General features: G+C 72.1%; 197 protein-coding genes, 1 other RNA gene, 1 pseudogene and 2 CRISPR repeat arrays (2 of these 201 running past the window's edge). Of the genes and pseudogenes, 103 read left to right on the top strand and 96 right to left on the bottom strand.

Going from position 1 to position 227,814, the window contains the following annotated elements; genetic code table 11:
* Positions 1–638 carry the 3' portion of a winged helix DNA-binding domain-containing protein gene (locus tag HHX33_RS10590; RefSeq protein ID WP_310741295.1) on the top strand. The gene continues 490 nt to the left of window position 1, outside the view, so 638 of the gene's 1,128 nt are visible here — the last part of the coding sequence; the start codon falls outside the window, past its left edge; its stop codon occupies positions 636–638.
* A gap of 40 nt (positions 639–678) precedes the next feature.
* Positions 679–2,181 carry an AAA family ATPase gene (locus HHX33_RS10585; RefSeq protein ID WP_182874407.1) on the top strand — a complete coding sequence of 501 codons (1,503 nt, stop codon included), beginning with the start codon at positions 679–681 and terminating at the stop codon, positions 2,179–2,181.
* Between the two features lie 77 nt (positions 2,182–2,258).
* On the opposite strand, the gene HHX33_RS10580 is transcribed toward HHX33_RS10585, so the two are convergent.
* Positions 2,259–3,059 (bottom strand): ABC transporter permease, encoded by an 801-nt coding sequence (locus HHX33_RS10580; protein WP_182874406.1) that lies wholly within the window; start codon positions 3,057–3,059, stop codon positions 2,259–2,261.
* Positions 3,060–3,088: 29 nt separating this feature from the next.
* A complete protein-coding gene (locus HHX33_RS10575) occupies positions 3,089–3,808 on the bottom strand; it encodes an ABC transporter ATP-binding protein (protein WP_182874405.1) in 720 nt (239 codons plus the stop codon).
* A 164-nt stretch (positions 3,809–3,972) separates the two neighbouring features.
* Between HHX33_RS10575 and HHX33_RS10570 the strand changes: the two genes are divergently transcribed.
* The 3 genes from HHX33_RS10570 to HHX33_RS10560 all read left to right on the top strand — a co-directional run bounded on the left by HHX33_RS10570 (position 3,973) and on the right by HHX33_RS10560 (position 7,037).
* Positions 3,973–5,151: a sensor histidine kinase gene (locus HHX33_RS10570; RefSeq protein WP_182874404.1), complete on the top strand. Its 1,179-nt coding sequence runs from the start codon at positions 3,973–3,975 to the stop codon at positions 5,149–5,151.
* The gene (locus HHX33_RS10565) at positions 5,126–5,788 is read left to right on the top strand and encodes a response regulator transcription factor (protein WP_310741294.1); all 663 of its coding nucleotides are present in this window, start codon (positions 5,126–5,128) and stop codon (positions 5,786–5,788) included. The genes HHX33_RS10570 and HHX33_RS10565 overlap by 26 nt, the downstream gene beginning before the upstream one ends.
* A 73-nt stretch (positions 5,789–5,861) precedes the next feature.
* Positions 5,862–7,037 (top strand): erythromycin esterase family protein, encoded by a 1,176-nt coding sequence (locus tag HHX33_RS10560; protein WP_182874402.1) that lies wholly within the window; start codon positions 5,862–5,864, stop codon positions 7,035–7,037.
* Between the two features lie 73 nt (positions 7,038–7,110).
* Here HHX33_RS10560 and HHX33_RS10555 read toward each other — a convergent pair whose 3' ends face one another.
* Entirely contained in the window at positions 7,111–7,929 is an 819-nt protein-coding gene (locus HHX33_RS10555; protein ID WP_182874401.1) for an alpha/beta fold hydrolase, read from the bottom strand.
* Between the two features lie 85 nt (positions 7,930–8,014).
* On the opposite strand from HHX33_RS10555, the gene HHX33_RS10550 reads away from it, so the two are divergent.
* The 7 genes from HHX33_RS10550 to HHX33_RS37120 all read left to right on the top strand — a co-directional run bounded on the left by HHX33_RS10550 (position 8,015) and on the right by HHX33_RS37120 (position 14,487).
* On the top strand, positions 8,015–8,476 hold the full coding sequence (locus HHX33_RS10550; RefSeq protein WP_310738306.1) for a MarR family winged helix-turn-helix transcriptional regulator: 462 nt from the start codon (positions 8,015–8,017) through the stop codon (positions 8,474–8,476).
* A 748-nt stretch (positions 8,477–9,224) separates the two neighbouring features.
* Complete coding sequence (gene mtnA / locus HHX33_RS10545) at positions 9,225–10,778, top strand: S-methyl-5-thioribose-1-phosphate isomerase (RefSeq protein WP_182874399.1); 1,554 nt, start codon at positions 9,225–9,227, stop codon at positions 10,776–10,778.
* Entirely contained in the window at positions 10,775–11,446 is a 672-nt protein-coding gene (mtnB, locus tag HHX33_RS10540) for a methylthioribulose 1-phosphate dehydratase (protein WP_182874398.1), read from the top strand. Before mtnA ends, mtnB begins: the two co-directional genes overlap by 4 nt.
* Positions 11,443–12,018: a 1,2-dihydroxy-3-keto-5-methylthiopentene dioxygenase gene (locus tag HHX33_RS10535; protein WP_182874397.1), complete on the top strand. Its 576-nt coding sequence runs from the start codon at positions 11,443–11,445 to the stop codon at positions 12,016–12,018. The genes mtnB and HHX33_RS10535 overlap by 4 nt, the downstream gene beginning before the upstream one ends.
* Positions 12,015–12,704, top strand: a complete 690-nt coding sequence (gene mtnC, locus HHX33_RS10530) for an acireductone synthase (RefSeq protein ID WP_182874396.1) — start codon at positions 12,015–12,017, stop codon at positions 12,702–12,704. Before HHX33_RS10535 ends, mtnC begins: the two co-directional genes overlap by 4 nt.
* Positions 12,705–12,787: 83 nt before the next feature.
* Positions 12,788–13,633, top strand: coding sequence for an S-methyl-5'-thioadenosine phosphorylase (locus tag HHX33_RS10525; RefSeq protein WP_182874449.1), 846 nt, complete (start codon positions 12,788–12,790; stop codon positions 13,631–13,633).
* Positions 13,634–13,746: 113 nt separating this feature from the next.
* On the top strand, positions 13,747–14,487 hold the full coding sequence (locus tag HHX33_RS37120) for a helix-turn-helix transcriptional regulator (RefSeq protein ID WP_182874395.1): 741 nt from the start codon (positions 13,747–13,749) through the stop codon (positions 14,485–14,487).
* Here the strand turns inward: HHX33_RS37120 and HHX33_RS10515 are convergent.
* The 7 genes from HHX33_RS10515 to HHX33_RS10485 all read right to left on the bottom strand — a co-directional run bounded on the left by HHX33_RS10515 (position 14,396) and on the right by HHX33_RS10485 (position 21,454).
* A complete protein-coding gene (locus HHX33_RS10515; RefSeq protein ID WP_182874394.1) occupies positions 14,396–15,400 on the bottom strand; it encodes a DMT family transporter in 1,005 nt (334 codons plus the stop codon). The genes HHX33_RS37120 and HHX33_RS10515 overlap by 92 nt on opposite strands.
* 59 nt (positions 15,401–15,459) lie before the next feature.
* Positions 15,460–16,689 carry a kynureninase gene (kynU, locus tag HHX33_RS10510; RefSeq protein ID WP_182874393.1) on the bottom strand — a complete coding sequence of 410 codons (1,230 nt, stop codon included), beginning with the start codon at positions 16,687–16,689 and terminating at the stop codon, positions 15,460–15,462.
* 3 nt (positions 16,690–16,692) lie between these two features.
* Positions 16,693–17,085 carry an ester cyclase gene (locus tag HHX33_RS10505; protein WP_165900607.1) on the bottom strand — a complete coding sequence of 131 codons (393 nt, stop codon included), beginning with the start codon at positions 17,083–17,085 and terminating at the stop codon, positions 16,693–16,695.
* A 78-nt stretch (positions 17,086–17,163) separates the two neighbouring features.
* The gene (speD, locus tag HHX33_RS10500; RefSeq protein ID WP_182874392.1) at positions 17,164–17,580 is read right to left on the bottom strand and encodes an adenosylmethionine decarboxylase; all 417 of its coding nucleotides are present in this window, start codon (positions 17,578–17,580) and stop codon (positions 17,164–17,166) included.
* A gap of 64 nt (positions 17,581–17,644) precedes the next feature.
* Positions 17,645–18,373, bottom strand: coding sequence for a 2OG-Fe dioxygenase family protein (locus HHX33_RS10495; RefSeq protein ID WP_182874391.1), 729 nt, complete (start codon positions 18,371–18,373; stop codon positions 17,645–17,647).
* Between the two features lie 62 nt (positions 18,374–18,435).
* A complete protein-coding gene (locus HHX33_RS10490; RefSeq protein ID WP_182874390.1) occupies positions 18,436–19,878 on the bottom strand; it encodes a glutamine synthetase family protein in 1,443 nt (480 codons plus the stop codon).
* Between the two features lie 283 nt (positions 19,879–20,161).
* A complete protein-coding gene (locus tag HHX33_RS10485; RefSeq protein ID WP_182874389.1) occupies positions 20,162–21,454 on the bottom strand; it encodes an endo-1,4-beta-xylanase in 1,293 nt (430 codons plus the stop codon).
* A gap of 195 nt (positions 21,455–21,649) precedes the next feature.
* On the opposite strand from HHX33_RS10485, the gene HHX33_RS10480 reads away from it, so the two are divergent.
* Positions 21,650–23,863 carry an NACHT domain-containing protein gene (locus HHX33_RS10480; protein WP_182874388.1) on the top strand — a complete coding sequence of 738 codons (2,214 nt, stop codon included), beginning with the start codon at positions 21,650–21,652 and terminating at the stop codon, positions 23,861–23,863.
* On the opposite strand, the gene HHX33_RS10475 is transcribed toward HHX33_RS10480, so the two are convergent.
* The 3 genes from HHX33_RS10475 to HHX33_RS10465 all read right to left on the bottom strand — a co-directional run bounded on the left by HHX33_RS10475 (position 23,864) and on the right by HHX33_RS10465 (position 26,210).
* Positions 23,864–24,496, bottom strand: a complete 633-nt coding sequence (locus HHX33_RS10475) for a maleylpyruvate isomerase family mycothiol-dependent enzyme (RefSeq protein WP_182874387.1) — start codon at positions 24,494–24,496, stop codon at positions 23,864–23,866. It abuts the gene before it with no gap.
* Positions 24,497–24,565: 69 nt separating this feature from the next.
* Complete coding sequence (locus HHX33_RS10470; RefSeq protein WP_182874386.1) at positions 24,566–25,873, bottom strand: RNA polymerase sigma factor; 1,308 nt, start codon at positions 25,871–25,873, stop codon at positions 24,566–24,568.
* 13 nt (positions 25,874–25,886) lie between these two features.
* Complete coding sequence (locus HHX33_RS10465; protein WP_111699986.1) at positions 25,887–26,210, bottom strand: YciI family protein; 324 nt, start codon at positions 26,208–26,210, stop codon at positions 25,887–25,889.
* Between the two features lie 132 nt (positions 26,211–26,342).
* Here HHX33_RS10465 and HHX33_RS10460 point away from each other — a divergent pair, with 132 nt between their 5' ends.
* Positions 26,343–27,113 carry a sporulation protein gene (locus tag HHX33_RS10460; RefSeq protein WP_262367325.1) on the top strand — a complete coding sequence of 257 codons (771 nt, stop codon included), beginning with the start codon at positions 26,343–26,345 and terminating at the stop codon, positions 27,111–27,113.
* Positions 27,114–27,135: 22 nt separating this feature from the next.
* Here the strand turns inward: HHX33_RS10460 and HHX33_RS10455 are convergent, their stop codons facing one another.
* The 3 genes from HHX33_RS10455 to HHX33_RS10445 form a co-directional block, all read right to left on the bottom strand.
* Positions 27,136–28,419, bottom strand: coding sequence for a cation diffusion facilitator family transporter (locus HHX33_RS10455; RefSeq protein WP_182874385.1), 1,284 nt, complete (start codon positions 28,417–28,419; stop codon positions 27,136–27,138).
* Between the two features lie 123 nt (positions 28,420–28,542).
* Positions 28,543–32,085: a BTAD domain-containing putative transcriptional regulator gene (locus HHX33_RS10450; protein WP_182874384.1), complete on the bottom strand. Its 3,543-nt coding sequence runs from the start codon at positions 32,083–32,085 to the stop codon at positions 28,543–28,545.
* Positions 32,085–32,750, bottom strand: coding sequence for a hypothetical protein (locus HHX33_RS10445; protein ID WP_182874383.1), 666 nt, complete (start codon positions 32,748–32,750; stop codon positions 32,085–32,087). Before HHX33_RS10445 ends, HHX33_RS10450 begins: the two co-directional genes overlap by 1 nt.
* A gap of 146 nt (positions 32,751–32,896) precedes the next feature.
* Here HHX33_RS10445 and HHX33_RS10440 point away from each other — a divergent pair, with 146 nt between their 5' ends.
* Both HHX33_RS10440 and HHX33_RS10435 read left to right on the top strand, forming a co-directional pair.
* A complete protein-coding gene (locus HHX33_RS10440; protein WP_182874382.1) occupies positions 32,897–34,273 on the top strand; it encodes an FAD-binding oxidoreductase in 1,377 nt (458 codons plus the stop codon).
* Between the two features lie 142 nt (positions 34,274–34,415).
* A complete protein-coding gene (locus tag HHX33_RS10435; RefSeq protein WP_182874381.1) occupies positions 34,416–34,934 on the top strand; it encodes a hypothetical protein in 519 nt (172 codons plus the stop codon).
* Here HHX33_RS10435 and HHX33_RS10430 read toward each other — a convergent pair.
* A complete protein-coding gene (locus HHX33_RS10430; protein ID WP_182874380.1) occupies positions 34,925–35,710 on the bottom strand; it encodes a Crp/Fnr family transcriptional regulator in 786 nt (261 codons plus the stop codon). The two genes, HHX33_RS10435 and HHX33_RS10430, sit on opposite strands and share 10 nt — an antisense overlap.
* Before the next feature lie 182 nt (positions 35,711–35,892).
* On the opposite strand from HHX33_RS10430, the gene HHX33_RS10425 reads away from it, so the two are divergent.
* From HHX33_RS10425 to HHX33_RS10415, 3 genes are all read left to right on the top strand, one after another.
* Positions 35,893–36,579: a hypothetical protein gene (locus HHX33_RS10425; protein WP_182874379.1), complete on the top strand. Its 687-nt coding sequence runs from the start codon at positions 35,893–35,895 to the stop codon at positions 36,577–36,579.
* Between the two features lie 22 nt (positions 36,580–36,601).
* Positions 36,602–36,937, top strand: a complete 336-nt coding sequence (locus HHX33_RS10420; RefSeq protein WP_133306184.1) for a hypothetical protein — start codon at positions 36,602–36,604, stop codon at positions 36,935–36,937.
* Between the two features lie 152 nt (positions 36,938–37,089).
* Entirely contained in the window at positions 37,090–39,369 is a 2,280-nt protein-coding gene (locus HHX33_RS10415; RefSeq protein WP_182874378.1) for a S8 family serine peptidase, read from the top strand.
* Positions 39,370–39,516: 147 nt separating this feature from the next.
* Here the strand turns inward: HHX33_RS10415 and HHX33_RS10410 are convergent, their stop codons facing one another.
* Positions 39,517–39,843 carry a DUF1876 domain-containing protein gene (locus tag HHX33_RS10410; protein WP_310738304.1) on the bottom strand — a complete coding sequence of 109 codons (327 nt, stop codon included), beginning with the start codon at positions 39,841–39,843 and terminating at the stop codon, positions 39,517–39,519.
* A gap of 114 nt (positions 39,844–39,957) precedes the next feature.
* Here HHX33_RS10410 and HHX33_RS10405 point away from each other — a divergent pair, with 114 nt between their 5' ends.
* Complete coding sequence (locus HHX33_RS10405) at positions 39,958–40,812, top strand: universal stress protein (RefSeq protein WP_182874377.1); 855 nt, start codon at positions 39,958–39,960, stop codon at positions 40,810–40,812.
* 204 nt (positions 40,813–41,016) lie between these two features.
* Here the strand turns inward: HHX33_RS10405 and HHX33_RS10400 are convergent, their stop codons facing one another.
* A complete protein-coding gene (locus tag HHX33_RS10400) occupies positions 41,017–41,454 on the bottom strand; it encodes an Hsp20/alpha crystallin family protein (RefSeq protein WP_117408266.1) in 438 nt (145 codons plus the stop codon).
* A 159-nt stretch (positions 41,455–41,613) separates the two neighbouring features.
* Here HHX33_RS10400 and HHX33_RS10395 point away from each other — a divergent pair, with 159 nt between their 5' ends.
* Positions 41,614–42,012: a cupin domain-containing protein gene (locus HHX33_RS10395; protein ID WP_182874376.1), complete on the top strand. Its 399-nt coding sequence runs from the start codon at positions 41,614–41,616 to the stop codon at positions 42,010–42,012.
* Between the two features lie 11 nt (positions 42,013–42,023).
* On the opposite strand, the gene HHX33_RS10390 is transcribed toward HHX33_RS10395, so the two are convergent.
* Positions 42,024–42,566, bottom strand: a complete 543-nt coding sequence (locus HHX33_RS10390) for a hypothetical protein (protein WP_310741293.1) — start codon at positions 42,564–42,566, stop codon at positions 42,024–42,026.
* A 50-nt stretch (positions 42,567–42,616) separates the two neighbouring features.
* A complete protein-coding gene (locus tag HHX33_RS10385) occupies positions 42,617–43,186 on the bottom strand; it encodes a TetR/AcrR family transcriptional regulator (RefSeq protein WP_182874375.1) in 570 nt (189 codons plus the stop codon).
* A gap of 104 nt (positions 43,187–43,290) precedes the next feature.
* Here HHX33_RS10385 and HHX33_RS10380 point away from each other — a divergent pair, with 104 nt between their 5' ends.
* Complete coding sequence (locus tag HHX33_RS10380; protein WP_182874374.1) at positions 43,291–44,217, top strand: NmrA family NAD(P)-binding protein; 927 nt, start codon at positions 43,291–43,293, stop codon at positions 44,215–44,217.
* 109 nt (positions 44,218–44,326) lie between these two features.
* Here HHX33_RS10380 and HHX33_RS10375 read toward each other — a convergent pair whose 3' ends face one another.
* A complete protein-coding gene (locus tag HHX33_RS10375; protein WP_117408272.1) occupies positions 44,327–44,617 on the bottom strand; it encodes a hypothetical protein in 291 nt (96 codons plus the stop codon).
* Between the two features lie 151 nt (positions 44,618–44,768).
* Between HHX33_RS10375 and ppgK the strand changes: the two genes are divergently transcribed.
* The 3 genes from ppgK (at position 44,769) to hrpA (ending at position 50,643) form a co-directional block, all read left to right on the top strand.
* Positions 44,769–45,506 carry a polyphosphate--glucose phosphotransferase gene (gene ppgK, locus HHX33_RS10370; RefSeq protein ID WP_182874373.1) on the top strand — a complete coding sequence of 246 codons (738 nt, stop codon included), beginning with the start codon at positions 44,769–44,771 and terminating at the stop codon, positions 45,504–45,506.
* A 325-nt stretch (positions 45,507–45,831) separates the two neighbouring features.
* Positions 45,832–46,482, top strand: coding sequence for a winged helix-turn-helix domain-containing protein (locus HHX33_RS37115; RefSeq protein WP_182874372.1), 651 nt, complete (start codon positions 45,832–45,834; stop codon positions 46,480–46,482).
* A 126-nt stretch (positions 46,483–46,608) separates the two neighbouring features.
* On the top strand, positions 46,609–50,643 hold the full coding sequence (gene hrpA / locus HHX33_RS10360; protein WP_182874371.1) for an ATP-dependent RNA helicase HrpA: 4,035 nt from the start codon (positions 46,609–46,611) through the stop codon (positions 50,641–50,643).
* A 108-nt stretch (positions 50,644–50,751) separates the two neighbouring features.
* Here the strand turns inward: hrpA and HHX33_RS10355 are convergent, their stop codons facing one another.
* The gene (locus HHX33_RS10355; RefSeq protein ID WP_182874370.1) at positions 50,752–52,284 is read right to left on the bottom strand and encodes a gamma-glutamyltransferase family protein; all 1,533 of its coding nucleotides are present in this window, start codon (positions 52,282–52,284) and stop codon (positions 50,752–50,754) included.
* A gap of 67 nt (positions 52,285–52,351) precedes the next feature.
* Here HHX33_RS10355 and HHX33_RS10350 point away from each other — a divergent pair, with 67 nt between their 5' ends.
* Together HHX33_RS10350 and HHX33_RS10345 are read left to right on the top strand one after the other, a co-directional pair.
* Positions 52,352–53,005, top strand: a complete 654-nt coding sequence (locus tag HHX33_RS10350; RefSeq protein ID WP_182874369.1) for an HAD family hydrolase — start codon at positions 52,352–52,354, stop codon at positions 53,003–53,005.
* A gap of 389 nt (positions 53,006–53,394) precedes the next feature.
* On the top strand, positions 53,395–56,121 hold the full coding sequence (locus HHX33_RS10345; protein ID WP_182874368.1) for a KGGVGR-motif variant AAA ATPase: 2,727 nt from the start codon (positions 53,395–53,397) through the stop codon (positions 56,119–56,121).
* A gap of 35 nt (positions 56,122–56,156) precedes the next feature.
* Here HHX33_RS10345 and HHX33_RS10340 read toward each other — a convergent pair whose 3' ends face one another.
* Positions 56,157–56,609: a MarR family winged helix-turn-helix transcriptional regulator gene (locus tag HHX33_RS10340; protein WP_220501673.1), complete on the bottom strand. Its 453-nt coding sequence runs from the start codon at positions 56,607–56,609 to the stop codon at positions 56,157–56,159.
* A 64-nt stretch (positions 56,610–56,673) separates the two neighbouring features.
* On the opposite strand from HHX33_RS10340, the gene HHX33_RS10335 reads away from it, so the two are divergent.
* Positions 56,674–57,813 (top strand): serine hydrolase domain-containing protein, encoded by a 1,140-nt coding sequence (locus HHX33_RS10335; RefSeq protein ID WP_182874367.1) that lies wholly within the window; start codon positions 56,674–56,676, stop codon positions 57,811–57,813.
* Between the two features lie 94 nt (positions 57,814–57,907).
* Here the strand turns inward: HHX33_RS10335 and HHX33_RS10330 are convergent, their stop codons facing one another.
* The 3 genes from HHX33_RS10330 to HHX33_RS10320 all read right to left on the bottom strand — a co-directional run bounded on the left by HHX33_RS10330 (position 57,908) and on the right by HHX33_RS10320 (position 61,462).
* Positions 57,908–58,477: a hemerythrin domain-containing protein gene (locus tag HHX33_RS10330; protein ID WP_182874446.1), complete on the bottom strand. Its 570-nt coding sequence runs from the start codon at positions 58,475–58,477 to the stop codon at positions 57,908–57,910.
* 83 nt (positions 58,478–58,560) lie between these two features.
* Positions 58,561–60,138, bottom strand: a complete 1,578-nt coding sequence (locus tag HHX33_RS34955; RefSeq protein ID WP_259402313.1) for a serine/threonine-protein kinase — start codon at positions 60,136–60,138, stop codon at positions 58,561–58,563.
* A gap of 34 nt (positions 60,139–60,172) precedes the next feature.
* Positions 60,173–61,462, bottom strand: a complete 1,290-nt coding sequence (locus HHX33_RS10320) for an SGNH/GDSL hydrolase family protein (protein ID WP_182874366.1) — start codon at positions 61,460–61,462, stop codon at positions 60,173–60,175.
* A 240-nt stretch (positions 61,463–61,702) separates the two neighbouring features.
* Here HHX33_RS10320 and HHX33_RS10315 point away from each other — a divergent pair, with 240 nt between their 5' ends.
* Complete coding sequence (locus HHX33_RS10315; protein WP_182874365.1) at positions 61,703–62,500, top strand: tyrosine-protein phosphatase; 798 nt, start codon at positions 61,703–61,705, stop codon at positions 62,498–62,500.
* A 33-nt stretch (positions 62,501–62,533) separates the two neighbouring features.
* Here the strand turns inward: HHX33_RS10315 and HHX33_RS10310 are convergent, their stop codons facing one another.
* Together HHX33_RS10310 and HHX33_RS10305 are read right to left on the bottom strand one after the other, a co-directional pair.
* Positions 62,534–63,718, bottom strand: a complete 1,185-nt coding sequence (locus tag HHX33_RS10310) for a Gfo/Idh/MocA family oxidoreductase (RefSeq protein WP_182874364.1) — start codon at positions 63,716–63,718, stop codon at positions 62,534–62,536.
* 11 nt (positions 63,719–63,729) lie between these two features.
* Positions 63,730–64,635, bottom strand: coding sequence for a proteasome assembly chaperone family protein (locus tag HHX33_RS10305; RefSeq protein ID WP_117408253.1), 906 nt, complete (start codon positions 64,633–64,635; stop codon positions 63,730–63,732).
* Between the two features lie 243 nt (positions 64,636–64,878).
* Here HHX33_RS10305 and HHX33_RS10300 point away from each other — a divergent pair, with 243 nt between their 5' ends.
* Positions 64,879–65,847, top strand: coding sequence for a 4-epi-cubebol synthase (locus HHX33_RS10300; RefSeq protein WP_182874363.1), 969 nt, complete (start codon positions 64,879–64,881; stop codon positions 65,845–65,847).
* Between the two features lie 43 nt (positions 65,848–65,890).
* Here the strand turns inward: HHX33_RS10300 and HHX33_RS10295 are convergent, their stop codons facing one another.
* Entirely contained in the window at positions 65,891–68,008 is a 2,118-nt protein-coding gene (locus HHX33_RS10295; RefSeq protein ID WP_182874362.1) for an ATP-binding protein, read from the bottom strand.
* A 193-nt stretch (positions 68,009–68,201) separates the two neighbouring features.
* On the opposite strand from HHX33_RS10295, the gene HHX33_RS10290 reads away from it, so the two are divergent.
* A complete protein-coding gene (locus HHX33_RS10290; protein WP_165900781.1) occupies positions 68,202–68,369 on the top strand; it encodes a hypothetical protein in 168 nt (55 codons plus the stop codon).
* On the opposite strand, the gene HHX33_RS10285 is transcribed toward HHX33_RS10290, so the two are convergent.
* Both HHX33_RS10285 and HHX33_RS10280 read right to left on the bottom strand, forming a co-directional pair.
* Entirely contained in the window at positions 68,366–68,827 is a 462-nt protein-coding gene (locus HHX33_RS10285; RefSeq protein WP_182874361.1) for an ATP-binding protein, read from the bottom strand. The two genes, HHX33_RS10290 and HHX33_RS10285, sit on opposite strands and share 4 nt — an antisense overlap.
* Positions 68,828–68,841: 14 nt before the next feature.
* On the bottom strand, positions 68,842–69,045 hold the full coding sequence (locus HHX33_RS10280; RefSeq protein ID WP_182874360.1) for a DUF5999 family protein: 204 nt from the start codon (positions 69,043–69,045) through the stop codon (positions 68,842–68,844).
* A gap of 351 nt (positions 69,046–69,396) precedes the next feature.
* Here HHX33_RS10280 and HHX33_RS10275 point away from each other — a divergent pair, with 351 nt between their 5' ends.
* The gene (locus tag HHX33_RS10275) at positions 69,397–69,768 is read left to right on the top strand and encodes a response regulator transcription factor (RefSeq protein ID WP_220501671.1); all 372 of its coding nucleotides are present in this window, start codon (positions 69,397–69,399) and stop codon (positions 69,766–69,768) included.
* A 71-nt stretch (positions 69,769–69,839) separates the two neighbouring features.
* Here the strand turns inward: HHX33_RS10275 and HHX33_RS10270 are convergent, their stop codons facing one another.
* Positions 69,840–70,499: a response regulator transcription factor gene (locus HHX33_RS10270; RefSeq protein ID WP_182874358.1), complete on the bottom strand. Its 660-nt coding sequence runs from the start codon at positions 70,497–70,499 to the stop codon at positions 69,840–69,842.
* A 140-nt stretch (positions 70,500–70,639) separates the two neighbouring features.
* Between HHX33_RS10270 and HHX33_RS10265 the strand changes: the two genes are divergently transcribed.
* Positions 70,640–72,517: a DUF4118 domain-containing protein gene (locus HHX33_RS10265; protein WP_182874357.1), complete on the top strand. Its 1,878-nt coding sequence runs from the start codon at positions 70,640–70,642 to the stop codon at positions 72,515–72,517.
* A 25-nt stretch (positions 72,518–72,542) separates the two neighbouring features.
* Here the strand turns inward: HHX33_RS10265 and HHX33_RS10260 are convergent, their stop codons facing one another.
* Both HHX33_RS10260 and HHX33_RS10255 read right to left on the bottom strand, forming a co-directional pair.
* A complete protein-coding gene (locus tag HHX33_RS10260; RefSeq protein ID WP_182874356.1) occupies positions 72,543–73,505 on the bottom strand; it encodes an ABC transporter permease in 963 nt (320 codons plus the stop codon).
* 5 nt (positions 73,506–73,510) lie between these two features.
* A complete protein-coding gene (locus tag HHX33_RS10255) occupies positions 73,511–76,276 on the bottom strand; it encodes an alpha/beta fold hydrolase (RefSeq protein WP_182874355.1) in 2,766 nt (921 codons plus the stop codon).
* 167 nt (positions 76,277–76,443) lie between these two features.
* Between HHX33_RS10255 and HHX33_RS10250 the strand changes: the two genes are divergently transcribed.
* Positions 76,444–77,646 carry a hypothetical protein gene (locus HHX33_RS10250; RefSeq protein ID WP_182874354.1) on the top strand — a complete coding sequence of 401 codons (1,203 nt, stop codon included), beginning with the start codon at positions 76,444–76,446 and terminating at the stop codon, positions 77,644–77,646.
* 6 nt (positions 77,647–77,652) lie between these two features.
* Here HHX33_RS10250 and HHX33_RS10245 read toward each other — a convergent pair whose 3' ends face one another.
* Together HHX33_RS10245 and HHX33_RS10240 are read right to left on the bottom strand one after the other, a co-directional pair.
* The gene (locus HHX33_RS10245; RefSeq protein ID WP_182874353.1) at positions 77,653–78,690 is read right to left on the bottom strand and encodes a copper resistance D family protein; all 1,038 of its coding nucleotides are present in this window, start codon (positions 78,688–78,690) and stop codon (positions 77,653–77,655) included.
* Entirely contained in the window at positions 78,687–79,325 is a 639-nt protein-coding gene (locus HHX33_RS10240) for a copper resistance CopC family protein (protein WP_182874352.1), read from the bottom strand. The genes HHX33_RS10245 and HHX33_RS10240 overlap by 4 nt, the downstream gene beginning before the upstream one ends.
* Before the next feature lie 353 nt (positions 79,326–79,678).
* Here HHX33_RS10240 and HHX33_RS10235 point away from each other — a divergent pair, with 353 nt between their 5' ends.
* Positions 79,679–80,926, top strand: coding sequence for a CynX/NimT family MFS transporter (locus HHX33_RS10235; RefSeq protein WP_182874351.1), 1,248 nt, complete (start codon positions 79,679–79,681; stop codon positions 80,924–80,926).
* A 12-nt stretch (positions 80,927–80,938) separates the two neighbouring features.
* Here the strand turns inward: HHX33_RS10235 and HHX33_RS10230 are convergent, their stop codons facing one another.
* A complete protein-coding gene (locus tag HHX33_RS10230; RefSeq protein WP_182874350.1) occupies positions 80,939–83,152 on the bottom strand; it encodes an alpha/beta fold hydrolase in 2,214 nt (737 codons plus the stop codon).
* 177 nt (positions 83,153–83,329) lie between these two features.
* Here HHX33_RS10230 and HHX33_RS10225 point away from each other — a divergent pair, with 177 nt between their 5' ends.
* The gene (locus HHX33_RS10225; protein WP_182874349.1) at positions 83,330–83,905 is read left to right on the top strand and encodes a GNAT family N-acetyltransferase; all 576 of its coding nucleotides are present in this window, start codon (positions 83,330–83,332) and stop codon (positions 83,903–83,905) included.
* A gap of 26 nt (positions 83,906–83,931) precedes the next feature.
* Here the strand turns inward: HHX33_RS10225 and HHX33_RS10220 are convergent, their stop codons facing one another.
* The gene (locus HHX33_RS10220) at positions 83,932–84,942 is read right to left on the bottom strand and encodes a LacI family DNA-binding transcriptional regulator (RefSeq protein ID WP_117408596.1); all 1,011 of its coding nucleotides are present in this window, start codon (positions 84,940–84,942) and stop codon (positions 83,932–83,934) included.
* Between the two features lie 233 nt (positions 84,943–85,175).
* Here HHX33_RS10220 and HHX33_RS10215 point away from each other — a divergent pair, with 233 nt between their 5' ends.
* Both HHX33_RS10215 and HHX33_RS10210 read left to right on the top strand, forming a co-directional pair.
* Positions 85,176–86,552 (top strand): glycoside hydrolase family 5 protein, encoded by a 1,377-nt coding sequence (locus tag HHX33_RS10215; RefSeq protein WP_182874348.1) that lies wholly within the window; start codon positions 85,176–85,178, stop codon positions 86,550–86,552.
* 151 nt (positions 86,553–86,703) lie between these two features.
* The gene (locus HHX33_RS10210) at positions 86,704–87,930 is read left to right on the top strand and encodes an NAD(P)/FAD-dependent oxidoreductase (RefSeq protein WP_182874347.1); all 1,227 of its coding nucleotides are present in this window, start codon (positions 86,704–86,706) and stop codon (positions 87,928–87,930) included.
* Here the strand turns inward: HHX33_RS10210 and HHX33_RS10205 are convergent.
* From HHX33_RS10205 to HHX33_RS10185, 5 genes are read right to left on the bottom strand one after another with little or no spacing between them, the layout of a single operon-like run.
* Positions 87,893–88,873: a phosphatidylserine/phosphatidylglycerophosphate/cardiolipin synthase family protein gene (locus HHX33_RS10205; protein ID WP_182874346.1), complete on the bottom strand. Its 981-nt coding sequence runs from the start codon at positions 88,871–88,873 to the stop codon at positions 87,893–87,895. The two genes, HHX33_RS10210 and HHX33_RS10205, sit on opposite strands and share 38 nt — an antisense overlap.
* Before the next feature lie 2 nt (positions 88,874–88,875).
* Positions 88,876–89,811 (bottom strand): SCO2521 family protein, encoded by a 936-nt coding sequence (locus HHX33_RS10200; protein ID WP_117408600.1) that lies wholly within the window; start codon positions 89,809–89,811, stop codon positions 88,876–88,878.
* A gap of 8 nt (positions 89,812–89,819) precedes the next feature.
* Positions 89,820–90,791 carry an SCO2522 family protein gene (locus HHX33_RS10195; protein WP_208759287.1) on the bottom strand — a complete coding sequence of 324 codons (972 nt, stop codon included), beginning with the start codon at positions 90,789–90,791 and terminating at the stop codon, positions 89,820–89,822.
* A complete protein-coding gene (locus HHX33_RS10190; protein ID WP_117408601.1) occupies positions 90,788–91,702 on the bottom strand; it encodes an SCO2523 family variant P-loop protein in 915 nt (304 codons plus the stop codon). The genes HHX33_RS10195 and HHX33_RS10190 overlap by 4 nt, the downstream gene beginning before the upstream one ends.
* Positions 91,703–93,538 (bottom strand): SCO2524 family protein, encoded by a 1,836-nt coding sequence (locus HHX33_RS10185; protein ID WP_138462995.1) that lies wholly within the window; start codon positions 93,536–93,538, stop codon positions 91,703–91,705. It lies immediately after the preceding gene.
* 369 nt (positions 93,539–93,907) lie between these two features.
* On the opposite strand from HHX33_RS10185, the gene HHX33_RS10180 reads away from it, so the two are divergent.
* Together HHX33_RS10180 and HHX33_RS10175 are read left to right on the top strand one after the other, a co-directional pair.
* Positions 93,908–94,921, top strand: a complete 1,014-nt coding sequence (locus tag HHX33_RS10180; protein ID WP_182874345.1) for a 2-hydroxyacid dehydrogenase — start codon at positions 93,908–93,910, stop codon at positions 94,919–94,921.
* 89 nt (positions 94,922–95,010) lie between these two features.
* Positions 95,011–96,669 (top strand): thiamine pyrophosphate-binding protein, encoded by a 1,659-nt coding sequence (locus HHX33_RS10175; protein ID WP_220501670.1) that lies wholly within the window; start codon positions 95,011–95,013, stop codon positions 96,667–96,669.
* Here HHX33_RS10175 and HHX33_RS10170 read toward each other — a convergent pair.
* Genes HHX33_RS10170 through HHX33_RS10160 form a run of 3 tightly spaced genes read right to left on the bottom strand, consistent with a single transcriptional unit; the run spans position 96,611 to position 99,941 of the window.
* Positions 96,611–97,546, bottom strand: coding sequence for a GNAT family N-acetyltransferase (locus tag HHX33_RS10170; RefSeq protein ID WP_310741292.1), 936 nt, complete (start codon positions 97,544–97,546; stop codon positions 96,611–96,613). The two genes, HHX33_RS10175 and HHX33_RS10170, sit on opposite strands and share 59 nt — an antisense overlap.
* Positions 97,543–98,865 carry a M20/M25/M40 family metallo-hydrolase gene (locus HHX33_RS10165; RefSeq protein ID WP_310741291.1) on the bottom strand — a complete coding sequence of 441 codons (1,323 nt, stop codon included), beginning with the start codon at positions 98,863–98,865 and terminating at the stop codon, positions 97,543–97,545. Before HHX33_RS10165 ends, HHX33_RS10170 begins: the two co-directional genes overlap by 4 nt.
* The gene (locus HHX33_RS10160) at positions 98,862–99,941 is read right to left on the bottom strand and encodes a dipeptidase (RefSeq protein ID WP_244301731.1); all 1,080 of its coding nucleotides are present in this window, start codon (positions 99,939–99,941) and stop codon (positions 98,862–98,864) included. The genes HHX33_RS10165 and HHX33_RS10160 overlap by 4 nt, the downstream gene beginning before the upstream one ends.
* An 84-nt stretch (positions 99,942–100,025) precedes the next feature.
* On the opposite strand from HHX33_RS10160, the gene HHX33_RS10155 reads away from it, so the two are divergent.
* The 3 genes from HHX33_RS10155 (at position 100,026) to HHX33_RS10145 (ending at position 103,004) form a co-directional block, all read left to right on the top strand.
* Positions 100,026–100,880: a Nif3-like dinuclear metal center hexameric protein gene (locus tag HHX33_RS10155; RefSeq protein ID WP_182874344.1), complete on the top strand. Its 855-nt coding sequence runs from the start codon at positions 100,026–100,028 to the stop codon at positions 100,878–100,880.
* Between the two features lie 10 nt (positions 100,881–100,890).
* Positions 100,891–101,631, top strand: a complete 741-nt coding sequence (locus HHX33_RS10150; RefSeq protein WP_182874343.1) for a zinc ribbon domain-containing protein — start codon at positions 100,891–100,893, stop codon at positions 101,629–101,631.
* Between the two features lie 62 nt (positions 101,632–101,693).
* A complete protein-coding gene (locus HHX33_RS10145; protein WP_182874342.1) occupies positions 101,694–103,004 on the top strand; it encodes a bifunctional RNase H/acid phosphatase in 1,311 nt (436 codons plus the stop codon).
* A gap of 69 nt (positions 103,005–103,073) precedes the next feature.
* On the opposite strand, the gene HHX33_RS37110 is transcribed toward HHX33_RS10145, so the two are convergent.
* Genes HHX33_RS37110 through HHX33_RS10130 form a run of 4 tightly spaced genes read right to left on the bottom strand, consistent with a single transcriptional unit; the run spans position 103,074 to position 107,183 of the window.
* The gene (locus tag HHX33_RS37110) at positions 103,074–104,672 is read right to left on the bottom strand and encodes a sensor histidine kinase (RefSeq protein WP_182874341.1); all 1,599 of its coding nucleotides are present in this window, start codon (positions 104,670–104,672) and stop codon (positions 103,074–103,076) included.
* The gene (locus HHX33_RS10135) at positions 104,669–105,379 is read right to left on the bottom strand and encodes a response regulator transcription factor (protein WP_307801373.1); all 711 of its coding nucleotides are present in this window, start codon (positions 105,377–105,379) and stop codon (positions 104,669–104,671) included. Before HHX33_RS10135 ends, HHX33_RS37110 begins: the two co-directional genes overlap by 4 nt.
* Before the next feature lie 59 nt (positions 105,380–105,438).
* Complete coding sequence (locus HHX33_RS35775) at positions 105,439–106,212, bottom strand: hypothetical protein (RefSeq protein ID WP_259402311.1); 774 nt, start codon at positions 106,210–106,212, stop codon at positions 105,439–105,441.
* Entirely contained in the window at positions 106,209–107,183 is a 975-nt protein-coding gene (locus HHX33_RS10130) for an ABC transporter ATP-binding protein (RefSeq protein WP_182874338.1), read from the bottom strand. Before HHX33_RS10130 ends, HHX33_RS35775 begins: the two co-directional genes overlap by 4 nt.
* A gap of 193 nt (positions 107,184–107,376) precedes the next feature.
* Here HHX33_RS10130 and rnpB point away from each other — a divergent pair.
* Positions 107,377–107,767, top strand: an RNA gene (rnpB, locus tag HHX33_RS10125) — RNase P RNA component class A.
* A gap of 112 nt (positions 107,768–107,879) precedes the next feature.
* Here the strand turns inward: rnpB and HHX33_RS10120 are convergent.
* The 3 genes from HHX33_RS10120 to HHX33_RS10110 form a co-directional block, all read right to left on the bottom strand.
* Positions 107,880–108,326: a hypothetical protein gene (locus HHX33_RS10120; RefSeq protein WP_182874336.1), complete on the bottom strand. Its 447-nt coding sequence runs from the start codon at positions 108,324–108,326 to the stop codon at positions 107,880–107,882.
* Positions 108,327–108,592: 266 nt separating this feature from the next.
* The gene (locus HHX33_RS10115; RefSeq protein ID WP_182874334.1) at positions 108,593–108,931 is read right to left on the bottom strand and encodes a hypothetical protein; all 339 of its coding nucleotides are present in this window, start codon (positions 108,929–108,931) and stop codon (positions 108,593–108,595) included.
* A 9-nt stretch (positions 108,932–108,940) separates the two neighbouring features.
* Positions 108,941–109,384 (bottom strand): VOC family protein, encoded by a 444-nt coding sequence (locus HHX33_RS10110; RefSeq protein ID WP_182874332.1) that lies wholly within the window; start codon positions 109,382–109,384, stop codon positions 108,941–108,943.
* An 88-nt stretch (positions 109,385–109,472) separates the two neighbouring features.
* On the opposite strand from HHX33_RS10110, the gene HHX33_RS10105 reads away from it, so the two are divergent.
* Complete coding sequence (locus HHX33_RS10105) at positions 109,473–109,925, top strand: winged helix-turn-helix transcriptional regulator (RefSeq protein WP_182874330.1); 453 nt, start codon at positions 109,473–109,475, stop codon at positions 109,923–109,925.
* A gap of 26 nt (positions 109,926–109,951) precedes the next feature.
* Here HHX33_RS10105 and HHX33_RS10100 read toward each other — a convergent pair whose 3' ends face one another.
* From HHX33_RS10100 to HHX33_RS10045, 12 genes are all read right to left on the bottom strand, one after another.
* Positions 109,952–110,608 carry a maleylpyruvate isomerase N-terminal domain-containing protein gene (locus tag HHX33_RS10100; protein WP_182874328.1) on the bottom strand — a complete coding sequence of 219 codons (657 nt, stop codon included), beginning with the start codon at positions 110,606–110,608 and terminating at the stop codon, positions 109,952–109,954.
* A gap of 125 nt (positions 110,609–110,733) precedes the next feature.
* Entirely contained in the window at positions 110,734–111,417 is a 684-nt protein-coding gene (locus tag HHX33_RS10095; protein ID WP_182874327.1) for a S8 family serine peptidase, read from the bottom strand.
* A 169-nt stretch (positions 111,418–111,586) separates the two neighbouring features.
* On the bottom strand, positions 111,587–111,901 hold the full coding sequence (locus tag HHX33_RS10090) for a hypothetical protein (protein ID WP_182874326.1): 315 nt from the start codon (positions 111,899–111,901) through the stop codon (positions 111,587–111,589).
* Between the two features lie 231 nt (positions 111,902–112,132).
* Positions 112,133–112,882, bottom strand: coding sequence for a hypothetical protein (locus HHX33_RS10085; protein WP_182874325.1), 750 nt, complete (start codon positions 112,880–112,882; stop codon positions 112,133–112,135).
* 189 nt (positions 112,883–113,071) lie between these two features.
* Complete coding sequence (locus tag HHX33_RS10080) at positions 113,072–114,082, bottom strand: multicopper oxidase domain-containing protein (protein WP_182874324.1); 1,011 nt, start codon at positions 114,080–114,082, stop codon at positions 113,072–113,074.
* Positions 114,083–114,502: 420 nt separating this feature from the next.
* Complete coding sequence (locus HHX33_RS10075; protein WP_111701634.1) at positions 114,503–114,787, bottom strand: YiaA/YiaB family inner membrane protein; 285 nt, start codon at positions 114,785–114,787, stop codon at positions 114,503–114,505.
* 221 nt (positions 114,788–115,008) lie between these two features.
* Positions 115,009–115,569: a type II toxin-antitoxin system PemK/MazF family toxin gene (locus tag HHX33_RS10070; protein WP_182874323.1), complete on the bottom strand. Its 561-nt coding sequence runs from the start codon at positions 115,567–115,569 to the stop codon at positions 115,009–115,011.
* Positions 115,570–115,770: 201 nt separating this feature from the next.
* Entirely contained in the window at positions 115,771–116,781 is a 1,011-nt protein-coding gene (locus HHX33_RS10065; RefSeq protein WP_182874322.1) for an NAD-dependent epimerase/dehydratase family protein, read from the bottom strand.
* A gap of 154 nt (positions 116,782–116,935) precedes the next feature.
* Positions 116,936–119,236, bottom strand: coding sequence for a SulP family inorganic anion transporter (locus tag HHX33_RS10060; RefSeq protein ID WP_182874321.1), 2,301 nt, complete (start codon positions 119,234–119,236; stop codon positions 116,936–116,938).
* A 53-nt stretch (positions 119,237–119,289) separates the two neighbouring features.
* On the bottom strand, positions 119,290–121,230 hold the full coding sequence (locus tag HHX33_RS10055) for a hypothetical protein (protein WP_182874320.1): 1,941 nt from the start codon (positions 121,228–121,230) through the stop codon (positions 119,290–119,292).
* A gap of 183 nt (positions 121,231–121,413) precedes the next feature.
* Positions 121,414–121,959 (bottom strand): YbhB/YbcL family Raf kinase inhibitor-like protein, encoded by a 546-nt coding sequence (locus HHX33_RS10050; protein WP_259402310.1) that lies wholly within the window; start codon positions 121,957–121,959, stop codon positions 121,414–121,416.
* Positions 121,960–122,107: 148 nt separating this feature from the next.
* Positions 122,108–123,304 carry an FAD-dependent oxidoreductase gene (locus tag HHX33_RS10045; protein WP_182874319.1) on the bottom strand — a complete coding sequence of 399 codons (1,197 nt, stop codon included), beginning with the start codon at positions 123,302–123,304 and terminating at the stop codon, positions 122,108–122,110.
* A 68-nt stretch (positions 123,305–123,372) separates the two neighbouring features.
* Here HHX33_RS10045 and HHX33_RS10040 point away from each other — a divergent pair, with 68 nt between their 5' ends.
* Entirely contained in the window at positions 123,373–123,996 is a 624-nt protein-coding gene (locus HHX33_RS10040) for a TetR/AcrR family transcriptional regulator (protein WP_182874318.1), read from the top strand.
* Positions 123,997–124,032: 36 nt separating this feature from the next.
* Here HHX33_RS10040 and HHX33_RS10035 read toward each other — a convergent pair whose 3' ends face one another.
* The 5 genes and pseudogenes from HHX33_RS10035 to HHX33_RS10015 all read right to left on the bottom strand — a co-directional run bounded on the left by HHX33_RS10035 (position 124,033) and on the right by HHX33_RS10015 (position 130,836).
* Positions 124,033–125,631, bottom strand: a complete 1,599-nt coding sequence (locus HHX33_RS10035) for an alpha/beta hydrolase (RefSeq protein ID WP_182874317.1) — start codon at positions 125,629–125,631, stop codon at positions 124,033–124,035.
* A gap of 2,023 nt (positions 125,632–127,654) precedes the next feature.
* Positions 127,655–127,714 (bottom strand): annotated as a pseudogene (locus tag HHX33_RS37105) (hypothetical protein); the annotation flags it as partial.
* A gap of 18 nt (positions 127,715–127,732) precedes the next feature.
* Positions 127,733–128,683, bottom strand: coding sequence for a hypothetical protein (locus HHX33_RS35765; protein ID WP_259402309.1), 951 nt, complete (start codon positions 128,681–128,683; stop codon positions 127,733–127,735).
* Positions 128,680–129,408, bottom strand: a complete 729-nt coding sequence (locus HHX33_RS10020) for a CRISPR-associated endoribonuclease Cas6 (RefSeq protein WP_182874316.1) — start codon at positions 129,406–129,408, stop codon at positions 128,680–128,682. Before HHX33_RS10020 ends, HHX33_RS35765 begins: the two co-directional genes overlap by 4 nt.
* Positions 129,409–129,688: 280 nt before the next feature.
* Positions 129,689–130,258: direct repeats of the CRISPR family, unit length 30 nt; unit sequence GTCCTCATCGCCCCTACGAGGGGTCGCAAC.
* Between the two features lie 53 nt (positions 130,259–130,311).
* Positions 130,312–130,836, bottom strand: a complete 525-nt coding sequence (locus HHX33_RS10015) for an ATP-binding protein (RefSeq protein WP_259402308.1) — start codon at positions 130,834–130,836, stop codon at positions 130,312–130,314.
* A 136-nt stretch (positions 130,837–130,972) separates the two neighbouring features.
* Between HHX33_RS10015 and HHX33_RS10010 the strand changes: the two genes are divergently transcribed.
* The gene (locus tag HHX33_RS10010; RefSeq protein WP_182874314.1) at positions 130,973–131,815 is read left to right on the top strand and encodes a GntR family transcriptional regulator; all 843 of its coding nucleotides are present in this window, start codon (positions 130,973–130,975) and stop codon (positions 131,813–131,815) included.
* A 16-nt stretch (positions 131,816–131,831) separates the two neighbouring features.
* Here HHX33_RS10010 and HHX33_RS10005 read toward each other — a convergent pair whose 3' ends face one another.
* The 3 genes from HHX33_RS10005 to HHX33_RS09995 all read right to left on the bottom strand — a co-directional run bounded on the left by HHX33_RS10005 (position 131,832) and on the right by HHX33_RS09995 (position 136,047).
* Positions 131,832–132,827, bottom strand: a complete 996-nt coding sequence (locus tag HHX33_RS10005; RefSeq protein ID WP_182874313.1) for an aminoglycoside phosphotransferase family protein — start codon at positions 132,825–132,827, stop codon at positions 131,832–131,834.
* Positions 132,824–135,328, bottom strand: coding sequence for a hypothetical protein (locus HHX33_RS10000; protein ID WP_220501668.1), 2,505 nt, complete (start codon positions 135,326–135,328; stop codon positions 132,824–132,826). Before HHX33_RS10000 ends, HHX33_RS10005 begins: the two co-directional genes overlap by 4 nt.
* A 461-nt stretch (positions 135,329–135,789) precedes the next feature.
* Positions 135,790–136,047, bottom strand: a complete 258-nt coding sequence (locus HHX33_RS09995) for a hypothetical protein (protein ID WP_182874312.1) — start codon at positions 136,045–136,047, stop codon at positions 135,790–135,792.
* Positions 136,048–136,224: 177 nt separating this feature from the next.
* On the opposite strand from HHX33_RS09995, the gene HHX33_RS09990 reads away from it, so the two are divergent.
* The 8 genes from HHX33_RS09990 to HHX33_RS09955 all read left to right on the top strand — a co-directional run bounded on the left by HHX33_RS09990 (position 136,225) and on the right by HHX33_RS09955 (position 149,685).
* Positions 136,225–137,391, top strand: coding sequence for a hypothetical protein (locus HHX33_RS09990; protein WP_182874311.1), 1,167 nt, complete (start codon positions 136,225–136,227; stop codon positions 137,389–137,391).
* A gap of 8 nt (positions 137,392–137,399) precedes the next feature.
* Positions 137,400–139,091 (top strand): Cas10/Cmr2 second palm domain-containing protein, encoded by a 1,692-nt coding sequence (locus HHX33_RS09985; RefSeq protein ID WP_182874310.1) that lies wholly within the window; start codon positions 137,400–137,402, stop codon positions 139,089–139,091.
* On the top strand, positions 139,088–141,643 hold the full coding sequence (locus HHX33_RS09980) for an RAMP superfamily CRISPR-associated protein (RefSeq protein WP_182874309.1): 2,556 nt from the start codon (positions 139,088–139,090) through the stop codon (positions 141,641–141,643). The genes HHX33_RS09985 and HHX33_RS09980 overlap by 4 nt, the downstream gene beginning before the upstream one ends.
* Positions 141,644–141,663: 20 nt before the next feature.
* The gene (locus HHX33_RS09975) at positions 141,664–143,277 is read left to right on the top strand and encodes an RAMP superfamily CRISPR-associated protein (protein WP_310741289.1); all 1,614 of its coding nucleotides are present in this window, start codon (positions 141,664–141,666) and stop codon (positions 143,275–143,277) included.
* A complete protein-coding gene (csx19, locus tag HHX33_RS09970; RefSeq protein WP_182874307.1) occupies positions 143,277–143,885 on the top strand; it encodes a CRISPR-associated protein Csx19 in 609 nt (202 codons plus the stop codon). The genes HHX33_RS09975 and csx19 overlap by 1 nt, the downstream gene beginning before the upstream one ends.
* Positions 143,885–146,056 carry a TIGR03986 family CRISPR-associated RAMP protein gene (locus tag HHX33_RS09965; protein ID WP_182874306.1) on the top strand — a complete coding sequence of 724 codons (2,172 nt, stop codon included), beginning with the start codon at positions 143,885–143,887 and terminating at the stop codon, positions 146,054–146,056. The genes csx19 and HHX33_RS09965 overlap by 1 nt, the downstream gene beginning before the upstream one ends.
* Positions 146,057–146,194: 138 nt before the next feature.
* Positions 146,195–148,474, top strand: a complete 2,280-nt coding sequence (locus HHX33_RS09960; RefSeq protein ID WP_182874305.1) for a hypothetical protein — start codon at positions 146,195–146,197, stop codon at positions 148,472–148,474.
* 599 nt (positions 148,475–149,073) lie between these two features.
* Entirely contained in the window at positions 149,074–149,685 is a 612-nt protein-coding gene (locus tag HHX33_RS09955) for a hypothetical protein (protein ID WP_182874303.1), read from the top strand.
* 85 nt (positions 149,686–149,770) lie between these two features.
* A CRISPR array of direct repeats spans positions 149,771–150,404; the repeat unit is 26 nt; unit sequence CGACCCCTCGTAGGGGCGATGAGGAC.
* 210 nt (positions 150,405–150,614) lie between these two features.
* On the opposite strand, the gene sepH is transcribed toward HHX33_RS09955, so the two are convergent.
* The 3 genes from sepH to HHX33_RS09940 form a co-directional block, all read right to left on the bottom strand.
* Entirely contained in the window at positions 150,615–153,218 is a 2,604-nt protein-coding gene (sepH, locus tag HHX33_RS37100; RefSeq protein WP_310741288.1) for a septation protein SepH, read from the bottom strand.
* A 464-nt stretch (positions 153,219–153,682) separates the two neighbouring features.
* Positions 153,683–154,975: a D-arabinono-1,4-lactone oxidase gene (locus HHX33_RS09945; protein ID WP_182874302.1), complete on the bottom strand. Its 1,293-nt coding sequence runs from the start codon at positions 154,973–154,975 to the stop codon at positions 153,683–153,685.
* A 78-nt stretch (positions 154,976–155,053) separates the two neighbouring features.
* On the bottom strand, positions 155,054–156,244 hold the full coding sequence (locus HHX33_RS09940; protein WP_182874301.1) for an MFS transporter: 1,191 nt from the start codon (positions 156,242–156,244) through the stop codon (positions 155,054–155,056).
* 276 nt (positions 156,245–156,520) lie between these two features.
* On the opposite strand from HHX33_RS09940, the gene HHX33_RS09935 reads away from it, so the two are divergent.
* On the top strand, positions 156,521–157,636 hold the full coding sequence (locus HHX33_RS09935; RefSeq protein WP_182874299.1) for a lytic transglycosylase domain-containing protein: 1,116 nt from the start codon (positions 156,521–156,523) through the stop codon (positions 157,634–157,636).
* Positions 157,637–157,645: 9 nt separating this feature from the next.
* Here HHX33_RS09935 and HHX33_RS09930 read toward each other — a convergent pair whose 3' ends face one another.
* Positions 157,646–158,644: a ferrochelatase gene (locus tag HHX33_RS09930; protein WP_182874298.1), complete on the bottom strand. Its 999-nt coding sequence runs from the start codon at positions 158,642–158,644 to the stop codon at positions 157,646–157,648.
* Between the two features lie 87 nt (positions 158,645–158,731).
* Between HHX33_RS09930 and HHX33_RS09925 the strand changes: the two genes are divergently transcribed.
* Together HHX33_RS09925 and HHX33_RS09920 are read left to right on the top strand one after the other, a co-directional pair.
* Positions 158,732–160,702 carry a S9 family peptidase gene (locus HHX33_RS09925; RefSeq protein WP_182874440.1) on the top strand — a complete coding sequence of 657 codons (1,971 nt, stop codon included), beginning with the start codon at positions 158,732–158,734 and terminating at the stop codon, positions 160,700–160,702.
* A gap of 107 nt (positions 160,703–160,809) precedes the next feature.
* Positions 160,810–161,631, top strand: coding sequence for an inositol monophosphatase family protein (locus HHX33_RS09920; protein ID WP_182874297.1), 822 nt, complete (start codon positions 160,810–160,812; stop codon positions 161,629–161,631).
* 80 nt (positions 161,632–161,711) lie between these two features.
* Here HHX33_RS09920 and HHX33_RS09915 read toward each other — a convergent pair whose 3' ends face one another.
* Positions 161,712–161,876, bottom strand: a complete 165-nt coding sequence (locus tag HHX33_RS09915; RefSeq protein WP_165900481.1) for a hypothetical protein — start codon at positions 161,874–161,876, stop codon at positions 161,712–161,714.
* A 241-nt stretch (positions 161,877–162,117) separates the two neighbouring features.
* Between HHX33_RS09915 and HHX33_RS09910 the strand changes: the two genes are divergently transcribed.
* From HHX33_RS09910 to HHX33_RS09890, 5 genes are all read left to right on the top strand, one after another.
* The gene (locus HHX33_RS09910) at positions 162,118–162,771 is read left to right on the top strand and encodes a response regulator transcription factor (RefSeq protein ID WP_182874296.1); all 654 of its coding nucleotides are present in this window, start codon (positions 162,118–162,120) and stop codon (positions 162,769–162,771) included.
* An 11-nt stretch (positions 162,772–162,782) separates the two neighbouring features.
* Complete coding sequence (locus tag HHX33_RS09905) at positions 162,783–164,096, top strand: sensor histidine kinase (RefSeq protein ID WP_259402329.1); 1,314 nt, start codon at positions 162,783–162,785, stop codon at positions 164,094–164,096.
* A 257-nt stretch (positions 164,097–164,353) separates the two neighbouring features.
* A complete protein-coding gene (locus tag HHX33_RS09900) occupies positions 164,354–164,653 on the top strand; it encodes a DUF4193 domain-containing protein (RefSeq protein WP_030454398.1) in 300 nt (99 codons plus the stop codon).
* Positions 164,654–164,672: 19 nt separating this feature from the next.
* Positions 164,673–165,425 carry a hypothetical protein gene (locus HHX33_RS09895; RefSeq protein WP_244301736.1) on the top strand — a complete coding sequence of 251 codons (753 nt, stop codon included), beginning with the start codon at positions 164,673–164,675 and terminating at the stop codon, positions 165,423–165,425.
* Positions 165,426–165,745: 320 nt separating this feature from the next.
* Positions 165,746–167,143 carry an alpha,alpha-trehalose-phosphate synthase (UDP-forming) gene (locus HHX33_RS09890; RefSeq protein WP_182874295.1) on the top strand — a complete coding sequence of 466 codons (1,398 nt, stop codon included), beginning with the start codon at positions 165,746–165,748 and terminating at the stop codon, positions 167,141–167,143.
* Here HHX33_RS09890 and HHX33_RS09885 read toward each other — a convergent pair.
* Entirely contained in the window at positions 167,133–167,450 is a 318-nt protein-coding gene (locus HHX33_RS09885; RefSeq protein WP_259402307.1) for a DUF4235 domain-containing protein, read from the bottom strand. The two genes, HHX33_RS09890 and HHX33_RS09885, sit on opposite strands and share 11 nt — an antisense overlap.
* A gap of 69 nt (positions 167,451–167,519) precedes the next feature.
* Between HHX33_RS09885 and valS the strand changes: the two genes are divergently transcribed.
* The 6 genes from valS (at position 167,520) to HHX33_RS09855 (ending at position 174,012) form a co-directional block, all read left to right on the top strand.
* Positions 167,520–170,063, top strand: a complete 2,544-nt coding sequence (gene valS, locus HHX33_RS09880) for a valine--tRNA ligase (protein ID WP_182874294.1) — start codon at positions 167,520–167,522, stop codon at positions 170,061–170,063.
* Between the two features lie 67 nt (positions 170,064–170,130).
* Positions 170,131–171,411, top strand: coding sequence for an AI-2E family transporter (locus tag HHX33_RS09875; RefSeq protein ID WP_310741286.1), 1,281 nt, complete (start codon positions 170,131–170,133; stop codon positions 171,409–171,411).
* A 121-nt stretch (positions 171,412–171,532) separates the two neighbouring features.
* A complete protein-coding gene (gene dut / locus HHX33_RS09870; protein ID WP_111698086.1) occupies positions 171,533–171,970 on the top strand; it encodes a dUTP diphosphatase in 438 nt (145 codons plus the stop codon).
* Between the two features lie 46 nt (positions 171,971–172,016).
* On the top strand, positions 172,017–172,697 hold the full coding sequence (locus tag HHX33_RS09865) for a DUF3710 domain-containing protein (RefSeq protein WP_310741285.1): 681 nt from the start codon (positions 172,017–172,019) through the stop codon (positions 172,695–172,697).
* A gap of 237 nt (positions 172,698–172,934) precedes the next feature.
* The gene (locus tag HHX33_RS09860; RefSeq protein WP_111698084.1) at positions 172,935–173,327 is read left to right on the top strand and encodes an OB-fold nucleic acid binding domain-containing protein; all 393 of its coding nucleotides are present in this window, start codon (positions 172,935–172,937) and stop codon (positions 173,325–173,327) included.
* Positions 173,328–173,343: 16 nt separating this feature from the next.
* Positions 173,344–174,012, top strand: coding sequence for a DUF3159 domain-containing protein (locus tag HHX33_RS09855; RefSeq protein WP_111698083.1), 669 nt, complete (start codon positions 173,344–173,346; stop codon positions 174,010–174,012).
* A gap of 62 nt (positions 174,013–174,074) precedes the next feature.
* On the opposite strand, the gene HHX33_RS09850 is transcribed toward HHX33_RS09855, so the two are convergent.
* Positions 174,075–174,743 carry a potassium channel family protein gene (locus tag HHX33_RS09850; protein WP_111698082.1) on the bottom strand — a complete coding sequence of 223 codons (669 nt, stop codon included), beginning with the start codon at positions 174,741–174,743 and terminating at the stop codon, positions 174,075–174,077.
* Positions 174,743–175,411 carry a potassium channel family protein gene (locus HHX33_RS09845; RefSeq protein WP_111698081.1) on the bottom strand — a complete coding sequence of 223 codons (669 nt, stop codon included), beginning with the start codon at positions 175,409–175,411 and terminating at the stop codon, positions 174,743–174,745. Before HHX33_RS09845 ends, HHX33_RS09850 begins: the two co-directional genes overlap by 1 nt.
* Positions 175,412–175,518: 107 nt before the next feature.
* Here HHX33_RS09845 and HHX33_RS09840 point away from each other — a divergent pair, with 107 nt between their 5' ends.
* The 5 genes from HHX33_RS09840 (at position 175,519) to HHX33_RS09820 (ending at position 183,997) form a co-directional block, all read left to right on the top strand.
* On the top strand, positions 175,519–177,561 hold the full coding sequence (locus tag HHX33_RS09840) for an APC family permease (RefSeq protein WP_182874293.1): 2,043 nt from the start codon (positions 175,519–175,521) through the stop codon (positions 177,559–177,561).
* Between the two features lie 23 nt (positions 177,562–177,584).
* The gene (locus tag HHX33_RS09835) at positions 177,585–178,871 is read left to right on the top strand and encodes a class I SAM-dependent RNA methyltransferase (RefSeq protein ID WP_182874435.1); all 1,287 of its coding nucleotides are present in this window, start codon (positions 177,585–177,587) and stop codon (positions 178,869–178,871) included.
* Between the two features lie 81 nt (positions 178,872–178,952).
* Positions 178,953–179,870, top strand: coding sequence for an LLM class F420-dependent oxidoreductase (locus HHX33_RS09830; protein WP_182874292.1), 918 nt, complete (start codon positions 178,953–178,955; stop codon positions 179,868–179,870).
* 45 nt (positions 179,871–179,915) lie between these two features.
* A complete protein-coding gene (locus HHX33_RS09825; protein ID WP_182874291.1) occupies positions 179,916–181,433 on the top strand; it encodes a 3' terminal RNA ribose 2'-O-methyltransferase Hen1 in 1,518 nt (505 codons plus the stop codon).
* Positions 181,430–183,997, top strand: a complete 2,568-nt coding sequence (locus HHX33_RS09820; protein WP_182874290.1) for a polynucleotide kinase-phosphatase — start codon at positions 181,430–181,432, stop codon at positions 183,995–183,997. Before HHX33_RS09825 ends, HHX33_RS09820 begins: the two co-directional genes overlap by 4 nt.
* Positions 183,998–184,193: 196 nt before the next feature.
* Here HHX33_RS09820 and HHX33_RS09815 read toward each other — a convergent pair whose 3' ends face one another.
* Positions 184,194–184,766 (bottom strand): TetR/AcrR family transcriptional regulator, encoded by a 573-nt coding sequence (locus HHX33_RS09815; RefSeq protein ID WP_182874289.1) that lies wholly within the window; start codon positions 184,764–184,766, stop codon positions 184,194–184,196.
* A gap of 88 nt (positions 184,767–184,854) precedes the next feature.
* Between HHX33_RS09815 and HHX33_RS09810 the strand changes: the two genes are divergently transcribed.
* The 3 genes from HHX33_RS09810 to HHX33_RS09800 all read left to right on the top strand — a co-directional run bounded on the left by HHX33_RS09810 (position 184,855) and on the right by HHX33_RS09800 (position 186,361).
* Positions 184,855–185,226 carry a DUF4267 domain-containing protein gene (locus tag HHX33_RS09810; protein ID WP_182874288.1) on the top strand — a complete coding sequence of 124 codons (372 nt, stop codon included), beginning with the start codon at positions 184,855–184,857 and terminating at the stop codon, positions 185,224–185,226.
* A gap of 152 nt (positions 185,227–185,378) precedes the next feature.
* Complete coding sequence (gene mug / locus HHX33_RS09805; protein WP_182874287.1) at positions 185,379–185,954, top strand: G/U mismatch-specific DNA glycosylase; 576 nt, start codon at positions 185,379–185,381, stop codon at positions 185,952–185,954.
* Entirely contained in the window at positions 185,951–186,361 is a 411-nt protein-coding gene (locus HHX33_RS09800; RefSeq protein WP_182874286.1) for a VOC family protein, read from the top strand. Before mug ends, HHX33_RS09800 begins: the two co-directional genes overlap by 4 nt.
* 107 nt (positions 186,362–186,468) lie before the next feature.
* Here the strand turns inward: HHX33_RS09800 and HHX33_RS09795 are convergent, their stop codons facing one another.
* Positions 186,469–187,428, bottom strand: coding sequence for an alpha/beta hydrolase (locus HHX33_RS09795; protein ID WP_182874285.1), 960 nt, complete (start codon positions 187,426–187,428; stop codon positions 186,469–186,471).
* A gap of 111 nt (positions 187,429–187,539) precedes the next feature.
* Between HHX33_RS09795 and HHX33_RS09790 the strand changes: the two genes are divergently transcribed.
* On the top strand, positions 187,540–187,983 hold the full coding sequence (locus HHX33_RS09790; protein WP_182874284.1) for a MarR family winged helix-turn-helix transcriptional regulator: 444 nt from the start codon (positions 187,540–187,542) through the stop codon (positions 187,981–187,983).
* A 31-nt stretch (positions 187,984–188,014) separates the two neighbouring features.
* On the opposite strand, the gene HHX33_RS09785 is transcribed toward HHX33_RS09790, so the two are convergent.
* The 4 genes from HHX33_RS09785 to HHX33_RS09775 all read right to left on the bottom strand — a co-directional run bounded on the left by HHX33_RS09785 (position 188,015) and on the right by HHX33_RS09775 (position 190,324).
* Positions 188,015–188,644: a DUF6879 family protein gene (locus HHX33_RS09785; RefSeq protein ID WP_182874283.1), complete on the bottom strand. Its 630-nt coding sequence runs from the start codon at positions 188,642–188,644 to the stop codon at positions 188,015–188,017.
* 104 nt (positions 188,645–188,748) lie between these two features.
* Complete coding sequence (locus tag HHX33_RS35760; protein ID WP_259402306.1) at positions 188,749–188,877, bottom strand: hypothetical protein; 129 nt, start codon at positions 188,875–188,877, stop codon at positions 188,749–188,751.
* Between the two features lie 80 nt (positions 188,878–188,957).
* The gene (locus HHX33_RS34950; RefSeq protein WP_259402305.1) at positions 188,958–189,554 is read right to left on the bottom strand and encodes a DUF1707 SHOCT-like domain-containing protein; all 597 of its coding nucleotides are present in this window, start codon (positions 189,552–189,554) and stop codon (positions 188,958–188,960) included.
* Positions 189,555–189,556: 2 nt separating this feature from the next.
* Positions 189,557–190,324 (bottom strand): PadR family transcriptional regulator, encoded by a 768-nt coding sequence (locus HHX33_RS09775; protein ID WP_182874282.1) that lies wholly within the window; start codon positions 190,322–190,324, stop codon positions 189,557–189,559.
* A 362-nt stretch (positions 190,325–190,686) separates the two neighbouring features.
* Here HHX33_RS09775 and HHX33_RS09770 point away from each other — a divergent pair, with 362 nt between their 5' ends.
* Positions 190,687–191,409 carry a metal-dependent hydrolase gene (locus tag HHX33_RS09770; RefSeq protein WP_182874281.1) on the top strand — a complete coding sequence of 241 codons (723 nt, stop codon included), beginning with the start codon at positions 190,687–190,689 and terminating at the stop codon, positions 191,407–191,409.
* Between the two features lie 208 nt (positions 191,410–191,617).
* The gene (locus tag HHX33_RS09765) at positions 191,618–194,392 is read left to right on the top strand and encodes an aconitate hydratase (protein WP_111698064.1); all 2,775 of its coding nucleotides are present in this window, start codon (positions 191,618–191,620) and stop codon (positions 194,390–194,392) included.
* Between the two features lie 69 nt (positions 194,393–194,461).
* Here HHX33_RS09765 and HHX33_RS09760 read toward each other — a convergent pair whose 3' ends face one another.
* Together HHX33_RS09760 and HHX33_RS09755 are read right to left on the bottom strand one after the other, a co-directional pair.
* Complete coding sequence (locus HHX33_RS09760) at positions 194,462–194,794, bottom strand: type II toxin-antitoxin system PemK/MazF family toxin (RefSeq protein WP_182874280.1); 333 nt, start codon at positions 194,792–194,794, stop codon at positions 194,462–194,464.
* Complete coding sequence (locus tag HHX33_RS09755; RefSeq protein ID WP_182874279.1) at positions 194,784–195,110, bottom strand: hypothetical protein; 327 nt, start codon at positions 195,108–195,110, stop codon at positions 194,784–194,786. Before HHX33_RS09755 ends, HHX33_RS09760 begins: the two co-directional genes overlap by 11 nt.
* A 187-nt stretch (positions 195,111–195,297) precedes the next feature.
* On the opposite strand from HHX33_RS09755, the gene HHX33_RS09750 reads away from it, so the two are divergent.
* Positions 195,298–196,023, top strand: a complete 726-nt coding sequence (locus HHX33_RS09750) for a sulfite exporter TauE/SafE family protein (RefSeq protein ID WP_182874278.1) — start codon at positions 195,298–195,300, stop codon at positions 196,021–196,023.
* 58 nt (positions 196,024–196,081) lie between these two features.
* Here the strand turns inward: HHX33_RS09750 and HHX33_RS09745 are convergent, their stop codons facing one another.
* Together HHX33_RS09745 and HHX33_RS09740 are read right to left on the bottom strand one after the other, a co-directional pair.
* Positions 196,082–198,061: an alpha-L-fucosidase gene (locus tag HHX33_RS09745; protein WP_182874277.1), complete on the bottom strand. Its 1,980-nt coding sequence runs from the start codon at positions 198,059–198,061 to the stop codon at positions 196,082–196,084.
* Between the two features lie 334 nt (positions 198,062–198,395).
* Entirely contained in the window at positions 198,396–199,109 is a 714-nt protein-coding gene (locus HHX33_RS09740; protein WP_182874276.1) for a FadR/GntR family transcriptional regulator, read from the bottom strand.
* Between the two features lie 327 nt (positions 199,110–199,436).
* Here HHX33_RS09740 and HHX33_RS35755 point away from each other — a divergent pair, with 327 nt between their 5' ends.
* From HHX33_RS35755 to HHX33_RS09725, 4 genes are read left to right on the top strand one after another with little or no spacing between them, the layout of a single operon-like run.
* Entirely contained in the window at positions 199,437–199,559 is a 123-nt protein-coding gene (locus HHX33_RS35755) for a hypothetical protein (RefSeq protein ID WP_259402304.1), read from the top strand.
* Complete coding sequence (locus HHX33_RS09735) at positions 199,556–200,644, top strand: sugar ABC transporter substrate-binding protein (RefSeq protein WP_182874275.1); 1,089 nt, start codon at positions 199,556–199,558, stop codon at positions 200,642–200,644. Before HHX33_RS35755 ends, HHX33_RS09735 begins: the two co-directional genes overlap by 4 nt.
* Positions 200,645–200,649: 5 nt before the next feature.
* Positions 200,650–202,221, top strand: coding sequence for a sugar ABC transporter ATP-binding protein (locus tag HHX33_RS09730; RefSeq protein ID WP_182874274.1), 1,572 nt, complete (start codon positions 200,650–200,652; stop codon positions 202,219–202,221).
* Positions 202,214–203,266 carry an ABC transporter permease gene (locus tag HHX33_RS09725; protein WP_182874273.1) on the top strand — a complete coding sequence of 351 codons (1,053 nt, stop codon included), beginning with the start codon at positions 202,214–202,216 and terminating at the stop codon, positions 203,264–203,266. Before HHX33_RS09730 ends, HHX33_RS09725 begins: the two co-directional genes overlap by 8 nt.
* A gap of 55 nt (positions 203,267–203,321) precedes the next feature.
* Here HHX33_RS09725 and HHX33_RS09720 read toward each other — a convergent pair whose 3' ends face one another.
* Complete coding sequence (locus HHX33_RS09720) at positions 203,322–204,413, bottom strand: LacI family DNA-binding transcriptional regulator (RefSeq protein ID WP_182874272.1); 1,092 nt, start codon at positions 204,411–204,413, stop codon at positions 203,322–203,324.
* A gap of 188 nt (positions 204,414–204,601) precedes the next feature.
* Between HHX33_RS09720 and HHX33_RS09715 the strand changes: the two genes are divergently transcribed.
* The 4 genes from HHX33_RS09715 to HHX33_RS09700 are packed head-to-tail and all read left to right on the top strand — an operon-like array spanning position 204,602 to position 209,003.
* Positions 204,602–205,960 (top strand): ABC transporter substrate-binding protein, encoded by a 1,359-nt coding sequence (locus HHX33_RS09715; RefSeq protein ID WP_182874271.1) that lies wholly within the window; start codon positions 204,602–204,604, stop codon positions 205,958–205,960.
* Positions 205,961–205,966: 6 nt separating this feature from the next.
* On the top strand, positions 205,967–206,890 hold the full coding sequence (locus HHX33_RS09710) for a carbohydrate ABC transporter permease (protein WP_182874270.1): 924 nt from the start codon (positions 205,967–205,969) through the stop codon (positions 206,888–206,890).
* On the top strand, positions 206,887–207,711 hold the full coding sequence (locus tag HHX33_RS09705) for a carbohydrate ABC transporter permease (protein ID WP_182874269.1): 825 nt from the start codon (positions 206,887–206,889) through the stop codon (positions 207,709–207,711). Before HHX33_RS09710 ends, HHX33_RS09705 begins: the two co-directional genes overlap by 4 nt.
* A gap of 5 nt (positions 207,712–207,716) precedes the next feature.
* Complete coding sequence (locus HHX33_RS09700) at positions 207,717–209,003, top strand: glycoside hydrolase family 68 protein (protein WP_220501666.1); 1,287 nt, start codon at positions 207,717–207,719, stop codon at positions 209,001–209,003.
* Here the strand turns inward: HHX33_RS09700 and larE are convergent.
* Positions 208,950–209,840 (bottom strand): ATP-dependent sacrificial sulfur transferase LarE, encoded by an 891-nt coding sequence (larE, locus tag HHX33_RS09695; RefSeq protein WP_182874267.1) that lies wholly within the window; start codon positions 209,838–209,840, stop codon positions 208,950–208,952. The genes HHX33_RS09700 and larE overlap by 54 nt on opposite strands.
* Positions 209,841–209,853: 13 nt before the next feature.
* On the bottom strand, positions 209,854–211,143 hold the full coding sequence (locus HHX33_RS09690) for an L-fuconate dehydratase (protein WP_182874266.1): 1,290 nt from the start codon (positions 211,141–211,143) through the stop codon (positions 209,854–209,856).
* 168 nt (positions 211,144–211,311) lie between these two features.
* Between HHX33_RS09690 and HHX33_RS09685 the strand changes: the two genes are divergently transcribed.
* The 12 genes from HHX33_RS09685 (at position 211,312) to HHX33_RS09630 (ending at position 223,485) form a co-directional block, all read left to right on the top strand.
* The gene (locus HHX33_RS09685; protein WP_111698051.1) at positions 211,312–212,160 is read left to right on the top strand and encodes a fumarylacetoacetate hydrolase family protein; all 849 of its coding nucleotides are present in this window, start codon (positions 211,312–211,314) and stop codon (positions 212,158–212,160) included.
* Positions 212,157–212,891 carry an SDR family NAD(P)-dependent oxidoreductase gene (locus tag HHX33_RS09680; protein ID WP_111698050.1) on the top strand — a complete coding sequence of 245 codons (735 nt, stop codon included), beginning with the start codon at positions 212,157–212,159 and terminating at the stop codon, positions 212,889–212,891. The genes HHX33_RS09685 and HHX33_RS09680 overlap by 4 nt, the downstream gene beginning before the upstream one ends.
* Positions 212,888–213,811, top strand: a complete 924-nt coding sequence (locus HHX33_RS09675; protein ID WP_310741284.1) for an aldo/keto reductase — start codon at positions 212,888–212,890, stop codon at positions 213,809–213,811. Before HHX33_RS09680 ends, HHX33_RS09675 begins: the two co-directional genes overlap by 4 nt.
* Positions 213,801–215,057 carry a nickel-dependent lactate racemase gene (larA, locus tag HHX33_RS09670; RefSeq protein ID WP_182874265.1) on the top strand — a complete coding sequence of 419 codons (1,257 nt, stop codon included), beginning with the start codon at positions 213,801–213,803 and terminating at the stop codon, positions 215,055–215,057. Before HHX33_RS09675 ends, larA begins: the two co-directional genes overlap by 11 nt.
* A gap of 2 nt (positions 215,058–215,059) precedes the next feature.
* Complete coding sequence (locus HHX33_RS09665) at positions 215,060–215,482, top strand: RbsD/FucU family protein (protein ID WP_182874264.1); 423 nt, start codon at positions 215,060–215,062, stop codon at positions 215,480–215,482.
* The gene (gene larB / locus HHX33_RS09660; protein ID WP_182874263.1) at positions 215,479–216,180 is read left to right on the top strand and encodes a nickel pincer cofactor biosynthesis protein LarB; all 702 of its coding nucleotides are present in this window, start codon (positions 215,479–215,481) and stop codon (positions 216,178–216,180) included. The genes HHX33_RS09665 and larB overlap by 4 nt, the downstream gene beginning before the upstream one ends.
* Entirely contained in the window at positions 216,177–217,310 is a 1,134-nt protein-coding gene (gene larC / locus HHX33_RS09655; RefSeq protein WP_182874262.1) for a nickel pincer cofactor biosynthesis protein LarC, read from the top strand. The genes larB and larC overlap by 4 nt, the downstream gene beginning before the upstream one ends.
* Before the next feature lie 8 nt (positions 217,311–217,318).
* A complete protein-coding gene (locus HHX33_RS09650; RefSeq protein ID WP_310741282.1) occupies positions 217,319–218,197 on the top strand; it encodes an amidohydrolase family protein in 879 nt (292 codons plus the stop codon).
* A gap of 676 nt (positions 218,198–218,873) precedes the next feature.
* Positions 218,874–219,998 carry a sugar ABC transporter substrate-binding protein gene (locus HHX33_RS09645; protein WP_182874261.1) on the top strand — a complete coding sequence of 375 codons (1,125 nt, stop codon included), beginning with the start codon at positions 218,874–218,876 and terminating at the stop codon, positions 219,996–219,998.
* A gap of 176 nt (positions 219,999–220,174) precedes the next feature.
* The gene (locus tag HHX33_RS09640) at positions 220,175–220,951 is read left to right on the top strand and encodes an ATP-binding cassette domain-containing protein (RefSeq protein WP_111698043.1); all 777 of its coding nucleotides are present in this window, start codon (positions 220,175–220,177) and stop codon (positions 220,949–220,951) included.
* Positions 220,948–222,189, top strand: a complete 1,242-nt coding sequence (locus tag HHX33_RS09635) for a sugar ABC transporter permease (protein ID WP_182874260.1) — start codon at positions 220,948–220,950, stop codon at positions 222,187–222,189. Before HHX33_RS09640 ends, HHX33_RS09635 begins: the two co-directional genes overlap by 4 nt.
* A 90-nt stretch (positions 222,190–222,279) precedes the next feature.
* Positions 222,280–223,485 (top strand): ROK family transcriptional regulator, encoded by a 1,206-nt coding sequence (locus tag HHX33_RS09630; RefSeq protein WP_111698095.1) that lies wholly within the window; start codon positions 222,280–222,282, stop codon positions 223,483–223,485.
* A 17-nt stretch (positions 223,486–223,502) separates the two neighbouring features.
* On the opposite strand, the gene HHX33_RS09625 is transcribed toward HHX33_RS09630, so the two are convergent.
* Positions 223,503–224,297, bottom strand: a complete 795-nt coding sequence (locus HHX33_RS09625; RefSeq protein WP_138459985.1) for a neutral zinc metallopeptidase — start codon at positions 224,295–224,297, stop codon at positions 223,503–223,505.
* A gap of 237 nt (positions 224,298–224,534) precedes the next feature.
* Between HHX33_RS09625 and dxs the strand changes: the two genes are divergently transcribed.
* A complete protein-coding gene (gene dxs, locus HHX33_RS09620; RefSeq protein WP_182874259.1) occupies positions 224,535–226,448 on the top strand; it encodes a 1-deoxy-D-xylulose-5-phosphate synthase in 1,914 nt (637 codons plus the stop codon).
* Between the two features lie 63 nt (positions 226,449–226,511).
* Positions 226,512–227,814: the 5' portion of an amino acid permease gene (locus HHX33_RS09615; RefSeq protein WP_310741281.1), read on the top strand. Its footprint extends 185 nt past the window's final position; the window shows 1,303 of its 1,488 coding nt (coding positions 1–1,303); it begins with the start codon at positions 226,512–226,514; its stop codon lies off the right edge, out of view.

Genomic DNA, 227,814 nt, shown 5'->3' with positions numbered 1-227,814 from the left:
TGCTCAAGCCGCTCAGCTTCCTGGGCGAGCTCTGCTACGGGCCGCCGCGCGACGCCAGGGTCACCTTCACCACCCCGGCGGGCTGGCTGCCGGACGGCGGGGGTGCGCCGCTGCCGGCGGACGAGGGGGGACCGCGCCTGCTCCGCGCGTTCCTCGGCGCGCACGGCCCGGCCACGCCGGCGATGTTCGACGCGTGGCTGCTACGCGGCACCACGCCGAAGGCGGTCCTGCGCGGCTGGTTCCACCGGCTGCGCGACGAACTCGCGGAGGTCGAGGTGGACGGCGTGCCCGCCGTGCTGCCGGCCGAGCACCTGGACGACCTGCTGGCGTGCCCCCCGTCCGAGGAGGTGCGTCTGCTGCCCGGCTTCGACCAGTTCATCCTGGGAGCCCCGCGCGACCTGGAACCTCTCCTGCCGAAGGCCGTGCGTCCCAGGGTGAGCCGCGCGGCCGGATGGATCTCGCCCGTCGTCGTGTACCGGGGCCGGGTGGCCGGGGTCTGGGAGGCCAAGGAGGGGCGGCCGGTCGTGGAGCTCTTCGAACCGGTGCCGGAGAACCTCCTCGCCGCCGAGGCCGAGCGTACGGCCGCGCTTCTCGGAGGCCTCCAGACTCCGGGCGCCAGCCTGACACCGAGAGGATAATCACGGGCGAAGCGCCGCGAAGCCTGCCACTGTGGACGGCATGGATCTCACCGACGCCGAGAACCTGGCTCGGGCGCTGAGCGACCTTCTCCACGAGGCCCGCCGGAGCATCGACGAGGGCCGGGAAACTCCCGAGCTCGTGGCGCGGGTCACCGGGCACCTCGGGTGCGACCTGCGGCGCGTCGTGAACGTCGCAGAGAGCTTCCCCAGCTGGGAACACGTCAACCTGCAGCGCGGCACGGACGCGTACCTGGCGGCGTACAGCCCCGGCGCCGAGTGGGCAGGCGTGACCGGCCAGGGGCGCGAGCACACCGAACTCGTCGACATGCTCGTCAGCGCCGCCCGCGGCTGGGAGCGGTTCGAGCCGGGTGCGGTCGACTACGCGACGGCGGCGACCGGGCCCGACCGGACTACGGAGGTCGTCTCGCTCGGCCTGGTCCTGACCCGGTCTCCGGAGGGCGTTCCGGTCGTGCTGAGCCTGCGGGGCCCCCACGAGCACGGCGCGCCGGAGTGCCGGCTCGTCGTGCTCGCCCCCGACCGGGCGAGCGCGACCGCCACCCGCGACGAGGTCGAGCGGCTCATGCGCGCCGACGACGTCTACCAGGGGCAGGTCCTGTCGTTCCAGTGGAGCGAGCACCGGGGCAACGACCTTGTCACCTTCCTGCCCCGGCCGGACCTCGACGCCGAGCAGGTGATCCTGCCCGAAGGCGTGCTCGGCACGATCGAACGGCACATCGTCGGCATCGGCGAGCAGGCCGACCGGCTGCGCGCGCACGGGCAGCACCTGAAGCGCGGCCTGCTGCTGCACGGCCCGCCCGGCACCGGCAAGACGCACACGGTCCGCTACCTCATGGGCCGGATGACCGGCTGCACGGTCATCGTGATGACGGGCGCCGCGATCCGCTTCGTCGCGCAGGCGGCCGGTCTCGCCCGGCGGCTGCAACCGGCGATCGTCGTGCTGGAGGACGTGGACCTGGTGGCCCGCGACCGCTCCTTCACCGAGGACGGCAACCCGCTGCTGTTCGCCCTGCTGGACGCCATGGACGGCGTGGGGGCGGACGCGGACATCACGTTCGTGCTCACCACGAACCGCGCGGATGTGCTGGAGCGGGCGCTGGCCGACCGTCCGGGCAGGGTTGACCTGGCCGTGGAGATTCCCCGGCCCGACGCGGCCGGCCGGGCCGCCCTGCTGCGCCTGTACGCGCGTGACCTGCGGCTGGAGGCCGACCTGGAACCGGTCGTCGCGAGGACCGAGGGCGCCACCGCGTCGTTCTTCAAGGAACTGCTGCGCCGGGCCGTGCTGTCCGCGCTGCGCGCCGGGGACGGGACACCCGTGCTCACGGACGAGCACGTCGGGCGGGCGCTGGAGGAGATGCTGGGCGAGCGCGAGGCGCTGACCAGGTCCCTGATCGGCGCGGGGGAGCGGGGCCCTGACGGCCACGAGGACGAGGAGGACGCGGCGGACTTTCCGGTCGTCACCGGTGGAGGCCCGGTGCCCGGTGCCTACGTTTCGAGGCTCCGTCTCGATTTCGACGGGCCCTGACGGCAGCGCCGCGCCATGCCGCCCCCGCCCCGCCACGGCCACGGGCGCCGGCCGGGCCGCCGCGGGAAGGCCGCCGGTCAGATCACCTCCTTGCGGAGCACGCGGATCAGACCGGCGGTCATCGGGACGACGATCCACAGGGTGGCCGACGCCGCGAGCCGCGCGCCGTCGCTCCAGGTCAGGTCGCCGGTCATCAGGGGCGCGGACGTGGTGCCGAGATCGAGCCATCCGGCGAGGGCCGCGCCGCCCGGGCCGAGCCGGGCGGCCGCGCTCCAGAGCATCGGAGCCGTCAGGCAGATCACGATCGCGCTCGGCGCGTTCAGGAGCAGGGCGCCGAGGGCGAGCCCCGTCGCGGTCACCAGGACGTTCGCCCCGGTCCAGCCGAGCAGCGCGGCGGGGTCGACGTCCCAGACGGCGGGAGTGTTCCGGGCGCCCGCCGCGACGGCCATCACCGGCACCGCGACCAGCATGGCCAGCAGCGAGAGCAGCACGGTCGCGGCCAGGGGCGGCACGCACTTGGCCGCGAGGACGCGATGACGCCGTGGTTCGAGCGCGAAGGTGGTCAACGCGGTGCGGTGCGTCCACTCGCCGGTCATCGTGAGGATGCCGAGCACCGGGAGCAGGGTGCCGAGGGCGATCCCGGCGGTGAAGATCAGCCGCTGCGGTTCCGGGCCGGCCACGGTGGCGCGTGCGGCGACGGACGCGACCACCAGCGCGACCAGGAGCACCGCGACGACCTTTCCGCTGCGGGTGTCGGCGAGCTTGCGGGTCTCGGCCCGCAGCAGCCTGCGAAAGGGGATGGGCAGGTCCTCGGTCGTCGCGCCGTCCTCCGCGGCCGTTGCGTGCGGGCCTTCGGGGCGGTGCGTGCGGGTGGTCATCCTGTGGTCCTCCGTAACCGGGCCGTGTGTCACTTGGGGGGCGCCGTGCGGGCGGTGTTCGCGGTCAGTTCGAGGAAGGTCCGTTCGAGGCCGCCGCCCCGGCCGAGTTCTGCGGCCGTGCCCTGGGCGAGCACGCGGCCCCGGCCGATCACGACGATGTGGTCCGCCACCTGCTCCACCTCGTGCAGCAGGTGTGAGCTGAGCAGCACCGCGCACCCGGTGCCGGCGAGGTCGCGCAGCAGGTGACGCATCCAGTGGATGCCCTGGGGATCGAGACCGTTGACGGGCTCGTCCAGGACGAGCACCTCGGGACGGCCGAGGAGCGCGTGCGCGATCCCGAGCCGCTGCCGCATGCCGAGTGAGTAACCGCCGACCCTCCGCCTGCTCTCCCGCTCGGTCAGCCCCACCAGGCCGAGCACCTCGCCGACCCGTGCGCGCGGCAGCCCGAGGGTGACCGCGCCGAGCGTCAGCACCTCCCTGCCGGTGTGGCCCGGGTGCCGGGCCCCGGAGTCGAGCAGCGTGCCCACCCGCAGCCCCGGGCAGGCCATCTCGGCGTACGGGCGGCCCAGAACGGTCGCCGTGCCCGAGGAGGGGCGGGCGAGCCCGACCAGGATGCGCAGGGCCGTCGACTTCCCGGCGCCGTTGGGGCCGAGGAAGCCGGTGACGCTCCCGGGTTCGACGGTGAAGGACACGTCGTCGAGCGCCTTCACCTTGCCGTAGTCCTTGCTGACGTGCCTGAACTCGATCACGGTGCCAGTTCATCGCGGGCCGGGCGGCCGCCGCATCAGACCCGGGGCCGCCGGCGGCCGACGTGAGGCGGTATGCCGGCGCTGACAATCGATACCTTCGGCTGCCCACACGTCGACCCAGGTCGCCGAACACCAGCTCAGCGCGGTCCCTAGGCTGTGGGGCTGTGCGTGCCCGACCGGAGTACCAGCCGCCCCTGGACAGGAGGGGCGTCGCGCTGCGCTACCTGTGCGCCGTGGTGCCCATGCTGTTCCACGGGGTGGTGCTGGCCTGGCTCGTCGCGCAGGACGGGAGCCGCCTCGCCCAGGCGCTGACCGACGTGGGGCTGGGCGTCCTCGGTCTGGTCCTGATGCGGTGGCGGCGCCGGTGGCCGTGGCAGATCGCGGTGGCGACCGTCCTGCTGACCGCCGTCTCCGCCACGGCGACCGGTCCCGCGCTGGTCGCGTACGTGTCGCTGGTGACCCATCGCCGGTGGAGCCGGACGATCCCCGTCGCGGTCGTGTCGGTGCTGTGCCTGCTGGCGGGCGCCGTCCAAGGCGGGATCACCCAGGCCACCTACGTCTCCACGGTGTCGGGGGTGACGATCCTCGGCGCGCTCACGGTCTTCGGCCTTTACCTGCGCGGACGCCGCGACCTGGAGCTCTCGCTGCGGGAGCGGGCGCTGGCCGTCGAGCGCGAGCAGCGCCAGCGGATCGAGCAGGCACGGCTGGCGGAGCGCGTCAAGATCGCGCAGGAGATGCACGACGTGCTCGCGCACCGGATCTCCCTGCTGGCGATGCTGGCCGGAGGACTGGCGTACCGGACGGACCTCACACCCGAGCAGACGCGTGAGGCCGCGCTGGCCATTCAGGAGAACGCGCACCAGTCGCTCAACGAGCTGCGCACGGTGCTGGGCACCCTCCGCGACGACGGCGAGCTGGAGGCGCCGCAGCCCGGCCTGGACCACCTGGACGCGCTGTTCGGCGAGGTCCGCGCCGCCGGTCAGCGGGTGGAGGTGGACGACAGCGTCGACGGCCGGGACCGGCTTCCCGCGCCGACGGGCCGGCACGCGTACCGGATCGTGCAGGAGGCCCTCACCAACGCGCGCAAGCACGCGCCGGGCAGCCTGGTCACCGCGGAACTCGGCGGCCGGCCGGGGGAGGGCCTGCGGATCCGGGTGACGAACCCGGCCAGGCCCGGCTCGTCCCCCGGGCCGGGTGGCAGGCTGGGCCTGGTGGGCCTGGCGGAACGGACCCGGATGGCCGGCGGCACCCTCAGCCACACGATCCGGGATGGTCGTTTCATCCTCGATGTCCGATTGCCATGGGAGAGTGCGGAGCGTGACCCGACTGGTGCTGGTGGATGACGACCCGATGGTGCGGACCGGCCTCCGCCTGATCCTCGGCGGAGAACCCGACCTGGACATCGTCGGCGAGGCGGAGGACGGGCGGCGGGCCATGGAGGTGATCCGCGACCTGCGCCCCGACCTCGTGCTGCTGGACATCCGGATGCCCGGCCAGGACGGGCTGACCACCACCGAGATGCTGCGAGCCTGGCCGGAGCCGCCGCGGATCCTCGTGCTCACCACGTTCGACGCCGACGAGATGGTGCTGCGGGCGCTGCGGCTCGGCGCGGACGGCTTCCTGCTGAAGGACACCCCGCCGCCCCGGATGATCGAGGCGGTCCGCGCTGTCGCGAGGGGCGAGCCCGTGCTGTCCCCGAGCGTCGCCAGGCAGGTGATCGCCGCGGCCACCGCCGGAGGGGAACCGCCCCGTCCGCAGGCGCGGACGGAACTCGGCAGGCTGACCGAGCGGGAACTGGAGGTCGCGGTCGAGGTGGCGCGGGGCAGCTCCAACACCGAGATCGCCGAGCGCCTCTACATGAGCGTCGCCACCGTGAAGGCGAACGTCACCAGGATCTTCGCCAAGCTCGGCGCCGAGAACCGCGTGCAGGTGGCGATGAGGGTACGCGACGCGGGCCTCCTGGGAGACACCGCGGATTGAGAGTTCCGCCCCGGCGAGCGGGGAACTTCACCGGGGAAGCCTAAACGAATGGTTCAACGATACCGTTGAGATCATGGACATCAATGACCTAGCCCGGCCGCTCGACGGCGCGGCCGTCTCGGCGTTCCTCCGGTCGCTGCCGGCCGAACCCCTGCTGCTCGCACTGGGCGAGGCCAGGCACGGGGTGGAGGCGTTGCTCGAACTGCGCAACGACATCTTCCGGCATCTGGTCGAGCACGAGGGCTACCGGTCGTTCGCCATCGAGAGCGACTGTCTCATGGGCCTGGTGGTGGACGACTACGTCGCGACGGGCGCGGGCAGTCTCGACGACGTCATGGAACGCGGCTTCAGCCACGGCTTCGGCGCCTACCCGGCCAACCGCGAGCTCGTCCGCTGGATGCGCGCGTACAACGAGGAGCACGACGAGAGGCTCCGGTTCTTCGGCTTCGACGGCCCGCTGGAGATCAGCGGCGCCGCAAGCCCGCGCGAGGCGCTCACCGGCCTGTACGGCTATCTCGCCGAGCGGCTGGACCCCTCGTTGCTCCCCTGTGCCCCCGAGACCCTGGACGAGCTTCTCGGCCCGGACGACCGGTGGACGAACCCCGCCGCCGCCCTGGATCCGTCCCAGTCGATCGGACGGTCCGCCGAGGCGCAGCGGCTGCGGCTGATCGCCGACGACCTGGTGGCGTTCCTCGACGCGCAGGCGCCGCAGCTCGGCGGGCCGGACGAGGACCTGGCGGCCCTGTACGGACGCACCGCCACCGGCCTGCTCCGCTACCACCACTGGATCGCCGACACGTCGCCGGCCCGGCTCACCTGGCTGATGAGCCTGCGCGACCAGATGATGGCCGCCAACCTGCGGGCCGTCGCCGGGCACGGCCCTGCCCTGGTCTTCGCGCACAACCGCCACCTGCAGCGGGACAAGAGCTTCCTGCTCCTGGGCGACGCGCCGGTGGAGTGGTGGAGCGCGGGGGCCATCGCGGGCGTGGGCCTGGGCGACCGGTACGCCTTCCTGGCCTCGGCCTTCGGCACGGTCGGCGGCGACGTCCCGCCCCCGGACACCGTCGAGGGCCTGCTGTCGGAGGTCCCGCCGGGCCGCTCCCTCGTCGACGCCCGCCGCCTGGACGAAACCCTCCTCGAGCCGAGCCCGCGCGTCTCGCGTGACTTCGCCTACTTCCCCCTCGACCCCGCCCAGCTCCGCACGATCGACGGCATCGTCTTCCTGAAGGAGACCGGCGACCTGGACTGATCCGCGCGCACCGAGATCGGCCGTCTCGCGCGTACGCCGGGGGAGTCATCGTCTCGCGGTCGCGGCCCGTCGTTCAGACGGCCAGGAGATCGAGGATCCGGGTGGCGTACGCGCGGGGGTGGGTCGTGTTCCCGTTGTGGCCGCCGGGGAACTCCCGCGCCTCCACGCCGAGGAGGGTGGCGAGCTCGTGCGCGCACCGGTAGTCGAAGACGTGCCGGGGCGTGGTGCGCCCGAAGGCCGGGATGACGCGGACCGGCGTGTCCCCGAGCGCGGCGACGTCGAGCGTGTCGCGGACCACGGCGCCGAAGTCGTTGCGGATGAAGAAGTCGAAGCCGGCCCGCCTCCGGTCGTCCAGCGGATGCGGGGTCAGCCCGGGCTCGGTGTCCTGGGCCACGGGGTCGATGCCCAGCGCCGCGGCGATCTCGGCGAAGGCCTCGGCGAGGCCGCGCTCGCGGTAGAGGTCCTGTAGTTCCTCCAGCTCCCGGATGTGGCGGACGCGTTCGGGAGCCGGGAGGAGGCCGGGAGCGACCGGCTCGTGCGCGATCAGGGTGTGCAGCTGCTCCGGATGCTCGACCGCCAGGTGCAGCCCGATGACGGCGCCGAAGCTGCATCCGAGCATGTGCGCCGGCCGGTCGGTCACCGCGGCGAGCAGGCGATGGACGTCGTCCACGTGGTCGGCCATGCTCGCCCCCCGGTCCGGGTCGTCCAGCGCGCTGCGAGACAGCCCGCGCCGGTCGTAGGTGATCACGGTGTGGTCGCCGGCGAGGTGCCGGACCAGGTCGGTGGTGCGATCGGCGTCGCCCTCCCCGCTCTGCGAGATCAGGAGCACGGGACCGGTGCCGTGCACCTCGTAGTACAGGGTCGCGCCGTTCGCGCGCAGCAAGCCGCTCATCTGGTCATCCCTTCAGGACAGGTGGCCTCGACGCACACCATAATCCATCAAATCTGATGCATCAAGGATGATGTATTGTGGGAGAGTGAACGGAGTCGACCTCTTCCTGCTCGGCAGGACCCTTATGAAGATCGGCGAAGAGGCCATGCCGGTCGAGGACATCACCCCGTCGAGAACGACGCAGGCCGCGAGCCTCCGGACGGTGCTGGTGGTCGTGGCCGATCTTCGCGCCCACCCGGAGACCTCCGTCGGGGAGATCGCGACGCGGACGGGACTGCCACAGAGCGCTGTGTCGGCGGCCGTCGCCCGGCTGAAGGAGGCCGGGGCGGTCGTGACGGCCCCCGATCCGGCCGACCGCCGCCGGGTCGTGATCAGGACGGCGCCCGAGGTCTCGGACCGGGTGGAGGCCGTGCGGGCGGCCGGTGTCGAAGGACCCCTGGCGGCGGCTCTGGGTACGGAGGATCCGGCGCGGGTCGCCGAGGTCGTCGCGGCGCTCGAATTCCTCGCAGGCCGCCTCGCTCCGGGATCGGCCCCGCGCCGTCCCTGACGGCGGGAGGCCGGCGGTCGCCGGGCTCTGCCCCGTTCGTCGTCGCGTTCACACCCGAGCGCGGCATCATTCCCGGCCGCTACCGGGCCACGTACCCGACCTACCACCAATGCCGGTGGCCGTGGGCCTCCATCGAATGGTTTCGGCATTCCCGCCTGGATATGAGTTCCGAGTTCATGGGCAAATCACCTTCTGTTCGGGATCGCCTCGGCTTTCAGTACGACGCGCTTCTCCTCCTGCCGGACCCGAAAGGCCGGTGCGAACTCGTGGGCTTCGACGCGGAGAGCCGGCGCGCGCAGGGGCCACTGAAGCGATTTCGGGCTGCTGGGTGCAGGTGTGACAGGCCCTGATATGGGCCGACGCCGCCGCCGTCCGGGACCGGAAATATATCGGTCTTTCTTAGTCCTTCATTTCCGGATGAGTCCGCGATTCGCGGCAAAGCGTGACGGAATGCGACCTTCCCGATAGGGCTGTCATCGACGATTCCGGTGGTGCGTTAGCTTTTCGAGCGCCGGGTTGACTGATCCTTACACTCAATATTAAGGTATATGTCAGGATTGTCGGTTTCGTTCCCATCCCTTCGGTCCGCGTGGCGCGGCAGGGCTGTCGAAGTATTCGGGGGTTCCATGACGAGGGAAAAACGCGTGCGTCGGCGTCCGTACGACGATGAATTTCCGGAATTCCCTCCCGCGACGCGCCGGGGCATGGCCCCCGTGATCCACCCTGTCCGTGCGGAGGGGGAGATCTGATGGCCGGGAACCGGCTGACGACCTCACTCGGCTGGGACGACGGCGCGGTGGTCGCCGTGGACCAGCGCGCGCTTCCCCATGAGTACCGGTTGCTGCGGCTGGAATCGGTCGAGCACCTGGTGGAGGCCATCCGGTCCCTCGCGATCCGCGGGGCCCCGGCGATCGGGCTGGCCGGAGCGCTGGGAGTGGCGCTGTCCGTGTGGCGGCATTCCGACGGGAAGACCGTCGACGTGCGGGCCGTCCACCGCGACGCCACGCTCCTGGCCGAGGCGCGGCCCACCGCGGTCAACCTCCGCTGGGGGGTGAGCCGGGCGTTGCGCCGTCTCCCGGACGGCCCGGAAGGCGTTCTGGCCGAGGCGTTGGCCATGCTCGACGAGGACGCCGCGACCAACCGGTCGGCCGCCGGACGGGCCGCGGATCTGGTGATCTCCCTGACGGGGGATCGCCCTGCCCGGATTCTCACCCACTGCAACACCGGCCGCCTGGCCACCGCCGCGGTCGGCACCGCTCTCGGCGCCATTCTCGAACTGGCCGGCCGGGGCCGGGTCGAGGAGGTGCTGGTCGACGAGACCAGGCCCCTGCTCCAGGGGGCGCGTCTCACCACCTGGGAGCTCGGCGAGGCGGGCGTGCCCCACAGGCTGTGCGTGGACGCCGCCGCGGCCGCCGCCATGGCGCGGGGACTGGTCGACTGCGTGCTCGTGGGGGCGGACCGGATCGCGGTGAACGGCGACGTCGCCAACAAGATCGGCACCTACGGGCTCGCCCTGGCCGCGGCCCGTCACGGTGTCCCCTTCATCGTCGTCGCGCCGGAGTCCACGTGTGACCCGACCCTGGCCGACGGATCGGGGATCGTGCTGGAGGAGCGGGGCCCCGAGGAGGTGACCGGCTTCGGCGGGGTCCAGGTGGCCCCCGCCCGCTCCGCGGTGTTCAACCCCGCGTTCGACGTCACACCCGCGGAGCTGATCACCGCCATAGTCACGGAACGGCGGGTGATACGCCCCCAGGCAGACGGCGACCGGGATTCCCTGGCGGAGCGGGTGGCGGCACAGACCCGGGAGGTCGCCGACTTCCCCTTCCCCGGAGTCCGCTTCCAGGACCTGTCGGGCGTCTACGCGCAGCCCCGGTTGGTGCGGGACCTGGCGCATGCTCTGGCCGGCGCGTACAGGGGGCGCTTCGATCACGTTCTCGCCGTCGAGGCGCGCGGATTCCTGCTCGGCACGGCGGTGGCACAGGCGTCGGCGAAACCGCTGACGCTGTGCCGCAAGCCCGGCAAACTCCCCGGCCCCCTGCACACCGTCTCCTACGACCTGGAGTACGGGACCGACACTCTGCAGATACAGCGCGATCGGATCCCTCCGGACGCGCGGGTGCTCGTCGTGGACGACGTGCTGGCCACCGGGGGGACCCTGGCCGCCGCGGAGAAGCTGGTCACGGCCGGCGGGGGGCGGGTCTGCGGGCACGGAGTCGTACTGGAGATCGCCGCGCTGGCCGGGCGGCGGCGACTCTACCCGTCGCAGGTCTTCGCGGTGCACACGGTGGGAGGTGCCCAGTGATCACGAACGTGGACCACGACGTCGCCGCCCGGTCCCTGGCGGAGACGGCCCGTGAACTGTACGCGCGAGGCTGGATGGAGGGGACGGCGGGCAATCTGTCCACGCGCCTGTCACACGAGGCCGGCCATGCGCTGATAACGGCCAGTGGCCGCGGCAAGGGCAGGCTCACGGCGGCCGACACGGTGGAGGTCCGCATCGCGACGGGGGCGCCGGTCAGGCCGGACGCGCCCCGGCCCTCGGCGGAGACCGCGATCCACATGGCGCTGTTACGCCTCTTCGGCGATTGCGGCGCGGTCGTGCACGCGCACCCGCCCTACGCCACCGTCGCCGCGGCCCATGCGTGGGAGAGCGATACGGAGGCGGAGATTCCCCTCATCCGCTTCCGCGACTTCGAGCTCATCAAGGGGTTCGGGGTCCGTGATCCGGCCGAGGTGGCGGTCCCGGTGTTCCCCAACTGGCCTCGGGTCGCCCGGATCGGCGAGGACATCGAAACGCACTTCACCGGCCTGCCGCCGGGATTCCCCACCGTGCTGCTGATCGCCCATCACGGGGCGACCGCCTGGGGGCCCGACCTGGACAGCGCCCGTGACCGGCTGGAATGCCTGGAGGCACTGTGCCGGCTCCGGTATCTGAACTCCATGGCTACAACGATTCAGGAGACTCCATGACCATGCTCCGCGTCTTCGCCGAAGACGGCCGTCCCCTCTCCCGGACCAGGGATCAGAGCGAGATCGCCCGGCGACTGGCACCTCTGGGAATCCGATTCGAGCAGTGGGCCGCCGCCGCCCGGCTGTCCTCCACCGCGGGCCAGGACGAGGTGCTGGAGGCCTACCGCGCCGACGTCGACCGGCTCAGCGCGGAGAACGGCTACCGGCTGGTGGACGTGGTGCGCATGCACCCCGGAGAGGCGGACGCGTCCCGGGAGGCGGAGATCGCCCAGGCGAGGGAGAAGTTCCTCAGCGAGCACGCCCACGCCGAGGACGAGGTGCGCTTCTTCGTCGAAGGGCGCGGCTGCTTCTATCTCCACCTGGACGACCGGGTGTACGCGGTGGTCTGCGAGGCCGGAGACCTGCTGGGAGTGCCGGCGGGCACCCGGCACTGGTTCGACATGGGCCGGGCGCCGCATTTCTGCGCCATCCGGTTCTTCCAGGAGGAGGACGGCTGGCTCGCCGAATTCACGGGGAACCCGATCGCCACCCGTATCCCCTATCTCGACGAGCTGCTCGCGCCGGTCCCGTGAGCGACGCCATCGTGGTGGACATCGAAGGAACCACGAGTTCCGGCTCCCATGTCCACACCCAGCTCTTCCCCTACTCCCGCAGGCGCGTCCCCGAGTGGATCCGGAGACCGGACCCCGGCGTCGCCGCGATCGTCGAGGAGGTTCGCGCCGTGGCCGGTCGTCCGGGCGCGTCCCTCAGCGAGGTCGCCGCCATCCTTCGCGGCTGGATCGACGCGGACGTCAAGGCGGCTCCGCTCAAGACCCTGCAGGGGCTCATCTGGGAGGCCGGATTCACCTCCGGGGAACTGACCTCGCACCTCTACCCGGACGTGCCCCACGCCCTGCGGGACTGGCACGCGCACGGGCGCCGGCTGTACGTGTACTCCTCGGGGTCCGTGCTGGCGCAGCGCCTGTGGTTCCGCCATACCCCGTACGGCGATCTCTCCCAGTGCCTCTCGGGGTACTTCGACATCCGCAACGCCGGCCCCAAGCGAGAGGCGGCCTCCTACGCCGCCATCACGGCCGCCATCGGCGTTCCCGGCCCGCGGACGCTGTTCCTCTCCGACACGCCGGACGAACTGGACGCCGCCCGGCGGGCGGGCTGGCGGACGGCACAGGTTCTCCGTCCCGAGGAGGGGGCGGCCCCGGCACCGGGGCACGTCCAGGTGACCGGCTTCCACGAGGTGGCGGAGGCGGCGGCCTGGTAGCCGCGCCCTCCCCTCCCCGCGACGGCGGCCGCATCCCCTCCCACCCTCGGGCCGCGTCCGACGACACCCTTGGAAAGGTGATCATGGTTGACCACACCACTGCGCGGGGCTCCGGCGAGGCTCCCGTCGCGGAGATCGCCGTCATCGGCGGCAGCGGCTTCTACTCCTTCATCGAGGACCCCCAGGAGTTCCGGCTGACGACCCCGTACGGCGAGCCCTCCGACGCGGTCGCCGTCGGCAGGGTCGGCGGACGAATGGTGGCCTTTCTCCCGCGCCACGGCCGTGGCCACGAGCATCCTCCGCATCGCATCAACTACCGCGCGAACATGTGGGCGCTGCGGTCGCTCGGGGTCCGGCAGGTCCTCGCGCCCTGCGCGGTCGGCTCGCTCCGGCCGGAGCACGGCCCCGGCACGCTCGTCGTCCCCGACGGACTCGTCGACCGCACCAGCGGCCGGGCCCAGACCTACTTCGACACCGGTGCCGTACACGTGCCGTTTGCGGATCCGTACTGCCCGGTCGGCCGCGGCATCGTGGTGAAGACGGCCACCGAGTCCTGGGGCGAGATCGTCGACGGCGGCGCCATGGTCGTCGTCGAGGGGCCGCGTTTCTCCACCCGCACGGAGTCCCAGTGGTACGCCCGGCAGGGGTGGTCCCTGGTCAACATGACCGGCCACCCGGAAGCCGTCCTCGCCAGGGAGCTCGCGCTGTGCTACACGCCCGTCGCGCTCGTCACCGACTTCGACGCCGGCATCGACGCGGAGAGCGCGGTGAGCCAGGCGGAGGTCTTCCGTGTCTTCTCGGCCAACATCGAGCGGCTGCGGGGTCTCCTGCGCGAGGTCGTGCGGGCGCTGCCCACCGAGAGGAACTGTCTCTGCGCGCACGCCCACGACGGCATCGAACTTCCCTTCACGCTGCCGGGCCGGCACTGATCGTCGCGTGGTCCGGGCGAGGCCTCGCCCGGGGTGCCGGTCGTGACGGGGTCGATGTGACCGTGGTGACCCACCCGCACCCGTCCGTCCCAACTGAGGAGTGTCGATCTCACGTGTCCACGCTCGACCTGGATCAATCCTCGATCGAGTTCCACCGGATGATCGCGCGGAAAGACGTCGTCGGCCTCGAACTGCTGAGCACCGCCGAGGCCGTGCAGGCGCACCTCGCCGACGCCGCGAAGCGGTGCACCGGCGAGGTGCTGGCGGTCTACGCCTGCGGCTTCCCCTCGCAGAGCGTCCTGCGCGGCTCGGCCGAGCGGGACTTCGGCGCCGTCGCGCGAGGCGCTCGGATGAAGGTCTGCTGGCAGCACTCGATGATCGCCAGCACCCGCCTGACCTGGTACGTCGACGCCGCCCGCGGCCTGGGTGCCGAGATCCGCGGCTGCGACCAGTCGCCCCACCGTTTCGTCATCTACGACGACGTGGTCTTCTTCCCCCGGGACGCGCTGGCCGAGGACGAGCCCGGCGCGGTCATGACGCGGGCTCCCGCCGCGGTCGAGTACTTCCGGGCGCAGCACCGCTTCTACTGGTCGGGAGGCAGGCCCGTCGCCGCGGCGGGGGAGGGGGGCGAGGCGGACGAGTTCATCGAGAGCGACCTCGCGCGGGACATCGTCCGGCTGCTGGCCCAGGGTGAGAAGGACGAGGTGGTCTCCCGCAAGCTCGGGATCTCCCTGCGTACCTGCCGGGCGCACGTCGCACGGATCATGAAGGTGCTCGGCGCCAGGAGTCGCTTCCAGGCGGGGGTGTACGCGGCTCGGACGGGACTGGCCGGGGACTCTTCCCGGCGGCGGTGAGGCGGTCGCCGGCGCGACGGACGGCCGCCACCGCGATGCCCGCCGCGATCAGCGCGGCGCCCGCCACGTGGAAGGCGTGGATGCGCTCCCCGAGGGCGAAGAAGGCCAGCACCGCTCCGAAGACCGGCATCAGATGGAGGAACTGCCCCGCCCGCGCCCCGCCGACGAGCTCGACTCCGCGGTTGTAACAGAAGTAGGAAAGAATCGAGGGGATCAGAGCCACGTAGGCGACGGCGGCGACGGCCCCCGCGGTGACGTGGACGACGTGCCCGCCGGCGGCTTCGGCCACGGCCAGGGGCGCCAGCATGAGAGCGCCGAGGCCGAACGTGGCCGTCAGGAGGCTCACCGGGTTCACCTGGGGCCTGCGGCGCAGCAGGGCGGTGTAGAGGGCGTAGCTCACCACGGCCACGAAGATCCATCCGTCGCCCGCCCGCAGCCGCAGGCCAACGGACCCCAGCGGGCTGCCCTGGGTGACCACGAGCCAGACCCCGGCCAGGGAGACGACGAGCCCTGCCACCTGGGCCACGCCCGGCCGCTCGCGGAACAACGCGAACGCGAACACCACGATCAGTAGCGGCATGACCGACTGCATCAGCAGCGCGTTGATCGCCGTGGTCGTCTGCAGCCCGGTGTAGATGAGGGTGTTGTACGCGGCGACGCCGAAGATCGACAGCGCCAGCACCGTCACCCAGTGCCGGACGAGGATCCGCCGATCCTGCCGCAGCTTCCGCCATCCGAACGGGAGGAGGACGACGAACGCCGTCAGCCAGCGCAGGAAGGCCAGGGTCGCCGGCGGGACCGAGTCGTGGACGAGCCTCCCGACGATGAAGTTGCCCGACCAGCCGAGCACGGCGAGACAGAGAAGCGGAACCGGGGATCCGTAAAGCCTGCCTGCCAGCCCGCCCGGTCGCATCCGTCTCCTCCATCCCTCGGCCGGCGGCTCGGCCGCGAGCCCCGTCGGCACGCGTCCGGTCACCCGCCGGCGGCTCCGTACGTCAGGGAGCGGTGCTCGCTCGTCAGGAGCCGCTCCAGGACCGCGACAGCGTCCCATACATCGACATAGCGATTGAACAACGGAGACGGGGCCAGACGCAGGAGTTCGGGCGACCGGAACTCCACCGCGATTCCATGGGCCGCGAGGCCCCGCGCGAGCCGCTCCGCGGCCGGGTGCCGGAGCGCGACGTGTCCGCCCCGGCGGGCGGGGTCGGCGGGGGTCGGCACCTCGACCGAGAGCGGGCCCAGCCGCCCGGTCGTCAGCTCGATGAGCCAGCCGGTGAGCGCGGTCGACTTGGCCCGCACCATGCCGGGATCGGCCTCGCAGGCCAGCGCGACACCCTCGTCGAGCGCGACCAGGCTGAGCAGCGGGGGACAGCCCGTGGTCAGGCGTCCGACGCCGGGGTCGGGGCGGTACTCCGCTTCGAAGGCGAACGGATCCGCGTGGCCGAGCCAGCCGGTGATGGGCTGCTCGAATCCGGGGAGCAGCCGCGAGGCGACGTACATGTAGCCGGGCGCGCCCGGTCCGCCGTTGAGGTACTTGTATCCGCACCCGACCGCCAGGTCCGCACCGTCGGCGTCCAGGGCCAGCGGCACCACGCCCGCGCTGTGCGACAGGTCCCACAGGACCAGGGCGCCCGCGGCGTGCGCCCGCTCGTCGATCTCCTTCATCGGCAGGATCTCGGCCGTCCGGTAGTCGGCGTGGCTCAGCATGACCACGGCGACGTCGTCGTCCAGCGCGTCGAGGAGATCCGGGGCGGGGACCCGGCGCACCCGGGCGTCCGGGTGGACATGGGCGGCGATTCCGTCCGCTATGTAGAGGTCGCTCGGGAAGTTGCCGGAATCGGTGAGGACGGTCCGCCGGGTGCTGCTCCGCAACGCGCCGCAGAGCAGCTTGAAGAGGTTGACCGAGGTGGACTCGCCCACCACGACCTGCCCGGGCCCGGCGCCGACGAGCCGTCCGATGCGGTCTCCCACCGTACGGGGCAGGTCGAGCCAGCCGTGCTTCCACCAGCCGGAGTTCATGTCGTCGCGCCAGTCCTGCCCGACGAGTCCGGAGAGCCGGTTCCACGTGCTCTTGGGAGGCGCGCCCAGCGAGTTCCCGTTGAGGAAGACGCGATCGCCGGGCAGATCGAACCTGGCGCGGAACGACGACAGCGGGTCGGCCTGGTCCAGGGCTTCGAAGAAGGATCTGTCGAGGGCCGCCATCGCTCAGTCCGTGATCTGCTGCATCATGCCGAACATGTCCTCGTTGTGCCACCACTCGGCGAGGTGTTCGCCGTCGAACCGCATGATGTCGATGCCGGTGAGCGAAACCTTGCGACCGGTCCCGGGGATCCCGGACAGCACCCCCAGGTGGGTGCCGCAGGAGACGTACCGGGCCACCAGCCTGTCGCCCTCCACGATCACGTCCTCGATCAGGAACCGGTAGTCGGGAAAGGCCTGGTGCCAGTCCAGGGCCATGGCGATGTGGCCCTCCTTGGTGTTCGGGAAGGCGTCGATCGGCCGGTGGTCGACGAAATGCTCCGCGAGTGCCCGGCCGCCCGCGGGATCTCCGCGGTTCCAGAGCTCGCCGATCCAGATCTCCTCATATACGTGCCGCATAAGGCTGCGCTGTGCCGACGATACGGAACTGGGCATCAGAGAGCACACCTCTCGAAATACGTCCGGGAGTCCCGGGGCCTATTTAAGAAGGTCGAGTGATTCGAAGATCTCGCCCTGCAGGCCGCCCTTCCCGCGCTCGAACCTGCGGGTGACCATTTCCGTGGGCCGGAAACCCGCGTCGAGGACGGGAAGCGCCTTGTCGGGCTGGGCGGAACCGCACATGAAGATGTCGATGGCGGCGAACCGGTATTCCGGCCAGCTGTGGATGCTGATGTGCGATTCGGCCAGTACGGCGACCCCGGACACCCCTTCGCCACGGTCGAAGTGGTGCACGTAGACGTAGAGCAGGGACGCGCCCGCGGCCGTCACGCATTCGCGGAGCACCTTCTCGACGTGCTCGGGGTCGTCGAGTCTGCTGGCACCGATCAGGTCGGCCAGGATGTGGATGCCGGCGGCTTCGTCTGAGGAAAGCGGACCCGCCGAGGCGTGCGACATCAGGGACTCTCCTTGAGGAGTTCACGGTCGTTTCACCGGCATGCCGGCGTGGAGGAGTGCCGGGTCACAGGGGGTTCAGCGAGAATCCGCAGACGTCCCGGACCGCCAGGTCGTCCCCCTCGGCCACGGTCACCGGCGTCACGTCGTGCAGACAGCGCGGATCTTCGAAGACGACGGTGTCGCCCGGCGTCTCGAGCTCCAGCGTCCGGTAGACGCGGCCGTCGAGGTCGGCGAACATGCTGCACCCGCCCTCGACCGACCTCCGATCGACGAGTGTGATCGAGGTGAACGCGTGCCCGTCGTGATGCATCCCCTCCGGGGCCGGATAGCCCGGCTGGCCGGGGCGGGCCAGGATGCGCATCAGGTGGACGCCGATCTCCCACTCCTTGGCCGCCGACACCCGCTCGGGCGGCAGCACGGCGAGGACGTCCCACATGAGCCGGTGGAGAAAGGGGTTGGCGGCCGTGCGCTCGGCGAGCGGGGCGAACCTCCGCTCCATCCCGCCCGCGTACGGATTCAGGTCGACGCTCTGGAAGAACGGCCTTTCCTCGAGCCGCTCCACGCGGTGCCCGGCGGTGTCCACCTTGAACAGGCTGAACCGGCGCTGCCGGAAGACGTAGTCGGTCTTGAGCCAGAGATCGTCGGGCAGATCCTCGAAGTCCTCGCAGAGCTCGTGCAGTCCTGCTCCCAGGCTTCCCCGGAACGCGGCGGCACGGCCGGGGAGCAGGATGACCGGATCGTCGACGAAACGATCGGGGGAGAGTGGGCCGAAGAGTTCGGTGCTCGTTGCCATCTGTCGTCCTCATTCGCTGTGGCGGGCCGCGGTTCCGGTGAGTCCCATCGGGGACCCGCGAGTCATGGCACGTAGTCGAGGTAGGCGTCGAAGTCCCAGGAGGTGGTCGTCGCCAGGAAGCGCTCCCATTCGTCCTGCTTGTGGTCACGGAACACCGAGTAGAGGTCGCCGTGGAGCGCGGAGCGGACGAGCGCGTCGTCGTGGAGCGCGGCCAGCGCCTCGCCGAGGTTCATCGGCAGCCGGTCGGCTCGGGCGGCGTCCGACTCGTAGGTGTTCGCGGTGGTCGGCTCGCCCGCGGGCAGCTTGGAACGGAGGCCGTCGCCGACGGCGGCGAGCAGCCCGGCCGCCATCAGGTACGGATTCACCATCGAGTCGGCGGCCCGGTACTCGATCCGGTCCGGCGCGGACACCCGCAGAGCGCACGTCCGGTTCTGGTGTCCCCACCCACGGGTGAAGGGCGCCCACAGCCCGCTGTCCCACATGCGGCGGTAGGAGTTGACCGTGGACGCGGCGAGCGCGGTCAGGGCCGGGAGATGCGCGAGAACCCCGCCGACCGAGTGCAGCGCCTCCTCGCTCAGGCCGCCGCCGTCCGCGCGCGGGAAGAGGTTGCGGCCGCCTCGGCGATAGGCGGCGACGTTCCTCCCGGCGGCGTCCGGAGCGTCGGCCATCGGAGCGTCCTCGCCACCGCTCCAGAGCGAGAAGTTGTGATGACAGCCGGACGCCGACAGTCCCATGAATGGCTTGGTCATGAAACACGCGACGAGATCGAACTCGCGGGCCACCTGCCGGCAGATCTGGCGGTAGGTGATCAGCCTGTCCGCGTTGCGGAGCGGCTCGTCGAAGGCGAAGTTGAGCTCCAGCTGCCCCGGCGCGTCCTCGTGGTCACCCTGGATCATGTCCAGGCCCATCTCCCGCGCGTACCGCAGCACCCTGAGCATCACGTCGCGCAGTTCCTCGAACTGGTCGATGTGGTAGCAGTAGGGCTTCGAGGCGCCCACCAGTTCCGCACCGTCGCGGCGCAGCCACATCATCTCCGGCTCGGTCCCGATCCGCAGTTCGAGCCCGTGCCGGTCCGCGAAGCCGGCCGTCATCCGGGCCAGGTTGCCCCGGCAGTCGGACGTCAGCGGGGCGCCCGGCTCGTGCTCCTCCTCCCGGTTGCGGAAGAGCCTGGCGAAGACCCTCGCCACCCGGCCGTCCCAGGGGAGCCGCGCGAAGGTGTCGGGTTCGGGGACGGCGACCAGTTCCGAGGCCTCCGGACCGTAACCGAGATAGCGTCCGGTCCGTCCGGCCGAGACGTTCGCGGTCGAGCCGTAGACGAGTTGCACTCCGCGCTCGGCCACCCGCTCCCAGTGCGCGGCCGGCATGCCCTTGCCGACCACTCTGCCCGTCACCGTCACGTACTGCACATAGATGTATTCGATTTCGAAAGTGTCGATGAGTTTGCGGGCGTGGGCGACGTCGTCCGCCCGGCCCTGCCTGTTCAGGAAATCGTCGATTCCCGTCATCGCCTTTCCTTCCGAGGCGTGGGGTTTCCTGCTCCGGCGAGTGACGTGGACATGGTCCGGCTGGAGATTTGCGCCTCCGGGGGGAACGGTGGTTGTCAGCGACAGTAAATATCCAAAGTCGGGACACGAATCCGCGTCAAGGAGTTCCCCATTGCAGCTTCCTGCGGCGGGCCTTTTCGCCGTGTGTTCCGGCGGCGCCGCAGGCATTCGTCATCCGGACGGCGGAGCGCCGCCCCCCGTGGGCGGGGAGCGGCGCTCAGGGTCACAGGATGCGCGGGAGACGTCAGATCTCCGCACCTACCGCGGCCTCGCCCGGCTCGTCCAGGGAGAACACGGCCGTCCGCCCGCCGGCCGACACCTCGTACTCGCCGAGGAAGCCGGTGAAGCGCACCCGGCCGTCGTCGTCGGTGACCATCGTCGTGGGCGGCAGCCACCACTCGCCCTTGACGAGCGAGCGCAGCGCCTCGTACGACGGCTTGGGCGTGCCGTCGACCCGGACGAAGCCGCCCGGCGCGCCGAGCCAGCCGCCGTCCGACAGCCCCCAGTAGGTCATCGCCTCGACCGACGGGTGCGACAGCAGCGTCTTGTAGTGGCGCACGACCTCGTCGGCCTGGCGGGCCTCCCCCTCGGGGGTCGTCGGCCACTCGGGGATCTGGTAGTCGTTCAGGTCGACGATCTCCTCGGGCATGATGTGGCCGGAGACGATCGTCGTCTCGGTGAAGTGGATGGGCAGGCCGTACCGCGCGAAGCGGTCGATGGTCGCGAGCGTCTTCTCCTCGCCCCAGTAGCCCTGGTGCATGTGGCTCTGCAGGCCGAGCACGTCGATCTCGACGCCCGCCTCCAGCACGCCCTCGATCAGGCACTCGTACGCCGCGGACATGTCGAAGTCGTTGAGCAGGAGCGTGGCGCGCGGGTTGGCCTCGCGGGCCGCGTCGAAGACCATCCGGACCAACGGGATGCGGCCCATCTCCCGGCAGATCCGGGTGATGCCGTTGTCGTACTTGTCGAAGATCGGCATGATCACGACCTCGTTGACGACGTCCCACATGTCGATCACGCCGGCGAACTCGGTCACCTCGCGCCGGATGCGGTCCGCCTGCGCCTTGGCGATCTCGGCGTTCGGCAGGTCCATCAGCCAGCCGGCCGTCTCGGTGTGCCAGGCCAGCGGGTGGCCCTTCACCCCGCACCCCCGGTCGGCGAACCACCGCGCGGCGGTGAGTGTCCGCTCGGTGTCCGGACGGCCGCGTTCGGGCTCGAACCACCCCCAGTAGAAGGGCAGCGTGGCGAAGTTGAAGACGTCGAGCCACAGGTCGGCGACTGCCTGGGAGCCGGTGGCGGGCGGCTGGTCCGGCGCGGGGGCCTCGCCGTTCGCCAGCGGGATGAAGTCGCCGCCGGTGCAGCCGAAGAGGAACCTGTGCCGCCGCTGCGCGACGACCACCTCCCGACCGGCCAGCGGCGCGCCCTGCGCGGTCACGGTCAGCGTGGCGTCCGCGGTGCGGTGCTTCCTGATCAACGGGTCGGGGTCGAAGGCGGAGGGGTCGAAGCCGGAGGGGTCGAAGGCGGGGCGCGACGACATGGGCGGCCTCCAGGGAGTGCGCGGGGTGGAGGACCCTCTCCGAGAGCCTCCACGCTCCCGCCGGAGGGGTCTCATGATCCAGTGCACAGTATCGCTTGTGCTTGGAAAGGCCCAGGCTGTCTGAAAGGTGCAGACAACAGTCGGAATGCGCATCGCGCTATCGCCAGAAAGTGCACCCACTGTCACGATGAGCGCATGAGAGTCCCGGCCGGGTGGCGGCGCGTCGCCCTTCCCTCCGCGGGGCTGGTCGCCGTCGGCGGCCTCGGCTACGGCCTGACGAAACTCTCCGACTCCGACGCCGCGGCCAACTGGGCCCAGCTCGCGAGCGTGGCCCTCGCCGTGTTCGCCCTGGTCCCGCCCTTGATCAGCAGCTGGCGGCAGCGGCAGCCGGGCGGGACGAGCACGATCGAGCAGATCGACCGCGCCGAGCGGACGCTGCGGGTGCTGGTGCGGGAGCAGTGGCGCGAGGAGATCGTCATGCGTGAGCTCGACCAGCCCGCCCGGCTGCCCGTCCGCTGGAAGATCTCCGGTCTCGACGTGATGGACCAGGACGAGCGGATCGACGGGGCGCGGCTGCTGCGCTCCTGGTTCGGCCTCGGCAGGGTGCGGTTCGACGGGCGCACCGACCGGATGCCCGAGATGGCCGGACGGTTCCGCAAGCTCGCGCGGCGCCGGCTCGTGATCATCGGCGAGGTCGGCATGGGCAAGACCACGCTGGCCGTCCTGCTGCTCAGCGAGCTGCTGAAGGAGCACCGGGAGGGCGACCCGGTGCCCGTGCTGCTGTCGATGTCCGGGTGGGACCCGTCGGACGAGCCCGTCCACCGCTGGCTGGCCAGGCGGCTGCGGGAGAACTACCCGGCGCTGCGCGCGTCCGGCTTCGGCCCCGACGCGGCGCGCGGCCTCGTGACGTACCGCCGGATCCTGCCCGTCCTCGACGGCCTCGACGAACTGCCGCGCCCGGTGCGTTCCAAGGTGGTCGACGCCCTGAACGACGCCTCGGCCGTCGAGGCGCTCATCCTCACCTGCCGTACGTCGGAGTACCTGGCCGCCGTGAACGGGGGCGGTGGCGCGCCGCTGGCCGGCGCGGCCGTCATCGAGCCCAGGCCGGTGAAGAGCGCCGACGTCATCTCCTATCTCCTCGACCGGCTCGCGCCCGGCCAGCGAGCCGGCTGGGCGGAGCTGCTGGCCGCGCTGAAGAGCGAGCCGGACGGCCCGCTGGCCGAGGCGCTCTCCACGCCGCTGGTCGTGTGGCTGCTCTACAAGGTCTACATCGAGACCCGCGCCAACCCGGCGCCGCTGTGCGACTCCGGACGCTTCGACACGGCGGACGCCGTCACCGAGCACCTGCTCGACAACCTCGTCCAGGCGACGTTCTCGGCCGCCCCGCCGGACGACGACCCCGACGAGCGGCACGAACACGACCATCCGTTCCGCCCTCAGCGGTCGTGGGACCCGGAGGAGGCCCGCGGCCGGCTGGCCTTCGTCGCGCACCACATGTCCGAGACCGGCAGCAGGGACTTCCGCTGGTGGCACCTCCACCGGTCGGTGCCGCGGCGTACGAGCATCCTGATCGGCGGCGTTTCCGTCGGCCTGACGGTCGGGACGACCGTGGGACTGGTCAGCGACGCCGTCGTGGCATTGCGCAGCCCGCACGCGGGCAGCCTGCGGGACGCCCTGCTGTTCGGCCTCGCCGGGGGACCGGTGGGCGGCCTCGTGGGCGGGCTGACCGGCGGGATCATCCTGGAGCGCCTCAAGGGCTACTCGCTGGAGCCGGCGTACGCGAACCTGCGCTGGCGGGGCAACGTCACCGGCCTCGCCGGGCAGCTTGCGCTCGGGCTGGTGACGGTGCTCCCGGTCGGCATGGTCGCGGCGTTCGCCCTGTGGCGGGTCGCGGGCATGTCCTCCGAGGTCGGCGGCCTGGTCCTCTACGGGCTCGTCGTGGGAGCCATCGGCGGCGTCACCCTCGGGCTGAACAAGTGGGTGACGACCCCCCTGACGAACGACCGGCCGCAGGGCCCGGTGACCACGCTCCGGCGGGACCTCCGGCTCGTGTACGGCAGGTCCCTCACGTTCGGCACGGCGCTCGGCCTCGCCTTCGGCGTCGCCGGCACGCTCGTGGACGGGTTCTCCGGGCTGCTGCGCGGAGCCGAGGCCGGGATCGCCTTCGGCCTCGCCGGCGGCGTCGTGTTCACGCTGACCTTCGGGTTCACCGGCGCCAGCTCGACCTACCTGGTGGCCGTCGCCATGCTCCGCGCCCGGCGCCGCGTCCCGCTCCGGCTGATGACCCTCCTGGAGGACGCCCATCGGGTCGGCCTGCTCCGCCAGGTGGGGCCGGTGTACCGGTTCCGGCACGAGAGGCTCCAGGACCGCCTCGCCCACCTGCACCGTCACCCCGGCGAGAACCGGTGATCAGACCGCTCGGCGGGTGAAACGGGCGCTGGGCTCGCCGCGCAGCCGTCCTTCCGGCAGCCTGCGGCCGGACAGCACCAGGACCAGGTCCTGCGCCGCGCCGGTGAGCGGGACGCCGGACCCGAACGACCAGTCCACGTCGTCGGCCCGCAGTTCGATCCCGTCGAGATCGACGCCGAAGTAACGGCGGGCCCTCGGCGACAGCGCGCCGTCGAGCAGCACACGCAGCCGTTCGGCGGGAACCCGCCGGTCGATCCCCAGAGCCACCGTGATGTCCATCCCGTGGATCACGTCGTGCGACAGCGCGCCCTCGAAGCCGCCGCCCGGGGGCCGCCACGGGTGCTCGGCGTTGTCCCGCAGGCACGCGCTTAGCTCCTCCGCGGTCAGCGAGGCCGTGTCGCGGCGGGCGAGCCGGTCGGCCAGCCGGTCGAAGTTGCCCCGGGCCGCGACCAGGCCGGCCAGCACGCGCGGCCCCGAGTGGCGGTAGGGCAGGGTCAGGTGCGCCACCACCTCCCGGACCCGCCAGCCCGCGCACAGCGATGGCGCGTCCCACGCCCGCGGCGGCAGCTCGCTCAGCAGGTCCGCCAGCTCGCGGCGCTCGGCCGCGATCAGCCGCCGTATGTCCGTTCCCATCTGTCCGCCGTCCTTCCGGTCGTCCACCTGTACGTCCTGCCGACGAACGGGAACGGCCCGGACGGACACCTACTCCAGGGCCGCGAGGCGGCGGGCGAGATGGCGGCGTTCCGCGCCGGTCGGGGCCAGGCCCATCGCCTCCCGGTAGGCGTCGCCCGCCTCGGCCGTACGGCCGAGACGGCGCAGCAGGTCGGCCCGGGCGGCGGGCAGCAGGTGGTAACCGGCCAGCGCCCCCGACTCCCGCAACGCGTCGAGCAACGCCAGACCGGCGGCGGGACCGGCCGACATCCCCACCGCCACCGCCCGGTTGAGCTCCACGACGGGGGACGGGACCAGGCCCGCGAGCCGCGCGTACAGGACGGAGATCTGGGCCCAGTCGGTGTCCTCCGGGCGGGCGGCGGTGGCGTGACAGGCGGCGATGGCGGCCTGCACCTGGTAGGGGCCGGGGCGGCCCCGCCGCAGCGCGCCGTCAAGGAGGGCGACGCCCTCGGCGATCCGTGCGGCGTCCCACAGGGTGCGGTCCTGCTCCTCCAGGACCACCAGGTCGCCGGCCCCGTCCAGGCGGGCGGCGCGGCGGGCGTGGTGCAGCAGCATGAGCGCGAGCAGGCCCGCCGCCTCCGGCTCGTCCGGCATCAGCCGCACCAGCACCCGGGCCAGCCGGATCGCCTCGGCGGCGAGGTCCGGCCGCATCAGTCCGGCGCCGGACGTCGCCGAGTAGCCCTCGTTGAACAGCAGGTACAGCACGGCGAGCACCGCCGGGAGGCGCTCGGGCAGCAGATGCGCCGGCGGCACCCGGTAGGGGATCGCCGCGTGCCGGATCTTCTGCTTGGCCCGGGCCAGGCGCTTGGCCATCGCCTGCTCCCCGACCAGGAACGCGTGGGCGATCTCGGCGGTGGTGAGCCCGGCGAGGGTCCGCAGGGTCAGCGCCACCCGGGCCTCCGGCGCGAGCGCCGGGTGGCAGCAGGTGAAGATCAGCCGCAGCCGGTCGTCGGGCACGTCCGGCTCGTCGCCGGGCTCCGGTCCGTACGGCACGCCGTCCTCCCGCATCGCGCTCGCGACCTCCCGCAGTTTGGCGGCGCCGGCCGCCTCGCGGCGCAGCCGGTCCACGGCCCGGTTGCGCGCGGCGGTGGTCAGCCACGCCCCGGGCCGGCGTGGCACGCCGTCGCGCCGCCAGGCGCGCAGGGCCAGGGCGAACGCGTCCTGCACGCACTCCTCGGCCAGGTCCCAGTCGCCGGTCCGGCGGATGAGCGTCGCCACGAGCTGCCCCCACTCCTCCCGGAACGCCTCGGCGACGGCGGCCTCGACCGGGGACGGCGCGGCGCCGGCCGTCGTGGATTCGAGCGCGGTGGTTCTCGGCGGGGTTGCTCTGGGTCTCATCTCGGGGAACGCCTCACGGCGACACGAGCGGGCGGATCTCGATCGTCCCGTACGCCGCGGCGGGGTGGGCGGCTGCGACCTCGATCGCCTCGTCGAGGTCGGCGCACTCGATCAGGCAGAACCCGCCGATCTGCTCCTTGGTCTCGGCGAACGGCCCGTCAGACAGCAGCACCTCGCCGCCGCGCACCCGCAGCGTGGTGGCGTCGTCCGGCGGGCGCAGCCCCGCCCCTCCCCGGAGCACGCCGCGCTCCAGCATCGTCTCCGACCACCCGCCGCAGCCGTCGGCGGCGTGTTCCGCCGCCGACTCGTCGCCGCAGATCAGCAGCACGTACTTCATCCGTCCTCCTCGGGCCGTCATCCCATCCTGACCGTACGACGAACGGGACGGCCCGGAACGGACACCGCCGGCGGGAACCCGGCGGGGGAACGGGTCGTTCCGAGCGATGTACGCGTACGAAGGGAGTGATCGGTGTTCCGTAAGCTGATGGCCGCGCTGGGATCCGGGGTCGAGGTCGACACGGTGCTGCGTGACCCGCACGTGCGCCCGGGGGAGACCCTGTACGGCGAGGTCCGTTTCCGGGGTGGTTCCTCCGACCACAAGGTGGAGGGGATCACCGTCGACTTCACCGCCGTGGTGGAGGTCGAGCGCGGCGACGAGGAACACCACGTCACGTACAGCTTCCTGCGGGCGCCGGTGTCCGGGCCGTTCGACCTGCGGGCGGGAGAGGCGCGCACGCTGCCCTTCGCGATCCCGGTGCCCTGGGAGACGCCGGTCAGCGCGATCGGCGGGCGTCCGCTGCCCGGCATGCGTCTCGGCGTGGCCACCGAGCTCGCGCTCGCGGGCGCGCTCGACAAGGGCGACCTCGACCCGCTGCACGTCGCCCCGTTGCCCGCGCAGGACCACCTGCTGGGGGCGCTCATGCGCATGGGCTTCCACTTCAAGCGGGCCGACCTGGAACGCGGGACGATCCGGGGCTCGTCCATGCCGTTCTACCAGGAGATCGAGTATCACGCGGGCTCCGAGTGGCGGCGCCACTTCAGCGAGCTCGAGCTGACCTTCATCGCCGGGCCGCACTCGATGGACGTGATCCTGGAGGCCGACAAGAGGGGCGGCTTCCTCACCTCGAGTCACGACGTCTACAACCGGTTCCGGGTCGGGTACGGCGACCATCCGGGCGCGGTGGAGCAGGCGCTGCGCGACGGCCTGGCGTCCATGGCCCGCCACCGCGGCTGGTTCTGACCCTTCGGCCGCCTCCGGCGGGTCAGCCGGGCCGGCCTGCCGGGTGGTGGTCGTGACGGCGATCCTGCCGGTGGTCGCGCCGGTTCTCGTGCCGGTGGGTCCGGCGGTGATCCTGGGGGTGATCCCGGCGCTGGTCCTGCCGCTGGTCCCGGTGGTGGCCGTCGAGGACGGCGTGGTGGTCCACGCCGTCACCGGGCAGCGGATCGGGGTGCACGATCGCGGCGGTCAGGCGGGGCACGGCGTGGATCAGGTTGTGCTCCGCCTCGACCGCGATCCGGTGGGCCTCCACCACGGTCGCCCCCGCGTCGACGATCACCTCGCACTCGGCCCTCAGCCGGTGCCCGATCCAGCGCAGCCGCACCTGGCCGGTGCCCAGCACGCCCGGCGTGCCACGGAGGGTCGCCTCGGCGAGGTCCACGAGAGCGGGGTCGACGGCGTCCATCAGCCGCCGGTACACCTCCCGCGCGGCCTGCCGCAGGACCGTCAGGATCGCGACCGTGATGAGCAGTCCCACGGCGGGGTCGGCCCAGGTCCAGCCGAGCGCGGCCCCGCCCGCCCCGGCCAGCACGGCCAGCGAGGTGAGACCGTCGGTGCGGGCGTGCAGGCCGTCGGCGACGAGCGCCGCCGAGCCGATCTCCCGGCCGACCCGGATGCGGTGACGGGCGACCAGTTCGTTGCCGGCGAAGCCCACCAGGGCCGCCGCCGCGACGGCCCCGAGGTGGGTGACCTCCCGCGGCTCCAGGAGCCGGACGATCGCGGCGTACGCCGCGGCGGCCGAGGAGGCGGCGATCGTCAGGACGATGGCCACGCCCGCGAGATCCTCGGCCCGCCCGTAGCCGTACGTGTAGCGGCGGGTCGGCGGGCGGCGGCCGAGCAGGAACGCGATCCCGAGCGGCACCGCGGTCAGGGCGTCGGCCGCGTTGTGCAGCGTGTCGCCGAGCAGCGCCACCGACCCCGACAGCACCACGACCACCGCCTGGACCAGCGTCGTCGCCCCCAGACCGGCCAGCGACACCCACAGCGCCCGCATGCCCCGGGCGGAGGACTCCATCGCCGGGTCGACCTTGTCCGCGGCCTCGTGCGAGTGCGGCCGCAGCAGGTGCGCGACCCGCCCCCGCAACCCGCCCCCACCGTGCCCGTGCCCGTGCCCGTGCCCGGCCTCGTGCCCGCCGTCCTGCCTGTGCTCGTGAGCGTGCCCAGGACCGTGACCATGTCCGGGACTACGACCGCGCTCGTGCTCGTGCCCGTGCCCGTGCCCATGGCCGTGCTCGTGCCGGGGACCGGGACCGGCCTGTTCCTGGCTCATGGCACCACCATGCCTCGGAAAAGCCGTCGCAGCACCTCGACAACAGCGTGCCCGGCGCAGTTGCGAGCGTTCCGCAGCCGCACCCCGTCCGCGACGGGCGCCGAGCTGGAGAGTCAGCCGGGATCAGCCGCCCGAGATCTCCCGTACGAGGGCCTCGCTGCGGCGGACGAGATGGGGCAGGCCGAGCCGGCGATGGGCATCGCGCGCCGCCTCGGCGTGCGCCAGCGCGGCGGAGGCGTCGCCGGTCCGGTGCAGCAGCTCGGCGACCACGTCGTGGAGTGTCCCCCAGGCGACGCAGCCGGTGCCCATGATCACCAGCTCGTGGGCGATGGGCCGCAGCTCCGCGAGCATGGCGTGGGGGTCGGGACGGCCGAGCCGCGCGGCGACCAGACCCCACTGCCAGGCGACGAACTGCCACGTCCAGTCCTGTGGCGCCACGGTTCCCCAGCGGTCGATCAGCCGGTGGGCCAGGTCGTGGTCCCCCGCCTCGACCGCCGCGAGCACGGCCGTGGGGCGTGCGATCATGTTGGACTCGTCGGCCGCGGAGTCGACGAGCTCGGCGAGGAGGCCACCGCCCCGGCCCTGGCCCCATTCCACGAAGAACGAGTTGATCCGCTTCAGGACGTCCGGCCCCCAGAGGCTGGTGCGACGGTAGCTCCCGGTGCTGAGGTCGGCGAGGCGCTTCGCCTCCGCCCAGTCGCCCGCCAGCAACGCTCGCCCGGCCGCGGCGTACGAGACCTGTGTCTCGATCTCCGGCATCCGCACTTCGGCGGTGAGCCGCAGGCAGCGGGCCAGCTCCGCGTCGTAGTCGGCGAGCAGGCCCGCCTTCAGGAACCTGGGCATGCGGTGCAGGCGGGCGATGATCTCGGTGGCCCGGGGGAGGCCGGGAAGGCCCAGTATCTCCTCCGCCGCGCGGTAGCGTTCCTCCTCGTTCTCGGGCGTCCAGGCAGCGATGACGAAGTTGTTCAGCGTGCGCGCCAGCAACCGGGTGTCACCCGTACGGCGGGCCAGCTCCACCGCCTCCAGGGCGTGCCGGCGGCCCTCGCCGCGCCGCTCGCCGTAGTACAGCTCGACGGCGAGCGTGCCGAGCAGCTCCGCCCGGGTGGCGGCGGCGTCCGGATCCAGCCGGGAGAGCTGGTCCTCCAGCACGGTCACCATGCGCTCGTCCACGACGCCGTACGAGCGCCAGTTCCACAGCGTGACGCCGCCGAAGACCGTGGCCGCCTCGATGACCGCCGCGTCGTCGCCGAGGGCGGTGGCGAGCGTCACGGCCTCGTCGAGCGCGCTCCGCGCGCCGTCCACGTCGCCGGTCACCCGCCGGGCCCTGCCCAGGCCGATCAGCAGCGAGCACCGGGTGGCCGGGGGCCCGGCGGCGCAGGCGTCGAGCGCCTGCTCCCAGTAGAGGACGGCCTCGTCGTAGGCGAGCCGCGCCGCCGCCTGCCCGGCCGCCTCCACGGCGTAGGCGACCGCCTTGCCGGCGTACCCGACCCGGGCGGCCAGCGCGAAGTGGTGGGCCAGCGCGGGCAGCCGCGAGGCGGCCTCGCCCCACCGCAGGCTCTCGATCGCCTCGCCGACGCGGCCGTGCAGCTGGGCGCGCTGCCTCCGGCTGAGCCCCGAGTACAGCGCCTCCTGCACCAGGGCGTGCGAGAAGCGGTAGTCCCAGCCGCCGTCCACCTCGACCAGCAGCCCGGTCGCGACGGCGGGTTCGAGCAGCATCATCACCCGGGAACCGCCGATGCCGGTCGCGGTCTCCAGCACGTCGGCGTCGACGTCCCGGCCGATGACGGCGGCGGCGCGCAGCAGGGTCTGGGAGTCCTCCGGCAGCCGCGACACCCGCTGGTTGATCACGTCGCGTACGCCGTCGGGCACGGCGGTCTCCAGCACGTCCGCCGCGCCGACCCGGCCGCCGGTGTGGGTGCTGGTCAGCAGGCGCAACAGCTCGCCGAGGAAGAACGGGTTCCCGCCGGTCCTGTCGTGCAGCGCGCGGGCGAGCTCGGGCCCGGACCCGTCCCGGCCCGCCTCCCGCAGGTAGTCGGTGATCTGCTCGGGGGTGAACGGCGCGACGCTCATCCGCTCGGTGCCGCGCTGGCGGGTCAGCTCGCCGAGCGCCTCGGTCAGCGCCTGCCTGCCCGTCGCGGGCTCGGGCCGTACGGTCGCGAGCACCAGCAGCGGGAGGCGGTGCAGGTCGGCGCCGAGAAAGGTGAGCAGCTTCAGCGACGCCGCGTCGGCCCAGTGGAGGTCCTCCACCACGACCAGGACCGGCGTGGCGCCGGCCCGCCGCGCCAGCGCCCGCGCCACGGCGTCGTGCAGCAGGAACCGGGCGGTGTCCGGGTCGGCCGTGTCCGTCCGGTCGTCCGTCCGGTCTCCTGTCCTGTCGTCTGCCCTGTCGCCGTCCGACAGGCGGTGGGCGAGGCGGGCGAGGTCGCCGTCCGTCTCAAGGGCGTGCAGGGCCTGGATCCAGGGCCAGAAGGCGGGAGCGCCGCTTCCCTCGACGCACCTGCTCCAGGCGACCACGGCTCCGCGTCCGGCCGCCATCGCCGCGGCGGCCTCCGCGAGGCGGGTCTTGCCGATGCCGGACTCCCCGCTGACCAGGAACACCCCGCCGACGCCCCGGCGCAGGTCGTCGAGCCGCTCGGCGATCCGCCGCAGGTACGGCTCCCGCCCCACGAGGCCCGGCGTTCCGGAGGCCTGCGCGGACGCGTCCGCGCTGTCCACGGCGTCCACGGTGCCCGGGGCGCCGGGCGCGGTGCCGTCCCTGTCCGGGGAGACCGGCGGGTCCGGCGCGAGCCCGGCGGGCCGCGCCGGCGCGGCGGCGGGCGGCCACGGGCCCGCCGGCGACTCGTCCTGGTGCAGGATGGCCTGCTCCAGCCGCCGCAGCTCCGGGCTCGGGTCGAGCCCCAGTTCGTCGTCGAGCAGCGTACGGCAGCGCTGGTAGGCCGCCAGCGCCTCGGCCTGGCGGCGTTCCCGGTACAGGGCACGCATGAGCAGCGCCCACAGGCCCTCGCGGTAGGGGTCCCGCTCCAGCAGGCGCTCGGCCTCGACCGTCACCTCGGCCGCCCGTCCCAGCGCGAGCCACGCCTCCGCCCGTACGGTCAGCGCGGAGAGGCGCGTCTCGGTCAGCCGGGAGATCGTGGACCGGGCGAACGGCTCGTCGGCGAGGTCGGCCAGCGGCTCGCCGCGCCACAGGGCCAGCGCGGGCCGGAGGATCCGGTCGGCCTCCTCGGGACGGCCGGCGCCGAGGGCGGCGTGCGCGGCCTCGGCGGCCCGGGTGAACCGCTCGGCGTCGATCTGGTCCGGCTGCACGTCGAGCAGGTAGCCGGGTTCCCTCGTGCGCAGCACCTGGGCGGGCGAGCGCGGGCTGCGCAGGGGTTCGAGCGTCCTGCGCAGGTGCGAGATGTACGCCTGGAGCGTTCCCGTGGCGCTGGAGGGCGGCTCGTCGCTCCACAGCCGGTCGATGAGCTGGTCGAGCGGCACGACGTGGGGGGCGTTCAGCAGCAGCAGCGCCAGCACGGCGCGTTGCTTGCGCGGGCCGAGGTCGAGGACCGTTCCGGCGGCGTCGGCGACCTCGACCGTGCCGAGAAGGCGGAAGTCCAGGGCGGAGTTCCGCCGGTCGGCCCGGGCCGGGCGAGGCGCCGGTAATCGCCCGCCGTCGATGCTTGTCCGCATCACAACTCCCGAACAAGCCATACGGCCCTAAGTCGGATTTCTGGCTCATCATACTCAGATGTCCGGTGATTCTCGCCAGCGAACGGGGGGCCGGTCCGCTCGGTGAAACCGGCGTCCTCCAGGAGGGCGCGCACCGCGGCGCCCCCGGTTCCGTTCCCGGTGCCGTCGCCGGGGATGGCGCCGGGAACGGCGCGGAAGACGACGGACCGGATCCCGTCCGCGCGCAGTTCCATGAGCAGGTCGTCGAGCAGGCGGTCGAGCAGGCGGCGGACGAGGCCCCCGCCGCGTGCGTGACCTCGGTCCGGCGGGGCGACGGTGAGGGCGCGCAACAGGGCCCACCGTCCGCAGCCCGCCGCGTCGCCCCCGCCGGACCGGGCGCGCGAGGGCTCCGCCGTCTCCAGCAGCGCGGCGGCCAGGGGCGCGGCGGCGGCCGGGTCGGCGAGGTCGGCCAGCACGTAGAGGCGGCAGCGGGCGGGCGGGACCTCCCGCAGGGCGAGCGGCAGCGCCGGGCCGAGGATCTCGGCGCCCGGCGCGCCCGCGTGCGCGGCCACCTCGCGCAGCAGCAGCGTGCTGGGCGGCGGACGGCCCTCCGGCTCGTCGGCGTACGGCTCGCCGGCGTACGGCTCGTGGGGACGCGGCGGCCGCTCGTTCGTTGGCGACGACATCGCCCCAGCGTGCGCGGGGTCTCTTGGACGTCTCTAGGAGTTCGCTTGGTCCGTCCCGTCGCCCGGCGGCGCGGGCTGCGCAAGAACATCCCAAGCGGTGGCTGCGACAACTGTGACCGTCAACCACAGCGACATCGAGGACGGACATGTACAGCACCATCGAGGACGCGCTCCGCGGGCAGGTCACCGGGCGGGTCCTGGTCCCGGGGCAGGACGGGTACGCCGAGGAGGCCGCGGGGTTCAACCTCGCCGTGTGGCACCGGCCCGCGGTGATCGTGGCGGCGGAGGGCGCCGCCGACGTGGCCGCGGCCGTACGGCTCGCCGCCGCGCACGGACTGCCGGTGGCGGTCCAGTCGACCGGCCACGGAGCCGTGCAGGCGGCCGACGGCGCGCTGCTGATCAGCACCCGCGCGATGCGGGAGATCGTGGTGGACGCCTCCGCCCGCACCGCCGTGATCGCGGCGGGCTGCACCTGGGGCGAGGTGATCGCCGCCGCCGCGCCGTACGGGCTGGCCCCGCTGTGCGGCTCGGCGACCGGCGTCGGCGTGGTGGGCTTCACGCTCGGCGGCGGCATCGGGCCGATCGCGCGGACCTTCGGCTTCGCCGCCGACCACGTGCGGGAGATCACCGTCGTGACCGGCGACGGCGTCGTCCGCACCGCCGGCCCCGGGAGCGAGCCCGACCTCTTCTGGGCGCTGCGCGGCGGCAAGGCCGGATTCGGCGTCGTCACCTCGATCACCGTGGACCTGCTGCCGCTCACCCACCTCTACGGCGGCGGCCTGTTCTACGCGGCCGAGGACGCCGGGCGGGTCCTGCACGCCTACCGCACCTGGGCCGGCACGCTGCCCGAGGCCACCACGACCTCGGTCGCGCTGCTGCGCCTGCCCCCGCTGCCCGAGCTGCCGCCGCAGCTCAGCGGCAGGTTCGTCGTCCACCTGCGGGTCGCGCACGTGGGGGAGGGGCAGGAGGCCGAGGACCTGCTCGCGCCCATGCGGGCCGTGGCCGAGCCCGTGTTCCAGGCCGTCGGCCCCCTGCCGTACGCGGCGATCGACGCCATCCACCAGGACCCGGCCGGGCCGATGCCGGTCGCGGAGCGGGGGGTGCTCCTGCGGGAGCTGACCGCGGAGACCGTGGAGGCGCTGCTGGCGGCGGCCGGGCCGGCCGTGCCCGCGCCGCTCGCCGTCGTCGAGATCCGCCAGCTCGGCGGGGCGCTCGCCCGTGAGCCCAGGGAGCCGAACGCCGTGGGCGGGCGCGACGCCGCCTTCTCGCTGCTGGCCATCGGCGCGCCGGTGCCCGAGCTGATGGAGACCGCCGTCCCCGCCGCCGTACGGGCGGTGACCGAGGCCGCCGCGCCCTGGGCCACCGGCGGCACGCAGATCAACTTCCACGGCGGCGCGCTGGCGCCCGAGGAGCTCTCCCGGGCCTGGCCCGCGGAGACGCTGCGGCGGCTGGCGAAGCTGCGGGACGTCTACGACCCGGCGAACCTGTTCCGCTTCGGCCACGTCGTTCCTCGCGAGGGCTGAGCACGCGGGCCCGGCTGAGCACGCGGGCACGGCCGGACACGCGGGCCCGGCCGTCCGCCGGAGTTTCGCGGGAAGCCGCATCGATGCGGCCGTACGCCTCCTCGCCGGCTCTTCAATGGGAGAAACGACGGAGGGGATGCCGATGTACGGGCGCAGGAACCGGCTCACGCCGAACGAGGCGCTCCAGGTGGCGCTGACGGCTGTCGGCGCCTTCCAGGGCTACGTGCAGCACGCCGATGCCAAGGTGGCCACGGTGACCACCGTGCATCTCGGCGCGGCGGCGGTGGCGGCCACGCAGATCGGAGTGCTCGCCGCTCTCCGGGCACCCGGCAGGCCGGCGCTGCTCGGCGTCGTCGCCGTGGTCCTTCTCGCGCTCTACGCGGCGGGGTTCTTCGTCGCGGGCTACCACCTCGTTCAGGGACTGCGGCCCAGGCTCGGCGGGCCGGCGGGTCCGAACAGGTTCGGCCTGGCGGGCGGCGAGCCCGGGCCGTCGCCGCAGGCGGACGCGACGCAGCAGGAACGGGAGGCCTGGCTGCTGGCGGGCAGGCTCGCCGAGCTGAGCCGCGACAAGCACCGCAGGGTGGGGCGGGCACTGCCGTGGACGGCGCTCATGCTCGCCGCCACCCTGCTGTGGCTGGCGCTCGGAGGTCTCTACGGCTGACCGGCGCCACCCGGCGGCGACGGATCCGGAACCCGGGTCGGCGCGGCTTCCAGCCGGACGGCCGGAGGCGCGGGCCGGCCAGGGCTCAGGCCGGCGAACGCCGTGAGGCCTGCCATGTCGCGGACGACCACGCCGCGATGGCGCTGCAGCACGAGACCGCGGGCGGACAGGTCGTGCATCGCCTTCTGCACCGTGCGTTCCCTGATCCCGACCAGTTCCCCCAGTTCGGCCTGGGTGACGGGCACACCGACGTCGACGCCCGCACGGTGGGGTCTTCCGTGCCGCACGGCCAGGTCGACCAGGATGCGGGCCAGGCAGACGTCGGCCTCGTACCCCGCGAAGTCGAGACGCCGGCGGTTGGCGAAGCGCAGCCGGTCGATCGTGACCCGGTTGAGGGCGGCCGCGACCTCGGGAGCGCGGGCGAGATGAGCCGTGAAGACCGGCCCTTTCACGACGCAGACGAGTGACCGTCGGCAGGTCGTCACCGTCGCCGTGCGCGGGCAGTCCTCGAAGGCGGCCGTCTCGCCGACGACGTCGCCGGCCGCCCGGATCGACAGCAGCGTCCGGGACCCGTTCTCGGCGAGAGCCGTGACCTTCACCAACGCGTCGAGCAGCAGGTACACCGCGCTGCCCGGGTCGCCCTCGCGGACGAGGACATGCCTGCCGGGGAACGTCGCCGGAGAGCCGAGACGAAGGAGTTCGTCGCGCGCGGCCTCCGGGAGCCGGTCGAGGAACGATCCGGTCAACCACGGTCGTCGCTCGGTCCTCCGCGTCACCTCGGCACCTCCAAGCCGGAGTATGACCCGGCGGGGCCGTCCACGTCACCAGGTCCCGGCGGGAGCCGAACGCCAAGACGCCCTTAGCCAGTCATTACGCTCATAACGTTGTGAGACTGATCCGTCACGCGATGTAATCACATCGGCGATGGGCCGGACCTACTGGCTCCGAAGGAGTGACTATGACGTTCACAGCTATGCACCCCGCGTCCATGGCGACCACGCTGGGCTACGGCTCCCAGCACCAGATCACGCCGCTGCAGCTCGCCCAGCAGATTCCGGGGCTGCAGCAGCAGGTGTCGCCCCTGGCGATGATCCAGCAGGAGGAGCAGATCCTCCCCCAGGAGCACCTGGTGAGCCCGGTGACCTTCTGGACCAAGGTCGCCAGGCACGCCGTCCGCCACGGCGCGCCCGCGGCCCGCCAGATGCTGGAGAGCGTGCTCTACCAGCAGCTGGTGCAGCAGCAGATTCAGGCCCAGATCCAGCAGCAGGTGCAGCAGCAGATCCAGGCCCAGATCCAGCAGCAGCTTCAGCAGCAGGCGCTGCCGCCTCAGGTGCTGCAGGCGCTGCAGGCCATCCAGGCCCAGGCCCTGCAGATCCCGCAGGCCGCCTACGCCCAGCCGTACGCGCAGGCGTACGCCGCCCAGGCGTACTCCCAGCCCTACGCGGCCCAGGCGTACGCCCAGCAGCCCGGCCAGCAGATCCCGCAGCTCGGCGTCCAGTCGGTCCTGCCCCAGCACGTCCAGGCGGCGTACGGGCAGCAGGTCCCTCTGACGATGCAGTCGCTGAACCCGCTGAGCCAGGGGTACGGCCAGCTCCACCAGCAGGCCGCCCAGCAGGTCCCGGTGCCGGCCGGTGCCGGACTCTGAGCGGAGGAACACCGTGGAGTCGATGGGTCCCGGGACGGGTGTCCCCGGAATGGGTCCCGGCATGGGCCCCGGGATGGGTCCCGGGATGGGCTCGCCGACGCCCCCGGCCACGGGAGTGACGGCGGGGCAGCCGGCGCCGGCGGCGCAGTTGCAGGCGCACTGCGCCGTGACGCTCCAGCAGCTGTACGAATGGCTGCAGACGTCGATCCCGCAGGCGCCCCAGGTCGCGGGGGTCATCCCGCTGCTGGTGCAGGCGGTGCAGCTGTACCGGGCCGGGCGGTACGAGGCGTGCCTGGCGCAGATCCAGTACGCGCTCGGCGTCGTCGCCCCCGGACGGCCCATGGTTCCACTGCTGTGACGTGATCACCTCGGTGGCCCGGACCGGTCGGCGGCCGGTCCGGGCCCCCGCCGTCCCGAGACCGGCGAACCGTGATGACAGAGCCTGAACGGCCGGCCGCGCCGTGCGCGCGACCGGTGACACCAGTCTGAGCTGGGGAGAGTCGAGACGTTGTGACCACTAACGACAAGCCCAAGGACGCAATCGAGGAGCCGCGCCCGGCGACCCCACGGGGGCGGCAGGCGTCGCGCCAGGCGCCGCAGCCGGTGGAGTCCCGGCCGCGGCGCTACATGGTGGCGGCGCTGCCGCAGCCGCACCCGGCGGCGCCGGGAGCCGCCGGGCCGGCGTACGACGACGACACGGTGCGCAGGCTGCTGGAGGACGACCCCGAGGTGCGCGTGCTGCGCCGCGTACGGGGACGGGCGGCGGGGAACCCGGAGGCGGCGGTCCCGGGGTTCCCCGCCGTGGTCGTGGCGGAGACGACGCCGGAGCACGTCGAGGCGCTGCGCCGCCAGTATCCGCAGCTCCACTTCGAGCGCGACCGGCTGCTGACCTACAGCGAGGTGCCGCGGCCACCGCGCCGGCGGCGGCCCGCCCCGGTGGTGGCGCCGCCCGGCCTGGAGAGCACGTTCGCCGTCCTGGTCAGGGACGCGGACGGCACGCCGCTGCCGGGCGCGAGCGTCCTGGTGACCGGGCACGGCTGGCCGGGCCAGGCGGTCACGGGGGCCGACGGACGCGCCGTGGTGACGATGGCGGGAGAGACGCCCGACTCGATCACCGGGCTGACGGTCCGGCCGCGCTCGGGCTACTGGAGCGTGCACGTCGAGCGCCCGGCCCTGTCGACCACAAGGGACAACCTCGTCGAACCGGTGCGCCTGGCCGAGACCTTCGGCGGCTTCCCGGACCGGCAGGTCTTCGGCTGGGGCCAGCAGGCGATGAACCTCGACCGGCTGCCCCCCACGCTGCGCGGCGCGGGGGTCAGGATCGCCATCGTCGACTCCGGGGCCGACGTCCGCCACCCGGACCTGCGCGAACGCGTACGCGCCGGGATCGACCTGGTCGACGCCGAGCCCGAGGGATGGAGGGCAGACGCGGCCTACCACGGCTCCCACTGCGCGGCCGTCATCTCGGGCGCGGACGACGGCCGGGGCATCGTGGGCTTCGCCGTCGAGGCCGAGGTGCACGCGTGCAAGATCTTCCCGGGCGGGCGGTTCAGCGACCTCGTCGAGGCGCTCGACTACTGCGTCGAGCAGCGCGTCGACGTGGTCAACCTGAGCCTCGCGAGCAGGCACCACTCCCCGCTGGTGGCCGCCAAGATCGAGCAGGCCCGGGCGGCGGGGGTGGCGTGCGTGGTGGCCGCGGGCAACGACGGGGGACCGGTCGCGTTCCCCGGCACCCTGCCCGGCGTGCTGACCGTCGCCGCCGTCGGCAAGGCGGACGCGTTCCCGCCCGGCACCGCGCACGAGGCCGAGATCGACGGTCCCGTCACCGGTGACGGGTACTTCTCACCCCGCTTCACCTGCCGCGGACCCGAGATCGACGTCTGCGCTCCGGGCGTGGCCGTCCTGTCGGCCGTGCCGCCCGACGCGTACGCCGTCCTCGACGGCACCTCGATGGCCGCGCCGCACGTCGCCGGCCTGGCGGCGCTCGTGCTCGCCCATCACGGCGACTTCCGCACCGCCTACGCCGGACGGGACGCGCGGCGGGTCGACCGCCTCTTCCAGATCATCAAGTCGAGTTGCGTGCCGCTGAACGTCGGGGACCTCCACCGCACCGGCGCCGGGATGCCGAACGCGCTGCGCGCCCTCGCGCCCGCTCTCGCGCAGATCACCCCCGAACCGGCCGGGACGGACACGCTGCTGGGCCGGCTCGCCGCCGAGATGACGGAGGCCGGGTTGCTCGCGCCCGCCCCCGTGGGACAGGGCGGCCGGTCCGGGTATCCGGGTCATCCCGGGCAGGCCGGCTCGGGGGCGCAGCACGGCCTCGCGGGCCAGACGGCGTACGGCGCGGGCGTCACGACGAACGGGCCGCTGTCCGGGGGGTCCCTCCCGGGCGGGCTCGTCCCCGGCGGTCCCCGCACGGGCGCCAAGGGCGGCGGCTCCGGCCCGGATCCGCGGGAAGGGGCCGGCGGCGCCGGTTCCCCGGGCGGCAGGCGCGGCAGCGGACCGTCCGCCACCCGGTCGTACGCCACCGGCTCGACGGGACAGGGCCGCGCGCAGGGCGCACGCGGCGCGGCCGGCGAGGCGGCCCCGGTGATGGACGTCACGACCGGCGGCGGGCCGCGGACGGCGAACGGCGCGCCCGCGATGGGCTCAACTGTGGGCTCACCGGCGGGGACAGGGGCGCCGATGGGCGCGGGTACGGGGGCGCCGATGGGCGCCGCGCCGTACGAGCAGGTCGCCCTGGCCTGGCTGGCCGAGGAGATGCGCGCCGCCGGGCTGATCGGTGGTTGACCGGTGGGTGCCCGTGGCTGCCCGCGGCTGATCGGTGAGTAGATCGGTGGCGACACCTGGCGGACCCCGGCCCGGCACGGGGCCGGGGCGCCACGGGTGAATCACCTCAGCAGGACCTCAGCAGGACGCGGCGGCGGGCACTCGGTATCAGTAGGACTCGTACGCGGGCCCGGCCAGCTGGGCCACGTCCTCGGCTCCGTCGCCGATCAGCTTCGACCCCAGGTCGGCCAGCGCGCGACCGGCCGCCAGTTCGTCGCCGATCTCCGGCACCGGCCTGTCGGCCGGGTTGCGGCGGGCCCGGCCGACGCTCTCGTGCCGCCGCCCCGAAGGCGTGTAGAGCACCGCGGTCGCCGTGGTGATGTCGTCCTTGTCGTCCTCGTTCACGAAGATCTCGACGGTCCAGCGCTTCGACTCCATGCGGACCACCTCCCAGGAGTCCAGCATCCCTCCGGGCCGTACGGCCCCGGCACCCACCCCGCCATGAGGAGCGACGAGGACCGAGGCGGCCCGGCGAGGACCGGCGCGGCCCGAAACGCCGCCCCTGGGCGGTGGCGCCACGAAGGGGGGTCGGTCAAGGAAGGAGCGCCCATGCCCGGCCAGATCGTCGTCGGCACCGACGGCTCGCCCGCCGCGACGGCCGCCGTGCGGTGGGCCGCCGACGACGCCGCCCGCCGCGGCTGCCCGCTCCGCCTCGTCTCGGTCGTGGACCACTGGGCGTACGGGATACCGAAGTTCCCCACCTCGGGCGGTGACCCGCTGACCCGGCACGCCGAGCGGGCGCTCGCCGCCGCCGAGGCCGTGGTACGCGAACACCGGCCGGACGTGCGGATCAGCGCGGAGATCGTCGAAGGCGTCCCCGCCCGCGAGCTGCGGGACAAGGGGGAGGAGGCCGTCGAGATCGTCCTCGGCGGCAGAGGGCTCGGCGGCTTCGCCGGCATCGTCGTCGGGTCGGTCAGCTTCCACGTCGCCGGGCACGCTCCCTGCCCGGTCGTCGTCGTACGGCCCGGGTGGTCCGGAGGCCGCGGTGAGGTCGTCGTGGGGGTGGACGACTCGCCCGAGTGCGATCCGGCGCTGGCGTACGCCTTCGAGCAGGCGAGGCTGCACGGCTGCGGCCTGCGGGCGGTGCACGCGTGGCGGCTTCCCGCCCACCCGCTCGCCCCCGAGATCACCTATGACGTCGAGGAGGTGCGCGAGGCCCGCAGGCGCGTGACGGCGGAGAAACTGGCGGGCCCGCGCCGCGGGTATCCGGAGGTGGCGGTGCACGAGGAGGTCGTCTACGGCCACCCCGTCGACGCGCTCATCCAGGCGTCACGCGTCGCCGACCTGCTCGTGGTCGGCTCGCGCGGGCGGGGAGCGCTGGGGTCGGTGATGCTCGGCTCGGTCAGCAGGGGCGTCCTGAACCACGCCGGCTGTCCCGTCGCCGTCGTACGGCCGGCCCGCTGAGCCGTGTCCCTACCGTTCCGGATGCGCGGGTGACGGTCCGGGCGCGTGACCGAAAGGCCCGGCAGTCGGCGGACTGGGCAGGTGGCCCTGACGGCCTGGGCAGGTGGCCCGGCCGCGGTCGGCCCGCCCGGTCGGGCGGGCCGTGGTGGCGGGCCCTGGCGGGCCCTGGTGGGCTCTGGGGCGGCGCCGGTGCTCCCGGGCCCGTCAGTCCTGCTGCCGCTGTCCCTCCGGCCGCTCGATCGGGATGCGCCTGCGCTCCTCCCGCTCCTCGGCGAGCCGTACGCTCACCTCCAGGATGCCCTGGTCATAGGTGGCCTTCACGTCATTCTCGTCCACGTTCGGGGGCAGCACGACGGACCGGGTGAAGGTCCCGTACCGGAACTCGGTGCGGTGCCCCTGCCGCTCCTCGTGGCGCCGTTCGGCGTGGATGGTCAGAACCCCGTTCGACACACTGATCTCGACGTCCTTCTCCGGGTCGATGCCGGGCAGTTCCGCCCGCAGCACGTACCGGCCGTTCCTGACGTAGTCCTCCAGCCGCATCTGCTGGCCGGCCATCGGCCTCATCGCGGCCAGCGGCGCCTCCAGCAGGTCGAACAGGTCGGGCACGAGGCCCCGGGACTCCCGCCGCATCGGAACGCTCATGGCTGTCACCTCCGTCCGGCAGAACTCATCAGAAGAGACGTACCCGGCATAAATCAGGCAAATCGCCATAGCTGGCCGCCGCCGCGTGATGCAGGATGCGGAGACGGGTGCGGGCGGTGCCGGAACGGCCCGACCGGCCCGCGGTGAAGGGAGTGCGCGATGAGGTTCGTACGCGAGAGTGACATGAAGGCCACCCGGCCGGGACCGGACAGGTTCACCGACGGCGTGTGGGAGGCGGAGGCGCTGGAGGCGGTGCGGCCGGACGGCCTGCGTGCCCAGCGTTTCTCCTACGAACCGCAGGCCCGCTCGGGCTGGCACACCCACGACGGTGAGCAGGCGCTGTACGTGGTGTCGGGACGCGGGGTGGTGGTGCGCTGGGGCGAGACCGGGGGCACGCCCATCGGGCCGGGCGACTGGGTCCACGTGGAGCCGGGTGAGAAGCACTGGCACGGCGCCGCCGCCGACGACACGCTGGTGCACCTCGCCGTCACGGCGAGCGGCAAGACCCACTGGCACGGGCCGGTCAGCGACGAGGAGTACCGCGCCGGCCTGGGCTGATCGGCGGCGCCTCAGCCGGTGACGACGACGAGGCCGGCCCGGGAACGCACGTCGTGGCGGGCGTAGTACCGCTCCTCCTGTTCGGCCCAGCGCCGCCAGTGGGGCGCGTACGTCTCGCCGTCACGGGCGAGCGCCCGCGCCCGGCGGACCTCCTCGCCGGCCTCCAGCCACACCAGCCCGCCGAGGTACGGCCCGGCCTCGCGGGCGCCGCAGCCCACGCCCTCGATCACAAGGGTGTCCGCCCCGGCGATCTCGTGCCATTCCGCGTACTCGCCACGTGCCCAGTCGTAGCGCCGCCAGCGTGCCGGGCGGCCGAGGCCGAGCGGTCGCAGCACCCACTCCATCAGGGCGTCCACCCCGGCCTGCAGGCCGTCCCAGCCGTCGTACAGGTCGTCCATGCGGACGACCGGCGCGACGAGCGCCGCGGCCACGGCGGCGGCCAGCGTCGACTTGCCCGCACCCGAACGTCCCTCGACGGCCAGGACGCGGGTGCCGCCCGCGCGGGCGGGCCGCATGCGCAGCCAGTGCGCGACGGCGGCGGGGTCCGGTGTCACGCGCGCCGAGCCTGGCGGAGCCGCCGGAGTCCGGGCGGCACTCCCTCCGCTCACCGCCGGCTGGGGCTGACTCCCGCCACGGCCAGGCCGAGCAGCCGGTCCGCCTCGGCGGCGGCGTCCGGACGGTGCTCCGTGGCCAGGGCGATGCCGGTGATCAGGGTGAGCAGGTCGGCGATGGTCACGCCCGGCGCCAGCGCGCCGTCGTCCGCGGCGCGGCGCACCAGTGGCTCGCCCGCCTCGGTGAGCTGCGCCGAGCAGCAGTACTCGTGCGCCGCGCCGGTGTCGATCGCGGGGTCGAGGGTCAGCGCGGTGGCCAGCCCCCGGATGGTCGCGGCGTCCGCGACGACGGCGCTCAGCCACTCCAGCAGCGCGGCCCGGGTGTCGGACCCGCCGGTCAGCTCGCGGGCGCGGGCGCACAGAGTCTCGACCCGTTCGCGGAAGACCGCCTCCAGCAGGGCGTGACGGCTGGGAAAGTGCCGGCGCAACGTGGCGGACCCGACCCCCGCGACGCGCGCGATCCGCTCCAGGGAGGCGTCGGGACCGTGCGCGGCGATCTCCTCCTTGGCCACGGCGAGCAGGAGGCCGTAGTTGCGCCGGGCGTCCGCACGCTGGGCGGGCATCGCGTCACCTCACGGTTGCTAACTGGCGGGGTCCGCCGTATCTTACCGAAGCATAAACGGCGGGGTCCGCCGTTTAGTGACAGCCCACCTGTAGGAGGGGTCTCATGTCCACCGATTCCGCACCCGTTCTGGTCACCGGCGCCACCGGACGGCAGGGCGGCGCCACCGCCCGCGCCCTGCTCGCGAACGGTGTCCCCGTCCGGGCGCTGGTCCGCGACCCCACGTCCGCCCGGGCGAGGGCGGTCGAGGAGCTCGGCGCCGAACTGGTCACCGGCGACCTCAACGACCGCGACTCCGTGGTCAGGGCCGCGAGGGGGGCCCGGGGCGTCTTCTCGGTGCAGATGCCCCCGGTCAAGGGAGACGCCTACGACTTCGAGGGCGAGGTGGCCCAGGCCGTCAACCTGGTCGAGGGCGCCCTGGCCGCGGGCGTGCCGCAGTTCGTGCACACGTCCGTCACGGGCGCGGGGCGGCACACCGAGGCCCCCGGCTGGGCCGAAGGCCGCTGGACGTCGATAGAGCCCGCCCTCACCGCCAAGGCCGAGGCCCAGGACCGGGTGCGGAAGGCGGGCTTCACGCGCTGGACGATCATCAAGCCGGGGTTCTTCATGGAGAACTTCCTGCCGTCGACGGCCTACCTGCTTCCCCGCGGCGTCGAGGGCGGGATCGTGACCGTGCTGCGGCCCGGCACCCGGCTCTCCCTCGTCGCGGCCGGCGACATCGGGGCAGCGGCCGCCGCGGCCTTCGCCGAGCCGGACCGGTTCCACGAGGTCGAGCTGGAACTGGCCAGTGATTACCTCTCGATGACGGAGATCGCCGGGGTTCTCTCCCGCGTCCTGGGCACGGAGCTGGCCGCGCCCGACATGACCATGGAGGAGGCGATCGCCGCGGGAATGCCGGGCGCGGGCGTCACCTCACACGAGTACATCGACACGGTCGGCCAGCCCGCCCGCCCGGAGTACGCGCGGGCCTTCGGCATCCCGCTCACGACCTTCGAGGAATGGGCGCGGGCGCACTTCCGGGCCGAGGCCTGACGGGCCCTTCGCCGGGACACGGCCCGGGGCGGGCGCGTGTGAGCACGGGTGGGCGCGAGGCGGCCCGGAGGGGCCGTCCGGTCCCTCCGGGCCGCTCACGGAGCGCCCGCTAGACGCCCGCGCGGGTGGGGCGGCGGATGTCGCTGCTCTGCTCCTGCCACTCGGGGGTCTCGCGCCCCTTCTCCTCGGACATCTCCTCAAGCTGCAGGGCGATGCCCATCGCGAAGAAGGTCGGGGCCCACTCGCCGACGAACAGCGCCCAGCGGTCCGCGCGTTCGATGCCCGCCTGCTCGTATTTGTTCGAGATGATCCAGGAGGCGATCGACATGCCGATCGACCCGAACGCCGCGCCGTACATCATGTTGGAGCGGAGCCCTATTTTGTGAAGCGTCTTGATCATGGTGTCCCCCTTGTGGTGATTTGCCCCTATTTGTGGGCTACCCGGCCTCTTCTGACGTAACCCGCCGGGCCCGTGAAGGCGTGCGATACTCGCGACCGCGCATGAGGACAGGCCTGCGGGGTAGCCGTGAAGCCGGACCGGGAGGGAAGTCATGGAAGTTCTGGGCATCGACATCGGCGGCTCGGGGATCAAGGGCGCCACCGTGGACACGCTCACCGGGACGCTCACCCGTGAGCGCCTGCGCGTCCCGACGCCGCGTCCCTCCTCGCCGGGGGCCGTCGCCGCGGCCGTGCAGGCGATCGTGGACCACTTCTCCTGGACCGGCCCGATCGGCGTCACCTTCCCCGGAGTGGTCCTCGACGGCGTCATCCGTACGGCCGCCAACGTCGACAAGTCGTGGATCGGGGTGAAGGGCGCCGACCTGTTCGGCGACCAGTCGGTCGTCCTCAACGACGCCGACGCGGCCGGGGTCGCCGAGATGACGTTCGGCGCGGGGCGGGGCAGGCCCGGGGTGGTCCTGATGCTGACCTTCGGCACCGGGATCGGCAGCGCGCTGTTCGTGGACGGACATCTGGTGCCCAACACCGAGTTCGGCCATGTCGAGATCCGCGGCAAGGAGGCCGAGCACCGCGCCTCCGACCGGGTGCGCGAGGAGGAGGACCTGGACTGGGACGAGTGGGCCGAGCGCGTCGAGGAGTACCTCGCGCACATGCGCGACCTGCTGTCTCCCACCCTGATCGTCGTCGGCGGAGGCGTGAGCAAGAAGGCGGAGAAGTTCCTGCCGCACGTCCACCTGGGGGACACCCCCGTGGTGCCGGCGGAGCTGCGGAACGAGGCCGGGATCATCGGCGCCGCGATGGCCGCAGTGGGCGCCGCGCGCCTGCCCTGAGTGTCCGCCGGCGCTGTGCCGGCATGCCCTGGGTACGCCTGCCCTGGGTCTGCCTGCGCTGTGCCGGCCTGCCTCGGACGATAGATCTCCCTTATTCCTACCTGGACAGCGGGTAATTTCGCTGTCATGATTGACTCATGAACTCCTCGGGCGGGCTGACCCAACGCCGGCACATCGACCTGCTGCGCGTCTGCGCCGCCGCCTGTTGACCACCCGTCGACGACCCGCCGGCGACCGTGGTCACCACCATTCCGTAAGACAGGCATCCCGTACGCGACAGGCCCGTGCACGACAGGCCCTCTTGCGACAGGCGAGGAGAAGCGACATGTCCCACCAGAATGTGATCGATTCCGGCGTACGGGGGTACGAGCACGGCCACGAGCCCCCGGACCCCGGGCAGGGATCGGTGCTCGGCGTGCTTCCCGTGCCGGGCACCGGGGCCGCGCTGATGATCGTGGGCTATCTCGTGCCCGCCGACACGTCCCTGGACGTACCGGCCCGGACGCCCCGTCCGGCCGCCGGGGAGGCGAGCGACGCGGTGGGCAGGACGGCCAGGGCGGCCGTCGAGTCCGCCGGATCCGCCATCGCGGGCGGACCGCCGTCCGCCGCCACCGCCGGGACGCCGGCCACGCGGGAGCGGGCGCCAGGACCGGCGTGGCACGAGTTCTCCGCCGTGTCCCTCCCGGAGGAGGACCTGGTCCTGGACCGGACCGCGCGGGTGGTGCGCAGCGGCGGCGAGGAGATCGAGCTCACCTACCGCGAGTTCGAGCTTCTCGACTACCTCACCTCGGCGCCGGGCCGGGTCTACAACCGCCGCCAGCTCATGGCGGCCGTCTGGGACCGGTACGACGAGGAGGGCGGGCGCACGGTCGACGTGCACGTGCTCAGGCTGCGCCGCAAGCTCGGCAGGCACGCCGGACGGATCGTCACCGTCCGGAACGTGGGATACAAGTACCAGCCCCCGCGCCGCCACTGAGGCCCCCAGGGCCGTGGCGGGGGTGCCCGGCCGGCCCTCGGCGGTCTCCTCCGGCGGGCCGCCCGCCGCGCGGTTCGAAAACGGCTGGCAGATCGGCCGGGTGCGTTGCCTATCCTTGAGCCTGGAATGAACACGCTCGCCGATCTCCAGGGCCGTATCCCCGATCTGATGCTGCGCGACCAGCGCAGGCTGCGCCGCCGTATCGACGGCATGCGCCGGGTCCGCGACCGCGCCTCCCGCCAGTCCGTCGTCCAGGAGATCGCGGGGGACGTGGAGGCCGCCGAACGCCGCGTGGCCGAGCGCCGCGCGGCCGTGCCGGTCATCAGCTATCCCCCCGATCTCCCGGTCAGCCGGCACAAGGACGACCTGCTCGCGGCCATCAGGGACCACCAGGTCGTGATCGTGGCCGGGGAGACCGGCTCGGGCAAGACCACCCAGATCCCCAAGATCTGCCTGGAGCTGGGCCGGGGCGTCCACGGGGTCATCGGGCACACCCAGCCCCGCCGCATCGCCGCCCGCACGGTCGCCGAACGCATCGCGGAGGAGCTGTCGATCGACCTCGGATCGGCGGTCGGCTACAAGGTCCGCTTCACCGACCACTCCAGCGACGGGACGCTCGTCAAGCTGATGACCGACGGCATCCTCCTCGCGGAGATGCAGACCGACCCGCTCCTGCTGCAGTACGACACGCTGATCATCGACGAGGCGCACGAACGCAGCCTCAACATCGACTTCATCCTCGGCTATATCCGCCAGCTCCTTCCCCGGCGGCCCGATCTCAAGGTCGTCATCACCTCCGCGACCATCGACCCCGAGCGGTTCGCCCGGCACTTCGCCGCCCCGGGCGGCGACCCGGCGCCGATCGTCGAGGTGTCCGGCCGGACCTACCCGGTCGAGGTGCGCTACCGCCCGATCGACGAGGACGACGACCAGACCCAGGCCATCGTGGACGCGGTGGACGAGCTCTGCGCCGAGGGGCCGGGCGACATCCTGGTCTTCCTCAGCGGCGAGCGGGAGATCCGCGACACCGCCGACGCGCTCAAGGGACGCCCGGAGGAGGTCCTCCCGCTGTACGCGCGGCTGACGGCCGCCGAGCAGCACCGGGTGTTCCAGTCCCATCGCGGCCGCCGGATCGTGCTGGCCACCAACGTGGCCGAGACGTCGCTGACCGTGCCGGGCATCAAGTACGTGGTGGACCCCGGCACGGCGCGGATCTCCCGGTACAGCCACCGGCTGAAGGTGCAGCGGCTGCCGATCGAGCCGGTGTCGCAGGCCTCGGCCAACCAGCGCAAGGGCCGCTGCGGCCGTACGTCCGACGGCGTCTGCATCCGCCTCTACTCGGAGGAGGACTTCCTCTCCCGCCCCGAGTTCACCGACCCGGAGATCCTGCGTACGAACCTGGCGAGCGTCATCCTGCAGATGACCTCGCTGGGCCTGGGCGACATCGCGGCGTTCCCGTTCGTGGAGCCGCCGGACAGCCGCCAGATCAGGGACGGCGTCAACCTGCTGGTCGAGCTCGGCGCCCTCGCCGACCGGAGCGCCGACCGAAGTGCGGACCGGAATGCCGAGCAGGACGGCGACCGGAGCGCCGAGCGAAGTGGAGACCGGGGCGCCGAGAGGGCCGGAGGCCGGGGCGGACGGGGTCCGGGGCGGGAGGCGCGGCAGGGGCCGCAGCTCACTCCGGTGGGACGCAGGCTCGCCCAGCTGCCGGTCGACCCCCGGCTGGCCCGGATGGTGCTGGAGGCGGAGAAGAACGGCTGCGCCCGCGAAGTGATGATCATCGCGGCCGCGCTGTCCATCCAGGACCCGCGCGAACGCCCGGCCGACAAGCAGCAGGCGGCCGACGAGAAGCACCGCCGCTTCGCGGACAAGGAATCCGACTTCCTGACCTACCTGAACCTCTGGAACTACCTGCGCGAACGGCAGAAGGAGCTGTCGTCGGGCGCGTTCCGGCGGTTGTGCAAGGCCGAGTTCCTCAACTACCTGCGCGTACGGGAGTGGCAGGACATCGACAGCCAGCTCCGCCAGGTGGCGCGGACGCTGAACGTCGTGCCCAACAGCGCGCCCGCCGATCCCCGGCGCGTGCACGAGTCGCTGCTGGCCGGTCTGCTGTCGCACATCGGCGTCAAGGACGTCGAGGCCAAGCGCAGGCAGGACGGCCCGCGCCGTCCGCTCACCGAGTACATCGGCGCCCGCAACGCCCGATTCGCCATCTTCCCCGGCTCGGCCCTGGCCAAGACGCAGCCGCAGTGGGTCATGTCGGCCGAGCTGGTCGAGACCTCCCGGCTGTGGGCCCGGGTCAACGCCAGGATCGAGCCCGAGTGGATCGAGCCGCTCGCCCAGCACCTCGTCAAGCGCACCTACAGCGAGCCGCACTGGGAGAAGGACCAGGCCGCCGTCGTCGCGCTGGAGAAGGTCACCCTGTACGGCGTGCCGATCGTGACCGAGCGGAAGGTCAACTACGGCCGCATCGACCCCGAGCTCAGCCGTGAGCTGTTCATCCGGCACGCGCTGGTCGAGGGCGACTGGCGGACCCACCACAGGTTCTTCCACGACAACCGCAAGCTGCTCGACGAGGTCGGGCAACTGGAGGAGAAGGCCCGCCGCCGCGACATCCTCGTCGACGACGAGACGCTGTTCGACTTCTACGACCAGCGGATCCCCGCCGAGGTGGTCTCGGGCCGGCACTTCGACAGCTGGTGGAAGAAGGCGTCCCGCGAGACGCCCGAACTGCTGACGTTCACCCAGGAGATGCTGGTCAACGACAGCGCCGGGGTCAGCGCCCGCGACTACCCCGACGCCTGGCGGCAGAACGGCCAGCGGATGCGGCTCACCTACCGGTTCGAGCCCGGTGCGCCGGAGACGGGGGAGGCGGACGGCGTGACCGTCCACATCCCGCTCGCCGTGCTCAACCAGGTGGAGCCGGAGGGCTTCGACTGGCAGATCCCGGGTCTGCGGGAGGACCTCGTCACCGCCCTCATCAGGTCGCTGCCGAAGCACCTGCGCCGCAACTTCGTGCCCGCCCCCAACTACGCCAAGGCCGTGCTGGAACGCGTACGGGCGGGCGGCGAGCCCATCCTCGGCGCGCTGGAGCGCGAGTTGCACGCGATGACCGGGGTGGCGATCCCGCGCGACGCCTGGGCGCTCGACCAGCTCCCCGCGCACCTGCGGATCACCTACCGGGTGATCGACGACCGCAGGCGCACGGTGGACGAGGACAAGGACCTGGAGGCCCTCAAGCGGCGGCTCGCCTCCAAGCTGCGCGCCACCCTGTCGAGGGCCGCCGACGACCTGGAGCGCGACGGCCTGCGGAGCTGGACGATCGGCACCCTGCCGAAGGTGTTCGAGCAGGGCAGGATGCGCGCGTACCCGGCCCTGGTGGACGAGGGCGGCAGCGTCGCGGTCCGGATGTTCGACACCGAGGCCGAGCGGGACCGGGCGATGTGGGCGGGCACCCGGCGGCTGGTGCTGCTCACGGTGGTCAGCCCGGCCAAGGCCATCCTGCGCGGGCTGACCACCGCGCAGAAGCTCGCCCTCAGCCGCAGCCCGCACGGCGGCGCCGCCGCCCTGTTCGACGACTGCACGGAGTGCGCGGCCGACCGGCTGATCGCCGAGGCGGGCGGGCCCGCGTGGGACGAGGCCGCCTTCGAGCGGCTGCGCGACCACGTGCGCGCCTCGCTGTTCGAGACGACGGAGGAGGTCGTCACCCGGGTGGAGCGCGTGCTCGCGGTGTGGCACACCGCGCAGACGCGGCTGGACGCGCTGGGCGGCGCCGTCGCCGACCTCGCCGCCGACGTCCGCGACCAGCTCGACGCGCTGGTCCACGCCGGGTTCGTCACCGAGACGGGGTACGACCGGCTGCCGGACGTGCTCCGCTACCTGCGCGCGGTCGAGCGGCGGCTGGACAAGCTCCCCGACGACCCCGGCCGCGACCGCGAGTGGATGCACCGGGTGCACGACGTCGAGGACGACTACCGCGACCTGCTCGACCGGCTGAAGCCCGCCGAGCGGGACGCCAAGGCCGTACGGGACATCCGGTGGATGATCGAGGAACTGCGGGTGAGCTTCTTCGCCCAGCAGATCGGCACCCCGACACCGGTCTCCGAGAAGCGCATCCGGAAGGCTGTCGAGCAGGCCGAGTCCGCCGCCCGGGCCGGGTGACCCCGGCGCCGGCGGCCCCGGGGCGGGTCTCGCGGCCCGGCTGAGCCCGGTTGAGGGGGCACGTCTCAGGGGACACGGGCCCGGGCGGTGGGTCTCGGCGCCGGGCTTTCAGCGGCCGAGCGCGGCGCCGATGAGGGCGCGGGGGTCGGCCGCCCCGGCGAGCGCGCCCGACGGGAGCAGGTCGATCAGGTGGGCGTGCCCGAAGCCCGTGCCGTACGCGGCCGTCCCGACCGGATGGCCGCGCTCGCGCAGGCCGTCCGCCCACGGCGCCCCCTCCTCGACCTCGACCCCCTGATCGGACCGCCAGGTGTCGAAGCCGGTGTCGCCGCCGCTCAGCCGCCACCGGGGGGCGCCGACGGCCTCTCCCGGCGTCTGCCCGTGCAGGAGGAGGCGGGTGACGATCTGCAGCAGGATCTGCGGCTGGGCGTCCCCGCCCATCGTGCCGAGGACCGCGCGCAGGGTCCCGTCCGGGCGGGTGACCAGCGCCGGGCACAGGGTGTGGGGCGGCCGGCGGCCCGGGCCGTACTCCGCGGGATGACCGGGCGTGAGCGAGAAGCCGATGCCGCGGTTGTGCAGGTTGATGCCGGTGCCCGGCTCGAAGAGCAGGCTGCCGAAGCCCGACGCGTTCGACTGGATCAGCGAGACGCCCATGCCGTCGCCGTCCACCGCGCACAGGTACGTCGTGTCGCCGGACGCGGAGGGGGCGGCCGGCAGCGGCGAGCGGCGCGCCGGATCGACCAGGGCCCGCCGGGCATCCGCCGTGTCCAGGGGCGCGACGGCCGTCTCGTGCAGCACGCCGAGGCGGTCGTGCCCGGCCGCCCTGGCCGACTCCACCAGCAGGTGCGCCCAGCGCGGCTCGGCCGGATCGGCGGGCGGGCCGAGCCCGGCGAGGATCTCCAGAGCGAGCAGCAGCAGGTAGCCCTGCGAGTTGGGCGGCGTCGTCCAGACGCGGTGCCCGAACACCTCGATCTCCAGTGGCTCCACCCAGTCGGCGTTCGGCCGGGCCAGGTCGTCCCCGGTGTACTCGCCGCCGCCCAGCGCCAGCAGCCCTTCGCCGAACTCGCCCTGGTAGAACGCTTCCCGGCCGCCTTCGGCGAGGGCGGCGAGCGCTCTGGCGACCCCGGTACGCCGGATCACGTCTCCGGGGCGCCGTACGGCCGCGAAGTCGCCCGCACCGGCGAGCGTGCCGACGAAGTCGGCCGTCGGCCCCAGCAGCGGCGAGGCGGGGAAGCCGCCGGCCGCGTGGCGGATCGCCGGGGCCAGCAGGTCGGCGAGCGGCAGGCGGGCGTACCGCTCGTGCAGCGCCAGCCATCCGTCCGCGCAGCCCGGCACCGGGACCGACCGGATGTCGAACAGGTGCGGCATGCGGTCCCGGCCCTCCGTCCGCAGCCGGCCGGGGTCCGCGCCCGATCCCGCCCGTCCGGACGCGTTGAGCGCGGACACGGCGCCGTCGTGGACGAGCGCGAACAGGTCGCCGCCGAGACCGCACAGATGCGGGGCGGTGACCGCCAGCACGGCATTGGCGGCGATGGCGGCGTCCACCGCGTTGCCGCCCCGGTCGAGCATCGCGACACCGGCCGCCGAGGCCAGGTGGTCGGCCGTGCACACCATGCCGTTCAGGGCGTACCGCGTCTCGCTCACGACCGGTGATCGTACGGCACGTCGTAGAGTGGCTGCCGTCAATCAGGACGTAAGGGATGGGATGGTCATGGTCCGGGCGCTCGTGTTCGACGTGGGGGAGACGCTCATCGACGAGACCCGGATCTGGTCGCGGTGGGCCGACCGGCTGGGCGTGCCGCGCCTGACCTTCATGGGCGTCCTCGGCGGCATGGCGGCTCTCGACCGAAGCCACCGGGAGGCCTTCGAGCTGGTCAGGCCGGGCATCGACGTCGAGGCCGAGATCGAGGCCTGGCGGCGCGAGGACCCGGCCGGCCTGCGCGAGAACTTCGACGCCGACGACCTGTACCCCGACGTCCGGCCGGGCCTCGCGGCGCTGCGCGCGGCGGGCTACGACCTGGTCGTCGCGGGCAACCAGCCGCCCCAGGCTTACGACGCGCTGGTCGCGATGGACCTGCCGGTCGACGGGGTCCACACCTCCGCCGCCTGGAACGTGGAGAAGCCCGACCCGGCGTTCTTCGCCAAGGTCGCGGCCGTGTGCGGGCACGATCCGGAGGAGATCCTCTACGTGGGCGACCGGCTCGACAACGACGTCCTCCCGGCCGCGGCGGCGGGGATGCGGACGGCCCTGCTGCGCCGGGGCCCCTGGGGCCACCTGCACGCCGCCCGCCCCGAGTCCGCCCGCGCCGACCTGGTCGTCGACGCACTCACCGACCTCGTCCACCTGGTCCCCGCCCTCGGCTGACTTCTGCCCCGCTCAGGGCGACCGGGTACACGCGAGGTTTCCGGCACGTGCCGTCCTGGCGGGCAACCGGCGGCTCTTCTCACCTTCTACGGCACAGAATGCGGCATGAAGGCCGCCATCCTGGACCGCCTCGGCCTGCGGTCCACCGCGCAGCTCCCCGAGCACCTGAGGAACCATGATCTGCACCGGCTGGCCAAGGAACTGAGACTCCCCCCTTCCCTGTGCAGGCGGATGCGACCCTGCGCGAGTCAGAGCGCGTCTGGACAGGTGGCGTTCGGCGATCTGCACCAGGCGTGGCGATACGGCCACCCTCTGCGGAAGGACCAGCAGCAGGAGGCGCTCACCGTGTTGCGTGAGCTGCTGGACTGGTGTCGGCGAGAATTGAGGACATGATCGTGCCGGACGAGACATCGGTCCCTGAGCGCCTCTACACCTGGGTTGACGTCGACGCGCATCTCGCGAATCTCGCTGTTCGCGATCAGTGGCCCGACTGGCTTCACGAGTCCGACGCGTTCTGGGACGGGGTGGAGCTGACTGTCGGCCCAGGCGCATCGCGTGAAGAGGCACTCTCCTGGCTGGGGGAGAAGTTCGGCGTGGGCTCGATCGTTCGCGATGAGGAGGTCGCCGCGCTCCGGCTCGACGACGTCCCAGGACGGTTGTCCAACAGGCTGCTTCCGATCGTGGTCCGGCATCGGGAGCCCGACCTGCCCAGGCGAGAGCCGCGATGGCGGGAGCGCCGGATCGTCCGTTCCCTCGGCCAGCCGCTGCCTCCTCCCGGCGGTCCTTTCCAGGGCAACGTACGGATCGCTGCTCTGCACTCGTTCAAGGGCGGAGTAGGGCGCACGCTGCACGGCGTCGCCCTCGCCGAGGCCATCGCCCGGCGTGGCGAGCGCGTGCTCCTGGTCGACGCCGATCTGGAAGCGCCCGGGATCACCTGGATGTTCACCGCTCATGGCCGGCGGGTGGACTTCGCCTACGAAGACTTCCTGTCGCTACTGCACTCGTCGGACGACGGGCGGCCCGACGACGCGGTGACGCTCGGGTCGGCCTACCTGCCGAACCAGACGATCGACAACGTGATCGTCATGCCGACCAGACGCGCGCCGCAGGACATCGCCCCACCGCGCATCCAGCCCACCGACCTGCTGACCCCCGAACGGTCGATCTACTACCTGACGGAGTCCCTGGGCCAACTCGCGCACCGACTCGACGCGCGAGCGGTTCTGATCGACCTGCGCGCCGGCGGCAGTGAGCTGTCGGCTCCTGTGCTTCTGGACCCCCGTGTGCAGAGAATCTTCGTCACCACGATCAGCGACCAAGCACTGATCGGTACTGTCCGTACCATCCAGGAACTCGGCAGGAGGGCACCCTCACGCCCCGAGGATCCCGCGAGCGCGGCGGTCATCACCCAGTTCCATCCTCAGGGTCACGGCGAACTCGCCGTACGGGCCGCGGCGATGCTGCGCGACGTGATCTCCAGGACGCTCGAGCCGGGCGGCCAGGAGAGCGACGACCGGGTGGTCGACGGGGACGTCACGCTGGAACCGATACTGAGCGTGTTCCAGGACGGTCTCCTGGCGCTTCCCTCTTCTTGGGAGGCCGTCGTCGATCTGGTGCGTCGTCAGCGACTCGACCACACCGTGGCTCCGCTCGCCGACGAACTGAGCCGTTCAGAAGAGCCCGCGTTCCTGCCGCAGGCGGGTCCACCTGTCTCACCTTTCGGCCCGGATGAGCATCTGGCCGCGCTCCGGGGACGGCTCGGCGACTTCGCCCGGCGGCTCGCGTATGCCGAGACCGCTGACGACACGGCGTTCCTGCCGACGGAGTCACTCCGGAACCTCCTGACCTCGCACCGGACCGAGCCGCCTCTGTGCGTGGTGGCGGGTGCCAAAGGTTCCGGCAAGACGTTCACCCAGATCCAGATGTGCTTCCGGCGGACCTGGCGTGACTACGCGGCCGACGTCGGCGTTCCGGGGGTCTCGCTGCAGGCCCTGCTGGCTCCCGTCTTCATATCCAAGAATCTGAAGGACGACGCTTATCAGCGAATAAGGGCGATTCAATGCGATGCCTGCGTCTCCTCAGCGGCGGAGCCCGCGAGTCAACTGGAACTGCGCGATCTGATCGACCGGGCGCTGCGTTCACAGCTCTCCGACTCGGAGTGGCGGCGAGTCTGGCTCACCTGCATGGCCCGGGCCGTGGGTATCGATGCCGAGCCGGCCGACGTGGAGCGGAAACTGGCCGACTTCGCCCATGGCGACTCGCGGATCTTCCTCATCGACGGGCTCGAGGACCTCCTGCAGGATTTCGCTCGCAGTGAGGCGCAGCGGCAGGCGCTTCGCGTTCTCATGGTCGACTGCCTCGACTGGCTGCGCAGCTTGAGGGGCCGGCCACTCGGTCTGGTCATCTTCGTGCGCCGGGATCTCGTCCAGGCGGCGGTCCGGCAGAACTACAACCAGTTTCTTGCCCGGTACAGCGAGTACGAGCTCAAGTGGAACCCCGCGGAGGCGCTGCGACTCGCCCTGTGGGTGGCCCAGCGCTCCGGAAGCCTCCCACGTCTGTCGTCCGAGGAGGTGTCCAAGGCGACGGACAAGGATCTGAGCAGGCGGCTCACACCTGTCTGGGGGGAGAAGATGGGGTCGCCACGCTCCCGGGAGGCCAGGTCGGACGGCTGGTTCCTCGCTGCGCTCTCGGATTTCAACGGGCAGATTCAGGCGCGTGACATCGTCATCTTCACCGCGGAGTCGGCGGACATCTCCAAGGACGACATCCGGTGGTCGGATCGGCTGCTGACGCCATCCGCCATGCGGAACGCGCTGGTCCGATGCAGCCGGGAGAAGATCGCAGCGATCGGGGCGGAGAGTCCGCAGGTCGGGGAACTCCTCAACCGGCTGGACGGCCTGGGCACGGAGAAGAAGAAGATTCCTTTCAGTCCTGAAACCGTTGGCCTCTCCGGCGAGGATCTCGATCTCCTGGCCGCCAACGGAGTCGTCTTCCGCGAGGAGGACCAGTACTGGATCCCCGAAATCTTCCGTCACGGCCTGTCCTTCAAGGCCGCCGGCCGCCCCAAGATCCTGGCCATCGCCAATCTCGTCAGGCAGCGCAACAATCTCGACTGAACCGAGCCTCGCCGGCCGTCCGGAGCCACGGTCGTTCACTGGGGACGTAGCCGGCGGGAGAGCAGGTCGCTCAGGGCGCCGGTCTCCCGGGCGAGCCGGTCGAGCGACGCCAGGAACTCCTCCGGGGCGTCGAGAAGGCCGAGCATTCCGGCGGACACCTCGGCGCGGGCGGTGCGGCCCGCCTCGATCGCGTCCCGGCCGTACGGCGTGAGTTCGATCATCCGCGCCCGCTGGTCGCCGGGGTCGGTCCGGCGCGCGACGTAACCGGCGCGTTCCATCTCGGCCGCCACCTTGGACGCGCCCTGGGGGGTCATGCCGAGCAGCCCGGCCAGGTCGGAGACCCGTACGGGCCCCTGGAGCAGGTGCTGGAACACGTACCCGTGCACCGTGCGCACCCGGTCGTGCCCCACCGCGGCCATCCGGGCGCGCACCTCGGCGTCGCAGGCCGCGCTGAGGGCGGCGAACAGCAGGGTCAGGTCGCTTGACACCACAGGAGGATGCTCTGATACTCAACCATGGTTTCGCAACCAAGGTTGAGTATTTGGAGGGCGTATGTGGTGTGATCCCGCGTTCCGGCCCGTCGCCGAGGCGTTCCGGCAGGTGTGCGAGGGACGGCCGGGCGGCGCGGCCGTCGCGGTGTACGCGGACGGGCGGCTGGTGGTGGACCTCTGGCACGGCACGGCCGACCGGGACGGCGGCCGTGCCTGGGAGCGCGACACGGTCGTCAACGTGTTCTCCGCGTCCAAGGGGGTGCTCGCGACGCTCGCGCACCTGTACGTCCAGCGCGGGCTGCTCGACCTCGACGCCCCGGTGGCCCGTTACTGGCCCGGGTTCGCCACCGCGACCACCATCGCCGATCTGCTGGCGCACCGGTCGGGGCTGCCCGCCGTCCGCCGCACCCTGCCGCTGGGCTCGCTGTTCGACTGGGAGGCCATGACCGGCGCGCTCGCCGCGGAGAGCCCGTGGTGGCCACCCGGCGAGCGGCACGGGTACCACGCGGTGACCTTCGGCTGGCTCGTCGGAGAGGTCCTGCGCCGGATTGGAGGGCGGCCGGTGCGTGACCTGGTCCGCGACGAGTTGCGCGTACCCGGACTGTCGATCGGCCTGCCCGCCGCCCAGGCGGGCCGAGCGGCCTACCTGGCGCCTCCGGAGGCGGCACCTCAGGAAGCCCGGGAGGAGGCCGGGCAGGCCGGGCAGGACGCCGCCCCGCCGGCGTTGGCGTCGGCCATGGCGGATCCCGGCTCGATCACCATGAAGGCCTTCTGCAACCCGCCGGAGCAGCTCACGCCCGGCCTGGTCAACACCGCGCGCTGGCGCTCCGCCGAGATACCCGCGTCCAACGGGCACGCCAACGCCCGGGCCCTGGCCACCCTGTACGGCAGGCTCGTGTGCGGTGAACTGCTCCATCCCGACGTGCTCGGACGCGCCGTGGAGCCGCGCAGCGAGGGGCGCGACGAGGTGCTGCTCGCCGGGACCAGGTTCGCCCTCGGCTACATGCTGCCCGGTGAGATCCGGCCGTTCGCGCCGGACCCGCGCGCCTTCGGCCACAGCGGCACGGGCGGGGCGCTGGCCTTCGCCGACCCGGCGGCGGGCGTGGCCCTGGCCTACACCCCGAGCCGTCTCCTCGTCAGTCCCGCCGGGCCGGACCCGAGATGGCGGCCCATGGTCGCGGCGCTGTACGGCTGCCTCTGACCGGCGGGGCACGCGTCGCCGCCGTGCGACGTCCGGCGTGCCCGCCTCGGCTGCCCGCCCGTACGATGCCCGCCGTACGGCGCGCAGCCCGGGGTCAGCCCTGCTGCTTCTTCTGCCTGATCGCGGCGACGAGCTCGTCCTTGGTCATCCCGGACGCGCCCTCGAGCTCCAGCTCCTTGGCCTGGTGCAGCAGCTCCTCCCTGGTGCGCGAGCGCGGCTTGATCGGCTTGGCCAGCACCTCGGCCTTCCGCCTGCTGAAGGCCTTGCCCGCCCGCACCCGCTCCTCCAGCGAGACGGCCTGCTCCAGGACGGGGAGGATGTCGGTCTCCTCCTCCTCGACGTGGTGGGACACCGCCGCCACCAGCTCCCGCAGCAGGGTGTCGAACTCCGTGCTCTCCGGGTCGCTCTCCAGCAGCCGCGAGAGCATCTCCTCGGCCTCGTGGTGTTCCTCGGCGCCATGGTGGACCTCTTCCTTCTCCTCCGGCCGCCGCCTGGCGAGCAGGGGGTAGACCACGTCCTCCTCGCCCTCGCTGTGGGCGATGAACTTCGCCGCCAGCTCCGCGAGGAGAGCCGGACGGTTCTCCGGCATCTTCTGGAGCCGCTCGAACAGCGACTCCACATCGCGGTGATCTTCCTTGATCAGGCCGATGACGTCGGTTGCCATGGATTTCCTCCCGTGCGTGGACGCCCTCGCGACTACCCGGCGCCACACCGCTCACACCGCGACCACCCCGCCAGAAGCAGAAACTAGGAGTCCCTGGTGAGGTCGCCGGTGTAGGTGAACAGCTTGGCGTCGTCGCTGTGGCGGTAGGCGAGGGCGTCGCCCTTCCGGGTGAGCACCACGTCGCCCGGCACGCATCCGTCCACGTCCTCCAGGCGGAAGGTGAGCGCGGGGCCGGAGCCCCCCGCGAGCCCTCCCGTCAGCCGCAGCGTGCCCTCGCAGGAGTTCGCCGGCTCCTTCCACCTGCCCGTCTTCTCGCCCCGCCGCAGTTCGATCTCGATGTCGTACTCGCCCATCAGCGGGGTGTCGGGCGCGATGTGACCCTGCCACTTGCCCGCGAACGCGGCCGGGATCGCGACCGTCGTGGTCGTCGCAAGGGAGGAGGACGGCGTGGAGCCGCTTCCGGGCGAGGCGGTCGCCTCCGCGCCGGTGCCGTACGTCCCGGTGGCCGACGTGTCCGGGGCGGACGTGGCGGTCGTGCCGCTCGTCGGCGGCGGGTCCGCGGACGCGGAGGGGGAGGTGCCGTCAGGCGCGGCGTTGAGGCGCGGCACCAGCACCGCCGCGGTGATCCCGAGCGCCGCCACGACCGCGGCCGCCCCCGCCAGCACGCGGGCGCGCGAGCCCCCGCGGGCCGCGCCGCCGGGAGAGGTGACCGCCGCCCCGGACCCGGCCGCCCCGGACCCGGCCACTCCGGACCCCGCCGCCCCGGGTTCCGGCGCGCCGTACGGCGGGCGCGGGAGCGTGCCGTAGGAGTCGCCGCCGGCGGCGGCCGGGGCGGCTCCGGCGGCGGCACCCGCGCGCAGCGGGTCGGGCGCGCTCCCGACCAGTGTGAGCAGCAGGTCGCGGGCGGTCGGCCGGGCCGCCGGATCCTTCGCCAGGCACCGCTCGACCAGGGCTCGCAGCGACGGCGGCAACGCCGTCAGGTCGGGGAAGGCCGTCATGATCCGGTGCAGCACGGCGGCGACGTTGTCGGCGCCGAAGGCCGCGCGGCCGGTGGCGGCGAAGACGATCGTGGCTCCCCACGCGAACACGTCGGACGCGGGCGTGGCCGGCTGCCCGGCGATCTGCTCGGGCGCCAGGTAGGCCGGGGTGCCCACCGGCCCCGCCGTGATCGTCTGGCTCTCGCCCTGGCGGGCGATGCCGAAGTCGACCACCCGCGGGCCGTCCGGCCCCAGCAGCACGTTGCCGGGCTTGAAGTCGCGGTGCACGATCCCCGCGGCGTGGATCGCCGCGAGGGCGGTCGCCGTGCCCACCGCGAGCCGGTCGAGGTCGCCGCCGCGCAGCGGGCCCGAGGCGGCCACCCGCTGCTGGAGCGAGGGACCGTCGACGAACTCGCTCACGACGTACGGCCGGCTCCCCTCGACGACCGCCGCGATCACTCTCGCCGTGCAGAAGGGGGCGACGCCGCGCATGGCGTCGAGTTCGCGGGCCAGCCGTTCGCGCACGACGGGGTCGAGCCCGGTCTTGAGCACCTTGACCGCGACCGGGTCGCCGTCCGGCCCGTGGCCCAGGTAGACGACGCCCTGGCCGCCCTCGCCGAGCCGGCCGCCGAGGCGGTAACCGCCGAGCGTGCGCGGGTCATCTGCCTCAAGGGGGGCAATCATGGTCAAACCGTAGCGACCCCGGGGCCGCTCCGGGTCAAAGGGCGCCGAGGCTCACCGTGTAGGCGAGCTTGCGCCGGCCGGCGTCGCTCAGGTGCAGATGGTCGCCCGAGTCGTACGGCACGGCGAGTTGCTCGGGGAACTCGGGGTCGCGCACGGCCTTGTCGAAGTCGAGGACGCCGTCGAACGCCTTGCTCGTGCGGATCCACTGGTTGAGCCGCAGCCGGACATCCTCGCGTTCCGGCGTCCAGGTGCCGAACCCGTAGAACGGGGTGAGCGTGGCGCCCAGCACCTTGATCTTGCGGGCGTGCGCCAGGCGGATCAGCCGCTTGTACCCGTACGCGAGGGGTTTGATCGAGGTGTACTCGCCCCGGGAGATGTCGTTGATGCCCATGAACACCACGACGGTCCGTACGCCGGGCTGGGTGAGCGCATCGCGGTAGAACCGGCTGAGACCGCTCGGGCCGACCCCGGAGTGCAGCAGCCGGTTCCCGGCGATGCCAGCGTTGAGCACCGCCATCCTGCGCGACGGCGAGAGCCGGGCCATGCGCTGCCGCAGGTAGTCGGTCCAGCGGCGGTTGGCGTCGGTGTTCTGGCCCGCCCCGTCGGTGATCGAGTCACCGAAGGCGACGACCGAGCCCGCCTTCGACGTGGTCTCGACCGCGATGCGGTCCAGGAAGTACCACTGCGTGCTGGTGTAGGTGAAGCCGTCGGCGGTCTCCTCCGCCGCGTGGTCGCCGGGGTCGGACAGGAACGTCGTGGCGTAGGCGCGCTCGTGCCCGGTGATGCCGCTGACCGTGCCCGGCAGATAGAGGCTGACGACCAGGGCGGAGCCCGTGACGATCCGGCCCGGGATCGGATCGCTCCAGACCGCCCGCCCGGCCGGCACCCGGACGAACTTCCGGCCGCCGAAGGTGACCTGCCGGTTGGTGCCGGTGAGGATCTCCGCGCCGTACGCCTGGACGCCCACATGGACGTGGGCGAAGGTCACCGGCGCCGTCCCGAACACGTTGGACAGGCGGAGGCGCGTTCCGCCGCCGCCCGCGCTCACCCGCACGACCATCCGCACGGTCTGCCCGCCGAGAGCCGCCACCACGCGGTCGGTCGAGGTGGTCCAGGCGCCCACCAGGTGTGGCCGGGCGGGCGTGTCTCCCTTCCGTGCGGCGGCCGGCGAAGCAGCCGCGCGAGCCGCGGCCGTGACGTTCGCCGTGGCGTTCGCGGTCGCCGGGGACTCCGCGTGGACCGGTGCCGTGGGGAGCGCGGCGGTCGCGCCGGTCACGGCGAGGGCAAGAGCGGCCATGGTCAACCGGTGAGCCGGCCGTGCCATCCGGGTCCTCCAAGTGGGTCGGGCTGCCTGGGCGGGTCGACGGCGGCGGCGCGATCGGGCCGCCGGAACCGTTGATCGTAGAGCATGCGCGACGCCCTACATTACGGCTGTTTGCCGAACACTGGGTGAGAACTTGACCGGTGCGTGTGATCGCCGGTGCCGTCCCGGATGCCGAAGGGGTTTCGGACCTTCACTCTGCCCACATTCTTCCGTCACAGAGGGGCGGATAGGCTCGGAATGATGAATGCACACAAGCGTTGGATCGTTCTCGAAGGCGCGGCGAACGTGCGCGACCTCGGCGGGCTCCCCACGGAGGACGGGGGAACCACGGCGTCCGGCCGGATCCTGCGGGCCGACAATCTGCAGGGCCTCACCACCCGTGACATCGGGCTGCTCGTGGGCGACCTCAAGCTGCGGCACGTCGTCGACCTGCGGTCGGGGACCGAGGTGCGCCTGGAGGGGCCCGGCCCCCTGACCCGCCTGCCGGAGGTCGCCGTACACCATCACAGCCTGTTCGCGGAGGGCGGGCGCTTCACCGACGTCGAGGCCGACACCATCGACGACAGGGCGCTGCCGTGGCAGGACGAGCGGAGCGAGGAGGACCTCGCCGAACTCCGGGTGACCGGTTACTACTACGGCTACCTGCGCGACCGGCCCGACTCGGTGGTGGCGGCGCTGCGGGTGCTCGCCCGCGACGACGGCGCGGCCGTGGTGCACTGCGCGGCGGGCAAGGACCGCACCGGGGTGGTCTGCGCGCTGGCCCTCGCCGTCGCCGGGGCCACCCGGGAGGCGATCATCGGCGACTACGTCGCGACCGGGGAGCGGCTGGCGGGCATCCTCGCCCGCCTGCGGGCCAGCCCCACCTACCGCGCCGACCTCGACGGCAAGCCGGTCGACAGCCACCTGCCGCGGCCCGAGTACATGGCCCAGTTCCTGTCCACTCTGGACGACCGGTTCGGCGGCCCCCTCGGCTGGCTGCACGCCCACGGCTGGACCGGCGCCGACACCGAGGCGTTGTACGGCCGCCTCCGGGGCTGACCCGGCCGGGACCGGAGTCGTGGGCGGGCCGGCTCACTCCCCGTGCGCGGGGACGGGCACCACCTGGCCGAGGGACGCGGAGAGCCGGGCCGCCTCCAGGACGGCGATCGCCGCGACGGCCTCCTCCGCCGGCACCGGCGGCGGCGCGCCGTCGCGCAGGCAGGCCACCACGCCCTCGTAGAACCGCTGGTAGGCGCCCGGCTCCGTCCGGACCGGGCGGACGTCGCCCTCGACCCCGAAGGTGCCCCAGCGCTCGGGCGGCTCGGTGCCCCAGGAGTCGCGCCGCTCGGTGTCCCAGCCGTCGTGTCGCTCGGTGTCCAGGGAGTCGCGCCGCTCCGTGCCCCAGCCGGCGGGCGGGTCCTCGCTGTGGCCGAAGTCGGCGGGGCCCGGGCGCTCGCCCGCGCGCAGGCGTTCCTCCTGCGGGTCGAGGCCCCACTTGACGTAGGCGGCGCGGGAGCCGAGCACCCGCAGCCTCGGGCCGGGCAGCCCGGCCACCGCGCTCATCCACAGGTGCGACCGCGTCCCGCTCCGATGGGTCAGCGCGACGAACGCGTCGTCGTCATTGCGGATGCCCGCCCGCCTGACGTCGGTCTCCGCGTACACGTGGGTGACCGGGCCGAACAACGTCAGGGCCTGGTCGACCAGATGGCTGCCGAGGTCGAAGAGCGTGCCGCCCACGTCCTCGGGACCGCCCGCCTCGCGCCAGCCGCCCTTGGGCACCGGCCGCCACCGCTCGAACCGCGACTCGAAGCGGCGGACCTCGCCCAGTTCGGGCAGCAGGCGGCGCAGCGTGAGGAAGTCGCCGTCCCAGCGTCTGTTCTGGAAGACGGTCAGCATGAGGCCGCGGTCACGGGCCAGCCGTACGAGGTCGCGGGCCTCGTCCGCGGCGCCGGCGAGCGGCTTGTCGACGACCACGGGAAGACCGGCCTTGAGCGCCTCGGCCGCCAGCGGCACATGGGTGCGGTTCGGCGTCGCGATCACGACGAGGTCGCAGGCGTCCCAGAGGTCCTCCGCCGCCGCGACGACCTCGGCTCCGGGGTGGTCCGCGCGTACCCGCCCGGCTCTGCCGGGGTCGCGGGTGACGACGGCGGACAGGCGCAACCCGGGGGTGGCGGCGATCAGCGGCGCGTGGAAGAAGGACCCGGCCGGGCCGAAGCCCGCGAGCCCGACCCGGATGTCGGAGGTGTCGCCGGAAGACGGCGTGAGCGGGGAAGGCATGAGTGGTGGTTCTAGCCGTCGTGGTCGTCGCGTTCGGCGAGGAACGCCTCGAACTGGGCGGCGAGCTCCTCACCCGTGGGCATCGGCGTGTCCTCCGCGAGGAGGCTCTCCCGCGTGGCGCCCGACTGGAACGCGTCGTACTGCTGCTCCAGGCCGTGGATGGCGCCGGCGAGCTCGTCGGAGGCCGCGATCTGCTCCTCGATCTCGGCGGTGGTCTTCTCGGCGGCGTCCCGCAGGGCCTCGGTGGGGAACACCAGGCCGGTGCCGCGGGTGATCGCCTCCAGGGCCGCGACGGCGGCCTGCGGATACTCCGCCTGGGCGAGGTAGTGCGGCACATGGATCGCGTAACCGAGCGCGTCGTGTCCCTTGGCCCCGAGACGCAGCTCGATCAGCCCGGCGAGGCTGCCCGGCACCCGGACCTTCCCGAACGGGCTGTTCTGCCCGTGGACGAGGTCGGGGCGGCTGGCGTGGGCCGTCAGGCCGAGCGGCCGGGTGTGCGGGACGCCCATCGGGATGCCGTGCACGGTCACCAGCGTGCGGATGCCGAGCCGGGTCACCAGCATGCCGACGGCCTCGGTGACCAGCTCCCACTCCCGGTCCGGCTCCGGCCCGCTCATGATGAGGAACGGGGTGCCGGTGACGTCACGGGTCAGGTAGACAGCCAGCTCCGGGGTCTCGTAGTCGGTCCAGCGGTCGGTGTCGAACGTCATCACCGGCCGGCGGGACCGGTAGTCGAGCAGCCGGTCGACGTCGAACGTCGCGATTACCCGGTGCTCCAGCTCGGCGAGGAGGTGCCCCAGGGCGAGCCGCCCCGCTGCGCCGGCGTCGACGAACCCCTCGAAGTGGTAGAGCAGCACCGGATCGGTCAGCTCGGGAAGGTCCCCGTCGAGCCGATAGAGATCCGTGGGGTCGGACACGTGTCCCAGCCTTTCTCAGGAAGCCTTTACCTACTGAACCTACGGGGTGCCCGGTCGATTCCGCGGTGGTTGCGGCGACCTTATCGGTGGACGGTGTCCAACGGGCACCCGGACCCGGAGCCGGACCGGCCGGGCGTGGGGCACCCGGGCCGGTCCGAACCGGCTGCGCTGAATCGCTGACCGATGTGTCCGTAATCAGGGCAAGGGTGGCCCCTGTCTCCCCGGCGGGATCATTCTTGTCGGATGGCTACTGCGAAAGCGGATTCCCTCAGTGGACACCCCCTCCGCATCCCCCCGCTCGCCTGCCCTTTCCCCCGTGCGGTCAACCCCCACGTGGACGAGGTGGACCGGGACACGCTGGCCTGGCTGGCCGCCTCCGGCATGATCGCCGGCGACCAGTTCGAGCGTTTCCGGATCGCCCGGTACGGATGGCTCGGCGCCCGCACCTACCCGTACGCCTCACGGGAGCTGTGCCAGCTCGTCACCGACTGGTGCGTATGGCTGTTCGCGTTCGACGACGCCTACTGCGAGTCGGACCGGAGGGCGGCCGAGATCGCCCGGGCGCTGCCCCAGCTCTACACCGTCGTGGAGGACGCCGGGGGAGGTGATGCGGTCGAAGACGTCTTCGCCCGGGCGCTGCTCGGCATCAAGACCCGCATCGCGGCCCACGCCACCCCCGACCAGCTCGACCGCTGGCGCACGACGACCAAGGACTACCTGTTCGCCCAGGTGTGGGAGGCCGCCAACCGGGAGGACGACGTGCTCCCCACCATCGACGACTACGTCTTCATGCGCCGCAGGACCGGCGCGATGCTCACCGTGTTCGCGCTGATCGACGTGGCCGCCGGGGTACGCCTCACGGTGGACGAGTGGCTCCACCCGGCCGTCCACGAGATGACCGGGCACGCCAACGACGTGGTCGTCTGGGACAACGACCTGATCTCCTACGCCAAGGAGCGGGGGCAGGCGAACATCCGCAACAACCTCGTCAGCGTGCTCGCCGGGCACACCGGCTGCGGCGTCCAGGAGGCGATGAACCGCATCGGCGTCATGCGCGACGAGGCGGTCGCCGCCATGGTGGCGCTCACCCCCGCCACCGAGGCGCTCGGCTCGCCCGCGGTCGACGCGTACGTGCGGGGCCTGAAGTTCTGGGTCAGCGGCAGCGTGGACTACTCGCTGACCAGCTCTCGGTACGCCGGCGCCTGGCAGTGACCCGACCGGCCCACGACAGCCCCGAGAAGCCCGGCCGGTCCGGTCAGTCCTCGGGGAGGTCGTCGAGGCCGTCGAGGTCGTCCAGCGCGTACTCGACGAGGTCGCCCAGGCTGAACCGCGCCCCGGCGGCGTACGCCTCGTCGTAGGCGGCCTCGCCGACCAGCTTCTTGCACTCCTTGACGCACTGCTCGTGCTCGGTCGTGAAGAACGGCGACCCGAACTGGGGCAGCCCGAACGTCCGCCAGTTGGCCTGGGCCGCCCCGAGGAGGGTCGCCGTCCGTTCCGGCTCACCGGCCTCCAGGCCCAGCCTGGCGAGGTTGTCCACGCACAGGACGATGCCGAGCACGTCGTGGAAGCGCCGCTTGATGCGCAGCGCCTCCTTGCACGCCACCAGGGCCTCGTCCCGCCGCCCGGTCTCCCGGTGGACGAGGGAGGTGACGTACCAGGCGTAGGAGCGCAGCCACAGCTCGCCGCGTTCCCGGCAGACCTGCAGGCAGTCGGCCAGCAGCGTCTCCGCCTCCTCGAACTCGCCCTGCGCGAGCAGCACCATGGACAGCTCGACGATCGCCGGGAGCAGGCCCGGGTTCAGCTCCCGGCCGCCCCGGTGGAACTCGATCGCGACACCGAGCAGCGCCGTCGCCTTCTTCGCGTCGCCCTGCAGCATGGCGGCGGTGCCCTGCATCTTCGTCGCGAGCAGCACGGCGCCCGAGTCGCCCACCCGCACCGCGTCGGTGCTGCACTGCTCGGCCGCGGCCAGCGCGCCGGCCATGTCTCCCTGGGCGCTGCGGATGTAGGCCAGCACCCACAGCGCCTTGCAGCGTTCCCTGCTCGGCTCCGGGCTCGCCTTGAGGGCGCGCTCCAGGTAGACCACCCCCTCGCGGGCGAAGCCGCAGGCCACCCAGAGGAACCACAGGGCCGACAGCAGTTCCAGGCCGACGCGTTCCTCTCCCGGCGCCGACAGGCAGTAGTCGAGGGCGACCCGGATGTTGTCGTGCTCCTGGCGCATCCGGCTGAACCAGTGCACCTGGCGGGGCCCCGACCAGGAGTGCTCGCTGAGCTCGGCGAGCCGGAGGTAGTGGTCGCGGTGGCGCCGCCGCAGGTCCTGCGTCTCGCGGAGCTTGTCCAGCCACTCGCCGCCGTACTGCCGCAGCGTGTCGATCAGCCGGTACCGCTGCCCGGCCGGGGTGGCGAAGCTCAGCAGGACCGACTTGTCGACCAGACCGGTGATCACGTCGAGGATCCGGTCGGCGGGCAGGGCGTCACCGGCGCAGACCTGCCGGGCGGCGTCGAGGTCGAAGTCGCCGGCGAACACCGACAGCCGGGCCCACAGCAGCCGCTCGGCGGGCTCGCACAGCTCGTGGCTCCACCCGATCGCCGCGCGCAGCGTCTGGTGCCGCGGCAGAGCCGTGCGACTGGCCCCCGCCAGCAGGCTGAACCGGTCGGCGAGCAGGGCGAGGATCTGCTCGACCGACAGCGTGCGCAGCCGTACGGCGGCCAGTTCGATCGCCAGCGGGATGCCGTCGAGGCGGCGGCACAGCTCGGCGACGGCCGCGATGTTGTCCTCGTCCACCGTGAAGTCGGGCACCACGGCGGAGGCCCGCGTGCCGAACAGTTCGACCGCCTCGTTGGTGAAGGGATCGTCCGACAGGTCCTCGCCGGGCACCGTGAGCGGCGGCACGGCCACCGTGAGCTCTCCCGCCGCGTTCAGCGAGCGCCGGCTGGTCGCGAGGATCCGCAGGTGCGGCGAGGTGCCGAGGAGGTCCTCCGTGAGCCGGGCGCACGCGTCGACCAGATGCTCGCAGGTGTCCAGGATGAGCAGGATCTCCCGCTCGGCCAGCCATTCGGCGAGCGTGTCCGACCCCTCGCGCGGGGACTGGTCCGCGATGCCGAGCGCGGCCGTGATCGTGTGGTACACCATCGCCGGGTCCTGCAGGCGGGCCAGGTCGACGTACCAGACGCCGTCCCTGAACCGCCGCCGCACCTGGTGTGCCAGGCGCAGCGCCATGCGGGACTTGCCGACGCCGCCGATGCCCGTGACCGTGATGAGCCGGGACTCCTGCAACCTCTGCCTGAGCGACGCGAGTAGCCGTGTCCGCCCGACGAAGCCGGTGAGCTCCACGGGAAGGTTGCCCTCTTGCCGCCATCCTGCTGGCGCTGCCATGCCGCCTCACGGGGGGATTTGTCCGGCGTGCTCCCTGCTCCCGCATCGTACCCGCGCCGCCGTCGGCTGTCCGGTCGTACGGGCGTGAGGCCGGTACGCCGGAGAGGCTGTTGTTTCTCCCCTCACCGGAAGGAGTCCCAGGGCATGACAGGCGTCTCCACGGGCCGCCGCGGGAGCCGATAGCATTGGGATCGTGAGTATGCGGCATCCGGATGACATGCGTCCGGTGGACCTCTTCGACGAGGGGCTGCCGGTGCTGCCAGACCAGACGAGCGACGACACCGACCTCGGGTGGGGCGAGTGGCGCTCCGACTCCGACGTCTCCCACCTGCTGGAGGAGCGTCCGCCCCACTGGGACTAAGCGTTCACGGGCAGCTCGAACCAGACGGCCTTGCCCCTGCGGGTGGGGAGCACGCCCCAGGCACGCGACAGCGTGTCGACGATCAGCAGTCCCCGCCCACCCTCCTCCTCGCGCCGTGCCGTTTCGTCACGCGGTGAGGTGCCGCGTGCCCGGACCGGGACGCGGGCCTCGTCCTCGACCTCGCACCGGAGGGTGTCGTCCCGCAGCAGCAGGAGGGTGAGGAGGGGTGATCCCCGCCCGTGTCGCATGGCGTTGGCGACGAGTTCGCTGACGAGGAGTTCGGCCACCTCCGCCGCCTCCCGGTCTCCGTCGCCGCACCAGTCGCGCAGTGCGGCGCGGACGAACCGGCGGGCCAGGCACGTGGACGACGCGTCGGGGGGCAGGGTCCAGCAGGAGCGGTGGACGGCCGGCACGTCGTCTTCCGGCCGCCGGCTCAACGGGACGAGGGAGCACATCATGTCCGCATCCCTCTTCACGCGGCCCGGGCGCAGGGGGCCCGGTGCGTGGGAAGGCTCCGGCCGTCGGGCAGCAGTTCGCCGGTGTCCTCGAACACCACGACGCCGTTGCAGAGCAGGCCCCAGCCCTGCTCGGGGTGGAACGCCACCAGCCGGGCCGCCTCGTGGTCGTGCGCGTACGCGGGCGGACACGGCGGAGTGTGCGGACAGGAGGGGCACATGCGTGTCACCTCGATCCTTCAGATGAGGAGGACGGTTCGCGGGGGGCCGGCCCGGGCCGGGCGGCCCGGCTCGGGGAGCGGAGGCGTGCGGTGCCGACGCCGGAAGGCCGCATCGGGCCGAGGCCGTCGATCCCGTCGGCCCACGCGTCGTGACGGTCGGTCAGCATCGCCGCCTTCTTCCTGTCCCGTGACCTCGCCGGCTTCGCGGTCGCCCGCTCACCCCCCTACGATCGCTCGTGACGGGCGCGGTGTCTGCGCGGGCAGCCCCCATATCGCGCGGGTGTCCACCGGCATGCCGAGATGCCAGCTACCTGCAATGACGTGGATGCGAGCCGGTGTCACCCTGGTGTTGTGCCTCTGCGGTGTCTCATCGTCGACGACAGCGATCACTTCAAGGACGCCGCCCGCCCGTTGCTGGAGGCGGACGGCATCACCGTCGTGGGCGCGGCGTCCACCACGGCCGAGGCCCTCCGGCACTGCCAGGAGCTCCGGCCGGATGTCGTGCTGGTCGACATCGACCTGGGCGAGGAGAGCGGCTTCGACCTGGTGCCGCGGCTCTGCGCGGAGACCGGGGAGCGCCCGCCCCGGGTCATCCTGATCTCGACGTACGACGAGCAGGACTTCGCCGAGATGATCGCGTCCAGCCCGGCGCTCGCCTTCCTGTCCAAGCCGAGGCTGTCGGGCCGGGCCATCGACGAGATCCTGCGGAGAGCGGACGCCTGAAGCGGCCGTTTCGGTCCCGGCCGAGGCGCCGCCGATGTTCCCGTGCTCGGTCCGGGCGACGCCGTACGGCGTCAGCGGGCGTCGAGGAAGGCGAGCACGGCGAGCACGCGGCGGTGGTCGTCCTCGGTCTCCGGCAGCCGCATCCTCGACATGATGCTGCGGACGTGCTTCTCGACGGTGCCCTCGGTGATCCACAGTTTGTGCGCGATCCCCGCGTTCGAGCGGCCCTCCGCCATCAGGGCCAGCACCTCGCGCTCACGCTGGGTGAGCTCCTCCAGCGGATCGTGCCGGCGGCGGGCGTTGATCAGCTCGGCGACGAGGCTGGGATCGACGACCGAGCCGCCGTGGACGATGCGTTCGAGCGTCTCGACGAAGTCGGACACCGCGGTCACCCGGCTCTTGAGCAGGTAGCCGACCCGTTGGCCCGCCGCGAGCAGCTCCATCGCCTGGTCGACCTCGATGTGCGCGGACAGCAGCAGGATGCCCACGTCGGGAAGTTCCGCGCGGATGACCTTGGCCGCCTCGACGCCCTCCGTGGTGTGTCCCGGGGGCATCCGGATGTCGATGACGGCGAGGTCGGGATGGTGTTCCCGGACCAGGGCGAGCAGCTCGGACGCGTCCCCCGCCTGCCCCGCCACTTCGAACCCCGCGCGCTCCAGCAGGCTCGCGAGCCCTTCCCGCAGCAGGACGTCGTCGTCCGCCAGGACCACCCGGCTCGGGGTCTCGTCCACCGCTCCGCCGCCTTCCGCGTGCGCAGGTCACGCCGGATCGAGGGTCGTGCCTCGATCGCGCCGGCGATCGGGGCGGCCGTGCCAGCCGTGGTCGTCCGATCTGCGTCGACGTGGTGCGAACAGCCGCGTAACGTGGGCTTATGCGCGCGCGAATGCTGTCGTCGCTGCTCCGCGTGACGCGCCCGCCCCTCTTGGTGGGCGTCATCGTCGGCGTCGCATGCGTGACGGCGGAGACTTTTCTGACCTTCCTGCTGGAGCGGGTGGCCCCCTCGAACGCCCTGAACGTAGTCTATCTGCTCGGCGTTCTCGTGGTCTCCTACCTGTGGGGCCTGCCGCTCGGCATGCTCACCGCCGTGGCGAGCGGCTTCGTCTACGACTACTTCCTGGTCGTTCCCCGCCACGCGGTCACCGTCTTCAGCGGCTGGTCGTGGATGCCGCTGCTGATCTTCCTGGTCGTCGGGCTGCTGGTCAGCGCCGCCGCCGCGCTGATGCGGACGCTGCTGATGGAGGCGGAGGAACGCCGCGGCGAGGCCGATCTGGAGGCCGCAACGGCCCGCCTCCTCCTGCGCGCCGAGCACCTGCGCGCCGCGCTGCCGGTCGTGGCCCGTCGTCTGGCGCAGGGCCTCGACCTGCCGTTCCTGGCCGTGGAGCTCGGAGCGGCCGGCGCCGGGGAGCCGGGCAAGGTCGCACTGCCGCTGAGCGACGACGACGTACGGCTCGGCACGCTCGTCGCGCCCGCGGACCTGCCGGCGGCGGTGCTGCGCCGCCTCCGGGAGCGCGTGGTGCCCTCACTGGAGGCGGTGCTGGCGGCGGCGTGTGATCGTGAGGCCATCGGGAACGCCCTGGCCGCGAGCCGGGACGAGCTCGCCAGGGTCGCGGACGAGCAGGCCGCCCTGCGCCGGGTCGCGACGCTGGTCGCGCGTGGCGTCCGCCCGGCGGAGATCTTCGCCGCGGTCGCCCGCGAGATGGGTTTGATCGTGAACGCGGACCACACGGCGGTCGAGCGATACGAGCCCGACCGGACGGTCGCCCTGATGAGCTTCTGGAGCGCCTCGGACGGCGGCCCGGCGCCGCCGATCGGCTCACACCGGCCCCTCCGGGAGGACGGCCTGTCCGCCCTCGTCCTGCGCACGGGACAGCCGGCCAGGATGGCCACGGCCGAGGGGACGGCCGAGGGGACGGCAGAGGGCGCTGCGGGAGAGCTGGACACCTGGGTCAGGGACGACAAGGTCGTCTCCGCGGTCGCCAGCCCGATCGTCGTCGAGGCCCGTTTGTGGGGTGTGGTGATCGCCTTCTTCCGCGGCCGTGAGCCGCAGCCCGAGGGCATCGAGGAACGCATCCGGGACTTCACCGAACTCGTCGCCACCGCGATCTCCAACGCCCAGGCCCGCGACGAGCTCGCCGCCTCACGCGCCCGCGTGGTCGCGGCCTCGGACGAGACCCGGCACCGCATCGAACGCGACCTGCACGACGGTGCCCAGCAGCGCCTCGTCTCCCTGGGGCTGCAACTGCGGATGGCGGAGACCGCCGTGCCTCCCGAACTGCCGAAGCTCAGGGAACAGCTCTCCCGCACGGCCGAGGGCCTGACGCTGGTGCTGGAGGACCTGCGGGAGCTGTCCCGGGGCATCCACCCGGCGATCCTTTCCAAGGGCGGCCTCGCGCCGGCCCTGAAGATGCTCGCCCGCCGATCGTCGGTCCCCGTGGATCTGCGGGTGCGGGTCGACGGGCGCCTTCCCGAGCGGGTCGAGGTGGCGGTCTACTACATCGTCTCCGAGTCGCTGACGAACGTCGCCAAGCACGCGCACGCCTCGCTGGTGTGCGTCGACGTCGACGCGGTGGGGGAGGCCGCGCGGGTCGCGATCCGCGATGACGGGAAGGGCGGCGCGGATCCGCGCGGGGGTTCCGGTCTCATCGGCCTGCTCGACCGCGTGCAGGCTCTCGGCGGCACGATCGAGGTCACCAGCCCGGCCGGCCAGGGCACCACGCTGACGGCCGTCATCCCGGTCGGCGGCGGCTGACCCCCGGTGCGGGGAAACGGTCTGGTCAGGAGACGACGTCCCGGCGCCGGAAGCGGCGGAAGGCGAAGGCGACGATGATCGTCGAATAGGTCACCGAGATCGCCACGCCCTTCACCATGCCGCCGTACTCGGGCTCCGGCGCGAGGGCGTCGAGCCACGCGGCGTTCCAGAACGTGGGCAGGAACTCGCGCAGCGAGCCCAGTGCCTCGACCGCCTGGAGGATGCTGCTGACGATCACCAGGCCGACCGCGCCGCCGACCGCGCCGAGCGGGGAGTCGGTGGTCACCGACAGCAGGAAGGCCACCGAGGCGACGACCAGCTGACTGACCATGGCGTACCCGATCACGACGGCGAACTTCGGCAGCACGTCGGCGGCGGGGATCACCTCGCCCGTCCCCGGCACGGTGATGTCGTTCCACCCGAAGGCGAGCGTGCCGGCGAGCAGGGCCATCAGCGGGAGCACGGTCACCGCGGCGGCCGAGTACGCCAGCGCCACCACCAGCTTCTGGCGCAGCAGCCGGTCGCGGGGGACCGGGGCGGCCAGCAGGTAGCGCAGCGACGACCAGCTCGCCTCGCTCGCCACCGTGTCGCCGCAGAACAGCGCCACGGCGACGACCAGCAGGAAGCTGGCCGACACCGACAGGGCGAACGCCGCGAAGTTGAGCCCCCCAGCCGTGGCGAGGTCCGACAGCCGCAGGCTGCCCTGGCCCCGCCCGGCCGGGCCGAACTGGAACGCCACCACGAGCACCCAGGGCAGGGCGAGCAGCACGCCGAACATCGCCATCGTCCGGCGGCGGCGCAACTGCCGGACGAACTCCACCCGCAGCGGCAGCGTGCGTCCCGGCGCGTATCCGGGCGCGTACGCGGCCGCCGCCTGTCCGGGCGTGCGGCCGTCCGCGTCGCTCCCGCGTGCGTCCGGCCCTTCGTGCCGGACGGCCCGCCCGGCGGCGGGGGCTTCTCCTGTCACGTCCGGGGCCGGTCGATCCATCGGGCTCAACGGCGCTCTCCGATCAGGTCGAGGAACACGTCCTCCAGGCGCGGGCCGGCGCCGTTGGCGGTGGTGGCGGTGCCGAGCAGGTCGCCGACCGGCCCGGCCGACACCAGCCGCCCGCGGTGCATGACGACCACGTGGGTGCAGGTCTGCTCGACCTCCGCGAGCAGGTGGCTGGAGACGATGACCGTGCGCCCCCGTTCGGCGTACGCCTTGAGCACCCGGCGCATCTCGGCGATCTGCGGCGGGTCGAGGCCGTTCGTCGGCTCGTCGAGCACGAGCAGGTCGGGGAGGCCGAGCATGGCCTGCGCGATGGCCAGGCGCTGCCGCATGCCCTGGGAGTAGGTGCGCACCGCGCGGTCCAGGGCCGCGCCGAGCCCGGCGATCTCCAGCGCCTCCTCCAGGTGGGCGTCCTGGGACGGACGGCCGGTGGCCCGCCAGTACAGCTCCAGGTTGGCCCGACCGGACAGGTGCGGCAGGAACCCCGGCCCCTCGACGAACGACCCCAGCCGGGACAGCACGGGCGCCCCCGGCGCCACGCGGGTGCCGAAGATCCGGATCTCGCCCTCGTCGGGATGGATGAGACCCATCAGCATGCGCATGGTGGTCGTCTTGCCCGCGCCGTTCGGCCCGAGCAGGCCGAGCACCTGCCCCTTCTCGACCCGGAACGACAGGCCGTCGACCGCCTTCTCGCCGTTGCGGTAACGCTTGACCAGCCCGCTGATCACCAGGGGCACCTCGGCCGGCCCGGCGTCTGCGGCCGGGTCGCCGGGAGGGGCCGGGTCGCGCCTCGCGGCCCGGCCGGTCAGCAGGAGGACGGCCGCGATCAGGATCGCCGCGAGCGGCATGGCCCACGTCCACCAGGCGGGGCCGGTGGCGGGCGTCCGCAGCGCCGCGAACCCCGGGACATCCAGCGCCGGGGACTCCAGCCCGATCCGGTAGACGGCGGGGGCGGCGGGCGTCGCGTAGCCGAGGTCGGTGGTCGACACCACCACCCGCATCCGGTGCCCGGCGTCGAAGCGCCTGTCGACGGCCGGGAGCGTCACCGTGACCGGCGTGCCCGCCTCGCTCGCGGTCACCCGCAGCGGCGCGACGAGGCCGGACGGCAGCACCGGGAGAGACCCCCCGGAGACGTCGTAGAGCTTGGCGAACAGTGTGGCCTCGCCCGTGCCGTAGACCCTGATCCGGACGGCCGGGCTGCCGGTGACCTGGGTGGGCCGGGCCAGCGGGGCGGACTCGAAGACGGCCGCCTGGCCCGGCATGTCCAGCGCGACCGACACGCCGCCTCCACCACCTCCGCCGGCGCCGCCGAGCAGCCCGCCGAGGCCGGGCACCGCGGAGATCGACGCCGGCGACCCGCCCGCGGGGTTGGCGACCGGCTGGGCGGCGCCGTTGAGGGCGATCGTGGTGTGTTCCCCGCCCGCCAGGCCGGGATATCGGCCCGCGGTCGCGTGCAGGAGCACGGGGCGGCGGGTGCCCGGGTCGCGTCCGCCGTCCCGGGTCACGGTGAACGCGGCCGAGGCGGCGTCGGCGGGGGAGCCGGACCGCTTGAGATAGCGGTCGAACCAGCCTGCCGTCTTGTCGGACAGCCAGTCCGCCTCGCCGTCGCCGCCGTCGTGGCCGCCGTTGAACCAGGCCACCTCCACGGGAGCGCCGGTCGCGGCGATGGCCCGGGCGTTGGCGTCGGCGTGGGAGAGGGGGAACAGCGAGTCGCGCTGGCCCTGCACGAGAAGCGTCGGCACCTTTATCCGGCCGGGCACGGAGATCGGGCTCGACCGCCGGAGGAGGTCGACCGCCTCCTTGGTGGACCTGCCGGTCTCGGCCACCTTCTGGTACATCGCGCAGATCTCCGGCCGGAACCGCCCGCACTGGACCTGCTCCGCCTCCCCGCCCCCCGACGTGCCGCCCGGCCCGGTCTGCTGCCCGGACCCCTGGCCGGTCCGCGGGGCGGCCGGGTCCCCGGGCCTCGCGGTGGCCGCACCGGCCCCCGGCGAGGGCGCGCCGGGCCCCTGCTCGCCGGTGCCCGGTGCCCGGCCGCCGCTGCCGGAGGCGGCGCCCGCGAGGCCGGCGAGACCCCCGGCCCCGAGCCCTCCGGAGCCGAGGCCGCCGTCCGGGGCCAGCCGGTCGGCGGCGGCGCTGAAGAAGATGCCGGCCCACATCTTCTTGAACACGCCGTTGGCCGGCCCGGCGCCCGAGGCGTCGGGGAAGAGCGCGTCGGCGAGGTCGTACCAGGTGATCTGGGGCACGATCGCGTCGACCCGGCTGTCGTAGGCCGCCGCCATCAGCGCGATCGCCCCGCCATACGAGCCGCCGGCGATGCCGACGCGCGGGTCGCCGGGGGCGTCGAGACGCACCTCGGGCCGCGCGGCGAGCCAGTCGACCAGCCCTCGCACGTCCTTGACCTCGTAATCGGGGGAGTTGAGCGCGATCTGGCCCGTCGAGCGGCCGAACCCGCGGGCCGACCAGGTCAGCACGGCGTAACCGCGCCCGGCGAGCCGCTCCGCCTGCTCGCGCATGCTGTCCTTGCTGCCGCCGAAGCCGTGGGCGAGCAGCACGGCGGGGGCCCTGCCGCCGGAGTCGGGGGGATAGAAGGTGGCGTCGAGATCGACGCGCTGGTCGCCCGAAGGCCCGTCGACGACGGGGATGACGAGATCGCGCCCCTGCACCGCCGGGCCGGAGGGCCACAGGGCCCACGCCACCCCTCCGGCCACCAGGATGACCAGCGTGACCACGATCGCGAGGGCACGCCGCCCACCCGGAAACGTCATATCGCGATGCTACTTGTCGCACCTGAGAGCGGGCTGAGGAGCCCGCCGCGCCTGTGGACAACCGGCCCGCGGAACCGGGCGCGACCTCTCTCGGCATACGAATCGTGATGATGCATCGGGGTAATCCCTGATTGCGCCTGACCTTGGGGGACGGCATCATTTCGCGCGTGAACGGAACGCCGCTGAAGCAAGTCCCCACGCGCGTGGTCGAGTGGGCCCTTCCCTACTGGACCCGGGGGGAGGCGGGCAGGCAGACCCCGTCCGACCTGTTCCGGGTGCTCTACGCTGGCTGGCTCGCGGCGTTCGTCCTCAAGGTGCTCGGGTCGAGCTGGGACGTGTCGTGGCACTTCAGGTGGCTGCGCGACGACCTGGCCCCGCCGCATCTGCTCAACACCGTCGGCACGGCGATCGCCGTCGCGCTGACCATCGTGCACTGGTACACCGGTTACGGGGTGGACCGCGCGTCCTCCCGCCTGATCGTGTGGGGCACCGGCGTCTTCCTCATCGCCATCCCGCTCGACCTGATCAACCACCGGGTCAACGGCATCGACATCACCGCCTGGAGCCCCTCTCACGCGCTGCTGTTCGTCGGCACCGCGTTGATGCTCGCGGGCGTGATCCGCGGCTGGTACCTCGGCTCGGGCCGCTACGCCGAGATCTCCGGCGGGCGGCGCGCCCTGGTGCTCGGCGGCCTGTTCGCGTTCTTCCTGGAGAACGCGCACTTCCCGGAGCAGCACCAGGAGTACGGCGTGCTGGAGCTGGCCTCGTGGGACCGCGGCCAGCCGTACGCCGAGCCGACGCTGCTGAACTTCGCGGCCGACCAGATGGGCCGCGCCGTGGACCGCGCGATGGTGCTCAAGTTCTCGCTGCCCGTGCCCGACGCCGTCTACTCCGTCTACGCGGGCGTGTTCGGCGTCGCGATCCTGGTCTTCGCCCGGGTCATGACCGGCCGCCGCCTCACCGCCACCACGATCACCGCGGGGTACCTCGCCTACCGCTGCCTGATCTGGCCGCTGCTCGTCGGCGGCGGGTTCCCGCCGTCGGCGATCCCGTTCTTCTTCCTGCTCGCCGGGATCGGCGTCGACCTGGCCTTCCTGGTGCCGATCCGGCTCCTGCGCCCGCTCGCGGGCGGGGTGCTCGCCACCGCCGGCGTGTACGGAGGCCTGATGGCGCAGGACCGCCTGCTGGAGGCCCCGCCGTACGCGCCGGGGGCCTGGCCGTACGCGCTCGCCGGGCTGGTGGTCGTGTGGTACGCCGTCGAGTGGTTCGCCGGGCGCAAGGGACTGACGGCCGCCGACGCGGAGGCCAGGGACGCCCGGGAGAAGCCGGCGGCGGACTCCGGGTCGCCCGTCTCCACGTCGCCGGTCTGAGGACGTTCAGGCGACGGGCGTCCGGGTCAGCGCGACCGCGACGCCGAACGCGAGGCCCATCACCGTGACTTCGAGGGCCGCCCAGGCGGCGAACGCCGTGGGCTCGCGCCGCTCGATCGCCGGTAGCAGCCGCCAGCGGATGTTCGCCCCCAGCAGCGCGATCACGCCGGTGAGCACCGCCTTGGCGATCACCAGCCAGCCGTACCGGGTGGTCACGAGCGACCCGGGCAGGGTCTCGCCGGGCGAGAGCGCGAGCTCGACCAGGCCGTTGAAGAGCCCGGAGAGCCCCACCACGAGCAGGGCGTAGGTCGCCAGCCGGGAGAACCTGGGCAGCGTGGGGGCGAGCAGGTCGCGGTCGCGCGGGAGCAGCACGCCGAGCGCGACCAGGCCGCCCACCCAGGCGCACGCGCCGATGACGTGCAGCTCCATCGACACCATGCTGAGGTCGTGCCAGTACCAGTTCGACGCGTGCCCGGTCACCGGCAGCGGCAGCAGCCCGAACCCGGCGACGAGCACCCGCAGCTCGGCCGGCACCTTCTCGCCGAAGCGCACCGCGAGCATCCCCACGGCGGCGCTGGCCAGGGCGCACGACGCGCTCACGATCATGCCCTGCCCCGAGCCGATGCCGTCCACGTACGCCGCGACGTCCGGCGCCCCTCCCGGCATGATCTCGGCGGCGCCGAGCACGGCCGACAGCAGGGCAGCCGCGCACCAGACGAGGGAGAAGGCCACGGCCCAGTGCCGCGCCCTGGCGGCGACGGGCTCCGTCCGGTCCGGATCGTCGAAGCCGAGCAGCTTGGGCAGCAGGCTCAGGCCGAGGGCGGCGGTGGCGGCCAGGTCGAGGACGACCCGGACGACCGGCAGGCCGTACTCCACGACCGCGCCCGGCATCGGAATGCCCGGCGCCGCCCCCGGACGGGTGAGCCACGTCGCGGTCACGACGGCGAGGACGGCCGCCACGGTCAGCCCCGCGGCCGCGATCCGGGTCCTGGCGGGCGTGGCGCGGCGGTCCGTGGTGGCGGGCCGCTCCGTGGTCGCGGTCATCCGGCCTCCCCGGCGGCGGAGTGGCCCGGTGCTGCGTTCGCCACGCGGCGGTCGTGCCGGAAGAGGACGAGGGCGGACAGCGCCAGCAGCGCCGCGGTGAAGATCAGCAGCCCCCAGACCCAGCCTCCACCGCCCTGGCCGCCCGCCGCCGCGGAAAGCCCGGTGCCGGGCTTCGGGTCCACCGTCTCCACGGCGACCACTTCGGTGTTCACGTAGCCGGTCGGCAGGGTGAACCGGAGGGTGCCGGTGACCGGATGGCCGTCGTTCGACACGATGCGGTAGCCGACGGCGTACGACCCGGCGGGGACGGTGAACGCCTTTCCCGGGGCGGCCGGTGGTCGCACCGCGACCGAGATGCTCCCGCCTTCGACGGTGACCTCGCCGTGCTCGTAGTGCGCGCCGTCCGGCCCGGTGACGGCGATCCGGGCGAAGTCCGCGCGCACCGCCTGGTCGAACGTGAGCGTGACGGTGCGGGGCAGGCTGTCGAGTACGGCGCCGTCCTTGGGGTCGCTGGACACCAGGACGTTGTGCGCGCTCGCGGGCGTCGCGACCAGCGTGACGGCGAGCAGGGCGAGCACGGGCCACACGAGCAGGGCGAGCGCAGGCGACGCCAGGCGGGCGAGCACCCGTGCCATGGGCCGAGCGGACACCCGTGACACGCGGCGACCGGGCGGGGGCGGCACGAGCCGCGCGGGCATCCGTGACACAAGCCGTGCCGGCGCGGGCGGGGCGGTACGTCCAGCCGTACGCCGACCACCGCGCGGGGCCGGGGCGTCGTGGCACGTCCGGGTGCGTGCGACCTGGTCCACCTGCCTTGCCTTCCTTTTGCCGGGCACCGACCCTGACATGGTCCCACTGATCGCGTGCCCGGAACGCCCCGGGCGGGGCGCGTACGGCCGGGCCGTTGTTGAGCGCGCGCCGGGCGGAGGCCAGCATGGGGGGCACGGTCACCGGCCCCATCGTCACGACCGCGAGAAGGAGAAGCCTCTTGACCCCCCAGCCCTCGTCATGCGAGTCCCAGCGCGACCCGGCCCGGAGCGAAGCGTCGACGCCGCGCTCGTCATGGGTGACGATCGTCGTCATCTATCTGGCCGGGGTCGCCGCGGCGACGAGCCTCGGCAAGTTCTCCTCGGTGGGGCCGCAGATGACGGCGCAGCTCGGGCTGTCGCTGTCCCAACTGGGCTGGGTGATCTCGGCGGTGGTCGCGCTCGGAGCCGTCGCCGGGCTGCCGGCCGGTTACCTGGTCCGCCGGTTCGGCGCGGCGAGGTCCCTGGTCGTCGCTCTCGTGCTGATGGTGGCGGCGAGCGCGCTCAGCGCGGCCGCCGGAAACCTCGCCTGGCTGCTGACGTCCCGCGTCGCCGAGAGCGCGGGCTACCTGCTGGTCTCCATCACCTGCCCGGCGCTGATCCTCCGTCTCGCGCACGAGCGGGATCGAGGGGTCGCCCTGTCCATCTGGGCGACGTTCGTCCCGGTGGGCATCGGACTGAGCACCCTCGCGGGAGGCGCCGCCGGCGCCGCCCTCGGCTGGCGCGGCTGGGTCCTGCTGCTCGCCGGGTTGACGCTGGTCATGACGCTGATCGTCCGGGCGCGGCTGCCGTGGACGACCGCTCCCGAGACGGCGGCCGGGTCCGTGCCCGGCGCGCGGGCGCTGGCGTGGCCCGCGCTGCTCACCGTGGGCTTCTGCCTGATGGTCCTGGTGACCATCCCGGTGATCGTGCTGCTGCCGACGCTGCTGATCGAGCAGCACGGGCGGTCGGCCGCCGTCGCCGGAGCCCTGACCTCGGCGATCTCGCTGGTCGGGGTGCCGGGAGGGCTGGCCGTGGGACTCCTGCTCCGCCGCAGGGTCCCGCTCGGGGTGCTGGCGGCGTCCGGACTGCTGGTCGTGCCGGCCGCCTGGCTCACCTACGACAGCGAAGGGTCGCTGGCCGCCGCGGTGACGGGCGCGGGAGTGATCTCGCTGGAGAACGGGCTGCTCGGCGCCCTCGTCTTCGCCGCCCTCCCGCAGGTGCTGGAGCGGCTCGACCACGCCGACGTGGGCAACGGCCTGGTGACCCAGATGGGCAGCCTCGGATCGCTGCTCGGTCCTCCGCTGTTCGGCCTCGTCGCCGGCGCCTCCGGGTACGGCGCCGCCGTGCCGGTCATCGTGGCGGGCATGGTGGCCTCGGTCGGGATCATGCTGCTGGTGACCCGGCACGTGAGCGGGCGGGCGCGGCGGGTCGCGCCGGAGATCGGCTGAGCCGCGGGCCCGTCAGGCCAGCAGCCAGCCGTACAGCCAGGCGAGGAACGCCATGCCGGTCAGAGCGGGCACGATCTTCGCGGTGCCGGCGGTGAGCCGGAACGCCTCGATCACCGACAGCACGGTGCAGACGATCGCCAGCAGGCCGAACCAGGCCAGCGCCGGAGGCACCCCGATCGCCAGCACGACGGGATCGGTGATCGCCGAGAGGCTGAGCGCCGACAGCGCGCCGAGCACGACACCCGCGAGGCCCGCGAGCACGCTCAGCCCGCCGCCGCGGCGGCGCAGGAGGGAGACCAGCCCCACGAGCAGCTGTCCGGCGGCCACGAGGAGGAACACCGCGGGTATCGCGAGCGGAGCGGGCGACCGCAGCATCCGGTACACCGAGGAGGTGAGGAGGAGATCGCCCGGCCGGACCATCGCGTACGGCGCGACGCCGGGGTCGCAGGGCCGGGCGGCCGAGGCCGGGTCGGCCAGGAACGCGGCGATCGTCCGGCGGCCGCACTCGCTCGACAGGAAGACCGCGTGCCCGACGCCGTCGAACTCGGCGAACCGGGCGCCCGGCACCGCCGACACCGCCTCACGGGCGGCCTCCGGCGGCGTGGTCGGGTCGTAACGCCCGCCAAGAGCCAGGATCGGCACCCCGCCCCCGGCCGCCGTCTCCCCGGCCGTCCTGCGCCTGGCGGCCGCGCTCCCGGCCGCCCTGCCCTCGGCTGTCGTGCCCGTGGTTGCCGTGCCCGTGGTTGCCGTGCCCGTGGTTGCCGTGCTTCCGGCCGCCGCGCGCCCTGCGAACGCGTTCCTGGTCGCGTTGCCCCGGGCTCGCGCGTTTCTGGCCGTCACGCGCCCGGCCGTCCTGTCCTCGGCTGTCGCGCTCCTGGCCGCCGTGCGCCCGGTCGTGGTGCCCCGGGTGTCCGCGGTCGCGGAGCGCCCGGCGATGGTGGCGTCCGCGCCGACGGCGGTGACCGCCGGGTCGGGGGTCAGGGCGTCGGGTTCGGTGCGGGAGGCCGGGAGCCCCCACGCACCGCACACCGCGGCGTCGACGACCCCGGTGAACAGCCGCGGGTGCGCGGAGCCGGGGAAGGAGTTGCCCGGCGTCTCGTCCTGGCACTGGACCGCGTAGTACAGGCCCCACTCGTGCGAGGTGAGCCCGTCGCCGGCCTGGTCGACCAGGGGTTGCAGCAGCTCGGTGCGCCCCGCGGCCAGCCCGTCGACGAGAGCCGGCATGACCGGGATCACGTCCGTCTCGTGCAGGGCCTCACCCAGGATCGTGGCCACGTCGTCGCCGTTGAGCCACACGGTCAGCCGCTTGCGGGTCAGCGGGTCCCGGGTCTCGTACGCGGCCGGGTGGGCGTTGAGCGCGGCCACCATGGTGTCGAACCGGCTGGTGAGCCCCAGCTTCGCCATGGTGGCCGTGAGCGAGCCGGGGGACTCGTCGTACCACCGGGCGCGCGGGGGGAGGAGGGAGTCCAGCACGATCCCCCGGCTGCCCTGGGGATCGAGCGCCGCCGCCCGCAGCATCGGGCGGGTCGAGTAGCTGACGCCGAACAGGTACCACCGCCGGTAGCCGAGCGCGGACCGCAGGTCGACGATGTCGGCCGCGATCTCGGCGGTCCGGTAGCCGCGCAGGTCGACGTGCTCGCCCTCCAGCCGGGACTGGCAGGCCGCCGCCCGCCGTACGACCGCCGCCGTCTCGTCCGCGGCCGGGCCGGGGGTGCGCAGGGTGTCCACGATCCCCTCGACGATCTCCGGGCAGCTCAGGCGTGGCTCGGAGTAGCGCCCCCCGCGCTGCTCCAGCACGATCACGTCGCGGCCGGGAAGCATCTGCGTCAGCAGCCCGGTGAGCTGGAGCGAGGCGGAACCGGGGCCACCGCTCATGTAGACGACCGGGTCGGCGTCCTGCGCGCCCGCCTGCCCTGTGACCTGCCCTGGCGCCTCTCCTCCGGAGCGGTGCACGGCGTAACCGACCTTGATCGTCCTGCTGTTGGGGACGTCACGCCGCTCGGGCACCAGGAGGTAACCACACGTCGTGCCGGCGGGAACGGTGACCGGGCAGGGCCGCTCCTCGACGGGCGCCGTGGCGGACGTCCCGGCGGCCGTCGCACCGGCCGTCGCACCGGCCCCGGGCCGGCCGGACACCGGCGCCGCCAGGGCCGCCGACCCCGGACCTTCCATCAGCATGAGGGCCGCGACGAATGCCGCGACGGCCGCTCCGCGCAAACTACGCAACCGTCAGCCCCGTCCCGCGAACCCGGCGATATCGGCAGAAACCTTAGCGTGTCCGTTGGTCATCCCGCCCACATTCGCCACATGCGCCGCCGGTCGGGCGATCACCGCATCGCCCGCCGGCTCCCTGTCCGGGAAAGCGGATGACCGGGAGGCGGCCGGAGCGCGAGAATGCGCCCCATGTCCCAGGCGACACTGCGTACGGGCCGGATCGAACTCGTCCCGCTGTCCGGCGAGCACCTCGAAGACGAGATCGAACTGGACGCCGACCCCGAGGTCATGCGTTACATCACCGGCCGTGCCCGCGACCGTGCGGAGGTCGAGGCGCTCCACCGCCGGAGACTCGCCGCCGCGGAGCGCGTCGCCGGGCTCGGCTTCTGGGCCGGTCTCGTCGACGGGCGGTTCGTCGGCTGGTGGATCCTGGAGCCGCCCACCCGCGCCGACCAGGGTCCGGTCGAAGGGCAGGCCGAACTCGGCTACCGGCTCCTGCGCCGCCACTGGCGTCAGGGGCTCGCCGGCGAGGGGGCCCGCGAACTGGTGCGGCACGCCTTCGAAGACCTTCGGCTGTCCCGCGTGTTCGCCGAGACGATGGCGGTCAACACCGCCTCCCGCGCGACGATGACCTCGATCGGCATGCGATACGTCCGTACGTTCCACCCGGACTGGGAGGAACCGCTCCCCGGGAGTCATCTCGGCGAAGTCGAGTACGAGATCACCCGGGAGCAGTGGCTCGCCTCCCGGGCGGCCGGGGCGTAACGGCCCGGCCGAGTCGGCTCCGGTTCTCATCGCGGCCTGGCGGTGCTCTCCCTGATCACCAGATCGGTGGACAGCTCGACCCTGCGGGCCTCGGTGTTCTCACCGCGGCCCATGGCCAGCACCATCCGCGCGGCGAGGGCCGCCATCTCCTCCAGAGGCTGGCGTACGGTGGTCAGCGGCGGCCACGCGGAACTGGACAGCGGCAGGTCGTCGAAGCCGACCACGCTGAGGTCCTCCGGCACCCGCAGGCCGCGCTGGCGCGCGGCCTCGAACACGCCGAACGCCTGCATGTCGCTGCCCGCGAAGATGGCGGTCGGGGGAGTCTCCAGCGAGAGCAGCGAGTGGCCGTGGTCGTGGCCCGAGTTGACCAGGAAGTCGCCGTACCGGATGAGCTCGGGATCGATGGACACCCCCGCGGTCTCCAGCGCGGCCCGGTAGCCGTCGATCCTGGCCCGGCTGCAGAGCATGTCGGGCGGGCCGCCGATCATGCCGATCCGGGTGTGGCCGAGGTCGAGGAGGTGACGCGTGGCCGCCAGGCCGCCGTGCCAGTTGGTCGCGCCGACCGACGCCACCCCCGGCGGCGGCTCGCCCTCGGGATCGACGACGACGAACGGGATCGAACGCGCGCTGAGCTGGCCCTGCTGACGCACGGAGAGACGTGAGCTGACGATGATGACGCCGTCGGTCCGCCGTGCCGCGATGCGCTCCAGCCAGTCGCGGCCGGGTCCCGCATGGGTGTGCAGCACCGAGATCACCACGCTCGCCGCGGCCTCGTGCGCGGCCTGCTCGGCCCCGCGCACCAGTTCCATGGCCCACGGGCTCTCGATCTCGGCGAATACCAGGTCAAGTAAACCGACCGGGCCGTCACCCTGTCCGGTCCTGCGCTGGTAGCCGTGCTTCTGCAGGAGGCGCTCCACCCGCTGGCGGGTCTCCGGCGCCACCTCGGGACGGCCGTTGATCACCTTGGACACGGTCGGAACGGAGACCCCGGCCTCCTCCGCTATCTGGGCGATGGTCACCCGCCTTTTCACTGGCATGGTGCAGATCGTAGCCGAAAGTTTCGGGGGAGCCGTACCGGATACCTCCTGATGGCGCGGATGTCGCAGGTGATCAAGGCCGCGATGCTCTTGACGCTTAACGACCGTATTACATATTCTCCGGTCCGCGAAAACATTCGGATATCAGCCGAAACTTTTCAAAAGCGGACAGAGGAGAGGCAGGCCCGTCGCCCCTCCGGCCACGCCACTGGTTTCGAGGTTTAGGAGAATCGATGACGCTGCTGCGCGTGTCCGGATCCCGGCTGGTGAACGAGACGGGTGACACGGTCCGGCTCCGGGGGGTCGGCCTGGGCGGCTGGCTCAACATGGAGAACTTCATCACCGGCTACTCGGCCAACGAGTCCTCGATGCGCGCGGCGGTCCGCGAGGTGCTCGGCGAGGAACGCTACGAGCTGTTCTTCGACCGTTTCCTGACCTCGTTCTTCACCGAGGCCGACGCCGACCTCCTGCGCGACATGGGCGTCAACTGCGTACGCATCCCGGTGAACTACCGCCACTTCGAGTCGGACGACCGGCCGATGGAGATCATCGAGCGGGGGTTCCACCACCTCGACCGGGTCGTCGCGATGCTCGGCGAGCGCGGCGTCTACAGCGTCATCGACCTCCACGCGCTCCCCGGGGCGCAGAACCAGCACTGGCACTCCGACAACCCCACCCATGTCGCCTCATTCTGGCAGCAGCGGCACTTTCAGGATCGAGCGGTCCACCTCTGGGAGGCGGTGGCCGACCACTACAAGGACAATCCGTGGGTGGCCGGCTACAACCCGGTCAACGAGCCGGGCGATCCGAGCGGCCAGGTGGTCGGCCCCTTCTACGACCGGCTGGTCAAGGCGCTGCGCGCCGTCGACCCCGCCCACGTGCTCTTCCTGGACGGCAACACCTACTCGACGGACTTCTCGGTGTTCCGGGAGGTGTACGAGAACACGGTGTTCGTCTGCCACGACTACGCCCTGGCCGGTTTCGCCCACGGCGGGCCGTACCCCGGCTACACCCGGGGCGAGTGGTGCGACCGCGAGGAGCTGGAGCGCACCTTCGCCCGCCGCACCGCGTTCCAGCGCGAGACGGGCACCCCGATCTGGGTCGGCGAGTTCGGGCCCGTCTACACCGGCGACCCCACGGTGGACGAGCAGCGCTACCGGATCCTCAGCGACCAGCTGGAGATCTTCGACGCCCACGGGGCCGGCTGGTCCATCTGGACCTACAAGGATGTCGGCCTGCAGGGCCTCGTCTGCGCCGGCGGGACGTACATGGAGCGGTTCGGGCCGTTCATCGCGAAGAAGAAGCGTCTCGGCGCCGACCGGTGGGGCTCCACGATGGAGGAGACGGCCAACGAGCTCGCGCCGCTGCACCGCCTGATCGACACCGAGTTCCCCTCCTGGACCCCCTACCCCTGGGGCGCCCGCTACCAGACCGACGACCTCATCCGGCACATCCTGATCGCGCAGGCGCTGCTGCCCGAGTATGCCGAGCTGTTCGGCGGGCTGGACGACGATGAGCTGGTCGCGCTCGCGGACTCCTTCGCCCTGTCCGCCTGCACCAGGCGGGAGCCGCTCATCCAGCTCCTTGCTGACAACCTGTCCGCGGGCTAGCCGACGAACTCGGGAAGGGGCACGTTCCCGAATTCCCGCCTCGGCGCAGGCCGGCGGGATACAGTGCGGCAAGGCCACGCGTCTGTGACCTTCTTGAACGGCCCTTACTCGCCTACTGTCGAAGCGAGGGGATGGCGAACTGGGAGCCCGCGTGCCTGGAACCTGCGACGTCGTGATCATCGGTGGTGGCGTGATCGGCTGTGCGATCGCGCACCGGCTCGCCGCGCGGGGCACGAAGGTCGCGGTCGTCGACTCGGGCCAGCGGCTGGGGCTCGGCGCCTCCGACGCCGCCATGGGCGGCATCCTCACCCAGACGGAGCCGTCCTGCCTCGGCCCGCTCAGCGTCGTCATCAAGCGCAGCCGGGACATCTACCCCCGGTGGCTGGAGGAGGTCGCGGCCGCCTCGGGCCTCACGGTCCCGGTGCTGGAGGGCGGCGACATACAGGTCGCCCTCGACGAGGCCGAGATGGAGCGCCTGGAGTCCGAGGTCCTGCCCGAGTGGAAGAACTCGCCGTTCCAGGTGGTGCGCCTGACCGCCGCCGACGCCAGAGGCCTGGAGCCCCTGCTGAGCGATCGGGTGGTCGGGGGGTTCCTGCTGCCGCAGGAGCTCGCGCTCGACCCCCGCGTGCTGATGGCCTCGCTGGGCCGCGCGGTGCTGGAGCACCCGGGGATCCGCGTGCACAACCAGGCGCACGCCACCGCTCTGCGCTCCTCGCCGGGCGGCGTCGAGGTGGACCTGCACGACGGCCGCCGGCTGCGGGCGGAGACGGCCGTGGTCGCCGCCGGGCACCTGAGCGGGGTGTTCCTGCCCCGCCTCCGCGAGCACCTGTTCCCGATCAAGGGCGTGGCGTTCGACCTGCGGCCTCCCGGCGCCACCACCTACCCCCTGCGCCACCACGTCTTCGCGGAGTTCACCGACGGCGAGCGGGAGTACTTCCCCTACCTCGTGCCGCGGCACGACGGCCGGGTGGCCGCGGGCGTCACCTACGAGGAGAACGTCGGTGACGTGACGGTGACCGCCGAGGCGATCGAGGAGATCCGGCAGGGCGTCGCCACCCTCATGCCGGAGGCGGCGACCTGGCCGATCGGCCGGCGCTGGGCCGGCCTGCGGCCCGGCAGCGCCGACCACCGGCCCATCCTCGGCCAGGTGGACGACCACGGCAGGATCGTCGCCGCCACCGGCCACAGCGGCCTCGGCGTCACCCTCGCCCCCGTCACGGCCGAGCTGGTGACGGCACTGGTCACCGGGGAGGTGGGCGCGCCGGAGCGGAGACTGCTCGACGTGTGCAGGCCCGACCGCCCCTTCCCGCCCGCGCCGCCGGTGCCTGCTCCTCCGGTGCCTAGGCCGCCGGCGTCGCCGCCTGCCACAGTTCGCTGAACCGCTCCACGCGTTCCCGCACCCTCTCCTGGTCCCGTACGAGGATCGTGCTGTGGATCACCGGCGCGATGTCGTCGCCGAGCTGGGGGGCGGGGTTGGACTCGTAGTAGACGACCCCGTCGAACAGGATGAAGTCCGACAGCGAGCCGCGCAGCAGGGGCGGCGCGTCGGTCAGCAGGAGCGTGCGTACCTCGATCCCGACCCCGGCCTGCCACTTCCACACCCTGCGGAACGCGTCGGAGTCGAGCCGTTCGGAACGATCCATGACGAACACGCGGCGCACCCGCACCCCGCGCTGGACGAGGTCGCGCTGGAGCTTGACGTAGCGCTGCCCGAGATCGGTGTGCCAGAAGCCGCCGGCGAACTCGATGTCGCGGGCGTCCACGCTGGTCAGGCTGATCGCGTCCAGGCTGACCTGGGTGTTCTTGGCGAGCGCGAGCAGCCAGTCGCGGTCCTCGCCCTCGTAGAGGGCGTACCTGCCGTCGGTCAGCTCGCCGAGGAACTTCGCCATCCGGCTGATCTCGTGGTGCACCAGGCTCTTGACGAGGTCGGGCATGTCGTCGCGGATCTTGGTGGCGTTCCGCACCAGCTCGGCCACGCCCCTGGTGTGCAGCGACGACATCTCCATCAGGCCGAAGAGCTTGCTCGCCTCGTTGATCCTGGTGAAGCTGTCGGCCACGAGGGTGTGGGTCTTCGAGTGCTGCCTGCTCTGCTCCTTCCGTACGGTCTGCAGCTGGTCGTCCACGTCGACCAGGAACTGCACGACGAAGGCGACGCCGCTGATGAACGTCGCGAGCAGCAGGCTCCACAGGTCCTCGTTCGGGCCGTGGATGAGCGCGTTGCTCACGAGATAGCTGACGCCGCCCACGAGCACGGTCACGAGCGCCTTGCGCACGATCCTCGGCACGAGCGTGGGGGGCGGCTCCGGTTCCGCTCCGGTCACGGTCACCTCCCTCCGGTTTCGGCGTTCGCGCTGAGCAGGGCGAGGGTGTGCACCGCCAACTGGTCGCGGACGCGGTCGACCAGCGACCGCCACTGGCGGCTGAAGCCCGGCCGCCGCTCCAGGCTCTCCCAGAACGGCGTCAGCCGCTCCTCGACCCGGGCGGCGGGCATCCACAGGTGCAGCAGATGGTCGACGGCGGGCGACAGCCGCGCCGCCACCTCGGCCGCCGGGGTCGCGCCGACGCGCGCCCGCTCGACGACGACCAGCAGCGAGGTGAGCAGCCAGTCGTGCACCGCGAGGTCCTCGCAGAGGTCCACCACCGCGGGCGTGAACGGGCCGGGATGCGTCAGGCGCAGCGTGCGCTCCTGCTCGGTGTGCAGGGTGAAGGCGATCGACGGCTCGCCGGTCTCCGCCACCCATCGCAGGATCGTCCGCGGCATCCTGAAGGGCGCCCGCCGGTTGAGCAGCGGGGACGTCTGGACGAGGTCGAGGAAGCGGCCGGTGACCGCCGTCAGGTCGAGGCAGCCGTGGAGGCGCGGGGCGCCCTCGCCGACGAACCCCTCGGCGATGTCGGCCGCCCTGGCCTTGCCCAGGACCTCGATGACGCCCGGCCGCGCCAGGTAGTGCGACCAGGGCAGCCGCCGGTCGGTCTCCGAGCGCGCCAGCCGGACGTACGACGAGCCCTGGGCCACCCGGCCCCCGGTCACCGCGCAGCGGGACACGACGGTGCCGACGCCCCTGATCCGCGAGCCGGAGGCGGCGGGCAGCACGCAGTCCACTCCGGTCAGCCGGTCGGGCGACAGCGCGTGGACGATGGGGCGGCGGGACACCCGCACGGTCTCCCCGGTCATCAGCCCGAGCACCTGACGGCACGCCGGTTCGGAGATCTCCCCGGAGTTCTGCAGCAGCCCGGTGTGGACCTCCCCCATCACCAGCATCGGGCCCCTCAGGTGAAGACGTAGGAGACGCGGTCGACGAGCTCCTCTTCGAGCCGGACTCGTTCGCTCTCGCTCCGGGCCGCGACCTGCCGCAGGACTTCGTCGTCCACCGCGACCTGACCGAGGATCGTCCGTACGGCCAGCTCGACGGGCAGGAACCGGGGGGAGAGGACGGAAAGCGTGGTGTACGCGCTGAACGGCGCGGCCTGGGGGTTGATCCGGACGACGGCGGGCAGCCGGTCCCAGTCACCGGGCCAGTCACCCTCCAGGGGCACCGGGGGCAGCGGCACCCGGCCCTCGGCGCGCAGCAGGCCGAGCCGCAGGAGCTGCCAGACGGCGGCGAGGAAGGGACACGACCAGGTGCGCCGCGCCCCCCTCTCGTCCCACAGCTCCACGTCCACGAAGATCGAGTGGCCGCGCTTGGCGTTCTGGGTGGGCGGCTCCCAGGGCCGGGCCTTTCCCATCGCCTGCAGCGGGGTGGTGAGGGGTGAGCGGGAGCCGTTGCACAGCCAGCCCGTCTCCTTCACCGGCGGGCGGGACCCGTCGGTCTCCGGCGGCGGGTCGTCGACGAGACGGTCCTCCACCAGCCGGGCCAGCTCCACGGCTCCGGACCGCCCGTCCTCGAACTGCGCGCACGCCGACTCGCGGGCCAGGTAGTCGATGGTCAGGTCGTGCTCGGCCGCCGCCTCCAGGATCATCGGGACCAGCTCGGCCGGGGTGCTGAACCGGCTGAAGTAGTCGTCCACGAGGAAGCAGGTGCTCACCCGGGCCCGGCCCCCGGGCACCCGCTCCCGCCACACGGAGCGGATGGTGGCGAGCCACGGCGCGACCCGGCGGAACTGCTCGCGTAACCGGGCCGGGCCCGCCTCGAAGTCCTCCATGTAGAGGTGCCCGAGTTCGACGGACACGTGCGAGAGGGGGACGGACGCGATCCTGCGCTCGGCCGCCACCTCGCCGAACGTCGCGTGCACCGGCGTCACAGACCCTCCCACGCGTTGTCGTCGACGATCTTCTTGGCGAGGTCGTCGAACGCGGCGGCGGTCTCGACGTTGGCGATCTTGCTGGCGAGCACGTCCTCGTCGGTGATGAGCTGCTCGCGCCACTGGAGCACCGGGTCCAGCGGCACCTTGCCCAGCATCGTCGTACGGCCGACGCCGTGGCGGCCCGCGAGCTCGCGCAGCTCGCTGTCGCACGCGCTCAGCCAGGCCCGCTGCTCGTCGCGCAGGCCGACCAGCTCCGCCGCGTCCGGCTCCAGCACGGCCGTGCGCACGAAGCGGATGCGGTCGCGCAGGACCTCCGGGTCGTGCCCGAACCGGGTGCCGACGTCGAACAGCCCGTCCGTGCCGGTGACGAGCCCGTCGGCCGCGATGATGTGCTGGCGCGTCCAGCGGTGGAAGACCAGCCAGCGGAACGGGACCGCGGGCATCCGCACGGTCGCCGCCAGGACCAGCTCCGCGGTGAACGACCGGCCGGCGCTGACGTCGACCATGCAGAGGTCGAACTCCTCCTCCAGCCGCCCGAACAGCTGGACGCACCGACCGACGACCTCCTCGGAGAGCGCTGACAGCTCGCCGCCGCCCTCGCTGCCCGGCAGCAGCACGAGCCGTCCCGCGCCGGGCGGACGGGTGCGCAGCCCCTCACGGTCGGACTCGGCCCACACGTCCACCCGCCGCGGCTGCGGGCAGTCGCCCCGCAGGTACTCGTGCAGGCCGCTCTCCCGCGTGCCGCGCGCCACCGAGCCGACGCTGAAGATGGCTCCGGCCGTGGGCGAGCCGAAGTCGAAGTCGAGGTAGCAGACGTCGTTGCCCTGCAGGGCGTGCCGGTAGGCGATGTTGGTGCCGGTGACCGAGCGCCCGGTCCCGCCCTTGTCCGAGATCGCGAAGACCAGCACTCAGATCGCCTCCGACGCGCTGTCGCGGGCGGCGGCCAGCCGTTCGAGGTCGAGCAGCGCGTCGTTGATCAGCGCCTGGGCCGTCGCGGGCCGGTCGCTGATGATCGTCCTGGCCCGCTGGAGCGCGGACTGGATCGTGCGCAGCTTGGGCTGGATCGTCTGCCCGGCGACCAGCGGCCGGGTGACCATCTCCTGGTCGAGCAGGTGCTCGGCCTCCCCGAGCATCTGGTAGGCCAGCTCGACGAGCTGCGGGCTGCGCAGCGGCGGCTCCCCGCTGGCCGTCGCCGCGGCGACGAGGAACTCGGCGACCCGTTCGGAGAAGTACCAGGACGGCTCCTCGTCCCGCACCGGGATGTCGGTGAAGACGTTGCCCGGCTGGTCCCACAGGCCGGCGGCCGGGCCGGCGGTGTGGCGGCGCTGCAGGATGTGCCGCCAGATCTGGTCGGCGAGCGTGAGCAGGCGCTCCCGCATGCGGGTGTTCTGGGCGATGCTGGCGGCCCAGATCGTCCGCTTCAGCAGCGTGATGGCGAAGTCGGACACCATCCAGAGGAGGTGCGGGCCGAGCATGTCGCTGCCGTGCAGGTTGACCGGCACACCGGGGGAGTGCATGAGCACCGGCGGGTCGCCCGGCACCGCCCTGCGGATGATCCTGGCGCGGATGGCCAGCTCCTCCAGCACCGCGCCGACCCGGTCGAGGTCGACGTCGGCCGACCGGTTGTTCACCAGGCTCTGCACCACCATGGCGGTGACGCCGAGGCTGTAGTAGTCCGACTCCTTCTCGTCGACCGTCCGCCAGGGGATGTCCTCCAGCGGCCAGGTGCCCCGCCCGTACGTCGCGATGGTGCGCCAGTAGAGCTGGGTGAGGTCCCAGCGGCGCTGGATGGCCTCGGCGAGCGTGATCTGGTCGTCGTTGAGCAGGCTCAGCACTCTGGTGCGCGGGGAGAACAGGTCGGCGATGCCGACGAGGGCGTTCACGGTGAAGTACAGGAACGGCGTGTCGGCGGCCACGCCCTCCGGCTGGGGGCCGATGTCGAGCGGCGTGACGACGGCCGGCGCGTCCTTCACGATGCCCCACGTCCAGCCGCACTCGAACAGCAGGTTCTCGTTGTCCAGGTCGGCCTGGCTGCCCGAGCCGATCGTCAGGTCGCGCAGGCCGGCCCGCACCGGCCGCAGCTCGCGCCGCAGATCGTCGAGCACCCGGCGGGTGGGCGCGCCGGTCTGGTTCACCGTGCGGAGCAGTGCGCGGCCCGCCGGGGAGGCGGGGTCGAACGCGTTCACCGTGAAGCTGCGCAGCAGGCCGGCCATCGCCGCCGAGAGGCGTTTGCCGGCCAGGTCCTCCAGCTCCCGGATCTCGGTGCGGATGGACTGGCGCCGCACGCTCTGGCGGAAGACCTTCAGGAAGCCGAGTGTGCCGAGCGCGAGCGTGACCGACATCGAGAACGAGTCGACCACGTCGAGCTGGAGCTGCTCCGGGGTGACCTTGGCGTCGTCCTCCTGGGTGCGGAAGTAGCTGCCGCCGGAGAAGATCGGGCGCCCGTCCTCGGCGGTGTAGGTGCGCAGGTACTGGCCGATGACCTTGAGCAGCAGCTTGGGGATCTCCACGGAGTCGCCGAGCACGGTGAGCGCGGCCAGCACGTCGTCGCCGGTCTCGTTCGGCGTGTCCAGCCGGAAGCCCGGCAGCTCGGAGGCGGGGTACATGAAGCACAGGAGCTGCTCGGCGTCGGAGATGGAGTTCGACCCGTCCCGGCCGCCCCACGTCCATACGCCGTCCCGGTAGGAGGTGCGGGCGGCCGCCTCCCACAGCTCCAGAAGCTGCTGTCGCGGCTGGAGTCTCATACGGGCCCTCTCTGCACTGCCTTCGCTTGCCTCGGGTTCGCCTATAAGGGGCGGATACCTGATGGCGGGCCGAAGACCGGTGTTCCCGCGGCCCACCTGGGGAGTTCCTTGCGAGGAGTTGTCCGTACCTGGCACGTCGCTATCAATATTCTGTATATCATTGAACTCGCACTTCGTCGCTACAATCGTCCGCGATATTTGGCATTCCAGCTGGGCTGCAGTGATTCCGGAGCCTACGGAAACCAGTGAGAAGCGGGTCCTGAATCGAGAGATAACGCAATGGTCCACCCACTGGCTGTCGGGGCTGAAACATTCGGCGATGCCGCGACGTCACGGGTGGACGGTGCGAAGAGGCCGGCGAGGGGCGGGGTGGTCCTCGTCACCGGCGCAGGCATCGACACGAAGCTTCTGGCGCCGCTGGAGAAGCAGCACGGTCTGAAGGTGCTGTACCTGCCCGGCCCGCTGGACGAGACCGAGCTCGGCCATCGCCTGGGGCAGCACGTGCGCGCCTACCTCCACGGAGGTGAGGAGCGGGCGACCGGCGGCGTGCTGCGCAAGGCGACGTCCCTGCAGGTGGTCGCCTTCGTGGGGGTCGGCTACGAGAACTTCGTCGACGTGCCGACGGCCGACGAGCTGAACATCGCCGTCACGAACACCCCGGGGGCGGCGACGGACGCGGTCGCGGCGTTCACGGTGGGCCAGATCATCAATGCCAACTGGCGCATACCCCACCGTCTCGGCCGGCACGTCCCGGGCTGGGGGGACCCCGGTGACATGCCGCACGAGCTGGGCGCCTGCCGCGTCGGCATCCTCGGCATGGGGGCGAACGGGCAGCGTATCGCCGAGATCCTCCGCGACGGATTCGACGCGACCGTCGCCTACCACAGCCGCACCCGGAAGGAGGACGTCGAGCGCAGGCTCGGCCTCTCCTATCGGGGATCGGTGTCCGAGCTGGCCGAGGGCAGCGACATCCTCGTCGTCATGGTGCCGGAGACCGACGAGACCAGATCGATGATCGACCGCTCGGTGATCGAGCTGATGCCCTGGGGGTCGGTCATCGTCAACACCGCGCGCCCGGCGATCGTCGATCCCCACGCCCTGTACGAAGGGCTGAGCGACGGCAGAGTGCGCATGGCGGTCTTCGACGGCTTCTACGACCTCGACTCCGATGCCGGGCTGAAATTGACCCGGGATTTCGCCGACCGCCTTCTCGTTACCGGGCATATCGCCTCCCACACCCAGGAGACGATGAACCGCATGATCACTCAGGCCGTCGCTTCCATCGACAATTATCTGACAAATGGGACGGACGAGCACGAGGTAGGCAAACGCCGCGACACGTTTGGGACGGCGCTCCGGGTGACATGCGGTCGGTCATCATAATTCGAGTGCCGGAAGAGCGTACGCGGTGCACGACGGGGGAAACCTAGGGAGTAAACCTCCGTAAACCCCTTCTCTCCCCGGGAAGTGACGTGGCCACCGAGGACCCGATCCATTCCAAGGGGACGCCCGCCGGGATCACCGGTGCCCGTGCCCTGGTCGAGACGCTGACGGCGCACGGCATCAACACGATTTTCGGTATACCGGGCACCCACAATCTCGCGATCTACCAGGAACTCGACGGCGCGGGCGTGCGATGCGTGACGCCGCGGCACGAGCAGGGCGCGGGATACGCCGCCGACGGGTACGCCAGGGTCACCGGCAGGCCCGGCGTCGTCGTCACCACCACCGGCCCCGGCGTGGTCAACGCGGCCACGGCGATCGGGCAGGCGTACTCCGACTCGTCCCCGATCCTGCTCGTCTCCCCGGGCGTCCCGACCGGCCATCCCCGCGACGGCCGCGGCTACCTGCACGAGAGCAGGGACCAGTCGCGGGCGATCGGCGCCCTGTGCGACTGGAGCCACCGTGTGACGAGCGTGCGCGAGATCCCCGCCGCCGTCGCCCGCGCCTTCGGGCACTTCGCCGAGGGACGCCCCCGGCCGGTCCACATCGAGATCCCCGCCGACCTGCTCGACCTGGAGGGCCACGTCAAGATCGTGCCGCCGTACCGGGTCATGCCTCGCGAACCGGATCCGCGGGCCCTGGACGAGGCGGCCGAACTGCTGCGTGCGGCGCGGCGCCCGGGTTTCGTGCTGGGCGGCGGCGCCCAGCGGCCGGGCTCTGACGAGCCGCCGGTGGGCCGCCTGGCGATGCGCCTGGCGGAACGGCTCGGCGCACGCGTCGTGACCACGGTCAACGGCAAGGGCGCGGTGCCGGAGAGCCATCCGCTGGCGCTCGGCGCCACCCTGCACCTCGCGGCCGTCCGCCGCTGGCTCGCCGCGTGCGACGTCGTGCTGGCCGTCGGCACCGAGCTGGGACCGGCCGACCTGTGGGAGGACCCCTTCGCCCTCACCGGCCGCCTCGTACGGATCGACATCGACCCCGGGCAGATGCACGGCGACCACGTGGCCGACGTGGCGATCGTCGCGGACGCCGAGCGCGCCATGCGCGGCCTGAGCGAGCGGCTCGGCGGGCCGCTCAATGGCCGGGCCGGCGGGCAGGGGGACGCGCCGGGCCCGGAGCGGGCGCCGGGCGTCGGCCACGAGACGGAGCTCCAGGACCTGGTTCGCAGGTGGTCCGGCCAGCTCGCGGCGCTGCGCCGGGCCATGCCGCCGGAGACCGTCGTGGTGGGGGACAACTCCATGTTCGTCTACCACGGCGCGCTCGTCGGCATGCCGATGGACCCGCCCGGGCGGTTCCTGTTCCCCACCGGGTTCGGGACCCTCGGCTTCGCGCTGCCGGCCGCCATCGGCGCGAAGCTCGGTCAGCCCGATCGGCCGGTGGTGGCGCTGGCGGGCGACGGGGCGTTCCAGTTCACCCTGCAGGAGCTGGCCACGGCCGTGGAGCTGCGGCTGAGCCTGCCGATCGTGGTGTCCCTCAACGGCGGTTTCGGGGAGATCCGGGAGGAGATGGTCGCCCGCGGCATGACGCCGGTCGCCGTGGACCTGCACGCGCCGGACTTCCCCGCACTCGCCGCCGCGTTCGGCGCGCGGGGCCTCGCCGTCAAGACGCCCGGGGAGCTGGAGGAGGCGGTCACCGAGGCCCTGCACGCCCCGCTGCCCACATTGATCGCTGTACCCGAAGGGGAGTGACGCCGCCGCCGGATGGCCGGCGCTCGACGACGTAGCAGCCGTCGGCGAAGCCCGTCACGCGGCCGCCCTCAGCCATCAGGCCGCCGAGCGCCTCGCGTACGGCGTGCCGCCACGCCGCGGCCGTCGCGGGGTCGCGGCGGCGCAGCGTCTCCATGTCGGCGGGCACGGCGACGAGCACCGCCGGGGCGTCCGTGCGCAGGACCAGGGGCCGCCCGTCCCGTTCGATCAGCGCGCGGCCAGCGCCGTCCGCGCTCACCGGCCGGTACGGCACGCCGGCGCAGGCCCGCGACACGGCGGGAGAACTGAGGCGCCAGACCGCCAGGAGCCGGTCGGACTCGTCCCCGGCGTTCAGCGCGTCGCCCATCGGGCCGTAGAAGTCGGGAAGGTACTCCTCCGGCCGCGCGGCGAGCTTGACCAGGTTGAAATGGGCGTTGCGCCGGACCAGCGGATCGAACGTCCAGGTGATCCGGCTCAGCCCGCGTCGCAGGGCCCAGGCGCGCTGGTGCAGCTTGAGCGCGAAGCCGGCCCCCGGCCGCACGGCGCCGGTGACGTGCGAGTGCAGCACCTGTCCCGCGGGCGCGGCGAGGAAGCCGACGCACGCCCCGACGAGATCGGGTCCGTCGAACGCCCCCGCGACGTATCCGCCCGCGTGCGACAGGGCCCGCATCAGCTCCGCGGTGACCGGCGGGTTCCACGGCTCGGGATGCCAGATGTCGTCGAACAGCTCGACCACCCGGCCGAACTCGTCGTTCGTGTCCAGCTCGGCGATTCGCAGGCCGCCGCGCGCCGCCGCGGCCCGCGCGCGGCGGCCGGCGTCGGCGGCGCACCCGCCGCGCGGGGGCCGCGGCCCGCCGGTCTCCCGGCCGCCCGCGTTCACGCCGTGTCCCCGGCTTCGAGAGGACCCGTCTTCCCGCGACCGGTCTCCACGTGACCCGTCTCCCCGAGGCCGAAATGGCCGGTCCCCGCGCGGCCGTGCGCCGCGTGCGTCCCGCCACGGCCGTTGTCCGCCGTGTCGCCAAGGTCGCCGAGGTCGCCAAGGTCGCCAAGGTCGCCGTCCGTCGTGTCCCGGCCGCCCGGGGGTCCGACGGCCCCGCCGGCCAGGACGTACGCGGTGAGCGCGGCCACGAGGCGGGCCCGGACCGGCATCTCGGCGACCACGACGTGCTCCCCGGCGGCGTGCGCGCCGCCGCCGACCGCGCCCAGGCCGTCGAGCGTGGGGCAGCCGGCCCCGGCGGTGAAGTTGCCGTCGGAGCCGCCGCCGACCGCGACCCCGCGCAGCGGCGCCATGCCCAGCTCGCGCGCGGTCCGTACGGCGACCTCGAAGAGCCGGGCGGAGGCGGCCGGGTCGAGAGGCGGGCGGTTCGGCCCGCCCCGCAACTCAAGGCGTACGCCCGGGGTGCGGGGGGTGAGCGCGCGCATCAGCTCGTCCACCCGCCGCTGCGCGGCCTGGTCGGGCACCCGCACGTCGACCGCGACCCGGGCCCGCGCGGGCACGGTGTTGGTGCTCGTCCCGGCGGACAGCATGGTGGGGGTCACCGACGTGGCCCCCGCCCTGGACGACGACCCGACCTGGTCACCGATCGCCGCGACGGCCAGCACCTGATGGGCCAGCTCCACGGCGGCGTTGGCGCCCAGCTCGGGTTCGAGCCCGGCGTGCGCGGCCCGGCCGTGCACGATCAGCTCGTAGCGGGAGATGCCCTTGCGCGCCGTCTTGAGCGCGCCCCCGTCCGCGCTGGCCTCCAGCACGAACGCGGCGGCGCACCGCGCCGCGATCGACTCGATCAGCGGGCGGGAGGTCGGCGAGCCGAGCTCCTCGTCGCCGACGACGAGCACGCTCAGGCCGTCGGCGGACGGCAGAGAGGCGGCCGCGTGGAACAGCTGCACGAGCCCGGCCTTCATGTCGAACACCCCCGGGCCGCGGGCCACGCCGTCCGTGACCGACCAGGGGTGCTCGCGCAACGTGCCGACGGGCCAGACGGTGTCGTGGTGGCCGAGCAGCAGCACCCGCGGGGCGCCGAACGACCAGAGCAGGTGTGTCACCCCGTCGATCACCAGGATCTCCGGGTCCGCCCCGAGCAGCCTGCGGCCCTGCGCGGCCACGACCCGGGCGCTGCGCGCCACCGCGTCGTGGTCGCTGGAGTACGACTCGCAGAGCACCAGATCTTCGAGGTCGGCCAGCATCGCGTCCAGGTTCACCGCGCGGGCTGTTCCTCTCCCGCCCCTTCGGGCGCCGGCCGGCCAAGCTCGGCCCGGAACAGGCGCATCACGTTCGCGCCCAGGATCTTCTGGATCTCCTCCTCCGAGAATCCGCGCTTGACCAGCGCGTCGGTCACCAGCGGAAGCCCGCGCGGCCCCTCCAGGCCGGGGATCGCCGCCGCGGCGTCGATCCCCGGATAGCCGAAGCCCTCGCAGCACGGTGGCGTGAGGTCTTCGTGGACCTCGCGCATGAAGTCGGGGCCGAGGCCCACGTGGTCGATCCCTGCGACGGAGGCGACGTGCTCGATGTGGTCCACCAGATGGTCGGCGGTGGCCGAGCGCGCGTCCTCGGTGAGGAAGGCGGCCAGGAAGTTCACGCAGATCACGCCGCCGCCCGCGGCGACGCCCCTGAGCTGCTCGTCGGTGAGGTTCCTGTGGTGGTCGCGCAGGGCGCGGGCCGAGGAGTGGGTCGCGATGACCGGCCGGGCCGCGATCTCCAGCACGTGCGCGACCCCCGCCGCGCCCAGATGCGAGATGTCGAAGAGCATGCCGAGCCGTTCCATCTCGCGCAGCGCCTGCACCCCGTGGCTGGTGAGCCGGGAGCCGGCGCCGTCCTGGCCGCTGCCGTCGGCGAGAGCCGTACGGCCCCAGTGGGCGATCGACGCGACGCGGACCCCGAGCCGGTGCAGGGTCGGGATCAGCTCCACGCTCTCGTCGATCCCGGGCATGCTCTCCAGGGCGAGGACCAGGGCGATCCTGCCGAGGGCGAGCGCCTCGTCGATCTGCTGCCCGTCGTGGCACAGCGCGACCGCGTCCGGGTTGCCCTCCGCCAGCACGTGGGCGCACTCGATCATGCGCAGGGTCTGGCGCAGCGCCCCCTCCGGGCGGAACCGGCTCTCCACGAACACCGGCAGCACCTGCACGTCGACCCCGCCCTCGGCGAGCTGGGGCAGCCATCGGTCGCGGAAGAACGAGGACCAGACCTCCGGGGGCCTGGCGGAGACTGCCATCAGAAGGTCGTTGTGCGTGTCGGCGACCACGAATCTGTCGTGCGGGCTCTGCTGACCATCGGGCACGGCGGGGTCCCTCCCTGTGTCGAGTCCTCGGTTGGGACGTTACCTTTCCCGGGCCGCCCCGCCACCAGGCTGTAGTGTGCGCGGGTGGATTCGATCTCCTCCTGCGCCCTCGCCGAGGTCGTCGCGCGCCTGGACGCGTTGTACGACCCGTCCTGGGCCGAGTCATGGGACGCGGTGGGCCTCGTCTGCGGCGACCCGGAGCAGCCCGTAAGGAAGATCCTCTTCGCGGTCGACCCGGTCGCGGTCGTCGTCGACGAGGCCCTCGCCTGGGGGGCCGACCTCGTCGTCACCCACCATCCGCTCTATCTGCGCGGCACCACGAGCGTCGCCGCGACCACGTTCAAGGGCCGGGTCGTCCACCGGCTCATCCGCGGCGGCGCCGCGCTGTACGCCGCGCACACCAACGCCGACGTGGCCGATCCGGGCGTCTCGGACGCGCTCGCGCGGGCCGTCGGCCTCACAGGTGACCTGCGGCCCCTCCAGCCTGCCGCGGACGACCCGCGCCGGGGGCTCGGCCGGATCGGGGACCTGCCCGCCCCGATGCCGCTGCGGGAGTTCGCCGCGCTGGCCGCCGCCGGACTGCCGCGTACGGCGGCTCCGCTCCGCGTCGCGGGCGACCCGGACCGCACGGTGCGGACCGTCGCCGTCTGCGGCGGCGCCGGCGACTCCCTCCTGGGCACGGCCCGGGCGGCGGGGGTGGACGTCTTCCTGACGGCCGACCTCCGGCACCACCCCGCCGGCGAGCACCTGGAGGCGGGCGGGCCCGCATTGGTCGACGCCTCCCACTGGGCCACCGAATGGCCGTGGCTCGCGGACGCCGCCGAGCGTCTGACGTCAGCGTTGGCCGCAGGTGGCATTACTGTTGAGGCGCGCGTCTCGGGCGCCGTCACCGACGCCTGGACGGCGACGACCACCGACTTGGACCCCCGAGCATCTTGAGGGATTTGGGATGAAGGCCGCACCGGAAGCACAGAAGCGTCTGCTCGATCTCGCGGAGCTCGACACGGGTCTCGACCGGGTTCGGCATCGCCGCCGCACCCTGCCCGACCTGGCCGAGATCGACGAGCTGTCCAAGAGGCTCGCACGGCTCGCCACGCAGGTCATCGCCGCCGAGACCGAGGCCGGCGACCTCGCCCGTGACCAGGCCAAGGCCGAGTCGGACGTCGACGCCGTACGCGTCCGGGTCGACCGCGACACCAAGCGTCTCGACTCCGGGCAGGTCTCCTCGCCCAAGGACCTGGCGAGCCTCCAGTCCGAGATCACCTCGCTGCGGCGCAGGCAGTCGGACCTGGAGGAGGTCGTCCTGGAGATCATGGAGCGCCGGGAGGCGGCGGACGCCCAGGTGGAGTCGCTCAGGTCGGAGCGCGACAAGGTCACCGGGACGCTGCGGGCCGCCGAGGAACGGCGTGACGCGGCCTTCGCCGAGATCGACAAGGAGGCCGGCGAGCTGACCGGCGGCCGGACCGCGATCACCGCGGACATCCCCGCCGACCTGCTCGCCCTGTACGAGAAGCTGCGCGAGCAGAGCGGCGTCGGCGCCGCCATGCTGCACGGCGGCCGGTGCCTCGGCTGCCGTACGACCCTGTCGATCGCCGACCTCAACCGGATCAGGGCCGCCGCCCACGACGAGGTGGTCCGCTGCGAGGAGTGCCGCCGGATCCTCGTCCGCACGGCCGAGTCCGGGCTGTGACACCGGCTGCGTGAACGAGGGTGTGCGGATGACGAGGGCGTGCGGGTGACGGGGGTGCGTGGATGACCGGGGGGTACGTCGTCGAGGCCGACGGCGGGTCGAGGGGCAACCCCGGCCCGGCCGGGTACGGCGCGGTGGTCAAGGACGAGGCCGGGCACGTGCTCGCCGAGGCGGCCGAGTCGATCGGCACCACGACCAACAATGTGGCCGAGTACCGCGGCCTGATCGCCGGGCTCGAGTCGCTGCTCGCCCTCGGCCTGGAGGGCGCGCGGGTCGAGGTGCGGATGGATTCCAAGCTGGTCATCGAGCAGATGGCCGGGCGCTGGAAGGTCAAGCACGAGGGGCTGCGCCCGCTCGCCCTGGAGGCGGCGGCCCTGGCCCGGCGCCTGCGCGTCACCTGGACCTGGATTCCGCGGGAGCGCAACACCCACGCCGACCGCCTCGCCAACGAGGCGATGGACGCCGCGGCCCGGGGGGAGACCTGGCGGGCGGGCCCGGCCACCCCCGCCCCGCGGACCCCGCCCCCCGCCGGTCCCGCCGGGGGCCCCGGCGCAGATTACAGCGCGGACCCGCCGCCCGGCGCCGGGACGCTCTTCCCCGCACCCGCACCCGCACCCGCGTCGGACGCCGGCACCGGTGCCCCCGGTGGGACCGCGTCGGCGGAACGCGGTGCGAGACCGGGGGACCGCGAGGCTCGGGGCACGGACGCCGTGGCCGACGATCGGCGGGGGCACGGGTGGATGCCCGGGGCCACCCGGACCGCCACGTCGCTGCTGCTGCTCCGGCACGGGCAGACGCCGCTCTCGATCGAGAAGCGGTTCTCCGGGCTCGGCGACCCGGAGCTCACCCCGACCGGGCTCGCACAGGCCGAGGCCGCCGCCGCACGCCTGGCCCGCGGGCCGCGGCGGGTGGAGGTGATCGTCACCTCCCCGCTCGCCCGCGCCCGGCAGACGGCGGAGGCCGTGGCGTCCCGTACGGGTTCGGCGGTGCTGGTGGACGAGGACCTGCGCGAGACCGACTTCGGGGCGTGGGAGGGGTACACGTTCGCGGAGATCCAGCGGCGCTGGCCCGATGAGCTGGCCGCCTGGCTGGCCGACCCTGAGGTGGCGCCGCCTGGCGGCGAGAGTTTCGCCTCGACGGCCCGGCGGGTCGAGGAGGCGAGGGAACGCATCGTCAAGGCCCACGAGAGCCGCAGCGTCGTCGTGGTCTCCCATGTGACCCCGATCAAGACGCTGATCCGCTTCGCCCTGGGCGCGCCGCCCGAGGCCCTCTATCGGATGCACCTCGATCTGGCCTGCCTGTCGGCGATCGACTACTACGCCGACGGTCCTTCCGTGGTACGGACGTTCAACGACACGGCGCACCTCGGCTGAGGCCACCGTCCCGCAGGATCGCCCTGGCACTCCCGGAGCGGCAGGGCCGAGGCGGCGCTCGCCTTGGGCTCACCGGGAGGCGGGGCGGGGTTGGTGCTCGCCCGACGGCGAAGCGGGCGCGTTGCTCGCTGGGGGGCTCGCCGGGTGGACGGGCAGGGCGACGCGGAAGGCCGCCCCGGCGCCGGGCGCGGTCCGCAGTTCCACTCGCCCGCCGTGGGCGGCGACGATCGACCGGACGATGGCCAGTCCGAGGCCGGCCCCTCCCGCGCCGCCGCGGCTGCGTGATCCGTCCACGCGGTAGAAGCGGTCGAAGACCCGCTCCGCCTCCTCCGGCGGCAGCCCCGGTCCCTCGTCGGCGATCACCAGGACGCCTTCGGCGCCGCCGCCGGTACCGACCGTGCCGACGCCGATCCTCACCGGGGTGCCCGGCGGCGTGTGGGCGACGGCGTTGCCCACCAGGTTGGAGACCACCTGCCGCAGCCGCGCCTCGTCGCCGCCTACCGGCGCGGCACCGGCCGGGCCCCCGTCGGGGCCGGTCAGCGTGACCGTCCGGGCGGGATCGAGCGCGCGGAGGTCGTGGTGCGCGTCGGCGGCGAGCGTCCGCAGGTCCATGGGCGCGAGGTCCATCGGCAGGGCGTCCTCGCCCTCGTCGAGGCGGGCCAGCAGGAGCAGGTCCTCCACGAGCCGGACCAGGCGCACCGCCTCGCTCTCGATCCGGCCGAGGGTGTGGTCGACGTCGGGAAGGCCGCCCATCCGGTGCAGTTCCGCGAATCCCTTGATCCCGAAGAGCGGTGTGCGCAACTCGTGGCTCGCGTCGGCGACGAACCGCCGCATCCGGGCCTGCGACCGCTCCCGCCCGGCGAACGCCGCCTCCAACTGGGCGAGCATCGTGTTGAGCGCGGCGGCCAGCCGCCCGACCTCCGTGTGCGGAGCGGCGGGCACGGGCACCCGCCGGGACAGGTCGCCCGCGGCGATCGCCGCCGCCGTCCGCTCTATCGCGCGCAGCGGCCGCAGCCCCCGGCGTACGGCGAACCAGCCGATGACGGCGAGCGACGTCATGAGGGCGGCGGCGGTCGCGGCGCAGACGAGCGTCAGGCGGCCGACGGTCGACCTGACCCCGCCGAGGGACGCGGCCACGACGACGGTGCCCCCCTCAGCCGCACCCGCACGAGGCCCCTCGCCAGGCCCCTCACGAGGCCCCACGGCGGTGAGAGCGGCCCGGGGGACGGCGACGACCCGCCACGCGGCGCCGTGGCCGTCCCTGGCGTCGAACGGCCGCCCGCCCAGCCGGCGGACCGCCGCGGCGTCGAGCCGGGGGAGCTCCGGGCCCTCTCCCCGCAGCCAGGGGCCGCCCTCCTGCTCGACGGTCCCGTCCGCCCGCAGGTACGCCAGATACACCTGGTCGATCAGGTCCATGCCGGGCAGGGCGCTCAGCGGCACCCGGCTCTGCCCGGTGAGCGGGGCCGTCACCAGCCGGGCGGGGACCCGCGACAACAGCGTCGCCATCGGCCCGAGCTGCTGGTCCACCCGTTCGATGAGGTGGGCCCTGAGCGTGGCGACGGCGACCGCGCCGCTGGTCGCGAGGCCCGCCGCGAGCAGGGCCAGGGTGATGAGCAGGAGCCGCCCCCGCAGCGACAGGCTCCTCCGGCGTGCCGTCCGGCGGGTCACGGGCGCGGCCCGCGCAGGACGTAGCCCACGCCGTGCATGGTGTGGATCAGTTTCGGCCCCGCCTTGTCGATCTTCCGCCGCACGTAGCTCACGTACGTGTCCACGATGCTGGTGTCGCCCGCGAAGTCGTACCGCCAGACGTGCTCCAGGATCTGCGCCTTGGAGACGACCCTCCCGGCGTTGAGGATCAGGTAGTGCAGCAGGCGGAACTCGGTCGGCGACAGTCGTACGGGAACGCCCGCGCGTGTCACCTGATGGCCGTCGGGGTCGAGTTCGAGGTCGGCCACCCGCAGCGTGCGGTCCTCCGGGGCCGCCCCGGCCCGCCTGAGCACGGCCTCGATCCGGGCGAGCAACTCCTCCAGGTCGAAGGGCTTGGTCACGTAGTCGTCGCCGCCCAGCCGAAGCCCGTTGATCTTGTCCTGGGTCGTGTCGCGCGCGGTGAGGAACAGGACGGGCACCTGTCCCGGACGATCGCCGGACAGCGGGCGGGGGCGTTCCCGGAGACGCCGGATGACCTCGAACCCGTCCATGTCGGGCAGCATGACGTCGAGGAGGACGAGATCGGGAGGCTCGGCCCCCGCCGCCTCAAGGGCCTGCGACCCGGTCGCGGCGGAGGTCACCGTGTATCCCGCGAAGCGCAGCGTGGCCGCCAGCAGTTCCCGCACCACGGGCTCGTCGTCGACCACGAGCAGGCGCCGCCCGTCCACTCCGGCCTCCCTTCGTCGGTCAGCGGCAGGATAGGTCCGCCGTCCAGGATCACGTGCCTTCAGACGTCCCGTGCCCGGAAGACGGCGGCGGCCGCGCACAGCAGCGCGAGCACGGTGGCGGCCAGCACCCCGATCCCCGTGAGCGGGGCCGGCCCGCCGGACCCCGGATGGACCGCGAACACCCGCGCGCCCGCCGCGCTCGGCCACCAGGCGACGATCCATTCGGCCAGCGCATCGGGGAACAGGGACGCCATGCCGGGCAGGATCAGCAGGAACGTCCCGAGCGAGACGGCGCCCGCCGACCTGCGCAGCAGGAACCCGAGCGCCACGCCGTACAGTCCGACCAGCCCCGTGAACAGGCCGGCGCCCGCGACGGCCCCGAGCACGCCCGGGTCGCCGAGGCCCGCGCTCGGCACGTTCCGCGCGGCCAGCGAGAGCTGGCTCAGTGTGAACGACACCAGCGCCATCGGCGGTCCGGCGACGAGCGTGACCACCGCGACGACGGCGGCCTTGCCGCCGAGCAGCAGGCCCCGCCTGGGCACGGCGGCGACGCTGACCGGCATCGTCCCCGAGGCGTACTCCGACGTCACGGCGAGCACGCCGACCGCGCTGACGAGCACCCCCGCGAGCACGAGAGCGCGGAAGCCCGTGTCGGTGGGGTCGAAGGCCGCCCGGTCCGCCGCCGACCCGGCCAGATACCGGCGCGCGTCGGCCAGCCCGAAGAGGTACCCGTACGCCGCGGTCGCCGCCAGGGCCCCGGCCAGGCAGCCGAGCGTCGCCCGGATGCTGTGGAACTTGCCCCATTCCGAACGCAGGACGTCGTAGGCGGTCATCGGGCGGCTCCGCTGGTGGTCATGGATGCGGTGGTGGCTTCGCTTTCGGCGGGGGCCGCGGGCCGGGCGCCGGCCGAGGCGAAATCGGCGCTGCCGCCGGTGAGTTCGAGGTACGCCTCCTCCAGGGAGGCCCGCCGCGGCGTCAGTTCGTGCAGGACGATGCCGTGCGCGCCGGCGACGTCGCCGACCGCGGCGCCAGACACCCCCGTCACCAGCAACTCGTCCCCGGCGCCGGGCCGTACGGTCGCGCCGGCCTCTTCGAGCAGGGCGGCGAGCGGCCGCGCGCCCGGCGTGCGGACCACGACCGTCTCCCGGGCCGCGGACCGTACGAACGCGTCGAGACCGGTGTCCGCGAGCAGCCGCCCGCGGCCGACGACGACCAGGTGATCGGCGGTGAGCGCCATCTCGCTCATCAGGTGGCTGGAGAGCAGGACGGTGCGGCCCTCGGAGGCCAGATCGCGCGTCAGGGAGCGGATCCAGCGGATCCCCTCCGGGTCGAGCCCATTGACGGGTTCGTCGAGCAGCACGACGCCGGGATCGCCGAGCAGCGCCGCCGCGATGCCGAGGCGCTGCTTCATGCCGAGGGAGAACCCGCCCGGGCGGCGACCCGCGACGTCGGCCAGCCCCACCAGCCCGAGCACCTCGTCCACCCGGCGCCGGCCGATGCCGTTGCCGCGGGCCAGGGCCAGCAGGTGCTTCCCGGCGCTCCTGTACGGATGCACGGCGTGCGCGTCGAGCAGCGCGCCCACCTCGCGGAGCGGCGTGGGCAGATCGGCGTAGCGCCGTCCGCCGATCGTGGCGCTTCCGCTCGTCGGCCGGTCGAGGCCGAGGATCATCCGCATCGTGCTCGTCTTGCCCGCGCCGTTCGGGCCGAGAAAGCCGGTGACGACGCCCGGCCGTACGTCGAAGCTCAGCCCGTCGACGGCCGTGACGTCGCCGTAGCGCTTGGTCAGTCCGCGTATCTCAATCATGCGCAGCAGGCTGGCCCACCCGTCTAAGCGTTAAGGGAGAGAGCCTGTGAGATCTCTGTGAGCGGTCCCCCCGTGGCCTGCGCCGCTGCCGCCGGCCCGCCCGCCCCGGGTGGAGAACTCGCAGAATCCTCACATGACTTCCGGCCGTGCCGGGGAACGGAGCGGGAGCCGATAGGCTTGTCGTCACGGCGGACGAGCCGGCCGGGCGGCCGCGTCAGGGCCTCGCGCCCTGCCGAGGAAGGTCCGGGCTCCACAGGGCAGGGTGGTCGGTAACGCCGACCCGGGGTGACCCGCGGGACAGTGCCACAGAAAACAGACCGCCCCTTCCCAGGGGTAAGGGTGAAACGGTGGTGTAAGAGACCACCAGCGCCCACGGTGACGTGGGCGGCTCGGTAAACCCCACCCGGAGCAAGGTCAAGAAGGGACGTTCTCCGGAACGTCCCGCGCGCGACGTTCGAGGGCTGCCCGCCCGAGCCGCGCGGGTAGACCGCTTGAGGCCGCCGGCAACGGCGGTCCTAGATGGATGGCCGCCGGTCAGCCCCCGTGGCTGACCACAGAACCCGGCCTACAGGCCGGCTCGTCCACCTTCACACCCCTGACCACGGCCTTGGGGCGGGCCAGGTGCCGCTGTTCATGCCCGGCAGTGACCCGTCGGCGCCCGGCGACCGTGGCAGGCGCACAGGCGAATGGCTCTTTCTAGTACCAGAAACCGTACGGATCCATGCCGCCCATAAGAAACAGCCTGAGTGTTTCCCTCGTCAACTCGGCCTCGTTCTCCTCGCTTTCCGCGTAGGCCGCCTCGCGGGCCAATTCCGGCTCCAGTCGCAATGGCGCAAGCCGCAATTGGAGATTCGTCTGCTCCTCGGCGTAGGGATCCCAGCCCGGCTGCCATTCCCGCGGCTGAAGGGAGGGCCGTGCGGTGAACCGGCGGAGTGCGGTGAGCCGAGGGAGCAGCGTGGGCGTGGAGACCCTCGCCGGTTCGTGGACACGGGGAACGGTCGCCATGGACGACGTCGTGGACGGTGCCATGGGCGCCGGTGCCGGGGCCACCGGAGCGACGTCGGCGGATGCGGCGGACGATATCGCTACGGAGAGAAACGCCGTCGAAACAGCGACGCCGCCCAAACGTACGAATTGGTTCATGTCCAGCCTTCCTTCGATTCGTCGGTCAGCCGATCACTTCCGTCGAGGGGAATACCCGGCCGGGCCTGTCCCGCACACCGACACGCCCGCGCATATCGTTCTTCTGCTCCGGCATGACCACAGATTGGAAAATGGAGCCGCGTCGTGGGACGGTGTCCGGCACGGCTCGGCTCGCCGCCCGGGTGCCTGGTCGTCCGGGCACTCGAAGGGCCGACTGCCGCGAGATGCACGCCGGGATCGGATGGACGCTGATCGCCCTGGCTCGCTTACAGAGGGAGGGCGTCTCCGGGGAAGCCGTGGCACGGGTGGACCTCGCAGCGCAGCATCCCGGCTCGAACGCAGGGGTCCCCGGCCATGATCTCCACGGCCTCCTCGGCCGGCACGGTCATGATCGCGACGCCGGCCACGGTGTCGGAGGCGACCGGGCACAGGATCGCGATCACCCCCTCGGCGCGCAGCGACACCATGCGTCGCTGGTGTTCGAGTTCGATCGCGTCGGCGCCGTCCATGGTCCGCTCCGGCCCCCACCGAAGGAGCGCCAGGCTGTAGGGCTTCGCGGTCGCGGCCAGAGCCCGGATCTGTTCGTCGGTCACGGTCGTGCTCATGGTGTCTCCTCACTTCTCGATGCGCTCGGCCAGCGAGACGATGATTCCTTCGGGCCCGCGGACGTAGGCCATCCGCCACACGCCCTCGTATTCGCCGATGCCCCCCACCAGGCCGTAGCCGCCGGCCGCGGCGTGGTGGACCGCGGCTTGGAGGTCGTGCACCTCGAAGGCGACGTTGCGCAGGTGCAGCTCGTTGGCCGGCGCGGCAGGCGAACCCCGGAGGTGGTCCGGCCGCGTGAAGCTCGAGAGCTCCAGCGTCGTACCTCCGCCGGGCGCTCGCAGCATGACGATCTCGGTGCGGGCGCCGGTCATGCCGATCACCGTGTCCAGGAACTCGCCTTCGACGGCCATCTTCTGATCAGCCTCCAGACCGAGGCTGACGAAGAACGCCGTCGCGGCGTCGAGGTCGGCGACGGTGATCCCGACGTGGTCGAAGCGCCTTACGAATGTCATCGGATCCCTTTCGAGGTTTCTTCAAGAGACGCTGGGAAAGATAACACCCGAGGTTTCGTAAGGGAACCCCACTTGCTAGATTGCTGCCATGCAGCGAACGCGGTTCGGGGAGATGGCGTGTTCCATCGCGCGCACCTTGGACGTGATCGGCGAGCCCTGGTCGCCGCTGATCCTGCGCGACGTGTGGGCCGGGGTGCGCCGCTTCGACCACATCCAGGCCGACCTGGGGATCTCCCGCAAGGTACTCACCGAGCGGCTCAACCACCTGGTCGAACAGGGCGTGCTCGAACGGCTGCCCTACGACGCCCGTCCCCGCTACGAGTACCACCTCACCGCCAAGGGCGTGGATCTCGTCGAGATGCTCATGGTGATGGCCCGGTGGGGTGACCGCTGGCTCGCCGGCGAGGCCGGGCCTCCCGTCCTGTACCGTCACCACGCCTGCGGGCAGATCGGCCACGTCGACCCACACTGCAGTCACTGCGGGGAGCCGATGCACGCCGACGACGTCGACCTCCTCCCGGGCCCGGGTTCGGCCGGATGACCGTGACGACGGTCCGGGCCCCGCGGTTATCCGAGGACGAGCGGGAGTCTCGTGGCCAGCTCGCCCAGTTCGGTCCTCTCCGCGTCTGTGGGGGCTCGCCGTCCGGTGCCGACCAGCAGCGCGTCCCTGTCTGAGAACGACGAGGGAAACGCGCTCCCCGCGATCTTCTCCAGCATCTCGCGGGACCGGGCAAGCCCCTCCGCGGGCGGTCCCGCGGCGTCCGCCAGGTGCGCGACCAGGTCGAGGTGGTGCAGTGTCCACTCCATGACGTACGCGGACAGGTAGGCGCCCACGGTGAGGACCTCGCCGCGGGTCCCGACCCGGAGGTGCGGGTCGGCGAGCCCGGCGGCACGGCCTGCGGCGGAGCCGACGTCGTCGAGGTGGAACTTGAGCAGCCGCGGCTCCTCGTACGCGGCGGCCAGCCGGACGACCAGCGCGTCGAGCGGGTCGTCGCCGGTCGGCGGCGTCGTGGCGACCTCCCAGTAGGTCACCGCGTCGCGGGTCGGTTCCGTCTCCACGGGGGTCGCCAGGGTGATCAGGACATCCTGCGCGTCGATGACCAGATGGCACACGAGATCACGCACGAGCCAGCCGGTACAGCCCGACCGCTGGGCGAAGTCCTCGTCCGAGAGTTCGGCGACCGCCCTGCGCAACGCCGTCCACGAGCGCGCGAAAAGATCCACATCGGTACGGTAGTTCTGTGCCGCAAGGGCGGACAAGCGTGTTCGTACGGCCGGCTCCGCACGATGAACGGTCGTCGGCGGCTCAGGTCACACGTGCGAGACGACGCGCCTGCCGCGGCCAGGTCCTATTCGTCGCCCTCTTCGTAAGGGACCCATCGCATGCCGGCGGGCATGGCGACCGTTCCGACGCCGCTGCGGTCCCATCCCAGCTGGGCCACGGCGAAGATGTTGTCGGCACGCCCTCGTAATCCGGCCATGGCCGGGCACGTCGTCCTGTTCGGCTCGTTGCCGGCGGCGACCGTCATCACCCGTACGTCTGCGGCCGCCGCCACGGCCGCCTCGCAGAGATCGCAGGTGCCGTCGCAGGCGAACAACCCCCAGCGCCGTGAGTAGCAGCCGAGGCTGATGTTGACGCACACCGGCGACGACGTCCTCCGCGCGAAGTCGCGGACCCATTCGATCCCTTTGATCAGGTCGCGGGGCGTCGCGCGGCCGTTTCCGTCGGCGACCTTCACGTTGAGAAGGCGCGGCCGGCGGGTCAGGCCGGCCGCGAGGATGAGCGCCACCATCGTTCCGTGGCCGTTCGCGTCCTCGCCGTCGGGTTCCGTGGTCAGGTTGGTCCCGTCCACGATCAGCCCTCGCAGGAGGGGGTGACGGGAGAACAGGCCCGTGTCGAGGACGGCGTAATACTCAGGCGTCGGTTCCGGGCGCTTCCTCGTCAGTTCGCGCCAGATTTCCGGCCACGCGCGCTCGATCGCGTCCGCGTCGAATTCGGCTCCGGCCTGTGCCTGCAGGTACGCCGCCTTCACGCCCCGCTCGCGGAAGGCGAGCATCTGCTCGCTGTCCGCCGGACGGAGGTACGTGCCGGTGCCGGCGTCGAAAACGTACTGCATATATCTGCCGGGTGAGCTGCCCTCGTCTCCGGCGATCTCGACAATTCGCTCATCCATATGAGCCGTGACCCACGACATCGCCGGCCTAGACGAAGAGGGAAACGATCAGAAGGACCACGCCGGCCGCCACCAGAAGGGCGCAGAGCCTGACCCCGAACTCGGAGAACCACTCGGTGAAGCCTCTCCGGCCACCGTCTCCCAGCACGTTCACCTGCGCCGGCAGTTTGACGGCCACGATCCCCGCCAGCAGCGCGCCCACCACCAGCACCGCGAGTCCGACGCTCGTGGTCTCCGCCTTCGCCCCGGCGACCTCGCCCTTGAACTCGACGACGCCGCCCAGGCCCAGTATCGCCACCACGGCCCCCGCCACGGCGAGCAGAAGTCCCGTGATGATAAGCACCGTGTACGTGATCGAAATTCTGGTTCTGTTGGTTTTCTTGCCCTCACGCCCTTTGCCCATGCTGCCGCTCCAGAGCCCAGATCAATACAGAACCAACGTGAAAGGATCTATATCACATCTTCTTCGGGCGTTTCCACGGTTTCCTCGAATAAGGTTTCCGATGGTCGTTCTGTCGGGGCTCCGAGAATGGGCGATAAATACAGTCTTAGGCGATATTTCCGCTTGTGGGAATTACGAGAATCGTTCGATGGTCACGGGGATCGGGCCCGCGTGACGTATCGCCGTGGTCAGGCTCCGGAGCAGCGGCCGGAGGGCGTCGTCGGACATGGTGCCCAGGCGTGCCGTGAGATCGACGCAGCAGGCGACGCCGGGCCCGATCCGGCGCAGTTCCCAGGTGAACTCGTCCCGCGCCGTCCGCAGCCCGCCCGTGCCGGCGATCCGAGTACGGGGGTCGTCGGCGTTCTCGGCGAGCGTGACGACCTCCGGCGCGAGGCGGGCGAGGCCGGAAGGGCGGAGATCGCCCGCGAACAGGACGCGGTATGTCCGGGAGTCGTGGAACCCGCCGGAGCCCCCCTCCGGGCCGAGGCGCAGGGGAGCGGAGTCCGGAAGGGCGAGGGTGTCGCGGAAGCGGTCCCGCAGTGTCGCCTCTCCGGGAAGATCCCCTCCTCCGAGGCGGCGATAGGCGGCCTCGGCGTCCGCACGGCCGACGGCGACCACCCGGGCGCGCAGTTCCGGGTCCTCGCGCATGGCCCGCCCGAAGGCCGCCGAACTCCACCAGGCGCGGTCGTCCCCGCTCCAACCGGCGGTGTCCAGGCCGATGGTCCGCTGGTCGCCGGCGAAGACGAACTCCTCGACGACGAGACCCTCCGCCCGTACGGCGCCGGCCCCCGCCCCCGACGTGATCACGTAGTAGTCCAGGGCCGGCTGGGTGGGGGCGGAGGCGGTCGCCGCAAGCCCGGTCCGGAGGAGGTCATCAGTCACGGGCATACCGTACGGATCCGCCCCACATCTGAAGCGGTGTCTCTATCGACGAGGCGCCCCCGTCCCTCCGACGGGGGAGGGCTCGGGGGCGCCGTCGCGTCGCGTCCGTACCGCCTGCCGTCGCGACGTACGTGCTCGCGTCAGGCCGGGCGTGTGGTCGGGCGTGCGTCGGGCGGGGGCCGGTACGCCTCAGTGGGACATGTCCATGCCGCCGCCGGAACCGCCGCCCATGCCGCCCATGTCATGGCCGCCCGGCACGTTCCCCTTCTCATCGGACACCATGAAGACCCCGGCCATGCCCATGTCCGAGTGGCTCTGCACGTGGCAGTGGTACATCCACATGCCGGGACCGACACGCTCTCCCGCGATCACCTGGAAGCCGAACGACTCGGCCGGGCCGGTGGTCTTCGTGTCGATGATCCGGCTCGGGTCCTGGGGGCTCTCCAGCAGGCCGGTGCGGTTGTCGGCCCACCGGTGCCCGTGGATGTGGAACGTGTGGAACGCGCTCCCGTGCGTGATCACGATGAACTCGACCCGCTCGCCGATCTTGGCGAGGAAGTGCGGGCCGGCCGGGAGGTTGTTGATCCGTACGTCGTTGAAGACGACGGTGAACGTCTTGTCCGGCAGCACGTCGCCCTTACGGCGGACCACCAGCGGGCCGTAGAGGCCCTTCTTGATGCCTCCCGTGCCGTGGTCGGTGCCGACCACGTGGTCGTGGTAGTGCCAGTAGCCCGCGCTGCCGGGCTCGATGGTCCCGCCGGGGCGGCGGCCCGGGGCGTGGGTGCGCCAGACGTAGACGCGCCGGGCCCCCGGCTCGACCACGCTGTCGTTCATCCGCGTGCCGTCGCTGCTCGTCTCGTAGTCCACCCCGTGCACGTGGAGGCTGGCGGTGACGTCCGCGTTGTTCACCAGCTCGACTTCGAGGGTCTCGCCCTCGACCATCTCGATGAGGGGGCCGGGGATCGTGGCCTTGCCCGGCTCGAGACCGTAGCCCATGTCGCCGTTCGGCAGGTTCTCGACGTAGAGGGTGATGCGGCGCGGGTTGCCCAGGCGAACAGGCGCTGTCGCGTTCCTGCCGACGGGCGCCGCGTCGGCCTGAGCCGACACGACCAGGGGTGCTATCGCGGCGGCCGTCGCCGCCGTGGTGAAGGCGCGCCGCGAGAACGTGCTCCGCGTCGTTCCCCTGCCTACCTCGGTCATGGTTCCCCAATCCGTTGTGCCGTTCCGTCCGCGAGGCGCGTGGCCACGGGCCGGCGGCGGGGCCGGGCCTCGCGGCGTGACGCCGGGACCGGACCACGGGCGCGGTCCGGCCCTGGAACCAGGCGGGACGGGACGGGTGCCCGATGCTTTCCACCACACCGGGCATCACTTTTGATGGAATTAGGCGATAGTGGCCGAGGAAAGTCAATAAGTTGGAGATAAAGCGATAGGACTTCGTCACATAACGGACTGAAGTGATGTGAGATTGCTCCGTTCTGTCGTCGCACTGTCGCATTCTGTCGTCCGCGCCGCCGGTTCGACGGCGACTCGCGAGCCGGACGGGAGCGCGTGGCGGGTGTGCGCGCAGGGGGTGCCGGGGCGTGCCGGACATGCAGGTGTGCAGGGTGCGCCGGGGGCGGCTCAGTCGGTGCGGAAGGGGTCGTGCTCGGCGAGCAGCTTGTCGAGCCTGGCCTGGTCCACCCGGCTGACGACGGTCGCCTCCTCCTGCCGGTCCCGCACACACTTGGCCAGCGTGAAGGTCGAGGTCACCACGTACATCAGCCCGAGAGCGAGGAACGAGCGCACCCAGGTCGTGACGGGCAGGTAGAGGATCCCGGCGGCCAGCCCGGCGAGGGAGATCGCGAACGAGATGACGGCCTGCAGGTAGAAGGCCGTCGTCGTCGTGCTCTTCACTGGTTTCGTCATGGCGCCCATGCTCCGCGTCCGGCGCCGCCCGGACATGAGCGCCGATACTCAGTTACCGGTGAGTACGATCTCTCGGCCGGGCCGCCGGGGCGCGGCCCGAAGCGGCCACGCGGGAACGGCTCGGCGCAGGCGGCGGCCCCGACGGCATGGGCTCAGCGGCACGCTCTCAGTGGCGTGGACTCAGTGGCGTGGACTCAGTGGCGTGGGCTGAGCGACCCGGCTCAGTTCGGGGAGATCTCGTGGAGCCGGCAGACCTGACGCCAGACGCGGGGGTCGAGGGTGCCCGCTCTGTCGTCGAACGAGGCGGAGGGCACCCGGACCGGTCCGGTGAGGTCGAGGAAGCTGTTGTGGTCCGCGCTCGGGTCCCACGTGCGGGTGGGGATCTCGACGTGGTCGGAGCGGTCGCTCCGGTCCTGACTGGTGATCTTCAGGACCTCCGCGCCGCCGTGGTACGTCCTGAGCACCACGCAGGGACGCACCTTGTGCCCGGGCCCGTCCTCGTACGGTACGTCGGCCCACCAGATCTCGCCCGGCTGCGGGCCGGTGCGCTCGGCGGTGGAGGCTCCCGTCCGGGTTCCGCCACGGGTCGTACGGGAGGAGGGCGGGGAGGAGGACCGGGCACCGCGTGACGGGCGCGTCGTCCCGCCCGGGGAGCGTGGCGCGGGCCGGCGGCGGGACGTCCCGCGGGCGGGCCCGCGGGACGCCTGACGGGCACGTCCGGTCCCGGCCAGCGCGGCGAGCACGATCAGTACGGCCACGATCGAAAGAGCCACCCAGAGCATGCCCGACAGCCTACGGCCCGTGCGCCTCGCGGCGGCAGCCCTGAGCCCCTGCGCCCGGTGCCGCCGTGGTCGTCCATCGTGCTCCGGCCCGTGCGCCTCACGGGCAGCCCTGAGCCGCTGCGTCTGGTGCCGCCGTGGTCGTCCACCGCGCTCCGGGCCACGGCTTCCGGGGGCCGGACCCGGCTCCTGCTGGGGAACGCGTCAGCGGGCGTCCCAGGCGGCGAGCACGCGGCGCTCCTTGTCGGGGTCGATGCCGCTGCCCACCCGGACGCCGCGGAAGCTGCGCCGCTCCTCCGGGATGTCCTTCAGCCACTCCCATGTGTCGCGTACCGTCTCGCGGAGCGGGCGGCAGGTGAGACCGGCGGCGAGGGCCTTGGCGGAGGAGTGGTTCCACACGCCCAGGCCGTCCGCTCCCGGATACCACAGCGGAAGCTCGGTCCACGGCTCCACGCCCTGAGCGGTCAGGAAGTCGTCGTCGGCCCAGACGAGCTCCGCGCCCGAGCCGGTGGCCTCCACGCAGTCGCCGAGCCAGCTTCCGAACGTGGCCCTGCCCGGCACACCACCCGTCATGTAGCGGCCCGTCGTGCCACCGGCCGCCTGGTCGAGGGTGAACGCCGCGATGTCGCGGGCGTCGATGAGCTGGATCGGCTGCGCCGGGTCGCCGGGCGCGAGCACCCGGCCGCCCTTGGAGATGCGGTCGAGCCACCAGGGCAGCCGGCCGACGTTCTCGTGCGGGCCGAGGATCAGGCCGGGCTGGACGACCAGGGCGGCGCCGTCGAAGTGCTCCTCCACCGCGCGTTCGCAGCCGGCCTTGAGCACGCCGTAGTCGCCGAACTCGGCGTCCGCGTCCGCCGGGCACTCGTGGGTGGGGAAGGTCTCGTCGACGCCTGTCTTGTCGGGCCAGTCCGGGTACGCGGAGATGCTGGAGATGAACGTGTAGTGCGAGGCGTGCCCGGACAGCGCCCGCACCGACTCAAGGACGACCCGGGGGACGAATCCGCAGACGTCGACGACCGCGTCCCACCGTCTGCCGTCGGCGAGCCGCCGCAGGTCGCCGGTCACCTCGCGGTCGCCGCGCACCGCCTCCACCCCGGGCAGGTCTGTCCCGCTCCTGCCCCGGTTGAACGTCGTGACCTCGTGACCGCGCCGCAGCGCCTCCTCCACGATGGCCCGGCCCAGGAACACCGAACCACCGATGACCAGAATTTTCATACGGTCATCCTTGGCGCTGCGGCGCGCGGCGTCCGCCCGGTTTCACGATCGGCGGACATCGTCCGCTCACAGCGGAAGCGGGCACCGGTGCGTTCCCGGCCACTCCGCTCCGGGCCACTGCGCTGCGGGCCGGTGCGCTGCGGGCCGGTGCGGCTCAGCCGGTGGTGCGCAGCTCCGGGACCGGGGTGAAGCGTTCCTGCTCCAGCACGTGCACCCGGGCCGCGCCGATGTCGAAGTACAGGCCCGTGAGCTCCAGCCTGCCCGCCCGTACGAGCGTGTCCACAAAAGGGTGGGTCCGCAGGTTGTCGAGCTGCTGGATGACGTTGACCCGGCACAGCCGGTCGAGCGGCCCGGCGTCGTCGGCGTCCTGGCCGGGCCCGGCGGCCACGAACCGGGCCAGGCTCTGCCGTCCGTGCCGCAGCCAGGCGCGCAACGCCGGCAGGTCGGGGACCTCGCCGAGGAGGGCGGCCATCGCGCCGCACCCGGAGTGCCCGCAGACGGTGATCATGCGGACCTCCAGCACGTTCACGGCGTACTCGACCGCCGCCGCCACCGAGTCGTCCGGCGGGACCGCGCCCGCCCGCGGCACGAGGTTGCCGATGTTCCGCACAGTGAACAGGTCACCGGGGCCGCTCGCGGTGATGATGTTGGGCACGATCCGTGAGTCGGCGCAGGTGATGAACAGGTGTGACGGCGACTGCCCGCGGGCCATCCGGGTGAGCAGCGGACGGACCATCGGCGCGGTCCTGCGGTGGAACTCCCGCGTCCCCTCCAAGAGGTCGGGCACGCCCTGCGGCTCGCAGATCACGGCGTCGTCGTGGCCCGCGGCGCTGTCGCCGTCCGCGCCGATCACCTCGAAGGACCCGTACGGGCCCGGACCCGGGGAGTGGGCGCCGGAGGAGTGGGCGCGGCGCCGGTAGGCCCAGGGCAGCCACCAGCGGTCGTGCCGGGGCGGGATCCTGGCGGGGAAGAGCCGCGCACCGCTGATCGCGGCGGAGTACCACTCGCCGTGCGGCTCGTCCACGTCGATCTCGCCGCCGGCCCGTTCGTGCTCCAGCCGCCAGGTGTGCAGCGCCTCGAAGGCGGCGTTGTCCATGAAGTCGAGGTGCAGGTCGAGCTCCACCGCCGACCCGGCGGGGATGGCGCGCAGCGCCTCGGTCAGCCGGGGCACGCCCAGGAACGTCAGCGATCCGGTGACGACGACCCGCCAGTGCCGCTCGCCGTCCTGGCGCACGTCGACCGAGACCCACGCGAGGCGGCGCAGGGCGAGCAGGGCGGCCAGCCCGAGGCCGATCGCCACGCCCTCGGCGAGCCCGATCAGCACGACCCCGGCCATCGTCACGGCGTACACCGGCACCTCGCGGTGGTTGCGCAGGTTCCGTACGTGCCCGAGGTTGACCATCTGCACGCCGATGAACAGCAGCAGCGCCGCGAGCGCCTCCAGGGGGATCAACGCGAGCATCCAGGCGAAGGCCGCGGTGAACAGCAGCACCCAGACGCCGTGCAGGACCGTGGACCAGCGGCTGCGGGCGCCCGCCCGCGCGTTGGTGGTCGTACGGACGACGACCCCCGCCACCGGCAGGCCGCCGAGCACGCCGGACACCACGTTCGCCACGCCCTGCGCGGTGAGCTCACGGTCGAGGTCGGCGCGGGGGCCGTCGTGCAGGCGGTTCGACGCCACACAGGTCAGCAGCGACTCCACCCCCGCGAGGAGGGCGACGAGCAGGACGGCCCCGGCGATCGCGTGCCAGTCGCCCTGGGGCGCCAGCGGCCCCTGGACGGAGGAGAACCCGCCCCTGAGGTCCACCTTCGTCAGGTCCCAGCCCGACACCCCCGCGGTCAGCGTCGCGATCATCAGCGCGGCCAGCGGGGCGGGCACGGCCCGCAGGCGCGGAATCCGGCCCCACACGAGCAGCACCGTGATCGTCAGGACGCCGATCAGCACGGCGTGCGTGTGGTTGTGGACGATCTGGGCGGGCAGTTCGAGCACGTTCTCCAGCGCGGAGCGCTGCGGGCTGCCGCCGAGGACGATGTGCAGCTGGGAGAGCGCGATCACGGCGCCGACCCCGGCCAGCATGCCGTGGACGACGGCGGGGGAGACCCCCAGGGCCGCCCGCGCCACCCGCAGTGCGCCGAGCCCGACCTGGAGGAGCCCGGCCATGGCCGTGATCGCGCACGTCGCGCGCCAGCCGTACGTGTGGACCAGCTCCGCGACGACCAGGGAGAGCCCGGCGGCCGGGCCGCTCACCTGGACGACGGACCCGCCGAGCGCTCCCGCGACCACCCCGCCGACCACCGCCGCGACGAGGCCCGCCGCGACGGGAGCGCCGGACGCGACCGCGATGCCGAGCGACAACGGCACGGCCACCAGGAAGACGACCAGCGAGGCGGGCACGTCATGGCGGAGCACGGACTTCCAGTCACGATGCGAGATCGTGCCGTCACTGAGGGTCATGGGCCGACGATACGTCAGCCACGGAGACCGTCACCAGGCAGGGAACGGGAAAGTCACCGATAGTAGTCGGGATAGTCGGTGTCGGGATCGCGGTGGCTGCCCCGGCGACGGCCGCCGGCCGACGTGGAGGCGTCGCCGTACAGCTCGTCGTAGGAGGGCCAGCTTCCGCCCATGTTCTGCTCGGGCCACGACGGCTGCGTGCCGCCGTACCCCTGCTGTTGCTGGTCGTAGCCGTACTGGCTCTGCCCCGACGGCGCGTCGTAGCCCGCCGACTCGTACGGCGAGGCGGACCCGGGCGTGGTGCCCGTCACGGCGTCGGAGGCGTCGATCGACGCCCAGCCGGGGTTCACCTCGTACGACGGCGCGACCGGCGGCGGTACGGGCGACGACGCGGCCGGATAGGAGGACTCACCGGAGTGGCCCGCCTGGTAGCCGTCGTAGGCCGGGGTCTGGTAGGTCTCGGCGTTCGGCCAGGAGGACGAGCCGTGCGACGGCTCGGGGTCGTCCAGCACGTCCCGTGCGCCCGCCCAGTTGGAGCCCGGTGCGGGAGCCGAGGCGGCGGGGGCCGGCGGGTAGCTGCCGGTTGCGGGCCAGCCGGGGTCGGTGGCCCCGCCCAGGCTTCCGGGGTTCCCGGCGGACGGCTCCGGGGTGGGGGAGTACGAGGGGCGCGCGGCCGGGAACGGGCCCGTCGAGGCCTGGGAGGGGTCGTAGGCGTCGGTGCGGGCCGGCTGACGGGCCGTCCAAGGGTCGAAGGAACTCTGGGGCGCAGGCTCGGCGAGGGCGTCGGCGGGCTGAGCTGTGGGCTGGACGATGGGCTGAACGGCGGGCGCCGCCACCTCGAACGCGCCGCTGCCGCGGGCCGGGTCGAAGCTGCCCATGACGAAGGTCCCGGTCTCCGGGACGGGGGAGGCCGACGCGGCGTCGAAGGAACCGGCCGCGTGGCTGTCGTACGAACCCGTGCCGCCGGCGGACGGGAACGGGCCGGTGGCCGCGGCACGGTTGAAGAAGCCGGTGTCCCCGGAGGCGGCCATCGGGCCGGTGTTCGCCTGGACGCCGTCCAGGGCGTCGGCGCCCGGCGTCGCCGGGTACGAGCCGGTGCCCGACGGCGTGGTGAACGGGCCGGTGCCCGCGGACGCCGGGAAGGGGCCGGTGCCTCGGGGGATGTCGTAGGAACCGCTCGCCTGACCCGCGTCGGCGGAGGCGGCGGCCGCGGCGCGGCGGGCCGCTCGCGACGACCTGCCGGACCTGCCCGGCCTGCCGCTCTGCGTACCGGCCGCAGGGGCCGCGAAGGGCCCACTGGCGGGGGCGGCGGGAGTCGCGGGGGCGTCGAACGGGCCGGTGGCGGGGGAGCCGGCGGCGTCGAGCAGGTCGGGCGTCGGCGCGGCGAACGTCATGGTCTTCTGCTCGGCCATCGCCGAGGCGGGGACGGGGGCGTCGGCGCGGCCGGCCGCGGGGCGCGCGGGCAGGGGTGCCTGCACGGTCACCGCGTCGGCGTCGGCCGCCTGTCCCTGGGACGCGCCCGGAGATGCGCTCGCCGGGCCTGAGGTGTCCTGCACGGGCCGGGGGGTGGCCATCCTCGCGGCGATCGTGCCGCCGAAGCCGCCCTCGTCGGCGCGCACGCGCGACCAGTAGTCGTCGTCGTAGTCGTCCGGCTCGCCCCACTCGTCCACGCCGCGCTTGCCGCGGGCGGCGGCGGGCTGCTTGCCGCCGCGCTGTGCGGGACGCGCCTGCCGGCTGCCGGGGCGGGTGCTCGCCGGCCGCGGCTTGGGCGCTTCGGGCTCGGGCTCCTCGAAGGCGTCGAACCCCTTGGGGAAGCTCTCGAAGAACGTCTCCTCGGCCGGCCGGCGCGGCTTGGGACCCTTGTTCTCGGCCATCGCCTTGATGCGCTCTGAGGAGAGAGCGCTCTCTCTGCGGTTCATCGACCGCATGCCCAGCGCCACGACCAGCAGCACGAGAAGCACGACGGCGACAAGACCGACAATGACCGCAGTCATAGCACCACCTTCAAGGCCATGGCCTTTCTGCGGCGCCGGTGAGGTCGCGCGGCCATCGACGCGACCTGCCCCCTCTGGCCACCTGCGCTCAGCAATTGAAACCGATTCTGCTCGACCACGATGACCGTTGTCACACCCTAGGTGAAGATTGGTGTAGCACGACTACCTCCGGTGCCCAGCATGTCACTCGATCGTGTCCGCCGTGAGGCGTCCACGTGCGATGGTGTGGCTCGCGATCCTCTCCAGCGTCGGCGCGAGGCCGGCACCCTGCTCCAGACCGAGCTTCGCGTCCAACGCGTAGACAGTGAAACGGTAGCTGCCATCGGTCCGGCATGGGGGCGTATAGCCCACCTTCCCGCTCGTCGTCCTGCCCAGCCGGGCGCCCCGGGGGACGTCGTCCATGCCCAGCTCGGTCGTGTCGGGATCGATGTCGAACACCACCCAGTGCACCTCCGGCCCGCCGCGCGGGCTGCTGTCGTCGACCACGAGGGCCACGGACTTCGCGCCCGACGTGCCCGACCAACGAAGAGGCGGGTTCCCCTGCCCCCCCTTGCAGGAGTAGTCCTGCGGCAGGGGGGCGCCGTCGCGGAACTGCGGGCTGGACACGCTGATGACGTCGAGGTTCCTCGGCGATCCGCCGCCGATGATTGCGCAGCCCTGCGTGGCCAGCATGAGCGCCGTCACCGTGACGGCGGCTCCCGCGACCGCTGATTTTCTCGGCGACCCCATGCCCGATGATGCTACGCGGATTGGACAGGTGCCCCGACCGCATCGCGATGATCCGTACAGCCGTCCATGCCCGCGTTGGCCGGTTGACCTCTACTTGTTCGCTCTACGAGCAATATGACCGAAAAGTCAGTACGGAGGGCGGCGTGGGCTACCCGCGTACGGCGGGCACCCGGCCGACCGGCGACAGGCCCGCTCCGGGGTCGTGGTCGTAGAGCCAGGCCGTGGCGCGTTCGTAGGCGAACGGGAAGACGACCGGCATGATCAGGTTGCGGAGCCGGCGGGCGACCGGGCCCATGGCCTTGGCGTCCCGGTTGTCGTCACCGGCCTTGAGCATCCTGGCGACGCGGTCCCGCCGCGCCTGCCCGTACGCGGCCAGAGCGGTTGCCGGGCCGGTGGGCAGGGCCGTGGGCGCGTGGCCGGTGGCCGCCAGGCAGCGGGCCAGCACGACGGCGTCCTCGATCGCCATCGACGCGCCCTGACCGGCGCCGACGGGGTGCCAGGCGTCGCCGACCAGGGCGATCCGGTCGTCGTGCCAGACCGGCACTGTCGCCAGGGTGTGCATGAGCGTCGGGCGCCGGACGCTCGTCGCGGCGCGCAGCAGTGCGGACGGCGTCTCCTCGTGGCGGTAGAGGTCCCGGAGGTCGTCCAGGCCGGCCTCGTCCGGGCCGGGAGGCGTCGCGGAGGCGGCCTGGGCCGACCACCACACCTCGCCGCCGGGGGCGGCCAGGTAGACGAACGCGCCCTTGCGGCCGAAGACCATGTTGAAGACGCCGGGTTCGACGTCGACGCCGCGTGAGACGCCGGAGACGGAGTAGAACCCGGCGTACGCCGGCTCGGGCGCGGCCGGGTCGAGCACGCGCCGGGTCGCCGACCGGATGCCGTCGGCGCCGACCAGGAGGTCCGCGCGGGCGGTGTGGCCGCTCGCGAACCGGGCCCGGATCCCGGCGCCGTCGCGGACGGCGCCGGTCAGCCGTTCGCCGGTGACGAAGCGCGCGCCGTGGGCGGCGGCGCGGGCGCGGAGCGTCTCGACGAGGCGGCCGCGTTCGAGTGTGACGCTGTGCAGGGGCTCGCCCTCGGGGCGGCCGCGTGGCGCCTCACCCAGGAGTTTGCCGGTGTCGGCCCACAGGCGCTGGCGCGCCACGTCGAAGCCCGCCTGCTGCACGGCTTCGAGGCAGCCGAGCGCGCGCAGGCCCTTGAGCCCGTTGGCCGCCAGGCTGAGGAACGAGCCGACCGGTCCGGCGGGGTCGGTGTACGCCTCGTACACGGTGACCTCGGCTCCGATGCGCCGCAGCGCGAGCGCGGTGGTCGCCCCGGCCACTCCGCCGCCTGCCACGATGACCTGCATCCCATCCTCCTGAATCTCGGTTCACTGAACAGTCATTCGGCGAATCTGGATTCAGTATGATTTGACGCATGAACGAACGTCAAGGCGGGGTGCGCAAGGCGAAGGCGGCCGAGACCCGGGTCGCGCTGAAGGACGCCGCGCGCCGCCTGTTCATGGAACGCGGCTATCTCAACACCAAGATCGCGGACATCGCGGCGGAGGCGGGCCGGGCGACGGGGTCGTTCTACGAGCACTTCAAGAGCAAGGAGGAGCTGCTCCAAGCCCTGATGGCCGACCTGGAGGGCCAGGCCGACGAGGAGATCGGGGCGGCCGGGCATCCCCGCGACCACGACCTCACCGACCGGGCGCAGCTACGCGGGCACATGGCCGTCGCCTGGAGCGTGCTGCGGGCCAACCTGCCGGTCGTGGCGGCGCGGATGCAGGCGCTGATCGCCGAGCGCCCGGCCTCCGGAGCCGCCTGGGCGAGTCTGACCGCCGAGTCGGAGGTGCTGCGGGACCACCTGGAGTATCTGCGGGATCGCGGGCATCCATTGCCGGGCGATCCCGCCCTGCTCGCCGCGATGATGGCGGCGATGCTGTCGATGTTCGGCTACGCCGTCCTCACGGCGGGCGAGCACGGGCCCGCCGCCACGGACGACGAGATCGTCGACGCGCTTACCGGCCTGCTGCTGCACGGCCTGGCCGGTCCCTGACGCCCGGTGTCGGCGCCGGGCGTCAGAAACCGGGCCTTAGCAGGCGACGTCGGCGGCCGGGAGCGTCCCGGTGGTGAGGAAGGCATCGACCGCGCCGTTCAGGCACGCGTTGCCGTACGCCGGGTAGGGCGCGTGGGTGTGGGCGTCGATGGTGACCATGCGCGACCCGCGGATGCGCGCGGCGACGGCGCGGCTGTTGGCGATCGGCACAGCCACGTCCCGCAGCGCGGCGGTCACCAGGACCCCGGGCGACCGGTTGGCCGACAGCCGCACCGGCTCGTCCTCGATCCTCGGCCAGAATGCGCACGGGGTGATGTTGGCGTTGGCCGGCCCGAACAGCGGATACCGCTCACTGTAGGAGGCGATGTCCCGCAGGTAGTCGCGGGGATCGCGGGGCCACGGCCCGTCCCCGCACCGGTAGGCCATGTTGGTCGCGGTGTGGTTGTCGGCGGGCACCCCGGGCACTCCGGCCGGGGGCAGCGGGCGGAGGGGGAACGGCACGAACGGCTCCCGCCCCGCGGCGAGGGCGGCGAAGGCCGCCGCGACCAGGCCGAAGGACCGCTCGTCGTAGATGCCCACCACCAGCAGCGTCCCCACCTCATCGGACGTCCAGGCGTGGCCCCCCACGACGATCGGGGCCGTGCGGGCGCGGCGGATGAGCCCCGTGACGGCGTCCGTGACCTTCTGCGCGGTGTCGCCGAGGCCGTAGTCGGCGTTCCGCTGGGCCGTCCAGGCGGCGAAGGCGGCCGTCCCGGCCTCGAAGGCCGGAGTGCGGGCCAGTTCGTACGCCCGCCAGACCAGGTCCGCGTTGGGCGGGCTGTCCAGCACGAACCTGTCGACCCGGCGGGGGAACAACGTGCTGTAGACGGCCCCGAGCATGCCGGCGTAGGAGCCGCCGAGGTAGGAGATCTTCTCCTCGCCGAGCGCGGCGCGGATGACGTCCATGTCCCTCGCGGCGTTCGCCGTGGTGGCGTGGGGCAGCGCCCACCCGGCGGCGCGCATGCACGCCCGGGCGTACGCGCGGGCCTCGGCCGTGTCGGAGGGGAAGCTTCCGGAGGTGGCGGTGCGGACCCAGTAGCCGCCGGGCTCCTCCACGTCCTGGCCGCAGCCGATGGGCGTGCTGCGCTCGACGAACCGCATGTCGAAGCCGATCAGGTCGTAGCGCGCCCGCACCTCTGGGGAGAGCATGGGGGCGAGGCTCGACGGCAGCGGGACGCCGGGCCCGCCGGGGCCGCCACCGGTGGTGAGCAGCACCCCACGGCGGCGGGCCGGGTCGGTCGCGGGCAGCCGCGAAACGACGATCGTGATTTTCCGGCCGTGGGGGTGGTGGTAGTCCAGCGGCACGGCGACCTCCGCGCACCGCAGGGCCGCGTCGGCGACCCCCGCGCAGTCGCCCCAGTGCAACTCCTGCCGCCCGAACCGGCCCGCCGCGCTGTCCGCCCCTGCGGCGGCCTCCGTGCTCTCTGTGCTGTCCGTGCTCCGCTCGGCCGCCGCGCTGTCCGCCCCCTGCGAGGCCGCCACCGCGCTGTCCGCTGCCCGCGCGGCTGCTGCCGGTGGTGCGGTCAGTACCGCCGCGAGCGCGACGGCGAACATCACGACGACCACACGCCGCGACCCACTTGTTTGGTACGCCATCCCGCACGGCCTCCTGATCATGTGGATGGCGTGGATCATGGACGACGTGCCGCACTCCGCGCAACCCGCCGCAACCGGGGCGTCGGCCGTACGGGAGGGCACGCAGTTCCCGGGCACCTCACCCAGGTCCGCACGTGAAACTTTCTCGCGGGCGCACCACGCGTGCGAAAGTCTGCGTGCCGACCGGCCGACTCCGCCCTATCACCCGGACGCCGCCGCCCCATAGGGACGGCGGATCCACCAGCCTCGATCCGGCGCAGCCGGGTTTGCGCGACCCCTCGTAGGCGTGATGAGGACTCGTTTAGCTACAGCGATTCGCTGACCTACTGTAGTTGCGACCCGTCGTAGGGGTGATGAGGACTGGTCAGCTCGTTCTGGCGCTGGCAGTGGTACCCGAGCACGTTGTGACCCCTCGTAGGGGCGATGAGGACACGGTCGGGATCCTTCCCCTTACGCGCATCGGGCACGAGTTGCGACCCCTCGTAGGGGCGATGACGACGTGGGACGGTACCCAGAGAACCCCCCTTGGGGATGGATGTTGCGACCCCTCGTAGGGGCGATGAGGACCCGAAAACCCCATCCGAAGCCTCCGCCTCAGCCCCACCGTGTTGCGACCCCTCTTAGGGGCGATGAGGACCCATCAAGACCCAGATCAGGGACGCGATCTACGCCCTGAGTTGCGATCCCTCGTAGGGGCGATGAGGACCTGCGTCGACTGGGCACGGGCCCGTCGGCAGGCCAGGTTGCGACTCCTCGTAGGGGCGGTGAGGACCACCAACCTCATGGCGTATGAGCGCGGCCTCATGACGTTGCGACCCCTCGTAGGGGTGATGAAGACCGCCGTGCGCATTCGCGAGTCGCGCATGGTCACCGTCTTGCGACCCCTCGTAGGGGTGATGAAGACCGCCGTGCGCATTCGCGAGTCGCGCATGGTCACCGTCTTGCGACCCCTCGTAGGAGTGATAAGGACCACGAAGTACCGTCCATCCCGACCTAACACCAGCTGTTGCGACCTCTCGTAGGGGCGATGAGGACCGTCCCCCAGCTCAATAGGTTCCTCATAGCTCGGTTGCGACCCCTCGTAGGGGCGATGAGGACCCGACCGGTGCCTGTTCGTCACCGCCCCGGATGTCGTCGGGTTGCGACCCCTCGTAGGGGGTGATGAGAACTGACTGCGTATGCCGAGCGCACCTACGGGATCAAGACCATGTTGCGACCCCTCGTAGGGGTGATGAGAACGACTGCACGGGCCCGTCCACGTCGGTGATGTGCGCGTTGTGACCCCTCGTAGGGGTGATGAGAACAAGTCCTTGCACAAGAACGGCTAGGGGCGGGGGACATGTTGCGACCCCTCGTAGGGGTGATGAGGACACGACCGGACGGTGTTCTTCAAGGGCGCGCCGTACAGGTTGCGACCCCTCGTAGGGGTGATGAGGACTAGATCCCAAGGACTGGCGGACAGCCGCCCTCTTAGGGTTGCGACCCCTCGCAGGGGAGATGAGGACCTACACCCGCGCCCTGTGCCGGGCCAGCATGATGACGTCGCGACGCCTCGTAGGGGCGATGAGGACCACCAACCTCATGGCGTATGAGCGCGGCCTCATGACGTTGCGACCCCTCGTAGGGGTGATGAGGACTTCGGCCTGTGCCAGGTCTGCGGCAAGCCCGCCATGTTGCGACCCCTCGTAGGGGTGATGAGGACCCCACTATAAAGCGGCAGGTCAGAATGGATTCTGATGCCTGGTTGACGCGGGATTCTGCAGTGGACCTCCGGTTGTGCACGAAAACCGGGAGGTTCGCTGCAATCAGCATGATGATCAAGGCGTTGCTTCACAGGATGTCCGTGGGGGCGGGCTGGGCGACGCCCCATTCTTGGCGTTCGGGGGAGGCGCCGGGTGGGAAGGTGAAGACGAGAACGCTGTCGTACGACTGATCGATCACCTCTTCGACTCGGTGGCGAAGATCTCTTGAGCTGTGCCGGGCTCAGCGCTCCCTCGAACACGCTGCGCTGCACGTGGTGGAGATACTGCTGGCACAGCCGCAGGATGGCGGCGTTGCGCTTCGCCAGCGTGTCGTAGACCACGACCACGTACACGTCGCCTCACCACCAGATCCGGAACGGCTTGTATGGCGTGCCCTCCAGGCATCGGCGGGTGAGCTGAAGCGCCTCCAGATAGAGCAACTCGTCGTAGGCGACGTTGCGGCCGAGAGACCAGTGCTGAATAGTCACGGCCAGCTCGTCCCTGACGGTCTGGACGACCAGCTTCCTGCCGGTCTCGGCGAGCGGCTGGTCCATCGGCTGGATCTTCAGGGTTTGTCCCCGGTTGTTGTTGCTGAAGACCAGCAATTCCAGGCCCGCTGTCAACCGGTCGTCGTGGTCGCGCAACGCGCGCAGCGCGATCGTCTCCCGATCGGACCCTCCCCGAGTGTCGGCCGTGCCCAGCGCGATGAACTGCCGGCTCCGCTCGACCCGGCGCGACACCGTCCGCGCCATGAACCGCTCGTCCCAGCTGTGCAGCGCTATGGAGGGACCGCCTGTGAGACGGCAGCCGTACGGGAGGGCGTAGAAGCAGCACAGGCACGGCCAGCACAACGCCAACCCCTGATGGCCGCGCGGTGTGGTGTTGCGGTAGACGTCGCTCTCGGCCAGGGGGACGTCCTTCTTGCCATAGAAGCCGACGGCCGCCCGCCCGCACAGCGCACACGCCGCTTCCGGCCAAGCGCCGGGCTCGGGACACGTACGCCAGCTCCGCACGGCGGTGCGGATCTCCTCGTCGTCCTTCTTCGCGTTGCTCGGATGATTCATCTTCGAGTTCGGGAAGAAAGACATGCTGGCCTTGAGCCAGAAGCCCTGGTCATGCTTGGTGTCCCGCACGAGCGCCGCCCGGAAGGCGTCTTTTGTGAGGATGCCGACGGCTTCGTCGAAGGCCGAGGGCGCCAGATGCTCCGGTGTGCGCGCTCCGCCGAGGAACGCCAGTGCATACGCACCCACCCGCTGCAAGGGATGCGCGGTGAGCAGTGGCCGTTTCCCCTCATTGTCGACGTCGCTCAAGCGGCCACCCAGCCGAAACCGGCCGCGTTGGCCTGGCCGAGCCCCCAGCTCCAGATGGCCCGCAGCGTGTCGGGTGGCCCGGTCAACTCCACCTCCACGGGCGCGCCGGGCTTCGCACCCTGGCCCACGGCGAACGAGCGCTTCGCGCCGATCCAGGAGATCTCGGTGAGTGACACCTCCGGGTCGAGCCCCAGCGTCTCCGCCTTCCGCCGGAGGTTGCGCTGAAAGAACACAGGGAACTCGGTATCGGTCGGCAGCAGCCACGCCTGCCGGGTGGTCCGTTGGCCGGACTCTTCCCGGCCAGTGCCCTTCATGACGACCGGGGTGAGCGTCCGGAACCGTCCACGCCCCGACGCGTACGACGGAGGCTCGACCGGCGCGACGCTGAGGATCCGCAACGCGGCGCCTCCCCAGTCGAGCAGCTCCCGCCGCTTGATCCCCTGCGCCAACGCGGCGGTCACTTCGAACAGCGGGCTGCCCAGTTCCACCCAGCCACGACCCCCGAGGGCGTACGCTCCACGACGTCGCCGCGCCTGGGGAAAGACGGGCGCACTGTGCCCCAGCGGAACCATGCCGTACGGTCCCGCTCCCTGCGCGTGGAACTGCCGGCCCAGGTCCGGCGCTTCCCGCGCGAGCAGGTCGTACGCCAGGGACCGTCCGGGAGCCAGCACATTCGCCCATGCGAGCTCGGTCGCCGCCGTGGCCACCTCGATCCGTACTCTCACCGCTCTCCTCCTTGCGTCTGTCCTTCGTGGAACACAGATGGACGAAAGCCGAGGCCGGTGTCTGACCTCGGCGTTCTCCTCGGCGCGCCCGCCCGGGAGACAAGGCGGAACGGACGATGGCTACGGCAAGAGGTGGGTACGCTTCTGCCGGTGCAAGCGGCCTTCTCGATCATGGTTTTGCAGCGAACCTCCCGGGTTTTCCGCACGACCGGAGGTTCGCTGCAAAACGACTCTTTCAGCAGCCGCTGTTGCGCCCCGCGACCTGCGGCTTTACGTTGGGGTCCTCATCGCCCCTACGAGGGGTCGCAACTACCACCCCAGTACGCGTGGGCTCTCGTGGACGTCGTAGTCGTCCTCATCGCCCCTGCGAGGGGTCGCAACCCGCATCCACGGACCTGCTGTGTGTCGGGTACACCGGTCCTCATCGCCCCTACGAAGGGTCGCAACCGCACCGTGGGCAGCTCAACGCGGAACACCCTGGCCAGGTCCTCATCGCCCCTACGAGGGGTCGCAACAGCGTCTCCCGGACGATCTGGGAGACCTGCTCGGCCGTCCTCATCGCCCCTACGAGGGATCGCAACGCCGCGATCACCGCGCTCACGTTCATGTCGGCCAGCGGTCCTCATCGCCCCTACGAGGGGTCGCAACCATACCGCTCTGCCAGAGGCGCGCGGTGTGCTCGGGTCCTCATCGCCCATACGAGGGGTCGCAACCTGACGAATCCGGCGTCGGCCAGGCCCTGGATGGCGGTCCTCATCACCCCTGCGAGGGGTTGCAACCTCGATCCGGCCGGGCTCGCCATAGGCCGGCATCTCCATAAGTCCTTATCGCCCCTGGGGGGGTCGCAATGGCTGACTGGCGACGTCCATGCCGATTGGCAGCATGTCGGCCCGTCCATCCGGTTTATGACTGGTTGCGAGAGGCGAGGTCGCGGTTGCTGGTCTCGGGGGCGGTTGTTAGGAGTTCGGCCCAGACGGCGTGGCCGATGGCTTGGGTGCCGCGGAAGCCGACCCGCGATGCCAGGGCGGCGACGATGGCCAACCCTCGCTGCCGCTCGGCCAATTCATCCCCTTTCCGTTGCTTGAAACTGGGGGTGCCGCCCCAGCCGCAGTCGTAGACGGAGACGCGGATGATCTGGGGCTTACGGGTGACCTCGACGATGAACGTGCCGCCCAGGCCGCCACTGCTCGTATGTACGACGGCGTTCGCGGCGAGTTCGGCAGCGATCTGCTCAAGGTCGTCGCTCAGAGGTGAGTCCTCCAGCAGGAACCGTACGAAGCGGCGGGCGCGGGACACCTGCTCCAGGCGGCCGGGGAAGGTACGTCGCCAGGCGAGACCACCTGGTCGAAGCCGGATCATCGCGTCGATGAGTTCCGGCCGCACCTCACCGGAGCGCTTGGGCGAAAGGGTGCTGGTGTCATCGGTCATCTGGGCTGTCCTTCCGGCGGGGAACTTGTCTAGGTCACCTAGGCATGCTTGAACGATTACGCTCTGTGACTTCCCTGTCAAGAGAATCGGCGAAAACCCAGCTAGGCAGGCTAGGTAAACCTAGACTTCCGGTGTGATGAGCCTGGACCCCGACGATCCGCGGCCGCCGTACAAGCAGGTGGCCAACGCACTCAGGGCGGCGATCCTTACCAAGACGTTCGAGCCGGGGGAGAAGCTCCCCTCCGGGACGGAACTGGCCGCCACCTACGGCGTGGCGCGGATGACCGTCCAGCAAGCCATCCGGCTTCTGCGGGACGAAGGGCTCGTCGTCTCCCGGCAGGGGAGTGGCGTGTTCGTCCGGGAACGGACCGAGCGTCCCGTCGAACTGCGTCCGCACCTGGAGCGCGCGTTCGAGCAGGGGGTCGTCTCGCTCGACTTCGCCGGGTTCTCGGGCGAGACCCTGGCGGGAGTGCTCCAGGAGCCGTTCGACAAGGTCCGCATCGGGAGGCTTACTCCCGACTCGATTTCGCTACGCATCCTCATCCCGGACATGGAGCAGCCGATGCTCCTGCCGCGCCTTGTCGACGGCCCTGCCGACGAAACCGACGTCATGCAGCGAAGTCGGCGAATTCTGCGGCGGAGTGTCCAGCTCGTTAACGACAGCGTGCACGAACTCGCCGATCTCGGCCTCGTGCGGAACGCGTCGGTGGAGGTGCGCGCTTACGCGGCCACGCCGTTTTTCAAGCTGTACGTGATCAACCATGAGCAGGTCTTCTTCGGCTTCTACCCCGTCGTTCGCCACACGGCTCGCCTTGATGGTGAGCGCAAGGACCTCTACGACGTCATGGGCAGGGACACCGTGCTGTTCCACCATTCGCTGACGGATGACCCCTCCTCGACTTCCTCGCAGTACGTCGCCCAGGCCCGGGCGTGGTTCGAGAGTGTGTGGACCACGATCAGCCATGAGGCGGACCTCTAACAGATGACGGGTACGGTCAGTCCCGTCGAACCGACTTCTCGATCGTCTCGCGGGACACCGGCTTGGGGATACCCCACACAGCCGTCGCCGCGGCGTGCTTGGCGTGCAGCTTGTCGATAAGGTCCTGCTCTTCTGCGGGCGTCAGCTCTCCGGAGGAGATCAGCTGCCTGTAGCGGATGGTGTCGACGATCGCCGACTTCACCCGTTCGTGGGCGAGGTACGCATCCAGATCTCGCTCCCAGCCCCGTGTCAGCTCTGGAGTCATCGCGACGAGCCACCGGCCGAGCACGGCCTCCTGCTCGTCGTCCTGGTAAGCCATCTTGTGGAAGTGCACGGCAAGCTCGTACAGCGGGTCACCCCAGAGGGCGAGCTCCCAGTCGAGAAAGATCGTGCGTGCGCCATCGACGATCATATTCTTCCGGTGCACGTCGGAATGCACGAGCCGGAAGGGGCGTGCGGTCATGGCCGGCCATCGTGCGCGCGCCGCAGCAAGAGGATCGGCGGGGATACCCAGCTCCGCGAACAGCCAGGCGAACTCGTCGACAAAGGCGTCGTAGACGCGCTGGGTGGTGTCGGACAGGACGTTGGCGAAGGCGGACGTGTCCCCGTCGGTCGGCCAGGTCTGCGGTAGGCCAGGGACAGCGTCGCGGGGCACCCTCGCGAGTTCCGAGAACAGCTCCACCACCGCGTCCAGGACGACGGGAGGGACACGGTCACCGCGCGACGCCACGTCGTCCACGACAAGGCCGGGGATGAACTCGTGCACCTGGTACGCGGGTGATTCGGATACGTGCAGCAGCCGGGGAGCATGAGTCACATACGGCGCGATGATTGACAAGACTTCATGTTCCGGCCAGATCCGCAAGTCGACTTCGTCGGCTTCGTGCAGGGGGATTCGTACGATCACCGGGCCCGACGCGGTATCGATGCGGACGTTCTTGTTGTAAAATCCGCTGCTCCCCGGTGCCTTCAGAGCGGCCTCGTACGCGGCCCGATAGTCCTCCCCGGTCATCCCAGCAGCCTTCGCAGGTAGTGCGTCATGCGATCCTCCAGCGCGTCATGGGAGTCGACCGGTTCAATCGCGACCCAGGCCCGTCGGGCGGCGGCCTTCACCTTCTCATCCGGCCGGTTCACGAGTTCCAGCAGACGGTCGGCGACGACGATCAGTGTGGGGTAGACCTCCACGCTGAGGAGCTCGTCGACCGCCCAGCACGCTGAGATCGCCACGTCGTCCGCCTCCCCACGGCGCAGGTGCAGGCACGCCCGCAGAAGCTCGGCGCGGGCCCGGCCGGAGCGATAGCGGGCCTTCTCCAGGGCCGCGCAGGCGGCGTCGAGTGCCTCGCCGGCTTCGGCGTGACGCCCGAGCGTCAGCAGGGCTTGGCCGAGAGCGCTGTAGGCCTTACCGATTTCGTGGATGGCGCCGATCTCTGAGTTGACCTCCACGGCCTCCTTCGCGACGGCGACAGCGGCGGTCGGATCAGTCCATGCCAGCAGCTCCGCTCGGTTGGTCGCGACCAGCGCCGTCCCGATGATGGTCTGTGCCTGCTCGTAGTGTTGCACCGCTTCGCCCAGATGCCTCTCCGCAGCGACAAAGTCGTACGAGAAGCGAAGTGCCAGATGACGTAGCCGGGCCAGGTCGCCCTGGAGCACGAGGTCGTCAGCAGGGCACTCCCTCGTGACCTGCTCCGCCAGTTCGAAGGCACGCCGGAACCGACCCTGAGCCATGTGCAGGTCGGCGGCCCACAGGCCGGCCGGACGCCTCGCCGGTCCGTCGTGGGTGGCCAGGACGTCGCTGTAGATCTGCAGAGCGCGTGCGGTCTGCCCGGCGATTCGCCGGCCATGGGCGGCGGCGACCGCAAGACGCGCGCCGGGCTCCGTTCCCAGCCGCCAGGGTGCGTCGGGCGTCAACTCGTTGATCCGGTCGGAGTCGCCGAGCAGTACGGCCGCCTCGGCGGCGAGACAGGCAGCGGCTTCCTCAAGAGCGGGATCGTCTCGGCCATCGGGCGAGTCGAGATAGGCCCGCAGATCCGAGATCAGACCGCTAATGCCCCGGGCTCCACCACGGGCGGTGATGCGGTCGGCGTACAGCAGCAGCTTGTCGGCCGTCAGCGCGTGCGCGTGCAGGCCGTGGAAGACAAGCTCACGAATGCCGGCAGGATCCTCGGCTCGCCTGCTCCAGAGAAGATGAAGGGTGTGGTGGGCTTCGCCGATCATCTCTGCCGAGAGCCGTGCCCGCAGCATCTCGGCCATGAGCTGGTGCAGATGGAAACAGCCGTTGCCCGCCGGGTACAGGAAGGAGTAGGCGACGAGGCCCTCCCACGCCAGCCTGCCCCCGGGCAGGTGGAAGGCCGCCGCCAGACCCCGGAACAGCTCGTAGTCGAAGGTCCGGGTCACGCTGAGCAACTGCAGGTAGCGGCGTTCCTCCGTGCTCACATGATGCAGAAAACGCTGAGCGATCTCATCCTGGGAGATCGCGTGACCGTCGGCCTGGCTGTCGGTGGCCAGGTGCAGGTAGAACGGCAGCCCTACGCTCGCCTGTGCGATGACGCGACGCTGGACGGGATCGCTCATGCCGCCGTCGGCCAGTAGTTCCAGCCGCGCCTCCATCGGCAGCCCTTCGACAGGAAAGTCCCGGACGACGCGCCGCCAGTCCGAATCGTGGACCTCCCAGTTCAGCCGCTCCCTGCTGGCGATGACTGTAAGGCCGCGATCGAGTTGTGCCGCCAGGTCGCGAAGCGAGGCGTCGTCACTGGGCACACGGCCCAGAGCTTCGTAGGCGTCCACGAGAATCACGTACGCTTTGTCCTCACTACTGGCACGCAGGTCCTCAGCGAACATGAAGGTGACGGCGTCGACCAGCGCCGCGCCGGGAAGCGTGTCGAGTTGCTGGAGAATCTCGTTCTCCCGTAGGTGGCGGCGATGCTTACGGCTGCTGTTGCCCTTTTCCAGAAGCTTCAGCAGCCCTACCGCGGTGCCGAATATCGGTACGCCGGCGGCGGTGTCGAGAACTTCGGTCAGAACCTCGCTGCGTTCCACGAACGGCAACTCCGCTCGGGTAAGGGCCAGGTGCGGATGAAGGCGCTGCCACAGCACCGCATAGGCAATGTCGTAGCGGTCGAATCGGACACCCTGCTCGCCGAGCTGCATGCGGAGCACGGCGAGGGCGTCCTCCTGCTGCCGGTGAGCGGGCACCTGCAGGTCGAGCGAAGCGATCCGGTGGGACGCCTTGACCCGTTCGCCGAACTCGCGTAGTAACCGCGACTTGCCGATCCCACCCACGCCGGTGATGTTGAGGACACGAGGCTCTTGCCCGATCCGGGAGAGTTCCTCATCGAAAACCGCGAAAGCGGCTTCTCGATCCACAAATGGGCGCTGCAACGCCGCAACCCGGCGAAAACGGGGTCCGAGGGGCATTCGACTTCTCTCGGTATGGGGGCCGTCGTGTGACGTGCCCACCAATGAAAACGGCAAGGGTACGGAGCGGTCAACGACTTTCAAGAGCTCCACGTCCACATTCCGATTTTCGGTGCGTCGTAGCCGACCTCATCACGGCCACGACCTTGATCATGCTTGTGCAGCAGACCTCCCGGGTTTCTTACACAACCGGAGGTTCGCTGCAAAACGGTCCTCTCAGCAGCCGCTCTTGCGCCCCGCGACCTGCGGCTTTACCGTGGGGGGTCTTCATCGCCCCTGCGAGGGGTCGCAACAGGTCACCCGCCTCTTCGGTGAGGGCGGCGGTGAGGGGTCCTCATCACCCCTACGAGGGGTCGTAACACGGCCGCTTGGATGTCGGCGGTGACGGCCTTCTTGATGTCCTCATCACCCCTACCAGGGGTCGTAACAGCACCGCCTGAGCGAGGGTCACGGCGGTCCCGAGTCCTCACCACCCCTACGAGGGGTCGTAACGCACCGGCAACGATAGCGCTGCCGACGATGATGCCAAGTCCTTATCGCCCCTACGAGGGGTCGTAACATCAGCCCATCCCTATCGTGCTTCTGCTTCTTATAGAGGTCCTCATCGCCCCTGCGAGGGGTCGCAACATGATCTGCTCTTGCCAGTAGTCCGTCAGGCTTCGAGTCCTCATCACCCCTGTGAGGGGTCGCAACGCCTTCTCAAGCCCCGTGATGATGCTCTGGCCCCGGGCGCCGAAGACCTGGCCCCTGGCCGCGAGGCGGGCCTCGACTGCCGACCTGACAAGGTCCATCGCCGCCTCACGGCTGGCGGTCGTCATGGTCACCCGCAATGTAGTCAGTCGCACCGCAGACCCTACGGCAGCCGTACATGTGGGCAAGGACGGCTGGTCAGGAGGCCGAGTGCGGTTGATCGTCCGGTAGCTGGCGGAGGCCTGCGTTTTCGTCCATCTGTAGGGGGTGAGAGCGCGGATCACGGGCGAGAGGGCGAGAGACGGATGAGGCGTTCCCCGGTCGGGGCCGGTGGAGGTACGGCGAGGCCGTTGCTGGAAGGCGCGTCGCGCTGGATGGTGGCGGCTTTCGCTGGTGTCGCGGGTGCGGTGGCCGCCGGCACCGTGCCTGATGTGATCAAGAGCTGGCTTGGCGACCAGCGGTCGTTCCTGACGCTCCTGTGCGTGGTCGCCGCCGCGACGTTCGCGGGCATCAATCTCTGGCAGCAGCGCAGCAGGGGCGTCGGCATCGTGATCTCCCTGCCGAGGAGCGCCTGGCGTGGGCCGTGGAGTGGCCAATGGAGCGCCGCGGCCGCCGACCACGCGCGCCGCCACCACGACTCCTGCTTCGCGGTGCGGCGCGACGTTCCGGCTCCCCCGCCGGGCGACGACGTCGAGGAACAGGCGGAGGCCCGCGAGGCGCGGAGGCAGACGCTCGACCTGGCGTACGAACTGGTCACGGCCCGGCTGACCGAGCTGTCGGAGTCGGATCCCGCCACCCCGGTCTCGCTCTACATCAACGCCGCGCTGCCCGACGCGTTCGAGCTGGGCGCGCGGTTCAAGTTCAACGTGCAGCGGCGGTTACGCGCGTTCGGTGGTGGTGCCCGGCCGGCCGGAGGCGGCGAGCAGGCGCACGACGGTGAAGCGGAGCTGGCAGGCGCTCCGGTGCTGCCGCAGCGTGCGGAACGGGACGGGTCCGACTTCTTCGCCGCCGTACGGATGAGCGGCCGGTTGAAGGACCCGCTCAGTTCGGCCGAGGCCGTGAGGGCGGCGAGGCTGGCCAAAGTCACCGAGCCGCCGGAGTTCGAAGAGGTGACCGATGGCACGGCCGTCGCGCTCGTCGTCCACCTGGCGGACAACCCGCTGATGGTCACCCAGGCGCTGCGGGCCGCCCGGGAGGGCTGCCTGGACACCGACGGCAGGTGGGAGCGGTGCCGGGCCGCACTCGTCGTCGAGGGCGGCCCGGCCAACCTGCCCGAGTCGCTCGCCGACTTCGAGCTGGCCGTACGGCACGTGTACGCGGCCTGGCGGGCCTGGACACTCACTCGGCCGCGATATCGCGAGCTTCGGCTGCGGCTGTTCATCGCCGCGCCGGTCAGCGTGGCCTTCGCGCTGGGCTGGCTGTTCGGCCACGAGGTCAAGGTCGTCCCGCATCCGTACCAGACCGCGAAGTGAGGCGGAACATGTATCTGGTTGTGGTCAACGCTGCGGGCAAGCAGCGCTACATCTTCTCGTCCCGCAAACGGAAGGAGACAGTCGGCGCGTCCGACCTGATCGCCAGGGTGAACGGGGAATGGGCCGCCGAGGCGCTTCGCGAGGTCTTCAGCGGCTACCGGGATGACTGGCGGCTGCGGCACGGCCACGAGGCCGAACTGCTCACGGCGGGCGCGGGGGCGGTGACCCTGCTCGTCGCGGATCCGGACGCCGGCCGCCGCCTGGTCGCGGCGCTCACTACAAGAGCGCTGGTGGAGGCCCCAGGGCTGGACGTCTGCGGCGTAGTTCACGAGCTTCGCAAGGGAGGCGAGGCGGGAACGCTGGCCGCAGGGCTGCGCGCCGCGCGGACTGCGCTCGCCGCGACGCAGGAGGCCAGGCCCGGTCCGCAGGCCCGGTTCCTGCGATTGCCGCTCATGGAGGAGTGCGGCTCCAGCGGGCAACCGGCGACCGAACTGCGTCGGGAGGGGCCGGGAGAGCGCCCGTCGCCCAGGTCCGCGGCCTCGATGGCCAAGCTGGCCCACTTCCCCGCAGCGCTGGACCGCCTGGCCCGGGACGCCGGCAGCGACGTGCCGACGATGCGGAAGATCGTCGACCGGCTCGGGCTGGAGGCCGAGTGGGTGTCGATCGTCCACGCCGACGGGAACGGCTTCGGCCGGATCTTCCGAGACCTCGGCACCAGCCCCGGACCCGGCAGCTCCGAGTCCGGCAAGTCCGGATCTGGCCATCGAGCGTCTGGTGAGCCTGAATCCGCAGGGCCGGGGGACGAGGCGTACGCGGACCTGCTGCGCGGGCTGTCGCATGCGGTGGATCGTTGTGCGCTCGCCGCCTTTCGGACGGCGTTGCGGCGAACGGCCGACGAGCACCCGGACCGCACCATCGCCGGTGTGCCTCCTGTCCTGCCGCTGGTGCTCGGGGGCGACGATCTCACCGTGCTCTGCGAGGGCGAGGTCGCGCTGGGCTTCACCCGGCACTACCTCGAGGCGTTCGAGCGGGCCACGGCCGACGACCCTGACCTTCTTCCGGTTCTGCGGGCGAAGGGCCTGCCGAACCTCGGCGCGGCGGCGGGAGTGGCGATCGTCAAGCGCAACTATCCGTTCAGGTTCGCCTACGACCTCGCCGAGGAGCTGATCACGAAGGAGGCCAAACAGGACCGGGACGTGGGTTCGGCTCTGGCCTTCGCCGTACTGCTGGAAAGCTCCGCCCCCGACCTTGACCGCATCCGTCGGTCGGTCACCGTCGCCGGCTCGGGCGGCGGGGCCCCGCACCGCTCGCCGTACGTCGTGGGTGTGGGCTGCGGGGACGCGCGTACGGAGGGACGGCGCTGGGCGGACCTGGAACGCCGGGTAGCCGCGCTCACTGGTACGCACGCCGCGTCGGGCGAGGCCCTCGTGCCGCGCGCAGCCGTTCACGACCTGCGGGAGGCGGTGTCTCTCGGAGCGGAAGTCGCCAGGGCGCGCCTCGGCTTGCTCCGTACGCGGTACCGCGAAGACGAGGACCGGCTGGGTGCGCTGACCGACCTATGCGGGGACCTCGCGGGGCAGGATGCGGCCGGCTTTCTCGACGCAGTGGCGGCCCGGCCGTTCCTCACCACCGCGCGGACGGCGACGACATCACGAGACGACGCGGAGCACGCGACGGTGCTGGAGGCGAGGAGCCGATGAACATCGATCTGGAGCTGTTCCTGATCTCGGACTGGCAGGTCGGCACGGGGACCGGCGCGCCCGGCTACGTCGACCGGCTCGTGCAGCGGGACGCGGTCCCGGTCGAGAGCGGCCAGGTGTCGGGTCCGGCCGCACCGATCGTTCCGGCGAAGACCCTGACGGGAGTTTGGAGGGACGCCTGCGAAGTGGCGGCGAACGCGCTCGACAGCGGTCCGGCCGGGGTGTGGTACGACTGGGTGACGTTCCTGTTCGGCGGTCAGTACGCGCCGGACGACTCGGCGCCCTCCAGCTCGACACCGGCTTCCACGGCCAGTGGTCAAGCGCCCGGCGACACGACCGGTGGTCACGCCGGCAGTTCCGGCACGGGTTCCGTAAGGTACGGCAGAGGCGGCGGCGCGGGCCGGGCGTTGCGGCCGGCGGCCCTCTCGCTCGACGGCCCCTTGAGGCTGCCCGAACGGCTCGCCGAGCTGCTTCGCAGACGCCCACGGGTGGCGTGGGCGGCGACGTTCCGCAAGCCCGGCGTCGCGATCGACCCGGTGACGGGCACCGCCGAGACGCGCAAGCTGCGCTTCGTGGAGACGGCCCGAGGCGGAGTCACGTTGATGGGCCGGGGGCAGCTTCGCGGCTTCGAGGAGCTGGACCAGGCACAGCGGGAGGCGGCGATCGCGCTCCTCGCCGCCGGAGCCCGGCTGATTGAGGGGATCGGCGGCAACCGGCGCCGCGGCGCCGGACGCTGCCGCCTGACCCTCCGGTCGCGCGATACGGGAATGGATCTCGACTTCGCCGCGCTGGGCCGCACGCCACCCGCCCCTCCTCCCGCCTCCCCGACAGGAACATCGGACGAGCGCCCGCTCCCGCCACCGCGACGTACGGCCGAGCGCGGGTGGGATCGGGCCGAGTTGTTGATCACCGTGACGGCCCCCGTGCTGGCAGGTGCGACCGTACAAGGCAACCTGGTGGAGGGGCAGGCGTACCTGCCCGGCTGGTGCCTCATGTCCGAGGTGGCGCGTCGCATCGGTGGCCCGGCGCACGCGCTGGTGCGCACCGGCGATCTGGTGGTCACGGCGGCCACCCCGATGACGCCGGACGGCGGGCGCACCCTTCCCGTGCCCCGAGTCCTCGTGCATGCCAAGGGTGCCCGGCAGATCGTCACCGGCAACCGGATGACCGAGGACGCCACGGAGGGCAAGTCCTACCGTGAGGGCCACATCGCCGTCGAGGGCGGGGAGACGGGCACGGTCGTCAGTCCCGCTTTCACGCTGCGCATGCACAACACGATCCGTGACGATGTCCAGCGACCCACCCGCGACGTGGGCGGCGTCTACATCTACCAGGCACTCGCGGCAGGGACAGCGCTGCGCGCAGAGGTCCGGGTGCGGCGCGGCGTGCTGGAACCGGGCTGGGAGGGACGGTTGTCGGGGCGCTGGCGCGTCGGGCGGTCGTCGAAGGACGACTACGGTCAGGTGCGGGTCGAGGCGCGCGCCGTCGCCGTACCTCCCGGGGACGAGGTGCGCCTACACCCCAAGGCCATGCCTGCTGGGCGCGGCGGCGACGGTCCCGAGCCTGGGCTGCTGCGCGTATGGCTGCTGTCGGATCTGCTGGTCCGCGACGTGCGGCTGCGTCCGAGCACCCACCCCGGCGATGTCGCCCGCGCCCTTGAACGGGCGCTCGCCGCAGCCGGGTCGCCCGGCGTCCGCCTGACCCCGCTGACAAGCTCTCCGGTGGATGGCCGGGTGACCACAGCGCTGGGGGCACACCGGACGGAAAGCTGGCATCGGGGCTGGGGACTGCCTCGGGCCACCCTCTATGGCCTTTCCGCCGGAAGCTGCCTGACCTTCACCGTCACCGGCGGGCCCATCGCCCCGGAAGCACTGGACGAGTTGCGCACGGCCGGGCTGGGGGAGCGCCGGGCCGAGGGCTTCGGACAGCTCGAAATCGACCACGATCTGCTGCTGCGGAGTTTCCGCGACCGGCCGGTTGCCGGCAGTGGGGCCGACGCGGGACCGGACGAGGATCAGGGCATCGCCGTCGAACCGGTGCCCGCTTCCGGAGAGGCGCGAGGGCCGCTGCGGCCCGACGAGGATGGTCACGACGCCGGGAGAGTCTACGAACGGGCGGCCTGGCGGGCCGAGATCGGTCGCAGGTGCGAGGTCGTCATGGCCGATCCGGGCCGACGGTCGGCGATCCTTCCCGACGGGGTTACGACGACCCAGCTCAACGGACTGCGGGAAGTCGTGGGGGAGCGATCGGCCGAGGGCGCGCTGCACCGGCTGGCCTGGCTCACGCGGGAGAACAAGGGACGCCGCCCTTGGCCGGAGGAGCGGGTGGAGTTTCTCAGGCGGCTCATCCGCGATCCCGAAGAGGTCTGGACGCTGCTCGGCCTGCCTGAGGACGAACTCACCGTGACCCGCGACGGAGCCGCCGTACTGCGGGCCGAACTGCACGCCGAGTCGGTGCGCGCACTGATCACCGCCTGCGTGGCCGCGTACGCACGAGAGCAGGCGGCGACCGGCACAGACGCGATCAGTACAGCCACCGGAGGTGGGCGATGAGCGCGAGGACGGGCCGCGGTGTGAGCCGTCGGGTGAGGGTCCGGGGCTGGCTGCGTACGGAGTCTCCACTGCATGTCGGTGGTCTCTCGGACAGCCTTGGGGGCGCGCTCCTGCAAGGGCCCACCGCGCCGTTGCCGATCGCCTTCGACGGGCTCGGCCGCCTCTACGTGCCCGGCACGTCGCTCGCCGGAGTGCTGCGGAGCTGGTCGCGGGGAGCGGGCCCGGAGAGCGCCGCGCTCGCCGGCCTGTGGGGAAACATCGTCGAAGGTACGCATGAGGGCAGAGCCAGCCGCGTCATCGTGGCCGACGCCTTGGTCACGTCCGATCACCGCCTGGACGAGCACGGCCTGCCCGCGTCTCCCCTCGACCCCGCACTCCTGGAGTTCCGTCCGTCCGTTGGCATCGATCGGGTGACCGGCGCGGCGGCGCAGGAGATCCTGCACGGGAGAGCGGTCGTCCCGGCGGGGTGTTTCGTCCGGCTGGAGATCGACGTCGAGTCCGGGACGGACGCAGAGGCGGAGTCGGACGAGGCGTGGATGGGCGCGCTGCTCGACGCTCTCCAGGCGGGCGACATCCGGGTGGGAGCCGCCACGAGCAGGGGCCTCGGCATGGTCCGGCTGATCGACGACCCCCTCGACATGGTCGTGGACCGGCTGGATTCGCCGGAAGGGCTGCTCGCCGTGCTCAGGGACGACCCGGCGCGGCGGCGCTCGCCGGCGTCACTGCGCGAAGCCGCCACGCCGGACCTGCCGCCGCGGCGTGACGTCCTGGAGGTGCGGGTCGCCTGGCGCCCACTGGCCCCCGTGATGGTTCGGGGCACGTCGAACGGGCTGGTCGTCGGCACCCTTCCGCTCACGACCCGGGTTGGCCGCCGCCACCTGACGTTGGCGCTGCCGGGCGCCTCCCTGAAGGGCGCGCTGCGGGCCCATGCGGAACTGGTGGAACACACCGCCCGGGGCACTGAGGCGGCCTCCGCGCGGACGTCGCCGAGCGGATCGGCGGCCGATCACAGTGCCGCATTCCGCGCCCGGCTCGACCGGCTGCCCGCCGTACGGGCGCTGTTCGGCGCGGCCCGGGACGACACGCCGGATCGGCGGATGGGGGCGCTGCGGGCGGAGGAGTGCACCGCCGAGGTCACCATCCCCGAGTCTTTGTGGCGGACGGTCACCGGTGGTGACGAGCCTCCGCGCGGAGATTCGGCCGATGACGGTGAGGAGAGGGCTTCGCTGCCGGAGGCGGTGCTGGACCGACTGGAAGATCACGGCATCGCCAAGGCCGACCATGTCGCTCTCGACAGGTGGACGGGTGGCGCCGCCGACGGACGTCTGTTCAGCGTGCTGGAACCACACGCCGTCGAGTGGGGGCCGATCCGGCTCACCGTCGACCTCACTCGGCTCGGCGACGACCGAGATCCGGCCCTCGCCCTGCTGCTCCTGACGCTGCGCGATCTCGCCGCCGGGCGCATCCCGCTCGGCGCACTGGTCAACAGGGGTTTCGGGGACGTCGAGGTCACCGAGGTCACCCTGACCGGCGGCCGATGGCCCGAACCGGCCGCGCTCGACGACGTGCTGGGCGGCTCCGCGGCGAGCGAGATCGGCCGGGCATGGACGGACTACCTGGAACAGGAGGTGTGATGACGAACGATCCCACAGCCAGGTACGGCACTCCCGGCGCCGTCGCGCTGCATGCTGTCACCGGGTCCGGGGTCACGCTGGCCGAGGCGCTGGAGGCGACCGGCCTCGACGGCGCGTGCGCCCTGCTGACCACCCCGTCCGCGTACCAGGTGGCCCGTGTCACCGGGCACACCTGCGTCACGCGGAATGGGCCGGTGGACCTGGCGGCGGTCTACGAGGCGCGTGTCTTCAGCCCGGATGTCGAGCTGCGCTGGATGGAGTCGGCGTCGGCGTCCGCGGTGGTGCTCGCCGAGGACGAGTACCTGCTGCCGGGCTCCTTCGATGACAGGCTCGACCCGCTGCCCGCGGCGAGAACGATCGAGGTTCGCTACCTCGTCTGGGGCGCGGTACAGGACGCCGCGAACGGATGGGCCACTCTCTCCTCGGCCCGCGTCGGCGTCCTCGACGTACCCACGCTCACTGCCTTCCGGCATGGGCGCGTACGGCTGGCGGCCCGCGAGTATGTCGCCGTCGATCCGGAGCACGGCAACGCCTACGTGGCCGAGGAACGCCTGCTCGGCTTCGAGCCCTACCAGGCGTCAGAGCGAGAAGTGGAAGGTGCCGCCTGATGGCCGACGAGTTCCTGAACCCCTACACCTTCGTCCCGGCGTACGACCGCGACGGCCTGCCCGAAAGGCTCGCCGACGGCCCGCCGCCGTCGCGTGAGCGGCTGCGGGAGGAGTGCTGGACTGGGCGCATCGGCGTCCGGCTCACGGTCGAGACGCCGCTGCTGCTTCTCGCGACCTCGCGGTCCCGGCCGCCGTCCGAGGGCGCGCAGGATCACCGGGTGTATCCGGTGCTGCTCCGCGACGGCCGTCCGCACCTGCCCTCCACTTCGGTGAAGGGCATGCTCCGGGCCGCGTACGAGACCATCACGAACTCCCGTTTCGGCGTCTTCGGCGACCACACGACCCCACTCGCCTTCCGCCGCGACGCCGTCTACGCGGTGGGGATGAAGGGTGTTCTGGTGGGCTCGGCAGGCAAGCTCTTCGAGTTCGAGCAGGCGCTCCTCAGGATGTACGACGCGAAGACCGGGGCCCTTGTATATCCGGACGAGAACGGCACGAAGCCGCCGCACCACCTGGAGAAGCTCCGTGCCGCCGTGAAGCGGGACAAGATGGGCCACGTGGTGACGCGGTTCGTCCGCGCCAACGAGGCGGTGAAGCTGCGTCTGGAACGCGGTGAGCGAGAAGTGGTGGGGCTCGCCTACATCACCGGCCCGAACATCGAGGGCAAGAAGTACGAGCGCCTGTTCTTCGTTGACGCGGGCAAGCAACCGCGCGAGATCCTCCTCAAGAACGCCGACGAGCTGACCGGCCGGTGGGACGCGCTGATGCGGAACTACATCGGCGCTCACCAGAAGAAGGAACTGTTCGGGCGGCGATGGCCGGACGGCACTCCCGCCGGCCCGGGGGAGAGGGTTGGCGACGGGCCCGGCCAGGTCGCCTGGAGCCCGCATCTTCACCAGGAGTCGCGCAGGGAGATCAGAGGAGGGGTCCTCTGTTACGCCAAAGTCGAGGACGACGTCGTGACTGCGCTCTATCCGGTTCTGGTGCCGCGCGATCTCTATGCCGCCGCCCCGGCGGAGTTGCTGCCCGAGTCGCTGCACCCCGCGCCCTGCTATGAGCGGCTCTCGCCGGCGGACCGGGTTTTCGGGTGGGTGGCTCCCGAGGGGTGTGGCGTGAAGCCGTCGGCGTACCGGGGGCGGTTGCGCATCGGGCCGGTGGTGTGCGAGCAGGACGCGGCCGAGGCGGTGGAGCGGTTCGACGGCGACGGGATGCCGCTGTCGATCCTGAGCAGCCCGAAGCCGCAGCAGGGACGGTTCTACGTCGCCGAGTCCGCCGACCGGCCCGACAGTCCCGTACCGGACGGCGTCGCCAAGGAGGACCTCTATCGGCCCGGGCGAGGACTGCGTGGCCGGAAGGCGTACTGGCACCATGCCGGGCTCGACCGCACCATGCACTGGAGCGAGGGGCAGGGCAAGCGTGACCCGGCGCAGGTCCGTGTGGGCGGCCACTACCGCGAGTACCGGCGCCCTTGGGAGCCCGCGGATGACAAGGGCACCCCGGCGCCTGACCGGAAGCGATATCTCACGGAGCACGGTAAGGAACAGCGCGACGGCCAGAATCGGTCGATTAAGGGCTGGGTGCGGCCCACGACGGTCTTCCGGTTCACCATCGACGTCCGGGATCTTGACGAGGTCGAACTCGGAGCCCTTGTCTGGTTGCTCACCCTGCCTCCGGGGCACTTCCACCGGCTGGGCTTCGGCCGTCCACTCGGCTTCGGCAGTGTCCGCCTCGACGTCGACGCCGAGGCGACGGCCCTGCACACCGGGAAGCAGTACGCCGCCTTCTACCGGTCACTGTCCGCGGTCCTCCCGGAGGGCGATCCGATGGCCGTCCTGGCTGGGGCGAAGGCCGCCTTCGAACGTCTCACCGAGGGCCTTTCTCAGATGAGGTCGATCAGGGAGGCCCTGCTGGCCGTGATGCGGGGGAGCCCCGGGTCACCGGTGCACTACCCCAGGGTCCGGCCGCAGTGGCTCCCTCGCGAGTTCCCCACGCCCCCGGATCCCCGTGGGCAGAACTACGAATGGTTCACCGAGAACGAACGCCTGGACGGAAAGAAGATCGCCTCCGGTCGTGGACGTTCTCTCCCATCCCCGACCACCGGAACGCCTCTCATCGTTTATCGCGTAAAGGAGGCAGACGGATCAAAACCCGGAAAATCTGGTAAAAGGTAAGATCCTGGCGCTCACATCAGCGGCCCGGGCGATGTGACCGCATAATGAGGCGAACGGTTGCTTCGTCGGCGAATTTTGTCAGAGCGAAGGGATACCGTCGGCGGGACTTTCCTTCTTGAATGCCTGGGAGGCTCGCACGTGAAAGCGACCGACGGTGTGCTGCTCGTCCACGCGGTGGGCGGGGGCGACCTGGGCCGGCCGGGTGCGCCACGTCTCGACCAGGTGATCCCCGACCTGGAGGGTGACCCGGAGTCCGTCGGCAAGCAGCGCCGTCCGCTGCGCAAGCTGTTCGAGGGCCTCGCCGCAGCCAACGTTCCCGTCGCTGGAGTCGTACTGCTCGGCACTACGACTCCCGTCGGATCGCAGGGCGAGACGCTCGCCGACCACGCCGACGAGATGCGGGCACGACTTGTTTCTGAGGCCGGGCTCTGCGGCAGACGCCTTGCCGCCGACACTGTGGCGGTCGTACGGGTGGAGGCTCCCGGACTCGCCGAGACTTCGCGCGCTGTAGCTTCGTGGCTCGCGGGGCGCGATACAGCCGAGATCCTGATCACGTGCGGTTCCGGAGCCTTCGCGCTGGGCGCCGGTGCCCTCTGCGGCGCTCTGGTGGCCCGTCGGCCGGCCCACATCGTTCACGTCGACGCTCCGGGTGAGCTGTACGCGCTGGAGCAGCGGAAGGAACCGGACCGCCACCTCGTGTCATGGCTGGTCCGCTACCGCTTCTGGGACGCGCTCGCGGACCTGGCTCCTGGAGATCACACGGTCTGGACGCTGCTCGCGGCACGGCAGGCCGGGGACACCGGCTACGCGGACGCTCTCCGGGAGCGCCCCACACGGGTTCCGGGTGTCAGCAGGGGACGGCTCGACAAGTTCGCGGAGACATGGCCGACGGCACAGGCTGCGCTGTTCGAGCGGCTCGGCCGTGGCGAGGCGGCTGACTACGGGCTGCTCCGGGCCTGGTTCGCCGGTCACCTGAGAAACCTGTACAAGCGGGAGAAAGACCTGAACGCCCGTACGCGGGATCGCCTCGCGGCGCTGATAGAGGCGCTCGGGAGCAGGGCCGACGGAGAGGGAGGACTGGCCGGTCGGCTCCGTACGGTTGCCCGCGATCTGCGGGCAGACACCGGAAGCGCCTGCGCGGCCATGCTCAGGGACGCGGAGCTCGTCGACCTGTATGCGCTGGCCTCGACCCACCAGGCCCACCTGAAGCCGGAGCGGCTCGAACCAGGGCCGTTGCCGCCCACCCTGATCGCCGCGGCCGACGAGTGGGAGCGTGGAGACCAGGGGCGGAGCCTGGTCGAGGCCACAGGCGGTCTCTGCTGGCCGGTGCTGGGCAGCGGAGACGTCCTGGGGCTGCTCGCCGTAGGGCTCGATCGCGAGGGCAGGGACCTGGAGGATCTCCAGGCGCTGCACGCCGTTCTCGCGGAGCTACGGCGACGGCGGGAGCGCCTGCTGCGCAGGGGCGTGGTGCGGCTGCGGCTGCTGGCCAGCCCCGAAAGCCTTGCCCGGGCGCACCGGCTCGCCCGCGCGGCCGCGGACATCGCCGCGGACGCCGATGTGCGCGTCATCGAGGGGGTCGCAGGAGGGCTGGCACATGTGCGGGAGACCGTCGTCGCCGCGCTGGCGTCCGAGGCGAAGCCCACCGGCCTGACGGGCTCGGAAAGCCTGCGTGACGTGGACGAGCTCGTTCTCGCGCTCAACCCCGGGCCGCCGATGACGAACTACGGCATGATCGCGGCGGCGGTGGAGTGGTCCCTGACTGCTGCATGCCCGTTGTGGGTCACGGAGCTGGTTCGCTCATCGGTCGCCGGGGCACACGGCGGTCCGGGGGTCGAAGTCCGCACAGGTCAGCGTATTCTCGGCCGCCTGGGCGCTGACCAGGTGCTCGCCCGGCTCGCTGTGAGCGCGGTCGAACGGCTCGACCTGCGCACGGCACGCCGACTGGTCAGGCGCGGGTCGGACGTCCTTCGGGGCGTCGACCCGGCTCTCGCCGAACTGGAGAATCTCGTGTTCGGCCCTGCACTGGACACGTGGACGTGGCACGAGCGACTGGCCGTCGCTCGGAGACGGCTGACACTGATCGCCGAGGTCGCCGACAACCCGCGCAGGGTGCTGCCGACGGCCTACCTCGCCGTGGAGGCGCTGCGTCCGGCGCTGTTCCCGTGGAGGCTGTGGCAGTCGATGCGGACTGCGTCCTCAGCATTGAACGACCTCGGAAAGCTCGCGAACCAGGGCGTACACGGGCACGGTTTGGACCGGCAGAAGCGGGGGCGTCGCCGGAGACCGGGCCAGGTGCGAGCGCTGCTCCGCCGGGTGGTCGAGGAACTGAACGGCCCTGCGGATGGCGACAGAACATTGCTCGAATTCCACAAGAAGGTCATCGCTCTGCTTGAAGGGATATCTCGCGAAACCGCTTGACGGACGCACTCCAGGTTGGCAGCCTGATTCCGTTCAACGGCAGACGCCCGCGAGCTTCGAGCGCATCATGTCGCTCCCTCTGAGGGCCTCGATTTCGAGGCCACCCGTCACGAGACCGCCTTTTCCGGCGTGTTCTCTTGTCATGCCTCGGAGGGGCATTTCCTATGAAGCTCGGTGCCATCGCGTCCTTGTCTGAGGCCGACGCCTTTTACGCCTACCACTCGCTCGTCTGGCCCGCGCTCCGCGACGCTGCACGCGGACCGTTGATCAGGGCCCGGCACCATGGCCGCCCCTGCAGGGGCGTGGACGTGAGCCGCTGGTGCGACGACTGCGAGGAGACGGTCGAGGACCGGATCGTCGCCGGATTCAGAGGGTTCCGCGAGTCCACGCACGGGACGGTCCGCCGAACTCGTGCAGGCGAGCCGCTGCGCGAGATGTCGACGATCGTCGATTGGGTGACGTCACCGGCGGCCGGCAACGAAGGCATCGATGGGCCGGCCCGTCTGCTTCGGCGGCGTCCGGTACAAGGCGAACCGGCCGGGGCGCGCGCCGCCCGCGCTCAGCTCGTTCATTATCCGCTCCTGAATCTGGAGGCGCAGGTGCGACGCGACGACGCGGTCGCCCGAGGTGCCTCGGCCCGTCCGGAACGCGATTTGAAGCAGGCCAAATGGGCGGCGCCCCTCCGAGCAGACTCCGCCGCGTTCGACCTGCTCGTCGACGCCGTCGTACGGCTCCGCAACGGTCACCAGGACCCGCATGCCATTCCCGGCGCGATGCTCGACCAGCTCGGCCTGGATCTCGCTACCGCGAGGCGTCTGCTGCGTGAGGAACTTGAGCTGCTGCGGTCGCTGCGGCGCGACTTCTTCATGGCCAACGTGGCCCTCTATCTCCACGACGACGAGCCCCTGCCGTGGCAGACCGTTCCCGAGTCGAGCCCCGAGGACCTCGTCATCCGCGCCGAGGAGGAGACGACGGCGCGGAAGGCGCTGTCCGGGATCCTCGCTGAGGGCGACCGTAGGGTGCACCTGCTGCTGGCCCGCATCTGCGCCGCCGCCTCCAGGCCGGACAGTCAACTGGTCTCCTGGACAGCGACGCAGTTCGGCGTCCAGTCTGACGAGGCGGAGACGCTCGTACGCGACTGGGTCAGGCAAGTCTGCCAGGCCGGTCTCGACTGGACCGCCCAGCGGTGCGACACCACGCCCGCCCAGTAGCACCTCATCCCGGGAGCCCTGGCCCAGGTCGCCGCCGCCAACCTGGGCCACCCGTTTCTTATCGGCCCTCGCGCCTGAGCTGCGTCTACGACCCCTCGTAGGGGCGATGAGGACCAGGTCGGTACGGATGCCCGCCGGCCGCGCGACTTGATTGCGACCCCTTGTAGGGGCGATGAGGACCGCGCGGAGGGGTTCGCGCCCTCGGCCGCCGCCCCCGGAGTTGCGACCCCTCGTAGGGGCGATGAGGACCTGACCAGTGCAGGCGATGCCGAGTTCAACGGCGGGAGTTGCGACCCCTCGTAGGGGCGATGAGGACAGCATGCTGTCTCTGAACTCGAAGAAGATCTGGTGCGCGTTGCGACCCCTCGTAGGGGCGATGAGGACTGTTCACCTGCCCCCACGGCCACGACGTGTACGCCGCGTTGCGACCCTCGGTGGGGCGATGAGGACAAGGTGTCGTTCAAGGTGTGCACGTTCTGGCGCATGTTGCGACCCCTCGTTGGGGCGATGAGGACTGCTCATCCCGCGGTTCTACCCGCAGTGCGTGCAGTGGGGTTGCGACCCCTCGTTGGGGCGATGAGGACGCGATCATGCCCGTGTCCATGCATGGCCTGATCACGTTGCGACCCCTCGTTGGGGCGATGAGGACCCGCTGCACACGCAACGGTGGGCCCGGTCACACCGACGGTTGCGACCCCTCGTTGGGGCGATGAGGACCCCACAGTAAAGCCGCAGGTGGGCGTATGCAAGATGGCACGACAGAAGAGGTTCTTTTGCAGCGAACCTCCGGTCGTGCAGAAACCCCGGGAGGTTCGCTGCACGATCAGGATCATCTCCTTGAACTTGGCACGATGCCATTAGGGCCATCTGCGCGATGACAGTCCTGCAGATATGGGCGCGTAGCAGCCGGGAGAGCGCTGCCGCGCTGATCAGTCCTGCTTGCGGGCGCCGAACATGATCTCGTCCCAGGTCGGGACTGAGGCCCGTCGGCCACGCGATTTGCGAGGACGCGGGGGAGCGGGCTTCGGCACCGGAGGAGCGGGAGTCTCCGGCTTCGACTCCTTCGGACCCTCCTTGGCGGTGTCCTTCGGGCTGTCCTTCAGCCCCTCCTTCGTGCCGCCCTTGGCCTCGTCTCTCGCACGGTCTCCCGCTTGTCGTGGGCGCGGCTGAGGGGCCGGGGTGGCCGCCTCAGCAGGCGGCGCAGGCGCGGGCACGGCGGGCCGAGTCTCCTGGACCGCGTCATCCGCGGCAGGCTCCGTTGCAGCAGCTACGGCGGGCGGGACGGCGGTGTCCGCCGCACCGTCCGCCGCGTTGTCGGCCGCGGCTTCCGTCCCGGCGTCCGCCGGAGCGCTTGCCGCGGTGTCCGTCTCCGTGGCCGACGCCACGACTTCGGCAGTCGCGGTGTCGGCTACCACCGGTCTCCCCGCCGTGGCAGAGGCGCTGTCGTCGGTGTGCGCCGTCCCGCCGCCCATGGCGGTGTCGGTGTCCGATACGCCGGCGTTCGCCGCGTCGGTGCTCCCCGGGCCGCCGGAGGTCGTGTCCTCAGCCGACGCTTCGGGTGCTGTGCCACCCGGCGCGCTGGAAGCGCTGTCAGCGGGCGCGTCCGCGCTCCTGGCGTCGGAAGCCGCGGAGCCCGTGCTCATGTCGGTGCTCGGCACTTCGGTCGCCTTGGCGGCCGCCTCCGCCTGCTTCGGCGCATCGGTGACAGGGTCCTGGACGGACGGGGCGTCGCTGTCCGCGCTCGCGGTGGTCGCGGGGGCGGCTGCTGCTGAAGTGTCGGCAGACGACACGCTGACAGGCGAAGGGGCGGGTGCTTCGACGTCGCGAGCCGCGGCTTCTCCCACCAGCCGGGCATCGGCGTCCGACTCGCGACCATCGGCATCCGTCTTGGAGGCGGGTGCCGTAGGAGCAGCCGGGGCGTCATCGGTGGCAGTCCGGGAGTCGGTTGCGGCGCTGACGTGAGCGTCCGGCACCGGGGCGGGCGTGACGGCCTGCACGGCAGGCGACACGTCCGCACCCGAGTCCGTCCGGTCGTCGGCAGCGCCATCCTCGGCGGCCGTAAGCTGCGGCGGTACGGGCGCGTCCGCGCCACGCTCCGCTTCCGCGACCGAGGTCGCGGGCGTGGCGGGCGGCGCAGTGTCCTCCACGGCGCTCTGTGCCGCAGACGGAGCGGAGGTGGCAGGAGCGGCCTGCGCTGCGGGTTCAGTCTGCGTGGGCGGCTCGGCGCTCGCGGCGGCGTCCGGCACCGAAGCAGGCTCGGGTTCCGTCCGGGCCGGAGGCAGCGCGTACGCCGCGACGTCCGGGGCCGAAGCGGGTGTTGCGGGTTCCGTTCGGGGCGGGGGCGGCGCGTACGCCGCGGCGTCCGGGACAGGCGCGGCCGGGGACACGGGCGCGGCAGCGTCGTGTGGCTCCCTGCTTACCGGAGGAGCGGGCTGAGGCGCGTTGTAGGGCTCCCGGTTCGCCGGGGGAGCGGGCGGGGCGGCGTCGTAGGGGTCGCGGGCGGGGGGAAGGGCGGGCGGGGCGACCGGTTCGGGCGCGGAGATCAGCGACTGCGGCAGCCGGAAGGGCACCGGGGTGAGCTCCGGCCGGTAGGCGGCCAGCTCCTCCTCGGACGGGTCCGTCCGTCCATCGCCGCGCCGCGCGGCGGGGTCCTGCTGCCGCCCGGGCTCCGGGCGCAGCGGAGCGCCCAGCCGCGGCAGCGGCTCGACGAAGGCTGCGGGCTCGGCGAAGGCGGCGGGCTCGGCCCGCGACGGCTCATAGCGCACCGGCTCGGCACGCGCGGGCTCGGGACGCGACGGCTCATACCGCACGGGCTCGGGACGCACCGGCTCGGGACGGAACGCGGACTCGTCGCGGCTGCGGACCTCGTTGGGCAGCGGCGGCACGGGGGCGAGCTTGGAGGCGAGGCGGGGCACGAACGGCCGCACGGTGGCGTCGTCCGCCTGGTCCGGCTCGACGTACTCGGCGGCCGACAGGCGCATGGCCTCGTCGTCGTTGGGCGTGATGTGGCGGCGGCGGGGGTCGAAGAGCCACTCGGCGTGCCGGGTGTGGCCGTTCCAGACGAAGCCGAGCCGCACTCGCCAGAGGTTGTCGTCGCGCTTGGCCGAGTCCCAGTCGATCTCGTCGGCGGGTACGCCGCGCCGGGTGAGCCGCTCGGCCACCAGCTCGCCGAGCGTCGGCCCGGGGGTGGTCTCGCCGGGCATCCGGACCGGGACCCGCTGGGCCTGCTGGGCCATGTACTCGCGCTCCTGGAGAACGGGCCCCTCGAACCAGCGGACTCGTTCCACCGGGATCCCGGCGGTGGCCGCGATCTCCTCCGCCGTCTCGCCGGCACGGATGCGCGCCTGGATCTCCTTGGGACGCAACGGGCTCTCCACTTCGATCTCGTACTGGCCGAGACGGGAGAAGTTGCCGCGAACCGCAGCACGGAGCCGGTCGTCGACGGGCAGCGTGAAGCGCGTGCCCCGCCCGGCCGTCGCCAGGACGAGGTACGTTCCGTCTTCACTCACCGCGACGAGACGGAGCTCCTGCATGCGAGTCCCTTCGTCGTCGTGCTCTGTCTTCCCCCGGACCCTTGAGTCTCTCGCGTGAACCGGTTGCCTTCCAGCACCGTACCCGGCATGTCCGAACATCGCCTCGCCGGGAGGCGAGGCAGGTGTTGTGACCCCGGTCACATTTTTGACGTTCACTTCGCCGCAACCCGTCGGTCATGATCGACCAGAGGAAAGGCGGCACCCGGAACGCGAGAGTGAGGGTCGTGTCTCGGATGGCGCGCGCCCACGGCCCGTCCGTACGGCCTGGCGACGGCGCACGTGCCGTACGCCGTGCGGCCGGACCTGCGGGAGGGTCTCATTACTGCGTTGCTCCCTCGGTTCGAGTGGCGCGCCGGGCTCCGGTCTGCCCGTGCTCCGCAATGTGCCTGCCCCGGGGGAGGCTTGGGCAACGCGACACGCGGAAGACGCCGGACCGTGGAGAGGGACTTTACGCGGCGATGGGGTCAGCCATCCCGCGACGCGCCGAGGACCCGGTCGAGGTAATCGTTGGCGAACAGCCCGTCCGGGTCCATCTCCCGCCGCAGCGCCACGAAGTCGCCGAACCTGGGATAGACGCCGCGCAGGTAGTCCGCGTCGCGGGTGTGCAGCTTGCCCCAGTGGGGCCGGCCCTCCAGCCGGGTCATGATCTCCTCGACCCCCGCGAAGTACTCCGGGTCGGGCGCGCCCCGGTAGACGTGGCAGGCGATGTACGCCGAGTCCCGGCCGTACGCCGTGGACAGCCAGGCGTCCGAGGGCGGCGTGACCCTGACCTCCACGGGGAACGTCACCGGCCGGCCCGAGCGGTCCAGCAGGTCGCGGACCTCCCGCAGGGCGCGGGCGAGGTGGCGGCGCGGGATCGCGTACTCCGTCTCCAGGAAGCGGACCTCGCGGACGGAGGTGAAGACGCGGTGGGAGGCGTCCACGTGCTCCGACGCCCCCAGCAGCCGGGCGGACGCCCGGTTGATCGCGGGCACCGCCCGGGGGAGGCGGGCGCCGAGGGCGCAGGCCGCGCCGAACGCCGTGTTCTCCAGGAAGACCTCGTCGAGCCACCTCTTGAACGCCGTGGGCGGCCGGGCCGGGCCGGCGTCGCGGTTGTTGCGCTTGACCAGGCAGGTGTCGGTGTGGGGCAGCCAGAAGAAGTCGAGGTGGTCGTCGGCCCCGGTCAGGTCGTCGAGCCCGTCGAGGATCCGGCCGAACGCCATCGGTTCCCGTCTGGCGCGCAGCAGGAACGCGGGCTCGACCCGGAACGTGACGGCGGTCAGGATGCCGAGCGCGCCCAGCCCCACCCGGGCCGCGTCGAACAGGTCGCCCTCCCGCACGGTCGCGACCGAGCCGTCGGCGAGCACCATCTCCAGCTCGGCGACCTGGTCGGCGAGCCCACCGGTGTGCCTGCCGGAGCCGTGGGTGCCGGTCTGGATCGCCCCGGCGGCGGTCTGCGCCGTGATGTCGCCCATGTTGGCGAGCGCGAGCCCCCGCCGGTGGAGTTCCTCGTTGAGCGCGTGGAGCGGCGTGCCCGCGGCCACCTTCACCCAGCCGTCGCCCGCGCCGAGCACCCCGGTCAGGGCGTTCGGCCGCAGCAGGACGCCGTCGGTCAGCGCCACCCCGGTGAACGAGTGCCCGGTGCCGGTCATGCGGACCCGGCGGCCCGTTCTCGCGGCGTCCCGTACGGCGTCCGCGACCTCGGCGGCCGACGCGGGGGTGCGCACCTCGGCGGGCGTGACCGACTGGTTGCGCGCCCAGTTGACGAAGGCGTCCATGCTCTCCATCCCATGCCCGGCAGTGAACGTGAACACTACTCATGAACGCCCCCGCTGCCTACACGCCGAAAAAGAGCGTCAGCCGGCCCGCTGCCGTACGCGGGCCAGCGCCGACCCGCCGAGACCGACCGCGACGGCGAGCAGCGCGCACGCGTAGGAGAAGCCGTACGCGTTGGACGCGCCGTAGGCGTCGGTGAGCCGCCCGCCCGCCCACGCGCCGACGGCCACCCCGAGGCCGATGGACGTGGAGATCCACGCCATGCCCTCGGTGAGCTGCCCGGCCGGGACCATCCGCTCGACGAGTGAGAACCCGGTGATCAACGTGGGGGAGATGGACAGCCCGGCGAGGAAGAGCGCCAGGGCCATCGCGCGGATGTCGTCCATCAGCAGCACCGGGGTGAACCCGGCCGCGAACAGCGACAGCCCTCGCACGAACCGGCTGCGCAGGCTGATCTTCCAGTGCCGGGAGCCGAACCACAGCCCGGAGATCATGCTGCCGGCCGCGACCGAGGCGAGCAGCAGCCCGGCCGCCGCCTTGTTGCCGTGTTCGTCGGCGAAGGCCACCGTGATGATGTCGATCGAGCCGAACACCGCGCCCATGGCGAGGAAGACGGCCGACAGCAGCGCCACCCCCGGGATCGCGATCGGCGACCCGCCCGCCCTCTGGTGCCGTACGACCGGCGGCTCGGTGCCGCGCAGGCAGGCGAAGACCAGCGTGCCCGACAGGGCCAGGACGATCGTCGCGATCAGCCCGGCGTAGGCGTTGACGCCCGTCGTCAGCGCGGTGACGAACGCCGGGCCGCCGACGAAGATCAGCTCGTCGGCCACCGACTCGAACGAGAACGCCGTGTGCAGCCGGGAGGGGTCGTCGAGCACGTGCGACCAGCGCGCCCGCACCATCGAGCCCAGCGACAGGCCGGTGGCGCCGGACGCCACGCCCGCCGCGTACAGGGCCCACTGGGGGGTCCGGGCGTGCGCGCACAGCATCAGCGCGGTGATGGAGGCGGCGTGCAGGAGGATGAACGGGATGAGCACCCGCGACTGGCCGAAGCGGTCCACGAGCCGCCCCGACAGGGGAGCGGCGACGGCGAAGGCCACCGAGACGGTCGCCGCGACCGCCCCGGCCGTCGCGTACGAGCCGGTGACGGCGTTGACGAGCAGGATGACCCCGATGCCGAGCATCGACATGGGCGCCCGCCCCACGAACCCCGCGAGAACGAAGCCCTTGACTCCGGGCGTGCCGAACAGCCCTCGATACGGCCCGACCATTGGTGTTTCCCCTTCGGCACGATGGTGCGTGTGCGTCCGGGCCGGCCGTTCGGACAGCGGCGGCGGCCTGCGGAAAGTTCCGGTGAGAACTCCTGAGGCACGCGGACGTCATTTATTTCCGGTTTCGACCTTCGCCTGCCCGCCTATCATGGGGCAAGTGATTTTCCGTCGCCGGGGGTGCGGGGTCTGACTGTGCGTTCCCGCTCTCCCTACGCTACCGGGCGCATCCGTCCCATCGTCACCGGGCTCGCGGTCGTGATCGTCAGCGTGCTCGCCATGAGTGTCGCCGCCCTCGTGACCTGGCCCGATTCCGGTGCGCTCGCTGCCGGCGACGTGGCCGGTGACCGGCCGCGCCCGGACAAGGCGCGTCCGGCCGCGCGGGCCACCACGGCCGCCCTCGTGCCCGACCGCACGCTGCCGTCGAGCGCGCCCGTCGCGGGCGGGCCGGGCGTGCAGGTCACGCCGCCGCAGCTCCTGGCGATCTCCCCGGCCACGGTTCCGGCGCGGACACTACGCAAAATAGCCAGGTTGCCGCACGTGCAGAAGGTGGCGGTCACCGATGGCGGCGCCGTGCACGTCGCCGGTACGGCCCTGCGCCTGCTCGCGGTCGACCCGGCGCAGTTCCGCTCGTGGACGCCCAAGCGGGTGGCCGAGCACCCGGAGGTGTGGAGCGGGCTCGCCCGGGGCGAGTTGGTCGCCGACAGCGGGACGATCAAGCGGCTCGGCGTGCGGCTGGGCGTCGACTACCAGATCGACGGCGGCCCCCGGCTGCGGGTCGCGGCCTCGGCCTCGCTCGGGCTGCCCGACATCGACGGGCTGGTCAGCCAGGAGGTGGGGCGGCGCCTCGGCTTCCCCGCCGGAGTCGTGGTGCTCGTGCACGGCGACCCCGGCAAGGTGGACCGGGACGCGGTCGCCCGCCTGCTCGGCAAGGGCGCGCAGGTCGTGCGCATCGGCCCGGACAGCGATCGGCCGAAGGCCGCCACGCCGCAGGGCCAGGCCCTGGTGGGGCGGCCGGAGAGCTACCTCGACCTCTACCAGCGCTCGGCGACCGTCTGCCCCGGCCTCTCCTGGACCGTCCTCGCCGCGATCGGCCAGGTGGAGAGCAGCCACGGCCGCAACAACGGCCCGTCGTCCGCCGGGGCGCTCGGGCCGATGCAGTTCATGCCCGCCACCTGGAAGTCGTACGGCGTGGACGGCGACGGCGACGGCGAGGCGGACATCTGGAGCCCCTACGACGCGGTGCCGTCGGCGGCCACGTACCTGTGCGCCAACGGGGCCGGCGCGGGCGGCGAGAAGCTCAGGAAGTCCGTGTGGTTCTACAACCACTCCTGGGACTACGTGAACAAGGTGCTGTCGCTCGCGGACGCCTACGCCCGCTCGTACGCCTCCTGACTCAGGACACTAGGAGGGCCGGCGGGCGGGAGCCGGGCAGCAGGTGCCCGGGCACGGCGCGGGCGCGGGTTCGGCGAGCAGCTCGGCCACCATCGACACGAACCGCGGGTGGGTACCCGCGGTCGCGGCCCTGGTGAGCGGCAGGCCGAGCTTGCCGGCCAGGGCGGCCGCCTCCGTGTCGAGGTCGTAGACGACCTCCATGTGGTCGGACACGAACCCGATCGGCACCAGCGTCACGGCCGGCACGCCCTCGGCGTGCAGCGCCTCCAGGTGGTCGCAGACGTCCGGCTCCAGCCACGGGACCTGCGGCGGGCCGCTGCGGCTCTGCCACACCAGGTCCCATGGCCGTCCCGCGTCCACCTGCTCGACCACCAGCCGCGCCGTCTCGCGCAGCTCGGCCTCGTACGCGCCGCCGGACGGGCCGGCGGTGCGCGCCATGGAGACGGGGATGCTGTGCGCGGTGAAGACGAGCCGGGCGCCGGTCCGCACGTCCTCGGGGAGCGCGGCGAGCGCCTCGCGGGTGTGGTCGGCCATCGCGGCCACGAACCCGGGGTGGTCGTAGTAGTGGCGCAGCTTGACGATCTCGGGGGCCCCCGGCACGGCGGCGCGGGCGCGGGCGATGTCGTCGAGGTACTGCCGGCAGCTCGAATAGGAGCGGTAGGCCGCGGTGACGAAGGCCGCCGCCCGGCGGACGCCGTCCTCCTTCATCCGCCGGACCGCGTCCTCCAGGAACGGATGCCAGTTGCGGTTGCCCCAGTAGACCGGGAGGTCCACGTCCAGCGCGTCGATCAGCTCGCGGCACTGCCGGTTGATCGGGCTGACCCCGCCGAACCGCTGGTAGTGCGCCTCGACCTCCAGCAGCCGCTCACGTGGCACGCCCCGGCCGCGTACGACGTTCTCCAGGAACGGCATGACGTCCTCGGGACCTTCCGGCCCCCCGAACGAGACGACGAGCAGGGCGTCGTACCCCGCGTCGCGCCCTGCATCAGACCCCGTGGTGCTCCCCATGAACGACAACACTATCGGGGGGTCGAGACGGTCGGCCCGGGCGAGTAGGTTCGAGCGGTGACCCAATTTCCCGACATCCGCGAGTACATGGCCCTGCCGCGCGTGGCGTCGCTGCGGCTGTCACCCGACGGAACCCGGCTCGTCTCCGTGGTCCAGTCCCTCAACCCCGACGGCAGGTCGTACGGAACGGCGCTGTGGGAGATCCCTCTCACCCCCGAGGGCGAGCCGCACCGGCTGACGCGGTCGGCGAAGGGGGAGGCGGGCGCGGAGTTCGCCCCCGGCGGAAGCCTGCTGGACGGAGGCCTGCTGTTCGTCTCCCGGCGGCCCGACGAGACGGTCAAGGAGCCGGGCGGCGAGGTGCCCGCGCTGTGGCTGCTGCCCGAGCGGGGCGAGCCCTCGCGGCTGGCCACCCGCCCCGGCGGGATCGGCGCGGTCCGGGCGGCCGGTGACGTGGTGGTCTACGCCTCCGAGGTGCTGCCCGGCGACGCCGCGACCGAGGAGGAGCGCCGTAAGGGCCGCGAGGACGACGGCGTCAGCGCGATCCTGCACGAGGGCTACCCGATCCGCTTCTGGGACCACGACCTCGGCCCGGCGCAGCCCCGGCTCTTCGCGGGCCGCGCCGCCCGGGACGGCCTGGAGGACGTCCGGGACCTGACCCCCGAGCCGGGCGGCGCGCTGCGCGACGCCTCCTTCGCGGTCACTCCCGACGGCTCGGCCGTGATCACCGCCTGGCGCGAGTTCCTGCCGAACGGCACGGGGCGCACCGACCTGGTCGCGATCGACGTCGCGGACGGGTCCCGGCGGACGCTCGCGACCTCGCCGGGCCACGACTTCGGCGGGCCGGTCGTGGTGTCGCCCGACGGGCGGCACGTCGCCTGCACCCGGGAGCGGCACGCCACCGAGCGGGTCTCGGCCACCGTCGACGTCTGGGTGATCGACCTGGCCACCGGCGAGGGACGGGCCGTCGCCGAGGAGATCTTCCCCGCGTCGGTCGCGTGGGCGCCCTCGTCGGCGGAGCTCTACGTCGCCGCCGACGACCGGGGCCGCCGGCCGGTCTTCCGGGTCGCCCTCAACGCGCCTTCCGACGCGGCGACGACCCGGCTGACCTCGGACGACGGCGCGTACGCCGAGCTGTGCCCGGCCCCCGGCGGCGAGGTCTACGCCCTGCGCGGCGCGGTCGACTCGCCGCCCGTGCCGGTGCGGATCGACCCGGACGGCACCGTGACCGCGCTGCCCTCGCCCGTTCCCGCGCTCGACCTGCCGGGCACCCTGACCGAGGTCACCGCCACGGCCGACGACGGCACCGAGATCCGGGGCTGGCTGGTCGTCCCCGCGGAGGCGACCGCCGAGAGCCCGGCGCCGTTCCTGCTGTGGATCCACGGCGGGCCGCTCGGGAGCTGGAACGACTGGAGCTGGCGCTGGAACCCCTGGCTGATGGCGAGGCACGGATACGCCGTGCTGCTGCCCGACCCCTGCCTGTCCACCGGGTACGGCCAGGGCATGATCGACCGGGGCTGGGGCGACTGGGGCCCGGTCACCCACGCCGACCTGATGGCGATCACGGACGAGTGCCTGAAACGGCCGGAGATCGACGAGCAGCGTACGGCGGCGATGGGCGGGTCGTTCGGCGGCTACATGGCCAACTGGGTCGCCGGGCACACCGACCGCTTCCGGGCCATCGTGACGCACGCCTCCCTGTGGAACCTGGAGCAGTTCGCGGGCACCACGGACGGCGCGGACTACTGGCAGCGCGAGTTCGGCGCGCCCGGCTCGGCCAGCTACGAGAGGCTGTCGCCCCATCGGTGGCTCGGCGAGATCAGGACGCCGATGCTGGTCATCCACGGCGACAAGGACTACCGGGTGCCGATCGGCGAGGGTCTGCGGCTGTGGTGGGACCTCCAGCGGTCGGGGGCCGAGGCGAAGTTCCTCTACTTCCCCGACGAGAACCACTGGGTGCTCAAGCCCGGCAACGCGATCGCGTGGTACGAGACCGTCCTGGCCTTCCTGGGTCAGCACGTGCTCGGGGAGGAGTGGCGCCGCCCGGCCTCCCTGCGGTGACCGTCCGAGAGCTCCCGATCCTGGTTTGGAAGGATGTGGGAGTTATCCGTGGCCGTTCCGTTCCGGCGGGCGGCCACGATCACGAACTCAGGAGGGGGCAGACCGGCATGGACGAGCGGGAGCGGCGGGACGACCGCGTTCGGGAGGAGGAGCTGCTGGAGCTGGCGGCCCGCATAGCGGAGGAGGCCGGCCAGATGCTGCTCGCCAAGCGGCCCGCGCGGCCCGAGGTGCTCGCCACCAAGTCGAGCCCCACCGACGTCGTCACCGCGCTGGACCGGGCCGCGGAGGAACTGATCCGCGCCCGCATCGCCGAGGCCCGGCCGCGTGACGCGATCCTCGGCGAGGAGGGCGGCGACACCCCCGGCGAGGGCGTGGTCCGCTGGGTCGTCGACCCCATCGACGGCACGGTCAACTTCCTGTACGGCGTGCCCGACTGGGCGGTCAGCATCGCCGTCGAGGTGGACGGCGAGATCGTCGCGGGCGCGGTCAACAACGTCCCGCGCGGTGAGCTGTTCACCGCCCGCAGGGGCGGCGGCGCGTGGCTGCGGGGCGAGCGGCTGCGCTGCAACACCGGCGTCCCGCTCGACCGGGCGCTCGTCGCGACCGGCTTCGGCTACGGCGCCGCCCGCAGGCGCGTGCAGGCCGAGGTGGTCGCGCAGGTGGTGCCGAGGGTCAGGGACATCCGGCGGGGCGGCTCCTGCGCGATCGACCTCTGCTCCGTGGCGGCGGGCCGGGTGGACGCCTACTACGAGCGCGGCGCCAACTACTGGGACCACGCCGCGGCCGGTCTCGTCGCCGCCGAGGCGGGGGCGCGGCTCGGCGGCCTGAACGGCAGGAAGGTGAGCCCCGACATGGTGCTGTGCGCCGCGCCCGGGCTCTTCGAGGAACTGCACGACCTGCTCGTCCCCCTCGATCCCGAACGGGACTGACCACCACGGAGTTCCACACGGCCCGGCACAGTCGAAGGGGCCCGCCGTACGGCGGGCCCCTTCGTCAGGTGATGGCGCGGTCAGCGGTTGATGGAGACGCCGTGATCCTCCGCGAGGCGGTGCAGGTCCTCGATCTCGGCGGTGAGGGTGTCGGCGAGGAAGTCGTCCCCGCTCGTCGTGGCCTCTTCAAGACCCTTGTAGGCCTGGTCGAGCCTGGATTCGATCGTGGTCGTGAACTCGCCCATCTCACCTTCTTTCTCAGGGGGCGGACGTGGCACGGAGACGCCGGCGCGGAATCCGCTCAGGAGAGACGCGCCTACCCCGGCACACGACAATGGAGGGTGCCCGGGCCCATACCCATGACAGGACCCAGCGCAAACCTGTGAATTTCTGTGCTCTACGTCACGTAGAGTGCCGGGGCCGCTTACCGGCGGCTTACGCCGGTCAGGGCCACAATGAGGCGTCCGTACCAGCGAGGAGGACCTGATGCGCGTGCTAGTGGTGGAGGACGAGAGGGTGCTCGCGGACGCGATCGCCACCGGCCTCCGCCGGGAGGCGATGGCCGTGGACGTCGCCTACGACGGCGCGGCCGCCCTGGAGAAGACGGGGTACATCGACTACGACGTGATCGTGCTCGACCGCGACCTGCCGAAGGTCCACGGTGACGAGGTGGCCCGCCGCCTGGTCGCGGAGCGGTCCGCCTCGCGGATCATCATGCTCACCGCGGCGGGCGACGTCGACGCCAAGGTGGAGGGGCTGGAGCTCGGCGCCGACGACTACCTGGCCAAGCCGTTCGTCTTCATGGAGCTCGTGGCCCGGGTGCGCGCGCTCGGCCGCCGGTCCGCGCCGGCGCTGCCGCCCGTGCTGGAGCGGTCCGGCATCCGGCTCGACCCCGGCAAGCGCCAGGTGGCCAGGGACGGCGCGGAGATCCATCTCACCAAGAAGGAGTTCGCGGTGCTGGAGGAGCTGATGCGCGCCGAGGGCGCGGTCGTCAGCCAGGAGGACCTGCTCGACAAGGCGTGGGACGAGAACATCGACCCGTTCACCAACGTGGTCAGGGTGACGATGATGACCCTGCGCAAGAAGCTGGGCGACCCGCCGGTCATCGAGACCGTGCCGGGCGTCGGCTACCGGCTGTGACGCCCGGCCGGATGTCGGACCCGATGGGCACCGGTCCCTACCGCAGCCAGGTTCCGCCGCCGCCCAGCGGGCCGCCCGCCTGGGACGGCCCGCCGCCCCTGGTCGCCCACCCGGTCCAGCGGGCCAACATCCTCGACGAGATGCGGTCGCTGCAGAACCGCGTCAGCATCCGCTGGCGGCTGACCCTCACGTACGCCGCGCTGGTCTTCGTCGCCGGCGCGCTGCTGGTGATGGTCATGTACGTGCTGGTCGGGCATGCGATCAACGTCGGGTGGCAGAGCGTGCCGAAGATCCTGCTGCCGCCGAGCGTGCCGCAGGAGGTGATCGACGAGTTCAACAACAACTACGCCAACCTGCAGGCGGAGGCCACCGCGGCGGCGCGGAGCGAGCTGCTGCAGCGGTCGCTGCTGGCGCTGCTGGGCGTGGGCATCTTCGCCCTGATCCTCGGATACGTCGTGGCCGACCGGGCGCTGCGGCCGATCAAGAAGATGACGGTCACCGCGCGGAAGCTGTCGGAGACCTCCCTCGCCCACGAGCGCATCGACCTCCAGGGCCCCGACGACGAGCTGAAGGAGCTGGCCGACACGTTCGACGCCATGCTCACCCGGCTCAACACCGCCTTCGACGCCCAGCGGAGGTTCGTGGACAACGCCTCGCACGAGCTGCGCACGCCGCTGGCGATCAACCGCACCGTGCTTGAGGTGGCCCTGTCCGACCCCGAGGCGTCGGACGACCTCAAGGTGCTCGGGCGCACGCTCCTCGGCACCACCGCCCGCAACGAGCGGCTCATCGAGGGCCTGCTGCTGCTCGCCCGCAGCGAGCGGGAGCTGTCGGTGCGCAAGCCCGTGGACGTGCAGGAGGTGGCGCGGACGGCGGTGGAGCAACTGGCCGCCTTCGCCGAGGAGGAAGGGGTCACGGTCGAGCACGACCTTCATCCCGCCGCCACGACGGGTGATCCGGTTCTCGTCGAACGCTGCCTCTCGAACCTCGTCGAGAACGGCATCAAGCACAATCTTGGTCCCAACGGAAAAGTATGGGTCCGTACGGGAATGGTGGACGGGGGTGCGGTTGTTCAGGTCGCGAACACGGGACCGCACGTTCCCGCGTACGAGGTGGAGAGCCTGTTCGAGCCGTTCCGGCGGCTGAATGCCGACCGGGTCCAATCCGCCAAAGGCGCGGGTCTCGGCCTGTCCATCGTGCGCGCGATCGTCCGGGCGCACGGCGGAACGGTCGTCGCCGTTCCCCGCGACGGGGGCGGGCTCGTGGTGACGGTGCGACTCTCCGGAAACGGGGTTTCTCCGGGGATGCCGCAGTCGGCGCGCTGATGGAGCGTGCGCGCCGTACATGTGGTTGGATGTGCCGTCGAACACGGTGGGGATACCGCCGATACTGTGGTTTTCGCCATATTTGGCTAACCGCAGTCCCCGGCGGTGCACGCCACCCGTGTCGGGAGGTTCAGTGTTCGTTCAAGCGGGTACCGATTGCACGATTTCCCGGCCCCCGCGGGCACAACACCGGCCTCCCGAGCGTTAAGACGCGCGACACGAGCGCAGGCAGATAGATGAGGGGGATGGAGTAGCAGATGGCTACCGACTACGACAGCCCGCGTAAGACCGACGACGACCTCAGCGAGGACAGCCTTCAGGAACTACAGGCGCGCCGGAGCGACAAGTCGTCGGGCAGCATCGACATCGACGAGACCGATCTGGCCGAGTCGCTGGAGCTGCCGGGGGCGGACCTGTCGAACGAGGAGCTCTCGCTTCGGGTGATTCCTCGGCAGGCCGACGAATTCACCTGCTCGCGGTGCTTCCTGGTGCACCACCGCAGCCAGCTGGCCTCGGAGAAGAACGGCCAGCAGGTCTGCCGCGAGTGTGCCGCCTAGGAGACCCTGAGGAGGGTCCGTGACTTCAGACGCGGATCGATCGAACGACGAGGTGGCCGACCTGGTCGGCAAACTCGTGGCCCCTGAGGAGACGGACGGGGCCGAGCGGCGACGGCTGCTCGGCCGCCTCAGCCAGGCCCTGGCGAAGTCCGCGGGAAAGGCGCGCGAGCGCGGGACCGGCCGGGGCCGATGGCTGGCCGACGTCTTCATGAACATCGCCCCGCGGTTACCGATCAGGGACCTGGCGACGCTGCGGGAGCACCACTACGGGCTCACCGGCGATCAGCTCGCCGACGACCTCGTCCGCACGGCCGCCAAGGCGACCATGGCGGTCGGCGCGGTCGGCGGAGCGCTCGCCGCCGCCGAGTTCGCCGCCCCGCCCCTGCTGCTGTCCGCGCCCGCCCAGATCGTCGCCGAGACGCTCGTCGTGGCGGCCATCGAGGTGAAGCTCCTCGCCGAACTCCACGAGGTGTACGGCGTGCAGGTGCCCGGCAACGGGACCCAGAGGGCGGCCGCGTACGCGCTCGCCTGGTCGAAACAGCGGGGTGTCAATCCCCTCGCCCCCGGTTCGGCCACGATCGCGCTCGGCACCGCCGCGAAGACCGCGCTGCGCAACCGCCTGATGCGCACACTCGGCCGCCACCTCACCACCCTCGGCCCCTTCCTCACCGGGGCGGTCGCGGGCGCCGCCCTCAACCGGGCCGCCACCAAGAAGCTCGCCGCCTCCGTTCGCGCGGACCTGCTCCGCGGGCACGCCCTCCCGCCGGGCTGACCCCCGTTCCCCGGCTGACCCCCGTTCCCCGGCAGCTCTCCGGCCGTCTCCTTCCGCCGTCCCCTCCACCGTCTCCCGCCGTCCGGCACGCCTCCGGCGACGGCGGCCGGTCCAGGTGACCATCCCAATCGGCACTCTCCGGCCGTCCCGATGTTCCGGGTAGAGAAGTGTCACCGATTGGTCTAAACCACTTGGCGAGCCCCCGTGAGCTGCGTGAGATCATTCTCACAGTTTCGGCTGTGAATTGTGCACGTCATTACGGGTATGGGGTCGCCTGGTGGCTTTCCGTATGGTGGTCACAGGCGACCCTGGAGGGGTTCATGCGTGATGGCACCAGCTCATTTCTGATCGTCGCGAACCGGCTGCCGGTGGACCGCGTGGGTGAGAACGAGTGGCGTCGCAGCCCCGGAGGGCTGGTGACCGCCATCGCGCCCGTGATGCAGCGCCGTGACGGCGCCTGGCTCGGCTGGACCGGTGCGGCGGGAGAGGAGCTCAAGCCGTTCGACCACGACGGCATGCACCTGATCCCCGTTCCGCTGTCCCAGCTCGAGGTCGAGCTGTACTACGAGGGGTTCTCCAACGCCACCCTGTGGCCGCTGTACCACGACGTGGTCGCCACCCCGATCTACTCCCGGGTGCTCTGGGACGCCTACAAGGCGGTCAACGACCGGTTCGCCCGGGCCGCCGCCGAGGCCGCCGCCCCCGGCGCGGTCGTGTGGGTGCAGGACTACCAGCTCCAGCTCGTGCCGGCCATGCTGCGCAAGCTGCGGCCCGACCTGAAGATCGGGTTCTTCCTGCACATCCCGTTCCCGCCGGGCGAGCTGTTCTACCAGCTTCCCTGGCGCAACGAGATCCTGGAGGGCCTGCTCGGGGCCGACCTGGTCGGCTTCCAGCGGCCGGGCGGCGCCGCCAACTTCCTGCGCCTGTGCCGCCGCCTGCTCGGCGTGCAGTACCTGCGCAACGAGATCCAGCTCGAGGACCGGACGGTGCGCGCCGAGTCGTTCCCGATCTCGGTCGACTTCGGCGAGCTGGACCAGCTCGTCCGCGAGCCGCGCGTCCAGCAGCGGGCCAGGGAGATCCGGGCCGAGCTGGGCGACCCCGAGCACATGCTGCTCGGCGTCGACCGGCTCGACTACACCAAGGGCATCGGCCAGCGGCTCAAGGCGTTCGGCGAGCTGCTCGACGACGGCTCGGTCAAGCCGGGCGAGGCGGTGTTCGTCCAGGTGGCGACGCCGACCCGGGAGCGGGTCGCCGAGTACATCCGGCTGCGCAACGACATCGAGCTGCGGGTGGGCCGCATCAACGGCGAGCACGGCATGCTCGGCCGTCACCCGATCTCCTACCTGCACCAGTCGTACAACAAGGAGGAGCTGGCCGCCCTGTACTGCGCGGCCGACGTCATGGTCGTCACGCCGCTGCGCGACGGCATGAACCTCGTCGCCAAGGAGTACGTCGCCTGCCGCCACGACCTGCGCGGCGCGCTGGTGCTGAGCGAGTTCGCCGGGGCGGCCGACGAGATGCGCCAGGCCTACATGGTCAACCCGTACGACATCGCCGGCATGAAGCGGGCGATGCTGGCCGCGATGCGGGCGACCCCGCACGAGCTCGCCCGCCGGATGCGGTCGCTGCGGCGCAGGGTCGCCTCGCACAACGTGGACAGGTGGGCCAGCGACTTCCTCACGGCCCTGGAGTCCGGGGAGCCGGTGCCTACGGAGTGAGGTCGCGGGCGGCGTCCTTCCAGGAGCGCCACTTCCTGGCCGCCGCCCGGGTCGCCACGATCCGGGTGACCTCGATGCCGAGCCCCATCACGACGGCGTAGGCGATCGCCTCGCCGAGGCCGATGTCCGGGGAGTCGGCGCTCGCCGGGGGCTCCTTGCCGGTCGCCTTCTCCCAGGCGTACGCCAGCACCTTGCGGGAGGCGAAGCCCACCGCGAGGCCCAGCACTCCGCCGATGATCCGCCACTGCATGTCGGGCTTTTCCGACAGGCCGAGTTCTCGCTTGGCCGCCCGAGCCGTGTCCGCCATGATTCCTCCTCCATAACGACCTTAGTGTCTCCCCTCGGGGAGGCGCGCCACGCCATACCATGTGGTGGCATGACCGAACAGCGACTCCCCGCAACCATGCCCGAGAAACCTGCTCTCGACGGCCTGGAGGCGGTATGGGTAGCCCGCTGGGAGGCCGACGGGACCTACAGGTTCGACCGGTCCCGCGGCAGGGACGAGATCTACTCCATCGACACCCCGCCGCCGACCGTGTCCGGATCCCTCCACGTGGGGCACGTCTTCTCCTACACGCACACGGACACGATCGCCCGTTACCAGCGGATGCGGGGACGCGAGGTGTTCTACCCGATGGGCTGGGACGACAACGGCCTGCCCACCGAGCGCCGGGTGCAGAACCACTTCGGCGTCCGCTGCGACCCCTCCGTGCCGTACGACCCGGACTTCACGCCGCCGGAGAAGCCGGACGCCAAGCGGCAGGCGCCGATCTCGCGCCGCAACTTCATCGAGCTGTGCGAGCGGCTGACCGCCGAGGACGAGAAGGCGTTCGAGGAGCTGTGGCGCCGCCTCGGCCTGTCGGTGGACTGGTCGCTGACCTACGCGACCATCGACGCCGGCGCCCGGGCCGCCTCGCAGCGGGCGTTCCTGCGCAACCTCGCCCGGGGCGAGGCGTACGTCGCCGAGGCGCCCACGCTGTGGGACGTGACGTTCCGCACCGCCGTGGCCCAGGCCGAGCTGGAGGACCGGGAGTGGCCCGGCGCCTTCCACCGCATCGGCTTCGACCTGTCGCCCGCGCAGCGTGAGCAGGGGTTCGGCGAGCGCGTGTGGATCGAGACGACCCGGCCCGAGCTGATCCCGGCCTGCGTGGCCCTGGTCGCCCACCCCGACGACGAGCGCTACCGGCCGCTCTTCGGCACCACCGTGCGCACCCCGGTCTTCGGGGTCGAGGTGCCGGTCGTGGCCCACCACCTGGCCGAGCCGGACAAGGGCTCGGGCATCGCGATGATCTGCACCTTCGGCGACGTGACCGACGTGACCTGGTGGCGCGAGCTCGACCTGCCGACCCGGCCGGTGATCGGCTGGGACGGCCGCCTGCTCCCCGAGCCGCCGCACGGCGTGCCCGCCGGGCCGTACGCCGAACTGGCCGGCAAGACCGTGCACAGCGCGCGCGAGCGCATCGTGGAGATGCTGCGCGAGTCCGGCCACCTGGACGGCGAGCCGCGCAAGATCCAGCGGCCGGTGAAGTTCTACGAGAAGGGCGACCGCCCGCTGGAGATCGTGACCACCCGGCAGTGGTACATCCGCAACGGCGGCAGGGACCTCGCCCTGCGCCGCGCGCTGCTCGACCGGGGCGGGGAACTGGAGTGGCACCCGCCGCACATGCGGGTCAGGTACGACAACTGGGTGGAGGGCCTGGCCGGCGACTGGCTGATCTCGCGCCAGCGGTTCTTCGGCGTGCCGATCCCGGTCTGGTACCCCCTCGACGCCGAGGGCGAGCCCGTCTACGAGGCCCCGATCACCCCGCCGGAGCGGGCGCTGCCCGTCGACCCCTCCAGCGACGTGCCGCCCGGCTACGGCGAGGACCAGCGCGGCAAGCCGCTCGGCTTCGCCGGCGACCCCGACGTCATGGACACGTGGGCGACCTCCTCGCTGACCCCGCAGATCGCCGCCGGGTGGGAGCGCGACGACGACCTGTTCCGCCGCGTGTTCCCGATGGACCTGCGGCCCCAGGCCCACGAGATCATCCGTACCTGGCTGTTCTCGACGGTCGTGCGGTCGCACCTGGAGCACGGCGGGCTGCCCTGGCGGCACGCGGCGATCTCCGGGTGGATCCTCGACCCCGACCGCAAGAAGATGTCGAAGTCCAAGGGCAACGTGGTCACGCCCATGGGCCTGCTGGAGGAGCACGGCTCCGACGCGGTCCGCTACTGGGCGGCGAGCGGCCGGCCCGGCACCGACACCGCCTTCGACACGGGCCAGATCAAGATCGGCCGGCGGCTGGCGATCAAGATCCTGAACGCGTCGAAGTTCGTGCTGGGCTTCCGGTCCGAGGGCGGCGGGGAGGTCGTCGAGCCGGTCGACCTGTCCATGCTGGCCGCGCTGCGGACGGTCGTCGACGAGGCCACCGAGGCGTTCGAGGCGTACGACTACACGCGGGCGCTGGAGCGGACCGAGCGGTTCTTCTGGTCGTTCTGCGACGACTACGTGGAGCTGGTCAAGGCCCGCGCGTACGCCGGGGACGCGTCGGCGGTCGCCGCCCTGCGCGCGGCGCTCGGCGTGCTGCTGCGGCTGTTCGCGCCGTTCCTGCCGTTCGTGACCGAGGAGGTCTGGTCGTGGTGGCGGGAGGGGTCGGTGCACCGCGCCGCCTGGCCGTCGCCGCGGGACCTGCCCGAGGCGGAGCGCGGCGACCCCGCGGTGCTGGACGCGGTGGCCGAGGTGCTGCGCCGGGTGCGGCGGGCCAAGTCGGAGGCCCGGCGGTCGATGCGGGCCGAGGTGTCCCGGCTGACCGTGTCGGGGGACCAGGCCGACCTCGTCAGGCTCGCCCAGGACGACCTGTGCGCGGCGGGCAACGTCGAGGAGTTCGTTCTGGAGCCCGGCGACGGCCCCCTCGACGCCGTGGCGGAGCTGGCCGCCTGACGCGCCGCCGGCAGACGGAAGGTAAAACGACTGCGCGCCGCACCTCCGGGCATGCCAGGCTGGAGCCGTGATCCCGTCTAAGAGGCGATCCCCCGAGGGGGTGCCGCCGACACTCGCCACGCTGGCGGCGTGGAGCTGGCGGCTGCTGCTGGTGGGCGCGGCGGTCTACGTGCTGGCGATGATCATCGGCAGGATCAGCTTCGTGGTCCTGCCGGTGGCCGTCGCGCTGCTGCTCGCGGCGCTGCTGTACCCGCTCACCAGGCGGCTGCGGGAGGCCGGGCTGCGGCCGATCTACGCGACGTGGATCACGATGCTTCTCGGCCTCGCCGTGATCGTGGGCATCGGCATCCTCATCGGCACCCGGGCGAACGAGGAGTTCCCCCGGCTGGTCGCGCAGATCCAGCTCACCGCGCGCAACCTGCAGAACTGGCTGCTGCACGGCCCCCTTCACCTGAAGGAGGCCCAGATCGCCGACATCGTCGACCAGCTGAGCCGGCAGGTCAACGAGCAGCGCAGCCAGATCACCAGCACCCTGCTGACCGGCGCCACCGCGTTCGTCGAGGTCCTCGCCTCGATCGTCCTGCTGCTCTTCGTGACGTTCTTCCTGCTCAAGGATGGCGACCGCATCTGGGCCTGGTTCCTGCGCGGCTTCGGCCAGGCCGCGCCCCGGGTCGACCGGGCCGGCCGGGCCGCCTGGGTGACGATCTCCCACTACGTGCACGGCACGGTCGCCGTCGCGGCCATCCACGGCATCGTGATCGGCATCGTGCTCGCCGGGATGCGGGTGCCGCTGTGGGCCCCGCTCGCCGTGCTCATCTTCTTCGCGAGCTTCATCCCGATCGTCGGCATCCTCTTCGCCGGCGCGATCGCGACGCTCGTGACGTTCGGCTCACAGGGGTGGGTCTACGCCCTGGTGTTCGTCGGCATCCTCGTGGTCGAGCAGCAGCTGGAGAACCACGTGCTCCAGCCGCTGATCGTCGGCCGCGCGCTGGCCTTCCACCCGCTGGCGATCATCCTCGTGCTGGCCGTCGGCGGCGTGCTCGGCGGCATCGCCGGGGCGGCCGTGGCCGTGCCGCTGACGGCGGTCATCTACCGTGCGCTGCCGGAACTGCGCTCGGAGCGGCGCGCCATCGAGTCCTCGGAGAACGGGGGAGACGCCGGCCCTCCGGACGGCCCTCCGGGCCCCGCCGCGGCCGCCCCGGAGCCCGGGCACGCCGGACCCGCGGCCGAGCCCACAGCCGGTTCCGCGGCCGCGGGGGGCGGGGAGGGGGAGGCGGACCGGCCCCCGGGGACGGCGCCCCCGTCCTCCGGCGCGGGAGAGGCGGTGTCGCCCCAGCGCAACGGGTAGGGTCTTGCCTCATGAGCAGCCCTGTGCCGAACGCCACATCGCCGGCTCCGGCGGACCCGGGTCCGGGAGGCGCCGTCCCGGGACGCGGCACCGCCCCCCTCCGGGGAGCCGAGGCCGCGGCATGAGCGTCGAGATCCTGATCCACCGGCTCGATCCGGGCCTGCCGCTCCCCGCGTACGCGCACCCCGGCGACGCCGGGGCCGACCTGTACGCGGCGGAGGACGTCGAGTTGCTGCCCGGGGAGCGGGCCGTCGTCCGGACCGGCGTCGCGATCGCGCTGCCGGACGGCTACGCGGCGTTCGTGCATCCGCGTTCGGGCCTCGCCGCCCGGCACGGCGTGACGCTGGTGAACGCGCCCGGCACGGTCGACGCTGGCTACCGGGGCGAGATCAAGGTCACGATGATCAACACCGACGCCAAGGACGCCGTACGGTTCCGGCGGGGCGACCGGATCGCCCAGCTCGTCGTCCAGCGGGTGGAGCGTGCGGCGTTCTACGAGGTGGACCGGTTGCCCGGCTCCGTACGGGGCACGAACGGGTTCGGCTCGACGGGGAGCTGACAGCCCCGGGCACGCACATGCCCGGCACACGCAGGACACGAGGAGAGTGAGCGAAGTGTTTCGACGCCGGCGACGCGCGGAGGAGGAGACCGCACCGGCCGTCGTGCGGGAGAACGGCCCCGCCACGACGCGGGCGACGGGCCCCTGGGACGCGGCGGACGACTATCCGGAGGCCGAACGGGTCGACCTGGGAGGCCTGCGCCTGCCCGTCGACCCCCGGTTCGAGATCCAGCTCAGGGTGGACGGCGACCAGATCACCGGGGTGATCGTCCTGCTGGGGGAGAGCCTGCTGCAGGTGCAGGCGGTCGCCGCGCCCAAGCGGAACGGCATCTGGGACGAGATGCGGGCCGACGCCGTCAGGGACGTGACCGCCGCGGGCGGGGCCCTGGAGGAGCGGGACGGCCCCTTCGGCCCCGAGCTCGTGGGCCGGGCTCCCGCGCAGGGCCAGACGGAGCCGCAGCCGGTGCGTTTCCTCGGCGTGGACGGCCCCCGCTGGTTCCTGCAGGCCGTCATCAGCGGCCCGGCGGCGTCCGGCGGGGAGGCCGGCGACGTCCTGGAGGACGTGGTCCGCGGCATCGTGGTGGTCCGCGGCGACGAGCCGATGCCGCCCAGAGAGGTGATTCCGCTGCGTCTTCCGGTGGACCGGCAGCCCGCCGACGAGCAGGCCCCCCACCGGGATGAACTGCGGCCGTTCGAGCGCGGCCCGGAGATCAGCGAGATCCGCTGAACGGCGGCGCCCGGCCCGCCGGGACGTCGCCGCCGGGCCGGGCGGTCCGGCACGCCGGGACCGCGCCCGCGGGCCGTTGACGAATCGGGGGCAAGCCCTGCCCATGCCGTCCTTCTGACCGGCTGGCGTTCTCACGTATGCTGCGGGGAGGCATGGCCCGGGAACGACACCCGGGGTGGAGCCAGACGATGGGTCCCCCCGTGGGGACAGCGAGCGAGGAAGCCGGGTGAGCGACCGATGGACACGCCGGAGCCTGCCAGACGGGGCGGACTGCGGGGTCTCCTGCGGCGGCTGACCACCAGCCAGGCCGAGCTGGAGGCCGCCGAGCTCCAGGAGGACCTGGAGCAGGAGGGGGCCACGCCCATCGCCAGGTGCGGCGAGCGCCAGCGGTCGTGCGTGGCGGGGACGCTGCGCACCGTGACCCTGCGCCCGCGCGGCGGCGCGCCCGCCCTGGAGGCCGAGCTGTACGACGGATCGGACGTGATCGACCTCGTCTGGCTCGGCCGCCGGAAGATCGCCGGGATCGAGCCCGGCCGGGTGGTCCGGGCCGAAGGACTGATCAGCGTCCAGGACGGCCGGAAGGTCATGTTCAACCCCCGCTACGAGCTGCGCCCGGCTGGTGGCCCTTGATCTCTCAGGAGACCGTATGAGCACAGCGGACATGACGGCCCCCGCCGCGCACGCCACCGTTGAGGCGGCCGTTCGTGCCCAGATGAGCAAGGCGCTGGGCGGCAAGCGGGGGATCGTCGAGGCGGCGGTGCCCACGATCGCCTTCACCGGCACGTGGATGGCCACCCAGGACCTCAAGACCTCCCTGATCGTGGGCATCGCCTCGGCGGTGGCGCTCCTGGTGGTGCGGATCGCGCAGCGGACCACGCCGCAGTTCGTGCTCAACAGCCTGGTGGGCATCGGGATCGGCGCGTTCTTCGCCGCCCGCACCGGCGACGCCAAGGACGTCTTCCTGCCCGGGATCCTCTACAACGGGGCCTACGCGGCCGGCATGCTGCTGTCGATCGTGGTCCGCTGGCCGATCGTGGGCTTCCTGATCGGCTCGGTGACCGGCGACCCGACGGCCTGGCACAACGAGCCGGCCCTGGTCCGGCTGTGCGCCCGGCTGACGTGGCTGCTCATGCTGCCCTGCCTGCTGCGGGTGGTGGTGCAGCTGCCGCTCTACCTGGCCGACCACGTGACCGCGCTCGGCGTCAGCAAGATCGTTCTGGGCTGGCCGCTCCAGGTGGCCGGGCTGGCGGCGATGGTGTGGGTGCTCGCCCGGGGCCGTACGCCGATCGAGCCGCCCGCCCAGCCCTCCGTCTGACCCTCCCGGCGGACCGGCCGCCCGGGGCGATGCCCGCGCGGCCGGCGCGGCCGGCGTACGGCTCAGGAGCGGTCGTGGGCCGACAGCAGTTCGGTGAGCTCCTGCTCGACCTCCTGGCTGGCGACGAACAGCAGCTCGTCGCCCGCCTCCAGCGGGTCGTCGGCCGAGGGGACCAGCACCCGGCCCTCCCGCAGGATCGCGACCAGGGCGGAGTCCACCGGCCAGGGAACCGAGCCGGTCCGCTGGCCCACCACCGGGGCGTCCTCGGCGAGGGTGAGCTCCACCAGGTTGGCCTGGCCCTGCCGGAAGGTCATCAGGCGCACCAGGTCGCCGACGCTGACCGCCTCCTCGACCAGGGCCGACAGCAGACGCGGGGTGGAGACGGCGACGTCCACGCCCCACGACTCGTTGAACAGCCACTCGTTCTTCGGGTGGTTGACGCGGGCGACCACCCGGGGCACGCCGTACTCGGTCTTGGCGAGCAGCGAGACCACGAGGTTGACCTTGTCGTCGCCGGAGGCGGCGATGACCACCTGGCAGCCGTTCAGCCCGGCCTCGTCCAGCGAGGAGATCTCGCAGGCGTCGGCCAGCAGCCACTCGGCCCGCGGCACGCTGTCGATCTTGATGGCGCGGGGGTCGATGTCGATGAGCAGGACCTCGTGGCCGTTCTCCAGAAGCTCGACCGCGATGGAGCGGCCGACGGCTCCGGCGCCGGCGATGGTGACGCGCATCAGTGCTCCTCGTCGGACGGCGGGGCGGACAGCGCCTTGTTGACCCGGTCCATGTCGTTCTCGGCGGCGACCAGGTGGAGGATGTCCCCTTCCTGGACCACGGTCGCGTCCCTGGGGACGAGCGCCTCGCCCATCCGGTTGACGAAGGCCACCCGCGCGCCGGTGGCGTCCTCGATCGCCCTGGCCCGGGTGCCGATCCAGCCCTGGTGGAAGGCCACCTCGGCGAGGACGACCGTACCCGTCGGGTCGCGCCACAGGGGCTCGGCGCCCTCGGGCAGCACCCGGCGCAGGATCTGGTCGGCGGTCCAGCGGACCGTGGCGACGGTGGGGATGCCGAGCCGCTGGTAGACCTCGGCCCGGCGGGGGTCGTAGATGCGGGCGACCACGTTGTCCACGCCGAACATCTCGCGGGCGACCCGCGCGGAGATGATGTTGGAGTTGTCACCGCTGCTCACGGCGACGAAGGCGGCCGCCGAGGCGATGCCCGCCTCCTCGAGGACGTCGCGGTCGAAGCCGATGCCGGTGACCCTGCGGCCCCGGAACCCGGCCCGCAGCCGCCGGAAGGCCTGTGGGTCGCGGTCGATGACCGCGACCGAGTGGCCGTTGTCCTCCAGGATGTGGGCCAGGGTCGAACCGACCCGCCCGCATCCCATGATCACGATATGCATGCTCCCCCGCCGTGGGCGTGTGGCGGACTCCTATTGGAGACAGTATGTCGCCCATGCCGCACACCGCATGACCCGGGCATGGCGCGGGGGGACTAGGCTCAACAGACGTGTCCAAGGTGCCAGATCTTGTCAAGCGGCTCCTCGTGGGGCGTGCCCTGCGCAGCACCCAGCTCCACCACCAGCTGCTGCCCAAGCGTGTGGCACTGCCGGTCTTCGCGAGTGACGCGCTGTCCTCGGTCGCGTACGCGCCGCAGGAGATCCTGGTCATCCTGTCGCTCGCCGGGGTCAGTCTCTACGCCATCAGCCCGTGGGTCGCGGCGGCGGTCGTCCTCGTCATGCTCGTCGTGGTTGCGTCCTACCGGCAGAACGTGCACGCCTACCCCAGCGGCGGCGGCGACTACGAGGTGGCCACGACGAACCTCGGGCCCACCGCCGGGCTGACCGTCGCGAGCGCCCTGCTGGTCGACTACGTGCTGACCGTGGCGGTGTCGGTCGCCAACGGCGCCGACTACGTGGGCGCGACGATCCCGTTCGTCGCCGAGCACCGACCGCTGGTGGCGATAGCCATCGTCGTGCTGCTGACGATCATGAACCTGCGCGGCATCCGGGAGTCGGGTGTCGCGTTCGCCGTGCCCACCTACGCCTTCATGGCCGCGGTCATCGGCATGATCCTGTGGGGCCTGTTCCGCGTGTTCCTGCTCGGTGACGAGCTGCGGGCCCCGACGGCGGGCTACCGGCTCCTCGCCGAGCAGACGGACCTCGCCGGGTTCGCGCTGGCGTTCCTGGTGCTGCGCGCCTTCTCCTCCGGCTGCGCCGCGCTGACCGGCGTCGAGGCGATCAGCAACGGCGTCCCGGCCTTCCGCAAGCCCAAGAGCAGGAACGCCGCGACGACGCTGCTCATGATGGGCCTCATCGCGGTCACGATGTTCGGCGGGATCATCTTCCTCGGCCTGGAGTCCGGGGTGAAGGTGACCGACCCGGCCACCGTGGCCAGGGACCTCATCATCGACGGGCACCCGGCGGGGGCCGGCTACTACCAGCAGCCGATCATCGCGCAGGTCGCCTCGGCCGTCTTCGGCGACGGCTCGGCCCTGTTCGTCGTCATCGCCGCGGTGACCGCGCTGATCCTGTTCCTGGCGGCCAACACCGCGTTCAACGGCTTCCCCGTGCTGGGGTCGATCCTCGCCCAGGACCGCTATCTGCCGCGGCAGCTCCACACCCGCGGCGACCGCCTGGCGTTCAGCAACGGCATCGTCATCCTCGCGGCCGGGGCCTGCCTGCTCATCTGGGCGTTCGACGCGGACGTCAGCAAGCTGCTCAACCTCTACATCGTCGGCGTGTTCGTCTCGTTCACCCTCAGCCAGATCGGGATGGTCCGGCACTGGACCCGGCACCTGAGGACCGAGAGCGACGCGAAGGCCCGCTTCCGCATGATGCGCGCCCGGGTGATCAACGGCTTCGGCGCGGTCATGACCGGGCTGGTGCTCGTCGTCGTGCTGGCGACGAAGTTCACCCACGGCGCGTACATCGTCTGTCTCGCGATGCCGCTGCTCTTCCTCATGATGAAGGGCATCAGGCGGCACTACGACCGGGTCGCCGCGGAGCTCGCCGCGCCGGAGGAGACCGAGGTCGACGAGTCGATGCTGCCCGCCCGCAACCACGCGATCGTTCTCGTCTCCAAGATCCACAAGCCCACGCTCCGGGCCCTCGCGTACGCCAGGGCGACCCGCCCGTCGAGCATCGAGGCCGTGACCGTCAGCGTGGACGCCGGCGAGGTGAGCAAGCTCAAGGACGAGTGGGAGCGGCGCGGCATCGGGGTGCCGCTGAAGATCCTCGACTCGCCGTACCGCGAGATCACCGGCCCGGTGCTGGAGTACGTCAAGTCGCTGCGCCGGAGGTCGCCGCGCGACGTCGTGACCGTCTACATCCCGGAGTACGTGGTCGGCCGCTGGTGGGAGCACCTGCTGCACAACCAGAGCGCGCTGCGGCTCAAGGGCCGCCTGCTGTTCAAGCCCGGCGTGATGGTGACGAGCGTGCCGTGGCAGCTCGCCTCCTCCGACCGGCTCAAGCGACGCAGGGAGCCGTCCGCGCCCGGCGCATCACGCCGTTCCTACCAGCAGCCGTCGAAGGACGCGCAGGTCGGGGCATGACCGATACGAAAGGGGCCGGCCGGATGAACGGGAACGGCAGCACGGCACCGCAGGAGTCCGGAGAGACGCACCCCGCGCGGCTCGAACTGACCGTGGGCGCCGTCGCCAACGGCGGCTGGTGCGTGGCCAGGCACGAGGGCCGGGTCGTGTTCGTCCGGCACGCGCTGCCGGGCGAGCGGGTCGTGGCCGAGGTCACCGAGGAGACCACCCGGTTCCTGCGGGCCGACGCGGTCGAGATCCTGGAGGCCTCACCGGACCGGGTGACGCCGCCCTGCCCGTTCGCCGGCCCCGGCCGGTGCGGCGGGTGCGACTGGCAGCACGCGTCACTGGAGGCGCAGCGCCGGCTCAAGGCCGACGTCGTCGCCGAGCAGTTGCGGCGCCTGGCCGGGCTGGACCACAAGGTCGTGGTCGAGGAGGTGCCGGGGGCGCCGGACGGCCTCGGCTGGCGCACCCGGGTGCAGTTCGCCGTCGACCGGGACGGCTCGGCCGGGCTGCGCAGGCACCGGTCGCACGAGATCGAGCACATCACCGGCTGCCTCATCGCCCATCCCGCCGTCGAGGAGGCCGGGGTGGAACGGCTCGCCTGGCCCGGAGCCTCCTCGGTGGAGGTGGTGGCGGCCTCCGGCGGGGACCGGGCCGTGATCGTCGAACCCCTGCCGCACCGCAGGGCGACGATCCCGGACGTGGACGCCGCGGTCCTCCTCGACGAGGGCAGGCGGGGGACCCGCGCGCTGCGCGGCCGGGCCTCGCTGACCGAGCGGGTGGGGGAGCGGGACTACCGGGTCACCGCGAGCGGGTTCTGGCAGGTCCACCCCGGCGCGGCGGCCACACTGCTCGGCGCCGTGCTCGACCTCGGCCGTCCCGAGCCGGGGGAGTGGGCCCTCGACCTCTACTGCGGCGCCGGTCTGTTCGCCGCCGGCCTGGCCGAGGCGGTCGGCCCGGAGGGCGCCGTGCTCGGCGTCGAGTCGGATCCGCAGGCCGTCCAGGACGCCCGGATCAACCTGCGCGACCTGCCGCAGGCGCAGATCGAGCGGGGGAAGGTCGAGGAGGCCCTCGACCGGCTCGGGATCGAGCGGGCCGACCTGGTGGTCGCCGACCCGCCCCGCGCGGGCCTCGGCCGCCCGGTCGTCGAGCGCGTCGCGCGCCTGGAGGCCCCGCGAATCGTCTACGTCTCTTGCGACCCCGCCACCCTGGCGCGGGACATCGCCTGGTTCGCGCCGTACGGCTACCGCCTGGAGGACCTGCGGGCGTTCGACCAGTATCCGATGACCCACCACGTCGAGTGCGTGGCGCTGCTCGTGCGGGAGTGATCCGGTCCCGGCCGTGCCTCACGCGCTTCGGCGAGCCGGGGCTCACGAGTCGGGATATCCCGAATGCGGGATAATGGACGGATGAAATTGAGGATCTTCACCGAGCCGCAGCAGGGCGCGACCTACGACGACCTGCTCCGGGTGGCGCAGACGGCCGAACGCCTCGGATTCGACGCCTTCTTCCGGTCTGACCACTACCTGCGGATGGGGGACGGCGACCCGGGGCCGGGCCCCACCGACGCCTGGATCACCCTGGCCGGGCTCGCCCGGGAGACCTCGCGCATCCGGCTGGGCACGCTGGTGACCGCCGGGACGTTCCGGCTGCCCGGCCCGCTGGCGATCAGCGTCGCCCAGGTGGACCAGATGAGCGGCGGGCGCGTCGAACTGGGCCTCGGCACCGGCTGGTTCGAGGAGGAGCACACGGCGTACGGCATCCCGTTCCCTCCGCTGGGTGAGCGGTTCGAGCGCTTCGAGGAGCAGCTTGAGATCGTCACCGGCCTGTGGGCGGCGGCGAAGCCGTTCTCCTTCGACGGCGCGCACTATCGGCTGGTGGACTCGCCCGGCCTGCCGAAGCCGGCGCAGCGGCCGCGGCCGCCCCTGATCGTCGGCGGCGGAGGCGCCAAGCGGACCCCGCGGCTGGTCGCGCGGTTCGCCGACGAGTACAACGTGCCGTTCCTCCTGCCCGAGGACACCGCCGCGGCCTTCGACCGGGTCAGGGCGGCGTGCGAGGCGGCGGGGCGCGAGACCGTCCTGCTGTCGGCGGCGCAGATCGCCTGCGTCGGCCGGGACGAGGCGGAGGTCGCCCGGCGGGCCGCCGCCGTCGGCCGGGAGGTCGGCGAACTGCGCGTCAACGGCCTGGCCGGCACCCCGCAGGAGGTCGTCGACAAGATCGGCCGGTTCGCCGAGATGGGCGCGGAGCGTCTCTACCTCCAGATCCTCGACCTCGACGATCTGGAGCACCTGGAGTTGATCGCCACCGAGGTGCTGCCGCACGTCTGAAAAGCCGGTGGCCGGTGAAAGGGGGCATCCGGCACACTTTGCCGGGTGCTCCTGACGATCACGACGACCCTGCGGCCCGCCACGGACCTCGGTTACCTCCTGCACAAGCATCCCGGCCGGGTGCAGGAGTTCGGGCGGTCGTTCGGCACCGCGCGGGTCTTCTACCCGGAGGCGGACGGGGACCGCTGCACGGCGGCGCTGCTCCTGGAGGTCGACCCCGTCCGGCTGGCGCGCTCGCGGGGCTCGTCCTCGCCCGACTTCTCGCTGAGCCAGTACGTCAACGACCGGCCGTACGCCGCGTCGTCGCTGCTGGCGTCGGCGCTCGCCGACGTGTTCCGCACCGCGCGGACCGGGCGCTGCGCCTCCCGGCAGGACCTCGCCGACTCGGCGATCCCGCTGGAGGTCACGCTGCCCGCGCTGCCCTGCCGGGGCGGGTCCGACCTCGCGCGGCGGCTGTTCGCGCCGCTGGGCTGGGAGGTCGACGCCGAGGCCGTACCGCTGGATCCCGGCTTCCCCGAATGGGGCGACTCCCGGTACGTACGGCTCGCGCTGCGGGGGCGGGTGCGCCTGGCCGACGCGCTCAACCACCTGTACGTCCTGCTCCCGGTGCTCGACGACGCCAAGCACTACTGGCTGGCCGGCGACGAGGTCGACAAGCTCGTCCGCGCCGGAGAGGGATGGCTCGCCGGGCATCCGGACAAGGCGCTGATCACCCGGCGCTACCTCGGCCGGCGCAACGCGCTGACGCGCGACGCGTTCGCGCGCCTGGCGGAGGTCGGCGACGACGTCGAGGAGGCCCTGGAGCCACCGGTCGAGGAGGAGCCGGGCAGCGAGCCCGCCGAGACCCCTGAGCTCGCAGAGACCACCGAGATCACGGGACGGCCCGGCCCCGGCGATGACAGCGGTCTCGGGAACGGCAGCGGTGCCGGGGGTGAGCCAGCCGAGGCGCGGGTGCCGCTGAACACCCTGCGCCGGGACGCGGTCGCCGCGGTGCTGACGGAGATCGGCGCGCGCTCGGTGATCGACCTGGGCTGCGGCTCGGGACAGCTGCTCGGCGTCCTGCTGCGCGACCCCGCCCTCACCCGGGTGACCGGCATGGACGTGTCGGCCCGCGCGCTCGCGCTGGCGGGGCGCCGCCTGCGCACCGACCGGATGCCGGACGCCGTGCGCGCCCGCTTCACGCTCTTCCAGGGCTCGCTGACGTACACCGACGCGCGCCTGGCCGGGTACGACGCCGCGGTGCTGATGGAGGTCGTCGAGCACGTGGACCCGTCGCGGCTGCCCGCCCTCGAACAGGTGGTCTTCGGCACGGCCAGGCCGTCCCACGTGATCGTGACGACTCCCAACGTGGAGCACAACGTCAGGTACGAGTTCCTGGCGGGCGACCGGCGGCACCCCGACCACCGGTTCGAGTGGACCCGCGCGGAGTTCGCGCGGTGGGTCGCGGGCGTCTGCGCCGCGTACGGATACACGGCCGATCTGCGGCCGGTCGGTGAGGACGACCCCGAGGTGGGCCCGCCGACCCAGATGGCGGTCTTCGGCAGGAGGGAGGAGCGGCCGTGACGGAGGTCAGCGTGCCGGAGCTGTCGCTGGTGGTGCTGGTGGGCGTCTCCGGCAGCGGCAAGTCGACGTTCGCCGCCCGGCACTTCGCGCCCACCCAGGTCGTCTCCTCCGACTTCTGCCGCGGCCTGGTCTCGGACGACGAGAACGACCAGACGGCGACGTCCGAGGCGTTCGACCTGCTCCACCACATCGTGGGCGTCCGCCTGCGGCGCGGCCTGCTCACGGTGGTCGACGCGACCAACGTGCAGTGGGAGGCCCGCAAGCGGCTGATCGAGCTGGCCAGGTCGCACGACGTGCTCGCCGACGCGATCGTGCTCGACGTGCCCGAGGAGGTGGCCCGCGCCCGCAACGCGGCCCGGCCCGACCGGGCCTTCGGGCCGCACGTCATCACGCGGCAGCGCAGGGAGCTGCGCCGGTCGCTCAGCAAGATCTCCAGGGACGGCTTCCGCCGGGTGCACGTCCTTAGCGGTGACGAGATCGACGACGTGACCGTCACGCGCGAGAAGGCGTGGACCGACAGGACCCACCTCACCGGGCCGTTCGACGTCATCGGCGACGTGCACGGCTGCCGGGCGGAGCTGGAGTCGCTGCTGACCAGGCTCGGCTGGGAGGTCGGGCCGGAGGGCGCGGTCCACCCCGAGGGCCGTACGGCGGTCTTCGTCGGCGACCTCGTCGACCGCGGCCCGGACACGCCAGGGGTGCTGCGGCTGGTCATGGGCATGGTCGCGGCGGGCACCGCGCTGTGCGTGTCCGGCAACCACGAGCGGAAGCTGGTGCGGGCCCTGGACGGCCGCAAGGTGCGGGTCGCGCACGGCCTGGAGCGGTCGCTGGAGCAGCTCGACGCCGAGCCGGCGGAGTTCCGCGCCGCCGCCCGGACGTTCATGGACGGCCTGATCAGCCACTACCGCCTCGACGGGGGCAGGCTGCTCGTCGCGCACGCCGGGCTCAAGGAGGCCTACCACGGGCGCGCCTCCGCACGGGTGCGGTCGTTCGCCCTGTACGGCGACACGACCGGGGAGACCGACGAGTACGGCCTGCCGGTGCGCTACCCCTGGGCGGACGACTACCGGGGCCGCGCGATGGTCGTCTACGGCCACACCCCGGTGCCCGAGCCGGAGTGGGTCAACAACACGATCTGCCTCGACACCGGCGCCGTCTTCGGCGGGCGGCTGACCGCGCTGCGCTACCCGGAGAGGGAGCTGGTGTCGGTCCCGGCCGAGCAGGTCTGGTACGAGCCGGTGCGCCCGCTGACCGCGCGGACGCCCGCCCGCGACCCGGGCGTGCTCGACATCGGCGACGTGGACGGCACCCGTTTCGTGGAGACGCGGTTCGGCGGCCGGATCAGGATCGCGGAGGAGAACTCCCGCGCCGCGCTGGAGATCATGAGCCGGTTCGCCGTGGACCCCCGCTGGCTGGTCTACCTTCCGCCGACCATGGCGCCGCCGGAGACCTCCACGCTGGACGGCTACCTGGAGCACCCGGCCGAGGCGTTCGAGGAGTTGGCCCGCGCGGGGGTGACACGGGTCGTGTGCGAGGAGAAGCACATGGGCTCGCGGGCGATCGCCGTGCTGGCGCGGACGCCGGAGGCGGCGGCGCGCCGTTTCGGGATCGCCGACGGCACGGCGGGCAGCGTCTACACCCGCACGGGCCGGCCCTTCTTCGACACGCGCACGCCGGAACTGGTGGACCGGCTGCGCGAGGCGTGCGCGCCGCTGTGGGAGGCGCTGGACACCGACTGGGTGGCGCTCGACTGCGAGCTGCTGCCCTGGTCGGCCAAGGCCGAGGGCCTGATCCGCGACCAGTACGCCTCGGTGGGAGCGGCCGCGCGGGCGTCGCTGCCCGCGGCGGTCGCGATGCTTGAGACGGCGGCGGAACGTGGCCTGGATGTAGGCGCTCTGCTCGACCGCACCCGCCGCCGCGCTCACAACGCTGCCCTGTTCCGCGACGCCTATGCCCGTTACTGCGGGCCGGTTTCGGGTCTCGACGGCGTACGGCTCGCACCGTTCCAGATCCTCGCCTGCGAGGGCAGGGCGACGGCGGTGGACGAGCCGCACGAATGGCACCTGAAGACCCTCGGCCTGATCGACTCCCCGCTCGTCACCCCGACCCGTCACCGGTTCGTCGACCTGGGCGTACCGGAGGAACGTGACGCGGCCGTGGCGTGGTGGACGGACCTGACCGAGGCCGGGGGCGAGGGAATGGTGGTCAAGCCCGCGTCCTTCACCCCCGTTCCGGTGACCGGGGCGCCTCCGGCCGGGGCTCGGGAGGCCGGCCCGGCCGGCGAAAGGCCGCAGGACGCGCCGCGGCCGGTGAGGGCGCAGCCCGGCGTGAAGGTGCGCGGCCGGGAGTACCTGCGGATCGTCTACGGCCCCGACTACACCGAGTCGCTCGGCCTGCTGCGCCGCAGGTTCACCGGCAGGAAGCGCTCGCTGGCGCTGCGGGAGCACGCGCTCGGGCTGGAGGCGCTGGCGCGCCTCGCGGAGGGGGAGCCGCTCTGGCGGGTCCACGAGGCGGTCTTCGCCGTGCTCGCCCTCGAGTCGGAGCCGGTCGACCCCCGTCTGTGAGACCGGACAGCCCTCGGGTACGGCCTTCCGCTCACGCGACGGGAGCCGTACCCGAGGGCCGGGTCCCGCCGGCCGTTCTCGGATCGCCCGCACCAGGGACCGGACGCGCTGCTCCTCGCCGTACAGGAGGGCGTTCTCCTTGCCGGCGAGGGCGCGGGGCGACCGCCTCCGGCTTCCAGAGGCCCGGCGGCGGGGCTCAGCCCGTGAAGCGGGCCAGGAACAGCCTGAGCCTGAGCTCGTGGTGCTCGCGCGGCAGTCGCCCGCCACGCATGAGGGTCACCAGGCCGTGCAGGGCCGCCCAGAAGGTCTCGGTCAGCGCGCCCAGGCTGTCGGCGCCCGAGTAGGGGCGGACGGCCTCGGCCAGCTCGCCGAAGGCCGCCTGCAGGGCGGGCGGCGCCTCGGGGGTGGCGAACGGCAGCGGGACGATCTGGCTGAACATCACGTCGTAGAGGGCCGGGTGCCGGTCGGCGAAGGCCATGTAGGCCGCGCTGACGCCGGCGATGGCGCGGCGGGCGTCCGGCGCCGCGGTCCTGGCCGCGCGCAGGTCCACGGCCAGGTCGGCGCAGCCCTCCACGGCGACGGCCGCCATGATCGCTTCCTTGCCCTTGAAGTGGCTGTAGAGCACCGGCTGGCTGTACTCGACGCGCTCGGCCAGCCGCCGGGTCGTGACCGCTTCCCAGCCCTCGGCCTCGGCCAGCTCCCGGGCCGCCGTGATGATCAGCTTCTCCCGCTCGGCGCGCTCCCGCTCCCTGCGTGACTGGATCGACATGCCTAGAACTCTAGCAGTGCTAGCGTTTATGGCAACGCTCTGCTAGCGTCATTATTGTTCCTAGCGCTGCTAGTTCCCGGAGAGAGACATGCTCACCCCCATCGCGTACGGCCTCGCCGTCGTCCTCAACCTGTTCGTCCTGTTCATCGGAGCCCGTTTCCTGCTCGCGCCCCACGCGGCGGCCGCCGGCTACGGCGTCCCGGCCAAGAAGGACGGCGACGTCGCCTACCTGACGATCAAGGGCCTGCGTGACGGGGGCTACGGTCTGCTGGGCCTGGCCCTGCTGGCCTTCGCCGGCGCCCGCGCCGAGGCCTGGTACATGCTGATCGTCGCTCTGTTGCCCCTGGGCGACACCCTGATCGTGCTGCGCAACGGCGGCACCCGGGCGGTCGCCTTCGGCATCCACTTCGCGACCGCCGTGATCGTGCTCATCAGTGCCGCCCTGCTCTTCGCCGTCTGACCCCCGCGCCCGTCGCACCACTTCGCTGAAGGACTCCCAGAGGCAGGCAACCCCCGGAGTCCCTCCTGGAGGTTCAGGAGCTCTACGACAACCACCTGCGCACCAGCGCCGTCCGGAACGCGACCAGGAGCGGGCGGCACTAGCATCGCGGCATGGCCCCCACCAAGGCCGACCTCGAGGCGGCCAGGAACGCGACGATCGAGGACGTGCTCGGCCCCGAGCTCGACGTGCTGTTCTGCGGGATCAACCCCAGCCTCTACTCGGCCGCGACCGGTCACCACTTCGCGCGACCGGGCAACCGGTTCTGGCCCGCCCTGCACCTGTCCGGTCTCGTGCCGCGCAGGCTCGCGCCGTCCGAGCAGCACCTGCTCCCGTCGTACGGGCTGGGCATCACCAACATCGCGGCCCGGGCGACCGCCCGTGCCGACGAACTGGACCCGGAGGAGCTCCGCGTGGGCGGCGAGCGGCTCGCGCGGCTGGTGGCGGAGGTCCGGCCCCGCGTCCTGGCGGTAGCGGGGGTGTCGGCCTATCGGGTCGCCTTCGCGCGACCCGCCGCCCGGATCGGCCCGCAGGAGGAGACGATCGGCGGGACGGCGCTGTGGGTGCTGCCCAACCCCAGTGGGCTGAACGCCCATTATGATCTTGACAAGCTCACTGCCGAGTACGCACGGCTGAGGTGCGCCACGTCGCGTTCGCCGGCCGATCGTCCCGAAGGAGGCCGTCCATGACAGCGGCAGCGGATCGCCCCGTCGTCTCATTGATGCTTGCCGTGCCCGACGCGAGCGCAGCCGCACGCTGGTACGCCCAGGCGCTTGGCGCCACCACGCTGTGGGACCTCGGCGGGGTCGTCGGGTTGACGGTCGGTGGAGCACCCTTCTTCCTCGGCGAGCCGGAGAAGAACGGCTGGGCCACTCCCGCCGAGGCGGGCACGAGGACCGTACGAGTCGAGGTTTTCGTCGACGATCCGGACGCCTTCATCGCGCGAGCCGTGGCCGCCGGAGCCGACGGCGGCGTCGATGAGATTCGCGACCACGAGATGCCATGGGGCGTTCACCGCCAGGGCGGTTTCCTCGACCCGTTCGGTCACCTGTGGCTCGTCGGAGACAGGTCCCCGCTCATGGCCCACGAGGTGTGACCGCCGGCCCCTTCAGCCGGCTGAACGCCCACTGGAGGCTGGAGGCCATCGCGGCCGAGATGGCCCGCCTGCGCCCACCGCGGGCCTGACGTGATCGACCGCGGCGGTCAGGGACGGCCCGCCCCGGGCTCCTCGGGGTCCTCCGGCTCCAGGCACCGGTCCGGCTGTGCGCCGTACCCGGCCTGCACCCGTGCGGACAGGAAGCGCGCGGCCTCGTCGAGCGCCTCGTCGGCCTCGTCGAGGTGGCCGAAGTGATTCTGGAAGACGTGCGGCACCTGCGGCCAGACCCGCAGCGTGACCGCCACCTCGTCGGCGGCCGCGCGTCCGGCGAGCCGGACGGCATCGTCCAGCAGGAGTTCGTTCGAGCCGGCCTGCACCAGCAGCGGGGGCAGGCCCCGCAGGTCGGCGAACACGGGGCTCGCCAGCGGCTGGGCGGCATCCTGACCCGCCAGGTAGGGGGTGGCGAACGCCTGGATCGCCTGCCGGGTGAAGATCGGGTCGGCGTCCTCCTTCGTGCGCATGCTCTGCCCGCCGAGTGTCAGGTCGGCCCACGGGGAGAAGACGACGGCGCCCGCCGGCTGCGGCAGGCCGGCGTCGCGGGCCGCGACCAGGGTGGCGACGACCAGCCCGCCGCCCGCGGAGTCCCCGGCGAGCACCAGTTCCTCCGGTCGCACACCCCCGTCGAGCAGTGCCCGGTAGGCGGCGAGGCCGTCGTCCACCGCGGCGGGGAAGGGATGCTCGGGGGCCAGCCGGTAGTCCAGGGACGTCGCCCGCAGCCGGGCACGGCGCGCCAGCTGGGCGGTGACTCCCGCGTGCGTGCCGGGCGACCCCAGGACGTAGCCACCGCCGTGGAAATGGAGCAGCCGCCCGCGGCCGGTGGCGGTGGCCGGGGTCAGGTCGAGGGCGGGACGGCCGGCGAGCACGGTCTCGTGCGCGGCGACGTCGCCGGGCAGGGGCCGGGAGAGCGCCTGGGCGAATCCGGCGCGCTGCTCCGCCAGCGTCGGGTTCGGGGGGGCGGGGGCGTTGCGAAGCAGGGCGTCGACGGCCTCGCGCTGCAGGCGGGTCATCCGGACCTCCATGATGTCGGGGGTGAGAGGATGCATTCCGTGGAATGCACATGTGGCCCCCAAGTCGATTCCGCAGAAGATGATTCCCTGGAATCAACTGAATCGGCGGATGTGACGGACATCACTCGCCTGTTCACCGATCTCGTCCGCGTCGAGACCCGCCTGTACAACGCGGTGAGCGACCGGCTGCGCGCCGAGCACGGCATCGGCCTGGGTCAGTTCGAGTTCCTGCAGATCATCGACGGCCGCCCCGGGTGCCGGGTGCTCGACATCGTGCGCGAGGTGGGAATCACCGTCGGAGCCGTGAGCAAGGCCGTCGACCGGCTTGAGAGCGCGGGTCTGTGCGTGCGCGCGGCGCATCCGGAGGACCGGCGGTCCTCCGTCCTCAGCCTCACGCCGGAGGGGTCCCGGCTCCTGGCCGCGGCCCGCCCGACCCTTGAGGCCGAGCTGGCCGCCCGCACCGCCGCCGTCCCGGCCGCCGACCTCGCACGGACCGCCGGGACGCTCGCCATCCTGCGCACGGTGCTGGAGGAGCACCAGCGGGACGGGGCCTGAGCCCTGTCCCGCCGGCCGGAACGGGCGAGTCTCAGGGGTGGCCCGGGTGGGAGAGGATGCGCCAGGGCGAGGGAGGCGGCAGGGGCGCCACCTCACGGTCGTGGAAGGTCACCATGTCCTCCGCCTCCGCGTACAGCTCGGCGATGATCTCGGCGCACTCGTCGATCACGGCCGGGTCGGTGATCCGCCGGCCGCCCACGTGCGCCCCCATATCGTCGTAGAGGACCTCGTACATCAGGCCCGGGCCGAGGATGAGCAGCTCGGGCAGGGGTCCGCGGTCCTCCAGGTGCCGCACCGACCGGGCGTGCAGCGCCCTCGCCCGCTCACCCGCCCGGGTGCGGGCCGCGAGCAGGACGATCTCCCATTGCAGGTACGGCGTCGGCGGCGTCTCCACGATCCGCAGGCGGCGTAGCTCCGCCCGGGGTGGGAGGTCGTCGGCGAAGCGCATCTCGCCCATCAGCGCGAGCGCCCGGTCCCAGTCTCCGCTCACCATGGCGACCCAGCTCGGCGTGTCGGGCTCGTGGAAGTGCTGGGCGCGTTCAAGCTTCCACACCACGCCCTCCACCTCGCGCAGGTGCTCGTAGAGCTCGGTCCGGTACTCCGCCGCGGGGAGGACTTCTCCCGCGACCTTTCTGACGTGCTCGAACGCTTCTCCGGGCATGGGGCCTCCTCGGCCGAAGCCGAATAGTGGTCGGAGCGCGCCCGGCCCCGGCCCGGATCGAGGAACGTGGCGCGCGTCGATCTTCCGCGGACGTGTGGCGCGTGTCAGTTCCCCGTCGAGTTGCTGCAGGCGCTCGTCTCCGCGGCGTCCAGCAACCTGATCCTGATCTGCCTCGTCCCCGCCGTTCGCTCGGTCTGCGGCACCACCTCGGGTTCCGGCTCGGCTGCCTGCATCTCACCCTCCGTTCATCGGGGTGGCCGCGATCTCTCCCCCGAGGGCGACATGTCGATCGTTGGCCTCCGCCGATGCCGGGTCAAGGCCCAATTCGCGAGCGGCGCGGCCGGTGCCGGTGCCGGGCGAGGCGGAGGACCGTCGTCACCAGCCAGGCCAGGAACAGCAGCTTGGCGACCAGGAACAGCGGCCAGGCGAACCCGGAGACGAACGCGACCACGAGGACCACCGCGGCGACGAGCGGCAGGACCGGTGGCCCGCCCCTCGCGCGCCTCACGCCCGCCCAGTGGGCCCCCCGGGGCGCGCCCCACGCCGCCCCCCAAGGCGCCGCGTACGGTCCCCGGGCCGCGCCGTACGGCCCCCAGGCCGCGGGGAAGCCGTGGCGGTGGTGCCCGGGGTATGGGGATCCGGGCAGGGGAGCCGCGTTCCGGAAGCCGGCCCGGACGTCGGGGAGGAGGTCGGCGGTCACCCGCCGCAGGTCCTCCTCCGTACGGGCGGCGAGGGTGGCGTCGAGGCGCTCGTCGAGTTCCTCGCGGGTGATGCGGCCCTGCGCGAACGCGTCGTGCAGGACCCGCATCACCTCGTCGCGCTCCCTGTCGCCGATGCGCAGGGCGCCGGCGGGGGGCCGCCGGCCGGCCCCGCCGCCGCGCCCGCCGCCGGTGTCGTCGGGGAATGCCATGGTCACTCCTCGGCGGGGTCGCCGTCGGCGAGGATCCGGTAGAGCTGCCGCCGGGTCTCGGTCAGGACCTGCCTGGCCTGCCTGATCTGCCCGTCGCTGCCCGACTGGGCGATCTGGAACAGCGCCGACGCCGCCTGCCGGGACAGGCCGAACAGCTCGTGGACGTCGTCCCCGATGTCCGGCGTCATCTCCTCCCAGGGAGCGCGCACCTCGGTCTCGTGCTGCGCGACGTACTCCCGGCCGGCCTCGGTGAGCTGGAACGTCTTGCGCCCGTCGGTCTCCTCGGCACGGACCAGGCCCTCGTCGCTGAGCTGCTGGAGCGCGGGGTACACCGCGCCCGGGCTGGGCTTCCAGCCGCCCTGGCTGCGCTCGGCGATCTCCTGGATGATCTGGTAGCCGTTGCGCGGCTCCTCCGCGAGCAGGGCGAGGATCGCCGCGCGCACGTCACCCCGCTTGGCCTTGCGGGGCCGCCCGAAACCCCGGCCGCCGAACGGGAAGTTCCCGCCCGCCCACGGCCCGAACGGGCCGCCCGGACCGCCCGGACCGAAACCGCCCCACGGGCCGCGCCCCCGCATGCCGCCCCTGTGCCGGTGCTCGTGCGGACCGGTCTCCTGATGCTCCTGGTGCCACATGGCCGCCTCCTTCATGTTCGCGTACGCCCGGCGCAGGGCGCGCCGCAGGTGGCGGCGCATCTCGTCGCGGAGCGCGTCCCGGGCGTCCCGGGGGTCGTGGCCGGCCCAGGGCCCGCCGAACGTGTGTGCCTGGCTCATCGCGTGTCCCTTCTTTCCGATCCGTTCTCGATGCCTCAACGATATATCGAGATTGTTCTCCTGGCGCATTCGGGGAAGAGTGATGTAGCTCACCCGGAACTTTTTCCGGTTGCGGGGAACACCGGCCGAGACCGTAGCGTTATCTGCCACAGGCGGGATCGTTCTGCTCTGGGAGGGCTGGGGGGTGCTCTTGGAGCGGGACGATCCCGCACCCTTTTCTCGCGGCGGCCCGCCCCGCCGCGTTCTTCGACTCCGGGACTGCCGCGGCGCCGATGACGAGAGCCCGACACAGGTCCGGCCTCGTGGGCGCTTCGCGGATTTTGTCGGTGCTTTGCCGTACAGTCTCAAGGCGTGATCTTGACATGATGGGGCACTCGCACGCCCTCAGCGGGGCGGCGGTGTGGCTCGCGGTCGCGCCGGCCCTGGTGGCGCTGCCGGGCGCGGTGGGCCATGCGGAACTGGCGACGCTGACGGGCCCGATCCTCACCCCGCCGGAACTCGTCGCGGGGGCGGTGGTCTGCGCGGGCGCGGCCATGCTGCCCGACCTCGACCATCCGAGCGCCACGATCGCCCAGACGTTCGGCCCGGCGACCTACCTGCTGAGCAAGGGCGTCAACTTCGTGAGCGGCGGGCACCGGCACGCGACGCACTCGTTGCTGTTCAGCGTCGTGATGGGGGTGGGCGCGCACCTGCTCGGCGACCGCTACGCGGTGGGCCGCGACATCCTGGTCGTCCTGATGATCGGCCTGGCGCTGCGCGCGGTGGGGCTCGGCGTGCCCGGCAAGACGCTCATCTCCGCGGTGGTGAACGTCGGGATGACCGCCGCGCTGTTCCTGACGTTCATGACGCTCGGGGTCACCTACTCCTGGCTGGGGATCGCCATCGGGGTCGGCTGTCTCGTGCACGTCATCGGCGACTGCCTGACCGAGCGCGGCTGTCCCGTCTTATGGCCGATCAAGGGGCGCTGGCTCCTGCCGTTCGACATCGGCATCAAGACCGGCAGGGCTTTCGAGAAGCAGTTCCTCGGCCCGGCCCTGTCGATCGTGGTGATCGCGCTGCTCTGCCTGCGGCTGATGCCCGCCTGAGCGCGGGCCGGCGGCCTGCGGAGGCGCGAAATCCGGGTACCTACTCACAAGTAACTTGATGTCGAGATATCCGGGGAGATATCTTGATATCGAGACATCCTCGCGCCGCACAGGTAAGGGCGACCTCATTGTCAGGAGTGTTCCTTCGGTGCGGGAGGATGCATAGCGAACTTGTGAACAAGCCCGGAACCCTGGGGAGGCGAACTTCGTGTCCGCGAACAGCTTCGGCAGCCGTGACACGCTGCGCGTCGGTGACGCGTCATACGAGATCTACCGGCTGGACGCCGTCGAGGGGTCGGCGCGCCTCCCGTACAGCCTGAAGATCCTGCTGGAGAACCTGCTGCGCACCGAGGACGGCGCGAACATCACCGCCGACCACATCCGCGCGCTCGCCGGCTGGGACCCGAACGCCACGCCGAGCGTGGAGATCCAGTTCACCCCGGCCCGAGTGATCATGCAGGACTTCACCGGCGTCCCGTGCGTGGTGGACCTCGCCACCATGCGTGAGGCCGTCCGCGATCTGGGCGGGGACCCCGCGAAGATCAACCCGCTGGCCCCCGCCGAGATGGTCATCGACCACTCGGTCATCGTGGACTACTTCGGCCACCCCGACTCCTTCCAGCGCAACGTCGACCGGGAGTACGAGCGCAACCGCGAGCGCTACCAGTTCCTGCGCTGGGGCCAGACGGCCTTCGACGAGTTCAAGGTCGTGCCGCCGGGCACCGGGATCGTCCACCAGGTCAACATCGAGCACCTGGCCCGGGTCGTCATGATCCGCGACGGCCGGGCGTACCCCGACACCTGCGTGGGCACCGACTCGCACACCACGATGGAGAACGGCATCGGCGTCCTCGGCTGGGGCGTCGGCGGCATCGAGGCCGAGGCCGCGATGCTCGGCCAGCCGATCTCCATGCTGATCCCCAGGGTGGTCGGGTTCAAGCTGACCGGCAAGCTGCCCGCCGGCGCCACCGCCACCGACCTCGTGCTCACGATCACCGAGATGCTGCGCAAGCACGGCGTCGTCGGCAAGTTCGTCGAGTTCTACGGCGAGGGCGTCAGCAGCGTGCCGCTGGCCAACCGCGCCACGATCGGCAACATGAGCCCGGAGTTCGGCTCCACCTGCGCCATCTTCCCGATCGACGGCCAGACGACCGACTACCTCACGCTCACCGGCCGCTCGCCCGAGCAGGTCGCGCTGGTCGAGGCGTACGCCAAGGAGCAGGGCCTGTGGCTCGACCCCTCGGCCCCCGAGCCCGTCTTCAGCGAGTACATCGAGCTCGACCTGGCGACCGTCGTCCCGTCGATCGCCGGGCCGAAGCGCCCGCAGGACCGCATCCCGCTGTCGGACGCCAAGTCGGCCTGGCGCGCGGCGGTGCGCACGTACGTCACGGACGAATGCATCGAGGGCCCCGCCGACGAGGCGTCGGCCGAGTCGTTCCCGGCCTCCGACTCGCCCGCGATCTCCCACAGCGGAGCGGGCGACGTGCCGCACGCCGTGCGGCGTAACGGCGAGCGGCCGCACCGCCCGACGCGGGTCACGCCGGCGGACGGCGCCTCGTTCGAGATCGACCACGGCGTGGTCACCATCGCCGCGATCACCTCCTGCACCAACACGTCCAACCCGTACGTCATGCTCGGCGCGGCCCTGCTCGCCAGGAACGCCGTCGACAAGGGCCTGGCGCGCAAGCCGTGGGTGAAGACCTCCCTCGCCCCGGGCAGCCAGGTCGTCACCGGCTACTTCGAGCGGTCCGGCCTCCAGCCGTACCTCGACAAGCTCGGTTTCAACCTGGTCGGGTACGGCTGCACCACCTGCATCGGCAACTCCGGCCCGCTGGACCCGGAGATCTCCGAGGCGATCCAGGAGAACGACCTCGCGGTCACCGCCGTGCTGTCGGGCAACCGCAACTTCGAGGGGCGCATCAACCCCGACGTCAAGATGAACTACCTGGCCTCGCCGCCGCTGGTCGTGGCGTACGCGCTGGCCGGGACGATGGACATCGACCTGAACAACGAACCGCTCGGCGTCGGCGCCGACGGGCAGCCGGTCTTCCTCAAGGACATCTGGCCCGCGCCCGAGGAGGTCGCGGCCGTGGTGTCCGAGTCGATCGGCCAGGACATGTTCCTGCGCGACTACGCGGACGTGTTCAAGGGCGACGAGCACTGGCGGTCGCTGCCGATCCCGACCGGTGACACCTTCGAGTGGGACTCCGACTCGACGTACGTCCGCAAGGCGCCGTACTTCGACGGCATGCCCGCCAAGCCCGAGCCGGTGACGGACATCAGGGGCGCCCGGGTTCTCGCCAAACTGGGCGACTCGGTCACGACCGACCACATCTCGCCCGCCGGATCGATCAAGGCCGACACTCCGGCCGGTCGCTACCTGCGCGAGCACGGCGTCGAGGTCAGGGACTTCAACTCCTACGGCTCCCGCCGCGGCAACCACGAGGTGATGATCCGCGGCACCTTCGCCAACATCCGGCTGCGCAACCTGCTGCTGGACGGCGTGGAGGGCGGCTTCACCCGCGACTTCACCAAGGGCGGGGAGCAGGCGTTCATCTACGACGCCTCGCAGAACTACCAGGCCGCCGGCATCCCGCTGGTCGTCCTGGCCGGCAAGGAGTACGGCTCGGGCTCGTCGCGCGACTGGGCGGCCAAGGGCACCGCGCTGCTCGGCGTCCGCGCCGTCATCGCCGAGTCGTACGAGCGCATCCACCGGTCGAACCTGATCGGCATGGGCGTGCTGCCGCTGCAGTTCCCCGAGGGCGAGACGGCGCAGTCGCTCGGCCTGACGGGCGAGGAGACCTTCGACATCGTCGGCGTCGAGGAGCTCAACGCCGGCGCGACCCCCGCCACCGTGACCGTGCGGGCCGGGGACGTCGAGTTCCAGGCCGTGGTGCGGATCGACACCCCGGGAGAGGCCGACTACTACCGCCACGGCGGCATCATGCAGTACGTCCTGCGCTCCCTGCTCGCCAAGAGCTGAACCACATCCTCGCTGGACACGGCGTCGTCCTGGGCGGAATCCAGTCCCGTCCAGGACGACGCCGTCGTCCTACAACATGTCGGCGACCCAGTCGGTGATCTCCGACATGACGTCGGGCGGGACCACTCCGATTCTTGTGCCGAAGCGTTCGGGTGAGAGCGCGCGGAGCTGTTCGACCATCGCCCAGCTCGTCTTCGGCAGCCCCGTCTCCTCGGGCGTCATCTCGATGTGCGTGTCCCAGTCGCGGAACCGCGTCGTCAACGGGATGGCGAGCACGGGATCTCGCACAAGCCTGTTGAAGATGTCGTTGCTGACGACGACGGCGGGCCGCTTGTACCCTTGCTCGCGGCCGATCGGCTCGCCGAGGCTGGCCCACCAGATATCGCCTTGCCTAGCCCTCATTCCTCTCCTTAGGTCCGTCGGGGAGATCTTCGGGCAGATCGAGCAGACCTTCCCAATCGGGGGCGATGCGATTCGACGGAGGGCCGAGCCACAGGTCGCGCTCGGCGACGTACTCCGCCCAGCTTTCGGGGTCTTCCCTTCGCGTCCGCTCCATCTGCGCCGCGACACGCTGCCAGCGGAGCTTCTTCCTGTGCTCCTTCACGGCGTCCTCGACCAATGCGGTCATGCTCTTGCCTTCCTGCTCCGAGAGGCGCGCTATCAAGTCCCTGATCTCGACACTGACCCGGATCGTCGTGTGGCGTTGCTCGCTGCTCATACTGCGAGGCTACGATCCTGTCTACAAAGGGGTCTACAGAAAGCGCTATGGCGCTGTCGCTGTAGGGGAGTCTACGGACCCTGTGATTACTCTCGCAACATATATTGATTACTGACGGTGATTGTCTAGGTTCCCGGGCCGGATATCCGGTTGCCGCGCCGCGGGGAGCCCCCGCTAGGGTCCCGCCATGGATCACGAGGCGGCGTTGCTGCTGGTCGCGGGAGTGGCCGTCTTCGCCGGGGCGGTCGTGCAGGGCGGGGTGGGGTTCGGGCTCGGCCTGGTGGCGGCTCCCGTGATCACCCTGCTCGACCCGACGGTGATGCCCGGCGCGGTGCAGGTCGTCAACATGACGATGCCGCTGCTCACGCTGGCCCGGGAGTGGCGCCGGACCGAGTGGCGGGGCGTGGGCTTCGCCCTCCTCGGCAGGCTGCCGGGAAGCGCCGCCGGGGCCCTGGTGATCGTCTACGTCAGCACGGCGACGCTGGGCGTGCTGGTCGGCGTCATGGTGCTGGCCGCGGTGGTGCTGACGGCGCGCGCCGTCGCGGTGCCCCGCAACGGCGCGACGCTGACCGCGGCCGGGTTCCTGTCGGGCATCACCGGCACGGCCACGGGGATCGGCGGGCCGCCGATCGCCCTCGTCTACCAGAGCGCCCGCGGCCCGGAGATCCGGGCGACGCTGGCGACGTTCTTCTGCCTGAGCGCCGCGCAGTCGCTCGTCATCCTCGGCCTCCTCGGCAGGCTGCCGGCCCGCGCACTGGTCGCGGGGGCGGCGCTGGTGCCGTTCGTCCTGCTCGGCCACGCCGCGTCGGGGCCGCTGCGGCGCTATCTCGACGGCGGACGGGTGCGCGGGGCCGTCCTCGCCGTGGCGGCGGTCTCCGCGTGCGCGCTCCTCGGCCAGAGTCTCGCCCGGTGAGCGCGCACGTGCCCCGAGGACGGCGGCCCGCCCCCGTGAGGGCGGGCCGCCCGGCGGGTCAGACCCCGGTGACGGTCCACTGGTTGTTGGCGTTGGTGTTCGGCGTCCACATGCCGACGTTGGAGCCGGCGGTGGTGTAGCCCATGCCGTCGAGGGAGGTCCCGGTGCCGCGGTTGATGATCTGGTAGCGGCCGTTGCCGACGTCGTTGAGCCGCCACTGCTGGTTGTTGCCGCCGTTCCAGGCCGACTGCCTGGCGTTGGCGCCGTTGGCGGTGTTGCCCCAGCTGTCGATGACCATGCCGTTGGTGCGGTTGACGATGCGGTACCAACCGCCGCCCAGGTCGACCAGCTGCCACTGCAGGTTGTTGCTGCCGTCCCAGTTCCACTGCTTGAGGTTCGACCCCGACGCCACGTTGCCGCCGCTGTCCAGCACCAGGCCGGTGGCCACGTTGGCGATCCGCACGTAGCCGGTCGGGGTGGGGCCGGAGCCCAGGGAGGGGATCTGGCCGTTGAAGGTCAGCTTGACCACGTACGCGGGGGCGGTGAACGGGGGGTTGGACGAGGGCATCGAGATGTGCAGGCCCGAGCCGTCCTGGGTGCGGTTGGGCAGGTTGGTGTACTGGCCCGCCGACGAGCCGAGCAGCTGCACCGAGGCGAGGTTGCTCAGGCTGATCCGGTTCGCGCCCAGCGTCGCGATGTTCAGCGTGGCGCCCGGCCAGCCCAGCACCGTGGCGTACAGGACGGTGTTGTCCTTGCTGCGGGTGAACCGGATGTCCTGCGCGGTGCCCGCGCGGGGGGTGGTGAAGGAGCCGCCGCCCATCTGCGTGGGACCCTCGCCGAAGGCCGCCCAGGCCCGGGTGGCGTAGATGGACTCCCCGAAGCGCTTGAGGTAGTCGCCGATGCCCAGCAGGATCGACCGCTGCCCGGAGGGGATGGTGCCGTCGGCCATGGGCGCGATGTTGAGCAGCATGTTGCCGTTCTTGCTGACCCGGTCGATCAGCGAGTGCAGCATGGCGTTCAGCGAGTAGTAGCCGATGCCGTTCGTGTAGCACCAGCTGGAGCTGGAGATGCTGTCGTCGGTCAGCCAGTAGGGGGTCTGGATGCCCGCCGGGCCGCCGCGCTCGTAGTCGACCACCTCGCCCCGGGTGTTGTACCCGTCCTTGTAGGTGGCGACGACGTCCTTGTTCCAGGCGACCGCCTGGTTGTAGTAGTACGACAGGAAGTTCAGCCGGTACGACTCGGGGATCTGGCTGAGGTTGAAGTCCTCCCAGATGACGTCGGGCTGGTAGCCGTCGATGATCTCCTTGAGCTTGTCGTACCAGAGCTGGTATTCGGTGGTCTTGTCGAGCTGGCCGTACAGCTTCTTGAGGCTGGTGCTGGACTGTGACGGCACCCACTGGTAGAAGCCGGTGAAGTTGTAGGCGTGGTGCATGGCCACCAGCAGCTTGAGCCCCTTGGCCCGGATTGCGTCCGCGTGCAGGCGCAGCAGGTCGAGCCTGGGGCCGGTGGCGACCGAGTTCCACTCGTTCACCCTGCTGTTCCACATCGAGTAGCCGTCGTGGTGCTCGGCCACCGGCCCGGCGAACCTCGCGCCGGCGTCCGCGAAGAGCTGCGCCCACTCGTCGGGGTCGAAGTTGCCGCCGGCCGACTTCAGCTTCGGCGCGAACTGCACGAAGTTGCCGGCCTTGTCCCGGGCGCCGTTGATGAAGTTGTGGTACGGCCACGCCGACGGGTCGCCGTAGACGCTCTTGTGGTGGTTGTTCTCGTTCGACCCGCTGTTGTACATGTTGCGCGGATACCACTCGTTGGCGTACGCCGGGACGCTGAAGACGCCCCAGTGGTAGTAGATGCCGAACTTCGCGTCCTGGAACCATTCGGCGGCCGGCGGGTGCTGGTCGACCGAGGACCAGTTCGCGCTGTAGCTCTGCGGGCCGGCGGTGGCCCACGCGGGGCCGGCTTTCAGCACACCGGCGGCAGTGGCGACCGCGGCGGAGGCGAGCAACTGGCGGCGGCTCATCCGGAACGAAGGCGAAGACATGGGCGTGCCTTTCGGGGAGGGGGTCCTGTGGGGTGCCGCGCACGAGGGTTACTGCTGAGACATGGGATGTCTTTGTAGGACGGGCTGGGAGGCCTGTCCAGACCCAACGCGACCGGCGGCCACTCACCGGTGCCTGTCCCACGGTCCGCCGCCATGCCGGAGGGGGGTCAGGCCGGACCTCTTAAGCGACGTTCGCGCATGCCGCGGGCCCTGGCGGCCGGCGCCGGCCCGCTCTCGTCGTCCGCGCCACGGCGCCGGGCCCGGCATGACGGCCGGCCTTACAAAGGCATGGGATGTCTGTAAGTTTCACGGCGCGCTCTCGCCGCTGGTGCGGTCACTCCGGCGGCTCGCCCGCGAGACCGGGCACCGGACGGCCGAGGTTCTCCCTGAGCCAGGTCTCCGTGGTGTTCACGTGCAGCAGCGCGGCCGCCTGCGCGAGGGGCGCGTCGCCGTCCGCGAGCGCCCGGTAGATGGCGGCGTGCTCGGCGATCGTCCGGCCGGCCGCGTTCTCCACCACCAGTCCGCGCCACACGCGGGCGCGGAGCGTCCGGCCGGCGATGCCGGCGAGCAGGGCGCACAGCGATCGATTGCCCGTGGCCGCGAACACGGCGCGGTGGAAGGCGTCGTCGTGGTGGTTGAGCAGCTCCACGTCGTCCTGGGCGGCGATCATCGCGTCGAGGTGGCGTCCCACCTCCGCGAGCTGGGCGGCGGTGATCCGGGTGGCGGCCAGGGCCGTGGCCACCGGTTCGAACAGCCGCCGTACCTCGGTGATCTCAAGAAGGTCGTCGCCCCGCATCATCTCCACGGCGAGGCCGACGCCCTCCAGCAGCAGTTCCGGCTTGAGGCTCGTGACGAAGGTGCCGTCGCCCCTGCGCACCTCCAGCACGCGGGTGGTGACGAGAGAGCGCACGGCCTCCCTGAGCAGGTTGCGGGACAGTCCGAGCTCTGCGGCCAGATCCTGCTCCGGCGGCAGCCGCGCGCCCGGGGGCAGGGTCCCGTCCTTGATGAGCTGCCGGATGCGTTCGATCGCCTGCTCGGTCAACGACATACCCGAATCTTCGTACGCGGGGGTCGTGAACAGCCACACGGCCCGGTGCCGCGCCGGCCCGGGAGCGCCGGATATGGGACGGCCGGAAAGGGACGGCGGCGCGCCGAGGCCCACGGAAGGTCACGTCGCGGCCTCCGGCGGTGGTGGCAAACATGCGATGTATTCGGCCCGGCCTTCACACCCCGCCGAGCCGCGGAACCGGTTGCACTCCGGCCGGGGAGCAGGACTTTAACCCTGAATTTCAGGGGTTTCGGCGATTCCGACGCCGGGAGGTCTGGACACTGACATGGTTTTGGCCATAGAAAGACATCCCATGTTCTGTCAATAATGAGCACGTACGAGGGCAGCCTCGCCGGAGGCTCGCGCGTCCCTGGCGCGGGCCCGATCGAGCCCGCGGGCGCGGTCGGTCACGGCAGGCCCGTCGTGGCGATGCAGAAGGAGAGACTATGAGACGCAGACGCTTCGGGGCCGGGCTGATTCTGGCCATGTCGGGTTTCCTCGCCGCCGCGTGCGGGGGGAACGGCGGTTCCGGGGGCGAGGGGACCGCGGCTTCCGGCGGGACGGACACGGCGGCGAAGACGGTGGTCGGCGTCGACTACCCGCGGTCGGACACCGACTTCTGGAACTCCTACATCCAGTACGTGCCCAAGTTCGCCGGCGAACTGGGCGTCGACCTCAAGACCACCAACTCCCAGAACGACGTGGCCAAGCTGGCCGCGAACGTGCAGACGCAGATCGGCCAGGGCGTCAAGGCCGTGGTCATGGCGCCGCAGGACACCGCCGCGGTGGCCCCCACGCTGCAGCAGCTGGAGGGGAAGAAGATCCCCGCCGTGCTGGTGGACACGCGCCCCGACACGGGGAACGCGTTCATGGTCGTGCGCGCCGACAACCGCGCGTACGGCGAGAAGGCCTGCAAGTTCCTGGGCGAGAAGCTTCAGGGCAAGGGCAAGGTGGTCATGCTGGAGGGCGACCTGGCCTCCATCAACGGCCGTGACCGCACCGAGGCGTTCAACGACTGCATGAAGCAGAACTACCCCGGCATCACGGTCTTCGGCGAGGCCACGAAGTGGGACGGCGCCGTGGCCGCGCAGAAGCTCTCCACGAGGCTCACCGCGAACCCGGACATCAAGGGCGTCTACATGCAGTCGAGCTTCGCTCTCGCGGGCACGCTGCAGGTGCTGAAGCAGCGGAACATCCTGGTGCCGCCGGACGACCCCAAGCACGTCTTCGTCGTCTCCAACGACGGCATCCCGCAGGAGCTCAAGGACATCGCCTCCGGGAACATCGACGCCACCGTCTCGCAGCCCGCGGACCTCTACGCCAAGTGGGCGCTGTCGTACGCGCAGGCGGCGGCCGAGGGCAAGACCTTCCAGCCGGGCAAGACCGACCACGACAGCAACATCATCGAGGTGCGGCCCGGTCTGCTGGAAGACCAGCTCTCCGCGCCTCTGGTCACCGCGGACGGCGGTACGTACGGTGACATCCCCAGCGTCAAGCACGACGACAAGTCGCTGTGGGGCAACAACCTGAGCTGAGAGGCATGACAATGGGCGATTTCGCGGCAGGGCCCGCGAGCCCTTCGCCCGCCCGCGACGGCGAGCCGGTCCACACCGGCCCGCCCGTCGCCGAGGCGGAACGCATCACCAAGAGATACGGCGAGACGACGGCGCTGGACCGCGCCCACATCACGATCAGGCAGGGGGAGACCCACGCGCTCGTCGGCCGCAACGGCGCGGGCAAGTCGACGCTGGTCTCCATCCTCACCGGCCTGCAGGCGCCGGACGAGGGCGAGGTCCGCTTCGCCGGGGCGCCCGCGCCGCGGTTGTCCGACCGCGACGCGTGGCGGGAACGGGTCGCCTGCGTCTACCAGAAGTCCACGATCATCCCTGAGCTGACCGTGGCGGAGAACCTGTACCTGAACCGGCACGATCGCAACCGGTTCGGGCTGGTCGGCTGGAAGGGCGTGTGGCGGAAGGCCGCCGAGCTCCTGGAGGCCTGGTCGGTGGACGTCGACGTCCGCCGGCCGGCCGGGGAGCTCGGCGTGGAGCAGCGGCAGTTCGTGGAGATCGCCCGGGCGCTGTCGTTCGGCGCGCGGTTCATCATCCTGGACGAGCCGACCGCGCAGCTCGACGGCGCGGCGATCTCGCGGCTCTTCGACCGGATGCGGGCGATGCGGGACCAGGGAGTGACCTTCCTGTTCATCAGCCATCACCTGCAGGAGATCTACGAGATCTGCGACACGGTCACCGTGTTCCGGGACGCCCGGCACATCCTGACCGCGCCGGTGACCGACCTGCCGCAGGGCGAGCTGGTCGCGGCGATGACCGGGGAGGCGGCCGGCCTGCGGGAGCACGCCGTCCGCCCGCCGGTCGCGGCCGAGGCCCCGGTGGTCCTCGACATCCGGGGCCTGACCGACGGCGACGTCTACCAGGACGTCGACCTGCGGGTCCGCGAGGGCGAGATCGTGGGCCTGGCCGGCCTCGGCGGCAGCGGGAAGACCGAGCTCGCCGAGACCATCGTGGGGCTGCGGGCCCCGCAGGCCGGGACCATGGAGGTGGCCGGCGAGCGCCCGCGTCCGGGAAGCGTGCCGGACTCGCTCGCCGCGGGCGTGGGATTCGTCCCCAGGGACCGGCACCACCAGGGGCTCGTCCCGCTGATGTCGATCGCCGACAACACCACGATGACCGTGCCCGAGCGGCTCGGGTCGGCGGGGTTCGTCAGCGGCCGCCGCAAGGACGCGCTGGCCCGCCAGATGATCACCAATCTGGCGATCAAGACCCCCGGCCCGGACCTCCCGGTCTCCGGGCTGTCCGGCGGCAACCAGCAGAAGGTGGTGATGGCCCGCGCCCTGGCGAACGACCCCCGCCTGCTCGTGCTGATCACGCCGACCGCCGGGGTCGACGTCCGGTCGAAGGAGTTCCTGCTCGAAAAGGTCGAGGAGATCGCCGGGAACGGCACCGGCGTCGTGATCGCCTCCGATGAACTTGACGATCTGCGGCTGTGCAACCGGGTGCTCGTGCTGTTCCACGGCCGGGTCGTCGCGGACCTGGCCGCCGGCTGGCACGACCACGAGATGGTGGCCGCCATGGAAGGAGTCGACCTCGATGCCTGAGACCACCGCCGCCCACCCCGGGACGGGGCACCCCCAGGGCTCCGCGCCGCCGGAGAACGCGGGAACGGAAAGGCGCCGCTCCCCGATCCCGCTGGCACGGCTCCGGGACTTCGCCCTGGTCCCCGCGATCATCGTCATCGCGATCGTCGGGCAGGTCGTGAGCCCGATCTTCCTGCAGGCCGACAACCTGATCAACATCCTGCAGACGATGTCGGAGATCTCGCTGCTCGTCCTGGCGCAGACGCTCGTGCTGGTCGCCGGCCGGATGGACCTGTCGCTGGAGTCGACCTTCGGGCTGGCTCCCGGCGTGGCCGCCTGGCTGACGGTCGCGGCGGGAGCGGGACACGGGCTGGGGCTGCTGCCCGGGGCGTGGGCGATCCCGATCACCCTCCTGGTCGGGGTGCTCGTCGGCATGGTGAACTCGCTGTTCATCGTCCGCTTCGGGCTCAACGGCTTCATCGTCACGCTGGGCATGCTCATCGTGCTGCGCGGCCTCCTGACGGGCATCTCCGGCGGGCAGACCTTCTTCAACCTTCCGGAGCCCATGGCCTACCTCGGCTCGACGATGTGGCTCGGCGTGCCCGCGTCGATCTGGATCTGCCTGCTGCTGTTCGCGGCCGGCATCGTCCTGCTGGGGTTCACCAGGTTCGGGCGCGCGCTGTACGCCATCGGCGGCAACGTGGACGCCGCCAAGGCGGCGGGCATCCGTACCGACCGGGTGCTGTGGATCACGCTGATCTCCGCCGGCGCGCTGGCCGCGCTCGGCGGGCTGATGCTGTCGGGCCGGCTCGCCTCCGTCGCCGCCTCCCAGGGGAACGGAGCGATCTTCACCGTGTTCGCGGCCGCCGTCATCGGAGGGGTCAGCCTCAACGGCGGCAAGGGAACGGTGTTCGGCGCGTTCACCGGCATCCTGCTGCTCTACATGATCCAGAACGTCCTGACGCTCGCGGGCGTGCCCGCGCAGTGGATCGACGCGCTCAACGGGGCGATCATCCTCACCGCCCTGGCGATCTCCCGGCTGACCGGGGGCAAATCACAGAACTGAGGGGGTTCCGGCAGCCCGGGCACGGCTGCCGGAACGCCTTCGCGCGGCCGCCGGATCACGGCGCCGCCGCGGCGACCGACTCCCGGAGGCGGACGGGCATCGGCACCCGGTGCACCTCCCCCTCCCGTACGGCTCCCTCCCGTACGGCGCCCTCCCGGACGGCGTCGTCACCGTCACGGCCCATCTCCGCGAACAGGACGTCCACCGCTTTACGGCCCAGCTCGTAGTGGGGGAGCGCCACCGTCGTCAGCTTGGGGCGCATCCACGCGGCGATGGGGTGGTCGTCGAAGGAGACCACCGAGACGTCGCCGGGCACCTTCAGCCCGAAGTCGTCGAGCGCCTGGTAGGCGCCCAGGGCGACCCGGTCGTTGAAGCAGATCAACGCGCGCGGCCGCTCGCCCTCCAGCAGCGCCCTGGTCGCGGCGAGGCCGTACTCCGGCTGCCAGTCGGCGCAGACGTGGTAGCCCGCCACCTTGACCCCCGCCTCGCCGAACACCTCCCGGATGCCGATGAGCCGCTCGACGGCCGCGACGCCGCCTCCCCGGGGAACGTCACGCCGCCCGGGACCGGCGCCGATCAGATGGATGCCCTCGCGATGGCCGGCGTCGAGCAGGACCCGCGCGGCGCGGCGGCCGGCCTCGACCTCGTCGGGGAGCACCGAGGGCAGCGGAGTCCGCTGCTTGGGCAGCGCGTTGAGCAGCACGGCGGGGGCGGCCCCCATCCCCTTGGGCACCCTGATGGTCCGCGTGTACATCGCGGCCAGGATGAGCCCGTCCACCTGACGGTCGTGCATGGCCTGCAGCAGGAGACGTTCGAGCTCGGGGTCTCCCTCCGTCTCACCGATGAACAACATGAAGCCGCGCTCCCGCGCGGCCTCCAGCGCTCCCTTGATCATGTCGCCGGCGAGCCGCGACGTGGCGATCGTGTCCGAAACGAAGCCGATAGTCCGAGTTGTCCCAGTTCGTAGGCCTACGGATACGATGTTCGGCCGATACTGCAACTCGGCCGCGGCCTTGAGCACGCGCTGCTCGACATCCTGAGAGATGCGCAGCTCCCGCCCGCGCCCGGACAACACGAGCGACGCGGTGGTCGGCGAGACGCCGGCGATCTTGGCGACGTCCGCCAGCGTGACCCGTCGTGGGCTCACCGAGCGACCTCCCGTGCTGTGAGGGGGTTGACACCCCGCGACGCGTATGGTGAGACTACCGCATTGCTAATCCGATTTAGCAAACCGAACCCCGGGGTGTCCGGCGTCAGCCGTCGAGGGGATCCCCGAGTGGTCCGTTCACGCAACCAACCCGAGCAACCAAACCCGAGCAACCCAAGGAGACGCACATGTCGCGTCGAATCCGCCGATGGAACGGAGCGGTGCTTACGGTCGCGCTGGGAGGGGCGCTGGCGGCGGGGTGCGGGGCCCCGGGCGGCGACGCCCCCCAGGCGGAGGCCACCGGCACGTCCCCCTCGTCCGCGCCCACCTGCGGTACGGCGCCGGTCACGCTCAACGGCTACTTCGAGACCGGATTCCCGCTGCCGAAGGATCTCGCCGACGAGTTCACGAGGCAGCATCCGAACGTCAGGTGGAACATCCGCGAGGACCAGTTCGCGGTCATCACCCAGAACGCGCCGCGCGTCCTGGCGGACGACCCGCCGGACCTGATGCGGCTGCCCCAGGTGTCCGAGCTCGTCAAGAACAACCTGCTGAAGAACCTCGACGGCTACGCCAAGGCGTTCGGCTGGGACACCTGGCCGGCGTCGCAGCTCCAGCAGATGCGGATGGTCCCCGGCGGGAAGACCCGCGGCGAGGGCTCCCTGTACGCCATGGGACTGAACTTCAGCATGACCGGCGTCTTCTACAACAAGAAGCTCGCCGCGAAGATCGGCATGTCGGCGCCCCCGGCCACTCTGGCGGAGCTGGACGACGCCCTCGCGAAGGCCAAGAGCGCGGGCGTCCAGCCCATCGCCCAGTTCAACGGCGGAGCCACCGGCGGGCTCGCCTTCCCGCTGCAGGACCTCATGGCCGCCTACGGTCCCCCCGGGCCGATCAACGACTGGATCTTCCAGAAGCCGGGAACCACCATCGACACGCCGTCGAACCTGCAGGCGACGCGGCACCTGGAGAAGTGGATCAAGGCCGGGTACTTCTGGAAGGACGTCAACGCCGTCGACTACGCGACGATGATGAGCCGCTTCATCAAGGGCGAGGGCCTCTTCATGTTCAACGGCGACTGGGAGTCGGGGAACCTCGACAAGCAGATGCCGGGCGACGTGGGCTTCTTCCTGATGCCGCCGGAGCAGGAGGGCGGCGCCCAGGCCGCGATGTCCGCGCCGCTCACCTTCGGGATCAGCTCCCGGGCGAAGAACGCCGACTGCGCCGCGTTCTTCCTCAACTGGGTGGCGACCGACGCGAAGGCGCGGGAGATCGGCGTGAAGGTCGGCGGATCCCACCCGATGGGCCCCGCGGACGCCGCGATGCCCGAGGTCGAAGCGGGCACGGTCACCGCGAGCACCCTGGAGGCGGGCGCGAAGATCGGCAAGGACAACGGCGCGATGGACTTCATCGCCAACGCCACGGGCGCGATCTACGCCAAGAGCTGGACCCCGCAACTGCAGAAGCTGGTCGCCGGGCAGCAGACCCCCGACGGGCTGCTGAAGTCGGTGCAGAGCGACTACACGAGCCAGGTCGGGGGGAGCTGAGCGCCGATGGCACGGCGGACTCCGAAGACGAGAAGACCGGGCCCCGCCCGCGCGGCGGGGCTCCGCACCCCGAGCTGGGTCGGCTGGCTGTTCGTCGCTCCGGCGCTGGCCGTCTACGCGGTCTTCGTGCTGCGGCCGATCGTCCTCACCTTCCAGTACTCGGTGTACCGCTGGGACGGCATCGGCTCGTCCACCTGGGTCGGGCTCGGCAACTACGGGAAGGTGTTCACCGACCCCGACCTGTTCGCGACCATCCTCAACGCGGTCAAGCTGATCGTCTTCTTCAGCCTGATCCCCGTCGTGCTCGGCCTCGTGATCGCCTCGACGATCCGGCGGATCGCGGCGAGCCGGCTCGCGCTGGCCGCCCGGACGGTCCTGTTCCTGCCGCAGGTCATCCCGCTCGTCGCGGCGGGCATCACGTGGAGCTGGCTGCTGTCGTCCACCGGCCTGGTCAACCAGCTGCTGTCGCACATCGGTCTCGGCGGCGTGACGCGCGCCTGGCTGGGCGACTTCTCCACCGCCCTGCCGGCGGTCGGCGTGATCGGCGCGTGGGTGCTCCTCGGCCTGTGCACGATCCTGCTCCTGTCCGGGATGAGCAAGATCGATCCGGCGTTGTACGAGGCGGCCCGGATGGACGGCGCCGGGCCGGTCCGCGAGTTCGTCTCGATCACGGTGCCGAGCCTGCGGCAGGAGATCGGCGTCTGCGTCACGGTGACCGTGATCGCGGCCCTGGCGAGCTTCGACATCGTGTACGTCGCGACCCAGGGAGGCCCGGGGAACGCGACGATGGTCCCCGGCCTGGAGATCTACTACCTCGCCTTCTCCGAACGGCAGGTGGGCACGGCCTCCGCTCTCGCCGTCGTGCTCATGGTGCTCGTCATCGTCGTCGCCATTCCCATCCAGTGGCTCACGAAGGACAGAACCTCATGATCGTCGGACGCGGGGAGACGTGGAGCGGGAGGGTGCTGCTCGTCCTGCTGATGGCGGCCACGCTCATGCCGTTCGCCAGCCTGTTCGTCACGGCCCTGCATGCCCCGGGCAGCTACCCGTCCGGTCTCGACTGGCCCTCCGACCCGCACTGGGGCAACTTCGTCACGGCCTTCCAGGCCGCGCGGATGGGCGAACTGGTGAAGTCGAGCACGCTCATCGTCCTCGGCGTGGTGCCCGTCTCGCTGCTCCTCGCGACGCTGGCGGGCTTCGCCATCGGCCACCTCCGCGTCCCGGGACGCAACGTGGTGTTCCTGACGTTCGTGCTCGGGCTGACGCTCCCCTTCGAGGGCATCATCACGCCGCTGTACTACCAGGTGCGCGACATGGGCCTGCTGAACACCAGGTGGGCCATCATCCTGCCGCTCATCGGGCTGTTCATGCCGTTCGCGGTGTTCTGGATGCGGGCGCACTTCGTGAACATGCCCGACGAGCTGTCCGAGAGCGCCCGGATGGACGGGGCGAACCTCTGGCAGCTCTTCTGGCGCATCCACGTGCCGCTGGCCATGCCGGCGCTGTCGTCCCTCGCCATCCTGCTGTTCCTGTGGACCTGGAACCAGTTCCTGCTGGCCATCGTCCTCGTCGACGACCCGCTGAAACGGACGATGTCCGGGGCGCTCGGCGCCTTCCAGGGACAGTGGGGGACCGACATCCCGCTGCTGTGCGCGGGCTCGCTGCTGATCCTGACCCCCACACTCGCCATCTTCCTGATCTTCCAGCGCCGCTTCGTCACGGCTCTGCTTCAGGGTTCGCTGAAGGGATGAACCGCGTGAACGAGGACGGCCCCGCGCGCTGGACGCGGCGGCATCTCGACCTGCTGACCACCGGCCCGCTGACCCTCGCGCCGGAGACGACGGCGCCGCCCGCCCACACGCCCGCCCCGCCGCGTGTGCTGCCCGGCGACGACGTCTGGGACCTGTGGCCGATCCAGGATGAGGACGGATCGATCTCCGTGGTCCTCGGCCGCGAGCTGTGGATGGCCCTCTCCGCGCCCGCCGCCGGCCATCCGGAGGAGCGTCACGACCACGCCCGGATCCGGCTGCTCGCCAGGGACGGCGACGGCTGGCACGACCTCGGGCCCGCGTTCGCCGACGGCGCCTCGCCGGGCAGCCGCGAGTGGTCCGGATCGGCGGTCCGCCGCCCCGACGGCACCGTTTCGGTCTTCTACACGGCGGCCGGGCGGCGGGGCGAGGCACGCCCGACGTTCCTCCAGAGCGTCGTCGAGACCCGGCCCGCCGTGGTCGTCGCCGAAGGCGGCCGCGTCCTGCTCGACCGGGCCGCCGGGCACCGGGAGGTCCTCCGGTCGGACGGCCGGGCCTACCTGCCGGCCGACGAGACCGACGGCGGACCCGGGCGGATCAGGGCCTTCCGCGACCCGGGCTGGTTCCGCGACCCGGCCGACGGGCGTGAGTACCTCCTCGTCGCGGCGTCCGTGGCGGCGTCCGGGGCGGGATCCGTCGCGGCGCCCGCGGGCGGAGCGGCTGTGGGCGACGGAGACGGCGGCTACATGGGCGCGGTGGCCCTCGCCGAAGCGCGGGGCGGCGGCTGGTCGCTGCTGCCTCCCCTTCTCGTGGCCGACGGCGTCAACCACGAGATCGAACGGCCGCACGTGGTGGTCCGCGACTCGTCGTACTACCTGTTCTTCTCGACCCAGCGGCACTCGTTCCACCCGCCGGGAAGCGCGCCCACCGGGCTCTACGGCTTCGTCGCGCCCCGCCTGACCGGGCCGTACGCTCCGCTCAACGGGTCGGGGCTGGTGGCCGCCAATCCCCCGGAGGAGCCCGACCAGGCGTACGCCTGGCTGGTGCTGCCCGATCTCCGCGTCGTGAGCTTCGTCAACTACCGGTCCGTCGGCGGCGGCGCGGACCCCGTGAGGGCCGGGGCCGCCGAGGCGCGCGCCGCCTTCGGCGGGACGATCGCGCCGGTCTTCCGGCTCGCCCTCGACGGAGCCCGCACCCGCGTGGTCGTCCCAGCAGCCACCACTGGGCCCGCTACAGGACCCTCAGGAGGGGAGCAGCGGGAGCAGGGCGTTCAGCCGCCCGGACGCGAAACCTGAGAGATCCAGCGAGCAGAAGGTGAAGCCGGCGCCGCGTACGGCGGCGTCGACACGCTCGCGCGCCTCGGTCACGCGCGGGATCTCGTCCCGCGGCACCTCGACCCGGGCGAGCGTGCCGCCCGCGTGCGCACGCACCCGGCACACCGGGAAGCCGAGGTCGCGCAGCGCGGCCTCCGCGGCCTCGACCCTGGCCAGCACCTCCGGCGTGACCGGGTCGCCGTAACTCACCCGCGAGGCCAGGCACGGCGCGGCGGGCTTGTCCGCGGTGACCAGCCCGAGCGTACGGCTGACCAGGCGCACTCCGGCCTTGGTCAGCCCGGCGTCCACCAGCGGCGCGATGGCTCCGCGCTCGGCCGCGGCCCGCTGCCCCGGGCGGTGGTCGCCGAGGTCGTCGAGGTTCGTGCCGAGGGCGACCCGGGCGCCCATCGCCGCCGCCAGCGGCCCCAGCGCGTCGAACAGCGCCGACTTGCAGTGGTAGCAGCGGTCGGCGCCGTTGGCGGCGTACTCGGGCCGCTCGGCCTCGTCGGTGCACACCTCCAGGTGGGCCAGGCCGTGGCGCCGCGCGAACGCGCGGGCCGCGGCCCGCTCGGAGGCGGCCAGGCTGGGGGAGACGGCGGTGACGGCGAGGGCCCGCCGCCCGAGCACCCGGGCGGCGGCGAAGGCGAGCAGCGCCGAGTCGGCGCCGCCGGAGTAGGCGACGACGAGCGCGTCCTCCCGGCGCAGCCGGGCCGTCAGCCGCTCCAGGGCGTCGTCGGCGGCTCCGTCGGCCGTGTGGTCCGCCGTGTGGTCCGCCGTGTCGTCGGCCGTGTCGTCCACGCCGGCCGGGCGGTCAGTCATCGGCGCCTCCACGTCAGCCTCCCCAGCGGTGCCCGTCAGGGTAGCGGTAGGCGGCGACGGACTCGTCGTACATGCGGGCGTTGTACCCGGGCGCGTCGGGCAGCCGGTAGCGGCCCCGCTCGATGCGGACCGGGTCGACGAAGTGCTCGTGCAGGTGGTCGACGTACTCCAGGACGCGCCCCTCCAGGCTGCCGCTCACGCAGACGTAGTCGACGACCGACATGTGCTGGACCAGCTCGCACAGGCCGACCCCGCCCGCGTGCGGGCAGACGGGCACGCCGAACTTGGCCGCCATCAGCAGGATCGGGACGATCTCGTTGACCGACGCGAGCCGGCACGAGTCGATCTGGCAGAAGTCGATCGCCCCCGCCTGCAGGAGCTGCTTGAACATGACCCGGTTGTGCGCGTGTTCCCCGGTGGCCACGCCGACGGGCGCGATCGCCTTCCGGATGGCCGCGTGGCCGAGCACGTCGTCGGGGCTGGTCGGCTCCTCGATCCACAGCGGCTCGTACGGCGCCAGCCGGTTCACCCACTCGATGGCCTGGGGCACGTCCCACACCTGGTTGGCGTCCATCATGAGGGTCAGGTCGCCGATCTCCTCGCGGGCGATCGCCAGGCGGCGTACGTCGTCCTCCACGTTGGCGCCGACCTTGAGCTTCACGTGGGTCCAGCCGTCGGCGACCGCCTCGCGGCACAGGCGGCGCAGCTTGTCGTCGTCGTAGCCGAGCCAGCCGGGTGTCGTGGTGTAGGCGGGGTATCCGTGCGCGGCGAGCTCGGCGATCCGCTCCTCCCGGGTGGGGGCGAGCCGGGCCAGCATCTCGACGGCCTCGTCCGGGGTCAGCACGTCGGACAGGTAGCGGAAGTCACAGGCGGCGACCAGCTCCTCGGGCGTCATATCCGCCACGAACCGCCACAACGGCTTGCCGGCCCGGCGGGCGGCGAGGTCCCAGGCGGCGTTCAGCACGGCCGCCGCGGACAGGTGCACCACCCCCTTCTCCGGGCCCAGCCAGCGCATCTGGCTGTCGGACATGATCTGGCGGTAGAGGCCACCGAGGTTCCCGGCCAGCTCGTCGACGTCGCAGCCGGTCAGCCGTGCTCCGATCTGCCGCGCGGCGGCCACGCACAGGTCGTTGCCCCGTCCGATGGTGAAAGTCAGGCCGTATCCGGCGAGGTCGCCGTCGGTCTGCAACACGACGTACGCCGCGGAGTAGTCGCCGTCCGGGTTCATGGCGTCCGACCCGTCGAGCGTCGCGGAGGTCGGGAACCTGATGTCGATCACGTTCACCGAGGTGATCGTCGGCATGGGCGAACTCCAAATGATCCGATGAATGTGATTCGAACAGTATGGTCACGCCCACCTGAGGTCAAGTAAGTCGGCAAATATCCCACCAAACGGCTTTACTTCAACCCGATGAATCTGACAGGCTCGGCACCACACTTGCCCCTGTGAACCAGTCGGAGTAGACAGATCGTGAAGCTGTTGCGGGTGGGTCCGCCGGGTTCTGAGCGGCCCTGTGTCATGGGCCCCGGCGACCGGGTGCTGGACCTGTCGTCACTGACGAAGGACATCGACGGCGCGTTCCTCGCGGGAGGAGGCGTCGACCGGGTGCGGACGGCCCTCGCGGAGGGCACGCTGCCCGAGGCGGAGCCGTACGAGCGGGTCGGAGCGCCGGTGGCTCGGCCGGGGAAGGTCGTCTGCATCGGCCTGAACTACTCCGACCACGCCGAGGAGACCGGAGCCGCCCTCCCGGCCGAGCCCGTGGTCTTCATGAAGGCGTCCAACACCGTCGTCGGCCCCGACGACGAGGTCCTGGTCCCCCGCCTCAGCGTGAAGACCGACTACGAGGTCGAGCTGGCCGTCGTCCTCGGCGGCACCGCCCGCTACCTGTCCTCCCCGGAGGAGGCCGCCGGTCTGATCGCCGGATACGCGATCTCCAACGACGTCTCCGAGCGGGAGTTCCAGAACGAGCGCGGCGGCCAGTGGGACAAGGGCAAGTCGTGTGAAACTTTCAACCCCCTCGGCCCCTGGCTGGTGACGCCCGACGAGGTCGGCGACCCCCAGGCCCTCGGCCTGCGGCTGTGGGTGAACGGCGAGCAGCGCCAGAACGGCAACACCAAGAACCAGATCTTCGGCGTGCACCACGTGATCTGGTACCTCAGCCAGTTCATGGTGCTGGACCCCGGCGACGTGGTGAACACCGGCACCCCCGCCGGCGTGGCGCTCGGCCGCGGCCCGCAGGCCTACCTGCGGGAGGGCGACGTGGTCGAGGTGGAGGTCGACGGCCTCGGCCGGCAGCGCCAGCGGATGGGGCAGGCATGAGCGAGTTCGAGGGGCTGGTGGCGGTGGTCACCGGCGGCGCCTCGGGCATCGGCAGGGCGGTCGCCGAGGAGCTGACCGCGCGGGGCGCCCGGGTCGCGGTGCTGGACCTCAAGGACACCGAGTTCACGTGCGACGTGACCGACGACGCCTCCGTACGGCGGGCGGTCGCGGCGGTGGCCGAGCGGTACGGCCGGATCGACGTGCTGGTGAACAACGCCGGCATCGGCGCGGCGGGCACCGTCGCCGACAACGACGACGCCGAATGGCTGCGGGTGTTCGATCTCAACGTCGTCGGGATCGCCCGCGTCACCCGGGCGGCCCTGCCGCACCTGCGGGAGTCCCCGCACGCGGCGATCGTCAACACCTGCTCGATCGCCGCCACCGCGGGGCTGCCGCAACGGGCGCTGTACTCCGCGTCCAAGGGGGCGGTGCTCGCGCTGACCCGCGCGATGGCGGCCGACCACATCCGTGAGGGCATCCGCGTCAACTGCGTGAACCCCGGCACCGTCGACACCCCCTGGGTCGGGCGGCTGCTGGACGCCGCCCCCGACCCGGCCGCAGAACGGGCCGCGCTGGCCGCCCGCCAGCCGCACGGCCGGCTGGTGACGGCGCAGGAGGTCGCCCACGCCGTCGCGTACCTCGCCAGCCCGAGAGCGGGGTCGACCGCCGGGACCGAGCTGGCCGTGGACGGCGGCATGGCCGGCCTGCGACTGCGGCCGGTGGGCTCGTGAAGGTGTCCCTCGGGCCGTACGGGCTCGGCACCGCACCGCTGGGCGGCCTGTTCGCGCAGGTGGACGAGGAGCAGGCCGAGCGCACCCTGGCCGCCGCTTGGGCGGCGGGCATCCGCTACTTCGACACCGCGCCGCACTACGGCACCGGCCTCGCCGAGGAGCGTCTCGGGCGCTTCCTGCGCGGCCTGCCCGGTGGAGGGGCGGGGGAGGCGGTCGTCTCCACCAAGGTCGGCCGCGTCCTGGTGCCCGGTGAGGGCGAGGAGGACGGCTTCCCCGGCCGCACGCAGTACGTGCGGGTGCGGGACTACAGCCGCGACGGCGTGCTGCGCTCGCTGGAGGACAGCATGCGGCGCACCGGGCTCGACCACTTCGGCACGGTGTTCGTCCACGACCCCGACGAGCACTGGGAGCAGGCCGCGGGGGAGGCGTTCCCGGCCCTGGCCGCGCTGCGCGACCAGGGCGTCGTCGGCGCGATCGGCGCCGGGATGAACCAGACCGCGATGCTGACCCGGTTCGTCCGGGAGACGGACGTCGACGTGGTCCTCGTGGCCGGGCGCTACACGCTGCTCGACCGGTCGGCGGAGGAGGAGCTGCTGCCCGAGTGCGCGCGGCGCGGCGTCGCCGTCGTCGTGGGCGGGGTGTTCAACAGCGGCGTCCTGGCCGGCGGCGGCACCTACGACTACGCCGCCGCCCCGCCCGAGGTGCTCGACCGGGCGCGTGAGATGGCCCGCGTCTGCGAGTCGTACGGCGTGCCGCTGCCGGCGGCGGCGCTGCGGTTCCCGCACCGGCACCCGGCCGTGGACACCGTGCTGATCGGCGCGCGCAGCGCGGAGGAGATCACCGAGGACCTGGAGCTGGCGGCGGCGGACATCCCCGACGCCCTCTGGGACGATCTCGAAGGTCTGGGCCATGCGGGTTGACCTCGCCTACGGCGCCGACGGCCTCGCCGTCGACTTCCCCGGCGACCGGACCACGGTGATCGCGCCGGTGGCCCGGCCCGCCGTCCCGGACGAGACCGCCGAGTTGCGGCGGGCCCTGCGCGAACCCGTCGCGGGACCACCGCTGCGCGAGCGGGTGCGCCCCGGCCAGACGGTGGCGATCTCCGCCTGCGACGGGACCCGGCCCCAGCCCAGGCACCTGATGATCCCCGCGATCCTGGACGAGTTGGACGGGGTGGTCGACCTCGGAGACGTGGTGATCCTGGTCGCCACCGGCACGCACCGCGGCAACACCCCCGAAGAGCTGCGCGCGATGTTCGGCGACGAGGTCGTCGACGCCGTGCGGATCGTCAACCACGACGCGCGCGACGCGTCCTCGCTGCGGTGGATGGGCCGGCACGGCAAGGACGTGCCGGTCTGGCTGAACCGCGAGTGGACCGACGCCGACGTGCGGATCACGACGGGGTTCGTGGAGCCGCACTTCTTCGCCGGGTTCTCCGGCGGGCCCAAGCTGGTCGCGCCGGGCCTCGCCGCCCTGGAGACCGTGCTCACCCTGCACGACGCGGCCCGCATCGGCGATCCCCGGGCGACCTGGGGGGTCATCGAGGGCAACCCCGTCCACGACGACGTCCGCGCGATCGCCGCGGCGACCGGCGTCACCTTCGCCCTCGACGTCGTGCTGAACCGGGAGCAGAGGATCGTCCGGGCGTTCGGCGGCGACCTCGCGCCGATGCACGCCGCCGCCACGGCCGCGGCCCGCGCCGCCGCGATGCGGCCGGTCGCCGAGCCGTTCGACGTGGTGGTCACGACCAACGCCGGTTTCCCGCTGGACCAGAACCTCTACCAGTCGGTGAAGGGCATGAGCGCCGCCGCCCAGGTCGTCCGGCCCGGCGGAACGATCATCTGCGCGGCCGAGTGCCGGGACGGGTTCCCCGACCACGGCTCCTACCGCGAGGTGCTCACCTCCGCGGCCTCGCCCGACGCGCTGTTCGAGGAGATCTCCCGCCGCACCGAGACCATCCCCGACCAGTGGCAGGTGCAGATCCAGGCGCGCATCCAGCGGCAGGCCCGGGTGATCATGCACACGGCTCGTCTCGGCGACGCCGACCTGGCCGCCGCCCACCTGGAGCGGACCGAGGACATCGCCGCCACCGTGCGGGCCCTGCCGGGGCGGGTGTGCGTGCTGCCGGAGGGGCCGATGACGATCCCCTACCTCGCGGGAGAGTGAGCGTGCTCCGCTATCCCCTGATCCACCCGCCGCTGCTGGCCGCGCTCGCCGCGACCGGGCACGGCTCGCGCGTGCTGCTCGCCGACGCGAACTACGCCCACGCCACCAACGTGCGTACGGGCGCCCCGGTGATCCACCTCAACCTGCGCCCCGGGCTGGTCCGCGTGGACGACGTCCTGGAACTCCTGGTGGACGCCGTACCCCTGGAGGCCGTGCACGCGATGCGGCCCGACGAGGGGGGCGAGGCCGGCGTGTTCGCCCGCTACCGCGAGCTGCTCGGCCCCTCCCTGCCGATCCAGGTCCTGCCCAGGTTCGGCTTCTACGAGGCCGCGAAGGAGCCGGACGTCGCGTTCGCGGTGGCGACCGGCGACGACCGGCTCTACGCCAACCTCCTGCTGACCATCGGGTACGTCGTACCGGCATGAGTGAGGCACTCGACCTCGGCTACGCCCGGGTGGACCTCGGCCGCGAGGCGCGGCAGGGGCTGCCCGAGATCGTGTACGGCCCGGGCAAGCGGGTGAGCGAGATCGCCGGGATCGTCACCGCGCTGCTCGCCCGGAACACCGGGCCGGTCCTGGTGACGCGGGTCGAACCCGGCCCCGCCGCCGAGGTGCGCGAGCACGTCCCGGGCGGCGCGTACGACCCCGACGCCCGGCTGCTGGTCTGGCGGCCCGCGCCGCCGGTCGCGCACACCGTGGCGGTGGTCACGGCGGGCACGGCGGACGGCCCGGTCGCGGCCGAGGCGGCGGCCGTCGCCTCCGCGCTGGGCCTGCGGACCACCCTGATCAGGGACGTCGGGGTGGCCGGGCTGCACCGGGTGCTCGCCGCGGCCGGCGACCTGCGCGCGGCCGACAGCGTGATCGTCGTCGCCGGCATGGAGGGCGCGCTCGCCAGCGTCGTCGGCGGTCTCGTCGAGACGCCGGTGATCGCGGTGCCCACCTCGACCGGGTACGGCGCCGCGCTGGAGGGCGTGACGGCCCTGCTGGCCATGCTCACCTCCTGCGCCGCCGGGCTGACCGTGGTGAACATCGACTCCGGCTTCGGCGCCGCCCTCGCCGCGTACCGGCTGACCAGGAGGGCCTCCCCGGCGAAGGCGTCTCCGGCGGGCGAGGAGCCCCGATGATCCTCTACCTGAACCCGTTCACCGGGCTCGCGGGCGACATGCTGCTCGGCGCGCTGCTCGACGCCGGCGCCTCGCTCGACGCCGTACGGCGGGCGGTCGCCGAGACCGGCCTGACCGGCTGGCGGCTCGACGCCGAGCGGGTGCGCACCGGCGCGCTGACCGCCACCCGGGCGCTGGTGACGGTGGACGACGACGCCACCGAGCGCCGCGCCGCCGAACTGCTCGCGATGGCGGCCCGTACCGGGCTGCCCGTCGCGGAGGCCGCGCTGACCGCGATCGCCGAGGCCGAGGCCGCGCTGCACGGCGAGCCGGTCGCCGAGGTGCACCTGCACGAGCTCGGCGGGCACGACACTCTGGTCGACATCGTCGGCTGCGCGGCGGCGCTGCGCGACCTGCGTGTGACGCGCGTGCACTGCGCGCCGCTGCCGCTGGGCGCCGGAGTCGTCCGCACGCGTCACGGCGTGCTGCCCGTCCCGGCCCCCGCCACGCTCGCCCTCCTGAAGGGGGCGCGGGTGCGGGGCGGGGAGGCGGGGGAGGCGGTCACCCCGACCGGGGCGGCCCTGCTGGGCGCCGCGGGCACGACGTACGGCCCGGCTCCGGAGATGGTCCTGCGCGCCACCGGGTACGGCGCGGGCGGGCGCGTGCTGCCCGACCGGCCCAACGTCACCGTCGCCGTGCTCGGCGAGCCCGTGGCCGAGCCGGAGGCGGTGGCCGGGCCCGGCCACCAGGTCGTCCTGTCGACGAACCTCGACGACGTGACGGGCGAGGTGCTCGGGCACGTCGTCGAGCGCGCCCTGGCGGCGGGCGCGGCCGACGCGTGGGTCACGCCCGCCGTGATGAAGAAGGGCCGTCCCGCCCACGTCCTGCACGTGCTCACGCCCCCCGAGCTGGCCGGCGAGCTGCAGAACCTGGTCCTCGCCGAGACGGGGAGCCTGGGCCTGCGGCGCAGCGTGGTCGAGAAGGTCGCGCTGCCCCGGCACTTCGAGACCGTGCGCCTGCACGGCCGGGACGTGCGGATGAAACACGGGCCGTGGGGGGTCAAGCCCGAGTACGACGACCTCGCCGCGCTGGCCGAGGTCACCGGCAGACCACTGAGGGAACTGGCACGAGAGGCCTACGACGCACTGTGACTCCTCCTGTGACTTCTTCTGAGACATCCGCCGCCGCACGGATCGACGCCCACCACCACCTGTGGGATCTGTCCCGGCGCCCCCAGACCTGGCTGGAGCCGCCGCAGATGGCTCCGATCCACCGCGACTTCACCGTCGCCGACTACGACTCGGCCGCGGCCGGGGCGGGCGTCGGCCGGTCCGTGCTCGTGCAGGTCCTGCCCGACGCCGAGGAGACGCGCGAGTTCCTGGCGCTGGCGGCGGACTCGCCGACCGTCGCCGGGGTGGTGGGATGGGCCGACCTGACCCGGCCCGATCTCGCCGCCGAGCTCGCCGCCCTGGCCGCCTCGCCCGGCGGCGGCCTGCTGCGCGGGATCCGCCACCTGGTGCAGGGCGAACCCGACCCGCGCTGGCTCGCCAGGGACGACGTGCGCGCCGGGCTGCGGGAGGTGGCGGCGGCCGGGCTCGTCTACGACCTGCTCGTCGTGCCGCACCAGCTGCCCGCCGCGATCGAGACCGTGCGCGCCCTGCCGGAGCTGAACTTCGTCCTGGACCACCTGGCGAAACCTCCGGTCGCGACCGGAGAGGTCGAGCCCTGGGCGGGGCTCGTCCGCGAGCTCGCCGCCGAGCCCAACGTGACGGCCAAGCTCTCCGGCCTGATCACCGAGGCGGTCTGGGACGACTGGGACGCCGCCGCCCTGCGGCCGTACGTCGACGTGGCGCTCGACGCGTTCGGCCCCGGCCGCCTGATGTTCGGCTCCGACTGGCCGGTCTGCCTCCTCGCCGGCTCCCTTTCCCGCTGGTCCGAGACCGTCTCGGCGCTGCTCGCGGAGGCCGGGCTGCCGGCCGCCGAGCGCGAGGCCGTCTTCCGGGGCACGGCGGCCCGGGTCTACGGCCTGAAGGACTGAGCGATAGACCCTATTCATCCCATGAAACATCTGTATGGCACATCCTCGGGATGAGGCGGACCGTGGGTCCTCATGTGCTCATACAGCGGGAGATGTACGTTTCGCGGCTCCCGCCGCCGTGTCCGCGGGCCTGCCGGGACACCCGGCCCGGCAGGCCAGTTCCGTAGGAATCTTCTGACGAGGGGCGATGCCCCCTGCCGCGTCCGGCACCCCTCGGCCGGGCGTGGCGGGCCTGCGGCGCGTGCCGCCCTCCCGGCTCGGCGGCGGTGCCGGCGCTTGACGGTGGAAGGGGCGGTTCGTACTGTCCGCCTGTCGGATAGATCCCATGTCTCCGGCAGGCGCCCCCGGTTCTGGAAGCGCACCACGCCACCGTTCGACCGGCGTCCGTCCGACAGGCCCCGGCCGCGCGGACGGACGCCGTCGTGTGTTGATCCCACGTTTCTTGATTGTTACTGCGGACAACAAACGTTACCGTCCTGTGTCTTTCACCACCTGGGCTTTGGGCTTACGTTGTCTCAAACAACATTCCCTGGAGCGGTGAACGCCGTGACCCGGCCACTGCCGTACCGGGTGGCCGGAGCGCCTCGACCCCGAAGGATCTGCGAAGACGTCGGGAAGGCGCGGGCTCGGCCGCACCCCCTCATAGACCCCCAGTCAGAGAAAGGACCCACGCATCATGCGCAAGGGGATCCTCAGCATCGGCGCCGCCGCCGCGGCGCTCACCCTCGGTCTCACCGCCTGCGGGGGCGAGAGCGGTGACACCTCCGCCCAGAGCGGCAGCAGCGCCGCGCCCTCCGCCGCGGACAACGCCAAGGCCGGCAAGATCGGCGTCATCCTCCCGGACAGCAAGTCGTCCGCCCGGTGGGAGACCGCCGACCGCAAGTACCTGGAGGAGGCGTTCAAGACGGCGGGTGTCCAGTACGACATCCAGAACGCGCAGGGCGACAAGTCCGCCTTCCAGACGATCGCCGACCAGATGATCACCAACGGCGCCACCGTTCTGATGATCGTCAACCTCGACAGCGGCACCGGCAAGGCCGTGCTCGACAAGGCCAAGTCGCAGGGCGTCGCCACGATCGACTACGACCGCCTCACGCTGGGCGGCAGCGCGGCCTACTACGTGTCGTTCGACAACAACAAGGTCGGCCAGCTGCAGGGCGAGGGCCTGGTCAAGTGCCTGACCGACAAGAAGGCCGACAAGCCGATCATCGCCGAGCTGAACGGCTCGCCGACCGACAACAACGCCACCCTGTTCAAGGAGGGCTACGACAGCGTCCTCAAGCCGAAGTACGACTCGGGCGACTACAAGAAGGGCCCGGACCAGTCGGTTCCGGACTGGGACAACACCCAGGCCGGCACGATCTTCGAGCAGATGCTGACCCAGGAGCCGAAGATCGCCGGTGTCCTGTCCGCCAACGACGGTCTCGGCAACGCCGCGATCTCGGTGCTGAAGAAGCAGAACCTCAACGGCAAGGTCCCGGTCACCGGCCAGGACGCCACCGTGCAGGGCCTGCAGAACATCCTCGCCGGCGACCAGTGCATGACGGTCTACAAGGCCATCAAGAAGGAGGCCGACGCCGCCTCCCAGCTGGCCATCGGCCTCGCCAAGGGTGAGCAGCCCTCGGTGAGCGGCTCCGTCAAGGACCCGGAGGGCAACCGGGACGTGCCGTCGGTGCTGCTGGACCCGCAGGCCATCTACTTCGACAACGTCAAGGACGTCGTCGCCGACGGCTTCGTCACCAAGGACGAGCTGTGCACCGGCGACTTCGCCGACAAGTGCAAAGAGGCCGGTATCAGCTAACCCACCCCACCCACCGGGTGCGTACGGCGGCGCGAACCCCCCAGGGGTGACCGGCTGAGCCGCGACGAGCACCGTGCGGGGCGCCCCTTCCAGGGCGCCCCGCACCGCTCGGAGCGGCGAGAGGCGGCCCCGAGGACGGCGCCGTACCGGCCCATAGATCTACGGAGAAGCCCATCGTGTCCCAGGGACCGATCCTGGAACTGCGCGGCATCAACAAGAGCTTCGGCCCCGTGCAGGTCCTTCACGACGTCGCCTTCTCGGTCCATCCGGGAGAGGTGACCGCACTGGTCGGCGACAACGGCGCCGGCAAGTCAACGCTGGTCAAGTGCATCGGCGGAATCCACCCGATCGATTCGGGCGAGTACCTCTTCGAGGGCGAGCGGGTCCACGTGAACGGGCCCAGGGACGCCGCGGAGCTCGGCGTCGAGATCGTCTACCAGGACCTCGCCCTCTGCGACAACCTCGACATCGTGCAGAACATGTTCCTGGGCCGCGAGCGCAAGAGCGGGCTCGTCCTGGACGAGGACACGATGGAGGAGATGGCGGCCAAGACCCTGGCCGGGCTCTCGGTGCGCACCGTGAAGTCGCTGCGCCAGCACGTCTCCAGCCTCTCCGGCGGCCAGCGGCAGACGGTGGCCATCGCCAAGGCCGTACTGTGGAACAGCAAGGTCGTCATCCTCGACGAGCCGACCGCCGCCCTCGGCGTGGCGCAGACCGCCCAGGTGCTGGAGCTGGTCCGCCGCCTGGCCGACAAGGGCCTCGCGGTGGTGCTCATCTCGCACAACATGAACGACGTCTTCGCCGTGTCCGACCGGATCGCGGCGCTCTACCTGGGACGGATGGCGGCCCAGGTGAAGGCCTCCGAGGTGACCCACTCGCAGGTCGTGGAACTCATCACCTCCGGGCGCAGCGGGGAGCTCGGCATCGGGAACGGCATCGGAGCGGCATCATGACAACCGAAACGCTCCCCAAGCAGGAGAACGCCGACTCCGCGATCGGCACGCACGTCAGGGGCTACGTCGAGCGGGTGCGCGGCGGTGAGCTGGGCGCGCTCCCCGCCGTCTTCGGTCTCATCATCCTGTGCGTGGTCTTCTCGGTCCTGCGGCCGTCGTTCCTGTCGGCGCTGAACTTCGCCAACCTGTTCACCCAGGGCGCGGCGGTCGCCGTCATCGCCATGGGCCTGATCTTCGTGCTGCTCCTCGGCGAGATCGACCTGTCCGCCGGCTTCGCGAGCGGCGTCTGCGCGGCGGTGCTCGCCGTGCTGCTGACCTTCCAGGGCTGGCCCTGGTACCTCGCGGTGCTGACCGCGATGGTCACCGGCGCGGTCATCGGCCTGGTCCTCGGGTCGCTGGTGGCCAAGCTCGGCATCCCGTCCTTCGTGGTCACGCTGGCCGCGTTCCTCGCCTTCCAGGGCGTCGTCCTGCTGCTGGTGAAGAACGGCACCAACATCTCGATCCGCGACGAGACGATCCTCGCGATCGCCAACAAGAACGTGCCGCCGGCCGCCGGCTGGATCGCCACCGCCGTGGGCGTCGCCGCCTACGCCGCCATCCAGTTCGTTCAGGCGCGCCGCCGGGCCGCGCGCGGCCTGGTCGCCGCGCCCATGGCGGTGATCGCCGCCCGCGTCGCGGCGCTCGCCGTCATCGCGGGCGCCGCGGTGTACATGCTCAACCTGGAGCGCAGCCGTACGGCCATCGTGTCGCTCAAGGGCGTGCCGATCGTCGTCCCGCTGATCGTCATCCTGCTGATCGTCTGGACCTTCGTGCTGCGGCGCACGGCGTACGGCCGGCACATCTACGCCGTCGGCGGCAACGCCGAGGCCGCCCGCCGGGCCGGCATCAACGTGGACCGCATCCGCATCTCCGCCTTCGTCATCTGCTCCTTCATGGCCTCGATCGGCGGCATCATCGCGGCGTCCCGGGCCAACTCGGTCGACCCCAACACGGGCGGCAGCAACGTGCTGCTCTTCGCGGTGGGCGCGGCCGTCATCGGCGGCACCAGCCTCTTCGGCGGCAAGGGCCGGGCGCTCGACGCGGTGCTCGGCGGCGCGGTGGTCGCGGTGATCGAGAACGGCATGGGCCTGATGGGCTACAGCGCCGGCGTCAAGTTCGTCGTGACCGGCTCGGTGCTGCTGCTCGCCGCGGGTGTGGACGCGCTGTCCCGCAAACGCTCGGCGGCCACCGGCCGCTGACAGGGCGGGCTCCGCTCTCCGATCACGTCCCAGAGGCCTTCCGGGCCTCTGACCCCCACCCCCCCACGGAAGTCCGAGGCCGTTCCGATGATGCGCGCAGGTCCCTCACAGGAGGAGATCCGCAAGCACAACCTCGGGACGCTGCTGCGGCACGTCCACGTGGGAGGGCCCACCTCGCGGGCCGAGCTGACCTCGCTGATGGGGCTCAACCGCAGCACCATCATGGCCCTGACGGCCGACCTCACGGCGGCCGGGCTGGTCCGGGAGGAACTGCCCAGGGACACCGGAAGGGCGGGGCGGCCGTCCCTGGTCGTCCGCCCGGAGACGGCCCGCGTCTACGTGCTCGCCTTCGACGTGGGGGTGGACCGGCTGGCCGCCGCCCGCATCGGCCTCGGCGGCGTGATCCTCGACCGCCGCGAGACCAGGCGGGAGCGCGGGCCCTTCGACCTGGCGCAGGTCGCGGGCACTCTGGCGGGCTTCGCCCGGCAGATGCGGCGCCGGACGCGGGAGGACACGATCTGCGTCGGCGCGGCCGCGGGGGTCTCCGGCGTGGTCCGCCGCTCCGACGGCGTGGTCAGGCTCGGGCCGAACATCGGCGCGGTGGAGACGCCGCTGCGGGAGGAGCTGACCCGGCGCCTCGCGCTCGGCATGCCGGTGGCGGTGGGCAACGAGGCGAACCTCGGCGCGCTCGCCGAGCACACCCGCGGGATCGGGATCGGCTGCCGCGACCTGGTCTACCTGCACGGAGACGTGGGCATCGGCGGCGGCATCATCGTGAACGGCCAGCTTCTCGGCGGGCACGGCGGGTACGGCGGCGAGGTGGGCCACATGGTGGTCAACCCCGACGGCCGCCGGTGCGGCTGCGGCTCCCGCGGCTGCCTGGAGGCCGAGGTGGGGGAGCCCGCCCTGATGGAGCACGCCGGCCGGTACGGCGAGATGATCGGCAGGGACGCGGTGCGGGCGGTGGTCGACGCGGCGGACCGGGGCGACGTGCGGGCCCAGGAGGCCCTCGCCCACGTGGGCGGCTGGCTCGGCCTCGGCGTCGCCAACCTCGTGAACGTCTTCAACCCCGAGATGGTCGTCTTCGGCGGCATCCTCAGGGAGATCTACCTCGGCTCGGCGGCCCAGGTGCGCAGCCGGATCGCCACCGGGACGCTGTCGGCGGCGCGGGAGCGGCTGCGGTTGCGCACCACGGCGCTGGGCGACGACGCGACGCTGATGGGGGCCGCCGAGCTGGCCTTCACGCAGGTGCTCGCCGACCCCCTGGAGGCGCTGTCGCGTCTCGGCCCCGCCTGAGAGGGACTGACCGACTGTCAGGCGGTCGTCCGGGCGGGGGCGCTGAAGGTGTCGCACGCCTTCGGGCCGTTGCCGATCCAGCCGCGCTTGAGCCAGTAACGGATGCTCCGGGCCTTGCCGTGCGCGGCGTCGCCGGTGATCCAGTCGAGCTGCTCCTCGAAGTCGAACTCGTCGCGGCCGAGGGAGTGCCACACGCTGCCGATGAAAGCGCCGGAGAAGCACTCGGCCTGAAGCTCGACGCGGCGGGTGAGGTCGTAGGCCCGCTTCTTGCTCACCGTGCGGTAGCGCCGGTAGACCTCCGGCAGGATGCCGGCGCGGTCCTGCGCGTAGTGGCCGTACTCGTGGGCGATGACCGTGAACAGGTTGAACTCGGTCGGGTCGGACAGCTGCGACTTGTACAGCAGGATCCACATGGTGTCGTTCTTGGGGCAGTACATGCCCGCGGCGTAGCCCGCCGGGTACTTGCCGCAGCCCGTCGGCACGCTCTTGGTGATGTAGCGCACCTTCGGCGGGGAGAACCTCAGCCCGGCCTGCCGGAACTCCTCGGCCCACGACTTGTTGAGGCAGTCGAGCAGGTGGTCGAGGTAGACCCGGTAGGTGTCCAGGTCGTCGGGGCGGCGGGACAGCTCCGAGCATTCGGGGAAGTCGAACTCGCCCGTCTTGTAGAGGGGGTTGGCCGTCAGCGCGGCCTGGCCCCTGGGCATGGGCCGGGCGGCCTTGCCCGGGGACGCGCCCGCCGTGCCGGCGAGGGAGAGGACGGTGGCCGCCGCCGTGGCCGCGACGGCGGCAGCGCGGAGGCTTATGCGAATCATGAGTGGGCATCCCCAGCGGACAGAGAAACAGGGTCACAGAAGGTGGCGAGGGGCTCGAACGCCTCAAAGCGGACTCCCTCGCGAGATCATGAGAGTAGGGCAGGAGGCCGCGACGGGTAAAGCGGAATAGATGTCGTTACGGAGAAGGTCTGTGGAGGTTCAGTGCGACCCCTGGTAACACCCGGCCTCCGTCGAACTAGACTCGATCCGTTCGATGGCGAGCGGGAAGGATGCACGGTGGGGATTCTGGAGACGATCAAGGACCCGCTCGACGTGAAGCGCCTCGAGGCCGGGCAGCTGCCCGCGCTGGCGGAGGAGATCCGCGACGTGCTGGTCTCCACCGTCGCGCGGACCGGCGGCCACCTCGGCCCCAACCTGGGGGTGGTCGAGCTGACCATCGCCCTCCACCGGGTCTTCGACTCGCCCCGCGACCCCATCCTGTTCGACACCGGCCACCAGTCGTACGTGCACAAGCTGCTGACCGGCCGGGCCGAGCGGTTCGGCACCCTGCGGCAGGAGGGCGGCCTGTCGGGGTATCCCAGCCGGGCCGAGTCCGAGCACGACTTCATCGAGAACTCCCACGCCTCCACCGTCCTGTCGTACGCCGACGGGCTCGCCAAGGCGTTCGTGCTGGGCGGCGAGACCGACCGCACGGTGGTGGCGCTGATCGGCGACGGCGCGCTGACCGGCGGGATGGCCTGGGAGGCGCTGAACAACATCGCCGGGCGCAAGGACCTGCCGCTGATCATCGTGGTCAACGACAACGGCCGCTCCTACTCGCCGACGATCGGCGGCCTCGCCTCGCACCTGTCGTCCCTGCGGATGACCCAGGGGTACGAGCACGTGCTGGAGCTCGTGAAGAACAACCTCGGCCGGGTCCCGGTGGTCGGCACGCCGCTGTACGACACGCTGCACGGCATGAAGAAGGGCCTGAAGGACATCCTGACCCCGCAGGCCATGTTCGAGGACCTCGGGCTGAAGTACGTCGGCCCGATCGACGGCCACGACGAGGGCGCCGTGGAGGCGGCCCTGCGCCGCGCCCGGGGCTTCCGCGGGCCCGTCATCGTGCACGTGCTCACCCGCAAGGGGAACGGCTACGCGCACGCGGAGAACCACGACGAGGACTGCTTCCACTCGCCGCAGCCGTTCGACGTCGAGACCGGCGAGGAGCGGCCCAGGCCGCACAGCTGGACCAACGTCTTCGGCGACGAGATGGTGAAGATCGGCGCGGAGCGGAAGGACGTCGTCGCGATCACCGCGGCGATGCTCCACCCCACCGGCCTGGCGGCGTTCGCCGAGGCGTACCCGGACCGGACCTACGACGTGGGCATCGCCGAGCAGCACGCCCTGACCAGCGCCGCCGGGCTCGCGTTCGGCGGTCTCCACCCGGTGGTCGCGGTCTACGCGACCTTCCTCAACCGGGCCTTCGACCAGCTTCTGATGGACGTGGCGCTGCACCGGCAGCCGGTCACGGTCGTGCTCGACCGGGCCGGGGTGACCGGTGACGACGGGCCGAGCCACAACGGCATGTGGGATCTGTCACTCCTCCAGGTCGTCCCCGGGCTGTCGGTCGCCGCCCCCCGCGACGGCGCGCGGCTGCGCGAACTGCTGGCCGAGGCGGTCAGGATCGAGGACGGCCCCACGGTGGTCCGCTTCCCCAAGGGCGCGCTGCCCGCGGACGTCGACGCGGTCGGCAAGCTCGGCGAGATGGACGTGCTGCGCGCCGGGGACGCCGACGTGCTGCTCGTCGCGGTCGGCCCGATGGCGGAGCTCTGCCTGGAGGCCGCGACCCTGCTCGACGCGCAGGGCATCTCGGCCACGGTGGTCGACCCGCGCTGGGTGAAGCCGCTCGACAAGGCCCTCGTGCTCGCCGCCTCGGCGCACCGGCTGGTCGCGGTGGTGGAGGACAACGGCCGGGTCGGCGGCGTGGGCGACGCCGTGGCGCGCCTGCTGCGCGACGCCGACGTGGACGTGCCGGTGCGGACCTACGGGGTCCCGCAGCGGTTCCTCGACCACGCCAAGCGGGCCAAGATCCTCTCCGACGTCGGCCTGACCGGGCAGGACCTCGCCCGCCAGATCACCGAGGCCGTCGCGCGGCGCTCGCAGGTGATGGAGAGCCACCCGGCCAGGTTGGTACATCCGACTGACTGATCACCATGCGTAATACCGGTACGACCGGGAAGTCTGCAGGTCATCGACGTGAGGAGCCTGCGGATGAACGTTTTCCGGACGAAACCGGTAGAACAGTCCATCGAGGACGCCGAGGGCGGCGAGCACCGGCTCAGGCGCACGCTGAGCGCCCTCGACCTGACGGTCTTCGGCGTCGGGGTCATCGTGGGCACCGGCATCTTCGTGCTGACCGGCGTCGCGGCGCGCAACACGGCCGGCCCGGCGGTCGCGATCTCCTTCGTGGTCGCCGGGGTCGTGTGCGCCCTCGCGGCCCTGTGCTACGCAGAGTTCGCCGCCACGGTCCCGGTCGCCGGATCGGCCTACACCTACGCGTACGCCACGATCGGCGAGTTCCCGGCCTGGATCATCGGCTGGGACCTGATGCTGGAGCTGGCGCTCGGCGCGGCGGTGGTCGCCTCGGGCTGGTCGGGCTACTTCGCCTCGCTGCTGAAGAACTTCGGCATCGATCTGCCGCCGTCCCTCGCCGGTGACCACGCCGTCTTCAACATCCCGGCAGCCGTGATCGTGCTCCTGCTGACCGGGGTGCTGGTGGCCGGGATCAAGATGTCGATCAGGTTCAACGGCGCCATGGTGGCGATCAAGCTGGCCGTGGTGCTGCTCGTGATCATCGCCGGGCTGTTCTACGTCAAGGGGGGCAACTACCAGCCGTTCGTCCCGCCGGCGCACCAGCTTCCTCCCGACGAGGGGCTGAAGGCGCCCCTCATCCAGGTGCTGTTCGGCGTGCAGCCGGTCGCCTACGGAGTCTTCGGCGTCTTCACCGCCGCGGCGCTGGTGTTCTTCGCCTACATCGGCTTCGACGTCGTGGCGACCGCCGCCGAGGAGACCCGCCGCCCGCAGCGCGACCTGCCCATCGGGATCATCGCCTCCCTCGTCGTCTGCACGATCCTCTACGTGGTGGTCTCGCTCGTGGTCGTCGGCATGCAGCACTACTCCGAGCTCAGCGAGTCGGCCCCGCTCGCCGACGCGTTCCGGTCCGTGGGCCAGTCCTGGATGGCGACCCTGATCAGTGTCGGGGCCATCGCCGGGCTCACCACGGTCGTGATGACCCTCATGCTCGGCCAGAGCCGGGTGCTGTTCGCGATGTGCCGCGACAGCCTGCTGCCCCGCTCCCTCGCCCGGGTCCACCCCAGGTTCCGCACGCCGTACCGGATCACCGTCGTCATCGGCGTGGTGACCGCGCTGCTCGCGGCGCTGATCCCGCTCAGCGCGATCGCCGAGCTGGTGAACATCGGCACGCTGTTCGCGTTCGTGATCGTCGCGGTCGCGGTGGTGATCCTGCGCAGGACCCGTCCCGACCTGCCGCGCTCCTTCCGCACCCCGCTGGTGC

This window comes from Microbispora sp. H10670, from assembly GCF_014161385.1.
GTDB lineage: Bacteria > Actinomycetota > Actinomycetes > Streptosporangiales > Streptosporangiaceae > Microbispora > Microbispora triticiradicis.
The sequence above is the reverse complement of the archived record's forward strand: the minus strand, read 5'-3'. Positions and strand labels throughout refer to the sequence as shown.

Excerpts from the sequence above, each read along its gene's own strand:
- HHX33_RS10585 (WP_182874407.1), top strand. The coding sequence starts at position 679 with ATGGATCTCACCGACGCCGAGAACCTGGCTCGGGCGCTGAGCGACCTT.
- HHX33_RS10580 (WP_182874406.1), bottom strand. The coding sequence starts at position 3,059 with ATGACCACCCGCACGCACCGCCCCGAAGGCCCGCACGCAACGGCCGCG.
- HHX33_RS10560 (WP_182874402.1), top strand. The coding sequence starts at position 5,862 with ATGGACATCAATGACCTAGCCCGGCCGCTCGACGGCGCGGCCGTCTCG.
- HHX33_RS10555 (WP_182874401.1), bottom strand. The coding sequence starts at position 7,929 with ATGAGCGGCTTGCTGCGCGCGAACGGCGCGACCCTGTACTACGAGGTG.
- mtnA (WP_182874399.1), top strand. The coding sequence starts at position 9,225 with ATGGCCGGGAACCGGCTGACGACCTCACTCGGCTGGGACGACGGCGCG.
- HHX33_RS10535 (WP_182874397.1), top strand. The coding sequence starts at position 11,443 with ATGACCATGCTCCGCGTCTTCGCCGAAGACGGCCGTCCCCTCTCCCGG.
- HHX33_RS10525 (WP_182874449.1), top strand. The coding sequence starts at position 12,788 with ATGGTTGACCACACCACTGCGCGGGGCTCCGGCGAGGCTCCCGTCGCG.
- HHX33_RS10515 (WP_182874394.1), bottom strand. The coding sequence starts at position 15,400 with ATGCGACCGGGCGGGCTGGCAGGCAGGCTTTACGGATCCCCGGTTCCG.
- kynU (WP_182874393.1), bottom strand. The coding sequence starts at position 16,689 with ATGGCGGCCCTCGACAGATCCTTCTTCGAAGCCCTGGACCAGGCCGAC.
- HHX33_RS10505 (WP_165900607.1), bottom strand. The coding sequence starts at position 17,085 with ATGCGGCACGTATATGAGGAGATCTGGATCGGCGAGCTCTGGAACCGC.
- speD (WP_182874392.1), bottom strand. The coding sequence starts at position 17,580 with ATGTCGCACGCCTCGGCGGGTCCGCTTTCCTCAGACGAAGCCGCCGGC.
- HHX33_RS10495 (WP_182874391.1), bottom strand. The coding sequence starts at position 18,373 with ATGGCAACGAGCACCGAACTCTTCGGCCCACTCTCCCCCGATCGTTTC.
- HHX33_RS10490 (WP_182874390.1), bottom strand. The coding sequence starts at position 19,878 with ATGACGGGAATCGACGATTTCCTGAACAGGCAGGGCCGGGCGGACGAC.
- HHX33_RS10485 (WP_182874389.1), bottom strand. The coding sequence starts at position 21,454 with ATGTCGTCGCGCCCCGCCTTCGACCCCTCCGGCTTCGACCCCTCCGCC.
- HHX33_RS10480 (WP_182874388.1), top strand. The coding sequence starts at position 21,650 with ATGAGAGTCCCGGCCGGGTGGCGGCGCGTCGCCCTTCCCTCCGCGGGG.
- HHX33_RS10475 (WP_182874387.1), bottom strand. The coding sequence starts at position 24,496 with ATGGGAACGGACATACGGCGGCTGATCGCGGCCGAGCGCCGCGAGCTG.
- HHX33_RS10470 (WP_182874386.1), bottom strand. The coding sequence starts at position 25,873 with ATGAGACCCAGAGCAACCCCGCCGAGAACCACCGCGCTCGAATCCACG.
- HHX33_RS10465 (WP_111699986.1), bottom strand. The coding sequence starts at position 26,210 with ATGAAGTACGTGCTGCTGATCTGCGGCGACGAGTCGGCGGCGGAACAC.
- HHX33_RS10455 (WP_182874385.1), bottom strand. The coding sequence starts at position 28,419 with ATGAGCCAGGAACAGGCCGGTCCCGGTCCCCGGCACGAGCACGGCCAT.
- HHX33_RS10450 (WP_182874384.1), bottom strand. The coding sequence starts at position 32,085 with ATGCGGACAAGCATCGACGGCGGGCGATTACCGGCGCCTCGCCCGGCC.
- HHX33_RS10445 (WP_182874383.1), bottom strand. The coding sequence starts at position 32,750 with ATGTCGTCGCCAACGAACGAGCGGCCGCCGCGTCCCCACGAGCCGTAC.
- HHX33_RS10440 (WP_182874382.1), top strand. The coding sequence starts at position 32,897 with ATGTACAGCACCATCGAGGACGCGCTCCGCGGGCAGGTCACCGGGCGG.
- HHX33_RS10435 (WP_182874381.1), top strand. The coding sequence starts at position 34,416 with ATGTACGGGCGCAGGAACCGGCTCACGCCGAACGAGGCGCTCCAGGTG.
- HHX33_RS10425 (WP_182874379.1), top strand. The coding sequence starts at position 35,893 with ATGACGTTCACAGCTATGCACCCCGCGTCCATGGCGACCACGCTGGGC.
- HHX33_RS10420 (WP_133306184.1), top strand. The coding sequence starts at position 36,602 with ATGGGTCCCGGGACGGGTGTCCCCGGAATGGGTCCCGGCATGGGCCCC.
- HHX33_RS10405 (WP_182874377.1), top strand. The coding sequence starts at position 39,958 with ATGCCCGGCCAGATCGTCGTCGGCACCGACGGCTCGCCCGCCGCGACG.
- HHX33_RS10400 (WP_117408266.1), bottom strand. The coding sequence starts at position 41,454 with ATGAGCGTTCCGATGCGGCGGGAGTCCCGGGGCCTCGTGCCCGACCTG.
- HHX33_RS10395 (WP_182874376.1), top strand. The coding sequence starts at position 41,614 with ATGAGGTTCGTACGCGAGAGTGACATGAAGGCCACCCGGCCGGGACCG.
- HHX33_RS10385 (WP_182874375.1), bottom strand. The coding sequence starts at position 43,186 with ATGCCCGCCCAGCGTGCGGACGCCCGGCGCAACTACGGCCTCCTGCTC.
- HHX33_RS10380 (WP_182874374.1), top strand. The coding sequence starts at position 43,291 with ATGTCCACCGATTCCGCACCCGTTCTGGTCACCGGCGCCACCGGACGG.
- HHX33_RS10375 (WP_117408272.1), bottom strand. The coding sequence starts at position 44,617 with ATGATCAAGACGCTTCACAAAATAGGGCTCCGCTCCAACATGATGTAC.
- ppgK (WP_182874373.1), top strand. The coding sequence starts at position 44,769 with ATGGAAGTTCTGGGCATCGACATCGGCGGCTCGGGGATCAAGGGCGCC.
- HHX33_RS37115 (WP_182874372.1), top strand. The coding sequence starts at position 45,832 with ATGTCCCACCAGAATGTGATCGATTCCGGCGTACGGGGGTACGAGCAC.
- hrpA (WP_182874371.1), top strand. The coding sequence starts at position 46,609 with ATGAACACGCTCGCCGATCTCCAGGGCCGTATCCCCGATCTGATGCTG.
- HHX33_RS10350 (WP_182874369.1), top strand. The coding sequence starts at position 52,352 with ATGGTCCGGGCGCTCGTGTTCGACGTGGGGGAGACGCTCATCGACGAG.
- HHX33_RS10345 (WP_182874368.1), top strand. The coding sequence starts at position 53,395 with ATGATCGTGCCGGACGAGACATCGGTCCCTGAGCGCCTCTACACCTGG.
- HHX33_RS10335 (WP_182874367.1), top strand. The coding sequence starts at position 56,674 with ATGTGGTGTGATCCCGCGTTCCGGCCCGTCGCCGAGGCGTTCCGGCAG.
- HHX33_RS10330 (WP_182874446.1), bottom strand. The coding sequence starts at position 58,477 with ATGGCAACCGACGTCATCGGCCTGATCAAGGAAGATCACCGCGATGTG.
- HHX33_RS34955 (WP_259402313.1), bottom strand. The coding sequence starts at position 60,138 with ATGATTGCCCCCCTTGAGGCAGATGACCCGCGCACGCTCGGCGGTTAC.
- HHX33_RS10320 (WP_182874366.1), bottom strand. The coding sequence starts at position 61,462 with ATGGCACGGCCGGCTCACCGGTTGACCATGGCCGCTCTTGCCCTCGCC.
- HHX33_RS10315 (WP_182874365.1), top strand. The coding sequence starts at position 61,703 with ATGAATGCACACAAGCGTTGGATCGTTCTCGAAGGCGCGGCGAACGTG.
- HHX33_RS10310 (WP_182874364.1), bottom strand. The coding sequence starts at position 63,718 with ATGCCTTCCCCGCTCACGCCGTCTTCCGGCGACACCTCCGACATCCGG.
- HHX33_RS10300 (WP_182874363.1), top strand. The coding sequence starts at position 64,879 with ATGGCTACTGCGAAAGCGGATTCCCTCAGTGGACACCCCCTCCGCATC.
- HHX33_RS10295 (WP_182874362.1), bottom strand. The coding sequence starts at position 68,008 with ATGGCAGCGCCAGCAGGATGGCGGCAAGAGGGCAACCTTCCCGTGGAG.
- HHX33_RS10285 (WP_182874361.1), bottom strand. The coding sequence starts at position 68,827 with ATGATGTGCTCCCTCGTCCCGTTGAGCCGGCGGCCGGAAGACGACGTG.
- HHX33_RS10280 (WP_182874360.1), bottom strand. The coding sequence starts at position 69,045 with ATGTGCCCCTCCTGTCCGCACACTCCGCCGTGTCCGCCCGCGTACGCG.
- HHX33_RS10265 (WP_182874357.1), top strand. The coding sequence starts at position 70,640 with ATGCGCGCGCGAATGCTGTCGTCGCTGCTCCGCGTGACGCGCCCGCCC.
- HHX33_RS10260 (WP_182874356.1), bottom strand. The coding sequence starts at position 73,505 with ATGGATCGACCGGCCCCGGACGTGACAGGAGAAGCCCCCGCCGCCGGG.
- HHX33_RS10255 (WP_182874355.1), bottom strand. The coding sequence starts at position 76,276 with ATGACGTTTCCGGGTGGGCGGCGTGCCCTCGCGATCGTGGTCACGCTG.
- HHX33_RS10245 (WP_182874353.1), bottom strand. The coding sequence starts at position 78,690 with ATGACCGCGACCACGGAGCGGCCCGCCACCACGGACCGCCGCGCCACG.
- HHX33_RS10240 (WP_182874352.1), bottom strand. The coding sequence starts at position 79,325 with ATGGCACGGGTGCTCGCCCGCCTGGCGTCGCCTGCGCTCGCCCTGCTC.
- HHX33_RS10225 (WP_182874349.1), top strand. The coding sequence starts at position 83,330 with ATGTCCCAGGCGACACTGCGTACGGGCCGGATCGAACTCGTCCCGCTG.
- HHX33_RS10220 (WP_117408596.1), bottom strand. The coding sequence starts at position 84,942 with ATGCCAGTGAAAAGGCGGGTGACCATCGCCCAGATAGCGGAGGAGGCC.
- HHX33_RS10215 (WP_182874348.1), top strand. The coding sequence starts at position 85,176 with ATGACGCTGCTGCGCGTGTCCGGATCCCGGCTGGTGAACGAGACGGGT.
- HHX33_RS10200 (WP_117408600.1), bottom strand. The coding sequence starts at position 89,811 with ATGCTGGTGATGGGGGAGGTCCACACCGGGCTGCTGCAGAACTCCGGG.
- HHX33_RS10185 (WP_138462995.1), bottom strand. The coding sequence starts at position 93,538 with ATGAGACTCCAGCCGCGACAGCAGCTTCTGGAGCTGTGGGAGGCGGCC.
- HHX33_RS10150 (WP_182874343.1), top strand. The coding sequence starts at position 100,891 with ATGAAGGCCGCACCGGAAGCACAGAAGCGTCTGCTCGATCTCGCGGAG.
- HHX33_RS10145 (WP_182874342.1), top strand. The coding sequence starts at position 101,694 with ATGACCGGGGGGTACGTCGTCGAGGCCGACGGCGGGTCGAGGGGCAAC.
- HHX33_RS35775 (WP_259402311.1), bottom strand. The coding sequence starts at position 106,212 with ATGACCGCCTACGACGTCCTGCGTTCGGAATGGGGCAAGTTCCACAGC.
- HHX33_RS10130 (WP_182874338.1), bottom strand. The coding sequence starts at position 107,183 with ATGATTGAGATACGCGGACTGACCAAGCGCTACGGCGACGTCACGGCC.
- HHX33_RS10120 (WP_182874336.1), bottom strand. The coding sequence starts at position 108,326 with ATGAACCAATTCGTACGTTTGGGCGGCGTCGCTGTTTCGACGGCGTTT.
- HHX33_RS10115 (WP_182874334.1), bottom strand. The coding sequence starts at position 108,931 with ATGAGCACGACCGTGACCGACGAACAGATCCGGGCTCTGGCCGCGACC.
- HHX33_RS10110 (WP_182874332.1), bottom strand. The coding sequence starts at position 109,384 with ATGACATTCGTAAGGCGCTTCGACCACGTCGGGATCACCGTCGCCGAC.
- HHX33_RS10105 (WP_182874330.1), top strand. The coding sequence starts at position 109,473 with ATGCAGCGAACGCGGTTCGGGGAGATGGCGTGTTCCATCGCGCGCACC.
- HHX33_RS10080 (WP_182874324.1), bottom strand. The coding sequence starts at position 114,082 with ATGACCGAGGTAGGCAGGGGAACGACGCGGAGCACGTTCTCGCGGCGC.
- HHX33_RS10075 (WP_111701634.1), bottom strand. The coding sequence starts at position 114,787 with ATGACGAAACCAGTGAAGAGCACGACGACGACGGCCTTCTACCTGCAG.
- HHX33_RS10070 (WP_182874323.1), bottom strand. The coding sequence starts at position 115,569 with ATGCTCTGGGTGGCTCTTTCGATCGTGGCCGTACTGATCGTGCTCGCC.
- HHX33_RS10065 (WP_182874322.1), bottom strand. The coding sequence starts at position 116,781 with ATGAAAATTCTGGTCATCGGTGGTTCGGTGTTCCTGGGCCGGGCCATC.
- HHX33_RS10060 (WP_182874321.1), bottom strand. The coding sequence starts at position 119,236 with ATGACCCTCAGTGACGGCACGATCTCGCATCGTGACTGGAAGTCCGTG.
- HHX33_RS10055 (WP_182874320.1), bottom strand. The coding sequence starts at position 121,230 with ATGACTGCGGTCATTGTCGGTCTTGTCGCCGTCGTGCTTCTCGTGCTG.
- HHX33_RS10050 (WP_259402310.1), bottom strand. The coding sequence starts at position 121,959 with ATGGGGTCGCCGAGAAAATCAGCGGTCGCGGGAGCCGCCGTCACGGTG.
- HHX33_RS10045 (WP_182874319.1), bottom strand. The coding sequence starts at position 123,304 with ATGCAGGTCATCGTGGCAGGCGGCGGAGTGGCCGGGGCGACCACCGCG.
- HHX33_RS10040 (WP_182874318.1), top strand. The coding sequence starts at position 123,373 with ATGAACGAACGTCAAGGCGGGGTGCGCAAGGCGAAGGCGGCCGAGACC.
- HHX33_RS10035 (WP_182874317.1), bottom strand. The coding sequence starts at position 125,631 with ATGGCGTACCAAACAAGTGGGTCGCGGCGTGTGGTCGTCGTGATGTTC.
- HHX33_RS10015 (WP_259402308.1), bottom strand. The coding sequence starts at position 130,836 with ATGACCGATGACACCAGCACCCTTTCGCCCAAGCGCTCCGGTGAGGTG.
- HHX33_RS10010 (WP_182874314.1), top strand. The coding sequence starts at position 130,973 with ATGAGCCTGGACCCCGACGATCCGCGGCCGCCGTACAAGCAGGTGGCC.
- HHX33_RS10005 (WP_182874313.1), bottom strand. The coding sequence starts at position 132,827 with ATGACCGGGGAGGACTATCGGGCCGCGTACGAGGCCGCTCTGAAGGCA.
- HHX33_RS09995 (WP_182874312.1), bottom strand. The coding sequence starts at position 136,047 with ATGACGACCGCCAGCCGTGAGGCGGCGATGGACCTTGTCAGGTCGGCA.
- HHX33_RS09990 (WP_182874311.1), top strand. The coding sequence starts at position 136,225 with ATGAGGCGTTCCCCGGTCGGGGCCGGTGGAGGTACGGCGAGGCCGTTG.
- HHX33_RS09985 (WP_182874310.1), top strand. The coding sequence starts at position 137,400 with ATGTATCTGGTTGTGGTCAACGCTGCGGGCAAGCAGCGCTACATCTTC.
- HHX33_RS09980 (WP_182874309.1), top strand. The coding sequence starts at position 139,088 with ATGAACATCGATCTGGAGCTGTTCCTGATCTCGGACTGGCAGGTCGGC.
- csx19 (WP_182874307.1), top strand. The coding sequence starts at position 143,277 with ATGACGAACGATCCCACAGCCAGGTACGGCACTCCCGGCGCCGTCGCG.
- HHX33_RS09965 (WP_182874306.1), top strand. The coding sequence starts at position 143,885 with ATGGCCGACGAGTTCCTGAACCCCTACACCTTCGTCCCGGCGTACGAC.
- sepH (WP_310741288.1), bottom strand. The coding sequence starts at position 153,218 with ATGCAGGAGCTCCGTCTCGTCGCGGTGAGTGAAGACGGAACGTACCTC.
- HHX33_RS09945 (WP_182874302.1), bottom strand. The coding sequence starts at position 154,975 with ATGGACGCCTTCGTCAACTGGGCGCGCAACCAGTCGGTCACGCCCGCC.
- HHX33_RS09940 (WP_182874301.1), bottom strand. The coding sequence starts at position 156,244 with ATGGTCGGGCCGTATCGAGGGCTGTTCGGCACGCCCGGAGTCAAGGGC.
- HHX33_RS09935 (WP_182874299.1), top strand. The coding sequence starts at position 156,521 with ATGAGTGTCGCCGCCCTCGTGACCTGGCCCGATTCCGGTGCGCTCGCT.
- HHX33_RS09930 (WP_182874298.1), bottom strand. The coding sequence starts at position 158,644 with ATGGGGAGCACCACGGGGTCTGATGCAGGGCGCGACGCGGGGTACGAC.
- HHX33_RS09925 (WP_182874440.1), top strand. The coding sequence starts at position 158,732 with ATGGCCCTGCCGCGCGTGGCGTCGCTGCGGCTGTCACCCGACGGAACC.
- HHX33_RS09920 (WP_182874297.1), top strand. The coding sequence starts at position 160,810 with ATGGACGAGCGGGAGCGGCGGGACGACCGCGTTCGGGAGGAGGAGCTG.
- HHX33_RS09915 (WP_165900481.1), bottom strand. The coding sequence starts at position 161,876 with ATGGGCGAGTTCACGACCACGATCGAATCCAGGCTCGACCAGGCCTAC.
- HHX33_RS09910 (WP_182874296.1), top strand. The coding sequence starts at position 162,118 with ATGCGCGTGCTAGTGGTGGAGGACGAGAGGGTGCTCGCGGACGCGATC.
- HHX33_RS09905 (WP_259402329.1), top strand. The coding sequence starts at position 162,783 with ATGTCGGACCCGATGGGCACCGGTCCCTACCGCAGCCAGGTTCCGCCG.
- HHX33_RS09900 (WP_030454398.1), top strand. The coding sequence starts at position 164,354 with ATGGCTACCGACTACGACAGCCCGCGTAAGACCGACGACGACCTCAGC.
- HHX33_RS09890 (WP_182874295.1), top strand. The coding sequence starts at position 165,746 with ATGCGTGATGGCACCAGCTCATTTCTGATCGTCGCGAACCGGCTGCCG.
- HHX33_RS09885 (WP_259402307.1), bottom strand. The coding sequence starts at position 167,450 with ATGGCGGACACGGCTCGGGCGGCCAAGCGAGAACTCGGCCTGTCGGAA.
- valS (WP_182874294.1), top strand. The coding sequence starts at position 167,520 with ATGACCGAACAGCGACTCCCCGCAACCATGCCCGAGAAACCTGCTCTC.
- dut (WP_111698086.1), top strand. The coding sequence starts at position 171,533 with ATGAGCGTCGAGATCCTGATCCACCGGCTCGATCCGGGCCTGCCGCTC.
- HHX33_RS09860 (WP_111698084.1), top strand. The coding sequence starts at position 172,935 with ATGGACACGCCGGAGCCTGCCAGACGGGGCGGACTGCGGGGTCTCCTG.
- HHX33_RS09855 (WP_111698083.1), top strand. The coding sequence starts at position 173,344 with ATGAGCACAGCGGACATGACGGCCCCCGCCGCGCACGCCACCGTTGAG.
- HHX33_RS09850 (WP_111698082.1), bottom strand. The coding sequence starts at position 174,743 with ATGCGCGTCACCATCGCCGGCGCCGGAGCCGTCGGCCGCTCCATCGCG.
- HHX33_RS09845 (WP_111698081.1), bottom strand. The coding sequence starts at position 175,411 with ATGCATATCGTGATCATGGGATGCGGGCGGGTCGGTTCGACCCTGGCC.
- HHX33_RS09835 (WP_182874435.1), top strand. The coding sequence starts at position 177,585 with ATGAACGGGAACGGCAGCACGGCACCGCAGGAGTCCGGAGAGACGCAC.
- HHX33_RS09830 (WP_182874292.1), top strand. The coding sequence starts at position 178,953 with ATGAAATTGAGGATCTTCACCGAGCCGCAGCAGGGCGCGACCTACGAC.
- HHX33_RS09815 (WP_182874289.1), bottom strand. The coding sequence starts at position 184,766 with ATGTCGATCCAGTCACGCAGGGAGCGGGAGCGCGCCGAGCGGGAGAAG.
- HHX33_RS09810 (WP_182874288.1), top strand. The coding sequence starts at position 184,855 with ATGCTCACCCCCATCGCGTACGGCCTCGCCGTCGTCCTCAACCTGTTC.
- mug (WP_182874287.1), top strand. The coding sequence starts at position 185,379 with ATGGCCCCCACCAAGGCCGACCTCGAGGCGGCCAGGAACGCGACGATC.
- HHX33_RS09800 (WP_182874286.1), top strand. The coding sequence starts at position 185,951 with ATGACAGCGGCAGCGGATCGCCCCGTCGTCTCATTGATGCTTGCCGTG.
- HHX33_RS09795 (WP_182874285.1), bottom strand. The coding sequence starts at position 187,428 with ATGACCCGCCTGCAGCGCGAGGCCGTCGACGCCCTGCTTCGCAACGCC.
- HHX33_RS09785 (WP_182874283.1), bottom strand. The coding sequence starts at position 188,644 with ATGCCCGGAGAAGCGTTCGAGCACGTCAGAAAGGTCGCGGGAGAAGTC.
- HHX33_RS35760 (WP_259402306.1), bottom strand. The coding sequence starts at position 188,877 with ATGCAGGCAGCCGAGCCGGAACCCGAGGTGGTGCCGCAGACCGAGCGA.
- HHX33_RS34950 (WP_259402305.1), bottom strand. The coding sequence starts at position 189,554 with ATGGCATTCCCCGACGACACCGGCGGCGGGCGCGGCGGCGGGGCCGGC.
- HHX33_RS09775 (WP_182874282.1), bottom strand. The coding sequence starts at position 190,324 with ATGAGCCAGGCACACACGTTCGGCGGGCCCTGGGCCGGCCACGACCCC.
- HHX33_RS09770 (WP_182874281.1), top strand. The coding sequence starts at position 190,687 with ATGATGGGGCACTCGCACGCCCTCAGCGGGGCGGCGGTGTGGCTCGCG.
- HHX33_RS09760 (WP_182874280.1), bottom strand. The coding sequence starts at position 194,794 with ATGAGGGCTAGGCAAGGCGATATCTGGTGGGCCAGCCTCGGCGAGCCG.
- HHX33_RS09755 (WP_182874279.1), bottom strand. The coding sequence starts at position 195,110 with ATGAGCAGCGAGCAACGCCACACGACGATCCGGGTCAGTGTCGAGATC.
- HHX33_RS09750 (WP_182874278.1), top strand. The coding sequence starts at position 195,298 with ATGGATCACGAGGCGGCGTTGCTGCTGGTCGCGGGAGTGGCCGTCTTC.
- HHX33_RS09745 (WP_182874277.1), bottom strand. The coding sequence starts at position 198,061 with ATGTCTTCGCCTTCGTTCCGGATGAGCCGCCGCCAGTTGCTCGCCTCC.
- HHX33_RS09740 (WP_182874276.1), bottom strand. The coding sequence starts at position 199,109 with ATGTCGTTGACCGAGCAGGCGATCGAACGCATCCGGCAGCTCATCAAG.
- HHX33_RS35755 (WP_259402304.1), top strand. The coding sequence starts at position 199,437 with ATGAGCACGTACGAGGGCAGCCTCGCCGGAGGCTCGCGCGTCCCTGGC.
- HHX33_RS09735 (WP_182874275.1), top strand. The coding sequence starts at position 199,556 with ATGAGACGCAGACGCTTCGGGGCCGGGCTGATTCTGGCCATGTCGGGT.
- HHX33_RS09730 (WP_182874274.1), top strand. The coding sequence starts at position 200,650 with ATGACAATGGGCGATTTCGCGGCAGGGCCCGCGAGCCCTTCGCCCGCC.
- HHX33_RS09725 (WP_182874273.1), top strand. The coding sequence starts at position 202,214 with ATGCCTGAGACCACCGCCGCCCACCCCGGGACGGGGCACCCCCAGGGC.
- HHX33_RS09715 (WP_182874271.1), top strand. The coding sequence starts at position 204,602 with ATGTCGCGTCGAATCCGCCGATGGAACGGAGCGGTGCTTACGGTCGCG.
- HHX33_RS09710 (WP_182874270.1), top strand. The coding sequence starts at position 205,967 with ATGGCACGGCGGACTCCGAAGACGAGAAGACCGGGCCCCGCCCGCGCG.
- HHX33_RS09705 (WP_182874269.1), top strand. The coding sequence starts at position 206,887 with ATGATCGTCGGACGCGGGGAGACGTGGAGCGGGAGGGTGCTGCTCGTC.
- larE (WP_182874267.1), bottom strand. The coding sequence starts at position 209,840 with ATGACTGACCGCCCGGCCGGCGTGGACGACACGGCCGACGACACGGCG.
- HHX33_RS09690 (WP_182874266.1), bottom strand. The coding sequence starts at position 211,143 with ATGCCGACGATCACCTCGGTGAACGTGATCGACATCAGGTTCCCGACC.
- HHX33_RS09680 (WP_111698050.1), top strand. The coding sequence starts at position 212,157 with ATGAGCGAGTTCGAGGGGCTGGTGGCGGTGGTCACCGGCGGCGCCTCG.
- larA (WP_182874265.1), top strand. The coding sequence starts at position 213,801 with ATGCGGGTTGACCTCGCCTACGGCGCCGACGGCCTCGCCGTCGACTTC.
- larB (WP_182874263.1), top strand. The coding sequence starts at position 215,479 with ATGAGTGAGGCACTCGACCTCGGCTACGCCCGGGTGGACCTCGGCCGC.
- larC (WP_182874262.1), top strand. The coding sequence starts at position 216,177 with ATGATCCTCTACCTGAACCCGTTCACCGGGCTCGCGGGCGACATGCTG.
- HHX33_RS09645 (WP_182874261.1), top strand. The coding sequence starts at position 218,874 with ATGCGCAAGGGGATCCTCAGCATCGGCGCCGCCGCCGCGGCGCTCACC.
- HHX33_RS09635 (WP_182874260.1), top strand. The coding sequence starts at position 220,948 with ATGACAACCGAAACGCTCCCCAAGCAGGAGAACGCCGACTCCGCGATC.
- HHX33_RS09630 (WP_111698095.1), top strand. The coding sequence starts at position 222,280 with ATGCGCGCAGGTCCCTCACAGGAGGAGATCCGCAAGCACAACCTCGGG.
- HHX33_RS09625 (WP_138459985.1), bottom strand. The coding sequence starts at position 224,297 with ATGATTCGCATAAGCCTCCGCGCTGCCGCCGTCGCGGCCACGGCGGCG.